General features: G+C 70.5%; 224 protein-coding genes, 2 tRNA genes and 5 pseudogenes (2 of these 231 cut by a window edge). 143 read left to right on the top strand and 88 right to left on the bottom strand.

The genetic code is table 11. The features are described from left to right. Nucleotides 1-1,013 carry the 3' portion of an acyl-CoA dehydrogenase family protein gene (locus AMYTH_RS0110345; protein WP_228684693.1) on the top strand. It extends 214 nt beyond the left edge of the window, so 1,013 of the gene's 1,227 nt are visible here — the last part of the coding sequence; the start codon falls outside the window, past its left edge; it ends in the stop codon at nt 1,011-1,013. 13 nt (nt 1,014-1,026) lie between these two features. Here AMYTH_RS0110345 and AMYTH_RS0110340 read toward each other — a convergent pair whose 3' ends face one another. After that, nucleotides 1,027-1,578 carry a TetR/AcrR family transcriptional regulator gene (locus AMYTH_RS0110340; protein WP_027930256.1) on the bottom strand — a complete coding sequence of 184 codons (552 nt, stop codon included), beginning with the start codon at nt 1,576-1,578 and terminating at the stop codon, nt 1,027-1,029. Nucleotides 1,579-1,624: 46 nt separating this feature from the next. Here AMYTH_RS0110340 and AMYTH_RS44565 point away from each other — a divergent pair, with 46 nt between their 5' ends. The 4 genes from AMYTH_RS44565 (at nt 1,625) to AMYTH_RS0110320 (ending at nt 6,346) form a co-directional block, all read left to right on the top strand. After that, complete coding sequence (locus AMYTH_RS44565; RefSeq protein WP_051362632.1) at nt 1,625-2,743, top strand: LuxR C-terminal-related transcriptional regulator; 1,119 nt, start codon at nt 1,625-1,627, stop codon at nt 2,741-2,743. A gap of 53 nt (nt 2,744-2,796) precedes the next feature. After that, nucleotides 2,797-3,798: a zinc-binding dehydrogenase gene (locus AMYTH_RS0110330; protein ID WP_228684691.1), complete on the top strand. Its 1,002-nt coding sequence runs from the start codon at nt 2,797-2,799 to the stop codon at nt 3,796-3,798. Continuing rightward, complete coding sequence (locus AMYTH_RS0110325) at nt 3,791-4,576, top strand: enoyl-CoA hydratase/isomerase family protein (protein ID WP_027930254.1); 786 nt, start codon at nt 3,791-3,793, stop codon at nt 4,574-4,576. The genes AMYTH_RS0110330 and AMYTH_RS0110325 overlap by 8 nt, the downstream gene beginning before the upstream one ends. A 111-nt stretch (nt 4,577-4,687) precedes the next feature. Further along, on the top strand, nt 4,688-6,346 hold the full coding sequence (locus AMYTH_RS0110320; protein ID WP_027930253.1) for an AMP-binding protein: 1,659 nt from the start codon (nt 4,688-4,690) through the stop codon (nt 6,344-6,346). Between the two features lie 78 nt (nt 6,347-6,424). Here the strand turns inward: AMYTH_RS0110320 and AMYTH_RS0110315 are convergent, their stop codons facing one another. Beyond that, the gene (locus AMYTH_RS0110315) at nt 6,425-6,823 is read right to left on the bottom strand and encodes a MaoC family dehydratase (RefSeq protein ID WP_027930252.1); all 399 of its coding nucleotides are present in this window, start codon (nt 6,821-6,823) and stop codon (nt 6,425-6,427) included. Beyond that, complete coding sequence (locus tag AMYTH_RS0110310) at nt 6,820-7,239, bottom strand: FAS1-like dehydratase domain-containing protein (protein ID WP_027930251.1); 420 nt, start codon at nt 7,237-7,239, stop codon at nt 6,820-6,822. The genes AMYTH_RS0110315 and AMYTH_RS0110310 overlap by 4 nt, the downstream gene beginning before the upstream one ends. A 60-nt stretch (nt 7,240-7,299) precedes the next feature. On the opposite strand from AMYTH_RS0110310, the gene AMYTH_RS0110305 reads away from it, so the two are divergent. After that, a complete protein-coding gene (locus AMYTH_RS0110305) occupies nt 7,300-8,475 on the top strand; it encodes an acyl-CoA dehydrogenase family protein (RefSeq protein ID WP_027930250.1) in 1,176 nt (391 codons plus the stop codon). A gap of 4 nt (nt 8,476-8,479) precedes the next feature. Next, nucleotides 8,480-10,399 (top strand): AMP-binding protein, encoded by a 1,920-nt coding sequence (locus tag AMYTH_RS0110300; protein WP_228684689.1) that lies wholly within the window; start codon nt 8,480-8,482, stop codon nt 10,397-10,399. 4 nt (nt 10,400-10,403) lie between these two features. Here AMYTH_RS0110300 and AMYTH_RS0110295 read toward each other — a convergent pair whose 3' ends face one another. Then, complete coding sequence (locus tag AMYTH_RS0110295; protein WP_208722593.1) at nt 10,404-11,183, bottom strand: FadR/GntR family transcriptional regulator; 780 nt, start codon at nt 11,181-11,183, stop codon at nt 10,404-10,406. Between the two features lie 108 nt (nt 11,184-11,291). Between AMYTH_RS0110295 and AMYTH_RS0110290 the strand changes: the two genes are divergently transcribed. The 21 genes from AMYTH_RS0110290 to AMYTH_RS49900 all read left to right on the top strand — a co-directional run bounded on the left by AMYTH_RS0110290 (nt 11,292) and on the right by AMYTH_RS49900 (nt 30,755). Further along, a complete protein-coding gene (locus tag AMYTH_RS0110290; protein ID WP_027930247.1) occupies nt 11,292-12,335 on the top strand; it encodes an acyl-CoA dehydrogenase family protein in 1,044 nt (347 codons plus the stop codon). A gap of 72 nt (nt 12,336-12,407) precedes the next feature. Further along, nucleotides 12,408-13,574, top strand: a complete 1,167-nt coding sequence (locus AMYTH_RS0110285) for an acyl-CoA dehydrogenase family protein (protein ID WP_027930246.1) — start codon at nt 12,408-12,410, stop codon at nt 13,572-13,574. Further along, complete coding sequence (locus tag AMYTH_RS0110280) at nt 13,574-14,314, top strand: SDR family NAD(P)-dependent oxidoreductase (protein ID WP_027930245.1); 741 nt, start codon at nt 13,574-13,576, stop codon at nt 14,312-14,314. Before AMYTH_RS0110285 ends, AMYTH_RS0110280 begins: the two co-directional genes overlap by 1 nt. Continuing rightward, on the top strand, nt 14,314-15,477 hold the full coding sequence (locus AMYTH_RS0110275) for a thiolase family protein (RefSeq protein ID WP_037322486.1): 1,164 nt from the start codon (nt 14,314-14,316) through the stop codon (nt 15,475-15,477). The genes AMYTH_RS0110280 and AMYTH_RS0110275 overlap by 1 nt, the downstream gene beginning before the upstream one ends. After that, nucleotides 15,474-16,697, top strand: coding sequence for an acetyl-CoA hydrolase/transferase family protein (locus AMYTH_RS0110270; RefSeq protein ID WP_027930243.1), 1,224 nt, complete (start codon nt 15,474-15,476; stop codon nt 16,695-16,697). The genes AMYTH_RS0110275 and AMYTH_RS0110270 overlap by 4 nt, the downstream gene beginning before the upstream one ends. Further along, nucleotides 16,694-17,605, top strand: coding sequence for a hydroxymethylglutaryl-CoA lyase (locus tag AMYTH_RS0110265; protein WP_027930242.1), 912 nt, complete (start codon nt 16,694-16,696; stop codon nt 17,603-17,605). The genes AMYTH_RS0110270 and AMYTH_RS0110265 overlap by 4 nt, the downstream gene beginning before the upstream one ends. A 12-nt stretch (nt 17,606-17,617) precedes the next feature. After that, nucleotides 17,618-18,376 carry an SDR family NAD(P)-dependent oxidoreductase gene (locus AMYTH_RS0110260; RefSeq protein WP_027930241.1) on the top strand — a complete coding sequence of 253 codons (759 nt, stop codon included), beginning with the start codon at nt 17,618-17,620 and terminating at the stop codon, nt 18,374-18,376. Further along, complete coding sequence (gene menB, locus AMYTH_RS0110255) at nt 18,373-19,197, top strand: 1,4-dihydroxy-2-naphthoyl-CoA synthase (RefSeq protein ID WP_027930240.1); 825 nt, start codon at nt 18,373-18,375, stop codon at nt 19,195-19,197. The genes AMYTH_RS0110260 and menB overlap by 4 nt, the downstream gene beginning before the upstream one ends. An 18-nt stretch (nt 19,198-19,215) precedes the next feature. Further along, the gene (locus AMYTH_RS0110250; protein WP_027930239.1) at nt 19,216-19,980 is read left to right on the top strand and encodes an enoyl-CoA hydratase/isomerase family protein; all 765 of its coding nucleotides are present in this window, start codon (nt 19,216-19,218) and stop codon (nt 19,978-19,980) included. Nucleotides 19,981-20,168: 188 nt separating this feature from the next. Continuing rightward, a complete protein-coding gene (locus AMYTH_RS0110245) occupies nt 20,169-21,365 on the top strand; it encodes an ABC transporter substrate-binding protein (RefSeq protein ID WP_027930238.1) in 1,197 nt (398 codons plus the stop codon). A 4-nt stretch (nt 21,366-21,369) separates the two neighbouring features. Beyond that, nucleotides 21,370-22,221: a branched-chain amino acid ABC transporter permease gene (locus tag AMYTH_RS0110240; RefSeq protein ID WP_027930237.1), complete on the top strand. Its 852-nt coding sequence runs from the start codon at nt 21,370-21,372 to the stop codon at nt 22,219-22,221. Then, nucleotides 22,218-23,255, top strand: a complete 1,038-nt coding sequence (locus AMYTH_RS0110235; RefSeq protein ID WP_027930236.1) for a branched-chain amino acid ABC transporter permease — start codon at nt 22,218-22,220, stop codon at nt 23,253-23,255. Before AMYTH_RS0110240 ends, AMYTH_RS0110235 begins: the two co-directional genes overlap by 4 nt. Continuing rightward, complete coding sequence (locus AMYTH_RS0110230) at nt 23,252-23,953, top strand: ABC transporter ATP-binding protein (RefSeq protein ID WP_027930235.1); 702 nt, start codon at nt 23,252-23,254, stop codon at nt 23,951-23,953. The genes AMYTH_RS0110235 and AMYTH_RS0110230 overlap by 4 nt, the downstream gene beginning before the upstream one ends. Then, entirely contained in the window at nt 23,950-24,642 is a 693-nt protein-coding gene (locus tag AMYTH_RS0110225; RefSeq protein ID WP_027930234.1) for an ABC transporter ATP-binding protein, read from the top strand. Before AMYTH_RS0110230 ends, AMYTH_RS0110225 begins: the two co-directional genes overlap by 4 nt. After that, nucleotides 24,639-25,808: a CaiB/BaiF CoA transferase family protein gene (locus AMYTH_RS0110220; RefSeq protein WP_027930233.1), complete on the top strand. Its 1,170-nt coding sequence runs from the start codon at nt 24,639-24,641 to the stop codon at nt 25,806-25,808. Before AMYTH_RS0110225 ends, AMYTH_RS0110220 begins: the two co-directional genes overlap by 4 nt. Further along, nucleotides 25,796-26,812 carry an LLM class flavin-dependent oxidoreductase gene (locus tag AMYTH_RS0110215; protein WP_027930232.1) on the top strand — a complete coding sequence of 339 codons (1,017 nt, stop codon included), beginning with the start codon at nt 25,796-25,798 and terminating at the stop codon, nt 26,810-26,812. The genes AMYTH_RS0110220 and AMYTH_RS0110215 overlap by 13 nt, the downstream gene beginning before the upstream one ends. After that, complete coding sequence (locus AMYTH_RS0110210) at nt 26,812-27,618, top strand: enoyl-CoA hydratase/isomerase family protein (RefSeq protein WP_027930231.1); 807 nt, start codon at nt 26,812-26,814, stop codon at nt 27,616-27,618. The genes AMYTH_RS0110215 and AMYTH_RS0110210 overlap by 1 nt, the downstream gene beginning before the upstream one ends. Nucleotides 27,619-27,628: 10 nt before the next feature. Then, the gene (locus AMYTH_RS0110205) at nt 27,629-28,444 is read left to right on the top strand and encodes an enoyl-CoA hydratase/isomerase family protein (protein WP_027930230.1); all 816 of its coding nucleotides are present in this window, start codon (nt 27,629-27,631) and stop codon (nt 28,442-28,444) included. Nucleotides 28,445-28,447: 3 nt separating this feature from the next. Next, nucleotides 28,448-29,380: a DUF7064 domain-containing protein gene (locus tag AMYTH_RS0110200; protein ID WP_027930229.1), complete on the top strand. Its 933-nt coding sequence runs from the start codon at nt 28,448-28,450 to the stop codon at nt 29,378-29,380. Next, the gene (locus tag AMYTH_RS0110195; protein WP_027930228.1) at nt 29,377-30,393 is read left to right on the top strand and encodes a phosphotransferase family protein; all 1,017 of its coding nucleotides are present in this window, start codon (nt 29,377-29,379) and stop codon (nt 30,391-30,393) included. The genes AMYTH_RS0110200 and AMYTH_RS0110195 overlap by 4 nt, the downstream gene beginning before the upstream one ends. Continuing rightward, nucleotides 30,390-30,755, top strand: coding sequence for an amidase family protein (locus tag AMYTH_RS49900; RefSeq protein WP_027930227.1), 366 nt, complete (start codon nt 30,390-30,392; stop codon nt 30,753-30,755). The genes AMYTH_RS0110195 and AMYTH_RS49900 overlap by 4 nt, the downstream gene beginning before the upstream one ends. A 625-nt stretch (nt 30,756-31,380) precedes the next feature. Here AMYTH_RS49900 and AMYTH_RS0110185 read toward each other — a convergent pair. The 17 genes from AMYTH_RS0110185 to AMYTH_RS44545 form a co-directional block, all read right to left on the bottom strand. Further along, the gene (locus tag AMYTH_RS0110185) at nt 31,381-32,280 is read right to left on the bottom strand and encodes an SDR family oxidoreductase (protein ID WP_027930226.1); all 900 of its coding nucleotides are present in this window, start codon (nt 32,278-32,280) and stop codon (nt 31,381-31,383) included. 12 nt (nt 32,281-32,292) lie between these two features. Further along, nucleotides 32,293-33,429, bottom strand: a complete 1,137-nt coding sequence (locus AMYTH_RS0110180; RefSeq protein ID WP_027930225.1) for an acyl-CoA dehydrogenase family protein — start codon at nt 33,427-33,429, stop codon at nt 32,293-32,295. A 15-nt stretch (nt 33,430-33,444) separates the two neighbouring features. Further along, a complete protein-coding gene (locus AMYTH_RS0110175) occupies nt 33,445-34,239 on the bottom strand; it encodes an enoyl-CoA hydratase-related protein (RefSeq protein WP_027930224.1) in 795 nt (264 codons plus the stop codon). A 139-nt stretch (nt 34,240-34,378) separates the two neighbouring features. Then, on the bottom strand, nt 34,379-35,833 hold the full coding sequence (locus tag AMYTH_RS0110170; RefSeq protein ID WP_027930223.1) for an aldehyde dehydrogenase: 1,455 nt from the start codon (nt 35,831-35,833) through the stop codon (nt 34,379-34,381). Then, nucleotides 35,833-36,942 carry an NAD(P)-dependent alcohol dehydrogenase gene (locus AMYTH_RS0110165; RefSeq protein ID WP_027930222.1) on the bottom strand — a complete coding sequence of 370 codons (1,110 nt, stop codon included), beginning with the start codon at nt 36,940-36,942 and terminating at the stop codon, nt 35,833-35,835. The genes AMYTH_RS0110170 and AMYTH_RS0110165 overlap by 1 nt, the downstream gene beginning before the upstream one ends. A 35-nt stretch (nt 36,943-36,977) precedes the next feature. Continuing rightward, on the bottom strand, nt 36,978-37,295 hold the full coding sequence (locus tag AMYTH_RS0110160; RefSeq protein WP_027930221.1) for a 2Fe-2S iron-sulfur cluster-binding protein: 318 nt from the start codon (nt 37,293-37,295) through the stop codon (nt 36,978-36,980). A 2-nt stretch (nt 37,296-37,297) separates the two neighbouring features. Beyond that, complete coding sequence (locus AMYTH_RS0110155) at nt 37,298-38,515, bottom strand: NAD(P)/FAD-dependent oxidoreductase (RefSeq protein WP_027930220.1); 1,218 nt, start codon at nt 38,513-38,515, stop codon at nt 37,298-37,300. Then, a complete protein-coding gene (locus AMYTH_RS0110150) occupies nt 38,512-39,837 on the bottom strand; it encodes a cytochrome P450 (protein ID WP_027930219.1) in 1,326 nt (441 codons plus the stop codon). The genes AMYTH_RS0110155 and AMYTH_RS0110150 overlap by 4 nt, the downstream gene beginning before the upstream one ends. 120 nt (nt 39,838-39,957) lie before the next feature. Then, the gene (locus AMYTH_RS44555; RefSeq protein WP_051362631.1) at nt 39,958-41,076 is read right to left on the bottom strand and encodes a LuxR C-terminal-related transcriptional regulator; all 1,119 of its coding nucleotides are present in this window, start codon (nt 41,074-41,076) and stop codon (nt 39,958-39,960) included. Nucleotides 41,077-41,705: 629 nt separating this feature from the next. Beyond that, complete coding sequence (locus AMYTH_RS44550) at nt 41,706-42,587, bottom strand: GntR family transcriptional regulator (protein WP_037322483.1); 882 nt, start codon at nt 42,585-42,587, stop codon at nt 41,706-41,708. 36 nt (nt 42,588-42,623) lie between these two features. Next, nucleotides 42,624-42,920 (bottom strand): antibiotic biosynthesis monooxygenase family protein, encoded by a 297-nt coding sequence (locus AMYTH_RS0110135; protein ID WP_027930218.1) that lies wholly within the window; start codon nt 42,918-42,920, stop codon nt 42,624-42,626. A 13-nt stretch (nt 42,921-42,933) separates the two neighbouring features. Beyond that, nucleotides 42,934-44,229 carry a CitMHS family transporter gene (locus tag AMYTH_RS0110130; RefSeq protein WP_027930217.1) on the bottom strand — a complete coding sequence of 432 codons (1,296 nt, stop codon included), beginning with the start codon at nt 44,227-44,229 and terminating at the stop codon, nt 42,934-42,936. Nucleotides 44,230-44,262: 33 nt separating this feature from the next. Then, nucleotides 44,263-44,685: a cupin domain-containing protein gene (locus tag AMYTH_RS0110125; protein WP_027930216.1), complete on the bottom strand. Its 423-nt coding sequence runs from the start codon at nt 44,683-44,685 to the stop codon at nt 44,263-44,265. Further along, nucleotides 44,682-46,055 carry an NAD-dependent succinate-semialdehyde dehydrogenase gene (locus AMYTH_RS0110120; protein WP_027930215.1) on the bottom strand — a complete coding sequence of 458 codons (1,374 nt, stop codon included), beginning with the start codon at nt 46,053-46,055 and terminating at the stop codon, nt 44,682-44,684. Before AMYTH_RS0110120 ends, AMYTH_RS0110125 begins: the two co-directional genes overlap by 4 nt. Further along, complete coding sequence (locus AMYTH_RS0110115) at nt 46,055-47,131, bottom strand: isocitrate/isopropylmalate dehydrogenase family protein (RefSeq protein ID WP_027930214.1); 1,077 nt, start codon at nt 47,129-47,131, stop codon at nt 46,055-46,057. Before AMYTH_RS0110115 ends, AMYTH_RS0110120 begins: the two co-directional genes overlap by 1 nt. Before the next feature lie 110 nt (nt 47,132-47,241). Then, complete coding sequence (locus tag AMYTH_RS0110110) at nt 47,242-48,426, bottom strand: MFS transporter (RefSeq protein ID WP_027930213.1); 1,185 nt, start codon at nt 48,424-48,426, stop codon at nt 47,242-47,244. Nucleotides 48,427-48,443: 17 nt separating this feature from the next. Continuing rightward, nucleotides 48,444-49,136: a GntR family transcriptional regulator gene (locus AMYTH_RS44545; protein ID WP_037322481.1), complete on the bottom strand. Its 693-nt coding sequence runs from the start codon at nt 49,134-49,136 to the stop codon at nt 48,444-48,446. A gap of 157 nt (nt 49,137-49,293) precedes the next feature. Between AMYTH_RS44545 and AMYTH_RS0110100 the strand changes: the two genes are divergently transcribed. From AMYTH_RS0110100 to AMYTH_RS0110055, 10 genes are all read left to right on the top strand, one after another. Further along, nucleotides 49,294-50,463: an ABC transporter substrate-binding protein gene (locus tag AMYTH_RS0110100; protein ID WP_027930212.1), complete on the top strand. Its 1,170-nt coding sequence runs from the start codon at nt 49,294-49,296 to the stop codon at nt 50,461-50,463. A 29-nt stretch (nt 50,464-50,492) separates the two neighbouring features. Next, on the top strand, nt 50,493-52,256 hold the full coding sequence (locus AMYTH_RS0110095; protein ID WP_027930211.1) for an ABC transporter permease: 1,764 nt from the start codon (nt 50,493-50,495) through the stop codon (nt 52,254-52,256). After that, a complete protein-coding gene (locus tag AMYTH_RS0110090; RefSeq protein ID WP_027930210.1) occupies nt 52,249-53,376 on the top strand; it encodes an ABC transporter ATP-binding protein in 1,128 nt (375 codons plus the stop codon). The genes AMYTH_RS0110095 and AMYTH_RS0110090 overlap by 8 nt, the downstream gene beginning before the upstream one ends. 30 nt (nt 53,377-53,406) lie before the next feature. Beyond that, entirely contained in the window at nt 53,407-54,495 is a 1,089-nt protein-coding gene (locus AMYTH_RS0110085; RefSeq protein WP_027930209.1) for an isocitrate/isopropylmalate dehydrogenase family protein, read from the top strand. Between the two features lie 76 nt (nt 54,496-54,571). After that, entirely contained in the window at nt 54,572-55,180 is a 609-nt protein-coding gene (locus AMYTH_RS0110080) for an aspartate/glutamate racemase family protein (RefSeq protein ID WP_148085773.1), read from the top strand. After that, nucleotides 55,177-56,406 (top strand): 3-oxo-tetronate kinase, encoded by a 1,230-nt coding sequence (gene otnK, locus AMYTH_RS0110075; RefSeq protein WP_027930207.1) that lies wholly within the window; start codon nt 55,177-55,179, stop codon nt 56,404-56,406. Before AMYTH_RS0110080 ends, otnK begins: the two co-directional genes overlap by 4 nt. Beyond that, nucleotides 56,403-57,032: a 3-oxo-tetronate 4-phosphate decarboxylase gene (otnC, locus tag AMYTH_RS0110070; protein ID WP_037322479.1), complete on the top strand. Its 630-nt coding sequence runs from the start codon at nt 56,403-56,405 to the stop codon at nt 57,030-57,032. The genes otnK and otnC overlap by 4 nt, the downstream gene beginning before the upstream one ends. After that, a complete protein-coding gene (acnA, locus tag AMYTH_RS0110065; protein WP_027930205.1) occupies nt 57,029-59,659 on the top strand; it encodes an aconitate hydratase AcnA in 2,631 nt (876 codons plus the stop codon). The genes otnC and acnA overlap by 4 nt, the downstream gene beginning before the upstream one ends. After that, nucleotides 59,656-60,708 (top strand): Ldh family oxidoreductase, encoded by a 1,053-nt coding sequence (locus AMYTH_RS0110060; RefSeq protein ID WP_027930204.1) that lies wholly within the window; start codon nt 59,656-59,658, stop codon nt 60,706-60,708. Before acnA ends, AMYTH_RS0110060 begins: the two co-directional genes overlap by 4 nt. Beyond that, complete coding sequence (locus tag AMYTH_RS0110055; protein WP_027930203.1) at nt 60,708-61,034, top strand: putative quinol monooxygenase; 327 nt, start codon at nt 60,708-60,710, stop codon at nt 61,032-61,034. The genes AMYTH_RS0110060 and AMYTH_RS0110055 overlap by 1 nt, the downstream gene beginning before the upstream one ends. Before the next feature lie 417 nt (nt 61,035-61,451). Here the strand turns inward: AMYTH_RS0110055 and AMYTH_RS51190 are convergent, their stop codons facing one another. Continuing rightward, the gene (locus AMYTH_RS51190; RefSeq protein ID WP_410468333.1) at nt 61,452-61,640 is read right to left on the bottom strand and encodes an STAS domain-containing protein; all 189 of its coding nucleotides are present in this window, start codon (nt 61,638-61,640) and stop codon (nt 61,452-61,454) included. Between the two features lie 134 nt (nt 61,641-61,774). On the opposite strand from AMYTH_RS51190, the gene AMYTH_RS0110045 reads away from it, so the two are divergent. From AMYTH_RS0110045 to AMYTH_RS0110035, 3 genes are all read left to right on the top strand, one after another. Then, complete coding sequence (locus AMYTH_RS0110045; protein ID WP_084022558.1) at nt 61,775-62,071, top strand: AHH domain-containing protein; 297 nt, start codon at nt 61,775-61,777, stop codon at nt 62,069-62,071. 763 nt (nt 62,072-62,834) lie between these two features. Beyond that, nucleotides 62,835-62,901: transfer RNA gene (locus AMYTH_RS48760), tRNA-Ala, on the top strand. Nucleotides 62,902-63,161: 260 nt separating this feature from the next. Next, entirely contained in the window at nt 63,162-63,425 is a 264-nt protein-coding gene (locus tag AMYTH_RS0110035) for a hypothetical protein (RefSeq protein ID WP_027930201.1), read from the top strand. Nucleotides 63,426-63,511: 86 nt separating this feature from the next. Here AMYTH_RS0110035 and AMYTH_RS0110030 read toward each other — a convergent pair whose 3' ends face one another. Further along, nucleotides 63,512-63,943 (bottom strand): hypothetical protein, encoded by a 432-nt coding sequence (locus AMYTH_RS0110030; RefSeq protein ID WP_027930200.1) that lies wholly within the window; start codon nt 63,941-63,943, stop codon nt 63,512-63,514. A gap of 86 nt (nt 63,944-64,029) precedes the next feature. Here AMYTH_RS0110030 and AMYTH_RS0110025 point away from each other — a divergent pair, with 86 nt between their 5' ends. Together AMYTH_RS0110025 and AMYTH_RS0110020 are read left to right on the top strand one after the other, a co-directional pair. Continuing rightward, nucleotides 64,030-65,226, top strand: a complete 1,197-nt coding sequence (locus tag AMYTH_RS0110025) for a thiolase family protein (protein WP_228684687.1) — start codon at nt 64,030-64,032, stop codon at nt 65,224-65,226. Next, nucleotides 65,223-65,972 (top strand): enoyl-CoA hydratase/isomerase family protein, encoded by a 750-nt coding sequence (locus AMYTH_RS0110020; protein WP_027930198.1) that lies wholly within the window; start codon nt 65,223-65,225, stop codon nt 65,970-65,972. The genes AMYTH_RS0110025 and AMYTH_RS0110020 overlap by 4 nt, the downstream gene beginning before the upstream one ends. Here AMYTH_RS0110020 and AMYTH_RS0110015 read toward each other — a convergent pair whose 3' ends face one another. The 3 genes from AMYTH_RS0110015 to AMYTH_RS0110005 are packed head-to-tail and all read right to left on the bottom strand — an operon-like array spanning nt 65,973 to nt 68,220. Then, on the bottom strand, nt 65,973-66,626 hold the full coding sequence (locus AMYTH_RS0110015; protein WP_027930197.1) for a TetR/AcrR family transcriptional regulator: 654 nt from the start codon (nt 66,624-66,626) through the stop codon (nt 65,973-65,975). 32 nt (nt 66,627-66,658) lie between these two features. Beyond that, nucleotides 66,659-67,063 (bottom strand): Zn-ribbon domain-containing OB-fold protein, encoded by a 405-nt coding sequence (locus AMYTH_RS44535; RefSeq protein ID WP_037322474.1) that lies wholly within the window; start codon nt 67,061-67,063, stop codon nt 66,659-66,661. Next, nucleotides 67,060-68,220 carry a thiolase C-terminal domain-containing protein gene (locus tag AMYTH_RS0110005; RefSeq protein ID WP_027930196.1) on the bottom strand — a complete coding sequence of 387 codons (1,161 nt, stop codon included), beginning with the start codon at nt 68,218-68,220 and terminating at the stop codon, nt 67,060-67,062. The genes AMYTH_RS44535 and AMYTH_RS0110005 overlap by 4 nt, the downstream gene beginning before the upstream one ends. A gap of 145 nt (nt 68,221-68,365) precedes the next feature. On the opposite strand from AMYTH_RS0110005, the gene AMYTH_RS0110000 reads away from it, so the two are divergent. From AMYTH_RS0110000 to AMYTH_RS0109935, 14 genes are all read left to right on the top strand, one after another. Then, nucleotides 68,366-69,136: a hypothetical protein gene (locus tag AMYTH_RS0110000; RefSeq protein WP_027930195.1), complete on the top strand. Its 771-nt coding sequence runs from the start codon at nt 68,366-68,368 to the stop codon at nt 69,134-69,136. Nucleotides 69,137-69,161: 25 nt separating this feature from the next. Next, the gene (locus AMYTH_RS0109995; protein WP_027930194.1) at nt 69,162-70,220 is read left to right on the top strand and encodes an LLM class flavin-dependent oxidoreductase; all 1,059 of its coding nucleotides are present in this window, start codon (nt 69,162-69,164) and stop codon (nt 70,218-70,220) included. A gap of 11 nt (nt 70,221-70,231) precedes the next feature. Next, a complete protein-coding gene (locus AMYTH_RS0109990; RefSeq protein WP_027930193.1) occupies nt 70,232-71,737 on the top strand; it encodes an AMP-binding protein in 1,506 nt (501 codons plus the stop codon). A 27-nt stretch (nt 71,738-71,764) separates the two neighbouring features. Next, complete coding sequence (locus tag AMYTH_RS0109985) at nt 71,765-73,315, top strand: class I adenylate-forming enzyme family protein (RefSeq protein WP_027930192.1); 1,551 nt, start codon at nt 71,765-71,767, stop codon at nt 73,313-73,315. 2 nt (nt 73,316-73,317) lie between these two features. Next, a complete protein-coding gene (locus AMYTH_RS0109980) occupies nt 73,318-74,157 on the top strand; it encodes a mycofactocin-coupled SDR family oxidoreductase (RefSeq protein ID WP_027930191.1) in 840 nt (279 codons plus the stop codon). After that, entirely contained in the window at nt 74,154-74,639 is a 486-nt protein-coding gene (locus AMYTH_RS44530; RefSeq protein ID WP_051362629.1) for a nuclear transport factor 2 family protein, read from the top strand. The genes AMYTH_RS0109980 and AMYTH_RS44530 overlap by 4 nt, the downstream gene beginning before the upstream one ends. Beyond that, entirely contained in the window at nt 74,639-75,496 is an 858-nt protein-coding gene (locus tag AMYTH_RS0109970) for an LLM class F420-dependent oxidoreductase (RefSeq protein ID WP_027930190.1), read from the top strand. The genes AMYTH_RS44530 and AMYTH_RS0109970 overlap by 1 nt, the downstream gene beginning before the upstream one ends. A gap of 18 nt (nt 75,497-75,514) precedes the next feature. Next, nucleotides 75,515-76,675: an acetyl-CoA C-acetyltransferase gene (locus tag AMYTH_RS0109965; RefSeq protein WP_027930189.1), complete on the top strand. Its 1,161-nt coding sequence runs from the start codon at nt 75,515-75,517 to the stop codon at nt 76,673-76,675. Further along, nucleotides 76,672-78,129, top strand: a complete 1,458-nt coding sequence (locus AMYTH_RS0109960; protein ID WP_027930188.1) for an aldehyde dehydrogenase family protein — start codon at nt 76,672-76,674, stop codon at nt 78,127-78,129. Before AMYTH_RS0109965 ends, AMYTH_RS0109960 begins: the two co-directional genes overlap by 4 nt. A 74-nt stretch (nt 78,130-78,203) precedes the next feature. Next, nucleotides 78,204-78,812: a TetR/AcrR family transcriptional regulator gene (locus tag AMYTH_RS0109955; RefSeq protein WP_027930187.1), complete on the top strand. Its 609-nt coding sequence runs from the start codon at nt 78,204-78,206 to the stop codon at nt 78,810-78,812. A gap of 98 nt (nt 78,813-78,910) precedes the next feature. Further along, the gene (locus AMYTH_RS0109950; protein WP_157360573.1) at nt 78,911-79,396 is read left to right on the top strand and encodes a hypothetical protein; all 486 of its coding nucleotides are present in this window, start codon (nt 78,911-78,913) and stop codon (nt 79,394-79,396) included. 80 nt (nt 79,397-79,476) lie between these two features. Further along, entirely contained in the window at nt 79,477-80,637 is a 1,161-nt protein-coding gene (locus AMYTH_RS0109945) for an LLM class flavin-dependent oxidoreductase (protein ID WP_027930185.1), read from the top strand. Beyond that, the gene (locus AMYTH_RS0109940; protein ID WP_037322472.1) at nt 80,637-81,371 is read left to right on the top strand and encodes an SDR family NAD(P)-dependent oxidoreductase; all 735 of its coding nucleotides are present in this window, start codon (nt 80,637-80,639) and stop codon (nt 81,369-81,371) included. The genes AMYTH_RS0109945 and AMYTH_RS0109940 overlap by 1 nt, the downstream gene beginning before the upstream one ends. 14 nt (nt 81,372-81,385) lie before the next feature. After that, on the top strand, nt 81,386-82,297 hold the full coding sequence (locus tag AMYTH_RS0109935) for an alpha/beta hydrolase (protein ID WP_051362628.1): 912 nt from the start codon (nt 81,386-81,388) through the stop codon (nt 82,295-82,297). Here the strand turns inward: AMYTH_RS0109935 and AMYTH_RS0109930 are convergent. Further along, complete coding sequence (locus AMYTH_RS0109930; protein ID WP_228684685.1) at nt 82,285-83,070, bottom strand: SDR family NAD(P)-dependent oxidoreductase; 786 nt, start codon at nt 83,068-83,070, stop codon at nt 82,285-82,287. The genes AMYTH_RS0109935 and AMYTH_RS0109930 overlap by 13 nt on opposite strands. Before the next feature lie 109 nt (nt 83,071-83,179). On the opposite strand from AMYTH_RS0109930, the gene AMYTH_RS44525 reads away from it, so the two are divergent. Genes AMYTH_RS44525 through AMYTH_RS44515 form a run of 3 tightly spaced genes read left to right on the top strand, consistent with a single transcriptional unit; the run spans nt 83,180 to nt 87,107 of the window. After that, nucleotides 83,180-84,694 (top strand): MFS transporter, encoded by a 1,515-nt coding sequence (locus tag AMYTH_RS44525; RefSeq protein WP_051362627.1) that lies wholly within the window; start codon nt 83,180-83,182, stop codon nt 84,692-84,694. Between the two features lie 14 nt (nt 84,695-84,708). Continuing rightward, entirely contained in the window at nt 84,709-85,902 is a 1,194-nt protein-coding gene (locus tag AMYTH_RS44520) for an LLM class flavin-dependent oxidoreductase (protein ID WP_051362626.1), read from the top strand. Further along, nucleotides 85,899-87,107 (top strand): cytochrome P450, encoded by a 1,209-nt coding sequence (locus tag AMYTH_RS44515; RefSeq protein WP_157360572.1) that lies wholly within the window; start codon nt 85,899-85,901, stop codon nt 87,105-87,107. The genes AMYTH_RS44520 and AMYTH_RS44515 overlap by 4 nt, the downstream gene beginning before the upstream one ends. A gap of 4 nt (nt 87,108-87,111) precedes the next feature. Here AMYTH_RS44515 and AMYTH_RS0109910 read toward each other — a convergent pair whose 3' ends face one another. The 3 genes from AMYTH_RS0109910 to AMYTH_RS0109900 form a co-directional block, all read right to left on the bottom strand. Beyond that, nucleotides 87,112-88,386, bottom strand: a complete 1,275-nt coding sequence (locus AMYTH_RS0109910) for a bifunctional 3,4-dihydroxy-2-butanone-4-phosphate synthase/GTP cyclohydrolase II (RefSeq protein WP_051362624.1) — start codon at nt 88,384-88,386, stop codon at nt 87,112-87,114. Nucleotides 88,387-88,460: 74 nt separating this feature from the next. Continuing rightward, nucleotides 88,461-88,751: a 4a-hydroxytetrahydrobiopterin dehydratase gene (locus AMYTH_RS0109905; protein WP_027930180.1), complete on the bottom strand. Its 291-nt coding sequence runs from the start codon at nt 88,749-88,751 to the stop codon at nt 88,461-88,463. A 1-nt stretch (nt 88,752) separates the two neighbouring features. After that, nucleotides 88,753-89,427: a Coq4 family protein gene (locus tag AMYTH_RS0109900; protein WP_027930179.1), complete on the bottom strand. Its 675-nt coding sequence runs from the start codon at nt 89,425-89,427 to the stop codon at nt 88,753-88,755. 58 nt (nt 89,428-89,485) lie between these two features. On the opposite strand from AMYTH_RS0109900, the gene AMYTH_RS44510 reads away from it, so the two are divergent. The 3 genes from AMYTH_RS44510 (at nt 89,486) to AMYTH_RS0109885 (ending at nt 92,394) form a co-directional block, all read left to right on the top strand. Continuing rightward, nucleotides 89,486-90,061, top strand: a complete 576-nt coding sequence (locus AMYTH_RS44510; RefSeq protein WP_051362623.1) for a TetR/AcrR family transcriptional regulator — start codon at nt 89,486-89,488, stop codon at nt 90,059-90,061. A 95-nt stretch (nt 90,062-90,156) separates the two neighbouring features. Then, nucleotides 90,157-91,173 carry a phosphotransferase family protein gene (locus tag AMYTH_RS44505; protein WP_084022556.1) on the top strand — a complete coding sequence of 339 codons (1,017 nt, stop codon included), beginning with the start codon at nt 90,157-90,159 and terminating at the stop codon, nt 91,171-91,173. 9 nt (nt 91,174-91,182) lie between these two features. Then, the gene (locus AMYTH_RS0109885; RefSeq protein WP_027930178.1) at nt 91,183-92,394 is read left to right on the top strand and encodes an acyl-CoA dehydrogenase family protein; all 1,212 of its coding nucleotides are present in this window, start codon (nt 91,183-91,185) and stop codon (nt 92,392-92,394) included. Nucleotides 92,395-92,398: 4 nt separating this feature from the next. Here AMYTH_RS0109885 and AMYTH_RS46980 read toward each other — a convergent pair whose 3' ends face one another. After that, nucleotides 92,399-93,049, bottom strand: coding sequence for a TetR/AcrR family transcriptional regulator (locus tag AMYTH_RS46980; RefSeq protein WP_051362622.1), 651 nt, complete (start codon nt 93,047-93,049; stop codon nt 92,399-92,401). Nucleotides 93,050-93,195: 146 nt separating this feature from the next. Here AMYTH_RS46980 and AMYTH_RS44495 point away from each other — a divergent pair, with 146 nt between their 5' ends. The 5 genes from AMYTH_RS44495 to AMYTH_RS0109855 all read left to right on the top strand — a co-directional run bounded on the left by AMYTH_RS44495 (nt 93,196) and on the right by AMYTH_RS0109855 (nt 99,191). Next, nucleotides 93,196-94,632 (top strand): MFS transporter, encoded by a 1,437-nt coding sequence (locus AMYTH_RS44495; RefSeq protein ID WP_228685268.1) that lies wholly within the window; start codon nt 93,196-93,198, stop codon nt 94,630-94,632. After that, complete coding sequence (locus tag AMYTH_RS0109870; protein WP_027930177.1) at nt 94,629-95,573, top strand: thiamine pyrophosphate-dependent dehydrogenase E1 component subunit alpha; 945 nt, start codon at nt 94,629-94,631, stop codon at nt 95,571-95,573. The genes AMYTH_RS44495 and AMYTH_RS0109870 overlap by 4 nt, the downstream gene beginning before the upstream one ends. Further along, the gene (locus AMYTH_RS0109865) at nt 95,570-96,571 is read left to right on the top strand and encodes an alpha-ketoacid dehydrogenase subunit beta (RefSeq protein ID WP_037322467.1); all 1,002 of its coding nucleotides are present in this window, start codon (nt 95,570-95,572) and stop codon (nt 96,569-96,571) included. Before AMYTH_RS0109870 ends, AMYTH_RS0109865 begins: the two co-directional genes overlap by 4 nt. A 14-nt stretch (nt 96,572-96,585) precedes the next feature. Beyond that, complete coding sequence (locus tag AMYTH_RS0109860; RefSeq protein ID WP_027930175.1) at nt 96,586-98,031, top strand: dihydrolipoamide acetyltransferase family protein; 1,446 nt, start codon at nt 96,586-96,588, stop codon at nt 98,029-98,031. A 74-nt stretch (nt 98,032-98,105) separates the two neighbouring features. Continuing rightward, complete coding sequence (locus tag AMYTH_RS0109855; RefSeq protein WP_027930174.1) at nt 98,106-99,191, top strand: alcohol dehydrogenase catalytic domain-containing protein; 1,086 nt, start codon at nt 98,106-98,108, stop codon at nt 99,189-99,191. Here the strand turns inward: AMYTH_RS0109855 and AMYTH_RS44490 are convergent. Genes AMYTH_RS44490 through AMYTH_RS0109835 form a run of 4 tightly spaced genes read right to left on the bottom strand, consistent with a single transcriptional unit; the run spans nt 99,188 to nt 103,027 of the window. Then, nucleotides 99,188-100,066, bottom strand: coding sequence for an SDR family NAD(P)-dependent oxidoreductase (locus tag AMYTH_RS44490; RefSeq protein ID WP_157360571.1), 879 nt, complete (start codon nt 100,064-100,066; stop codon nt 99,188-99,190). The two genes, AMYTH_RS0109855 and AMYTH_RS44490, sit on opposite strands and share 4 nt — an antisense overlap. Beyond that, entirely contained in the window at nt 100,063-100,824 is a 762-nt protein-coding gene (locus AMYTH_RS0109845; protein ID WP_027930173.1) for an SDR family NAD(P)-dependent oxidoreductase, read from the bottom strand. The genes AMYTH_RS44490 and AMYTH_RS0109845 overlap by 4 nt, the downstream gene beginning before the upstream one ends. A 4-nt stretch (nt 100,825-100,828) precedes the next feature. Then, nucleotides 100,829-101,950, bottom strand: coding sequence for a hypothetical protein (locus AMYTH_RS0109840; protein ID WP_037322464.1), 1,122 nt, complete (start codon nt 101,948-101,950; stop codon nt 100,829-100,831). A 6-nt stretch (nt 101,951-101,956) separates the two neighbouring features. Then, nucleotides 101,957-103,027 (bottom strand): LLM class flavin-dependent oxidoreductase, encoded by a 1,071-nt coding sequence (locus tag AMYTH_RS0109835; protein ID WP_027930171.1) that lies wholly within the window; start codon nt 103,025-103,027, stop codon nt 101,957-101,959. 103 nt (nt 103,028-103,130) lie between these two features. On the opposite strand from AMYTH_RS0109835, the gene AMYTH_RS0109830 reads away from it, so the two are divergent. From AMYTH_RS0109830 to AMYTH_RS0109780, 11 genes are all read left to right on the top strand, one after another. Beyond that, nucleotides 103,131-103,937, top strand: coding sequence for a MaoC/PaaZ C-terminal domain-containing protein (locus tag AMYTH_RS0109830; protein ID WP_027930170.1), 807 nt, complete (start codon nt 103,131-103,133; stop codon nt 103,935-103,937). 103 nt (nt 103,938-104,040) lie between these two features. Beyond that, the gene (locus tag AMYTH_RS0109825) at nt 104,041-105,507 is read left to right on the top strand and encodes an MFS transporter (RefSeq protein WP_084022554.1); all 1,467 of its coding nucleotides are present in this window, start codon (nt 104,041-104,043) and stop codon (nt 105,505-105,507) included. Nucleotides 105,508-105,644: 137 nt separating this feature from the next. After that, nucleotides 105,645-106,484, top strand: a complete 840-nt coding sequence (locus tag AMYTH_RS44485) for an SDR family NAD(P)-dependent oxidoreductase (RefSeq protein ID WP_051362620.1) — start codon at nt 105,645-105,647, stop codon at nt 106,482-106,484. Next, nucleotides 106,477-106,899, top strand: coding sequence for an NUDIX domain-containing protein (locus AMYTH_RS44480; RefSeq protein WP_157360570.1), 423 nt, complete (start codon nt 106,477-106,479; stop codon nt 106,897-106,899). The genes AMYTH_RS44485 and AMYTH_RS44480 overlap by 8 nt, the downstream gene beginning before the upstream one ends. A gap of 16 nt (nt 106,900-106,915) precedes the next feature. Then, nucleotides 106,916-107,749: a mycofactocin-coupled SDR family oxidoreductase gene (locus tag AMYTH_RS0109810; RefSeq protein ID WP_027930168.1), complete on the top strand. Its 834-nt coding sequence runs from the start codon at nt 106,916-106,918 to the stop codon at nt 107,747-107,749. Nucleotides 107,750-107,760: 11 nt separating this feature from the next. Further along, nucleotides 107,761-109,866: a hydantoinase/oxoprolinase family protein gene (locus tag AMYTH_RS0109805; RefSeq protein WP_051362619.1), complete on the top strand. Its 2,106-nt coding sequence runs from the start codon at nt 107,761-107,763 to the stop codon at nt 109,864-109,866. Beyond that, complete coding sequence (locus tag AMYTH_RS44475) at nt 109,863-111,587, top strand: hydantoinase B/oxoprolinase family protein (protein WP_051362618.1); 1,725 nt, start codon at nt 109,863-109,865, stop codon at nt 111,585-111,587. The genes AMYTH_RS0109805 and AMYTH_RS44475 overlap by 4 nt, the downstream gene beginning before the upstream one ends. After that, nucleotides 111,584-112,387: an SDR family NAD(P)-dependent oxidoreductase gene (locus AMYTH_RS0109795; protein WP_027930166.1), complete on the top strand. Its 804-nt coding sequence runs from the start codon at nt 111,584-111,586 to the stop codon at nt 112,385-112,387. The genes AMYTH_RS44475 and AMYTH_RS0109795 overlap by 4 nt, the downstream gene beginning before the upstream one ends. Continuing rightward, nucleotides 112,384-113,385, top strand: a complete 1,002-nt coding sequence (locus tag AMYTH_RS0109790) for a phosphotriesterase family protein (protein WP_037322460.1) — start codon at nt 112,384-112,386, stop codon at nt 113,383-113,385. Before AMYTH_RS0109795 ends, AMYTH_RS0109790 begins: the two co-directional genes overlap by 4 nt. Then, nucleotides 113,378-113,719, top strand: a complete 342-nt coding sequence (locus AMYTH_RS0109785; RefSeq protein ID WP_027930164.1) for a VOC family protein — start codon at nt 113,378-113,380, stop codon at nt 113,717-113,719. Before AMYTH_RS0109790 ends, AMYTH_RS0109785 begins: the two co-directional genes overlap by 8 nt. A gap of 10 nt (nt 113,720-113,729) precedes the next feature. Next, on the top strand, nt 113,730-114,911 hold the full coding sequence (locus AMYTH_RS0109780) for a flavin reductase (protein WP_027930163.1): 1,182 nt from the start codon (nt 113,730-113,732) through the stop codon (nt 114,909-114,911). A gap of 105 nt (nt 114,912-115,016) precedes the next feature. On the opposite strand, the gene AMYTH_RS49500 is transcribed toward AMYTH_RS0109780, so the two are convergent. Both AMYTH_RS49500 and AMYTH_RS0109765 read right to left on the bottom strand, forming a co-directional pair. Further along, nucleotides 115,017-115,481 carry a sugar phosphate isomerase/epimerase family protein gene (locus AMYTH_RS49500; RefSeq protein ID WP_051362616.1) on the bottom strand — a complete coding sequence of 155 codons (465 nt, stop codon included), beginning with the start codon at nt 115,479-115,481 and terminating at the stop codon, nt 115,017-115,019. Between the two features lie 379 nt (nt 115,482-115,860). Further along, nucleotides 115,861-117,486, bottom strand: a complete 1,626-nt coding sequence (locus AMYTH_RS0109765; protein ID WP_027930161.1) for an AMP-binding protein — start codon at nt 117,484-117,486, stop codon at nt 115,861-115,863. Between the two features lie 191 nt (nt 117,487-117,677). Here AMYTH_RS0109765 and AMYTH_RS0109760 point away from each other — a divergent pair, with 191 nt between their 5' ends. From AMYTH_RS0109760 to AMYTH_RS50850, 9 genes and pseudogenes are all read left to right on the top strand, one after another. Then, entirely contained in the window at nt 117,678-119,270 is a 1,593-nt protein-coding gene (locus tag AMYTH_RS0109760) for an ABC transporter substrate-binding protein (protein WP_027930160.1), read from the top strand. A 9-nt stretch (nt 119,271-119,279) separates the two neighbouring features. Then, on the top strand, nt 119,280-120,392 hold the full coding sequence (locus tag AMYTH_RS0109755; RefSeq protein WP_027930159.1) for an ABC transporter permease: 1,113 nt from the start codon (nt 119,280-119,282) through the stop codon (nt 120,390-120,392). Next, nucleotides 120,379-121,269 carry an ABC transporter permease gene (locus tag AMYTH_RS0109750; protein ID WP_027930158.1) on the top strand — a complete coding sequence of 297 codons (891 nt, stop codon included), beginning with the start codon at nt 120,379-120,381 and terminating at the stop codon, nt 121,267-121,269. The genes AMYTH_RS0109755 and AMYTH_RS0109750 overlap by 14 nt, the downstream gene beginning before the upstream one ends. Next, nucleotides 121,266-122,249 carry an ABC transporter ATP-binding protein gene (locus AMYTH_RS0109745; RefSeq protein ID WP_027930157.1) on the top strand — a complete coding sequence of 328 codons (984 nt, stop codon included), beginning with the start codon at nt 121,266-121,268 and terminating at the stop codon, nt 122,247-122,249. The genes AMYTH_RS0109750 and AMYTH_RS0109745 overlap by 4 nt, the downstream gene beginning before the upstream one ends. Continuing rightward, entirely contained in the window at nt 122,249-123,229 is a 981-nt protein-coding gene (locus AMYTH_RS0109740) for an ABC transporter ATP-binding protein (RefSeq protein ID WP_027930156.1), read from the top strand. Before AMYTH_RS0109745 ends, AMYTH_RS0109740 begins: the two co-directional genes overlap by 1 nt. Next, entirely contained in the window at nt 123,229-124,332 is a 1,104-nt protein-coding gene (locus AMYTH_RS0109735) for an alcohol dehydrogenase catalytic domain-containing protein (RefSeq protein ID WP_027930155.1), read from the top strand. The genes AMYTH_RS0109740 and AMYTH_RS0109735 overlap by 1 nt, the downstream gene beginning before the upstream one ends. A gap of 79 nt (nt 124,333-124,411) precedes the next feature. Further along, nucleotides 124,412-125,329, top strand: a complete 918-nt coding sequence (locus AMYTH_RS0109730) for a TIGR03621 family F420-dependent LLM class oxidoreductase (RefSeq protein ID WP_027930154.1) — start codon at nt 124,412-124,414, stop codon at nt 125,327-125,329. Continuing rightward, nucleotides 125,329-126,105 (top strand): annotated as a pseudogene (locus tag AMYTH_RS51185) (alpha/beta hydrolase); the annotation flags it as partial. The gene AMYTH_RS0109730 and the pseudogene AMYTH_RS51185, both read left to right, overlap by 1 nt. Before the next feature lie 34 nt (nt 126,106-126,139). Next, nucleotides 126,140-126,274, top strand: a complete 135-nt coding sequence (locus AMYTH_RS50850; protein WP_267283889.1) for a hypothetical protein — start codon at nt 126,140-126,142, stop codon at nt 126,272-126,274. Here AMYTH_RS50850 and AMYTH_RS0109720 read toward each other — a convergent pair. Beyond that, entirely contained in the window at nt 126,241-127,380 is a 1,140-nt protein-coding gene (locus tag AMYTH_RS0109720; RefSeq protein WP_027930153.1) for a thiolase C-terminal domain-containing protein, read from the bottom strand. The genes AMYTH_RS50850 and AMYTH_RS0109720 overlap by 34 nt on opposite strands. Beyond that, nucleotides 127,377-129,518 carry an acetate--CoA ligase family protein gene (locus AMYTH_RS0109715; RefSeq protein ID WP_084022551.1) on the bottom strand — a complete coding sequence of 714 codons (2,142 nt, stop codon included), beginning with the start codon at nt 129,516-129,518 and terminating at the stop codon, nt 127,377-127,379. Before AMYTH_RS0109715 ends, AMYTH_RS0109720 begins: the two co-directional genes overlap by 4 nt. A 147-nt stretch (nt 129,519-129,665) precedes the next feature. Here AMYTH_RS0109715 and AMYTH_RS0109710 point away from each other — a divergent pair, with 147 nt between their 5' ends. The 16 genes from AMYTH_RS0109710 to fgd are packed head-to-tail and all read left to right on the top strand — an operon-like array spanning nt 129,666 to nt 143,122. Beyond that, on the top strand, nt 129,666-130,538 hold the full coding sequence (locus tag AMYTH_RS0109710; RefSeq protein ID WP_027930151.1) for a branched-chain amino acid ABC transporter permease: 873 nt from the start codon (nt 129,666-129,668) through the stop codon (nt 130,536-130,538). Then, on the top strand, nt 130,535-131,518 hold the full coding sequence (locus AMYTH_RS0109705) for a branched-chain amino acid ABC transporter permease (RefSeq protein ID WP_027930150.1): 984 nt from the start codon (nt 130,535-130,537) through the stop codon (nt 131,516-131,518). The genes AMYTH_RS0109710 and AMYTH_RS0109705 overlap by 4 nt, the downstream gene beginning before the upstream one ends. Further along, nucleotides 131,515-132,285 (top strand): ABC transporter ATP-binding protein, encoded by a 771-nt coding sequence (locus AMYTH_RS49890; RefSeq protein ID WP_027930149.1) that lies wholly within the window; start codon nt 131,515-131,517, stop codon nt 132,283-132,285. The genes AMYTH_RS0109705 and AMYTH_RS49890 overlap by 4 nt, the downstream gene beginning before the upstream one ends. Then, nucleotides 132,275-133,018, top strand: coding sequence for an ABC transporter ATP-binding protein (locus AMYTH_RS44465; protein ID WP_209440756.1), 744 nt, complete (start codon nt 132,275-132,277; stop codon nt 133,016-133,018). Before AMYTH_RS49890 ends, AMYTH_RS44465 begins: the two co-directional genes overlap by 11 nt. Beyond that, nucleotides 133,018-134,193, top strand: coding sequence for an ABC transporter substrate-binding protein (locus tag AMYTH_RS0109690; protein WP_027930148.1), 1,176 nt, complete (start codon nt 133,018-133,020; stop codon nt 134,191-134,193). The genes AMYTH_RS44465 and AMYTH_RS0109690 overlap by 1 nt, the downstream gene beginning before the upstream one ends. Continuing rightward, complete coding sequence (locus AMYTH_RS0109685) at nt 134,183-134,623, top strand: Zn-ribbon domain-containing OB-fold protein (protein ID WP_027930147.1); 441 nt, start codon at nt 134,183-134,185, stop codon at nt 134,621-134,623. The genes AMYTH_RS0109690 and AMYTH_RS0109685 overlap by 11 nt, the downstream gene beginning before the upstream one ends. Beyond that, nucleotides 134,608-135,456: a TIGR03619 family F420-dependent LLM class oxidoreductase gene (locus tag AMYTH_RS0109680; protein WP_027930146.1), complete on the top strand. Its 849-nt coding sequence runs from the start codon at nt 134,608-134,610 to the stop codon at nt 135,454-135,456. The genes AMYTH_RS0109685 and AMYTH_RS0109680 overlap by 16 nt, the downstream gene beginning before the upstream one ends. Beyond that, nucleotides 135,449-136,192, top strand: a complete 744-nt coding sequence (locus AMYTH_RS0109675) for an SDR family NAD(P)-dependent oxidoreductase (RefSeq protein ID WP_027930145.1) — start codon at nt 135,449-135,451, stop codon at nt 136,190-136,192. Before AMYTH_RS0109680 ends, AMYTH_RS0109675 begins: the two co-directional genes overlap by 8 nt. After that, entirely contained in the window at nt 136,189-137,109 is a 921-nt protein-coding gene (locus AMYTH_RS0109670; RefSeq protein ID WP_027930144.1) for a cyclase family protein, read from the top strand. Before AMYTH_RS0109675 ends, AMYTH_RS0109670 begins: the two co-directional genes overlap by 4 nt. Then, on the top strand, nt 137,109-137,864 hold the full coding sequence (locus tag AMYTH_RS0109665) for an SDR family oxidoreductase (RefSeq protein WP_037322457.1): 756 nt from the start codon (nt 137,109-137,111) through the stop codon (nt 137,862-137,864). Before AMYTH_RS0109670 ends, AMYTH_RS0109665 begins: the two co-directional genes overlap by 1 nt. Further along, nucleotides 137,861-138,769, top strand: coding sequence for an SDR family oxidoreductase (locus AMYTH_RS0109660; RefSeq protein WP_027930142.1), 909 nt, complete (start codon nt 137,861-137,863; stop codon nt 138,767-138,769). The genes AMYTH_RS0109665 and AMYTH_RS0109660 overlap by 4 nt, the downstream gene beginning before the upstream one ends. Next, nucleotides 138,769-139,509: an enoyl-CoA hydratase family protein gene (locus AMYTH_RS0109655; protein WP_027930141.1), complete on the top strand. Its 741-nt coding sequence runs from the start codon at nt 138,769-138,771 to the stop codon at nt 139,507-139,509. The genes AMYTH_RS0109660 and AMYTH_RS0109655 overlap by 1 nt, the downstream gene beginning before the upstream one ends. After that, entirely contained in the window at nt 139,499-140,353 is an 855-nt protein-coding gene (locus tag AMYTH_RS0109650) for a CoA transferase subunit A (RefSeq protein ID WP_027930140.1), read from the top strand. The genes AMYTH_RS0109655 and AMYTH_RS0109650 overlap by 11 nt, the downstream gene beginning before the upstream one ends. Next, the gene (locus tag AMYTH_RS0109645; RefSeq protein WP_027930139.1) at nt 140,350-141,072 is read left to right on the top strand and encodes a CoA-transferase subunit beta; all 723 of its coding nucleotides are present in this window, start codon (nt 140,350-140,352) and stop codon (nt 141,070-141,072) included. Before AMYTH_RS0109650 ends, AMYTH_RS0109645 begins: the two co-directional genes overlap by 4 nt. A gap of 2 nt (nt 141,073-141,074) precedes the next feature. Then, entirely contained in the window at nt 141,075-142,127 is a 1,053-nt protein-coding gene (locus tag AMYTH_RS0109640) for an NAD(P)H-dependent flavin oxidoreductase (protein WP_027930138.1), read from the top strand. Beyond that, nucleotides 142,124-143,122: a glucose-6-phosphate dehydrogenase (coenzyme-F420) gene (fgd, locus tag AMYTH_RS0109635; RefSeq protein WP_027930137.1), complete on the top strand. Its 999-nt coding sequence runs from the start codon at nt 142,124-142,126 to the stop codon at nt 143,120-143,122. The genes AMYTH_RS0109640 and fgd overlap by 4 nt, the downstream gene beginning before the upstream one ends. A 9-nt stretch (nt 143,123-143,131) precedes the next feature. On the opposite strand, the gene AMYTH_RS44460 is transcribed toward fgd, so the two are convergent. Then, nucleotides 143,132-144,634, bottom strand: coding sequence for a DHA2 family efflux MFS transporter permease subunit (locus tag AMYTH_RS44460; RefSeq protein WP_157360568.1), 1,503 nt, complete (start codon nt 144,632-144,634; stop codon nt 143,132-143,134). 137 nt (nt 144,635-144,771) lie between these two features. On the opposite strand from AMYTH_RS44460, the gene AMYTH_RS44455 reads away from it, so the two are divergent. Then, entirely contained in the window at nt 144,772-145,365 is a 594-nt protein-coding gene (locus AMYTH_RS44455; RefSeq protein WP_051362613.1) for a TetR/AcrR family transcriptional regulator, read from the top strand. On the opposite strand, the gene AMYTH_RS0109620 is transcribed toward AMYTH_RS44455, so the two are convergent. Genes AMYTH_RS0109620 through AMYTH_RS0109610 form a run of 3 tightly spaced genes read right to left on the bottom strand, consistent with a single transcriptional unit; the run spans nt 145,366 to nt 148,439 of the window. Further along, nucleotides 145,366-146,517, bottom strand: a complete 1,152-nt coding sequence (locus tag AMYTH_RS0109620; RefSeq protein ID WP_027930136.1) for an acetyl-CoA C-acetyltransferase — start codon at nt 146,515-146,517, stop codon at nt 145,366-145,368. Nucleotides 146,518-146,526: 9 nt separating this feature from the next. Then, a complete protein-coding gene (locus tag AMYTH_RS0109615) occupies nt 146,527-147,297 on the bottom strand; it encodes an SDR family oxidoreductase (protein WP_027930135.1) in 771 nt (256 codons plus the stop codon). After that, the gene (locus tag AMYTH_RS0109610; RefSeq protein WP_027930134.1) at nt 147,294-148,439 is read right to left on the bottom strand and encodes an acyl-CoA dehydrogenase family protein; all 1,146 of its coding nucleotides are present in this window, start codon (nt 148,437-148,439) and stop codon (nt 147,294-147,296) included. The genes AMYTH_RS0109615 and AMYTH_RS0109610 overlap by 4 nt, the downstream gene beginning before the upstream one ends. 99 nt (nt 148,440-148,538) lie before the next feature. Here AMYTH_RS0109610 and AMYTH_RS0109605 point away from each other — a divergent pair, with 99 nt between their 5' ends. From AMYTH_RS0109605 to AMYTH_RS0109590, 4 genes are read left to right on the top strand one after another with little or no spacing between them, the layout of a single operon-like run. After that, nucleotides 148,539-149,381, top strand: a complete 843-nt coding sequence (locus AMYTH_RS0109605) for an enoyl-CoA hydratase (protein WP_027930133.1) — start codon at nt 148,539-148,541, stop codon at nt 149,379-149,381. Next, entirely contained in the window at nt 149,381-150,511 is a 1,131-nt protein-coding gene (locus AMYTH_RS0109600) for an acyl-CoA dehydrogenase family protein (protein WP_027930132.1), read from the top strand. Before AMYTH_RS0109605 ends, AMYTH_RS0109600 begins: the two co-directional genes overlap by 1 nt. After that, a complete protein-coding gene (locus tag AMYTH_RS0109595; protein ID WP_027930131.1) occupies nt 150,508-151,425 on the top strand; it encodes an acyl-CoA dehydrogenase family protein in 918 nt (305 codons plus the stop codon). Before AMYTH_RS0109600 ends, AMYTH_RS0109595 begins: the two co-directional genes overlap by 4 nt. Continuing rightward, complete coding sequence (locus tag AMYTH_RS0109590; RefSeq protein WP_027930130.1) at nt 151,422-152,498, top strand: acyl-CoA dehydrogenase family protein; 1,077 nt, start codon at nt 151,422-151,424, stop codon at nt 152,496-152,498. The genes AMYTH_RS0109595 and AMYTH_RS0109590 overlap by 4 nt, the downstream gene beginning before the upstream one ends. 69 nt (nt 152,499-152,567) lie before the next feature. On the opposite strand, the gene AMYTH_RS0109585 is transcribed toward AMYTH_RS0109590, so the two are convergent. The 8 genes and pseudogenes from AMYTH_RS0109585 to AMYTH_RS50240 form a co-directional block, all read right to left on the bottom strand. After that, nucleotides 152,568-153,341: an enoyl-CoA hydratase gene (locus tag AMYTH_RS0109585; RefSeq protein ID WP_027930129.1), complete on the bottom strand. Its 774-nt coding sequence runs from the start codon at nt 153,339-153,341 to the stop codon at nt 152,568-152,570. After that, nucleotides 153,338-154,378, bottom strand: coding sequence for an enoyl-CoA hydratase/isomerase family protein (locus tag AMYTH_RS44450; RefSeq protein WP_037322454.1), 1,041 nt, complete (start codon nt 154,376-154,378; stop codon nt 153,338-153,340). Before AMYTH_RS44450 ends, AMYTH_RS0109585 begins: the two co-directional genes overlap by 4 nt. Then, a complete protein-coding gene (locus AMYTH_RS0109575; RefSeq protein WP_027930128.1) occupies nt 154,375-155,517 on the bottom strand; it encodes an acyl-CoA dehydrogenase family protein in 1,143 nt (380 codons plus the stop codon). Before AMYTH_RS0109575 ends, AMYTH_RS44450 begins: the two co-directional genes overlap by 4 nt. Next, nucleotides 155,517-156,383 (bottom strand): 3-hydroxybutyryl-CoA dehydrogenase, encoded by an 867-nt coding sequence (locus AMYTH_RS0109570; protein WP_027930127.1) that lies wholly within the window; start codon nt 156,381-156,383, stop codon nt 155,517-155,519. The genes AMYTH_RS0109575 and AMYTH_RS0109570 overlap by 1 nt, the downstream gene beginning before the upstream one ends. A gap of 499 nt (nt 156,384-156,882) precedes the next feature. Beyond that, a pseudogene (locus tag AMYTH_RS44445) lies at nt 156,883-157,389 on the bottom strand (IS5 family transposase); the annotation flags it as partial. 295 nt (nt 157,390-157,684) lie between these two features. Further along, the gene (locus tag AMYTH_RS0109560) at nt 157,685-159,724 is read right to left on the bottom strand and encodes an NERD domain-containing protein (RefSeq protein ID WP_027930126.1); all 2,040 of its coding nucleotides are present in this window, start codon (nt 159,722-159,724) and stop codon (nt 157,685-157,687) included. A gap of 424 nt (nt 159,725-160,148) precedes the next feature. Further along, nucleotides 160,149-161,192: a TRM11 family SAM-dependent methyltransferase gene (locus AMYTH_RS44440; protein ID WP_051362612.1), complete on the bottom strand. Its 1,044-nt coding sequence runs from the start codon at nt 161,190-161,192 to the stop codon at nt 160,149-160,151. Between the two features lie 51 nt (nt 161,193-161,243). Next, nucleotides 161,244-161,915, bottom strand: coding sequence for a hypothetical protein (locus AMYTH_RS50240; RefSeq protein ID WP_228684683.1), 672 nt, complete (start codon nt 161,913-161,915; stop codon nt 161,244-161,246). A gap of 814 nt (nt 161,916-162,729) precedes the next feature. Between AMYTH_RS50240 and AMYTH_RS0109545 the strand changes: the two genes are divergently transcribed. The 11 genes and pseudogenes from AMYTH_RS0109545 to AMYTH_RS44430 all read left to right on the top strand — a co-directional run bounded on the left by AMYTH_RS0109545 (nt 162,730) and on the right by AMYTH_RS44430 (nt 176,524). Further along, nucleotides 162,730-163,740 (top strand): hypothetical protein, encoded by a 1,011-nt coding sequence (locus AMYTH_RS0109545; RefSeq protein ID WP_027930124.1) that lies wholly within the window; start codon nt 162,730-162,732, stop codon nt 163,738-163,740. Next, a complete protein-coding gene (locus AMYTH_RS0109540) occupies nt 163,731-164,102 on the top strand; it encodes a pilin (protein ID WP_051362611.1) in 372 nt (123 codons plus the stop codon). The genes AMYTH_RS0109545 and AMYTH_RS0109540 overlap by 10 nt, the downstream gene beginning before the upstream one ends. Nucleotides 164,103-164,214: 112 nt before the next feature. Further along, nucleotides 164,215-166,248, top strand: a complete 2,034-nt coding sequence (locus AMYTH_RS0109535; protein WP_228684681.1) for a hypothetical protein — start codon at nt 164,215-164,217, stop codon at nt 166,246-166,248. Continuing rightward, nucleotides 166,245-167,408: a PrgI family protein gene (locus AMYTH_RS0109530; protein ID WP_027930121.1), complete on the top strand. Its 1,164-nt coding sequence runs from the start codon at nt 166,245-166,247 to the stop codon at nt 167,406-167,408. The genes AMYTH_RS0109535 and AMYTH_RS0109530 overlap by 4 nt, the downstream gene beginning before the upstream one ends. Further along, entirely contained in the window at nt 167,408-169,273 is a 1,866-nt protein-coding gene (locus AMYTH_RS0109525) for a VirB4 family type IV secretion system protein (RefSeq protein ID WP_027930120.1), read from the top strand. The genes AMYTH_RS0109530 and AMYTH_RS0109525 overlap by 1 nt, the downstream gene beginning before the upstream one ends. Before the next feature lie 19 nt (nt 169,274-169,292). Further along, a pseudogene (locus AMYTH_RS44435) lies at nt 169,293-171,828 on the top strand (type IV secretory system conjugative DNA transfer family protein). A gap of 32 nt (nt 171,829-171,860) precedes the next feature. Further along, nucleotides 171,861-172,862, top strand: coding sequence for a replication-relaxation family protein (locus AMYTH_RS0109515; RefSeq protein WP_027930119.1), 1,002 nt, complete (start codon nt 171,861-171,863; stop codon nt 172,860-172,862). Nucleotides 172,863-172,868: 6 nt separating this feature from the next. Continuing rightward, nucleotides 172,869-173,858: a hypothetical protein gene (locus AMYTH_RS0109510; protein ID WP_027930118.1), complete on the top strand. Its 990-nt coding sequence runs from the start codon at nt 172,869-172,871 to the stop codon at nt 173,856-173,858. 2 nt (nt 173,859-173,860) lie between these two features. Beyond that, nucleotides 173,861-174,088 (top strand): hypothetical protein, encoded by a 228-nt coding sequence (locus tag AMYTH_RS49885; protein WP_027930117.1) that lies wholly within the window; start codon nt 173,861-173,863, stop codon nt 174,086-174,088. 218 nt (nt 174,089-174,306) lie between these two features. Continuing rightward, nucleotides 174,307-174,837: an HNH endonuclease signature motif containing protein gene (locus tag AMYTH_RS0109500; protein ID WP_157360567.1), complete on the top strand. Its 531-nt coding sequence runs from the start codon at nt 174,307-174,309 to the stop codon at nt 174,835-174,837. A 304-nt stretch (nt 174,838-175,141) separates the two neighbouring features. Next, the gene (locus AMYTH_RS44430) at nt 175,142-176,524 is read left to right on the top strand and encodes an AbiJ-related protein (RefSeq protein WP_037322452.1); all 1,383 of its coding nucleotides are present in this window, start codon (nt 175,142-175,144) and stop codon (nt 176,522-176,524) included. 117 nt (nt 176,525-176,641) lie between these two features. Here the strand turns inward: AMYTH_RS44430 and AMYTH_RS44425 are convergent, their stop codons facing one another. The 5 genes from AMYTH_RS44425 to AMYTH_RS0109470 all read right to left on the bottom strand — a co-directional run bounded on the left by AMYTH_RS44425 (nt 176,642) and on the right by AMYTH_RS0109470 (nt 181,905). After that, nucleotides 176,642-177,349 carry a MarR family transcriptional regulator gene (locus AMYTH_RS44425; protein ID WP_051362609.1) on the bottom strand — a complete coding sequence of 236 codons (708 nt, stop codon included), beginning with the start codon at nt 177,347-177,349 and terminating at the stop codon, nt 176,642-176,644. 181 nt (nt 177,350-177,530) lie between these two features. Then, nucleotides 177,531-178,328, bottom strand: a complete 798-nt coding sequence (locus tag AMYTH_RS46975) for a hypothetical protein (protein ID WP_051362608.1) — start codon at nt 178,326-178,328, stop codon at nt 177,531-177,533. After that, the gene (locus tag AMYTH_RS50235; protein ID WP_228684679.1) at nt 178,325-178,882 is read right to left on the bottom strand and encodes a hypothetical protein; all 558 of its coding nucleotides are present in this window, start codon (nt 178,880-178,882) and stop codon (nt 178,325-178,327) included. Before AMYTH_RS50235 ends, AMYTH_RS46975 begins: the two co-directional genes overlap by 4 nt. A 19-nt stretch (nt 178,883-178,901) precedes the next feature. Then, nucleotides 178,902-180,650 (bottom strand): vWA domain-containing protein, encoded by a 1,749-nt coding sequence (locus AMYTH_RS0109475; protein WP_027930115.1) that lies wholly within the window; start codon nt 180,648-180,650, stop codon nt 178,902-178,904. 28 nt (nt 180,651-180,678) lie between these two features. After that, a complete protein-coding gene (locus AMYTH_RS0109470; protein WP_027930114.1) occupies nt 180,679-181,905 on the bottom strand; it encodes an AAA family ATPase in 1,227 nt (408 codons plus the stop codon). A gap of 954 nt (nt 181,906-182,859) precedes the next feature. Here AMYTH_RS0109470 and AMYTH_RS44410 point away from each other — a divergent pair. After that, the gene (locus AMYTH_RS44410; protein WP_051362607.1) at nt 182,860-183,315 is read left to right on the top strand and encodes a winged helix-turn-helix transcriptional regulator; all 456 of its coding nucleotides are present in this window, start codon (nt 182,860-182,862) and stop codon (nt 183,313-183,315) included. Between the two features lie 32 nt (nt 183,316-183,347). Here the strand turns inward: AMYTH_RS44410 and AMYTH_RS44405 are convergent, their stop codons facing one another. The 13 genes from AMYTH_RS44405 to AMYTH_RS0109395 form a co-directional block, all read right to left on the bottom strand. After that, nucleotides 183,348-185,975: a BTAD domain-containing putative transcriptional regulator gene (locus AMYTH_RS44405; protein WP_228684677.1), complete on the bottom strand. Its 2,628-nt coding sequence runs from the start codon at nt 185,973-185,975 to the stop codon at nt 183,348-183,350. A gap of 51 nt (nt 185,976-186,026) precedes the next feature. Continuing rightward, on the bottom strand, nt 186,027-186,428 hold the full coding sequence (locus tag AMYTH_RS44400; protein ID WP_037323550.1) for a hypothetical protein: 402 nt from the start codon (nt 186,426-186,428) through the stop codon (nt 186,027-186,029). A 17-nt stretch (nt 186,429-186,445) separates the two neighbouring features. Further along, nucleotides 186,446-186,835 (bottom strand): hypothetical protein, encoded by a 390-nt coding sequence (locus AMYTH_RS0109450; protein WP_027930113.1) that lies wholly within the window; start codon nt 186,833-186,835, stop codon nt 186,446-186,448. Between the two features lie 59 nt (nt 186,836-186,894). Then, a complete protein-coding gene (locus AMYTH_RS0109445) occupies nt 186,895-187,449 on the bottom strand; it encodes a TadE/TadG family type IV pilus assembly protein (RefSeq protein WP_228684675.1) in 555 nt (184 codons plus the stop codon). Continuing rightward, the gene (locus tag AMYTH_RS0109440; RefSeq protein WP_267283888.1) at nt 187,394-187,756 is read right to left on the bottom strand and encodes a TadE/TadG family type IV pilus assembly protein; all 363 of its coding nucleotides are present in this window, start codon (nt 187,754-187,756) and stop codon (nt 187,394-187,396) included. The genes AMYTH_RS0109445 and AMYTH_RS0109440 overlap by 56 nt, the downstream gene beginning before the upstream one ends. A gap of 88 nt (nt 187,757-187,844) precedes the next feature. Then, nucleotides 187,845-188,033, bottom strand: coding sequence for a hypothetical protein (locus AMYTH_RS0109435; protein ID WP_027930110.1), 189 nt, complete (start codon nt 188,031-188,033; stop codon nt 187,845-187,847). A gap of 34 nt (nt 188,034-188,067) precedes the next feature. Beyond that, nucleotides 188,068-188,961: a type II secretion system F family protein gene (locus AMYTH_RS0109430; RefSeq protein ID WP_027930109.1), complete on the bottom strand. Its 894-nt coding sequence runs from the start codon at nt 188,959-188,961 to the stop codon at nt 188,068-188,070. Nucleotides 188,962-188,966: 5 nt separating this feature from the next. Then, nucleotides 188,967-189,872, bottom strand: coding sequence for a type II secretion system F family protein (locus tag AMYTH_RS0109425; RefSeq protein ID WP_027930108.1), 906 nt, complete (start codon nt 189,870-189,872; stop codon nt 188,967-188,969). Continuing rightward, nucleotides 189,860-191,272, bottom strand: a complete 1,413-nt coding sequence (locus tag AMYTH_RS0109420; protein ID WP_027930107.1) for a CpaF family protein — start codon at nt 191,270-191,272, stop codon at nt 189,860-189,862. Before AMYTH_RS0109420 ends, AMYTH_RS0109425 begins: the two co-directional genes overlap by 13 nt. After that, nucleotides 191,269-192,087, bottom strand: a complete 819-nt coding sequence (locus AMYTH_RS0109415; protein WP_228684673.1) for a MinD/ParA family ATP-binding protein — start codon at nt 192,085-192,087, stop codon at nt 191,269-191,271. Before AMYTH_RS0109415 ends, AMYTH_RS0109420 begins: the two co-directional genes overlap by 4 nt. Nucleotides 192,088-192,125: 38 nt before the next feature. After that, a complete protein-coding gene (locus AMYTH_RS0109410; protein ID WP_027930105.1) occupies nt 192,126-192,812 on the bottom strand; it encodes an SAF domain-containing protein in 687 nt (228 codons plus the stop codon). A gap of 83 nt (nt 192,813-192,895) precedes the next feature. After that, complete coding sequence (locus tag AMYTH_RS50230; protein ID WP_228684671.1) at nt 192,896-193,417, bottom strand: hypothetical protein; 522 nt, start codon at nt 193,415-193,417, stop codon at nt 192,896-192,898. 488 nt (nt 193,418-193,905) lie between these two features. Then, complete coding sequence (locus tag AMYTH_RS0109395) at nt 193,906-194,469, bottom strand: hypothetical protein (protein WP_228684669.1); 564 nt, start codon at nt 194,467-194,469, stop codon at nt 193,906-193,908. A gap of 387 nt (nt 194,470-194,856) precedes the next feature. Between AMYTH_RS0109395 and AMYTH_RS0109390 the strand changes: the two genes are divergently transcribed. Next, nucleotides 194,857-195,363, top strand: coding sequence for a prepilin peptidase (locus tag AMYTH_RS0109390; protein WP_167344578.1), 507 nt, complete (start codon nt 194,857-194,859; stop codon nt 195,361-195,363). Nucleotides 195,364-195,465: 102 nt separating this feature from the next. Here the strand turns inward: AMYTH_RS0109390 and AMYTH_RS0109385 are convergent, their stop codons facing one another. Both AMYTH_RS0109385 and AMYTH_RS0109380 read right to left on the bottom strand, forming a co-directional pair. After that, complete coding sequence (locus AMYTH_RS0109385) at nt 195,466-196,023, bottom strand: HD domain-containing protein (protein ID WP_027930100.1); 558 nt, start codon at nt 196,021-196,023, stop codon at nt 195,466-195,468. 11 nt (nt 196,024-196,034) lie between these two features. Next, the gene (locus AMYTH_RS0109380; protein ID WP_051362603.1) at nt 196,035-197,099 is read right to left on the bottom strand and encodes a helix-turn-helix domain-containing protein; all 1,065 of its coding nucleotides are present in this window, start codon (nt 197,097-197,099) and stop codon (nt 196,035-196,037) included. 190 nt (nt 197,100-197,289) lie between these two features. Here AMYTH_RS0109380 and AMYTH_RS0109375 point away from each other — a divergent pair, with 190 nt between their 5' ends. The 4 genes from AMYTH_RS0109375 to AMYTH_RS0109365 are packed head-to-tail and all read left to right on the top strand — an operon-like array spanning nt 197,290 to nt 199,302. After that, entirely contained in the window at nt 197,290-197,754 is a 465-nt protein-coding gene (locus AMYTH_RS0109375; RefSeq protein ID WP_027930098.1) for a glycine-rich domain-containing protein, read from the top strand. Between the two features lie 14 nt (nt 197,755-197,768). After that, entirely contained in the window at nt 197,769-198,713 is a 945-nt protein-coding gene (locus AMYTH_RS0109370) for a phosphotransferase (RefSeq protein WP_027930097.1), read from the top strand. Next, nucleotides 198,688-199,005 (top strand): hypothetical protein, encoded by a 318-nt coding sequence (locus AMYTH_RS48755; RefSeq protein WP_157360566.1) that lies wholly within the window; start codon nt 198,688-198,690, stop codon nt 199,003-199,005. The genes AMYTH_RS0109370 and AMYTH_RS48755 overlap by 26 nt, the downstream gene beginning before the upstream one ends. A gap of 9 nt (nt 199,006-199,014) precedes the next feature. Next, nucleotides 199,015-199,302: a hypothetical protein gene (locus tag AMYTH_RS0109365; protein ID WP_027930096.1), complete on the top strand. Its 288-nt coding sequence runs from the start codon at nt 199,015-199,017 to the stop codon at nt 199,300-199,302. A gap of 36 nt (nt 199,303-199,338) precedes the next feature. Here AMYTH_RS0109365 and AMYTH_RS48750 read toward each other — a convergent pair whose 3' ends face one another. Beyond that, nucleotides 199,339-200,163 (bottom strand): helix-turn-helix domain-containing protein, encoded by an 825-nt coding sequence (locus AMYTH_RS48750; protein ID WP_027930095.1) that lies wholly within the window; start codon nt 200,161-200,163, stop codon nt 199,339-199,341. A 292-nt stretch (nt 200,164-200,455) separates the two neighbouring features. Between AMYTH_RS48750 and AMYTH_RS47795 the strand changes: the two genes are divergently transcribed. Next, complete coding sequence (locus AMYTH_RS47795) at nt 200,456-200,704, top strand: winged helix-turn-helix domain-containing protein (protein ID WP_084022546.1); 249 nt, start codon at nt 200,456-200,458, stop codon at nt 200,702-200,704. A 56-nt stretch (nt 200,705-200,760) separates the two neighbouring features. Here the strand turns inward: AMYTH_RS47795 and AMYTH_RS50845 are convergent, their stop codons facing one another. Then, a complete protein-coding gene (locus AMYTH_RS50845; RefSeq protein WP_267283887.1) occupies nt 200,761-200,895 on the bottom strand; it encodes a hypothetical protein in 135 nt (44 codons plus the stop codon). Nucleotides 200,896-200,969: 74 nt separating this feature from the next. Continuing rightward, nucleotides 200,970-201,152 (bottom strand): annotated as a pseudogene (locus AMYTH_RS51180) (SDR family NAD(P)-dependent oxidoreductase); the annotation flags it as partial. A 766-nt stretch (nt 201,153-201,918) separates the two neighbouring features. Here AMYTH_RS51180 and AMYTH_RS0109350 point away from each other — a divergent pair. From AMYTH_RS0109350 to AMYTH_RS49495, 4 genes are all read left to right on the top strand, one after another. Next, nucleotides 201,919-202,443, top strand: coding sequence for an RNA polymerase sigma factor (locus AMYTH_RS0109350; RefSeq protein WP_209440753.1), 525 nt, complete (start codon nt 201,919-201,921; stop codon nt 202,441-202,443). Further along, on the top strand, nt 202,440-203,111 hold the full coding sequence (locus AMYTH_RS0109345; protein WP_027930092.1) for a hypothetical protein: 672 nt from the start codon (nt 202,440-202,442) through the stop codon (nt 203,109-203,111). The genes AMYTH_RS0109350 and AMYTH_RS0109345 overlap by 4 nt, the downstream gene beginning before the upstream one ends. Further along, nucleotides 203,092-204,111 (top strand): ImmA/IrrE family metallo-endopeptidase, encoded by a 1,020-nt coding sequence (locus AMYTH_RS0109340; RefSeq protein ID WP_167344577.1) that lies wholly within the window; start codon nt 203,092-203,094, stop codon nt 204,109-204,111. Before AMYTH_RS0109345 ends, AMYTH_RS0109340 begins: the two co-directional genes overlap by 20 nt. Before the next feature lie 85 nt (nt 204,112-204,196). Then, nucleotides 204,197-204,352 carry a hypothetical protein gene (locus AMYTH_RS49495; protein ID WP_167344576.1) on the top strand — a complete coding sequence of 52 codons (156 nt, stop codon included), beginning with the start codon at nt 204,197-204,199 and terminating at the stop codon, nt 204,350-204,352. Between the two features lie 274 nt (nt 204,353-204,626). Here AMYTH_RS49495 and AMYTH_RS0109330 read toward each other — a convergent pair whose 3' ends face one another. The 3 genes from AMYTH_RS0109330 to AMYTH_RS0109325 are packed head-to-tail and all read right to left on the bottom strand — an operon-like array spanning nt 204,627 to nt 208,324. Next, entirely contained in the window at nt 204,627-206,603 is a 1,977-nt protein-coding gene (locus AMYTH_RS0109330; protein ID WP_027930090.1) for a DUF3732 domain-containing protein, read from the bottom strand. A gap of 5 nt (nt 206,604-206,608) precedes the next feature. After that, a complete protein-coding gene (locus AMYTH_RS47785; RefSeq protein ID WP_084022544.1) occupies nt 206,609-207,091 on the bottom strand; it encodes a three component ABC system middle component in 483 nt (160 codons plus the stop codon). Between the two features lie 45 nt (nt 207,092-207,136). Continuing rightward, on the bottom strand, nt 207,137-208,324 hold the full coding sequence (locus tag AMYTH_RS0109325; protein WP_027930089.1) for an ABC-three component system protein: 1,188 nt from the start codon (nt 208,322-208,324) through the stop codon (nt 207,137-207,139). Nucleotides 208,325-209,403: 1,079 nt separating this feature from the next. On the opposite strand from AMYTH_RS0109325, the pseudogene AMYTH_RS51175 reads away from it, so the two are divergent. After that, nucleotides 209,404-210,303: pseudogene (locus tag AMYTH_RS51175) on the top strand (recombinase family protein); the annotation flags it as partial. Nucleotides 210,304-211,042: 739 nt separating this feature from the next. Here AMYTH_RS51175 and AMYTH_RS0109320 read toward each other — a convergent pair. Beyond that, nucleotides 211,043-211,126: transfer RNA gene (locus AMYTH_RS0109320), tRNA-Leu, on the bottom strand. A 156-nt stretch (nt 211,127-211,282) separates the two neighbouring features. Between AMYTH_RS0109320 and AMYTH_RS0109315 the strand changes: the two genes are divergently transcribed. The 5 genes from AMYTH_RS0109315 to AMYTH_RS0109295 all read left to right on the top strand — a co-directional run bounded on the left by AMYTH_RS0109315 (nt 211,283) and on the right by AMYTH_RS0109295 (nt 214,597). Then, a complete protein-coding gene (locus tag AMYTH_RS0109315; protein WP_027930088.1) occupies nt 211,283-211,708 on the top strand; it encodes a YkvA family protein in 426 nt (141 codons plus the stop codon). Between the two features lie 22 nt (nt 211,709-211,730). After that, complete coding sequence (locus AMYTH_RS0109310; protein WP_027930087.1) at nt 211,731-212,615, top strand: DMT family transporter; 885 nt, start codon at nt 211,731-211,733, stop codon at nt 212,613-212,615. Between the two features lie 28 nt (nt 212,616-212,643). Then, nucleotides 212,644-213,087 (top strand): hypothetical protein, encoded by a 444-nt coding sequence (locus AMYTH_RS0109305; protein WP_027930086.1) that lies wholly within the window; start codon nt 212,644-212,646, stop codon nt 213,085-213,087. Beyond that, nucleotides 213,088-213,570, top strand: a complete 483-nt coding sequence (locus AMYTH_RS0109300; protein ID WP_027930085.1) for an MSMEG_6728 family protein — start codon at nt 213,088-213,090, stop codon at nt 213,568-213,570. It begins immediately after the preceding gene. 421 nt (nt 213,571-213,991) lie between these two features. Further along, nucleotides 213,992-214,597 carry a class I SAM-dependent methyltransferase gene (locus AMYTH_RS0109295; protein WP_027930084.1) on the top strand — a complete coding sequence of 202 codons (606 nt, stop codon included), beginning with the start codon at nt 213,992-213,994 and terminating at the stop codon, nt 214,595-214,597. Nucleotides 214,598-214,603: 6 nt separating this feature from the next. On the opposite strand, the gene AMYTH_RS0109290 is transcribed toward AMYTH_RS0109295, so the two are convergent. The 4 genes from AMYTH_RS0109290 to AMYTH_RS0109275 form a co-directional block, all read right to left on the bottom strand. Further along, the gene (locus AMYTH_RS0109290) at nt 214,604-215,242 is read right to left on the bottom strand and encodes a hypothetical protein (RefSeq protein WP_027930083.1); all 639 of its coding nucleotides are present in this window, start codon (nt 215,240-215,242) and stop codon (nt 214,604-214,606) included. Between the two features lie 27 nt (nt 215,243-215,269). Next, nucleotides 215,270-215,641, bottom strand: a complete 372-nt coding sequence (locus AMYTH_RS0109285) for a hypothetical protein (protein ID WP_027930082.1) — start codon at nt 215,639-215,641, stop codon at nt 215,270-215,272. 40 nt (nt 215,642-215,681) lie between these two features. Beyond that, nucleotides 215,682-215,981 carry a roadblock/LC7 domain-containing protein gene (locus tag AMYTH_RS50840; protein ID WP_267283886.1) on the bottom strand — a complete coding sequence of 100 codons (300 nt, stop codon included), beginning with the start codon at nt 215,979-215,981 and terminating at the stop codon, nt 215,682-215,684. Nucleotides 215,982-216,460: 479 nt separating this feature from the next. Then, nucleotides 216,461-217,390 (bottom strand): AraC family transcriptional regulator, encoded by a 930-nt coding sequence (locus AMYTH_RS0109275; protein WP_027930081.1) that lies wholly within the window; start codon nt 217,388-217,390, stop codon nt 216,461-216,463. A gap of 139 nt (nt 217,391-217,529) precedes the next feature. Here AMYTH_RS0109275 and AMYTH_RS0109270 point away from each other — a divergent pair, with 139 nt between their 5' ends. Continuing rightward, on the top strand, nt 217,530-218,753 hold the full coding sequence (locus tag AMYTH_RS0109270; RefSeq protein ID WP_027930080.1) for a cytochrome P450: 1,224 nt from the start codon (nt 217,530-217,532) through the stop codon (nt 218,751-218,753). A gap of 1 nt (nt 218,754) precedes the next feature. Continuing rightward, nucleotides 218,755-219,759: a 2Fe-2S iron-sulfur cluster-binding protein gene (locus tag AMYTH_RS0109265; protein WP_027930079.1), complete on the top strand. Its 1,005-nt coding sequence runs from the start codon at nt 218,755-218,757 to the stop codon at nt 219,757-219,759. On the opposite strand, the gene AMYTH_RS0109260 is transcribed toward AMYTH_RS0109265, so the two are convergent. After that, nucleotides 219,743-220,051 carry a DUF1905 domain-containing protein gene (locus AMYTH_RS0109260; protein WP_027930078.1) on the bottom strand — a complete coding sequence of 103 codons (309 nt, stop codon included), beginning with the start codon at nt 220,049-220,051 and terminating at the stop codon, nt 219,743-219,745. The genes AMYTH_RS0109265 and AMYTH_RS0109260 overlap by 17 nt on opposite strands. A gap of 63 nt (nt 220,052-220,114) precedes the next feature. On the opposite strand from AMYTH_RS0109260, the gene AMYTH_RS0109255 reads away from it, so the two are divergent. Next, a complete protein-coding gene (locus AMYTH_RS0109255; protein ID WP_027930077.1) occupies nt 220,115-220,861 on the top strand; it encodes an alpha/beta fold hydrolase in 747 nt (248 codons plus the stop codon). 1 nt (nt 220,862) lies between these two features. Here AMYTH_RS0109255 and AMYTH_RS0109250 read toward each other — a convergent pair whose 3' ends face one another. Together AMYTH_RS0109250 and AMYTH_RS0109245 are read right to left on the bottom strand one after the other, a co-directional pair. Next, entirely contained in the window at nt 220,863-221,195 is a 333-nt protein-coding gene (locus tag AMYTH_RS0109250; protein WP_027930076.1) for a TfoX/Sxy family protein, read from the bottom strand. A 9-nt stretch (nt 221,196-221,204) separates the two neighbouring features. Then, nucleotides 221,205-221,912 (bottom strand): LysR substrate-binding domain-containing protein, encoded by a 708-nt coding sequence (locus AMYTH_RS0109245; RefSeq protein ID WP_027930075.1) that lies wholly within the window; start codon nt 221,910-221,912, stop codon nt 221,205-221,207. Between the two features lie 131 nt (nt 221,913-222,043). On the opposite strand from AMYTH_RS0109245, the gene AMYTH_RS0109240 reads away from it, so the two are divergent. The 3 genes from AMYTH_RS0109240 to AMYTH_RS0109230 are packed head-to-tail and all read left to right on the top strand — an operon-like array spanning nt 222,044 to nt 223,509. Further along, the gene (locus tag AMYTH_RS0109240) at nt 222,044-222,475 is read left to right on the top strand and encodes an SRPBCC domain-containing protein (RefSeq protein ID WP_027930074.1); all 432 of its coding nucleotides are present in this window, start codon (nt 222,044-222,046) and stop codon (nt 222,473-222,475) included. Further along, on the top strand, nt 222,465-222,800 hold the full coding sequence (locus tag AMYTH_RS0109235) for an ArsR/SmtB family transcription factor (protein WP_027930073.1): 336 nt from the start codon (nt 222,465-222,467) through the stop codon (nt 222,798-222,800). Before AMYTH_RS0109240 ends, AMYTH_RS0109235 begins: the two co-directional genes overlap by 11 nt. 28 nt (nt 222,801-222,828) lie before the next feature. Continuing rightward, nucleotides 222,829-223,509, top strand: a complete 681-nt coding sequence (locus AMYTH_RS0109230) for a DUF899 domain-containing protein (protein WP_027930072.1) — start codon at nt 222,829-222,831, stop codon at nt 223,507-223,509. 168 nt (nt 223,510-223,677) lie between these two features. On the opposite strand, the gene AMYTH_RS0109225 is transcribed toward AMYTH_RS0109230, so the two are convergent. The 3 genes from AMYTH_RS0109225 to AMYTH_RS0109215 all read right to left on the bottom strand — a co-directional run. Next, nucleotides 223,678-224,277 (bottom strand): TMEM175 family protein, encoded by a 600-nt coding sequence (locus tag AMYTH_RS0109225; RefSeq protein ID WP_027930071.1) that lies wholly within the window; start codon nt 224,275-224,277, stop codon nt 223,678-223,680. After that, a complete protein-coding gene (locus AMYTH_RS44380) occupies nt 224,274-225,203 on the bottom strand; it encodes a LysR family transcriptional regulator (protein ID WP_228684665.1) in 930 nt (309 codons plus the stop codon). Before AMYTH_RS44380 ends, AMYTH_RS0109225 begins: the two co-directional genes overlap by 4 nt. 67 nt (nt 225,204-225,270) lie before the next feature. After that, nucleotides 225,271-225,625 carry the end of an alpha/beta fold hydrolase gene (locus AMYTH_RS0109215; protein ID WP_027930070.1) on the bottom strand. Its footprint extends 515 nt past the window's final position, so 355 of the gene's 870 nt are visible here — the last part of the coding sequence; the start codon falls outside the window, past its right edge; its stop codon occupies nt 225,271-225,273.

Here is a 225,625-nt window from a genome sequence, read left to right as displayed (position 1 = left end):
CGCTTCCTGCGGCGCTCGGCGGGCGCGACGGAACGAACCTGGCGATGGCGGTCATCCGTGAGCACCTCGCCGGTCTCGGTCCCGGGCTGCACGCGGAGCTCAGCCACGAGGCGTCGGTGGTGGCGAACCTGCCGCTGGCGCTGGTGCTGCACGAGTACGGCACGCCCGAGCAGCGCGAGCGGTACCTGGAACGGTTGATCCGCGGAGATCTGGAGATGGCGTTCGGGCTGACCGAGCCCGGCCACGGCAGCGATGCCACCCACCTGGAGACCACCGCCCGCCGCGACGGCGACGACTGGATCATCACGGGCGTCAAGCGGTTCAACAGCGTGGTCGACGTGGCCGAGGTGGACCTGGTGTTCGCCCGCACGTCCGGCCGGCACGGCAAGGCCGAGGGCATCACGGCGTTCCTGGTGCCCACGGACGCGCCCGGCTTCGAGATCCCGTACTACCACTGGACGTTCTCGATGCCGAGCGACCACGCGGAGGTGCGTTTGGACGGGGTGCGGGTGCCCTCGTCCGCCGTGCTCGGCGAGGTCGGGCGCGGGCTGGACTGCGCGCAGCTGTTCGTCCACGAGAACCGCATCCGGCAGGCGGCGTCCTCACTCGGGGCGGCGCAGTTCTGCATCGACGAGAGCGTGCGGTACGCGAAGGAGCGGGTCGTGTTCGGCAAACCGTTGCACGAGCACCAGGGCATCCAATGGCAGCTGGTCGAACTGCAGACCGACGCCGAACTGTTGCGCAACACCCTGTACAAGACGGCGTGGCTGATGGACACCCACGGCCGCACCGGGGTGACGGACAAGGTGTCGATGGTGAACCTGCGCGGCAATCAGCTCGCCTGCCGCGCGGCCGACCGGGCGATGCAGATCCACGGCGGGGTCGGGTACACACGGCACAAGCCGTTCGAGTTCATCTACCGGCACCACCGGCGCTACCGCATCACGGAGGGCTCGGACGAGCTGCAGTTGCGGCGCATCGCGGGCTCGATGTTCGGCTTCCGGAAGGGGTGAGGCCGGGGCCGCCTCAGCCGCGCAGCCTGGCCAGGCCCGCGGTCGCGAAGCCGGTGATCAGGTCGGCCAGAGCCGGGGTCTGCGCCAGCTTCGCGGGCCAGTACGCGATCGAGAAGATCACCCCGAGGCAGGCTTGTGTTCCCGCGGCGATCTCGTCGGCGGCGGCGTCCGGGAAGCACCGGGCGATCGCGGTCTCCCAGCGGCCGATGTACTGGCGGCGGCGCCGGTCGAACTGGCGCTTCCACGGGTCCACCAGCGACCGGTCCTCGCGCTGGTAGATGTTCACCAGGTGCCGGTGCCCGACCGCGAACCCGACGTGGTGCCGGATCAGCCGGTCGAGGTCCTTGTCCGGGTCGTCGTGCACCGGGGCGGTCGCGCTCACCAGCTCGTCGAGTGCCTCGTTGAACAGCGCCGCGAGGATTTCGTCCTTGCCCGAGAAGTGCCGGTACAGGGCCGGTCCGCTCAGCCCGGCGCGCTTGCCCAGTTCGTCGACGCCGACGCCGTGGAACCCCTTCTCGTAGAACACGGCCGCGGCCGTGTCCAGGATCTTGCGGTCCCTGTCCACGCCGCGAATCTAGCACACCGGCGTGAACGATCGTTATTGTGAACGGATGCGCGAAGAAGCGGAGCTGGCCGGCCGGGGCAGGGCGTTGCTGAGCGAGGCGGTCGCCTTCACCGGCCCGCTCGCGGACGCCGTGATCCCGCAGGGTGACGATCCGGCCGGGGTCGACGGGGCGCTGGCGGTCCTGATCGGCGTGCTCCGCGACCATCTGCCGGAAGCCGACCGGCCCACCGCGACCGCGTTGCTTCTGGCCGAGGTCTACGCCCTACGCTCGGAGATCCGGGAGTTCCTCGGCGGTGAGCGGGTGCGCAGGCGCGACGCGCTCGAGGCCGGGCTGGCCCGCCTGCGCCGGGTTTCCGATCCGGACGAGTTGCTCGACCGCGCGTGCGAGGCGGTCGTCGAGTCGTGCGGCTTCGACCGCGTCATGCTCTCCCGCGTCGAAAACTCGCTCTGGCGACCGTGGAAGAGCTTCGCCGTGAGTCACCGGGACGCGGAACGAGCGTTCCGGCAGTGGATCCGCACCCTGCCGGAGATCCACCTCGACACCCTGGTGCTGGAGACCGAGATGGTCCGCAGGCGCGAACCGGCCATCGTGACCGATCCGCGCGCCGATCCCCGTGTCCACGAGCCGTTGCTGCGGGCATCCGGGATGAACTCCTACGTCGCCGCCCCGCTGATGCCCACCGGGCGCGTCATCGGGTTCCTGCACGCGGACTACGCGTCGCGCGCGGTGACGACACTGGACCGCGACATCCTCGGCGCCTTCGCCGACGCGTTCGGCCGCCTCTTCGAGCGGGCCGTGCTGCTGCGCCGCCTGCGGGAACAGCGCGAGCAGGTGCGCGAGGCGATGCGGAGTGTCGAGGCGGTCCTGGACGACCTGGCGAACGCCGAGATCGACCTGGCCACCCAGGCGCAGGCGCTGCGCCCGGCGCGGACGCCAGTCCGTTCCCCGGCGACGCTGGAGGCGCTGCTCACCCGGCGGGAGCTGGAGGTGCTGGCCCTGATGGCGACCGGGGCGACCAACAGTCGCATCGCCGACGAGCTGGTCATCGCCGACGGAACGGTGAAGTCGCACGTCAAGCGCATCCTGCGCAAGCTGTGCGTGGAGAACCGGGCCGAGGCCATCTCGCAGTACCTCCGCCTCACGATCGGCGACTCGGCGTTCTGAAACCAGGTCCCTGCCCCTTGCTCTGGCACGGCGCCCGAATTATGGTCCAATAGTTGAGCCAACGGAGGTGGGCGGTGCAGGCTGTGGTGCTACGCGAGTTCGGATCGGCGGACGTGCTGCGGCCCGGCGTGGTGCCGGATCCGGCCGCCGAGCCGGGCTGGGTGACGGTGCGGCTGGAGGCTGCCGCCCTCAACTGGCACGACGTCCTGGTGCGGCGAGGGCAGTACCGTTCGCCCCTGCCCCACGTCCTCGGTGCCGACGGCGCGGGCGTCCGCACCGACACCGGCGAGGACGTGGTGATCGTGCCGTCCCTGTGGTGGGGTGACGACGAGTCCGCTCCGGGGGCGCGCTTCGAGATCCTGGGTGATCACCGGCCCGGCACCTACGCCGAACTGGTGCGGGTGCCCGCCGATTGCCTCGCGCCTCGTCCGGCAGGCTACAGCTGGGCCGAAGCCGCCGCGCTCCCGCTCGTCGGGCTGACCACCTACCGGGCCCTGTTCACGCGGGCGCGGCTGCGCGCGGGGGAGTCGCTGCTGGTGCTCGGCGCGGGCGGGGGTGTCGCCACCACGGCGGTGGCGCTCGCCTCCGGTGTCGGCGCCTCCGTGGCGGTCACCTCCTCGTCCCGGGTGAAGATCGACCAGGCGCGGGCGCTGGGCGCGTCCGGCGGGGTGCTCTACACCGAGGCCGGATGGGAGCGGGCGGCGAAGGAGCTCTCGCCCGGCGGGCGCGGTTTCGACGTGGTGCTCGACCCGGTCGGCGCCTGGCCGGAGGCTCTGGCGGCGCTGCGGCCCGGCGGCAGGCTGGTCGTGCTGGGGGCATCCGCGGCCGAGCACGCGCGGGTCGACGTCCGGAAATTCTACTTCGGACAGTACAGCCTGCTGGGCACCACGATGGGCAGCCCGCGGGACTTCGCCGGGCTGCTGCGGCTGCTCGACGAGCACTCGATCGCACCGCCGGTGATCGACCGGGCGTTCCCCCTGGCCGAGGCGGCGGCCGCGCATCGTCACCTGGAACAGGGTGGCGGCTTCGGAAAGGTGGTTCTGCTGCATGGGTGAGAAGCTGGTGCGGTACGAGGTCGACGACCACGGCGCCGCGTTCGTGACGCTCGACGACCCGGGCTCCCGCAACGCGCTCGGCGACGAGTTGCTTGACGACCTGCTGGCGGCGCTGGAGACAGCGCGGCGCGACGAGTCGGTCCGGGTGGTCGTGCTCGGCTCCTCGCACGAGCGGGTGTTCTCCTCCGGCGGCAACCTGAAGGCCTTCGCCGACGACCGGCCGCCGATCGTCAAGTACGCGGGCCTGGACCGGTTCCCGCGGTTGTTCACCCTGATCGGGGCGCTGGGCAAACCGGTGATCTGCGCGGCCGGCGGCGACGTGCTGGCCGGCGCGTTCGGGCTCGCGCTCGCCTGCGATCTGGTGCTGGCCAAGGAATCGGCGCGGTTCGGGTGCCCGGAGATCAACGTCGGCGCCTTCCCGTTCATGATCTCCGCGCTCATCTACCGCAACATCGACCGGATGAAGGCCAACGAGCTGATGATGCTGGGGGAGCGGATCACCGCGGCGGAGGCGCGGGACCTCGGCATCGTCAACAAGGTCGTGCCGGACGAGGAGTTCGGCGATACCGTGCGGGACTGGGCGCACCGGGTGGCCGCCAAGTCGCCGCTGCTGATGAAGCTGGGCAAGGACGCCATCGACGCCACCCGCGATCTCGGTCTCCGGGAGGCGCTGGGCCACCTGCAGGCGCAACTCGCGCTGGCGTTCACGACCGAGGATCTCGGTGAGGGAGTGCGGGCGTTCCAGGAGAAGCGCGCGCCGCAGTGGCGACGGCGCTGATCTGACCGGCTCTCCGGTGGCCCCTGGGCGGCCGTTGCTTTTTTGGTCCAACAATATTAATGTTGGACCGGTTCGGGCCTTGTCCTTCTCCCAGATCAAGGAAGATCGCTCATGACGTTCGCGCGGGTCACGGATCGTTATTCGGCCGAGGAGATCGAGCAGTTCTACGCCACCGGCCGCTGGCGCGAGGAGACTCTGTTCGACTTGCTGGAGCAGCAGGTGGAAGCCCGTCCGGACAAGGTCTTCCTGACCGACGGCACCCGCGCGATCACCTTCCGGGAGCTGCGCGACAGCGCATTGCGCCTGGCCGCCGGGCTGCGCCGCGCCGGTGTCGGGCGCGGCGACCGGGTGTGCGTGCAGATACCGAACTGGGCCGAGTTCGGGCAGATCGCCGTGGCGTTGTCCCGGCTCGGCGCCGTCATGGTCCCGATCATGCCGATCTACCGCCTCGACGAGGTCGGCTACATCGTGCGCAACTGCGGCGCCCGCATGGCGATCACCTGCCACACCTTCAAGAAGTTCGATCACGCCGCGATGTTCGGCCGGATCCAGCAGGACGTGCCGGATCTGGAAACCGTCGTCGTGGTGCGCGGCGAGGCCGAGGGCGCCACGCCGTTCACGGAGCTGTTCGCCGATGTCGGGCCCGAGGCGGCTGCCGCGGAGATCGGCCCCGGTGTGGGTCCCGACGACCACTTCGTGATCGTCTACAGTTCGGGCACGACTTCACGGCCGAAGGGCTGCCTGCACACGTTCAACGCGATGGCGTGCGGCTCCCGGTTGCTGGCACAGGGGTTCGGCTACACCGACACCGACGTCCAGTTCGGACCGTCCCCGGTCACGCACACCACGGGCCTGGTCACCAGCATCCTGCTGCCGCTGATGCACGGCGCGGCTTCGCACATCATGGAGGTGTGGGAGCCCCGGGCCGGACTGGAGCGGATCCGCGAGTTCGGCTGCACGGTGGCCGTCACGGCGACCACGTTCCTGCAGATGCTGATGGACGTCTACGAACCCGGCAGACACGACGCGGGCAGCATGCGACTGTGGGTCGCCGCGGGCGCGCCGATCCCGGCCGCTTTCGTCGAGCAGGCGCGGGAACTCCTGCCGGACTGCCGGATCCTCAGCCTCTACGGCCGCACCGAGAACGTCACCACGACCATGTGCACGATCGAAGACGACCCGGCCCGCTCGCTGACCTCCGACGGCCGGGTGCTGCCCGGTAGCTCGGTGAAGATCGTCGACGCGCTGGGGGAGGAGGTGTCGCGCGGCCAGGAGGGCGACATCGCCTACCGCGGCCCGATGCACATGCTCGAATACATCGGCAACCCCACCGAGACGGCCGCGTTGTTCACCCCCGACGGCTATTCGCGCTCCGGCGACCTCGGCGTGATGGACGAGGACGGGTACATCCGCGTCACCGGACGGCTGAAGGACATCGTGATCCGTGGCGGCATGAACATCAGCGTGCGGCAGGTCGAGGACCTGTTGACCGGGCACCCGGCCGTCGCGGCGTGCGCGGTGGTCGGCATGCCGGACCGGCGGCTCGGCGAGCGGATCTGCCTCTACCTCGTGCCCCGGCCGGGCCACGAGGACGTGACGCTGGAGGAGATCAAGGAGTTCCTGCTCGGGCAGGGGCTGGCGATCCAGAAGATGCCGGAACGCCTGGAGGTCGTGCCCGAGCTGCCGATGACGGCGACCGGCAAGATCCAGAAGCACCGGCTGCGCGCCGACATCGCGGCCAAGCTGAACGACGCCGAGACGACGGTGTGATCGCGGAGCCGGTGGCGCCCGCTGGTCCACGGTGAGGACTCGCGGGCGCCGCGCGATCCGGAGCCGGTTGAGGGCGGTTCAGGCGACGACGACGCGGGCGGTCGCGCGCAGGACCTCGGTCTCGCCGTCGCGCGCCCGCAGGGCCAGCGCCGCCACCCCGTCGGTCACTTCGGTGACCTCCCCGGAGAACCGCAGCACCGCGCCCAGGAACACCGGCGCGACGAACCGGACCTCGTACTCGCGCAGGTGTTCCACCCCGCACCAGTCGGTCAGCCACGCGGCGAGCATGCCGGCCTGCATCTGGCCCATCGCGAGCACGCCGGGGAACCCGGCCCTCCGGGCGAACTCCGGATCGTGGTGCAGCGGGTTGAAGTCGCCGCCCGCGCCGGCGAACCGGACGATGTCGGTCTGGGTTACCGGCCCGACCTCCCGCTCCGGGAGTGACCGGCCGGGCACGGCGGTGACGGGCGCTCTCATCGCTGTCCTCGCTCGATCAGGACCTCGCGCACGCGGACCGCGCACTCGCCGGCGTTGTCGACGTAGTCCGTCTCCAGGGTCACGAAGCGCATTCCGCGCTTGCGCACGTCTTCGGCCACGCGCCGTACGCCGTGCAGCGAGTCCCCCGCGCACAGGGGCCGGAAGTAGGTCCATTTCACCGAGCCCACGACGATCCGGTCGAAGGCCAGCCCCAGTTTCGCCACGAACGCCCGCTGGTCGCGGTGGTGCCCGGCGACGACCACGTGGGTGGCGGTGGCGGGAACGTCCGGAAACCCGGCGGCCCGCGCGGCTCGGGCGTCGGTGTGCACCGGATCCCCGGCGCGGGTGGCCCGGGCGAACTCCCGGATCTTGCCACGTTCCACGTCGAAGGCGACTTCGTCGAGGATGTCCACCATACCTCCCTCTTTGGTCTGACCTATAGTATCATTGGCCCGAAACGACGGGAAGGGTGGGACATGGACCTCGCGGACTCGCCCGAGGAGGCGCGCTTCCGGGCTGAGATCAGGGACTGGCTCTCCAGTGCATTGCCGAAGTTGCCGTGGCCCGAACCGCCCGGGCTGGAGGACAAACTGCCGTTCTGGCGGCAGTGGCAGCAGATGCTGTTCGATGCCGGGTACGCCGGGCTGACGTGGCCGAAGGAGTACGGCGGCTGCGGCGTGGACGAGAAGCTGCGCGCGGTGTTCACCGAGGAGACCGACCGGGCCGGCGCGCCGGAACGGCTCAACATCATCGGTGAGGACTTCGCCGGACCCACGATCGCCGATTTCGGCACGGAGGCGCAGAAGGAGCGGTTCCTGCGCCCCATCCTGACCGGCGAGGAGATCTGGTGCCAGCTGTTCTCCGAGCCGGAGTCCGGCTCCGACCTGGCGTCGCTGCGCACGAGGGCGACCAAGGTGGACGGTGGCTGGCGCATCGACGGCCAGAAGATCTGGACCAGCCGGGCGCAGCTCGCCGCGCACGCCATCCTGCTGGCCCGGACCGGGGGCGGTCCGCGGCACAAGGGCATCACGTTCTTCCTGCTGCCGATGGACAGCGAGGGGGTCACGGTCCGGCCGCTGGCACACATGCTGGGTGAGGCCGAGTTCAACGAGGTCTTCCTGGACAACGTGTTCGTCCCCGACGACCTGGTCGTGGGGGAGGTCGACGGAGGCTGGCGGGTCGCGATGGCCACGCTCGGCTACGAGCGGGTCGCGATCGCGACCGGCCGTGTCAACACGACCCGGGCCGTCGCCGACATCATCGCCGACGTCGCCGGGCGCACCGGCGAGGACGGCCGTCCCCTGGGCGCGGACCGGCTGATCCGGCAGAAGGTGGCCGACCTCTACGGCCGCGCCCTGACCCACCGGCTCATCGGCCAGCGCGTGGTCACCCTCGCCGCGGAAGGCGGTCCACCGGGGCCGGTCACCTCGATCGGCAAGCTGTACTTCTGCCCCCTGGTGGAGGACCTGGCCGATTTCCGGCTTTCCCTGGAGCCCCTCGGTGACCAGTTCGGGCTCGACGACGAGCTCGCCGAGGCCTCGAGGTGGCTGCGGCTGACCTACCAGGCCCGCGGCACCGCCATCGCCGGCGGCTCCACCTTCATCCAGCGCAACATCGTCGCCGAGCGGATGCTCGGCATGCCGAGGAGCTGACATCGTGGTCTACACCTGGCTGCCCACCGACGACTACGTCGAGCACGCGAACGTCACCCGCCTGGCCCGGGCGCACGGCATCGGTTCACTGGCCGAGCTGCGGGCCCGTTCGGTCGCCGACATCGAGTGGTACTGGGACGCGGTCGTGCGCGATCTCGGTCTGTTGTTCCGCACGCCGTACTCGCGCGTGGTGGACACCTCGCGCGGGATCGAATGGCCGGACTGGTTTCCCGGCGGCGAGCTGAACATCGCCGACGCGTGCCTGACCCGGTGGGCCCAGGAATCGCCGGACCGGGCGGCCGTGGTGCACGAGGCGGAGGACGGCACCGTCCGCAGCCTCACCTTCGGCGAGCTGGCCGGTGAGGTCGAGCGAGTGGCGGCCGGGTTGCGCGCGCTGGGCATCGGCCGCGGCGATGCGGTCGGGCTGTTCCTGCCGATGGTTCCCGAGGCCGTTGTCGCCTGCTACGCGATCGCCCGCCTGGGCGCGGTGCTGGTGCCGTTGTTCTCCGGTTTCGCGCCGACCGCGATCGCCTCGCGCCTGCAGGACGCCGACGCCAAGGCCGTCATCGTGGCCGACGGCACCGTGCGCCGTCGCCGTGCGGTGGCCATGAAACCGCTGCTCGACGAGGCGCTCGAGTCCTGCCCGGCGGTGCGACACGTGGTGCTCGTCGCCAACCTCGACGACGAGCCGAAAGCCGCCACGCCGCGGGACGTGCTCTGGTCGCAGCTGCCCTCCGGCGATCCCGGCCCGGTCGAGGCGATGCGCGCCACCGACACCCTGCTGCTCGCCTACACCTCCGGCACCACCGGCAAACCCAAGGGGGCGGTGCACACCCACGCCGGGTTCCTGGTCAAGACGGCGAGCGAGGTCGCCTACTCCTTCGACCTGAAGCCGGGCGGCGTCTTCTGCTGGGTGACCGACATGGGCTGGATCATGGGGCCGTTGTCGATCTTCGGCACCCACGCCAACGGCGGGACTTTGCTGCTCTACGAGGGTTCGCCGGACGTGCCGGGCCTGGACCGGTTGTGGCTCCTGGCCGAACGTCATCGGGTCAGCATGCTCGGCGTGTCGCCGACGCTCATCCGGACGTTGCGCACGAACGAGGCCACCGATCTGAGCGCGTTCGACCTGTCCGCGGTGCACGTGCTCGGGTCGACGGGGGAGCCCTGGGACCCGGACTCCTACGAATGGCTGGCCCGCGACGTGTTCGGCGGGCGGGTGCCGATCATCAACTTCTCCGGCGGCACCGAGGTGGGCGGCTCGTTCCTCGCGCCCTACCCGGTCGAGCCGATCCGCAGCTGCTCGCTCGGTGGGCCGTCGCTGGGCATGGACGTCGACGTGGTCGACGACGAGGGACGGCCGGTCCGTGGTGAGATCGGCGAGCTGGTGTGCCGTCAGCCGTGGCCCGCGATGACCCGCGGGGTCTGGAAGGACGACGACCGCTACCTGGAGGCGTACTGGTCGACCTTCTCCGGGATGTGGCGGCACGGCGACTACGCCCTCGTCGAGGACGGTCAGTGGTTCATCCGCGGGCGCTCTGACGACGTCATGAACATCGCAGGCAAACGGCTCGCCCCGGCCGAGGTGGAGGCGGTGATGGCCACGCACCCGGCGGTCGCCGAGGCCGCGGCGGTCGGTGTCCCGGACGCCAAGAAGGGCGAAGCGGTGTGGGCGTTCTGGGTTCCCCGCCCGGGCGCGGGCGAGGACGTGTCGGCCAAGCTGCGTGAGATGGTGGCCGAGGAGCTGGGCAAACCGTTCGCACCCGCGGTCGTGCACCGCGTGGCGCAGCTGCCCAAGACCCGGTCGGCGAAGATCCTCCGGCGGGCGGTGCGGGCGGCGGTGCTGGGCACCGATCCCGGTGACCTCTCCGGCGCGGAGAACCCGGAGGCGGTCGGGGAAATCCGGGCCCTGGTCGGCTCGTGACCCGTCAGCTCTCGCCGGGGACCGGGATCTCCGTGCGTTCTTCGACCTCGAGCACGGCCTCGGCGTAGGAATGCACGTGCCGGTTCATGCGGCGCACCGCGGCATCCGGGTCCTGGGCCCGGATCGCCGCGGTGATCGACTTGTGCGCCTTGACGGTGGTGCGGCGCACCTCGTCGTCCACGAAGGCCTCGTTCTCCGTCGCCGCGTAGATCGCCGTGGACAGCGCCGTCATCAGGCCGGCCAGCAGCTCGTTGTGGCTGGCGGTGGCGACGGCGACGTGCCAGTCGACGTTGGCCTGCAGGAACTCGGCGAGGCTGCCGTTCTCGTCGGCGATGGCTTCGTTCGCCGCGTCGAGCCGAGCGAGGTCGGCGTCCGTGCGGTGCTGGGCGGCGAGCTTGGCGCAGTAGGGCTCGATGGCTTCGCGGGTCTCCAGCAGGGCGGCCAGCCGCACCTTCTGGCCGCGGATGAGCAGCCCGACCGAGCTGGCGACCGAGTCGCGGCCCGGGCGCTGCACGAACGCGCCGCCCCCGCGGCCGGCCTTGATGCGGACCAGGCCCTGGACCTCGAGGATCCGCAGGGCCTCGCGCACCGTGGTGCGGGACATCTGGGTCTGGGCGACCAGCTCGCGTTCGGTGGGCAGGGCGGTGCCTTCTTCGAACTCGCCCTCCAGGATGCGTTCCCGCAGGTCGTCGGCCAGCACGTCGGACGCCTTCGGTACCTCCATGGGTGTCAGGCGCACCGCGGAGCGCGTGCCGTTGGTCGCCGCAGGGCGTGTGCCCGCCATGTCAGTCTCCCCACATTTTGGCCTAAAGGTCTGACCTAAGTTACCATTTTTCCCAGGTTCGCGACGTATTGAACCAGCATCGTGACGTCACCGGTGAAAGGCACGAGCATGCGTTGGACGTTGACCGAAGACCAGGAGCTGTTCCGGGACACGTTCCGGGGCTGGCTCGACCGGTTCGCCTCATCCGAGGCGGTGCGCGGATGGCTCGACACCGGTGATCCCGCTCCGTTCGAGCGGCGGTTCGTCGAGGAGGGCTGGTTCTCCGTGGGCACTCCGGAATCCGCGGGCGGGCAGGGCGGGGGACTGCTCGAACTCGCGCTGGCTTCGGAGCAGCTCGGCCGTACGGCGGCGCCGTCCTCGGCGTGGCTGGCCTCCGTGCTGGCCGCACCCGTGCTGCCGGCCGAAGTGGCGGAGGCGTCGCTGACGCGGGGTGAATTCGCCGTTCTGGCGGTGAATTCGGACAAGCCGGCAGATATTGCCGGTCCGGTCCAGGTGGCCGACGGTGTCCTGAGCGGGACGGTGCCGCTTGTCCTCGGTGCGGAGCGGGCGGCGAAGTTCGCGGTGCCGTCCGGTGGGCGGCTGTACCTCGTCGACGCCGCGGACGCGCGCTTGACGAAACGGGCCCTGCTGGACCGCAGCCGGTCTGTCGCTGATGTCACGTTCGACGGCGCCCGCGGGACGGAACTGGGCGCGGCGGACCTCGCGCGCGTCGCGCTGCGCTCGGCGGTTCTGGTCGCCGCGGACAGCCTCGGCGCGGCCGAGCGGATGCTGGAACTCGCCGTCGAGTACAGCAAGCAGCGCGAGCAGTTCGGCGTGCCGATCGGGTCGTTCCAGGCGGTCAAGCATGCCGCCGCGACCATGCTCGTGGCCGTCGAGTCCGCGCGCACGCTCGTCTACTACGCGGCCGCGTCGGTGGAGCAGGAACACGAGGACTACGCGCTGCACGCGGCGGCGGCGAAGGCGCAGGTGTGCGAGGCGGCCGCCGGCGTGGCGGACAGCGCGCTCACCCTGCACGGCGCCATCGGTTACACGTGGGAGCACGACCTGCAGCTGTTCTACAAGCGCGCCAAGCTCAACGGCCGCCTGTCCGGGTCGTCGTCGGTGTGGAACGAGCGGCTGGCGGCGACGTTGCCCCTGGTTCCCGCGGCGTGATTCGCAGCGCTATGGTTTTGGTCAGTCCTTTGGTATAGTTGGGCCAAATCCAATGTCGGGTGGGAGAACGCGGTGGACTTTGCACTGACCGAGGACCAGGCGACCATTCGCCAGGCGGTGGCCGAGCTGGCCGGGAAGTTCGACGACCAGTACTGGCTGGAGAAGGACGCGGCGAAGGAGTTCCCGACCGAGTTCTACAACGCGTTCGCGCAGGGTGGCTGGCTCGGAATCACCACCCCGGAGGAGTACGGCGGGCACGGGTACGGCATCACCGAGGCCGCGCTGCTGCTGGAGGAGGTGTCCGCCTCCGGTGGCGGGATGAACGCGGCCAGCTCGATGCACCTGTCGATCTTCGGGATGCACCCGGTGATCGTGCACGGTTCCGAGGAGCTCAAGCGCCGCACGCTGCCCCGGATCGTCAACGGCGACCTGCACGTGTGCTTCGGCGTCACCGAACCGGGCGCGGGCCTCGACACGACCCGCATCACCACCTTCGCCCGACGCGAGGGCGACGAATACGTGGTCAACGGCCGCAAGGTGTGGATCTCCAAGGCGATGGAGTCGGAGAAGATCCTGCTGCTGACCCGGACCACGAAGTTCGAGGACGTGCGGAAGAAGACCGACGGCCTCACGCTGTTCCTCACCGACCTCGACCGGTCGAAGGTGGACATCCGCCCGATCCGGAAGATGGGCCGCAACGCCGTCACCTCCAACGAGCTGTTCATCGACGACCTGCGGATCCCGGTGGAGGACCGCGTCGGCGAGGAGGGCCAGGGTTTCCGCTACATCCTGGACGGCCTCAACCCGGAACGGATGCTGGTGGCCGCCGAAGCGCTCGGCCTCGGCCGCGCCGCGCTGCGGGCCGCCGTCCGCTACGGCAACGAACGCGAGGTCTTCGGCCGCCCGATCGGGATGAACCAGGGCCTGCAGTTCCCGCTCGCCGACTCGCTGGCGCGGCTGGACGCCGCGGAACTGGCGCTGCGCAAGGCGACCTGGCTCTACGACAACGGCAAACCGTGCGGCCGCGAGGCGAACACGGCGAAGTACCTGTGCGCCGACGCCGGTTTCCAGGCCGCCGACCGCGCACTGCAGACCCACGGCGGCATGGGCTACTCGGAGGAGTACCACGTGGCGCGGTACTTCCGAGAGGCCCGCCTGCTCAAGATCGCACCGCTGAGCCAGGAGATGGTGCTCAACTACCTCGGCTCGCACGTGCTCGGACTGCCGAGGAGCTACTGATGTTCCGACTCGACGACCGATCCGCCCTCGTCACCGGTGCGGGCGGGGGCATCGGCGCCGCCGTCGCCAGGGCGTTCGCCGCGGCGGGGGCGCGCGTGCTCGTCACCGACATCGACGAGCAGGCCGCCAAGGCGACCGCCGACGGCATCGGGGACGCGGCCGAGTACCGCGCACTCGACGTCCGCGACTCGGCGGCGGCGGCGGAAGCGGCGAAGCAGGCCGCGGCACTCGCGGACGGCAAACTGCACATCCTGGTCAACAACGCCGGTGCGATCGCGCCGGCGATGTTTCCGAAGCTGACCGAGGAGGCGTTCCGCCGGATCGTCGACATCCACCTCGTGGGCAGCTTCGTGTGCAGCCAGGCCGTGCTGCCCTACCTGCCGGACGACGGCAGCGGCCGGATCATCAACGTCACGTCGGCCGCAGGCATCGACGGCACGATCGGCCAGGCGAACTACGGCGCCGCCAAGGCAGGCATCATCGGCCTCACCAAATCCCTGGCCCGGGAGCTGGCCCGGCAGCAGGTCACCGTCAACGCGCTGGCGCCGCTGGCCGCCACGGCGATGACGGAGAACATCCGCAGCAACGAGAAGCTCGCCGCCAAGACGCTCGCGCGGATCCCGCTCGGCCGGTGGGCCACGCCCGACGAGATCGCCGGCAGTTTCGTGTTCCTGGCCTCGCCCGCGGCGGGGTACATCACCGGCCAGGTGCTGCCGGTCGACGGCGGGACGGTGATGTGATGCGGCACGGACGTGAGGTCCTGCTCGCCGAGGCGGTGCGCACCCCGATCGGCAAGTCGCACCCCGAGCGCGGCTGGTACCGCGACACACACCCCAACGCCCTGCTCGCCGCGTGCTACCGCGAACTCCTGACCCGCACCGGCGTTGCGCCTGGTGCGGTGGAGGACCTGGTTGTCGGGTGCACCGCGCCGTTCGGTGAGCAGTCCCGCAACATCGGCCGCAACGCCTGGCTGCAGGCCGGGTATCCGCCCGAGGTGCCGGCGGTGACGCTGGACCGCCGGTGCGGCTCGGCGCAGACCGCGGTCGAGATGGCCGCCGGGCTGGTCGGCACGGGCACGCACGACCTCGTGATCGCCGGCGGTGTCGAGCACATGGGACACGTGCCGATCGACTCACCGGTCAAGATCTCCGAACTCTACGGCGACCCGTGGCCGGCCGAGCTGCGTGACCGGTATTCCTTCGTGCACCAGGGGGAGAGCGCCGAACTGATCGCCGATCGCTGGCAGATCTCCCGCGCGGAGATGGACGAGTTCGCGGTGCGGTCGCACCGCCTCGCGAGTGCGGCTTGGGAAGCCGGGCGTTTCGACGCGGAGCTGGTGCCCTTCGGGGACCTGCACGGCGACCAGAGCGTGCGGCCCGGTACCGACGCGGCGAAGCTCGCTGGGCTCAAACCGGCCTTCCGCAAGGAGAACGGCCGCATCACCGCGGGCAGTTCGTCACCGATTTCCGATGGGGCGGCCGCGGTCCTGCTGGCATCCCGCGAGGCGGCGGCCGAGCACGGTCTGCGGGTGCGGGCGCGGATCGTCGACCAGACCACCGTCGGCGTCGACCCGATCATCATGCTCACCGGTCCCATCCCGGCGACCCGGAAACTGCTGGAACGCAACGGTCTCACCGTCGACGACATCGACCTGTTCGAGGTCAACGAGGCCTTCAGCTCGGTGGTCCTGGCGTGGGAGCGTGAGCTGAAGCCGGACATGGACCGGGTCAACGTCAACGGCGGCGCCATCGCGCTCGGCCACCCCGTGGGCGCGACCGGCTCGCGGCTGATCGCCACGATCCTGGCCGAGCTGGAGCGCCGCGATGCCGAGCTCGGCCTGGTCACCATGTGCTGCGGCGGCGGTCTGGGCACCGCCACCCTGATCCAGCGGCTCGACGGATGATCGACCTCGCACCGCACGTGCCGCCCGGCGCCGGGATCTGGTGGGGCCAGGCCGGCGCCGAGCCGACACCCCTGGTGCACGCCCTGCTCGACCAGATCGGTGAGCTGGGCCCGCACCGCGCGTTCTGCGGCCTGACGTGGGACCAGCGCCTGACGCGGGAGCTGCCGCCGGAGTTGTCACTGGTGTCCTACGGTGCGCTCGGCGAGCTGCGCCGGGTCAGCCGGGCCGGGCGGCTCGCCGTGGTGCCGTGCCACTACTCGGCGCTGCCCGCGATGTTCGCCGACCGCGCCCTGCCCTGTGACGTGGGGTTCGTGCAGGTCTCGCCGCCGGACTCGAAGGGGCTGTGCTCGCTCGGGGTCGGCGCCGACTACGCCGCCGACGCGGTCGCCCACACCCCGGTGCTGATCGCCGAGATCAACCACCGCATGCCCGCCACCACCGGCACGGACCGGATCCCGGTGTCGCGCTTCGCCGCGACCGTGGAGACCGACCGGCCGCTGGCCGAGGCGCCGGCCAAGGCGCCGGACGAGGCCGAGTCGGCGATCGCCCGGCACGTGGCGGAGCTGATCGAGGACGGCGACACCCTGCAGATGGGGGTGGGATCGCTGCCGGCCGCGGTGCTGGACTGCCTGGCCGGGCACTCCGACCTCGGGTTCCACTCCGGCATGATCTCCGACGGGGTGCTGAGGCTGGTCGAGAAGGGGGTGCTCACCGGCGCCCGCAAGGAGATCGACAACGGTCTCATCGTCACCGGCGCCGCGCTGGGCACCGCCGAACTGTACGACCGGCTGCCGGACCTGCCGGTGCGGTTCCGGCCGGCCAGTTACACGCACTCCCCGGCCGTGCTGTCCCGGCTCGGGTCGCTGGTGTCGGTCAACTCCGCCATCGAGGTCGACCTGACCGGGCAGGTCGGCGCCGAGGTCCGCCGCGGAGTCTACATCGGCGCGGTGGGCGGGCAGGCCGACTTCACCCGCGCCGCGTCGCTGACCGGCGCCCGGTCGATCATCACCGTGCGGGCCCGCTCCGGCACGCACTCCACCATCGTCCCGGCGCTGCACGGCGGCGCCGTCACCACCTCCCGGTCCGATGTGGACGTCGTGGTGACCGAGTACGGCGCGGCACACCTGCGGGGCTGCGACCTCGCGGAGCGCGCGCGCCGGCTCATCGCGATCGCCGCGCCCGAGCACCGGGAAGCGCTGTCGAAAGGAGCTCACCCATGACGCGACCGAGCCGGGTGCACATCCGGGAAGTCGGCCCGCGCGACGGGTTCCAGAACGAACCCGAGCACATTCCCACCGAGCAGAAGGTGCGGCTGATCGACGCGCTCGCCGCCGCCGGGCTCAAGCGGATCGAGGTCGCGAGCTTCGTGCGTCCTGACGTCATCCCGCAGCTCGCCGACGGCGTCGAGGTGCTGAATCGCATCGACGTACCGGACGACGTGCGGTTGATGGTGCTGATCCCGAACAGCCGGGGCCTGGACAACGCCCTGAAGGTGCGGGAGAAGTTCCACGAGGCGGCCATCTTCGTGTCGGCTTCGGAGACGCACAACAAGCGCAACGTCAACCGCACCGTGGCCGAGACCATGGCCGACAACGACAAGATGGCCGCCCGCATCCGCGGCGAGGGCCTGGACTGCGCGGCCGTGGTCGCCACCTCGTTCGGCTGTCCGTACGAGGGCAAGGTCGAGCTGGACCGCGTGCTCGGCCTGGCGGAGCGGTTCGCCGAGGCGGGCGCCACCGAGATCGGCTTCGGCGACACCACCGGCATGGCCAACCCGGCCTACGTCTCGGAGTTCTTCGCGGCCGCGCTGGAGCGGCTGCCCGGTGTCGAGGTCACCGCGCACTTCCACAACACCCGCGGGCAGGGCCTGGCCAACGCGTACGCCGCGCTCGAAGCGGGGTGCGCGAGCTTCGAGTCCAGCTTCGGCGAGCTGGGCGGCTGCCCGGTGCCGCCCGGGTCGACCGGCAACATCGCGACCGAGGACCTGGTCAGCATGTTCCACGAAATGGGCGTCGAGACCGGGCTGTCGCTGCCCGGCCTCATCGACGCCGCCCGCGCCGCGCAGGACGTCCTGGGCCGCAAGCTCACCAGCCATTCGATTGTGGCCGGACCCGTCAACTGGAACTAGAGAGGACTCGACATGAGCAACCGCGTCGCGCTCGTCACCGGTGGTGCGCAGGGCATCGGGCAGGGCATCGCGCAGACCCTGGGCGAGCAGAAGTACCGGGTCGCGATCGCCGACCTCAACGCCGAAGCCGCGCAGGCCACCGCGAAGACCATCAGCGACGCCGGCGGCACCGCGCTGGCCGTGCGGACCGACATCACCGACACCGCGTCGGTGCAGGCCGCGGTCAAGACGGTGACCGAGGAGCTCGGTCCGGTCGAGATCGTGGTGAACAACGCCGGCTGGGACGACTTCATGAAGTTCGTCGACACCGACGAGGACTTCTGGAACCGCATCCTGGACATCAACTTCAAGGGCGCGCTGCGGGTCATCCACACCGTCGTGCCGGGCATGATCGAGCGCGGGTTCGGCCGGGTGATCAACATCGGCTCCGACGCGGGCCGCGTCGGTTCGTCCCTGGAGGCGGTGTACTCGGGCGCCAAGGGCGGCATCATCGCCTTCACCAAGACCCTGGCCCGTGAGGTCGCCACCAAGGGCATCACCGCGAACACCGTGTGCCCGGGCCCGACCGACACCCCGGCGCTGCGCAAGTTCGCCGACAACTCCGGGCAGGACGCGGACAAGGTGCTGGCCGGCATGGTGCGCGGGGTGCCGATGAAGCGGCTGGCCAAGCCGAGTGATGTCGCGGCCGCCGTCGCCTTCTTCGCCTCCGACGCCGCCGAGTACATCACCGGGCAGACCCTGTCCGTGTCCGGCGGATTGACGATGGCGTGAGCGTCGACTGGAAGCAGGTCGGCGACTACACCGACATCCGGCTCGACTACAGCGGGGACGGCATAGCCAAGGTCACGATCTGCCGCCCGGAGGTGCGCAACGCGTTCCGGCCGCAGACGCTGGTGGAGATTTCCGACGCGCTGGACGTGGCGCGTGAGGACACCTCGATCGGCGTGATCGTCCTGACCGGACAGGGCGATCTCGCGTTTTGCTCCGGCGGTGATCAGCGCGTGCGCGGGGACACCGGCTACCTGTCCGAGCCGGGCAAGCCCGGCCGGTTCCACGTCACCGACCTGCACGTGCAGATCCGGCGGCTGCCGAAACCGGTGGTCGCGATGATCGCCGGGTACGCGGTCGGCGGGGGACAGGTGCTCCAGCTGGTCTGCGATCTGGCGATCGCGGCCGACAACGCGCGGTTCGGGCAGACCGGCCCGCGTGTCGGCTCGTTCGACGGCGGGTTCGGCGCGGGGCTGCTGTCCAATCTGGTCGGCGCGCGCAAGGCCAAGGAGATCTGGTTCCTGTGCCGCCAGTACGACGCGCGCCAGGCGCTGGAGATGGGCCTGGTCAACGCGGTGGTGCCGCTGGCCGAGCTGGAGGCCGAGACCGTGGCCTGGTGCCGGGAGATGCTGGATCTTTCGCCGTTCGCGCTGCGGATGCTCAAGGCGAGCTTCCACGCGACCGAGGACGGGCTGGCCGGCATCCAGCAGCTCGCGCACGATGCCAACCTGCTGTTCTACGCCTCCGAGGAGGCCAAGGAAGGCCGCGAGGCCTACAAGGACAAGCGGCGGCCCGACTTCGGCCGGTTCCCGCGCCGCCCCTGAGCACACGGAAGGATTTCCATGAGCGACAACGCGGTCGTCCGGCGCGACGCCGGTGACGGCATCGAAGTTTTCACCCTGCGACGCGCTCCGGCGAACGCGCTGGGGCTGCCCATCATCGACGGGATGAACGCGGCGCTCGACGCGAGCGAGGCCAAGGTCGTGGTGGTCTCGTCGGAGATCCCCGGGTTCTTCGCGGCCGGCGCCGACATCAAGCACATGTCCGCGATCGACGCGAAGTCGTTCACCGAATACGGCGACCGGCTGCGCGGCGTCCTGGACCGGCTTGCCTCCGCCGACCGGATCTCCATCGCCGCCGTGGACGGGCTGGCGCTGGGCGGCGGTCTGGAATTGGCGATGGCGTGCACCCTCCGGGTCGGGTCGTCGGCGGCGAAGTTCGGGCTGCCGGAGGTCAAGCTCGGCCTCATCCCGGGCGCGGGCGGGACGCAACGGCTGCCGCGCCTGGTCGGCCGCGGGCGGGCGCTGGACATCATGCTCACCGCCCGCCAGGTGCCCGCCGAGGAGGCGCACGAGATCGGGCTGATCGACCGGCTGGTGGCGGCGGGCACGGCGGAGAAGGCCGCGCTCGAGCTCGGGCGGGAGCTGGCCCGGTTGTCGCTGCCCGCACAGCAGGCGGTGATCCGCACCGTGGACGCCGCGTTCGATCTGCCGCTGGAGCAGGGTTTCCGGTTCGAGGTGGCGCAGGAACAGGAGTTGTTCGAGTCCGGCGAGGCCCGTGAGGGAATCACCGCGTTCCTGGAGAAGCGGCCACCGGATTTCGCCTGAGTGCGGGATATCCCGATCGGGGGAGATGATCGCCCACGGGGGAGAGCCTTTTGCCCCTTTGTGGAGACGCATTTGTTCCAATGATAAGACCAAAATTCGGGGGACGCGTCTGACCCTCCCACCCCGGAGTCCTTTCCCGGCTCCCCAACGGACTTGTCGAGGCAATCGTGAGGAACAAAGTCGTTCCAGTGCTTACCGCTCTCCTGGCCGGGGCGCTCGTCGCCGCGTGCGGCACCCCCGGCAGCAGCGAGGCGGGAGATGCCACCGGGGCCATCAAGGTCGCCATCATCCCACCTTCGTCCGGGGCGCTCGCCCAGTTCGGATCCGACGCCGCGAAAGGCTGGCAGTACGCCGTCGACACCGTCAACGCCCAGGGCGGGATCGACGGCCGCCAGGTCGAGCTGATCCGGATGGACACCGACGCCACCTCGGCCACGACGCTGCGCGCCGCCCGCGAGGCGGTCACCCAGCGCGGCGCCCAGTTCATCGGCGCGGTCATGACCTCCACCGAGCACGGCGCACTCAACCAGCAGCTCGACGCGCTGGGCGCGCTGTCGTTCAACAGCCTCGGCAAGGACGACGCCCTCACCGGCAAGGACTGCACCGCCAACGCCTTCCGCACCGTGCAGACCAACCGGATGGACGTCAACGCGCTCGCCGCGACGCTGAAGAACCTGCCCGGCGACCGCTGGGCCGTGCAGGCCGTCGACTACTCCACCGGGCACACCGCGGCCGACATCTTCCGCGAGGCCGCGCAGGCCGCAGGCAAGCAGGTCGTGCTCGAGCAGTTCGCGCCGCTCAACACCACCGAGTTCGGCTCCTACATCACCAAGCTGCAGGCCAGCGACGCCGACGCGCTGTTCGCCGTCGAGTACGGCGCCGACGGCGTCGCGTTCGTCAACCAGGCCGCACAGTTCAACCTGCCCGCCAAGTTCCGCAGCGTGCTCGGCTTCAACATGGTCTCCGAGCCGCTCTTCCCGGCGCTGGGCGACAAGATCACCGGCTTCTACAACAACGTCGGCTACGACCCGGGCGCGGAGAACCCGCTCAACCGGCAGTTCGTGCAGGGCTTCCAGGCCAAGTTCGGCACCAAGCCCTACTACGTCGAAGCCGACGCCTACCTCGCCGCGGAGACGCTGTTCGCCGGTATCCGCAAGGCAGGCAGCTCCGACCCGGTCAAGGTGCGTGAGGCGTTGAACGACCTCACCTTCGACAGCATCGCCGGTTCGGTGACCATGCGCGCGGGTGATCACCAGCTGGTGCGGCCCTCCTACCTGGGGCAGGTCGTCAAGGACGGCAGCGGGCTCGCGTTCAAGATCATCGCGAGTGCCCCGGGCACGCAGACCACCCCGCAGGCCGACCCGGCCTGCACGCTGAAGGGGTGATCGCGTGAACTTCGCCCAGCTGCTCAACGGGATCGCGTTCGGCTCGCTGCTGATGATCCTCAGCTCCGGGCTGGCGATGATCTACGGCCTGCGCGGTGTCACGAACTTCTCGCACGGCGCCCTCTACATGGCCGGCGCGTACCTTGCCTACAGCGTCAGCGCGAACTTCTCGTTCTGGCTCGCGCTCGTGGTGGCCCCGGCGGTGCTCGCGGTGCTCGGCGCGGTGCTGGAGCTGGTGTTCTTCCGGCGGCTGCAGCACCGCTCCCACATCGAGGTCGGGCTGGTGACCTTCGGCGTGGCGATGGTGCTCGAACGCGTCATCGTGCTGATCTGGGGCGAGCGCACGCTCGCGGTCGCTCCGCCTGCCGGGCTCGGCGGCACCACCTCGGTGTTCGGCGTCGACTACCCGAGCTACCGCCTGCTGATCATCGGGTTCGCGGTGGTGCTGGCGGTCGGCCTGACCTGGTGGCTGCGCGCGTCGCGGCTCGGCCTGCACATCCGGGCGGCGAGCAGGGACGGGCAGACGGCGCAGATTCTCGGCATAAACGCCGACCGCGTCAGCCTCGTCGTGGTGTGCCTCGGCGCGGCCCTGGCCGGGCTCGCGGGCGCGCTCGCCGCGCCGTACGTGTCGGTCGATCCTGGCATGGGCGTGGCCATCCTGATCAACGTCCTCATCGTGGTCGTGATCGGCGGCGCCGGCAGCATCGCCGGCGCGATGACCGCCGGGATGGCGCTGGGCGTCGTGCAGACCCTCGGCGCGGTGTGGCTGCCCAGCGTCGCCGTCCTGGTGCCGTACGCGGCGCTGGTGGCCGTGCTGCTGTGGCGGCCGGCCGGGCTCTTCGGGAGGCAAGCGTGAGCACTCTCGCCGTCGCCGAGCCGGAAGTGGTCGCCGGCCCGTCGAAGACCGGTCTGCACCGCCGGCTCGTCCTGCGTGGTCTCGCGATCGCCGTGGTGGCCGCCGTCGCCGGGCTCGCCGTGCCGTACGTGGTGCCCGACCGCTACACGATGGGACTGTTGCTCGACGGGGTCATCCTCGCGCTGCTGGCGCTCGGGATCGGGTTCCTGGCCCGGCACCTCGGGCTGATCAGCCTGGGCCACACCGCCTTCTTCGGCGGTGCGGCCTACGCGCTGGCCATCGCGACGCAGCAGTGGGGCTGGGGCCCGCTTCCCGCGGCACTGTTCGGGCTGGCCGTGGGAACGGGACTGGCCGTGCTCATGGGGCTGCTCGTCGTGCGCGCTTCGGGGATGGGTTTCCTGATGCTGACGCTCGCGCTCGGCCAAGCCCTCTACCAGTTCTGTGTGCAGACCGTGGCCCGGCCGTGGACCGGCGCCTACGACGGGTTGCAGGTGCACGTCGAACCCGGCCAGGCCGTCTTCGGCATGCCGATGGACGACGTCATGAACGCGGCGCTGTTCTGGCCGGTGGTGTGGATCGCGCTGGTCGCCGCGGCGGTCGTGCTGTGGCTGCTCGGCCGCGCGCGGTTCGGCATCGTGCTGGAAGGCATCCGGGAGAACGAGGAACGCATGCGTTTCTCCGGGTTCGGCACGTTCCGGCCCCGCCTGGCCGCGTTCGTCGTCTCCGGGGCCGTGGCCGCGCTCGGCGGGGTGCTGTTCGCCCTCAACGCCGCCTACGTCTCGCCGGACGTGCTCGGCTTCCTCAAGGCGGGTGACTCGCTGATCGCGGCGATCGTCGGCGGTCTCGGTTCGCTGGCGGGGCCGGTCGTCGGCGCGCTGGCCTATGTCTGGGCGCAGGCGGAGTTCAACAGCTCGGGCAACCTCCAGCTCTACACCGGCGTCGCGCTGGTGGTGGTGCTGGTGTTCCTGCCCGGCGGCATCACCGGTGTGTTCGGGAAGCTGCGGCGCCGGTTCTGGCGAAGGGGCGGGAAATGAGCCTGTTCGAAGCGACCGGGGTGAGCGTGCGCTACGGCGCGGTCCACGCACTGGACACAGTGGACATCGCGCTGGATCCGGGCGTCCTGCACGGCGTCATCGGACCCAACGGGGCGGGCAAGTCGACGTTCTTGGACGCGCTGTCGGGACGGGTGAAGCCGTCCGCGGGAACCGTGCGCTACGTCGGTGAGGACATCACTCGCCGCCCGCCGCGGTGGCGGCGGCACCGCGGGATCGCCCGCTCGTTCCAGCGCACCAGCGTGTTCCCGTCGATGACCGTGCGGGCGCAGCTGGACATGGTCGCCCACCGGCAGGGCGCGGACGACGTCGCGGCCGTTGTCGAGGCACTGGAGCTGGGGCCGGTGCTGGACCGGGTCTGCGCCGAGATCGCCTACGGTACGCAACGCAGTGTCGACTTGGCGCTCGCGTTGATCGGCAACCCGCGGGTGGTCCTGCTCGACGAACCGTGCGCCGGCCTGGTCGCCGACGAGTCGGTGCGCCTGCTCGACCACGTGCGGCGGCTGTGCCGCGAGCGCGATGTCGCCGCGGTGCTGGTGGAACACGACGTCGACGGCGTGTTCCGGGTCTGCGACGTGATCACCGTGCTCAACCTCGGCAAGGTCCTCGCCCACGGCGCCCCGGCCGAGGTGCGAGCCGACGCCGAGGTCGTGCGCGCCTACCTGGGGAGTGCCGCGTGAGTGCGATCCTGGAGTTCAAGGGAGTGCGCGCCTCCTACGACGGCGCGGTCGTGCTGGACGACGTGTCGTTCACGATCGAGGAAGGCAGCACGGTGGGGCTGGTCGGCCGCAACGGCGCGGGTAAGACCACCGCGCTGCTGTCGGTCTACGGGGTGCCCCAGGTGACCGGCGAGATCCTCCTCGACGGCACACCCGCCGGCCGCAGGCGCCACGAACCGGCGGCGCGGGGCGTGAGCCTGGTGCCGCAGGGCAAACGCATCTTCGGCAACCTGACGGTGGAGGAGAACATCCTCCTCGGGCGTGCGTCCCGCCGGCGGGGGCAGTGGAGCGTCGAGGCGGTGTACGAGCTGTTCCCGAACCTCGGCCGGGGTGCGAAGCGGCCCGGCACGGCGTTGTCCGGCGGTGAACAGCAGATGCTCGCGATCGCCCGCGCCCTGCTGGCCGAGCCGAAGTTGCTCATGCTCGACGAACCCACCGAGGGCCTCGCGCCCGTGGTGATCGACGAGCTGACCGCGGCGCTGCGGGAAATCCGCTCTCGCGGCACTGCGCTGCTGCTGGTCGAGCAGCACATCGGCATGATCCGCGCGCTGGCGGACAGTTTCCTCGCACTGCGCAAGGGGAAGCTCGCCGGTTCCGGACCGGTCGCCGACCTCGCCTCCCGCGAGGTGCAGGAGGTGATCGCCCTGTGACGGGCCCGCTGGCCGGTTTCCGGGTCGTCGAGGTCGGTTCGATCGGGCCCGGCCCGTTCTGCGCGATGTTGCTGGCCGACCTGGGCGCCGAGGTGCTCCGGCTGGACCGCGCGGAGGGTGCCGTGCTGGTCGGGCCCAGCGCCGACTTCCGCACGGAGCTGTTGCACCGCGGCCGCCGGTCGGTCGCCGTCGACCTGAAGAACCCCGACGGCGCCTCGGTGGTGCTGGACCTGGTCGAGCGGGCCGACGCGCTTGTCGAGGGCTTCCGGCCCGGCGTGGCCGAGCGGCTCGGCATCGGGCCCGACGTCTGCCTGGCGCGCAACCCGGCCCTGGTCTACGGGCGGATGACGGGGTTCGGCCAGGACGGCCCGCTCGCGCAGGCGGTCGGCCACGACCTCAACTACGTGGCACTGTCCGGGACCCTGTCGCTGATCGGCCGTCACGGGCAGCCGCCCACCCCGCCGCTGTCGCTGATCGGCGACTTCGCCGGCGGCGGCTCGCTGCTGGCCCTCGGGATCCTTGCCGCGCTGCTGGAACGGCAGCGTTCCGGCCGCGGTCAGGTCGTCGACGCGGCGATGGTGGAGGGCTCGGCCCTGCTGTCCACCGCGTTCTTCGGGTTCGCGCAGACCGGGGCGTGGAACCGGGAGCGGGGCGCCAACCTGGTCGACAGCGGGGCGCCGTTCTACGACGTCTACGAGACCGCCGACGGGAAGTGGCTGTCGGTCGCCGCGCTGGAGCCGCGCTTCTACGACGACCTCGTCGACCTGCTCGGTCTGCCGGCGGACCTGCCCGATCGTGACGACCGCAGGACGTGGCCGCGGCTGCGCAAGCTGTTCGCCGACGCTGTCCGCACCCGCACCCGCGACGAGTGGGCCGCGCTGGCCGAGGGCCGCGGCCCGTGTGTCGCACCGGTGCTGGACGTCGACGAGGCGCCGCGGCATCCGCACAGCGTGGCACGCAAGTCCTTTGTGGAGCAGGACGGACTCGTGCAGCCCGCCCCCGCGCCGAAGTTCAGCCGCACGCCGGCACAGCTCGGGCGCCGTCCGCCGCTGCCGGGCGAGCACACCGGGGAGGCGTTGCGGGACTGGGGCGTGGCCGCGGAACGAGTCGAGCAGTGGTGGCGGTCGGGTGCGATCGCCGGGGAGGGAGTGGCATGTACGGACTGACCGTCTTCAGCTCGGGTTCGGGACCGGAACGGTTCCGGCGCACGGCGGAGATCGCCGCGAGAGCCGAGGAGGCCGGGTTCGACGCGGTGTGGACCGGCGAGCTGTACAACCGGTCCGCGACGGTGCCGCTGGCGGTGCTGTCCCAGGCGACCAGCCGGGTGCGGCTCGGCACCAACATCGCCTACGGCGTGGGCCGGTCCCCGCTGGTGTGGGCGGCCGAGGCCCGCGACCTCGACGAGCTTTCCGGCGGACGGCTCACCCTCGGGCTGGGCAACGGCACTCCGCGGATGATGGCGGACTGGCACGGCGTCAGCGGCGAAGCCCCGGCCGCCCGGATGGAAGAGCTGGTCACCGTGCTGCGCAAACTGTGGCGCCTGCACGAGGGGCCGGTCGAGCACGAGGGCCGCTTCTACCGGGTGCGGCTGCGGCCCACTTCGGACACCCCGCCGCCGGTGCAGGAGCACCTGCCGATCTGGACCGCAGGCGTCAATCCGCGGATGATCCGCGCCGCGGGGCGCGTCGCCGACGGGCTGGTCGGGCACCCGATGTTCACCACCGCCTACCTGGACGAGGTGGTGCGGCCCAACCTCGACGCGGGCCTGGCCGACTCCGGCCGGGAGCCCGGCGACCTGCAACTGATGGGCATCCTGATGTGCGCGGTGGATGTCGACGAGGAAGCCGCCCGGAACCGGCTGGCGTTCGCGGTGGCCCAGTACGCGGCCTCGCGCGTCTACGACGCGCTCTTCGAGCTGCACGGCTGGTCGGACGCGCAGGCGAAGATCCGGGAGGCCGCACGCGCGGGCGACCCCGAGGCGATGGCCGCCGCGGTGCCGGACGCGGCGCTCGACGCCGTCGGTGTGGCTTGCCGCCCCGGCGAACTCAAGGCCCGGGTCGCGGTGCACGCCCGCGACTACGACCACCTCGGCCTGGTCAGCGTGCCGTGGGGGCTCAAACCCGACGAAGCGGAGGAGGCGACGGTGGCGATTGTGGAGGGGATGCGCTGATGGTGGATCTGAAACTCGAGACGATCGAGCTGACCGAGCCGGTCGAGGGTGTCGTGGTGGCGACGCTGAACCGGCCGGACAGCCTGAACTCGATGACGGTGCGGATGTTCGCGGAGTTCGAGGAGCTGGCGTTCGCGCTGAACGACGACGACGCGGCACGGGTGCTGGTCCTGACCGGCGCGGGCAAGGCGTTCTGCGCCGGCTACGACCTGGACGACGCCGACGAGCTGCCCGGCCTGACCGCACTGGAGATGCTGGAGAGGCAGGAGCACGCGGCACGCGGGCTGGCGGCGCTGAGGGCGCTGCGGATCCCGGTGATCGCCGCGGTCAACGGTGCCGCGGCCGGCGGTGGGCTGTCGCTCGCGTTGGCCGCCGACATCCGGATCGCCGCGGAGAACGCCAAGTTCAACGCCGCCTTCGTCCGCATCGGACTGTCCGCGGGCGACCTCGGAGCGTCCTGGCTGCTGCCGCGGATCGTCGGCCCCGCGCTCGCCTCGGAGATCGCCTACACCGGGCGGTTCGTGTTCGCCGAGGAGGCCGAGCGGACCGGGCTGGTGAACAAGGTCGTGCCGGGCGAACGGCTGCTGGCGGAGGCGCTCGCGATGGCGTCGCTGATCTGCGCGAATTCGCCGGGCGGGGTGCAGCTGTCCAAGCGGGCGCTGCAGGCGAACATGGAGGTCACCTCCTACGCCGCGGCCCTGGAGCTGGAGAACCGGGGTCAGGCGCTGCTGACCCGCGGCTCCGACATGCCCGAGGCGCTGGCCGCCTTCAAGGAAAAGCGCGCGCCGAAGTTCACCGGCCGGTGAGGGGACCGACATGATCGACTTCGAAGTGCCGGAGCTGACGACACTGCGGATCGAGGAACCCGAGGACGGGGTCCTGCTGCTGCGCATCGACCGGCCGGACCGGATGAACTCCCAGACCGTGGCGATGTTCGGCGAGTTCCTCGCCGCCGCCCGCGCCATGCGGGACAGCAAGGCCCGGGCGCTGATCGTGACCGGTGCGGGGGAGCGGGCCTTCTGCGCCGGCTTCGACCTGGACGAGATCGACGTGATCACCCGAATGGGGGTGCGCGAGTTCCTGCACTTCCAGGAGCTGGCCACCGGCGGGCTGGCCGCGATCCGCGCGCTGCCGTTCCCGGTGATCGCGGCGGTGCACGGCGCCGCGGTGGGCGGCGGCATGGCCCTGGCTCTGGCGGCCGACATCCGGCTCGCCGCGCCGACCGCGAAGTTCAGCGCGGCGTTCGTCAAGGTGGGCCTGTCGGCGGGAGAGCTGGGCACCTCCTGGCAGCTGACCCGGCTGGTCGGCCCTGGCCGCGCCGCCGAGATCGCGTACACGGCACGGGTCGTCGCCGCCGAGGAGGCGGAGCGGATCGGGCTGGTGAACCGGGTCGTGCCGTCGGAGAGCCTGCTGGACGAGGCCCTGGCGACCGCCCGGCAGATCGCCGGGAACTCGCCGGGCGGGGTGCGGATGTCCAAGCGGGCATTGCAGCGCAACCAGGAGGTCGCCTCCTACGGCGCGGCGCTGGAGCTGGAGAACCGCGGGCAGGCGCTGCTGACCCGCTGCGACGACATGACCGAGGCGCTCGCGGCGTTCAAGGACAAGCGCGCGCCGCAGTTCACAGGAAGGTAGACGATGACGACGCTGGGAGACATCGACCCCGGGTTCGGGCCCGACGACGACCTGCGGCACTGGCCCGAGCCGGGCGGCCGGATGCGGGACAGCCTGTTCTGGGAGACGGTCATGCCCGACGAGCAGCTGGGCATGCAGGTCTACCTGTACCTGACCGACCGCGGCAAGACCGGCTACAACGTGTCGGTGTGGGGCCCGGGAACCGAGCCGGTCGCGCTGAAACTGGCTCAGGGCACCGTCGGCGACGACATGGACCTCGACAACTTCGAGTTCGAGGGCCTCACCGTCAAGCAGCCGGAGCTTCGCCGCACCGCGCAGGTGAGCTACTCCAGCGACGAGGTGAGCCTGCAGTTCGATTTCACCGCGCTGCACGACGCGTTCAGCTACAAGAGCAACCCGGACGGCCTGCCGTCGTGGTTCGCGGCGAACCGGCTCGAGCAGACCGGCCACGTCACCGGCTTCCTGGAGGTCGGCGGCAGGTGGATCGCGTGGGATCGCAAGGGCCACCGGGACCACTCGTGGGGAGTGCGGAACTGGGGCGTGCCGCACCACTGGAAGTGGTTCATCGCCTACACCGAATCCGGCCGGGTGGTCAACGGCTGGATCTGGATCGCGCGTGGCGAGTGGGGCTTCGCCGGGTACGTCGTCAAGGACGGCGTGACGATCCCGGTGTCGCACATCAAGCACAAGGCCGACTACGACGACGGCATGGTGCAGACGCGGCTGGAGGCCGACGTCGTGGACATCACCGGCGAGACGACCAGGCTGGTCATGGAGTCCTTCGGCGCGGTCAAGCTGCCCACGAAGGACCCGATGGGCACGGTGATCACCGAGGCCGCTTGCCGGGTCACGATCGACGGCGAGGAGGGCGCCGGGCAGTTCGAGACGCACTGGCCGGGGCAGTACCTGCAGCACCTGATCGAGAGCGGTCGATGAGCTGGGACTGGAACGACGAACAGCGGGACGGGCTGGCGCGGTTCCTCGCCGCGCGCGAGATCTGCGCCGGCCCCGTCACGACCCGGCGGATCGGTGACGGGCACTCCAACCTGACGTTCCTGGTGAGCGACGGGCAGCGGCGGGTGGTCGTGCGGCGGCCGCCGCCCCCGCCGATCCCGCCGGGCGCGCACGACATGCTGCGCGAGGCGAAGCTCATCGGGGCGCTGGCGGGGACGGACGTGCCGGTGGCCGACGTGCTCGCGGTCGGTCAGGCGGGGGAGGTGATCGACGTGCCGTTCTACGTGATGAGCTACGTCGAGGGCCCGGTGATCACCGAGCGGACCCCGGAAGCGCTGAGCACGCCTGCGGACCGGCGCCGCATCGGGGAATCCCTGGTGGACACGCTCGCCGCGCTGCACGCGGTGGACTGGCGGGCGCGCGGCCTGGCCGACCTGGGACGGCCGGAGGGGTTCAACGCGCGCCACTTCCGCCGCATGGGCAGGTTGATCGCGGACGCCGACGGCAAGCCGCCGGCCGAGTTCGCCGGGATCGACGCGTGGCTCGCCGCGCACGTGCCGCCGGAGGCGGGCGCGACGATCGTGCACAACGACTACCGCCTGGGCAATGTGATCGTGGCGCCGGACCCGCCGGGCCGGATCCTCGCCGTGCTCGACTGGGAGCTGGCCACCCTCGGCGATCCGCTCTTCGACGTCGGCTACTTCCTCGCGTCCTGGCCGGTGGCCGGGCAGCCCCGCACACCGACGGAGGACCTGGGGGTGGCGGTGCTGGAGGACGGCTATCCGACGCGGGAGCAGCTGGCCGAGCGGTACGCGGCGGCGACCGGGCGGGATCTGTCCACCCTGGACTGGTACACCGCGCTGGCGTTGTGGAAGCTCGCGGTGCTCTACGAGTACGGCCGCCGCCGCGCGGTGCAAGGCGTGGGCGACGAGTACTACGCCGACGCCGGGATGGTGAAGTCTTTCCTGACAGCGGCGGAGCAGGTGGCGTCGTGACGCGGACGATCATGTCCGCCACCGCGGACCTGCGGGCCGGACGGGTGTCGGGCCCGCCGCCGTCCGAAGAGGCGGTCGCCCGCGCGGACGCCGTCGACGCGACGTCGGGGGTGTTCCTACGCCCGGGCCGCAGCGCGCCAGGCCGACGCCCGTCTCGCCGCTGCGACGGGACACCGACGACCGCGCAGAGCCTGGTCCTCGATCCGGGCTGGGCGGCCGGTGACGCCCCGGCGGTCGCGCGCCTCACCCGCGCGGGCGGGACGGTGCTCGGCAGGCTCACCACGATGGAGTTCACCCGCGGCGTGCCGGATGTGGCCAAGCCGTTCCCGTTGCCCCGCAACGCCTGGAACCCCGAGCACTAGGCGGGCCCAGCTCGGGGTGCGGCGGCGGCGTGACCTCGGGCATGGTGCTCGGCGCACTCGGCACGGACACCCCGGGCAGCATCCCGATGCCCGCCGGGTTCACACGGCGTCACCGGTCTGAAACCGGCCTTCGGGCGGGTGCCGAAGGCGGGCGTGGTGCCGCTGAGCGACACGCTCGACCACGCGCGTCCGCTGGACTATCTCGGCGCTCTCACCGGTGATCTGACGGGTGTGCGCGTGGGATTCGACGACCTCGACCGGTTCGCGCCCTCCGCCGATCCGGCGCTGCGGCAGCGGTTCACCGCGATGCTGGCTCTGCTCGTGGACGCCGGGGCCGAGCTGACCGAAGTGCGGCTGCCGATGTACCAGGAGCTGCAGGCGATCGACTCCATTGTGATGCCCGCCGGAGTCGTTGAGCTACCACGCGAGCAACCTCGCGACTCGCCCGGAGGGCTACGGCCAGGCGACCCGCGTGCTGCTCCGCAGGGCGCGCGATCACGGCCGCGCGCTTGGCGGTTCCCTGTCGTCGGTGACTGCGGCCCCCGATCCGAGTGGCGGTTATGTCTGCGGACGGTGACGCACGGGGAAGAGGCCACCCGCCGAGGCGGCCCCTTCCCTTGTGCGCTCAGACGTTGCGCTGCGCCTTCGCCGCCGCGCTCGCGGCCTGGCTCTTCGCGCGGATCTCGGCCCAGTCCTCATCGGACAGCGACGTGAGGCCGGCGAACGTGCCCGGCCCGGCGAGCCGTTGCCCGCCGTCCATCGCGATCGTCTCGCCGGTCAGGTAGTCGCAGGCGTCGGAGAGCAGGAAGATCGTCAGGTTCGCCAGCTCCTCGACCGTGCCCATGCGGCCCATCGGCACCTGGTCGGCCTGGGTCGCGCCCACTGCGCTCTTGTCGGTCGGGTTGAGCATCTCCCACGCGTAGTCCGTCGGGATCGGGCCGGGGGCCAGTGCGTTGAGCCGGATCCCGTACCTGGCCCACTCGACGGCCAGTGACATCGTCATCGCGTGCACCGCGGCCTTGGCCATCGCCGAGGGCACCACGAACGCCGACCCGCTCCACACCCACGTCGTCAGCGTGGACAGCACCACGCCCGGCAGGCCCTGCTCGATCCAGCGGCGGCCGGCGGCGTGGGTGGTGTTGAACGACCCGTTCATCACCGTCGAGCTGACCGCCTCGAACCCGCGGGCGCTCAGCGTCTTCGTCGGCGCGATGAAGTTGGCCGCGGCGTTGTTGATCACCCCGGTCAGGGGCCCGTGCGACGCCCAGATCTCGTCCATCGCCGCGTCGACCAGCTCGGCCTTGCGGACGTCTACGGTCTGGTAGTGCACCGTGCCCGGCTTGCCCGCTTCCGCGGCGGCTTCGGCCAGCACCGCTTCCCGCCTGCCCCACAGGTGCACCTGCGCGCCGTGGTCGGCCAGGTGCCGGGCCACGCCGCGGCCGAGGCCGGTGCCGCCGCCGGTGATCAGGATCCGCTTGCCCGCCAGCAGGTCGGGGGCGAACACGGACTTCCTCGTCGATGCCATGCGTGTCCCTCTCTACAGCCCGAGGCTCTTGCTGATGATCTCGCGCTGGATCTCGTTGGTGCCGCCGTAGATGGGCGGGGCCAGTGCCTTGCGCACCTGGCCTTCCATGCCGTATTCGCGGGCGTAGCCGTAGCCGCCCATCATCTGCATCGCCTCCAGCGCGGTGTGCTTGGCGATCTCGGTGCACTTGAGCTTCGCCATCGCGCCCTCCCGCGCCAGCTGGTCCTCCTCGCCGGCGTCGATCCGCGCGGCGACGTCGTAGACGAACGCCTTGGCGTAGGCGATTTCGGTGGCCAGGTCGGCGATGCGGTGCCGGATGGCCTGGAAGCTGCCGATCGGGCGGCCGAACTGCTCCCGCTCCTTGACGTAGGCCAGCACGTCGTCCAGCGACCGCTGCGCCGCGCCCAGCGACATGGTGGCGATGATGAGCCGTTCGACGGACAGGCCGCGCATGAGGTGCTTCCACGCCTGTCCCGCTTCGCCGACCACGTTCGCGACCGGGATCCGCACGTCGGTGAAGAACAGGTCGTTGACCGTGTGCGGTTCCATGGTCTGGATCCCGCGGATCTCCAGGCCGGGGGTGTCCGTGGGCACGATCAGCAACGTCAGGCCCTGGTGCTTGGTCCCGCCCGGGTCGGTGCGGGCCAGCAGCAGGATGTGCCTGGCGATGTGCGCGGCCGAGGTCCACGTCTTCTGGCCGTTGACCACGTAGTGGTCGCCGTCGAGCGTGGCCTTGATGCGCACCGAGCCCAGGTCGGAGCCCGCCCCGGGTTCGGACAGCGCGATCGCCTCGATCTCGCCGGCGCAGATGCCGCCGAGGATGTCCTTCTTCTGCTCTTCGGTGCCGTAACGCAGGTAGGTCTGCGCGGCGGTCAGCCCGGTCGAGTAGGCCGTGATCGGCGCCAGGCCCCGCGAGGTCTCCTCGAGGAACAGGCACTCGTCGACCATGCCGGCCCCGGCTCCGCCGTAGGCCTCCGGGATCGACACGCCGAGCCAGCCGTGTGCGGCGAGCTTGCGCAGGATCTCCGGGCTGTTGGCGAGGGTGCCGCCCGCGGTGAGCGCGTCCCGCTGGGCGAGTGTCCGGCACTCGCGGTCGCAGAACGCGCGCACCGCGGCGGCGAACTCATCCTGTTCGGGGGTGAACTTCATCGTGAACGGCCGTTATCAGTTGCCGCGGAAGGCGGAGAAGTCCGGGCTGCGCTTCTCGTTGAACGCCTTGATGCCCTCCTGCGCCTCGGCGGTCTCGCCGAAGATCTTCAGGTGCGAGTAGGCCATCTGCCCGACGCTGGCGAACTGCTCGGTGTCGGTGTTGAAGGACTGCTTGAGCACCTTCAGTGCGGTGGGGGACAGGGCCAGGATCTCGTCGGCCCAGGCGCGCACCTCGTTCTGCAGGTCGGCCGCGGGGACGACCTTGTTGACCAGGCCCCAGTTCTCCATCTGGGCCGCGGTGTAGCGGCGGCACAGGAACCAGACCTCGCGCGCCCGCTTCTCGCCCAGGATGCGGGCGAGGTAGCCGGTGCCGAACCCGGCGTCGAACGAGCCGACGCGTGGGCCGTTCTGGCCGAAGACCGCGGTGTCGGCGGCGATCGTCAGGTCGCACAGCACGTGCAGCACGTGCCCGCCGCCGATCGCGAAGCCGTTCACCGCGGCGATGACCGGCTTCGGCACGTCGCGGATGACGTGGTGCAGGGCGTCGATCTCGAACAGCCCGGAGTCCGACGGGCCGTAGTCGCCGGTCTCGGCGCGCTGCTTCTGGTCGCCGCCGGTGCAGAACGCCTTCTCGCCGGCGCCGGTCAGGCAGATGACGCCGACCTCGTTGCTGTTCCACGCCTTCTTGAACGCCTTGACGAGCTCGTCGACGGTGCGGGCGCGGAAGGAGTTGTACCGCTCGGGCCGGTTGATCGTGATCCACGCGAGGCCGTTGTCGACCTTGTACGTGATGTCGGTGAAGTCGTCCATGGTGACCCGAGATCCTTTCGAAGTGTGAGAAGAACACGGCGGCGGCACCCGTGGCGCGCTCGCGTTGTCCCGAATCTAGGTCTGTGAACGAGCGTTATCAAGGGTGCCGCCGCCGTTTACCCCTTAGGGGAGAGGTCGCCTACCCCTTCGGAGGGTCCAGGTAGATGGTCTTGAACACCTGGTAGGAGTGCAGGCCCTCGGGCCCCAGCTCCCGTCCGATGCCGCTGGACTTGATGCCGCCGAAGGGCGCGGTCGGGTCGTTGGCGTAGGCGTTGATACCGATCGTTCCCGACGCCACCCGCCGGGCGACGGATTCGCCGCGGCCGGGGTCGGTCGTCCATACGCTGCCGCCCAGCCCGTACTCGCTGGCGTTGGCGATCGCCACCGCCTCGTCCTCATCGGTGTAGGGGATCACCGACAGCACCGGGCCGAAGATCTCCTCCTGGGCGATCGTGTGCCGGTTGTCCACGTCCGCGAACACCGTGGGCTCCACGAACCAGCCGCGGTCGAGCCCGGACGGCCGCCCGCCGCCCGCGGTCAGGCGCGCACCCTCATCGAGCCCCTTGGCGATGTAGGACTCGACCCGGTCCCGCTGGCGGGCGGACACCAGCGGCCCGACCTGGGTGTCCTCGTCGAGTGGGTCCCCGACCGCGAGCGAGCGGGCCAGGTCGGTGATGGTGTCCACGACCTCGCCGTAGCGCGACCGCGGAGCCAGCACGCGGGTGCCGAGCCAGCAGATCTGGCCGTTGTTCAGCAGCGTGGCCGCGAAGAAGCTCTCGATGGTTTCGGCGAGGTTCGCGTCGTCGAGGACGATCGCGGCGGACTTGCCGCCCAGTTCCAGCGTCACCGGCCGCAGCAGGCGCCCGCAGGTCTCGGCGATCGACCGTCCCGCCGCGGTGGAGCCGGTGAACGACACCTTGTCCACGCCCGGGTGCGCGATCAGGTAGGCGCCCAGCTCACGGCCGCCCGGGACCACGCTGAGCACGCCCTCGGGAAGCCCGGCCTCCGCCGCGGCCTCGGCCATCAGCATCGCGTCCAGCACCGTCTCCGGTGCGGGCTTGAGCACCACGGTGCACCCCGCGGCCAGCGCGGGCGCCAGTTTGAGGAACGTGATCGCCTGCGGCACGTTCCACGGCACGACCGCCGCGACGACTCCGATCGGCTCCCGGATGACGCGCGAGCTGCCGCCGAGCATGCCCGGCCGGGTCTCCTCCTGTGGGTTCTGGGTGACCAGCCCGGCGAAGTACCGCAGCAGCACCGGCGGGAACCCGCCTTCGAACTGCTGTGCCAGTGAGAGCGGCATGCCGTTCTGGATCGTCACCCGCCGGGCGGTCTCCCCGACGCGCTTTTCCAGCGCGACGGCGAACCGTTCGAGCACCTCGGCGCGCCGCCGCGGCTCCCAGCGGGACCAGCCCGCCGGATCGTCGAACGCGCGGCGCGCCGCGGCCACGGCGTCGTCGACGTCGGACTCAGCGGCTTCGGGAACACTGCCGATCAGCTCTTCGGTGCCGGCCGAGTGCACGTCGATGCGCTGCCGCGTCACAGGCGCGGTCCAGTTGCCGGCGAGGTAGAGCCGGTCGTAGTCGATGGTCATCAGGACTCCTCGGGCACGAGCACGATCTTGACCGCGTCGCCCCGGTGCTGGGCGGCGACGGCTTCGTTGATCCGGTTGAACGGCATGGTGGTGACAAGCTTGTCGAACGGAAAACGCCCGCTGCGGTGCAGCTGGAGCAGCTGCGGGACGAACACGTCGGGGTCGCTGTCGCCCTCGACGATGCCCATCACCCGCACACCCAGCACCTGCGCCTGGATGAGGTTCAGCGCGAGCGCGGCCTCGGGATCGGCGGGCACCCCGATGATCCCGACCTTCGCGCGGTGGGCCAGCGCGAGCATGGCGTCCTGCAGGACGGCGGCGATCCCGGTCGTGTCGATCGCGTGGTCCACCCCGTCGGGCACGATCGCCCGCACATGCTCGGGCAGCGGCCCGTCCGCCGGGTCGATCACGTCCGTGGCGCCCAGCGACAACGCGAGGTCCCGGCGCGCGGCGTGCGGCTCGACGACGATGATCCGGCTCAACTCCCGCACCACACCGGCCAGCACCGCCGAGAGCCCGACCGAACCGCCACCCAGCACGAGCAGCGACTCACCCGGCTGACAGTCCAGTGAGTTGAGCACCGCGCCCGCGCCGGTCTGCACCCCGCAGCCGAGCGGGCCGAGCACCGCCAGCGGCGAGTCGTCGGGCACCTTCACCACGTTGCGTTCCCGGGCCAGGGCGTGGGTGGCGAAGGAGGACTGCCCGAAGAACGCCGAGCCGACCGGCTCGCCCTCGCGGGTCAGCGGGCTGGTGCCGTCCTGCCGGGCGCCACCGAAGTTATAGGCCATGAAGTTCTGGCAGTAGGCGGGCTCGTCGCGGCGGCACTCGCGGCACTCGCCGCAGCTGTCGAAACTGAGCACCACCTTGTCGCCGACGGCGACCTTCGTGACGCCGTCGCCGACCGCGGTGACCACTCCGCTGCCCTCGTGACCGAAGACGCCGGGCAGTGGGAAGGGCAGATGGCCGTCCTTGGCGGCCAGGTCGGTGTGGCACAGGCCGACGCCGGCGATCTCGACGACGACCTCGCCGGGTGCGGGATCGGCCAGGGTGAGTCGTTGCAGCTCGAAGGTGCCACCGATCTCGGTGGCCACCGCGGCGGTGATGTCCATGCGAGGACTCCTTTGTCCGTGGGGGAGGGAGGGAATCAGCCGTTGGTGTCGGGGACAGTGACGCGCACGTGCTCGCAGGCGTCGCTGAGGATCAGCTGGCACGACAGGCGGGAGTCGGGGCGCGCGCCTTCGGCGTATTCGAGCAGCTCACGCTCCTCGTCGGTGGGCTCGTCGAAGCACGCGCCGCCTTCGTCGACGAAGACGTGGCAGGTGGCGCACGAGCAGCTGCCGCCGCACTCGGCGACGATGCCGGGCAGGTTGTTGCGCACGGAACCGTCCATGACGCTCTGTCCACACGGGACGTCGAGGGTGTGCGTGGTTCCGTCGGGCAGCGCGTAGGTGACCTTGGGCATTGTCAGGCTCCGTACTGGTGGACGACGTCGCGCAGCGGGACCGAGGCGTCGGCCAGCCGGTCCGGATCGATGCGCGCACGTGAGGCGATGAACTTCTTGCCCGCCATGAACTCGCCGGGTGAGTTGGCGGATTCGACGGCGGTGACGGTGCCGCCATGGTGGTGGAACAGCGCGAAACGGCCGGTCGCGGGATCGCCGCGCAGCACCGTGCTCGGTGTGGCCGGGACGAGGCCGGCGATCTTGAGTTTGAGGTCGAACTGATCGGACCAGAACCACGGCACCTCGGCCGCCACCGGTGCCGCACCGGTGATGGTGGCGACCGCCTGCCTGGCCTGTTCGGTGGCGCTCGGGATGCTTTCCAGCCGGACCAGCGCGCCGGAGGCCAGGGGCCGCCGGGTGACGTCGCCGATCGCGAGGATCCGCGGGTCGCTGGTGCGGGCGTGCTCGTCGACGACGACGCCCTGCGCGCACAGCAGTCCCGCGTCCGCGGCCAGCCGGTCGCGGGGCACCGCGCCGACACCGACCAGCACCGCCTCGGAGGGGATCGTTGTTCCGTCCCCGAGCACGACCGCCCGCGCCCGCCCGCCTGCGCCGTCGATGCGAGTGACCTCGGCCCCGGTGACGATCCGCGTGCCCTGCTCCCGGTGGTGGGCGGCCAGGATCTCCGACAGCCGCGGGCTGGCGACGCGGGCCAGCACCCGGTCTTCGCGCTCGACGACCGTGACCTCGACGCCACAAGACCGGGCGACCGCGGCGACTTCGAGCCCGATGTAGCCGCCACCGACGATGACCAGGCTGCGCCGCTCGTCGATGCAGGTGCGCAACATCCGGGCGTCGGCCAGTGTCCGCAGCGACACCACACCGGCGAGATCCGCGCCGGGCACGGGCAGGGCCCGTGGCTCGGCTCCGGTCGCCAGGACGAGGTGGTCGTAGCGGTGGAACTCGCCCGAGCCGGTCCGCACCCGGCACCCGTCCCGGTCGATCGTGGTGACGGGCTCGCCGAGCCGGACCGTAATGTCTTGTTCCCGGTAGAACTCCGGCGGCCGCAGCCACTGCTCCAGCTCGCCGCCGGTGAACTTCTTGGACAGCGGCGGCCGGTGGTAGGGCAGGTCCACCTCGTCTCCGAAGAGTTCGACCGGGCCCCGGTGGCCGGCCTGCCGCAGCAGGCCGGCCAGGGTGGCGCCGGCGTGACCGGCGCCGACAATCAGAACGCGGCTCACTTGAGCTCCAGGCGCACGGGCAGTTTCTTCAGCCCCCCGACGAAGTTGGTCACCACCGACTTGCGCTCGCCGGTCACCTGAACGCTGTTGATCAGCGGCAGCAGCTCCTCGAACATGATCCGCAGCTCGAGCTTGGCCAGGTGCTGGCCGATGCACATGTGCGGGCCGTAGCCGAAGGCGATGTGCTTGTTGGGCTTGCGGTCCAGGCGGAAGGTGTCCGGCTCGTCGAACACGTCGGCATCCCGGTTGGCCGACTGGTAGAGCAGCATGAACCGGTCGCCGGTGCGGATCTGCTGCCCGCGCAGCACGTAGTCCTGCGTGGCCTGACGGGTGAACTGCTTGACCGGCGAGACCCACCGCAGGCCCTCGTTGACCAGGTCCGGAATCAGGGCGGGGTTGGCCTGCACCTGCGCGAGCTGGTCGGGGAACTGGGCCAGCGCCTCGATCGTGCCGGCCATCGTGCTCGACGTGGTGTCGTGGCCCGCGGTCGCGATCGCGATGAACCAGCCGTAGGCGAACTCCTTGCGGTAGTACTCACCGTTGCCGTCCTTCGCCCGCGCGATGATCGTCGCCAGGTCGTCGCGCGGAATCGCCCGCCGGTCCTCGACCAGCTTGTCGAAGTAGGCGTAGAAGTCCTGGATGGCGGCCGACCACTGCTGCGCCGCGGCCTCCGGGGTCAGCGGCTCGACGTCCTCGCGCTGCGCGTCCGGGTCTGCGGTGCCGAAGAACTCCTGCGTCAGCGTCATCATGCGCGGCTCGTCCTCTTCCGGGACGCCGAACAGGCTCATGATCACGTGCAGCGGGTAGTAGAGGGCGAACTCCTGGACGAAGTCGATGTCGTTGGCGCCGCTGCGCAGGTACTTGGCGATGGCTTCCTTCGCCAGTGCCCGGATCCGGTCCTCCCACTTCTTCAGGTTCGCGGGGCGGAACCAGTCGTTGGCGATGTCCTTGATCTCGGTGTGCTCGGGCGGGTCCAGGTAGGTGAGCGTGTCGAGGATGCGCAGGCTGCCGCCGGTGAGCTGCTTGGTGAAGGCGTCGCCGGCCTGGTTCTGCAGGATCGGGTTGTGCGAGCCGGGTTCGTCACCACCGCCGCTGGTGAACACGTGCGGCTGGCGCTCGATCTCCATGATGTCGGCGTGCTTGGTCACCAGCCAGACCGGGTCGTAACCCTCGACCTTCACCTGGCCCAGCGGGTTGTTCTCCCGCAGCCAGCGGTAGGCCTCGAACAGCGGCCCGTCGTGGCGGTGGCCCTCCGGCAGCACGACCTGCCTCGCGATCTCGTCCGGGATCGGGCGCGTGGACAGTTCGGGCGTAGTGGTCATGTGAGTTCCTCCGGGGAAGACGGCATCGTTGCGCGTTCGGTCCAATCTTTGGGCCAGTGCGACGTGTCGTGCATCACCCCGGAGGAAGAGATTTCTCTCCCGGTTCTCTCCCCGTCGTGCTTACCGGTGCCGCTGCATCAGCTCGTGGTAGCGCGCGGTCGCCTCGGCCCGGTTGGAGACGCCGAGCTTGCGCAGCACGTTCTTGACGTGCGTCTTCACCGTGCCGGGGGAGACGAACAGCGCGGCCGCGATCTGGCTGTTGCTCTCGCCGAGCACCAGGTGGCGCAGGACGTCCAGTTCCCGGCGGGTCAGCTCGGCGAAGGGGCCCTCGTACTTCTCGAGCGGATCCACCGGACGTGGCCGCTGCGGCTGGGGCGCGACCGGGTACCCGTCGAGCAGGTCGTCGACCTCCCGCATCCGCTCCCGCATCAGCCGCAGCTGCTCGGCGAACACGACCCGCTCGAACACGCAGCCCAGGCCTTCGGCGAACAGGCCGAGCAGGCGCAGGTCGAACTCGTCGACGTGGTCGTGTTCCACATGCTGGTCCGCGTGCACCAGGCCGACCACCTCGCCCCGGGTCACGAGGGGGGCGACCACGTAGTCCAGTGTGCGGGCCAGGTTGATCAGCCGGTGGTGTACCCGTGGGTTGTGCTGGGCGTCGTCCACGAGCACCGGGGTTCGGGTGCGTACCACCTCGGTCTCGGGCAGTTCGCGGCCGAGTTGCCCGGGCACGGCGGTGCCGATGCGCACCAGATCTTCGGCCAGCTGAGGGTCGTCGTGGGTGTAGGCCGAGCGCGGGCTCCACGCCGGCCCGGACAGGCGGGAGAACAACGCGCGCCGGTACCCGAGGCGATGCAGTTCGGCCGGTACCTGCTGCGCCAGTTCGTGCAGCGTGCTCGCGCCGCGCAGCCGGGCCAGGCACTGGTGCAGGTCGCCCATCGCGGCGGTGCGCACGGCGAGCCTGCCGTCCCGTACCGCCGCCAGAGTGCCGCCGACCTGGGCCAGCAGGGCCGCGAGCCGGGTGGGCTCGCTCCCGCCGCCCGCCGCCAGCTCGCGGAGCAGGATGTGCTCCGCCGCGCGCAACCCGGTCTCGGCCGAGGGTAGATCGCGGGCGGTGGCGAGAACCGGCTCCCCGGTCACTGCTGCCACCACCTGCAGGATGTCGCGGGACCGGCGCACCACGTCGTCGGCCGGTTCGAGAGCCGCGCGGACGGGACCGGACGGAACACCACTGTTCACAACCGTCTCCTCGTTCGTGTGCAGAGCGGCGCACTGCTCTGTTCGGCCGATTGTCACCCGGTGGGTGCCCGAGAGACACGTCGCCGTGAAAAGTTCCTCCCCGGAGGGGGAGGTAAATACCCCGCAAGGGAGTGGAAGACGGACCCGCCGACCCTCGAAGGTTCGCGATGAACCGAGCTCACCGGCAGCCAGGAAGGCCGCGCGGGTTCGAGGAGGCCGGGCTTCCCCGCCAGGTTGTCGAGCAGCAGCGCGTCGGGCTTGCGAGATGGAGGTAGGTCCCGTGCCGGCGCAGATCGCGGCGAGCGAACCAAGGAACCTGGGCCTGGCCGGGGAGATCGCGGACGGGCCATCGTGCGGCGTTGTCCGTGCCGTGTCTTCGCGGTGCTCGCGCTACCCGCCGGCTGCGGGAGAGGGGCTGGCCCGAAGTCGCCACTCGCGACGGTCAGATCGACAGGCCGACGGCAGCAGCCTCCACTCCGCGGCGAGCGTCTGCATGTCGGGCGCCTCGCGAATCTGGCACTTCGCCGACCTCGGCTGCGGATCAGCCCTGTGCGCCTCCTTCAAGTCAAGAACCGTTGATTATCGCCCGACCGCGACAACTGCCAGGCACTGTTCCCGCGCCTGAAGGGCTAGCCACCGGGTTGGTTCTTGGTCACCTTTTCGGCGCCGACGGTGCCGAGGTGGTGGCGCAGGGCGTCCGCGGCCTCGCGCCGTTCGCCGGCCAGCAGCAGGTCCGCGATCTCGACGTGTTCCCGGCAGCGGATGATCGCGCGGTCGCGGGCCAGTGACCGGCGGTACTCGATGAGCCGCCGGAGGCGGTCGACCCTCCGGAGGCCGTCGATGAAGAACGTGTTGCCGCTGCACTCCATGATCGTCTCGTGGAAGGTGCTGTTGAGGTCGAACAGCTCCGCGTTGCTGACCGTCCAGATGCGGCCGTCGACGAGTTCCTGCTGCTGATCGCGCACGGCCTCCACGGCCTTGCGGTCCAGGGCGAAGCCCGGTTCCAGAATCGCGGTCGGCTCGATCGCCAGCCGGAACCGGTAGCTGTCCTCGTAGGACCGCAGGGAGGTCAGCATGGGCTGGAACTCCCAGCCGTACCCGGGGAGCCGCTCGATCCAGCCCTCCGCGTTGATGCGCCGGAGGATGCGGGCCAGCTGCCCGGGGGTCAGGCCGTAGTCGCGGGCGAGCCCGTTCTCGGTGACCCGGTCGGGCAGCTTGCCGTCCAGCCGGTCGGCCGCGATCCGCAGGTACAGCTCCTCGGTGTCGTCGTCGGCCGCCGGCGTGGGCAGCTCCTCGACCGGCCGCAGCACCGTGTAGCCGCCCCGCTCCGCGACGCCGACCACGCCCTCGTCCTCGAGCAGCCGCAGCGCGCTGCGGACGGGGGACCGGGACACCCGCAGGTGCTCGGCGAGCGTCCGCTCCACCAGCCGGGTCCCGGGCGGCGCCTGCTCCGTCCGGATGTAGTCCACGATGCGCGCGGCGATCTGGCGGGTGAGTGCGGTCGGCGCCACTACCGTTGTCCCCCTCCTGCGACGGTCAGCACAAGACTACGGCTCCAGCACGTCCGCGACGTGCTCGACCTCCGGCGGCGCCGCGAAGTGCGGGCCCGCGAGCTCCCGCCACCGCGCGAACCCGGCCGAGCCGCGGAACGTCACGGTGTGGTGCTCGACCGTCTCCCACTCCACGAGCAGCCGGTAGAGCGACGGGACCTCGACGCTGCGCACCAGCCGGACCCCGTGACAGCCCTCAGCGGCCCGGAACAGCGGGACGGCCTCCGCGACCGCCGCTTCGAACGCCGCCTCCGCGCCGGGACGGACCCGGATGTGCGCGATCTCGGTGACCATGCGCGGTCTCCTTTCAGGTGAGGGTGATCGCCCCGGTGGCGACCGTGAACGCGATCATGCCCAGCGACGCGACCGTCACCCGGAGCAGGGCGAACCGCTGGAACTCGCCGAGGTCCTTTTTGACCAGCCCGAGCAGCACCCACAGCGGCGCCGACGCCGGCCCGATCGAGTGCAGCATCTGGCCGGCGACCCCGGCGCGGGCGATCTCGTAGGGCGCGATGCCGTAGTGGCTCGCGGATTCGGCCAGCACCGGCAGGACACCGAAGAAGTAGGCGTCGTTGGACATGAAGAAGCTCAACGGCAGCCCGATGAGCGCGGTGAACAGCGGGATCAGGTTGCCGAGGCCGTCCGGGACGCCGCCGAGCAGCGCCTTGGCCATCGCGTCGACCATGCCGGTCTCGGACAGGATGCCGGTGAAGATCCCGGCGCCGAGCACGAGCATGACCACCGGCACGGCGGAGGCGGCGTGCCGCTTGACGACCTCGCCCTGCTCGGCGAGCCGGGGGTGGTTGACCAGCAGCGCGATCACGAACCCGGCCATGAACAACGTGACCAGCGGGGCCACCCCGGCGACCAGGAGCACGAGCAGCAGCACGGTGAGGCCGGCGTTGACCCACAGCCGCCAGTTCCGCAGCGCCGACCGGTCGCGCTCCTGCCCGGCCAGTTCGGCGGCGACGTCGGCGAGCACGTTCTCGTCGATCCGCTTGCGCTGGCCGCGGCCGAGGAAGTAGGCGATCACGACGATCAGCGCGGAGGTGAGGAGCAGGGTCGGGATGAGCGGGACGAAGTAGGTGGCGGCGTCGAGGTGGAGCACCGAGATGGCGCGGGTGGCGGCGCCGCCCCACGGGGTGGACCCGGAGATCGCGCCGAGGCTCATGGTCGCGATCGCGGCGATCACCAGCGGGTTCATCCCGATCCGGCGGTAGATCGGCAGGAACGCCGAGCAGATGATCATGTAGCTGGTGGTGCCGTCGCCGTCCAGCGCGACCAGCAGCGACAGCACCGCGGTCCCCACGCAGATCCGCACCGGATCGCCCTTGGAGAGCCGGATGATGCCGTGGCAGACCGGGTCGAACAGCTTGGCGTCCATCATGACGCCGAAGTAGAGCACCGCGAACAGCAGCAGGACCGCGGTCGGCGCGACGGTCTCGATGCCGTCCACGGCCATGTCGCCGAGGTCGGCGCCGCGTCCGGCGACGATCGCGAACAGGACGGGCGCGGCGATGATCGCGACGAACGCGGTCGCGTACTTCCGCATGACCAGCACCATGAAGGTGCCGAGGGTGAGGAAGCCGAGGACGGCAAGCATCGTTGCTTCTCCATGGGCGAGGGGAGGGGAGTTTCAGGAAGTGCGGTGCTCGGCGTCCACGCGGGTGGTCACGCCGGTCTCGACCAGCGTGCGGGTGGCGTCGACCGAGGCGTAGGTCCACAGGATGCGCATCGGCGCGGTGGCGGAGGCGTTGCGGAACCGGTGGGGCATCCCGGCCGGGACGTAGGTGGTGTCGAACCGGGTGAGGTGGTGCTCGACGCCGTCGATCTCGACGATGGCATCGCCGTCCAGGATCACCACGCTCTCCGGGCAGTTGTGCGTGTGCAGCGGGATGCCCGCGCCGCCCTCGAACAGGGTCTGCCCGTTGAGGAACACCTGCGCGCCGCGGGCGGTGGTGACCAGCGGGATCGTGCTCGCGCCGCCGCCGCGGGAGAACGCGTGCAGCTCCGCGGGGCGCAGGACGGCGGGCGGGAAGGAACTGTCCTGGCTGGTCATGGTTTCACCGGTCCGATCCACAGGGTCTTGACGTTGACGAACTCGCGGATGCCCTCCGCGCCGAGTTCCCGGCCGTAGCCGGACTTCTTGATGCCGCCGAAGGGCAGGCGGGCGTCGGAGGCGACGAGGCCGTTGACGAACACCGCGCCGGCGTCGATGCGCCGGGCGAACTCCCGGGCCCGGTCGAGGTCGCGGGTCCACAGCGCGGCGCCGAGCCCGAATTCGGTCTGGTTGGCCAGGGTGAGCGCTTCTTCGGCGTCGCGCACGCGGACGATCGCGGCCACCGGGCCGAAAGTCTCCTCCGCGAAGGCCGCCATGCCCGGCCGGACGTGGTCGAGGACGGTGGGCTGGTAGAAGAACCCGGGCCCGTCGACCGGTGCGCCGCCGGTGCGCACGGTCGCTCCCGCCTGGACTGTCCGTTGCACCTGGTCGTGCAGGGCGTCCCGCAGGTTGGCGCGGGCCATCGGGCCGATCTCGGTGGCGGGATCGGCGGGATCGCCGACGCGCAGCGCCGCGGCCGCCGCGGTGAACGCCTCGGCGAACTCGTCCGCGACCGCGTCCTCGACCAGGAATCGCTTGCCGTTGACGCAGCTCTGCCCGTTGTTGATGAACCGGGCCCGCACCGCGGTGGCGGCCGCGGCGGCGAGGTCGGCGTCGGCGAGCACGATGAACGGGTCGGACCCGCCGAGCTCCAGCACCTGCTTCTTGAGCGCCGCGCCCGCCTGGGCGGCCACGATCGCGCCGACCTCCGTGGACCCGGTGAGCGTCACCGCGGCGATGCGGTCGTCGGCGATCAGGTCGGCCACTACGGGCACCTCGGCCAGCAGGGTCCGGAACAGGCCGTCGGGCGCGCCGGCTTCGCGCACCACCTCTTCCACGGCGAGCGCGCACTGCGGCACGTTGTTGGCGTGCTTCAGGATCGCGCCGTTGCCGGCCGCGAGCGCGGGCGCGGCGAACCGGAAGAACTGCCAGAACGGGTAGTTCCACGGCATGACCGCGAGGACCACACCGAGCGGGTCGTACACGACCGCGGACTCGGTGGCGTTCGAGGCGACCGACCGGTCGGCGAGGTAGTCCGGCGCGTGCTCGGCGTAGTGCTCGCAGGTGACCGCGCACTTTTCGATCTCGGCTTCGGCCTCGGTGACCGGCTTGCCCATCTCGGCGGTGATGAGCCGGGCGTACTTCTCCTTGCCGTCGCGCAATACCCGGGCGATCGCGCGCAGGAGTTCGACGCGCTCGGTGATCGGGCGCACGCGCCACTCGCGCTGAGCGGCGACGGCTCGGTCGAGGGCGGCGTCCACCTCCGCCGCGGTGTGCGGGGTGAATCGGGCCAGTTCGGCGCCGGTGGCCGGGTCGGTCGAAACGATCATCAGGACGGGACTCCAGTCTTGTCCAGAGTGGACTTCACGGCCGCGGCGAACTCGGCCGTGCCGAGGGTGCCGCCGATGTCGCGGGTCCGGGTGGCGGGGTCGGCGAGCACGTTGTCGACGGCCGCGTCCACCAGCTCGGCAGCCTTGACCAGCCGCGGTTCGGCGTGGCGGCGGCCCAGCCAGTCGAGCAGCATCGCCGCGGACCGGATCAGCGACGTCGGGTTGGCCACGCCCTGCCCGGCGATGTCCGGGGCGGACCCGTGCTGCGCCTGGGCCACGCAGATGTCGTGCCCGGCGTTGACCGACCCGCCGAGGCCGAGGCTGCCGGACAGCTCCGAGGCCTCGTCGGACAGGATGTCGCCGAACATGTTGGTGGTGACGATGACGTCGAACGTGTGCGGCCGCCGGATGAGCAGGGCCGCCGCGGCGTCGACGATCAGCTCCTCGACTTCCACGTCGGGGTAGTCGGCCGCGACCTTGCGGACCTCGCGCAGGAACAGCCCGTCGGACAGCTTGACGACGTTGGCCTTGTGCACCGCGGTGACCTTGCCGCGGCGGCCGCGGGCCAGCTCGAACGCCGCGCGCGCTACGCGCTCGGACGCCTTCGCGGTGATCTTGCGCAGCGAGATGGCGAGGTCCGGATCGGGCATGAACTCGCCGCTGCCGGCGTGCATGTTGCGGTCGGAGTAGAAGCCCTCGGTGTTCTCGCGGACGATCACCAGGTCCATCGGGTGCCGCAGGATCGACAGGTCCGCGTGCGAGCGGCACGGCCGCACGTTGGCGAACAGTTCGAACACCGTCCGCAGCTCGGCCGAGGGGTTGATGCCGCCCTCGGCGCGGGACGGGTAGTTGTAGTGCGACACGGGGCCGAGGAGGACGCCGTCGACCTGGGGAATGCGCTCCATGACCTCGGCGGGGAGGGTGGTGCCCCGGTCGGCCAGCGATTTCAGGCCGATGTCGCGGGTCTCGAACTCCAGGCCGAGCCCGAGCAGCCGGTCGGCGGCCGAGAGGACGTCCAGGGTGGCCGCCGTGATTTCGGGGCCGATGCCGTCCCCGGGCAGCACCAGGATCTGCACGTGTCGCGTCCTTTCCAGGGGTGAGTGGGAATTCGCCGCGTCAGGCGGGGCGTCTGACGGAACCCTAGAGCGCGGTCTGGTTTTTTACAAGAGTGATGTACCAAGAATGATCAGGACTGCTCGCCCGGTGTCGCCCGCGTGGAGGCCGCGGCCGCGGCGAGAACGCCCGTGGCGAGCCACAACGCGCCGGTGGCGCCGAGCGCGCCGGCGACGAGACCGGCCGCGGACGGCATCGCCACCTGGCCGAGCCGGTTCGCCCACAGGCGCAGCGCCAGCGCGGCTCCGCGAGCGTGACCGGGCACCGACTTCACCACCGTGGTCATCGTCAGCGGCTGGCCGATGCCGAGCAGGAACCCGCCCGCCACCAGGGCGAACGCCATGACCAGCGCGCCGGTCCCGGGCGCCGCCACGACCGCGAGGGCCAGGCCCGCGCCCGCCGCGCTCGTGGTGACCAGGGCGCGGCGGCTCCAGCGGGCCACCAGCGCGCCGAGGCTCAGCCGGGACAGGATGGAGGCCGCCGACCGCAGTGCCAGCAGTAGACCGACGACGGACGGCGGGATCGCGCGTTCCTCGGCGATCAGCGGCAGGTAGGCGGTGAGCAGGTCGACCGCGCTGAGCAGCGCGAGGCTGACGAACAGGCCGGCGACCATGCCGCGGCTGCGGATCATCGTGAACGCGCTGGGCGCGTCGCGCCGCTCCGGCGCGGCGGCGGTCCGGGCCCGGCTGAGCCACACCGCGGCGGGCAGCGCCGCCGCGGCACACCCGGCCGCGACGAAGGCGGCGGTGGCCGCCGGGCGCAGGAGTTCCGGACCGGTCGCCCCGCCTAGCACCAGCCCGCTGCCCAGCGGCCCGAACATCTGCCCGGCGGCCACCGCGGCGGTGAACAGTCCGAAGTGACGGTCCAAAGTGGAGTCACCGGAGGCCCTGGCGACGTAACCTTGCGCGCCGACCATGAAGACGATGTGCCCGAAACCGAGCGCCGCGGCGGCGGCGCCGACCAGGACCAGCGACGTCGACAGCGCCAGCAGGACCGGCGCGGCGGCCAGCAGCGCGGCGCCGGCGAGCAGAACGGCGCCGGTGCGGCCGGTGCGGTCGGTGTAGCGGCCCAGCGGCAACGCGACGGTCAGGGACAGCACCGCGTACGCGGCGGTGATCAGCCCGATCGCGAAACCGTCGCCGCCCAGCGCGATCGCGCGGTAGGAGATCAGCGGCCGGGCGAGGTTGAGGCCGGTCTGGCTGAAGACCGTGCAGGCGAGCAGCGCCGCGAGCGCCGCGCGGGAAGAACGCGGGCTCATCGGTCGGCGGTCACTCCTCAGACGCCGCGCGGGGTGGCGGCGGGGGAGACGCCGAGCCGGGACGCGGCCTTCGCGCCGAGGCTGGTGTCGATGTGCTGGAGCATGATCGTCGACGCGGCCTCGGCGTCGCCGGCGACGATGGCGTCGACCAGGCCGAGGTGCTCGGCGTGCTTCTGGTCGCGCTCCTCCTGGCTGCGCTCGACCTGCAGGCCGAGCCGCCGGTACCGGTCGGCCTTGTCCCACAGGCTGTCCAGCGTCTGGATCAGCAGCTCGTTGTGCGAGGCCGTGTAGAGCGCGACGTGGAAGCGCCGGTGCGCGATCAGGTCGACGTAACCGGGGTTGGACCGCAGCGGCTCGACGCCGCGCACCGCCTCGCGGATGTTCTGGATGTCGGTGCGGGTCCGGCGCTCGGCCGCCAGCGCGACCGCGAGCGGGTCCAGCGACCGGCGCATCTCCAGCAGGTCACGGGCCTCTTCGCCGGAGAGCTCGGTGACCTTCGCGTCCTTGTGCGCGCCCAGGTCGACCAGGCCCTCGGACTTCAGCCGGCGCAACGCCTCCCGCAGTGGGGTGGTGCTGATGCCGATCGTGCGCGCGAGGGTGGCCTGGTTGAGGACCGCGCCCGGTTCGAACTCCCCGGACAGGATCTTCTCGCGCAGGACCATGTACGCGTAATCGCTCTTCGTCGCGTACAGCTCAGCCGGCTCCGCCACGGCGCCCCCTTTCGACGGTTATAACCTACCACACCCTCCGCGCGCGGACAGCAGGCCGTTTTCCTCCGCTTGGCCAGATTGGGACTTGACGGTTGTAGGTTATAACCTTCAGAGTCTGTCGCGACAGCAGTGTCGCTATCGCTTCGAGGAGCTTCGGATGACCAGAACGTCGGCAGTGACCGGCACACGCGTGGGAAACAGGGCCAAGGCCCTGGTGGCCGTCGGTGCGGCGGTCGTGCTCGGCGCCGCCGCGTGCGGGGGCGGCAGCACGGGGGAGCAGGCGGCGGAGAACCCGATCGCCGTCGAGCAGGTCCCGGCCTACTACCCGGCGGACTACTCGCAGATCATCCAGGGTTCCAAGGCGGAGGGCGACACGCTCACCATCTACTCCAACACCGACCAGGAGAACTGGGCCCCGGTCTTCCGGGACTTCCAGAAGAAGTACCCGTGGATCACCAACATCCAGGCCAACAACCTGGACAGCGACGAGGTCTTCCAGCGCGTGCTCAGCGAGCAGGCGACCGGCGGCTCGCCCGCCGACGTCCTGGTGTCCAACGCCGCCCAGGCCTGGGCGGAGTACGCGTCCCAGCCGGGCCGGCTGCTGGACTACACCTCGCCGGAACTGCCGAAGCTCACCGACTTCGCCCAGCTCATGCCGAACGTGTACACGATGGCGACCGATCCGATGACGATCGCCTACAACACCTCCCTGCTGGACCGCGCGCCCACCAGCCTGTCCGACCTGGCCGCCATGGTGCGCCAGGACCCGGCCAAGTTCCAGGACAAGATCACCACCCGGGACGTCAACGGCGCCTTCGGGTTCACCGTCTCGCACACCTTCACCGAGAGCGTGCCGACGGCGTGGCAGGACCTGGAGACGCTGCTGCCGATGGCCCGGCCGGAGACGTCGTCGGGCACCCAGACCGAGAAGATCCTCGCCGGTGAGTACCTCGCCGGGTTCTTCATCTCCGGCGCCCCGGCCTACCCGGTCGTCGAGGACAGCGGCGGGTTGTTCCAGGTGGCCTTCCCCAAGGACGGCACCGTCGTCCTGCCGCGCGGCATCGGCATCACCCCGAAGGCGCCGCACAGCAACACCGCCAAGCTGTTCCTGGACTTCGTGCTCTCCCAGGAGGGCCAGCGCGCGGTCGCCGAGGGCGGCCTGACCTCCTACCGGCCCGACGTCACCGCCGCGCCGGGTCTGCGCACCTACCAGGAGGTCGTGGACCAGGTCGGGCAGCAGAACGTGATCGTCGCGAAGTACGAGCTGACCCCGGAGCAGGAGGTCGAGGAGTTCGTCGGCCGCTGGGACGGGCTGCTGGGTCGCTGACCCGCACGAGGAATCGGAGACCACGCGACATGACGACCCTGACCGAACCGGACCGGGCGGCCCCGCCGCGGCCCGGACCGCCCGCCCCGCGGTACCGCCGCCTGCTCGGCGCGCGCCGCGAACTGTGGGTGCAGTACGCGGTGCTGGCCCTGCTCGCCCTGCTGGTGCTCGCCCCGGTGGTGCCGACCCTGATCCAGTCCGTCCTGGACCGCCCGCTCTACGAGGCCGGCGGGATCTTCACCCCCGCCAACTACGTCCGGCTGTTCACCGAGGCCGGGTTCGGCACGGTGGTGCTGAACACGCTGATGTTCGCAGTACTCACCACCGTGCTGACGCTGCTCATCGCGGTGCCGATGGCGGTGCTGGTGGTCCGCACCAGGCTGCCCTTCGGGCGCGGGTTCGCCGCGGCGATGCAGTGGCCGTTCTTCATCTCCTCGCTGATCCTGGGCTTCGGCTGGATCACGCTCTACGGCCCGGCCGGGTTCGTGAGCACCCAGGTCCGCCAGTGGATCGGCACCGTGCCGTGGAACCTGTACTCGATCCCCGGCATGGCCATCACCGAGGCGGTGGCGCTCGCCCCGATCGCCTACGTGTTCTGCGCCAACGCGCTGGGCAAGGCCGACGCCTCATTGGAAAGCGCCGCGCAGGTCTGCGGCGCCAAACCCCTGCGGATCCTGTTCTCCGTCGTCATCCCGATGCTGCGCCCGCCGATGGTGTACAGCTCCATCCTGGTGTTCAGCATGTCGGTGGAGACGCTGAGCGTGCCGCTGCTCTACGGGCAGCCCGTGGGCATCAAGGTGTTCTCGACCTTCCTCTACACCAACGGCCTCCAGTCGATCAATCCCGACTACGGGGTGCTCGGCGCGGCCTCGGTGCTGATCCTGCTGGTGACCGTGGGCCTGGTCGCGGTGCAGGCGAAGCTGCTGAAGGAGGCGCAGCGGTTCGTCTCGGTGCGCGGCAAGGCCACCCGGCCCCGGCGGCTCGAACTGGGCTGGATCAAGTGGATCGGCGTCGCCGCCATCAGCGTCTACGTGGTGTTCGGCGCGCTGCTGCCGATCGGCGGGCTGGTGTTCCGGTCCTTCACCCGGGTCTTCACGCCGCTGCAGAACCCGTTGCAGACGGCGACGACCGCGAACTACGAGCGGGTGTTCGGATTCGCCGCCTACGTCCAGTCCATTGTGAACAGCCTGATCGTCGCCGCGGTCGGCGCGGTCGTGGTCAGCTTCGTCGCCACGCTGGCGGTGCTGGTGTCCAAACGGTCCACCTTCCGGTTCCGGCGGCTGGCCGAGTACCTCGCGCTGGCGCCGCAGGCCATCCCCGGCATCATCATCGGCATCGGGCTGTTCTGGGCCTTCGCCTACCTGCCGTTCGGGATGGGCGGACTCGTCCAGGGCACGCTCGCCGCGCTGGTCGTCGGCTTCGGGCTGCGGGCGCTGCCGTCCGGGTTCGGCTCGATCGCGCCATCAGTGATGCAGATCGGGCAGGAACTCGACAACGCCGCCCGCGTGTCCGGCGCGGACTGGGTGCGCACCTTCACCCGAGTCCTCGGCAAGCTGCTCACCCCGGCGTTCGCCGGCGCGATGATCCTCACCTTCGTCACGATGCTCAAGGAGTACTCGCCCGCGGTGTTCCTCGCCTCGGCCGACTCCAACGTCATCGGCACGACCATGCTCGAACTCTGGGTGCAGGGCAACACCGGCTCGGTCGCCGCCCTCGCCACCGTCCAGATCGTCATCACCGCCGTATTCGTCGGCCTCGCCCGGCTACTCATGAAGGGGCACCGCGATGCCTGAGGTCCGCGTCCACCAGCTCGACAAGACGTTCGGCACGACCAGCGTGCTCAAGGGCGTCGACTTCACCATCCGCGACGGCGAGTTCTTCACCCTGCTCGGCCCCAGCGGCTGCGGCAAATCCACCACGCTCAACTGCATCGCCGGGCTGGAGAAGCCGACCGGCGGCAGCATCAGCGTCGGCGGCGAGGTGTTCGTCGACGTGGCGCGGAAGGTGTTCCGCACACCCGAGGAACGCAACCTCGGCATGGTTTTCCAGTCCTACGCCCTGTGGCCGCACATGACCATCGCCGCCAACCTGGCGATGCCGTTGAAGATCCGCAAGATCGGCAAGGACGAGCAGGACCGGCGCATCACCGACGCGCTGGACAAGGTCGGCCTGGCCCACCTGCGGGACCGCTACCCGCACCAGCTCTCCGGCGGCCAGCAGCAGCGGGTCGCGCTGGCCCGCGCACTGGTGTACTCGCCGAGCGTGCTGCTGCTCGACGAGCCGCTGTCCAACCTGGACGCCAAACTGCGCGAGCAGGCCCGCGCCTGGCTCAAGCGCCTGCAGGAGGACCTGGGCATCACCACCGTCTACGTCACCCACGACCAGGACGAGGCGCTGGCCCTGTCCGACCGGATCGCGGTGATGAGCGAGGGCGACATGCTCCAGATCGGCACCCCGCACGAGATCTACGAGCAGCCCGCCGCGGCGGCGGTCGCCGCGTTCGTCGGCCGCTGCAACTTCCTGCGCGGCACGGTCGAGCGGCGCGCCGACGGCCGCACCGACGTCCGGCTGGACGCCGGGGGCGAGGTCGTGACCGTCGCCTCCCCGGTCGAGGTGGGCGCCGGCGGGCAGGTCACGGTCGCGATCCGGCCGGAGAAGCTCGAAGTCCTGCCCGCCGACCGCGAAGCCGGCGCCGCGAACCTGCTCGGCACCGAGATCCTGACCCGTTCCTACGTCGGCTCCCACTACGAGTACGACGTGCGCCTGGGCAACCAGGTGGTGCAGGTCGAAAGCACCCGCCCCGGGCTTTCCGGGCGGGTCGGCCTCACCTTCGCCCCGGAGTCGGCCCTGCTCTACGCCGACGCCGTGGTCCCCTCGGAGGACGCCGAAGACCTCCTCACGCTGCAAGTCTGAAACCCCGTACCGAAAGGCGCACACCCCGACATGACCAGCAACCCGAACCGCCGCTACCGGCTCGGCGTCCTGCACGGCGACGGCATCGGACCGGAGATCGTGCCATCCGCCGTGGCGATCCTGGACGCCGCGTTCGACGCGGCGGGCCTCGAACCCGTCGAGTGGACCGAGCTGCCGCTGGGCGCCGCCGCCATCGAGACCCACGGCGCGCACACCCCGGCCGCGACGCTGGAGGCCCTCGCCGGGCTCGACGCGTGGCTGCTCGGCCCGCACGACAGCGTCTCCTACCCCGAGCCGCACCGCTCGCAGCTCAACCCCAGCGGCACGATCCGCAAGCACTTCCAGCTCTACGCCAACATCCGCCCGGCCAAGGCGTTCCCCGGCGGCAACGCCGTCGTCGAGGGCACCGACCTGGTGATCGTGCGGGAGAACACCGAGGGCTTCTACGCCGACCGCAACACCCACGCCGGCACCGGCGAGTTCATGCCCACCCCGGACGTGGCGATCGCGATGGGCATCATCACCCGCGCGGCGACCGAGCGGATCGCCCGCACCGCGTTCGAGCTCGCCCAGGCGCGCGGCAAGAAGCTGACCATCGTGCACAAGGCCAACGTGCTGAAGCTGACCACCGGCCTGTTCCGCACGGTCTGCCGGGAAGTGGCCGCCGACTACCCGGACGTCACCGTCGACGACTTCCACATCGACGCGATGACGATGAAGCTGGTCCGCAAGGCCGACGAGTTCGACGTCATCGTCACCGAGAACATGTTCGGCGACATCCTCTCCGACCTGGCCGGGGAGATCGCCGGCTCGCTCGGCATCGCCCCGTCGGTCAACTCCTCGGACACCCACGCGATGGCGCAGGCCGCGCACGGGTCCGCCCCGGACATCGCCGGGCGCAACGTCGCCAACCCGATCGCGATGATCCTCTCCAGCGCCATGCTGCTGCAGTGGCTCGCCGCGAAGAACGACGACCCGCGCCTGACCGACGCCGCCCGCCGCGTCGAGGACGGCGTCACCGCGACCGTCACCGCCGGCACCCGCACGCGTGACCTGGGCGGGACCGCGTCCACGACGGAGTTCACCGACGCCGTCGTGGATGCCATCCAGGCCGCCTGACCACCCGCACACAGAAAGGCCGACCGTGACCGGGCACCAGCCCCTCGTGGCCCTCGTCCACGCCACCCCCGCCGCCATGGCGCCCGCAGCCACCGCATTCGACGACGAGTTCGGGGAGGCGCGCCGGTGGAACCTGCTCGACGACACCCTGATCAGCGACGCCGAGCGGGCCGGCGGGCTCACCCCGGCGCTGCGGAGCCGGATGCGCGCGCTGATCTCCTACGCCGTCGAGGGCGGCGCGGACGCGGTGCTGCTGAGCTGCTCGATGTACGGGCCGGTCGCCGACGAGGCGGCGCCGGGGCTGCCGGTCCCGGTGCTGTCCTCCGACGGCGCGCTGTTCGCGGAGGCGGCCCGGCTCGCGCCGGAGCGGGTGGTGGTCCTCGGCCCGATCGAGGCGGGCACCCGCGACACGGTCGCCCGCCTGCGTGCGCACCTCGATCCGCGGACCACAGTGGACGGTCACGTCGTGGCCGGCGCGCGGGAAGCGCTGGCGGCGGGCGACATCCCGCGGGCGGCGGAGCTGGTCGCGGAGACCGCGCGGGCGGCGGGGGAGACGGATCTGGTGGTGCTCGGCCAGTTCTCCCTCGCCCCCGTCCGGGACGCGGTCGAGGCCGCGCTCGGGGTGCCGGTGCTCAGTCCGCCCCACCTCGCAGCGCGGGCGTTGCGCGCGGAGGTGCACGCGTGAGCCCGGTGCTCGGCTGCATCGCCGACGACCACACCGGCGGCAGCGACGTCGCCGCCGCGCTGCGCCGCGCCGGGATGCGGACGGTCCTGCGCTTCGGGGTTCCGGGCGAGCGGGCCGGCGTGCCGGACTGTGATGCCGTCGTGGTCGCCCTGAAGACCCGCAGCATCCCGGCGGACGATGCGGTCACGCGGACGCTGGCCGCGCAACGGTGGCTCGCCGCGCTCGGCGTCACCCGGTTCTACTTCAAGTACTGCAGCACCTTTGATTCGACCGATGCGGGCAACATCGGCCCGGTCGCCGACGCGCTCCTCGGTGTCCTTGGTGGCCGCACGCTGATCTGCCCGGCCTCACCCGAACACGGCCGCACCACCTACCTCGGGCACCTGTTCGTCGGCGACGTGCTGCTGTCGGACTCCCCGATGCGCCACCACCCGCTCACCCCGATGACCGACGCGAACCTGGTGCGCGTGCTCGGCAGGCAGACCCCGCACCCGGTCGGGCTGCTGCCGCTGACCGCGGTGCGGCGCGGCCCGGCCTTCGTCCAGGAGCACCTCGACGGGCTCGACGTCCGCCACGTCGTCGCCGATGCCACCGAAGAGGCCGACCTGCTCGCCCTCGCCCGCGCGACGAGCGACTGGCCGCTCCTCACCGGGGGAGCGGGCCTGGCCGGTGCGATCGCCCGGGTGGCCGTGCCGGAAGCGGCGCGCACGGCGGAGATCGTCCCGCTCCCGCCCGGGCCGGGCGTGATCCTCGCCGGCAGCTGTTCGGCGGCCACGCTCGGCCAGCTCGACCAGGCACTGGCCCGTTTTCCCGGGCACCGGCTCGACCCGGTCGCCGCCCCGGTCCCGGCCGAGCTGGCCGCGGTCGCGGTGGAGTGGCTGGAGCGCAACCTCGGCGACGGTCCCGTGGTGCTGTACTCGTCCGCGCCTGCGGAGCAGCGGGCGACAGGGCCGGGGATCGCCGAGGTTCTGGAGGAGACCCTCGGACTGCTCGCCCGGCGCGCGGTCGAACTCGGCGTCCGCCGGATCGCGGTGGCCGGCGGGGAGACCTCCGGCGCGGTGACCACCGCGCTCGGTGTCGAGCAGGTCGTCGTCGGCGACGAGGCCGACCGCGGGGTGCCGTGGTGCGTGACGACCACCGACGATCCGGTGGCGCTGCTGCTGAAGTCCGGCAACTTCGGCCGGCCGGACCTGCTGGTCCGCGCGATGGACGGAGCGACGCGATGAGCACCGGAATCCGCGCGCAGATCGCCGCCCTGGGCGCGTCGTTGTTCCATCGGAAGCTGACGTTCGGCCGCACCGGCAACCTCAGCGTGCGGCACGGTGAGCAGATCCTCGTCACCCCGACCGGCGCGAGCCTGGGCGACCTCGACCCGGACGCGCTGGCCGTCATCGACGCCGACGGACGGCACGTCGACGGACCACGACCGTCCAAAGAGGCCTTCCTGCACGCCGCGGTGTACCGCGCCCGCCCCGGCGCCGGTGCGGTGGTGCACCTGCACTCGACCCACGCGGTCGCGGTGTCCTGCCTCGCCGACGTCGACCCGGCCGACGTGCTGCCGCCGCTGACCGCCTACTACGCGATGCGCGTCGGCACCCTGCCGCTGCTGCCCTACCACGCGCCCGGCGACCCCGCGCTCGGGCCGCTCGCCGAAGACACCGCGCGCCGCCACCACGCCATGCTGCTCGCCAACCACGGACCGGTCGTAGCCGGGGCCGACCTCGCGGCCGCGGCCGACGCCGTCGAGGAACTCGAAGAGACGGCGCGCCTGCACCTGCTCCTGCGCGGGCACGCGACCCGGCCCCTCACGCCGGAGCAAGCCGCCGCGCTCCGACCAGCGGAGACCCGATGACCGCCCCGACCTTCCCAAGCCGGAACAGCTTCGGCACCGCAGGCGTCCTCACGGTCGGCGGGGTGGACCACCGCATCCACCGCATCGCCGGACTGGCCCCCGACGGCCTGCCCGTCACGTTGAAGATCGTGCTGGAGAACCTCCTCCGCCACGAGGACGGCCGCGTCGTCACCGGCGAGCAGATCGAAGCGCTGCTGCGGTGGGGCGCGCCGGACGTGCACGACACCGCCGTCGACCTGCACCCGGCCCGGATCTTCCTGCACGACACCAACGGCGTCCCGGCGTTGGCCGACCTGGCGGCGATGCGGCACGCCATGGCCGCGCTCGGCGGCGACCCGCGCCGGGTGAACCCCGTCATCCCGGCCGAACTCGTCATCGACCACTCGGTGATCGCGGACGTGTTCGGCCGCCCGGACGCGCTGGACCGCAACGTCGAGATCGAGTACCGGCGCAACGCCGAACGCTACCGGTTCCTCAAGTGGGGCAAGGAAACGCTGCGGAACTTCGCGGTCGTGCCGCCCGGCACCGGGATCATGCACCAGGTCAACCTGGAGTACCTGGCCCGCGTCGTGATGACCGGCGGCGGCTGGACCTACCCCGACCTGTGCCTCGGCACCGACTCGCACACCACGATGGTCGACGGGCTCGGCGTCCTCGGCTGGGGGATCGGCGGGATCGAGGCCGAGGCCGCGATGCTCGGCCAGTCCCTGTCGATGCTCGTGCCACGGGTCGTCGGACTGCGGCTGCACGGCGAACTCCGCGAGGGCGCGACCGCCACCGACCTGGTCCTCACGATCACCGAGCTGATGCGGGCGCACGGCGTGGTCGGCAAGTTCGTCGAGTTCACCGGGCCCGGCGTCGGCGCCATCGGCCTGGCCGACCGCGCCACCATCGCCAACATGAGCCCCGAGTTCGGCTCGACCTGCGCCTACTTCCCGATCGACGCCGAGACCATCCGCTACCTGCGGTTCAGCGGGCGCGACCCGGAGCACGTCCGGCTCGTCGAGGCCTACGCCAAGGAACAGGGGCTGTGGCACGACCCGTCCCACGAGCCGCGCTACTCCGAGACCGTCGAGCTCGACCTGGGCACCGTGGTGCCGTCGCTGGCCGGACCGCGCCGGCCGCAGGACCGGGTGCGGCTGGACGCGGCGAAAACCGGTTTCCGGCAGGCGCTCGCGGAGATGGGCGTCGCGTCCCAGGAGCCGGCCGCGGACCGGCTCGGCCACGGCTCGGTCGTCATCGCCGCGATCACCTCGTGCACCAACACCTCCAACCCGGCGGTGATGGTCGCGGCCGGGTTGCTCGCCCGCAACGCCGTGCGCGCCGGGCTGTCGAGCAAGCCGTGGGTGAAGACCAGCCTGTCGCCCGGGTCCCGCGTGGTCACCGGCTACTTCGACCGCGCGGGGCTGACCCCGTACCTGGAGAAGCTGGGGTTCCACCTCACCGGCTACGGGTGCATGACGTGCATCGGCGCGTCCGGGCCGCTCATCCCGGAGGTGTCGCGGGAGGTCACCAAGCACGACCTGACCGTGGTGGCGGTGCTGTCCGGCAACCGCAACTTCGACGGCCGGATCAACCCCGAGGTGCGGATGAACTACCTCGCCTCGCCGCCGCTGGTCGTCGCCTACGCGCTCACCGGCACGATGGACACCGACCTGCTCACCGAACCACTGGGCACCGGCGCCGGGGGAGAACCGGTGTTCCTGCGCGACATCTGGCCCAGCGCGGCGGAGATCCGCGAGGTCATCGACGAGTCGCTGCGGCCCGAGATGTTCACCGAGGTCTACCGGGACGTGTTCACCGGCGACCGGCGCTGGCAGGAGCTGGACGCGCCGGCCGGGGAGACCTTCGCGTGGGACGACGGCTCGACATACCTGCGCCGCCCGCCCTACCTGGACGGCATGCGCCCGGAACCCGGGCCGGTCACCGGCATCGAGGGCGCGCGGGTGCTGGTCAAGCTCGGCGACTCTGTCACCACCGACCACGTCTCACCGGCCGGCGCGATCCCCCCGCACACCCCCGCCGGGCAGTACCTGACCGGACTCGGCGTGCCGCGATTCGACCTCAACACCTACGCCTCCCGCCGCGGCAACCACGAGGTCATGATGCGCGGCTGCTTCGCCAACGTCCGGCTGCGCAACCAGCTCGTCCCCGGCACCGAAGGCGGCTACGCGCTCGCCCCGGACGGCACCGTGACCAGCGTGTACGAGGCGGCCCTCGCGCACCGCGACGCCGGCACGCCCCTGCTGGTGCTCGCCGGGCGGGACTACGGCTCCGGCTCCTCCCGCGACTGGGCCGCCAAGGGCCCGGCCCTGCTCGGGGTGCGGGCCGTGCTCGCCGAGTCGTTCGAACGCATCCACCGCTCCAACCTCATCGGGATGGGCGTGCTGCCGCTGCAGTTCCTCCCCGGCCAGTCGGCCGAATCGCTCGGACTCACCGGGCACGAACGGTTCACCGTGCGCGGCCTGGCCGGTTACCCGCGCACCGCCACGGTGGAGGCCGACGGCGTGACGTTCGAGGTGGTGGTGCGCCTCGACACCGAACGGGAGCGGGACTACCACCGGCACGGCGGGATCCTGCCCTACGTCCTGCGTTCCCTGCTCACCACCGAGGACGGTCCACTGTGAACGACATCCGCGTCGACCCCGGCGCCCTCACCGACGCCGGGGCGGCCATCCTGCGCTCCGCTGGCGTCCCGGAAGCGGACGCGCGCCTGGTCAGCGACAGCCTCGTCACCGCCGACCTGTGGGGCCACCCCTCGCACGGCATGCTGCGGCTGGGCTGGTACGTCGCGCGGCTGCGGTCCGGCGTGATGCGCGCGGTCACCGAGCCGCGGCTCGTCACCGACATCGGGGCCGTCGCCGTGCTCGACGGTGACGACGGAATCGGGCAGGTTGTCACCGACCGCGCCTGCGCCCTGGCGGTCGAGCGGGCCGGCGAGCACGGGGTCGGCGTGGTGGCGGTGCGCAACAGCAACCACTTCGGCACCGCCGCCTACTGGACGCGGCGGATGGCGCGGGCGGGCTGCGTCGGCATCCTGACCACCAACGGCAGTCCCGCGATGGCGCCGTGGGGCGGGCGCGCCAAGACGGTCGGCGCGAACCCGTGGTCGATCGCGACACCCGGCGGCGCACACGGTCCGGTGGTGCTCGACATCGCCAACACCGGCGTGGCGCGCGGGAAGATCTACGCCGCCCTGCAGCGCGGCGAGCGCATCCCGGAGGGGTGGGCGATCGACGCCGGCGGCGCGCCGACGACCGACCCGCGCGCGGCGATCGACGGGATCCTCGCGCCGATGGCCGGGCACAAGGGGTACGGGATCTCGTTCATGATGGACGTGCTCTCCGGCGTGCTGACCGGCAGCTCGTACGCGACCGACGTCGCCGGCCCCTATGTCCCGGACCGGCGCAGCGGCTGCGGCCACCTGGTCCTCGCCCTCCGCGTGGACGCCGTTTTGGGTCCGGCGGAGTTCGACCGCCGCATCGAGGACCTGATCGCTTGCACCAAAGCCGTGCCGCTGGCCGCGGGCGCTGCGGAGATCTTCCACCCCGGCGAGATCGAAACCCGCGCCGAGGCCGCCGGGCGGCGCGACGGTGTGGTGCTGCCGGCCAAGACGGTGGAGGAGCTGCACGCCCTCGCCGCGAGCTGCGGTCTCAACCTGGAGTTGGCCGCCTGATGTACACGGTGATCGTCACGCTCGACGTGATCCCCGAGCGCCTCGGCGAATTCCTGGACGCGATCCGCGCCAACGCGCACGCCACCCTGCGCGACGAACCCGGCTGCCTCCGCTTCGACGTGCACCGCTCGGCCGAGGACCCGCACCGGTTCCTGCTGTACGAGATCTACCGCGACCAGAAGGCGTTCGAAGTCGAGCACCGCTCCGCCCCGCACTACGCGACCTGGCGAAAGGCCGCGGCGCGCTGCGTCCGCCCCGGCGGCCACGTGAACATCTTCGGGTCACCGGTGTTTCCGAGCGATATTCCGGAAACCCCGAGGATCTGAGACATGATCGACTGGCCTCACTGTCGCGGCTCCCAGTACCAGCTGTACGGTGGCGCCGCGGAGTACAGGAAATGCCTGCTCAGCCACTCGAGCACGGCAGAGGGAAGGGCCGACGGGCTCCACGCTCGGGCTCCCGCCACGCCGGATGGGAGAGATCGGTGAGGAGTAGGCGGATGGTCGACGATGACCGGCCAACGGGGCATGCCCAGGCGGTCGCGTCCGAAAACCAAAGCCGTGTTGACGAGGTAGATCTGAAGTGGTTCGCGGACGCACGTGTGACCGCGAAGGCTGAGAAACAGGGTGATCCGGTCCTTGACTTGGCGGTCGTGGTTCGACCGTATCCCCGGGCCAGGATGGACCGCCCGCCGCTTGATCACCCGCGCGGGGGGCGTCGACGACGGGCCAGGCCCTCGCGGTTCAAAAGGGCAGCGAGCCGGCCAGCCCGCCCAGCTCGAGAACCCGGCGAGGTACGCCAGTGACGACGATCCGCAACGCGGAGGCAGGCGCGCATCGCTGGTGCGTTCGGACCAGGGCCCGAACGCCGCAGGCCGCCAGGAAGCTCACCTCGGACAGGTACACGACCAGCGCTGAGGGCACCTCCAGAATGGCTCGGCGAGCGCGGCTTCCAGCACGTAGACGGACTCAATATCCACCTCGGCCGTACACGACATCTTCGGCGAGCCGGCTGGCCAGCAGGACGTGGAAGCTCCACCGATAGCTCCTGCTACACAGCCGTTGCGATGGCCGCGGGCAGCCCATCAACGATTCTGGGTGACAACCTGAACGCAGCTGGGTACAGCCGTGCATCAGGAGAAGAAGCGCACCACATCGTGCCGTATAAGGACAGGCGCTCTGACAAGTCGCGCCAGATCCTGAGCAGCTTCGACATCGACCTGAACTCCGCGGAGAACGGGGTATTCCTACCCGGCAACAAAGCCACGCCGAACCCGAACGGCAAGGCGGTCCACCGCAGAGAGGACGCAGTCGCGATCCTCGACTACATTCGCCAACAGCTACAAGCGGGAAGGTGGCCGTGACCGAGAGCCCTCGCATCTACTACCGTCGGACCAACGACGGATTTGAGAGAGGGAGCAAGGTGCGTCGTGTCGGCCGATCGTGTACGAATTATTGACGCCTTCTCGCTGAATTTGGAGAACTGCTCTCGCTGCATTGCGATTAAGGCGACGCGTACGCTCAAGAGTCGCGATTTTTTCGCGAAAAGATCGAGGAGAATCTGGTGTTCATGGTCCCTCAATTGGTCGCTAAGGGGAGATATTCTTCACGACGAGCATCGTCAAGCGGATCGAGGCTACCGGGCTGTCGGCAAATGTGCGCTTTGTGGCGGCTATGGACTGACAGGCCGCTGTAGCCGGCCTGGGCGACCTGGCCATCTGCCTCCGCCCGAGGTCCTCGGGCTGCATCTCGCACACGAGGCGGCCCTGCTGCGCCCCGAGTTCCTCGAGCGCCGGGACGAGCTATCCGCCAGGCCTCGCCGACTGTCGGCGTAATCGACGGCGGCGGTGTCGAAGGCCACCGGGATCGTGTGTTCGGCATTGTGAAGATCAGCGATGTCGAGCGCGAGCAGCGGTGTTCCCCCGCATATCGAGCGCTGGATTGCCGACCTTGACGTCCGCTCGCGGGCGGTGGTGGTTCCAGCTTCCCGAGCAGGTACGCCGACCACTCGACGTCGTCCCCGCGAGAGGGAGATGCTTCCACGCCGATCGCTTGGGCGGCGGGAGCGCTCAGGCCCCCACGCGGACGGGATCGTCCCGGACGATGCGGTCCAGGTGCGACCGACGTGAGGTCAGGGTGCGTAGCGCGCCACACTGGCAGTGTGGGGTCAGGGGTTCGAGTCCCCTTGGCTTCACGGTCGTCAAGATCGCCCGATCTGCTAATTGTAGCAGGTCGGGAAATTTTTTTCGGGACTGCCGAACGTTTGACTTCTGTGGATGCAACTTTAGTTACTGATTGGGGCAAAACTGGGGCAGCGGCTGGTTCTGCGGCAAATAGGCCACGCGAACTCGTGCTCTCTGGAGCGGCTTGGCGTGCCTGACTGTAACGGCCAGATCGGGTGCTGCGACTGGTCGTAGCAGGCGATGCGCACGGCGAGCGTCGGGAGGCGAGCCGATGGAGGATACGGCGGATCCACGAGAGCGGGCGACGGCGGCGAAGCGCGCGGCGCTGGCGGCGCTCAGCAGCGCCGCGTCGCGTGGGCAGGGAGCCAAAGATGCTCCGAGTTGCGCGGGTTACTACGTGTCTGCGGCGCTGGAGTACCAGGCCGCGACGACCGAATTCGAGGCGGATCACAAGATGGCCGGCTACGCCCACATGGTCGTGGCCGATGCGTGGTATCACGCTGGCGAGATGTGCGAAGCAGGAACGTTCCCGTAGACGTCTGATTCCCCAGCTCATGGGAACCGCCAGTCCGGCACGCGGGCAAGCCATCCGTGTGGCCGTCGCTGTTCGCGCCGGTTCGCTCACCGCTCCTCCTCAGGTGGTGTCGAGCCGAGTGCGACGAGCGCGGTGCGGACCGGCTCCGGTGAGCCGGACGTCCATTTCGCCGTCGATCTCGTTTTGGGCGCGACGGTCGGCAGGGCGAGCTCGGCCGCCAGGTCGGCCACCACCTCTTTGCGCACGCTGTTTTCCGGGTAGTCCAGGTCCAGCAGTTCGACGGCGACATGGCCCCGTCCGAACCGATCGATCAACGCCCTGAGCGCGTCGGCGGCCGCGGCCGGGCCGTCCTCGACCAGGGCGCGGCGGACGGCGCCCTCGCGGCGGCCGGTCAGCACCACGACCTGGCCGCGCAGCTCGTCAACGATCTGGTCGTGGTCGTAGACCGGGCGGGCCTTCTCCTTCCCGCGCAGCTGGGCGTCGGCGATCAATGCCGACAGCCGCCGGTACCCGTCCACAGCGACAACGTCGCCTTGTACTGTGACGCGGCTATCACTCGCTAAATAGTCGGAAGACCTACTATTTGGCGAGAGGTAGTCCCGGGGTGAGTGAGGTGCGGATGGGCCAGGACAGGATCGTGCTGCTGGAAGGCGCGCGGACACCGGTGGGCAGTTTCGGTGGCGCGTTCAAGGACGTGCCAGGGTTCGAGCTGGGTGCGACGGCGGCGAAGGCGGCGATCGAACGATCCGGGGTCGAACCTGAAGCGATCGGCGAGGTCGTCATGGGTTGCATCGGCCAGGTCGGTCCGGATGCCTACAACGCGCGCCGCGTGGCGCTGGCCGCGGGGCTGCCGGTGTCGACGCCGGCCTACACGGTGAACCGGTTGTGCGGCTCGGGCTTGCAGGCGATCTGGTCGGCCGCGATGCAGATGCGCTGGGGTGGGGTGGACTTGGCGCTGGCCGGTGGCGACGAGTCGATGAGCCGGATGCCGTTCTACGACTTCGGCGCCCGCTCCGGCTACCGGCTCGGCGACCGGACGCTGGCCGACGGCACGGTGATGATGCTGACCGACCCGTTCCACAACGTCCACATGGGAGTGACCGCGGAGAACGTGGCCCGCGAGTATGGGATTTCGCGGCAGGAGCAGGACGAGTTCGCGCTGGAGTCGCAGCGGCGGGCGGCCTCGGTGGCGGCGAAGGTGGCCTTCGCGGAGGAGATCGTGCCGGTCGAGGTCGGCGGGCGGCGCCCGGTGACGGTGACCGAGGACGAGCACCCCAAGCCCGGCACGACGCTGGAGGCCCTGGCGAAGCTGCGGCCGGCGTTCGAGAAGGACGGCACCGTGACGGCGGGCAACGCGTCGGGCATCAACGACGGGGCGGCGGCGGTGGTGCTGGCGCGGGAGTCCGTGGCGGCCGAGCAAGGGCTGACCGGGCTGGTGGCGCTGGAGGCCGTGGCGACCGCGGCGATGGAACCGGAGCTGATGGGCTACGCGCCGGTGCCTGCGTTGAACAAGCTGTTCGCGCAGACCGGAACCACGCCGGCCGACATCGACGTGGTGGAGCTGAACGAGGCGTTCGCCTCGCAGGCGGTGGCGGTGATCCGCGACGCCGGGCTGGATCCGGAGAAGACCAACCCCTACGGCGGCGCGATCGCGCTGGGACACCCGGTCGGGGCGACGGGGGCGATCCTGACGCTGCGGGCGGCCAAGCACCTCGTGCGGAACGACCAGGAGCTGGGTGTGGTGACGATGTGCATCGGCGGCGGGCAGGCGCTGGCCGCGTTGCTGCGGAGGGTCGCGTGAGCGTGCGCTGGGAACTGAGCGGGGGAGTCGGGCGGATCACCCTGGACCGGCCGGACGTGTCCAACGCGGTCGATCTGCCGACTGCGCAGACGTTGGCGAAGGCCGTGACCGCTGCGGAGTCCGATGAGGTCCGGGTGGTGCTGCTGACCGGGGCGGGAGCCCGGTTCTGCGCGGGCGGGGACGTCCGGTCGTTCCTGGCCGCCGAGGAGCCGCCGAAGTACCTGCACCAGCTGGCCTCCGAGCTGGAGGCCGCGCTGCGGCGGCTGTCCGAGCTGCCCAAGCCGGTCGTGGCGGGCGTGCAGGGCGCGGTGGCCGGGGCGGGGCTGGCGTTCGTGCTCAACGCCGACGTCGTGGTGGCCGCGCGGTCGACGAAGTTCCGGATGGCCTACTCCGGCATCGGCCTCACCCCCGACTGTGGCGTGTCCTACCTGCTCCCGCGTGCGATCGGCACCCAGCGCGCCCTGGAGCTGGCCCTGACCGGGCGCACGCTCACCGCCGAGGAGGCCCGCGACTGGGGTCTGGTGACCGAGGTCGCCGACGACGACGCGCTAAACCGCCGTGCCGAAGAGCTGGCCACGTCGCTTGCGACCGGACCGGCGTCCGCGCTCGGCCAGGCCAAACGGCTGATCCGGTCGTCCTTCGAGGCCGCGCGCCAGGACAGTGCGGCCGACGAGGCCGACACCATCGCCGCGGCCGTCACGACGCCCGAGGCGCGGGAGCTGATCGAGCGCTTCACGGCCCGGTGATCAGCGCCCGGTCTCGAGACCTTCCATCACCAGCTTGAGGTACTGGTCGGCGAGCTGGTCCACGCTGAGCCGCCCGGACGGCGTGAACCAGCGCACCGCCACCCAGATCGCGTCACGCAGGAACTGGTAGGTCAGCTTCGGGTCGAGATCGTCGCGGAACGTGCCCTCGGCGATCCCGGCCTCGATCACCTTGACCCACATGCGGCGCACGTCGTTCTCGATCTTGGTCACGTAGGCGAACCGGGGCAGTTCGGCCAGGTATCTGCGCTCGTTCTGCAGGATGGTGACGGCGGCGCGGTGGGGCCCCAGCGAGGCGAACGCCGAGCGCACCAGTTCGCGCAGTGCGTCCCCGGGACGGGGGTGCTCGTCGATGATCCGTTTGTAGGTCTGCACGATCCCGTCGAGGTAGGTGGACAGGATCTCGTCGGCGATCGTCTCCTTAGAGTCGAAGTGGTGGTAGAGGCTGCCCGAGAGCACCCCTGCCGCGTCGCCGATCTCGCGGACGGTGGTCGCCTTGAACCCGCGCTCGGCGAAGAGTTCGGCGGCGATGTCGACCAGCGCCTGGCGGCGCTCGGACCCTCCGCCCCTGCTGCCGTTGCCGCGGGCTCCCGTTCGGGCGGCGGGCTTGCCCGCCTGGCGTTTCGTGGCTGCCATGGTCGCCAGTATCCCCCATGCTTGGGCAAGTGCTAGGTTGACTCGCCGGTAGGTTGCCACCGCAGCAGGGCCGCGGGTGGATCGCCGGGCAGATCTTGGTAGGTCGCGCGGACCGGGAGGCCCACCGCGAGGTCCGCACCTTCGGTCCAGCCGCCGGGCAGCAACAGGTCGTCTCCCTCGGCGAGCCGGACCATCACCACGGTGTAGGGCGCGGTCCGGTCGGGCTGGTAGGCGCGGTGCGACACGACCCAGCTCGCGATCGTGCCCTCGCCGGACGCCTCCGTCCAGCGCCAGGCGAAGGAACCGCACGAGGCGCACAGGGGCCGGGCGACGAGCCGATGCCTCCCGCAGGCGCCGCAGGTCTGCAGCAGCAGGCGGTGCTCCGCCAGTCCTTCCCACCACGCGGTGGAGTCGCGGTCCGCGAGCGGGCGGGTCATCGGTCCGCTCGCAGGATCAGGGCCGACGTGGTGCCCGAGACGTAGCCGGGCTGGCCCGTTGTCAGTGCCACCTCAGCGCCCGGCACCTGCCGGTCACCGGCCTGGCCGCGCAGCTGCGTCACGGCCTCGCCGACGTGGTTGAGGCCGTGCAGGTAGCCCTCGGACAGGTGCCCGCCGTGCGTGTTGACGGGCAGTTTGCCGTCCAGTGCGGTGGCGCCGGAGGCGACGAAGTCGGCGGCGCCGTGCCGGGGTGCCAAGCGGTAGTCCTCCAATTGCATCAGCACGAGGGGGGTGAACGCGTCGTAGAGTTCGGCGATCTGAATGTCCTCCGGGCCGATGCCAGCACCTGCGTAGAGACGCGGTGCCATGTCGGCGGCCGCGCTGACGGACAGGTCCGGTCGCGCGCCGGAGAACAGGCTGTGGCCCCCGCCCGTCGCGGCTCCGCTGATCAGCACGGGCGGCTGCCGGAGGTCGCGGGCCCGTTCGGCCGAGGTCACGACAAGGGCGATCGCCGCGTCGGTCTCCAGGCAGCAGTCGAACAGTCGCAGCGGCTCGGCGATCCAGGGCGCGGCGAGGTACTCGTCCATCGACAGCGGCTTGCGCATCATCGCGCGCGGGTTGCGCAACGCGTTCTGGCGCTGGGTGACGGCGACTCGGCCGAGGTCCTCCTCGCCGGCGCCGCAAGCGTCGAGGTAGGCGCGGCCGACCAGGGCGTACTGCTGCGGCGGGGCCAGCAGCCCGTAGGGGACCTGGTACTGGAACTCGACGAGCGTGGGCGCCGCCCGGCCGGTGCCGCCCATGCGGAACTCGGATCGCGCGTTGAGCGCGCGCCAGCACACCACTGTTTCGGCTTGGCCGCTCGCCACCGCCATCGCGGCCGCGCCAACCGTCGCGGCGGAGACGCTGCCGCCACCCCACAGGTCGAGCAGGACGTGCGGGTCCGGCACTCCGAGTGAGGCGGCGACGACCGCTGCGGGCGTCGCGTCACCCACGGAATGCGTGACGAATCCGTCCACGTCGGCACGGGTGAGCCCGCAGTCGTCGAGAGCGGCGGTGATCGCCCGTAGCGCGAGCTCCAGGGTGCTCACCCCGGAGTTCTTCGAGTACGGGGTCCAGCCGACGCCGGCGATCGCGGCGCGGTCGCGGAGCGCGGCCACGGCACCTCCTTCACCAAGCGAGCACTTGGTTGGACAGTACGAACGTCGCGGTCCCGCTGTCAACGGGCGCGATTGTTGACGGCGGATGCGCCCGGCCTTACAGTCTTGACCAAGCGATTGCTCAAGTAGGAGTGAGGGAGAGACTGTGGCGCGCGGGATCTATCTGCTCGAAGAGGTGTACTTCCACCCGATGAACTCGCGCAACCCGCGCGAATACCTGCAGTGGCTGGTGAACTACAAGAAGGAGGACGAGCAGCGCGGCGACGCCTCCCCGGAGCTGACCTCCGGGCTGTCCGTGCGTTCGCGGGCCATCGACCTGATCGGCGCGTTCTACGCCATCGGCATCACCGGCCACGAGCAGTTCAAGGCGGTCACGCTGTGGGACTGCCACGGTGGCTGGGAGGGTGGCTGGCGGCAGATGCTCGACATCTACGACAACGTCAAGCCTGAGCTGTTCCTGTCCTCGATCGACGATCTCAGGCACAAGGCGTTCTCCCGGCCGATGGGCGGCGTTCCGGGCACCCCGGATCTGCAGGCCCTGCGCGACGAGCGGTACACCGCGCCGTTCTTCCTGCACGAGGTCGCCCACGTCCGGCCGGGCGCGGCGCTGGACTACCTGGCGGCCGTCCGCGAGGAACGCGCGCCCATCCTCGCCGACCACGGGCACCGCCTCGTCGGCCTGTACGAGGTGCTGATGTCCGACAGCGAGGTCGTCACCTTCTGGGGGACCGACATGGACTCGCACCTGGAGACGCAGCGCGCGTATGACGCGGCCGTCGGCCTGGACGCCGAGGCGAAGGCCGACCCGAGGCTGCTCGACTGGCGCAAGACTGCCCGGCAGTACCTGGACGGCCCGTGGCGGGAAACGCTGCTCGCGCCGTTCCCCGGTTCGGTGCTCGCGCCTTCGCAGGCCTGACAACGGAAAAGAGGAGCACCGCGCGATGAAGTTCTCCGCGTTCCTGCTGTTCCACCGGCCCGACCGGCAGCGCAGCATCAAAGAGGTCTACGACTACAACATCCGGGTCGCCGAACTGCTCGAGGAGCTGGGCTTCGACGGGCTTTGGGTGTCCGAGCACCACTTCCGCGACTACGGCACGGTCCCGAACATCTTCACGATGCTCAGCCACCTGGCTGCCCGCACCGAACGGATCCGGCTCGGCACCGGAGTGGTCGTGCTGCCGCTGCATAACCCGGTCCACGTCGCCGAAGAGGCCGCGCAGGTCGACCTCCTCTCCGGCGGCCGCCTGGACCTCGGGGTCGGCCGCGGGTACCAGAGCATCGAGTTCGACGGGTTCGGCCAGGAGCTGTCCGAGGCACGCGAGCGGTTCGACGAGTCCCTGGAGGTGATCACCGGCCTGCTCGGGAACGAACAGTTCCAGCACGACGGGAAGTTCTACCGCACGGGCGAGGTCGAACTGACGCCGAAACCGCTCCAGCGGCCGCATCCGCCGCTGTACGTGGCCGCGGTCAGCCCGGAGACCGTCGAGCGCTACGCCCGGCGCGGCCTGCCCATTCTGGCCGATCCCGCGGCGCCGTTCCGCAAGGTGCACAAGGCTGCCGAAACGTGGCGGTCGGTCGCCGTGGAGGCCGGGCACGCCGTCGAAGACGTCGAGCTGGTCGTGTCCCGCTCGGTGTGGCTCGCCCCGACGGTGGAGCAGGCGCGAGCCGACCAGGAGGCGTTCGAGAGGACGTTCGACCGCGCCCGCATCTTCAACGAGAAGAGCGCCCCCATCGACTCGCGTACGGGCGAGATCGCGAAGGGCTTCGAGTTCTGGGAAGGCCGCTACCTCAAGGGCGGCAGCGTGGGCACCGACTTCCGCTGGGAGCAGCTGGAGGTCATCGGCGACCCGGAGCGGGTCATCGGCCAGGTCGCCATGCTCCAGGAGTTCGGCTTCGGCCACCTGATGTGCGACTTCGGCAGCACGCGCCACGTGCCGTTCGAGGACATGAAGCGAGCCATCACCTTCTTCGCCAAGGAAGTCATCCCGGCCTTCCGCTGAAAGGCGTCACCATGCACCAGTTCACCCTCGCCGACGTGGTGCGGGAGCACCGGCGCAGCCGCGCCCACGTCACCGCCCTGGTCGACGGCGACCACCGGCTGACCTACGCCGATCTCGACGAGCGCACCGACCGCCTCGCCCATGCCCTGCTCGACGCCGGTGCCGGGCCGGGGGAGCGGGTCCTGTGGCTGGGCGTCAACTCGTTCCGGATCATCGAGCTGCTCATCGCCTGCGCCAAGACCGGGGCCATGCTGTGCCCGGCGAACTGGCGGCAGAGCAGCGACGAGCTGAAGTTCGTGCTCGACGACCTCAGGCCCGCGGTGGTCGTCTGGGAGTCGGGACCGCTGGACGCCGCGCTCGGTCCACTCCGGAGCGGGACGACCGCGCGCTGGGTCTGCCACAACGCCGACGACGGTTACGAGGCGTGGCTGGCGGAGTACCCCGCCACCCCCCTGGGCCTGGACGTGGACGAGGACGCGCCGGTCCTCGTGCTGTACACCGCGGCGTTCGACGGCCGCCCGCACGGCGCGATGCTGTCGCAGCGCGCGCTCGTTTCGCACAGTCTGGTGCTCGGCGTCGTCCGTCAGGTCGAGGAGGGCTTCGTCTGCCTGGACTCCGGGCCGCTCTTCCACATCGGCACCACGATGTTCGCGCTGACCACGCTGGTTTTCGGTGGCACGAACGTGGTGCTGCCGACCTTCGACCCGGAGCTGGCGTGCCGGCTGATCGAGCGGGAACGCTGCCAGGCCGCGATGCTCTTCCCGGCGATGATCGCGCAGCTGGTGAAGGCGAACGCCGACCGGCGCTACGACCTGTCCAGCTTGCGGGCGGCGCCGGGCGACGAGGCGTGGAACGCGATGATCACACCGGACACCAGTCCCTGGGGACGCTCGTTCGTCGGCTACGGACAGACCGAGGTGGCCGGGATGCTCACCTACCACGGGCTCGGCACGGACGGCGCGGGCAACGTTGGGCGGCCGAGCCCACTGGCGCAGGTGCGCATCGTCGGCCCGGACCACGAGGAGGTGCCGGACGGGCAGGTGGGCGAGATCGTGGCCCGCGGCCCGCACGTGTTCAGCGGGTACTTCGACCAGCCCGAGCTGAACGCGGCGAAGTTCCGCGGCGGCTGGCACCACACCGGCGACCTGGGCCGCCGTGAAAAGGACGGCACGATCAGCTTCCTCGGGCCGAAGCTGCGGATGATCAAGTCCGGCGGTGAGAACGTCTATCCGGCGGAGGTCGAGCGCGCCCTGACTACGCATCCCGACGTCGAGGCAGTGGGGGTGATCGGACGGCCGGATCCGGTGTGGGGCCAGAACGTCGTCGCGATCGTCGTGCTCGCCGACGGCGCGAGCGTGTCGGAGAAGGATCTGATCGCTCACGTGCGCACCCAGGTCGCCTCCTACAAGAAGCCGAAGACCGTGATCTTCGCCGAGGAGCTCCCACGACGGGGGTTCACCCCCGACTACGACCTGCTCGACGCCCGGTACGGCGGCGGCGGATACCCGGGCACCTGACACCTGTTCGACCGCAGGAGAGACGCAATGACGCGCTACGCCAACTTCGGGCACGCTGTGCTGACCGCCCACCGTGATCGGGCGCCCGAGGACATCGCCGTGACCTTCGCCGGCCGCTTCCACCTCACCTACGACGAGCTGAACAAGCGGGTCAACCGCCGCGCCCACGCACTCGCCGCCGCGGGGCTGAAACCCGGGGACCGGGTCGCCACCCTGCTCGACTCACCGTTGTCCGTCGCCGAGATCTACCTGGCGCAGGCCAAGCTGGGGACGGTGCTGGCGGCGCTCAACCCGTTCTGGGCCGCGGAGACCTTCGCGCCCGTCCTGGAGCGCAGCCGCACCACCGCCTTCGTCTACGATGCGCGGTTCGACGACCTCGTGGCCGGACTGCGGCCAGTCCTACCGGGTATCGATACCTGGATCCGGGTGGGCGGCCCGGCCCGCGGTTCGGTTGATCTCGACGCGCTCACGGCCTCCGCGGGCGACGGCGAGCCGGTGCTCGGGGCCGGGGGAGACGATCCGCTCGCGCTGTTCTTCACCTCCGGCACCACAGGCCTGCCGAAAGCGGTGGTGCACACGCACGCCAGCGGGCTGGCGATCGCGGAGAAGCTGTGGCTGGACGTGCCGCTGGGACGGGACGCGGTTCTGGGTACCGGGCCGATCATCTGGGGCATCGGGTTCCTGGCCGTGGCCGCGCCCGCGCTCGCGGGTGGGGCGCGGCTGGTGCTGGAGGAAGGGTTCGGACCGGAACAGTTCCTGGCCGCGGTGCCGCGGGAGCGCGTCACACACATCAGCGTGACGCCGAGCTTCTTCGTCGAACTGCTGTCCACGCCGGGGCACGAGAACGCCGACCTGTCCTCGTTGCGGGTCGCGATGCTCGGCGGTGAGCCGATCCTGCCGTCGCTGCAGCAGCGGATCCGGCGGAGGCTGCCGGACTTGGCCCTCTACGGCTACTACGGGCAGACCGAGGCGCCCTACAGCGTGATCGCGCGGCGCGACGAGGTGCCTGATGGCGTGGTGGGCTGGGCGCGCACCGGCGGGGCCGTCCGGGTGGTCGATGCCGACGGGCGGCGGATCACCGGGGAAATCGGGGAGATCCAGCTCGCGGGGCCGCATGTCACGGCCGGCTACGACGGGCAGCCCGAGGTGACCGGGCAAGCGCTCCGGGACGGCTGGTTCACCGGCGGCGACCTCGGCCTCGTCGACGACCAGGGCCGGGTGTCGGTGCTCGGCCGTCGCGCCGACGCGATCGCGCGCGGCGGCTCGTTCACCCTGCCGATCCAGGTCGAGGACGCGGCGTCCGCAGTGGACGGCGTCGCGGAGGCCGCCGCGGTGGGCGTCCCGGGCGCCGATGGCGAGCCGAAGATCCTGCTGGTCGTGCGCCCCGATCTGGAACACCACCTCGACCCGGAGGTGGTGCGGTCGGCGGTCGCGGACAAGCTCCCGCCGCCGTCGCGTCCGGACGTCGTCGTGGTGGCGGACGAGCTGCCGCACGCCAACGACGGGTCCGGCGGGCAGGGCAAGCTGCTGCGCCGCGCGGTGCTGAACCGCTGGGGTCACCTCGCCGGAGGGAAGTGAGCATGGCCGGGCAGCTGGACGGACAGGTCGTGTTCGTCACCGGGGGAGCGCGGGGGCAGGGCCGGTCGCACGCCGAGGCGGTCGCGCGCGAGGGCGCCGACGTGGTCCTCTTCGACCGCTGTGCCGACTCGCCGCACGTCGCGTATCCGCTCGCCACCGAGGCCGACCTGGCGGAGAGCGCGGACCTCGTGCGGGCCCACGGCCGCGACGTGCTCGCGCTCACCGGCGATGTCGGTGACGAAGGTGCTGTGGGCAAGGCCGTCGACGCGGCGATCGACCGGTTCGGGCGGATCGACGTCCTGCTGGCCAACGCCGGAGTACACGGCGGCGGGTCCATCCAGGACGCCCACCGGGCCGTGTGGGACGAGGTGGTCGCGACCAACCTCACCGGGGTCTTCCAGTCCCTGCGGGCGGTCGCCCCGCACATGATCGAGCGCGGCTACGGCCGGATCGTGGCAACCGCGTCCAACCAGGCGCGGATGGCCGTGCCGGGCTCGGTGCCCTATGTCGCCTCGAAGTGGGGCGTGATCGGCCTGGTGAAGGCCGCGGCTCTGGACCTCGCGCCGTTCGGCATCACGGTGAACGCGGTCGCGCCGGGCAACACCTCCACCCCGATGGTGCACAACGACCCGCTCTACCACGCGCTGCGGCCGGATCTGGCGGCGCCCGGGTGGGAGGACGTCGAAGCGCTGCTCCGGGAACACCACGTCCAGCCGGTCGCCCTGCTGGAGCCGGTAGAGATCACCGCGGCGGTGCTGTTCCTCATCGGACCCGCCACGCCGCACATCACGGGCTCGGTGATCGACGTCAACGCCGGTTCGGCCGCGAGGTACACGGCGTGATCGGCGGCGACGACCACCGCCAGGTCGAGCGACTGGTCCACCTCTACCCGTACTACCTCGACGACGGCCGGTTCACCGAGCTCGGCGAGCTGTTCGCCGATGCGGACCTCTACGTGGGGGAGGACCTGGTCGCCCAGCGGGACCCGGCCGCCGTCACCGCGCTGTGGCAACGGTTCGTGCGGCTGCACCCCAACGGCACCCCGCGGACCCGGCACATCGTGAGCAACCTCCTCGTCGACGACGACGGCCCGGACCGTGCCCGCGCGTACTCCTCCGTGCTCGTGGTCCAGCACGCCGGGACGTTCCCGCTGCAGCCCATCATCGCCGGGGACTACCTCGACCGGTTCGCCAAGGTGGACGGCCGCTGGCGGTTCACCGAGCGGCGCATCGGCAACGACCTGTTCGGCGATCTGAGCCGCCACCTGCTGGAGCCGATGACCGCGCGCGACGACGTGCTGCCCCAGCGCTGGGAGCGGGCCTGATGGAGGCCGGCGTGCAGTTCTTCCCGTCCGCGGACTCGATCAGCCCGGTCGGCTTCGCCCGGGCTGCCGAGGATCGGGGGTTCGGCTCGGTCTTCTTCCCCGACCACACCCACGTTCCGGTGGGCGCGGACAGCCCCGGCTATTACCGCACGGTGTTCGATCCGCTCGTGACGCTCGGCGCGGTGGCGGCGTCCACCACCCGGATCCGGATCGGCACCGCCGTCTGCCTGGTGCCTCAGCGCGATCCGGTCGTGCTCGCCAAGCAGATCGCCACCCTCGATCAGCTCTCGCGCGGACGGTTGCTGCTCGGCGTCGGAGCCGGCTCCGACGCCGACGAGTTGCGCAACCACGGCACCGATCCCGGCCGCCGGTTCGCCGTGCTGCGCGAACGGCTGGCGGCGATGACCGCGATCTGGACCCAGGACGAGGCGGCCTACCACGGCGAGTTCGTGCGCTTCGGTCCACTGTGGTCGTGGCCGAAGCCGGTGCAGCGGCCACGACCCCCGGTACTGCTCGGCGGGATGGGGCCGCGGGTGCTGGAGCGCGTGGTCGCCTTCGCCGACGGCTGGATGCCTTACCGGGCTGGCACCGACCAGGTCACCGACCCGCCACCGGGAGCCGTCGAGGACTTCGAGCCCGTCCTCGCGCGGCGCGTCGAGGAGCTGCGCAAGCGAGCCGGGGACGCGGGGCGTGCGGACATCCCGGTGACGCTGTTCAACGCCTGCCCGCACCCGGCGGCCCTGGACCGCTACGCGGACATGGGCATCGACCGGGTCGTGTTCTGGCTGACCACCTCGGACGAAGCGACGACCTTGCGCGGTCTGGACGGGCTGGCCGCGCTCGCCGCGTCGCTGTGAAGCAAGGGAGACAACCACATGGCTGAGGCCTACATCGTCGACGCCGTCCGCACCCCGGTCGGCAGGCGGGGCGGCGGGCTCGCCGGGATCCATCCGGCGGATCTCGGCGCGCACGTGCTGGCGGGACTCGTCGAGCGCGCCGGCGTGGATCCGGGCGCGGTCGAGGACGTGATCTTCGGCTGCCTGGAGACGGTCGGTGGTCAGGGCGGCAACGTGGCCCGCACCGCCTGGCTCGCGGCCGGTCTGCCCGAGCACGTGCCCGGCACCACCGTCGACCGGCAGTGCGGATCGTCCCAGCAGGCGGTGCACTTCGCGGCGCAGGCCGTCCAGTCCGGCAACGCGGACCTGGTGATCGCCGGCGGTGTCCAGAACATGAGCGCCATCCCGATGGGCACCTCCCGCAAGGCGGGCCGGGAACTCGGGTTCGAGAACCCGTTCAGCGGATCCGCCGGCTGGCGCGAACGCTACGGTGACCAGCCGGTCAACCAGTTCCACGGAGCCGAGCTCATCGCCCAGAAATGGGGCATCACGCGGGAGGCCATGGAGTCCTACGCCGTGGAGAGCCACCGGCGGGCGGTGCGTGCCACCGACGAAGGCCGCTTCACCGGCGAGATCCTGCCGCTGGCAGGGGTCACCGCGGACGAGGGGCCGCGGCGGGACACGAGCACATCGAAGATGGCGCAGCTCAAGCCCCTGACCGAGGGCGGCCGGCTCACCGCGGCCGTGTCGAGCCAGATCTCCGACGGCGCGGCCGCGGTGCTGATCGCCTCGGAACGCGCGGTGGAGCGGCACGGGCTCACGCCCCGCGCCCGGATCCACCACATGTCGGTCCTGGGCGCGGACCCGATCTTCATGCTGACCGCGCCGATCCCGGCGACCGCGGCGGCACTGGAGCGCGCCGGGCTGGAACTGGGCGACATCGACCGGTTCGAGGTGAATGAGGCGTTCGCCAGCGTGGTCCTGGCCTGGCTGGCGGAAACGGGCGCCGATCCGTCGCGGGTCAACGTCAACGGGGGCGCGATCGCGCTCGGCCACCCGCTGGGCGCCACCGGGGCGCGCCTGATGACAACCCTGCTCGCCGAACTGGAACGCACGGGAGGCCGCTACGGCCTGCAGACGATGTGCGAAGGCGGCGGAACCGCGAACGTGACGATCATCGAGCGGCTGGAGCACGCGTGAGCGACCACCCCCACCACATCGACGGCGAATTCCGCCCGGCCCGCGGCGGCCAGTGGCTCGACAGCGTCAACCCGGCCACCGGGGAGGTGTGGGCCCGCATTCCCGCCGGGGAAGCCATCGACGTGCACGATGCGGTGGCCGCGGCACGGGCGGCGGCACCGGGGTGGGCCGCGACCCCGCCGATGGAGCGCGCGGCGATCCTGCGGTCCTGGGCCCGATCGGTCCGCGACCACGCCGAGGAGTTGTGGCGGCTCGACGCCACCGACAACGGCCGGGCGAGCACCGAGGCGCGGCCCGCGGTGCTCGGTGGTGCCGCGCAGATCGAGTTCCACGCGGGCCTGGCGGAGACGATCACCGCGGAAACGGTGTCGATCTCACCGGCCGCCCACACCTACTCGGTGCGCGAACCGTTCGGCGTGGTCGGCGTGATCATCCCGTGGAACGCGCCGCTGGCGATGTTCCTGGCCAAGGTGTCGGCGGCGCTCGCCGCGGGCAACACCGTCGTCGTGAAGCCACCGGAGCGGGCGTCGGTGTCGATCCTCGCCGCGGCCCGCCACCTGAGCGAGGCGGGGATCCCGCGGGGCGCGGTGAACATCGTGTGCGGCGAGGGAGCGACTGCCGGTGAGGCCCTGGTCGAGCACCGGGACGTGGCGAAGATCAGCTTCACCGGCTCGACGGCGACCGGTCGCCGCATCACCCAACGGTCGGTGACCAACCTCAAGGTCCTGGGGCTGGAGTTGGGCGGCAAGTCACCCAACATCGTCTTCGCCGACGCCGACCTGGAGGCGGCGGCGGCGGGCGTGGCCGCCGGGATCTTCACCGGCAGCGCCGGGCAGGCGTGCATCGCGGGCTCACGCATCCTGATCGAGGACTCGATCTTCGACGAGTTCGTGGAGCGGCTGCGCGGGCAGGCCGCCGCGATCCGGCTGGGCGATCCGCTCGACCCGGAGACCACGATGGGACCGGTCGCGTTCGACACGCAGTACGACAAGGTGCGCGGCTACCTGGACCTCGCCGAGGCCGAGGGCGCCCGTCGGGTGTTCGGCGGGCGCTGCGGCAAGGAGCTGTTCGACCCGGCATCCCCGTTGGCCGGGGGCTACTTCGTGGAGCCGACGCTGTTCGCGACCCCGGACAACCGGCTGAGGGTCTGCCAGGAGGAGATCTTCGGCCCGGTCGCGGTCGCGCTGCCGTTCTCTTCGGACAGCCATGCCCTGGACCTGGCCAACGACACGGTCTACGGCCTCGCGGCCGGACTTTGGACGAACGACCTGTCCCGCACCCACCGGATGATCGCGGGCCTGCGCGCGGGCACGGTCTGGGTCAACACCTACCGGCGGCTGCACTGGGCGCTGCCCTTCGGCGGCCAGAAGGAGAGCGGCAACCGGACGTCCAACGGGCCGCACACGCTGGACGAGTGGCTGGAGCACAAGAGCGTGTGGATCGAGCACGGGTGAGACCGCCGGGTTGTGTCCGCGCGGGCGGTCTTGGTTTGCTGGAGCAGGGCCAGCCGACGAGACGAGGGAGCCGGATGCCGGAGGAAGCGACGCGACAGGGCGGTGCTCGCCAAGCCCGCCGCGAGCAGACCCGGTCCCGGCTCGCCGAGGCCGCCGTGGACTGCTTCTCGCTGACCGGATACGTGGCCACGTCGATCGAGGACATCACGGCCGCGGCGGGCACCACCCGGGCGACGTTCTACCGGCACTTCAAGTCGAAGGCCGACGTCGTAATGGAGGTGCTGCGGCACCTCGACGAGCAGTACGAGCCGGTCTACACCGCGCTCGCCGAACTGGCCGAGGAACCCACCCGCGAGCGCATCGCCCAATGGCTGGACACCACGTTGCGGGTGTGGGAGCGCACCCGGATCGCCTCCGCCGCGGTGACCGAGGCGGCCCTGCTGGAGGATCCGGTCCGGGAGCGGCAGCAGACGAGCTTCGAACGCGACATCGACATGCTGAGCACCGCCTTGCAGAAGGGCGGGCGCTGGAATCCCGAGCAGGCCAAGGCGCGGGCGGTGCTGCTGTTCGGCCAGCTGCAGCAGATGTTCCTGCGCTGGTCGCTGCACGGCTGGGACGTCGATCGCGGGGAGATCCTCGAGGTGCTCACCCGGATGTGGAGCGCGGCGCTCGAGACCGACTGAACCGATCTAGGTAAAGAAAGAGACTCTGAGTCTCTTGACCGCCACGCGTGAGCGCGGTTACATCGGTCGTGCCCCCTACAGCGAAGTGGGAGATGGCCATGACCTCCATCCTCGACATCCCTGCCGTACGCGCCCGCCGCGCTCCCGTCGCCGCCCGTTCCGCGCTGTGTCTCGGCGACTCTCCGGCGCTGCCGCTGGTTCTCGACGCCGCGATGTCCACATCGGACGACCGGTCTGACCCGGACGCGGTCCTGATCGCCTGCGATGACTGGCCGGACGGCGATCTTCCCGGCCGGGTGCCCGAGTCGCTGGCCCGGGCTCGCCTGCACGGGCGGACCGTCGGCCTGATCGCCGTCGCGGCCGACCTCGCGCACGCAGCCCGGGTCCTCGCCCAGGTCCGGCTCCTGGTTCGCAGGCACGGCGGATTGCCGGTCGGTGCCGGCGTGTGCGTCGACGCCGCCGACATCGTCCATTCGGCGCGGGGACCGGCTTTCGCCGACGTCACCGTGGCAGCCCGGCTGGCCCTGCTGGGCCGCCGCGTCGACACCATGGCCCGCAGCCGCCGCGTTCTGCGCGCGGCCTGACTCCACCCCGGCATTCCGGCAGGGCATCTCCCTGCGCGCGGTAACCAAGCAAGCGATAGACCGACAGAAAGGCACGACCCGTGAAGTTCTCGATGATCTTCGAGGCCCAGATCGCCGATCCGACGCCGGAGAAGGAGCGTCAGGTGATCCTCGACTCGGTGGAGCAGGCCGTCTTCGCCGAACAGATGGGGTTCGACGGGATCTGGGCCGTCGAGCACCACGGGCTCGAGCACTACTCCCACATGTCGGCTCCGGAGCTGTTCCTCGCCACGGTCGCGGCGAAGACCACGCGCATCCGGATCGGCCACGGCGCGGTGTGCATGCCGTTCAACTACAACTTCCCGACCCGCGTGGCGGAGAAGGCGGCTTTCCTCGACGTGCTGTCCAACGGGCGCCTGAACCTGGGTGCGGCGCGTGGCGGCACCCGCCAGGAGGCAGCGCTGTGCAACGTGGATCCCGAGCGCACGGCTGCCGAGGTGGAGGAAGCCCTGCGGATCGTGAGCGCCGCCTGGCGCTCGGACGACTTCGAATGGCACGGCAAGCTGCTCGACCTGCAGGCGCCGAAGGGCAACGCGCCGCTGCGCATCCTGCCGCGCCCGATCCAGCGCCCGCACCCGCCGCTCTACCTGGCCAGCACCAAGCCCGACACCGTCGTGCACTCGGCCGACCTCGGCGTGGGCGCGCTGATCTTCGGGTTCGCCGGACTCGACAGCGTGGCGCACCAGCACAAGCTCTACCGGGAGCGGTGCGAGACGCGGACCGGGGAGAAGCTCGTTTCCGACGTCACCAACGACCAGTTCGTGGCGTTGTGCCCGACGATCGTGCTCGACGACGCCCAGCAGGCCAAGGAGATCGGCGCTCGCGGCCAGCGGTTCTTCGGTGAGTCGATCGGCTACTGGCATCTCGGCGGGGAGAAGCCGCCTACGGGGGACACGGTGAACGAGGACAACGTGGCCTTCATGCGTGAGCGCGCCGAGTCGCGGGCAGCGGCCTACGACCGCGGCGAGCTTCCGCAGTACTCGGAGCGCTCGCTGGCGTCGGCGAACTACAACATCGACCACGCCTACGGCACCGTGGAGACCGCGATCGACTACGTGACGGAGCTGGAGCGGGTCGGGGTGGACGAGGTGCTGTGCCTGATCCAGATGGGCACCGTCCCGCAGGAGGTGTGCCTGGAGACCATCCGCAACTGGGGCGAGCACGTCATCCCGCACTTCCGCGCGAAGGAGAAGCGCGCCTGATGCGGATGGCCGGAAAGGTCGCGGTGATCACCGGCGGGGCGCGTGGACAGGGCGCCGCCGAGGCGGCCCTGTTCGCGCGTGAGGGCGCCCGCGTGGTGGTGACCGATGTGGACGAAACCGGTGGCCGCGCGACGGCCGCCGGCTTCGGCGGTGAGTTCGCACGCATGGACGTCAGCGACGAGGCCGCGTGGGAGGAGGTCCTCGACGGTGTCCTGGCGCGCCACGGCCGGCTCGACGTCCTGGTCAACAACGCGGCTCGCTACTGGACCCGGCCACTGATGGAGGAGTCGGTGTCCGGGCTGGAGCAGATCTTCGCGGTCAACCTGCACGGGCCCTTCCTCGGTATCCGCGCGGCCGCGAAGCGGATGAGCGGCGGCGGGTCGATCATCAACGTGTCTTCGACCGCGGGCACGACGGGCTATCCCGGGCACGGCGCCTACGGAATGACCAAATGGGCGCTGCGCGGCCTCACCAAGGTCGCCGCGGCCGAGCTCGCGGCCCAGGGCATCCGCGTCAACTGCCTGATCCCGGGCGCCATCGCGGGACCGATGCTCGAGCAGAGCGTGCCCGCGGAGGTGCTGGCCGACCCCGCCCACTGGGCGGGCACCCCGCTCGCCCGTGCGGGCCGCCCGGACGAGGTGGCGCAAGCCGCGTTGTTCCTCGCGTGCGACGACTCCAGCTACCTCACCGGAACCGAGTTGGTCGTCGATGGCGGTGCCACGGGCACCGGATGATCGGAAGGATACGCATGGATCCCGAATTCACCGAGTTCCTGGCGGCGATGCCGCCCCTGCAGTTCGCCGACCCGGCCGCGCAACGGGAGCTGAGCGCGAAGGCGCGTGCGGAGTGGCCGGAAGTGCCGTGGCCGGACGGCGTCGCCAGGACGGACCATACGGTCGCCGCCGCGCATCCGGTGCCGGTTCGCCGGTACGTGCCGGACGGTGCCGGCGACGCGGCTCCCGTCGTGCTGTGGATCCACGGCGGTGGGTACTGCATCGGACACCCGGATGAGGACGAGCCGTTCTGCGCCAGGCTCGCCGCCGACACCGGCGCGGTGGTCGTCTCCGTCGACTACCGGCTCGCCCCGGAGCACCCCTACCCGGCGGCGCTGGACGACTGCTACGCCGCGTTGCTGGACTTCGCGTCCGGGGCGCCCCTGGTGGTGGCGGGCATGTCGGCCGGGGCCGGCCTGGCGGCGGCGCTCGCGTTGCGGGCCCGCGACACCGGCGGTCCCGTGATCAACGGGCAGGTCCTGCTCTGCCCTTTTCTGGACGCGACCATGGGCGCGGAGTCGATGGCCGGGCTGTCCGCGGCGCCGGTCTTCAACGCCGAGGACGCGCGCTTGTGCTGGGGCCACTACCTCGGGCCGCTGGTCGGAGCCCCGCCGGTGTGGGGATCACCCTCGGTGGCCCAGGACCTGCGCGGGTTGCCGCCGGCGTACGTGCTCGCCGCCGGGGCGGACTGCCTGCGGGACGAGGCCGTGCAGTACGCGCTGCGCCTGCAGGCCGCGGGGGTGGCAGCCGAACTGCACGTCGTGCCCGGTGTGCCGCACGCGTTCACCGCGATGCAGCCCGGCGCGTCGGTCAGCCGCCGGATCCGCGCCGAGCTGCTCGCGGTGCTGGGCCGGTTCCTCGAACCGGCCCCGGTTCAGACGCCGTAGCCGCCGTCGACGTCGAGGCACTGGCCGGTGATGAAGTCGGCCCGGTCCGAGGCGAGGAACGCGACCGCTTCGGCGATGTCTTCGGCATCGCCGAAGCGGCGCAGCGGGATGTTGCGGCGGGTGACCTCCAGGGCGGCGTCGTCGAGTTCGCCGGAGGAGATCAGCCGCTCGGCCATGCCGTCGGTCAGCATGCCGGGGCCGACGCAGTTGACGCGAATCCCGAACCGCCCCTCCTCGGCCGCCAGTGCCCGCGCGACCGCCTCCACCGCGCCCTTCGTGCCCGAGGACAGTCCGTCGCGCACCGGGAACCGGCGCGTGGCCGCGGTGGTGACGACAACGATGTTGCCCTTGCTCTCCCGCAAACGCGGCAGGGCGGCGTGGGCGAGGTTGAAGAACGCGGCGGCGTCGGCGTCCAGCTGCGCCCGGTACTGGGCCGGGGAAACCTTGCTCAGATGCACCATCGGCACGTGCGGGCCGGCCGCGTACACCACGGTGTGCAGCCCGCCGAACTCCGCGACGACCTGCCCGACGGCGTCGGCTGTCGCCGCTTCGTCGGCGAGGTCGAGCCGGAGGGCACTCTGCCGGCGGCCGAGGGCCTTGACCTCGCGGGCCAGGTCGTCGGCGGCGGAGTGGTTCGACCGGTAGGTGAACGCGACGTCGCTGCCGCGTGCCGCGAGCGTGCGGACGATCGCCTGGCCGATGCCACCGGTGCCGCCGGCGACGAACGCCGCTCCGGTCCTGGCGGAGAAGTCCGACATTGTCCCGCCTTCCACTGTGATGACTCCTTGTGCCGCAACGCTAGCACCCTTGCCAAGCGAGCGCTTGGTTGTCTAGTGTGACCGGAGTCTCTGGAGTGCACCGACGCACCGCAGGAGGTCCGTAGTGGTCGCCGAATCGTTTTCCCACCCCGACACCGCCGGTCCCGGCCACCACAGCGTGGACCGGACCTGGACGCCGCGTCGTGTCCTCGGGCTGCTCGCCATCGTGCTGCTCGCCGAACTCGCGGCGTTCTCATACAACCTGGTGGCCACCGCGCTTCCGGGGATCGCCGCGCACTACAGAACCGACCAGGTGGGCTGGACGATCACCATCGCGAACCTCGCCGCGGCCGTGGTGATGGCTGTCGTCGGCAAACTCGCCGACCTGCGCGGTAAGCGGCTGATGCTGCTCGTCGCCACCGGGCTCGCGGCGCTCGGCGCGGTCCTGTCCGCGCTCGCGCCGAACTACGCGCTGTTCATCGTCGGCCGGGCCCTGCAGGGGCTGCTCTACATCACGCCGGCGCTCGCGTACTCGCTGATCCGCGACGTGTTCCCGAAGCGCATCATCGCGTTCGCAGTCGCCGTGACCCTCACCGGCTCCGGAATCACGTTCATCCTGGCGCCGTTCCTCGCCGGGTGGCTCATCGACTCCTTCGGGGCGTTGTCGATCTTCTGGTTCGTCGCGATCTACGAGGCCGTGTGCATCGTGGCCGTGCTGGCGCTGCTTCCCGAATCGCCGCTGCGCGTGAAGGCGCGGCTGGACTGGCCGGGAGCCGTCCTGCTCGGGCTCGGCGGCGCCGCGCTGGTCTTCGGGCTCGGGGAGGGCCCGGAGTGGGGCTGGGGTTCGCCCGCGGTGCTCGGACTGCTGATCGGCGGGGTCGTGTGCTTCGCGGCATGGCTGTGGTGGGACCGGTCGTTCCCCGAGCCGCTGATCAACCTCCCGCTGCTGCGCAGTCGTCCGATGTGGACCACGCTCCTGCTCGGTGCCTCCGTCTACGCCGCCACGGGCATCGTGTCGTCGATCGTGCCGAGCATGCTGCAGACCCCGCGTGAGGTCGGCGGCGGCTACGGTTTCGGCAGCGACGCCATCGGCGTCGCCTACTTCCTGTCCCCGCTGGGCGCGGCCATGGTCGTCGCGGGCTTCCTGTGCGGCGCCAAGGCCGCCCGGTGGGGCATCCGCACGCCGATGATCACCGGCGCGGTGTTGCTGGCCGGGTCCGCGCTCGGCCTGGCGATCTGGCATTCCCACGCGTGGCAGGTCGCCGGTCTGCTCGTGTTGTTCGGTGCCGGCATGGGTGCGACGTACGGCGGTCTGCCGAACCTCGTCGTGCAGGCCTCGCCACCGGAGCAGCAGGGGATCGCGTCGATCATGGCGCTGGAGGGGCAGAACATCGGCACCGTCGTGTTGATCCAGGTCGCCTTCGCCGCGCTGACGGCGAACGTCGTCCAGGCCGGTGGCGGCGTGTTCTACAGCGAGACCGGGTACCGGGTGGCCTTCGCGGTGGCCGCCGGCTGTGGGTTGGTGAGCCTGCTGCTCGCGGTCCTGCTGCCGCACGGCCGGCGCCAGGACGTGCTGGGTGTGCGCACCGGGGCCGACGCCACGACCGGCGCCCACCAGACCGAGCGAGTGATGGATTGAGGGATCGGAGTCTGATGACCAGCAGTGTGTCGAGCCGGATGCGGTTCGGTGTCTTCCTCGGGCCGGAGCACAAACCCGGGAACAACCCGACCTGGGACCTCGAGCGCGACCTGCAGTTCGTCGAGCATCTGGACCGCCTCGGATTCGACGAGGCGTTCATCGGTGAGCACCACTCCAGCGGCTGGGAGATCATCTCGAGCCCCGAGCTGTTCATTGCGGCCGCGGCCCAGCGGACGCGTGACATCAAGCTCGCCACCGGCGTGATCTCGCTGCCCTACCACCACCCGCTGATGGTCGCCGAGCGCATCACGATGCTCGACCACCTCACGCGCGGCCGGCTGATCGTCGGGGTCGGGCCCGGGGCGCTGCCGTCGGACGCGGCGATGATGGGTCTGGAGTACACGCAGCTGCGGGAGCGGATGGAGGAGTCGCTGGAGGCGATCCTCGCCCTGTTCACCGAGGACGGGGTGATCGACCGCAAGACCGACTGGTTCGAACTGCGGCGGGCGCAGCTGCAGATGCTGCCCTATACGCGACCGCATCCGCCGATCGCCGTCACCGCTGTGGTGTCCCCGGCCGGGGCGAACCTGGCCGGCCGGTTCGGGCTGCCGATGCTGGCGCTGGCGGCCGCCAGTCCGGCGGGCAGCAAGGTGCTGGCCAAGCACTGGGAGATGTACTCCGAACAACTTGCTCGACACGGTTTCGGCGAACCCGACCGCGCCGACTGGCGTCTGGTCAGCTGCGTGCATGTCGCGCCGACGCGGGAGGAGGCCGAACGGCAGGTCGCCTACGGCATCGACCATGCGGCGCGCTACGCGCTGCGTGACGCGAGCTTCCTCAAGGCCGTGTACGAGACATCGGGCCTGCCGGAAGACGCGCCCTGGCTGGACGTCTTCCGCGCCTCGCAGCTGGGCGTGGTGGGTTCGCCGGAGGACGTCATCGAGCACATCGAGTACATGCAGGAGATCTCCGGTGGGTACGGCACGCACCTGATCCGGGTGCTCGACTGGGCGAGTCCGCGGGACACGCTCGACTCCTACGAGCTGTTCGCGCGCGAGGTGGCGCCGCACTTCCAGGATTCGGCCACCCGCAGGGTGGAGAACTGGCGGGCGTTCTCCGGGTCGGAAGGCGAGTTCCAGAAGGCGCTCACCGCGGCCAACCAGCGGGCGCAGCAACGTTACGACGCCTCCCGGTCGCTGGAGTCGTGACGGTGGGCCCGAGCGTGCCGGACTTCGACCTCCTGGGAGACGAGTGCCGGCGCGATCCCTCCGCTGCTTTCGCCGCCGCACGGGACGAGTCGTGGATCGTGCGGACGGTGCGCGGGTACGAGGTGATCACCTACGCCGCGTGCCGCGAGCTGAGCGTGGATCGCCGGCTGGACAGCGTGGGGCCGTCCTACTACCGGGACCTCGGCGCGTCCGGGGAGATCATGTGGTACGCCACGCAGGCGTCCCTGCCCATGATCGAGGAGCCCCGGCACGCGCGGATCCGCAAGGCCTTGCAGTACGGCTTCACGCGACCGCGCATCGAGGGGCTGCGTCCCCGGATGCGCGACATCGCGGCCCGTCTCCTCGACCGGCTGACCGATCGCGATCCCTTCGACCTCGTCGGCGATTTCACCGACATCTACCCCATCGAGGTGCTGTGCGCGCTGATGGGCGTGCCCGAGGCGGACATCGCCCGCTTCCGCGGCTGGACGGTCGACCTCGGGCTGCTGGCCAAGTTCCCGCTCCAGCCGCACATGGCGCGAATCGACGCCGCGATCCGCGGCCTGCGCGAGTACCTGGGCGAGCTGATCGAACGGCGACGGGCGGAACCCGGCGACGATTTCGTGAGCACGGTGATCGCCGCGCAGCGGGAAACCGGCACCCTGACCCCGGACGAACTGTGCGGGGCGTTGTTGAACCTGCTCTTCGCCGGCCACGACACGACCCGGTACCAGTTCGGGTCGGCCATACAACTGCTGGTGGAACACGGGCTGTGGTCGCGCCTGCGGGCGGCGCCGGAGGCGATCCCGGCGGCCGTCGAGGAGTCGATGCGGCTGGAACCGTCCCTGCACGTGCTGCTGCGGCAGGCGGTCGAGGACGTCGAGTACGCCGGCCTGACGATCCCGGCAGGCACGGCGCTGATCCTCAACACCTTCGCGGCCAACCGGGACCCGGCGATGTTCGCCGACCCGGACCGGTTCGACCTGCGCCGGGTGGACGCGGGGAGGCACCTGACGTTCGGGGTCGGCGGGCACATGTGCCTCGGGCACCTGCTCGCCCGGACCGAGATGAGCGAGGCCCTGCGGTTGTTCCTCGACCGGTTCCCGGGCCTCGCCCCGGCCGGGGAACCGGCCGTGCCCGCCGGGCTGTCGGCGATGAGCGGTGCCGAGCGGATCCCCATGACCGTGGGGAGCGGGCTCGGGTGAGGCGTCAGCCGCCGGCCGTTCCGTACGCGCGCGTCTCGCTGATCCCGGCGATCCGGTGCCCCATCCGGACGTTCTTGGTGAGCAGGTAGCCGATGTTGTCCGGCGTGACGGCGGCCGGCATCGGCACCCGTTCGGCGATCCCGATGCCACCGGACTCCAGCGCGGCGCACTTGGCCGGGTTGTTGGTCATCAGCCGCACCCGTCCCGCGCCCAGATCGTGGAGGATCGCGGCGGCCTCGGTGTAGTCCCGGAGGTCGGCGGGCAGGCCTAGCTCGTGGTTGGCGTCGACGGTGTCGTACCCGCGTTCCTGCAGCGCGTACGCGGCCATCTTCGCCGTGAGGCCGATGCCGCGGCCCTCGTGGCCGCCCAGGTAGACCACGACGCCGGTGCCTTCCCGTGCGACGGACCGGAGCGAGTGCCGCAGCTGCGCGCCGCAGTCGCAGCGCTGGGAGCCGAAGACGTCGCCGGTGAGGCATTCGCTGTGCACCCGGACCAGCGGCGCCGGCGCCTTGTCCGGTTCGCCCATCACCAGTGCGAGGTGCTCGGCGCCGTCCACGCCGCGGTAGGCGTGCGCCGTGAAGGTGCCCTCCGCCGTGGGCATCGTGGTGACGGCCACGGCCGCCATCCCGTGGCGTCGCCGGTGGGCGATCAGCTGCCGGATAGTGATGATCGGCAGGTCGTGCTCGCGCGCGAAGGCCAGCAGTTCGGGCCTGCGGGCCATCGATCCATCCGCCGACACCAGTTCGCACAGCACGCCGACGGGGGACAGCCCGGCGAGGCGGCACAGGTCGACCGTCGCTTCGGTGTGCCCCGGCCGTTCGAGGACACCGCCGGGCCGGGCGCGCAGCGGCATCACGTGCCCGGGGCGCCTGAGGTCGGCGGGACGGGTCGTCTCCGCGGCGAGCATCCGGGCGGTGCGCGCCCGGTCCGCGGCCGAGATCCCGGTGCCGACACCCTCGGCGGCGTCGCACGCCACCGCGAACGCCGTCCCGTGCGAGTCGGCGTTCGCGGCCGGCGGGACCATCGGGGGGAGGTCCAGCCGGTCGGCGCGGTCGGCGGGCATGGCCACACAGAGAAACCCGGAGGTGTGGCGGACGAAGAACGCCAGCGACCGCGCGTCGGCGAACTCGGCCGCCATCACCAGATCACCCTCGTTCTCGCGGTCCTCGTCGTCGACCACGAGCACGATGCCGCCGCGGGCGAGGGCGTCCAGGGCGGCCTGGACGGTGTCGAATCCGCGGCGCCCGGGAAGGGCGACGACGGCCGGTTCGGTTGCCATGCTGTCCTCCAACCAAGCGCTTGCTTGGATTGTGGCGCACCGCGGGCCCCGCTGTCAAAGCCGGAGACGCCGGATCAGGCGCCGTCGAGGAGGATCTGCAGCGCTTCGGCCAGCTCGACGTCCTGCGTGGTGATGCCACCGGTGGTGTGGGTGGTGAGGCGGAACCGGACGGTGCGCCAGCGGATGTCGATGTCGGGGTGGTGGTTCATCCTCTCGGCCACTTCCGCCGCCCGGTTGACCGCCTCGATCGCGAGCGGGAACGTGCCGAACGACATCGTGCGTTCCAGGCCGGTGCTGTCGGCGATCCACCCGGGCAGGTGGGCGAGCGCGGACTCGACTGCCGCCGGGGTCAGGAGCGCTGCCACGTCAGACCTCCATGGTCCGCGGGGTGATGCCGAGGTCGGCGCGGACGTCGGCGATGGGACGCTCCCACATCTCTTCCAGCGCGAAGGACAGGAACGGCTTGGCGGCACGCCCGCGCGCGAATCCGGTGGCGAGCTCGTGCAGGTGTCGCCGCGCCTGCTCGGGGTCGGCCAGCACGTGGTGCAGGAGCACGGTCGATTCCTGGATCACACTGTGGATCATCGCCAGGCCTCCCTCCGCCGGCAGGTAGCGGTCCTGCTGGCCCAGGTAGAAGCCGGTGATCCCGGTTTCGTCGGCGACGCTCGTGGAGTAGCCGAGCAGGGTGTGCATGATGTCGTGCGTCTGGTAGATCCGCTGCCGGAGGTAGAGCGTGTCGTCGGACGGGGGAACCTCCGGGTAGAAGTCCTGCCGGAGACCGTGTCTGGTCATGTGCCTGCCGTAGGCGCCACCCAGGGTGTCTTCGGGCATGCGGGCGAGTCCGGTGATGTCACACGGCTTCGGCTGGTAGCGCGAGCGCAGCGCTTCGGCGGCGTACTCACTGCCGCGCCACATGTTTTCGATCCGTTCGTGATCCTTTTCGGACTGTGCGTCCCGGAGGATGCGGTCCAGTTCCATCGCCTTCTCCGGCGTGGGCCGGTCGATCATCGTGAGGGCGTGGCCGAGCACTCGGTGATCCATGGGGGCTCCTCGCGTCGTCGCGAATTAGTGAGCAGAATGTTCCGTATATGCTGGAGCCGTGTCAAGCGATGAAGGTCGCCGCAGGCGCGGGCGTCCGGTCAGCCCCGAGGTCGACGAGCGCATCCGCCACGCCGCACTGGCACTGCTGCGTGAGGGTGGGTACGGCAGGCTGACCTTCGACGCGCTCGCCACGCGTGCCGGCGTCAGCCGGAACTCGCTCTACCGCCGGTGGACGTCGAAGGCGGAACTCGTGTTCGACGTCGTGTTCTCGGGAGCGCCCGATCTCGTCGTGCCCGACACGGGCAGTCTGGGCGGCGATCTGGCAGCGGTCTTCGCCGCGTTCGCCGACGACTTCGGCAGGCCGGAGGTCGCCGCGGTGATCGGCGGCCTGATCGCGGATTCCCGGGGAGACGGGGATCTCCGGGAGCGGTTCGCGGCGCGGGTGGACGCGGCGACACGCGATGCGCTCGGCGAGGTCGCGCGGCGGGCGCGGGGGCGGGGTGAACGAGTTCCGGACGACGTGGAGGCCCTCACGCATCTGCTCGTGGGAGCCGCGATGTACCGGACGGTTGTCCTCGGCGCCGATCCGGGGCCCGTCCTGGCAGTGCTGGAAGCCCTGGTGTCCGGGTCGTGAGCTGTGACGTGCCAGGCGGCCGCTTGACGAGGCCGCTATCCGATCAGATGATTTGAACAACTGATCGGACAAGCGTCTCGACGAGGAGAATCCGCATGGCAAGCCAGCCCCTCCAGGACCACGCCGAGGCGATCGACCTCGGGCTGGTGAGCCGCCTGTTCCGGGAGGCGGGCATCGAACCGGCCGGCCCGCTCCGCGCGGACCTGCTGTCCGGTGGTCGCAGCAACCTGACCTTCGTGCTCACCGACGGCGCCTCCGAGTGGGTCTTGCGCCGCCCGCCGCTTGGTCACGTGTTGGCGACCGCCCACGACATGGACCGTGAGGCACGCGTACAGCGAGCCCTCGGCAGGGCTGGGTTCCCGGTGCCGCGGGTGGTGGTCACCTCTGCGGATCCATCCTTCTACGTGATGGCCCGCGTCCCGGGCACGGTGCTGCGGACCGATGCCGACCTCGCGGCAGTTCCGGTCGCCCGGCGTCGCGCGCTGGGGGAGGCCTACGTGGACGCTCTGGCGGCGCTGCACGCGGTCGATCCCGGAGCGGTGGGGCTCGGCGACTTCGGTCGCCCGGCCGGTTTCGCGGGCAGGCAGGTGGCGCGCTGGTCGAAACAGCTGGCGGGCTCGCGGTCTCGCGACCTGCCCGGACTGGACGAGCTGGCGACCCGGCTCGCGAACGCGGTGCCCGCGGACCAGCGGGGCGCGGTCGTCCACGGTGACTTCCGGCTCGACAACATGATCTTCGACCTGTCCGGCGCCCCGGAGCTGCGCGCCGTCCTGGACTGGGAAATGTCCACGCTCGGCGATCCGCTGACCGATCTCGGCCTGGTGTGGTTGTTCTGGGAAGGCTGGCGGGGGATCGACAACCCGATCGCGGGCACCGCCGGGACGCACGAGGGCTACCCGTCCTGGGGTGAGCTCGCCCAGCGGTACCGGCGCCGCTCCGACCTGCGTCTCGACGACTTCGCCTGGTACCAGGCCTTCGCGTGTTTCAAGCTCGCGGTGATCCTCGAGGGCATCCACTACCGCCATGCTCAGGGGCTCACCGTCGGCGAGGGGTTCGCCAGCATCGGCGACATGGTCGAGCCGCTCGTGTCGCGCGGCCTGGACCTGGTCTGAGGAGGGGCAGTGGATTTCACCTTCGACGAGCGCACCGAGAAGCTGCGGCGGGAACTGCTCGACTTCATGGACGAGGAGATCTACCCGGTCGAGGACCAGTTCGCGGACGAGGTGGCCGCGGGCAACCGGCGGCCTGCCGTGATGGCTCACCTGAAGGCCGAGGCGCAGCGGCGTGGTCTGTGGAACCTGTTCCTGCCCGATCCCGAGCACGGTGCGGGGCTGACGAACGTCCAGTACGCGCCCCTGGCGGAGATCACCGGGCGCAGTCCCGCGATCGCGCCGGAAGCGCTCAACTGCGCGCCCCCGGACACCGGCAACATGGAGCTGCTCGCCCTGTTCGGCACCGACGAGCAGAAGCAGCGCTGGCTGCACCCGCTGCTGGCCGGCGCCATCCGGTCGGCGTACTGCATGACCGAACCCGGGGTGTCCTCGTCCGATCCGGGGAACCTCACGACCACGATCGAACGGGACGGCGACGAGTACGTCCTGCGAGGCCGCAAGTGGTGGTCGACCGGGCTGCTGGCCGATGAGTGCGAGCTGCTCGTCGTGATGGGGGTGTCCGATCCTGCCGCGCCGCCGAAGTCGCGCTACAGCATCGTCCTCGTGCCGGCGGACACCCCCGGGGTGCGGAAGGTGCGCGGGCTGCGGATGTTCGGTTACACCCACAGCGCGAGCGGCGGACACGGTGAGGTCGAGTTCGACGGCGCCCGGGTGCCGCGGACTGCCCTGCTCGGCGAGGAGGGTGCGGGCACCGCACTAGCCCAGGCCCGCCTCGGGCCGGGGCGGATTCACCACTGCATGCGCATGGTGGGGATGGCCGAGCGCGGGCTCGAATTGCTGTGCCGGCGGGCGCTCGAACGGCAGACCTTCGGCACGGGGCTCGCCGACCAAGGGGTGATCCAGGAATGGATCGCCGAAGCGCGGGTGCGCATCGACCAGGTCCGGCTGCTCGTGTTGCGTGCCGCCTCCCTCATCGACCGGGAAGGCGCGCGTGCCGCGCGCACCGACATCTCGGCGATCAAGGTCGCCGCGCCCGCGATGACGGAATGGGTGCTGGACAAGGCGATCCAGGTGCATGGCGCCGCGGGTCTGTCGCAGGACACGCCGCTGGCCGAGCTGTGGGTCCAGGCGCGGACGATGCGGTTCATCGACGGCCCGGACGAAGTGCACCGCATGGTGGTGGCCCGGCGCGAGCTCGCCCGCCACCGCCCGGCGGACTGACTGTTCAGGCGCTGGACCGCGCCGCGGCGACAGCCATGGCGTGGTCCAGCCCGCCGGCCACGAACTCCGCCAGCGCCGTCAGCTGGCGCTCGGTCTCCTGCGACGGGACGCCGCCCATGGCCCACGACCATCGCGCCGTCATCTGGATCAACGTGTTGGCCGCGATGCTCCAGTTCAGCTCCTGCTCGTCGGCGGGCACGTCCGGGTAAGCCCGGGACACGAGCTCGTGCAGGAGCTTGTTCGTGGCGGGTGCGGTGCCGAGCAGGCGTTCGTCGTGGGCGAGGCTCAGCTGCCCGCAGATCGCCAGCCACCGCGCCGCTCGCTCGGGGTCGCGTTCGATCAGCTCCCGGTAGGGGATGGTGAGCAGCCCGACCAGATCTCGCGCGGTCGGGACCGTCTCCCGCGCCGCCAGCTCCTCGGCGAGGCCGTGGATCCGCTCGCGCACCGGCTCGCCGTCCCGCAGGAGCACGGCGTTGAGCAGGGCGTCCTTGCTGCCGAAGTGGTAGTGCACGGCCGCGGGCGCGAGCCCGGCCTCGGTGTTCACGGCTCGGATCGATACCCCGTCCACGCCTTGCTCGGCGAACAGTTTCGCCGCCGCGTCGACCAGCGCCGCGCGCGTCGCCTCACCGTCGCGCGGTCCACTCCGCCGGGCCATCGGTCCTCCTCGTGCCGGATTCAGGTCAGTCTACCGAGCAAGTGAACCGAACACTTGATTCGATCAGTTGATCGGAATAGGCTGCCCGTGAGCGAGGCCACCTCCCGGTGGTTCCGCAACGAAGCGGAGGTGAATCCTTGACGGCAGTGCAGCCGCCCGAGGCCCCAGTGCGCGCCGCCGAGCTCGGGCTCGGCCGTGCGATCGCGGTCCTCACGGTCCTCGTGTTCGTGACCGAGGTCGTGGCCCTGTCCTTCCAGCTGGTCACGCCGGCGCTGACCGAGATGTCGGCCGTGTTCCAGACGGCCCAGATCGGCTGGGTCGTCACGATCCTCAGCCTGGTGGGCGCCATCGCGGTCCCGCTGGCGGGCAAGTCGGCCGACATCAGGGGCAAGAAGAAGGTCATGGTGTGGCTGACGGCGGCCATGATCGTCGGCTCGATCGTCGTGGCCCTCGCGCCGACCTTCGGCGTCGTCCTCGCCGGTCGCGCCCTGCAGGGCCTGATGATCGCCGCCGGCCCGCTGACCTACTCGCTGATGCGCGACGTCATGCCCGGCCGCATGCTCGCGCTGGGTGCGAGCATCTCGACCACCGGTATCGGGCTGGTGACCGTGGCGGGCCCGTTCCTGTCCGGCTTCCTGATCGACCACTTCGGGTTCCGGGGTGTGTTCTGGTTCCTGGCGGGCCTCGGGGCGCTCGCGCTCGTGGCCCTGCTGGTCCTCGTGCCGGAGTCGCCCCTGCGGCTGCCGGCTCGCCTCGACGTGCTGGGCGGGGTGCTGCTCGGCGGAGCCGTGGCGTTGCTGCTGCTCGGCCTGACCTTCGGCCCGGAGCACGGCTGGGGGTCCCTCGCGGCCCTGCTGCCCCTGCTCGGCGGCGTGCTCGCGGGCGTGCTGTGGTGGTGGCACCAGCGGCGCGGCGATGAGCCGCTGGTCGACCTGCGGGTGGTCCGCGCCCGTCCGGTGTGGACGGTGATGGTCGCGGGTGCGGCCGTGATGACGGCCGTCACGGCCGCGGCCGTACTGATCCCGCTGATGGTGCAGACGCCGAGGGCGCTGGCAGGCAGTTACGGGTTCGACGCGACGGCGAGCGACGTGCCGCTGTACCTCGTACCGGCGGGAGTGGCGACCATGCTCGGCGGCTTCGCCATCGGTGCGCTGGCCCGCAAGCTGGGCCCGCACCGACTGCTGGTGCTCGGGGCGACCCTCATGGCCGTCGGCTCGGTCGCGCTCGCGTTCCTCCACGGCGAACCGTGGCAGGTCGTGACCGGGTACCTGATCAGCGGCGCCGGCAGCGGACTTGCGATGGGCGCGGTGCCGAACCTGGTGATCGCCGCGGTCCCGCCGGACCAGCAGGGGGTGACCGCCGGTGTGGTGAGCCTGTTGCAAAGCCTGGGATCCAGCGCCGGAGTGCAGATCATCTTCATCGTCCTGGCGCTGCAGGTCGTCGCCGTCGCCGGCGGCCAGCCGATCTACGCCGGATCGTCCTACACCATCGCGTTCATCCTGGTCGCCGCGCTGTCGCTGGTGGCAGTGGTGGCGGTCCTCGCCGCGGGAACGCGGCGGAAAGCACACGAGGAGGGGCAATGACCACAGTGGACCGCACCGAGTTGTCGGTGGCGCTGTTCACCACGATCGCGCGGGCCCGCGCGGTGGAGGACGCCCTGGCCGTCCACATCCGCGACCACGGTTTCGCGGGGTACTGGCATCCGGGCAAGGGCCAGGAGGCGGCCGCGACGGGCGCCGCCGCCGCGCTCGCACGCGACGACTACCTGTTCTACCAGGGGCGCGGCGTGACCTGGCCGCTGGCGAAGGGCATGGGGCTTGGCCCCATCATCGGTGACCTGCTCGGCAAGGCGACCGGATCCACCGGCGGCAAGGGCGCCGGCGTTCCGCACTGGGCCGACGCGTCGCTGGGCATCATGGGGGAGGGCGCCTCCCTGGGCAGCGTCTTCCACATCGCGGCCGGCGCCGCGCTCTCGGCGAAGATGCGGGGGACCTCGCAGGTGGCGCTCGCCGACTTCGGCGACGGCACCTCAGCACGCGGCACCTTCCACGAGACGCTGCTGCAGGCTTCGGTGTGGCGCCTGCCGCTGATCTACTTCTGCGAGAACAACGGTATTTCGGTCTCCACCCGGTTCGAGGACGTCAGCCCGACCAAGACGATCGCCGAACGCGCCGCAGCCTACGGCGTTCCGGGTGAGGTCGTCGACGGCCACGACGCGCTCGCGGTGTACGACGCGGTGGCGAAGGCCGTGGAACGGGCCCGGGCCGGGCAAGGGCCGACGCTGATCGAAGCGACAGTGACCCGCGTGGGCGGCCACTGGGAAGGCGACGCCCAGCAGTACCGCCCCGCCGATTTCCTGGCGGATTACCGGGATCCGCTGGAGATCATGCGCTCCCGCGTGGACGGCGATCTGGCCGACAAGATCGTGGCCGAGGCCCGTGACGAAGTGGCCGCCGCGCTCGAGGAGGCCGAAGCGGCCCCCTACCCCGACCCCACCGTGATCTTGAAGGACGTGTTCGCATGAGCGTGGAAACGGTGCCTGACACCGCCGTGATCAGCTACGACGCCGCCCAGGGTGCGGCGCTGGCCGAGGAGATGCGGCGCGATCCGACCGTGTTCCTGATGGGGCAGGACGTGGCGATGGGCGGCTTCTTCGGCGGCGGCCGCGGCCTGGTCGAGGAGTTCGGCCTGGAACGCGTCCGCAACACCGGCATCACCGAGGCTTTCATGGTCGGCGCCGCCGCCGGCGCGGCGATGACCGGCATGCGCCCGGTGGTTCAGCTCGGCTTCGCCGACTTCAGCCTGATCGCCGGTGACGAGATCTTCCAGAAGCTCGGCAAATGGCGGCACATGCACGGCGGCCAGTTCGAACTGCCCGCCGTGATCATCATGCCGATTGGCCCCAGCGGTGGTGCGGGTCCGGAGCACTCCGGCTCGATGGAAATGCTGCCCATGCACTTCCCGGGGCTCAAGGCGGTCGTGCCGTCGAATCCCGCGGACGCCAAGGGATTGCTCAAGGCCGCAATCCGGGATCCGAACCCGGTGCTGTACTACCCGAGCAAGCAGCTCAACTTCAAACGCGGCCCGGTGCCCTCCGACCCGGACCTGGTGATCCCGCTGGGCCAGGCCGCGATCGCGCGCCCCGGAACCACGGTCAGCGTGATCAGCTACGGCTGCATGGTCCCGCGCGTTCTCGAGGCGGCGCAGGCGCTGTCGGCGGAGTCGATCGACCTGGAGGTGATCGACCTGCGCACCCTGGTCCCGCTCGACCGGGACACGATCCTCGCCTCGGTGACGAAGACCGGGCGCGCGATGATCGTGCACGAGGCGCCCCGGACCGCCGGCCCCGGCGCGGAGATCGCCGCGCTGATCCAGGAGCACTGCTTCTACGCCCTGGAGGCGCCGGTCGCCCGGCTGGGCGCGGTCGACGCGCCGATCCCGGCCAGCCGCTTCCTCGAAGACCTCTGCTTCCCCAGCGTCACCGACATCGTCGAGCTGGCCCGACGGCTCGCTCGCGCCTGATCCGGAGATCTCCCATGACGACCCTGATCGATGTCCACCTGCCGCACATGGGCGTGGTGGAACAGGCCGTGCTGACCTCCTGGCTGCGGTCGCCCGGCGACCGCGTCGAGGCCGACGAGCCGCTGTGCGAGGTGTCGACCGACAAAGTCGACACCGAAGTGGTGTCACCGGTGTCCGGCGTACTCGTCGGCTACGTCGCCCAGATCAACGATGAGGTGCCCGTCGGCGCCGTGATCGCCCGCTTCGCGCCGCCGGAGGCCACCGACGACGAGATCGCCGAGGCGATCCGCGGCGGGTCCGCACCAGCGCCGGCCGCCACGCCCGCACCGGCGCCGGCCCCCGCGCAGGAGCCGGAGCCGGTCGCGCCAGTGCGACCGGAACCGTCGGTCAACGGGCACGCCCCCGGCGCCACGGAGGCGAAGCCGGCACCGCTCGCCGTCGCCGAGCCACCCGAGGACGCGTCCCTGGTCCTCCGGGCCGGATGGCTGCCCCTGCCCGCGTTCGCCGCACCAGCGGCCGGGCGCGGCAAACCGGCTACCCCGCTGGTGCGGAAGCTGGCCAAGGAGCGCGGCCTGGACCTCGCGCGGATCGACGGCACCGGCCCTGGCGGGCGGGTGACGCGCAAGGACATCGAGGCCGCGACGGCGGCACCGGAAACGGCGCCGCAGCCGGCCACACCGGCGCCGCAACCGGCCCGCCCGGCGGCCGCCCGCAGCGGGGGAGTGGAGCTGCCCCGGGGCTATGAGGAGGTCGCCCACGAGGCCGTCCCGCTGACGCCGCAACGCCGCGCCATCGCCCGCAACCTCCTGGAGTCGGTGAGCACCGCGCCGCAGCTGACCGCCCAGGTGGACGTCGACATGTCCGCCGTGACGCGGGTGCGCGCGCAGGTGAACGAGCGCAGGCTCGCCCGGGGCGAGGCGAAACTGAGCTTCCTGCCCTTCATCGCGCGCGCGTTGTGCGCGACGGTGGCCGAGCACCCGGACCTGAACGCCACCTTCACCGAGGACCACCTGCTGCGCTGGCGGCCGGTGAACCTGGGCGTCGCCATCGACGCGCCGCAGGGGCTGCTGGTCCCGGTGATCCGGGACGCCGAGCGCCTCACGGCACCCGCGCTCGGGGACGCCATGGCGGACCTGACGCGGCTCGTTCGTGACCGGAAGGTGAGCGCCGCCGACCTGACGGGTGGCACGATCACGATCAGCAACTCGGGCAGCGCGGGCGGGGTCACCGCCACGCCGATCCTGACCCAGCCGCAGGTGGCCTCGCTCGGGATCCCGGCGATCGTCCGCACCCCGGTGGCCGTCACCTCACCCGAGGGCGAGGAGTACGTCGCGATCCGCCCGGTCGCGCGGTTCGGCCTGACCTTCGATCACCGCGCGTTCGACGGGGTCGCCGCACTGCGCGCCCTGCAGGCGATCCAGCACAAGCTGGAAACCTGGTCGGCCGAGGCCTACCTGTGAAACTCCGGACGGCGGGTGGAGCGTCGGCTGCCTGCCCGCCGTCCGGCCCCAGCACTCGTGAGAAGGGACAGCCGATGCGGGCAGCGGTACTGCGCAAGGGAGAACTCGTCGTGGCGGAGGTGCCCGAGCCCGAACCCGGGCCGGGGCAGCTGCTGGTGCGGCCGATCGCGACCGGCATCTGCGGCAGCGACCTGTCGGCCTGGCAGCACACGGACGATTTCCTCCGTGCCCATGCCGACGCGGACGTGCCCGGTGAGATGTTCGACCCGGACCGCGATCTGGTCTTGGGCCACGAGTTCACCGCCGAGGTGCTGAGCACCGGAACCGGCGTGAACGGGTACCGGCCGGGCCAGAAGCTGGTAGTCCTGCCGGCGGTGGTGGACCGGGAAGGTCTTCCGCACACCGTCGGCTACTGCACCGACTACCCGGGCGGACTGGCCGAGCGGGTGGTCGTCCAGGCCTACGGTCACCTCGAGATCCCGGACTCGGTGTCCCCGGTGCACGCGGCCGTGACCGAGCCGATGGCGACGGGCGTCAACGCCGTCCTGCGGGCTGGCACTACCGCGGCGGACGGTGCGATCGTGACCGGGTGCGGCCCGGTCGGGCTCGGTGCCGTCGTAGAACTGGCGCACCGCGGGGTGTACCCGATCGTGGCCTCGGACCCTTCGCCCGTGCGGCGCGCGATCGCGTCCGAGTGTGGCGCGCACTTCGTGGTCGATCCGCTGCGGGAAGACCCGGTCGCGGTGTGGAAGGCGAACGCGGGTGCGGACACGCAGCTGCACGTGATCGAGGCCGCCGGAGCACGCGGGCTGCTGGACCGTCTGATGGCGACGGTGCCGAAGTTCACCCGCATCCTGATCGTCGGCGCCGGCATGGTGCCCGACCCGATCCGCCCGGTGGTCGGCATCCTGACCAACGTGTCGCTGGAGTTCGTCGGCGGGCCGGGAAAGGGGGAGACCGGGTACCGGGCCTTCGAGGTGATGTTCGAGCACATCGTGGCGGGCCGGTTCGATCCGGCGACCGTCGTCACCGGCTACGCCGGGCTCGAAGCCGTCGCGGACGTCTTCGCCGCCCTCCGTCCCGCCGACGCGCATGCGATCGGACACGTCAAGGTCCTGGTGCGGCACGACATCGCCGAGCCGGGGATCCTGCCCGTCTAGGGACGCCCGGTGGTCCGCTCGAACGTGTCACGCAACTTCCGGCGGGTGGGTTCGTGCTCCAGGAAGGCGGGGATGTTGTCGTGCGGACCGTCGGTCGCTCCGCGCAACGACAGGCCGCCGTCGACGGCCAGGTTCTGCCCGGTGGTGTAGCTGCTCAGATCGGAGAGCAGGAACATCACCGTGGCGGCCACCTCCGCGACCGCGCCCCGGCGGCCGAGCGGGATCAGGTCGCGCTCCAGACGGCCGTCCGAACCCGCGCCGGAGTGGGCGCGTGGGCTGTCCACGAGTCCCCAGGCGACGCTGTTCGCGCGGATCCCGAATGGACCGAGTTCGACGGCCATTGTCCGCGTCACTGCCTCCAGTGCACTCCGGGCGGCGCCGTACGGCGAGAACCACGGCATGGCCCGCCGCGCGCCGGCGACCGACAGGTTCACCAGTGCGCCCCCTCGCCCCACCGCCATCCGGCGAGCGGCGATCTGGCAGGTCCGCACGGCGTACTCGAGATTGAGCCCGAGGCTGTGCCGCCACTGATCCGGCGTCAGGTCGAGGAAGTGGCCGATGTCGTCCGGGGTCACGCCGCCGACCACGTTGACGAGCGAATGCACGGTGGTGGCGGCGATCGCCCGCTCCAGGTCGCCGATTCCCTCGTCGGTGGTGATGTCCGCCCTGACACCGGTGACCTCGGCGAATCGGTCCTCCAGTTGCGCGAGGCGGTCGGCGGCCTTGTCGGCAACGAGCACCCGCGCGCCGGAGCGCACCAGCATGGCCACCACAGCGGTCCCGACGCCGCCACCAGCCCCACCGACGACCGAGGTCTGCCCGGCCAGCCCGGGAAAGCAGTGATCGGGAACCGGTGGGATCGGCAGGGGCGTCACAGCGGCATCACGCTGCCTCCGTTCACGCGGATCACCTGGCCGGTGATGTACGAGGCGCCGTCGCCGGCCAGGAACACCACCACCGAGGCGACCTCGGCGGCCTCACCGGGCCGGCCCAGTGGGATGGCCGCCGATTGCTCCTCGACGACCCGCCGAGCGTCGTCGGCATCGCGGAAATGGGCGCCGGTCATGGCGGTGAGGATGTAGCCGGGGGAGACGGCGTTCACTCTGATCCCCGCTGGGCCCAGCTCGCGCGCGAGGCTCCGCGTCAGTTGCGGCACGCCAGCCTTCGGGATGCTGTAGGCCGCCAGACCGGGGACTGCCGCGTCGACGGTGCCGGATCCGACGTTGACGATCGAGCCGCCGCGCGCCATGGCCGAGGCCGCGGCCTGGCAGCCGAACACGAGGCTCTTGAGGTTCACCGCGACGCCGCGGTCGAACTCGTCTTCGGTGACCGTGGCGACCGGCCCGCGCGAGGTGACGGCGCCCGCGACGTTGGCGTAGACGTCCAGACGGCCGTACCGTGCGGTGACGTCGGCGACCAGCGCCCGCACCGCGGGCAGGTCGGTGACGTCGAGGTGCACGCCATTGGCTGCGGCTCCGGCTTTGTCAGCGGTGTCCCGGGCGGCGTCGCCGTCGCGGTCGGTGCACACGACCACAGCGCCGGCCTCGGCGAGCGCGATCGCGGTCGCCCGGCCGATCCCGCTCCCCGCGCCGGTGACGACAGCGACCCGGCCATCCAGGTCAGCAGGCGTCATCGCGTTACCGCGCGAGGGCCGACCGGTCGGTTCCGAGGTGGTGCCCGCGGTGGTCCACGACCTCCGGCGGCAGCGGCTCCTCCTGGACCTGCTCGTCCACAGCGACCTCGATCTTCACCGGGGTCAGGGCGGTGAGCGCCTGCTCGATCCGGGACTTCCACATGCCGTTGCGGATGAGGCTGTCCCGGTTGAAGCTCACCGTCAGCAGGGCGGCGTCGAGCGTGCCGTCCCGGGAGATCTCGAACCGCCACCGCGAGATGCCGTCGATTTTGGCGAGTGCCTTCCTGACCGCGGTGAGCGACAGCCAGCGGCCGCGCACCAGCACCGACTCGCCCACCGTGTGCAGCGGTGCGGGCACCACCCCGGCCTCACCGGCGATGGTCACGTGCCCGGTCCGGATGGCCACTGTGGACAGTTCGGGGTGCCAGGTGTGCCGGACGACGATTTCCGCGCGCGTACCGGGCACTGGCGGGTCGATCAGGGTGTTGTCGTCCAGCGCCGCGAGGGCGAGCAGACCGGGCTCGGCGGGGACGAGCCGTCCGGCGTCGTCGCGGTGGGCGACCGGGATGCCGGTGACCGGATCGGTGTAGAGCTCGACGACGGTGGCCCCGAACTCGCGGGCGAGGTGCCGTCGGGTCTTGTCGTCGGTGATCTCGCCGGTGAGCAGGATCAGCCGGAGTTCCAGGTCGAGCGGGTCGACCAGGAACTCCAGGTGCAGCCGCGCGAGCAGGTCGGCGACCCCGGTGGGAGTCGCCACGAGGACGTCGGACCGGGTGCGCTGAAGGGTTTCGAGCAGCCGCATGCGGCCCCTCGGACCGACCGAGATCGCGGACTCGGCGATGTCGGCGGCCGCCTCGGCGACACGGGCGCCGGCGAGGTCGCCGTCGCTGTTGAGCGCGACCACGACCCGGTCCCCGGCGCCGAGACCGGCATCGGCGAGTGTCGCCTTGGTGAGCTGGTGGGCGTGCTTGCGTGCGACCGGCCCCAGGGGAACCGCGATGTCGGCGGTGGGGGTCCCCGCGAGCAGGCCGGTCGCCTTCGACGGGTCGAGCACGGTGGCGGCGAGATCCGCCCGCGTTCCCCACGTCAGCGTGCCGGCCTCGGCGCCGGCCAGGTTCGTCGTCATGTGTCCCTACATCCCTGCCACTTCGGAGGCGAACAACTTGATGGTGTCGAGCACGTGCTCCTGGGCCAGTCCGCCGACCTGGAACTGGCAGATCAGGTCGGTGGCGCCGGCTTCGTGGAGGCGCTGCAGCGCCTTTCGGGAGCCGTCCACGTCGTCGCACACGATCATGTGGTGGTCGCGCAGGATCTCGAGCGCGTCCTCGGCGCTGCGGCCCACGGCCTCCTGCCCGAGCACCCGGTGCGTGGCGTGCCGCGCGTCGTAGTAGTCGGGCGGCGCGACCAGGTTCACCTGGCGGCGCATGTACCACATGATCGCGTCGGCCGCGTTCTCGTAGGCCGCCTCGCGGGTCGGTGCCACGTGCCACGGGATCATCAGCGCGACCCGGCGGGAGTCGGGGTCGAAACCGTTGTCCGAAAGAGCCTTGCGGTAGGCGGCGATGTCCTCGGCGACGTCGTCGAGCCCCTTGAGCATTGTCATACCCAGCAGGTTGTAGCCGCGCTTGGCGGCCTGCAGGTACCCGTCCAGCGAGGTCGACGCGACCCAGACCGGCGGATGCGGTTCCTGCACCGGCCGCGGGTACACGCCCACGTCGGGCACGCTCCAGTACTCGTGCTCGGCGGTCACCGGGGCGCCGTCGGCCTCGAAGATCCGCAGCACGGTGTCGAGGTTGTCCTCCCACAGCCGCCGGGACTGCTCGAACGGCCGCTGGAACGACTGGTACTCCAGTGGGGACGCTCCCCGGCCGGTGCCGAACTCGACGCGGCCGCGGGACAGGATGTCCAGGGTGGCGACCCGCTCGGCGGTGCGCACCGGGTGCTGGAACGGCAGCAGCACCACGCCCAGGCCGAGTCGGATCCGCTCGGTCATCCGGGCCAGGGCGGCCAGCACCAGGTCCGGCGCGGAGGAATGGGAGAACCCCCGCGTGAAGTGGTGCTCGACGAACCACGCCGTGCTGTAGCCGAGTTCGTCGGCCAGCACGACTTGTTCGAGCACGTTTTCGAAGGCGCGCTGCTCGACCTTCCGGGAGCGGCCGCGAACCTCCAGTTCGTAGCCCATCCCCACCCGAATCGGTGCCATCCGCGGTCTCCCTCTCTATACCAAGCGCTTGCTCAAGTAAGTAAGCTACCGCAGCGGGGACACCGGTTCAACCCTCGCGAGCCGCCCCGGAAAGGACTTTCCGATGACACTGGCGCAGTTCACCGGCACGGATCTAGGCACGCGGGTCGCGGAGTACGGGGAACGTGACGCGATCCTCTACGCGCTCGCGGTGGGTGCCCGCGAACACGACCTCGACCTGGTCTTCGAACGCGACCTCAAGGTGCTGCCGACCTTCGGTCTGACGCTGGGGCTGTGGGTGGCCGACGCGGCCGGTGAACTCGGCGTGTTCCGGCCCGAGTCGGCCCTGCACGGCGCGCAGTCCCTCGTCGTCCATTGCGCCCTGCCGCCCTCGGGGCGGTTTCCGATCTCCGGCCGCATCGGCGGCATCTGGGACAAGGGCCGCTCGGCGGTGGTCGACGTGATCGCCGAGTGCGACTACTTCACGGCCACCTACTCGATCTTCCTGCCGGGACAAGGTGGCTGGGGTGGTGATCCTGGTCCGCGTCAGGCCGGCGGGGACCTCGGTGAGCCGGCCTGGCGGGCGGCGGTGCCGATTCTGCCGCAGCAGGCCGCGCTCTACCGGCTCACCGGTGACCGGCATCTGATCCACATCGATCCCGCGGCGGCCCGGGCGGCGGGTCTGCCGGGACCGATCCTGCACGGGCTCTGCACCCTGGGTCTGGTGGCCCGAGAGGTCTCCGCTGCCGCGAAACGCGAGCCGTGGCACCTGACTTCGATCGAGGCGCGGTTCTCGGCTCCGGTCCTGCCGGGCGGGACGCTCGAGGTCGAAGCCGAACCGGTGCCCGAGGACGACGCGGTCCGTTTCCAGGCGCTCACGGATGGTGCCACCGTGCTCAAGGCAGGCCGGGCGACCTTCCGGGCGGGATGAAATCAAGTGCAACGAACACTTGATTCGATCACTTGATCGGCTTACCGTGGTCGCCATCACACGCCGGGGAAGTCCCGGCCGGACCCGCACAAGGGAGTGCTCGATGGTCCATCAGGAACAATCTCCGGACGCGGTCAAGCAGCGGTCCACGGGTTACTGGATCGGTGTCCTGCTCGTCCTGACGCTCCTGTCGGAGGAGACCGCGTACGCCTACAACCTGGTAACCCCCGCGCTACCGCACATGGCGGCCGCTCTCCAGACGGCGGACATCGTGTGGGTGTCCACTTTGTTCAGCCTCGTCGGCGGGGTCACCGCACCACTGGTGGGCAAGCTGGGTGACATCTACGGCAAGAAGCGCGTCCTGCTGGCCACCATCGCCGTGATGGCGGTGGGGTCCCTGACCGTCGCGTTCGCGCAGTCGCTGGCCGTGGTTCTCATCGGGCGGGCGATGGAAGGCGTGGCCATCTCGATCGTGCCGCTGGCCTACTCGATCATGCGCGACATCTTCCCGCGCCGCCTGGTCGCCATCGGTGTCAGCGTGGTCACCTCCGGTATCGGCCTCACCGGTATTCTCGCCCCGATCATCGCGGGCTTCCTCATCGACAACTTCAGCTACCGCGGCGTGTTCTACTTCCTCGCCGCGTTCCCGGTGGTGCTGGGGATCCTGGTGATGCTCGTCGTGCCCGAGTCGCCGGTGCGCGTCCGGTCGGGCATCGACTGGGGTGGTGCGCTGCTCCTCGGCGCATCGATCGGCCTGCTGCTCACCGGCGTCTCCCAGGGCGCGACGTGGGGATGGGGTTCCGGGGCGACCCTGGCTTGCCTCTTCGGCGGTGCCGTGGTGTTCGGCGCCTGGGTCGCATTCGAGAAGCGCGCGCGGTTCCCGCTGGTCGACGTCGCGCTCGCGCGGCGCAGGCCGCTGATGACCACCATGGTCGCGCAGTTCGCGGCGCAGGGTGTGATCGCGCTCCAGTTCGTCCTGCTGGCCTATGTCGTGCAGGTGCCCCGGTCGGTCGGCGGTGACTACGGCCTCGGTCAGGACGCGAGCGGGCTGGCGTGGTTCACGTCGCCGGGTGCGGTCATCTCGATGCTGATGGGCTTCGCCGTCGGCTTCATCGCCAACCGGCGCGGAGCCCGCAACCCGCTGGTGTTCGCGTTCGTCTTCGGTATCGCGGGCTGTCTGCTGCTGGCGTTCATGCACAGTCTGTCCTGGCAGGTCCTGCTCGGCTGGTTCGTGTTCGCCATCGGCGGTGGCATGCTCAACGCGGCGGTGCCGAACCTGGTGGTCACGGCCGTGCCGCCGGAACACCAGGCGGTGAGCGCCGGAACGGTCGGGGTGGTCGGATCCCTCGGTGCCGCCGTGGTGGTCCAGCTGGTGTTCGTCATCCTCGCGTCGAGTGTGCTGACCGTGGTGGAGGGTTCTCCGATCTACAGCAGCACGGCCTTCACCTGGGCCTACGCCTTCGGAGCCCTGATCTGCCTGGCCGGCCTGATCGCCGCGATCGCGATGCGGCACGGCAGGCAGGCGATGGCCGAAACCGTCGAGCAGGCGCCGGCGGTCTCCGCGCACTGACCCACCGTCTGGTAAGGCCCGTCTGCCGCCGCGGCAGGCGGGCTTTCCCATGTCCGCACCGGATCGGCTTGACCAAGTGCTTGGTTGGGTTGAGAATGAGTGTGTCCCGTTCCCGCCGTCGCGATGGGAGAGCGCCGATGAAGACGATCCTGGTCACGGGATCTTCCAGCGGTTTCGGGCGCGAGGTGTCGGTCATGCTCGCGAAGCGGGGGTGGCAGGTCTTCGCGTCCATGCGGGACACGGCGAAACAGGACCGTCTGCGCGAGCTGGCCGACCGGGTGGGCGCGCCGCAGTCCGCCCTCGAGGTCGTGCCCCTCGACGTGGCCTCGGAAGCCTCTCGTGCCGAGGCCGCACGGCACGTCCTCGACGCCACCGGAGGACGGCTCACCGCGGTCCTGCACAACGCCGGCTACACCACCACCGGTTTTTTCGAGGACCTTCCCACCGAGGTGTACCGGCACGTGCTCGAGACCAATCTCGTGGGTGTCATGGACCTGACCCAGCGGGTCCTGCCCGCGCTGCGCGCCGACGGATCCGCGCGCATCGGGGTCGTGTCGAGCAACGCGGTCAACGTTCCGCACCCGATGTTCTCGGTCTACGCGGCGACGAAATGGGCGCTGGAAGGCTGGTGTGAGGCGCTCGCGATCGAGGTGCGACCCTTCGGGGTCGACGTGGTGGTGTTCCAGCCCGGCAACCACGACACGGGCTTCGGAGGGGCGACCGTGCCGGTGCTTCCGCCGTCGAGCGCCTACCGCGGGTTCGCCGAGCGCGCGCTACCGAAGCTCACCGGGCTGGGCCGCTACAGCAGGGGGAGCTACAAGGCGTCCCTGCGGATCTGCGATGTCCTGGATCGTCCCCGGCCCCCGTTGCGCACGCGGCTCGGTGCCGATGACGTGGTGGCTTCGTGGCTCGCGAAGTTCACGCCCTACTCGCTGCGCCGCCGCATGGTCGAGCGGTTGACTGGTCTGGGTGGGTAGCGCCGTGATCGGTCCGCGCGGCGACGTGGTCGCGGTGATGCTCACCCACCGCGGCCGGATGTGCCTGCTGCGGCGCAGTATGGCCGTCGCGTCCGACCGCGGGCGCTGGCACTGCGTCACCGGGTTCGTCCCGGCCGGCGCCCCGCCGGTCGCGCAGGCGGTGACCGAGGTGCGGGAGGAGACGGGGCTGGGCCGTGCCGATCTGGAGTCCTTTGTGGCTGGTCCCGTGCTCCGGCTGCCCGACCCGCGTGGCGGGTTCTGGCGGGTGCACTCGTACCGGTGCGAGACCGCGCACCCGCGGGTGACGCTCAACTGGGAGAACGACGACGTGCTGTGGATCGAGCCGCCGCGCTGGGAGTCCTACCCCATCGTGCGCTGGATGCCGGCTGTGGCCCGCGCACTCGGTTGCGGCTGAAGGAAGGAAGGCAGTCATGGGACGTGTGGCAGGAAAGGTCGCGCTCGTCACCGGAGCGGCTCGAGGCCAGGGCAGGGCGCACGCCGTCCGGCTGGCGGAGGAGGGCGCCGACATCATCGCCGTCGACATCGCGGGACCGGTGGCGACGGTGCCGTTCCCGGGGGCTACCGAGGCGGACCTGGCCGAGACCCAGGCGCTGGTGGAGAAGCTCGGTCGCCGCATCGTGACGTCGCGAACCGACGTGCGGGACGGGGCCGCGCTGACCCGGGCGGTTGCCGACGGGGTGGCAGAGCTGGGACGGCTGGACGTGGTCGTCGCCAACGCGGGGATCTTCGGCATGCCGGGCAAGCTCTGGGAGATGTCCGACGAGCTGTGGCAGACCACGATCGACGTGAATCTCACCGGCGTGTTCCACACCATCCGGGCCGCGGTTCCCCACCTGCTCGCCACGGGCGAGGGCGGATCCGTGATCATCACCAGCTCCGCCGCCGGGCTCAAGGGCGTGCCCAACTACGGGAACTACGCCGCGTCGAAGCACGGGGTTGTCGGCCTCGCGCGGACGCTGGCGATGGAACTCGCCGAGCACCGCGTCCGCGTCAACACGATCCACCCCGGCAACGTCGACACCGACATGATCATCAACGACACCACGTTCCGCGTTTTCCGGCCGGACCTCGAGCATCCGGCCAAGAGCGACGTCGAAGACAGCTTCACGGCCACCAACTTGTTGCCCATCCCGTGGGTGGAGCCCCGCGACATCTCCCACGCCGTCCTGTGGCTGGCGTCGGACGAGGCCAAGTACGTCACCGGGGTCGTCCTGCCGGTCGACGCCGGAATGAACGCGAAGTAGGAGCGACCCGAGTGGACATCCTGGACCAGAGTTACGCGCTCGGCGTGGACGTCGGTGGAACCTTCACCGACGTCGTGCTCGCCGGGCCCGACGGGCAGGCCGCGGTGGCCAAGACCCTGAGCACCCACGACGACCCGGCCCGGGGCATCGTCACCGGCGTCCGGTCGGCCCTGGACGCCGCCGGGGTGCGGCCCGAGCAGGTCGGCCGCGTCGTGCACGCCACGACACTGGCCACCAACGCGATCCTCGAGGGGCAGGGCGTGCGCGTCGCCCATGTCACCACGCTCGGGTTCCGCAGCATGCTGCCGCTGGGCCGCTACGCCCGGGTCGAGGAGGACCGGTTCGACCTGCGCTTCGACCCGCCCGCCTCGCCGGTCCCGGTGGAGGACTGCTTCGAGGTGCCGGAGCGGGTGGGCGCGGATGGCAAGATCCTCCGTGACCTGGACGAGGGCGCGGTCAGGGCGATCGCCGGCCGGATCACGAGCCGGGGCATCCGCTCCGTCTCGGTGGCGCTGCTGCACTCCTACGCCAATCCGGTCCACGAGCGCCGCGTGGCCGAGATCCTGCGCGAGGAGCTGCCGGCCGGAGCGACGGTCGTGGCCTCGTCGGAGATCTGGCCCGAGATGCGCGAGTACGAGCGCTCGACCACCACGCTGATGTCGGCCTACATCGGCCCGATCATGGTTTCCTACCTGGCCGGCCTGGAGGCGCGGCTGGCCGATCTCGGTGTGCGGTGCCGGGTGCAGGTCATGGAGTCCGGCGGTGGGGTGATGTCGGCGGACCTGGCCGGGCGGCGGGCCGTGGCCACCATTGAGTCCGGCCCGGCCGCGGGAGTCATCGCGGCGCGCTTCACCGGGCTCGCGGCCGGGCACCGTGACGTCATCTCGTTCGACATGGGCGGGACCACGGCGAAAGCGTGCGTGGTCCGCGACGGCGTGCCCGACATCACCCACGAGTTCCACGTCGGCGGGAAGGGCAGTTTCGGCGGCCGCCGCGCCGGCACCGGGGTGCCGATCAAGGTCCCCGCTATCGACCTGGCCGAGGTCGGCGCGGGGGGCGGCAGCATCGCGTGGGTCGACGACGGCGGTGCGCTGCGGGTCGGCCCCCGCTCGGCGGGTTCGTCGCCCGGGCCGGCCTGCTACGCGCTCGGCGGCGCCGAGCCCACGGTGACCGACGCGAACCTGGTGCTGGGTTACCTGGACCCGGCCACGTTCGCCGGCGGGACGATGCGGCTGGACCCGGAACTGGCTGAGAAGGCGGTCGCCGACCGGCTCGCCGGGCCGCTCGGCGTGTCGGTGGCCGAGGCGGCGAACGCCGTCCACGAGATCGCGAACGCCACGATGGGTTCGGCGGTGCACGTCGTGACGGTGCAGCGCGGGGTGGACCCGCGCGGGTTCGCGGTGGTCGCCTCCGGAGGAGCGGGCCCCATGCACGCCGCCCGGGTGGCGGAGCGCTTCGACATCCCGACCGTGATCGTGCCGCCCTCGTGCGGTGTCGGCTCCGCGGTCGGACTGCTGGCCACCGACCTGAGCACCGACGGCGTGGTGACCCGCGTCCTGCCGGAGCCACGCGGCGACTTCGGCGAGCTGGAGCTGATCTTCGGCGATCTGGAACGGAGCGCGGCGGACGACCTCGGGGTGGCGCTCGACGCCGGTGACGTCGAGGTGAGCCGGTCGGTCGACGTCCGGTTCGTCGGCCAGGCGCACGAGATCCGGGTCGACCTGCCGTCCTGGCCGCTCACCGGCGAGACGTTCGGCGAGCTCAGGGAAGTGTTCTTCGACAGCTACCGCCAGGCCTACGGCATCGCCCTTCGGGGCCCCCTCGAGCTGGTGAGCTTCCGGGTGCGGGTGACGAAGAAGGTGCCGAGGGTCCCGCTCGGGCGACGACCCGCCGGGACCGGCGCTCCCGCGAGCACCCGGCCAGTGTGGTTCGCCGAGTACGGCGAGTACCGGGAGACCCCGGTGCTCGACCGCGATGCCGTGGCGCCGGGAACCCGCGTGGACGGCCCGGCGATCATCGGCGACCACGAGTCCACGATCGTCGTCCCGCCCGCCTGGTCGGCCCAGGTCGACGAGACGTTCACCGTGGTTCTGACCCGGAAGGAGGCCACCCGATGACCGGAGTGATCGCCGACGACCTCACCGCCGAGGTGCTGCGCAACGCCCTGGTGGTGGCAGCCGAAGAGGCCAGCATCGTGGTGGTCAAGTCGGCCTACTCGACCTTCATCGTGGAGGGCTCGGACGCCTCCGCCGCGATCCTGGACAAGGACGGCAGGCTCATCGCGCACTCGATGGCGACCACGCTGATGAACAGCATGGCCCTGTCGGTGGCGGTGCCCTACCTGCTGGCCGACATCCCGGTCGAGACCATGCGGCCCGGCGACGTGTTCGTCACCAACGACGCCTACAAGGGCGGAATCCACACCAACGACCTGCTGATCTTCCGCCCGGTGTTCGTGGACGGAACCGTGGAGTACTTCACCGCGACGCTGATCCACGTGTCCGACATCGGCGGGGCCTCGGCGGGCGGCATGGCCTCGCTGGCCACGGAGATCTTCCTGGAGGGTCTGCAACTCCCGCCGGTGCGCATCGCCACCGCGGACGGGCTCGAGCAGTCGATCACCGGCATCCTCGCGCTCAACAGCCGGACACCGGAGAAGGTCCTCGGGGACGTGCGCGCCCTGATCGCGGGCGCGACCACGGCCGCCCGCCGCGTGGAAGCCCTCATCGAGGAACACGGCGCCGCCCGGTTCGCCGCCGGTGTCGAGTCCTACCTCTCCTACACGGAGGCGAGGACCCGGGCGGCCATCGCCGAACTCCCGGACGGCGAGTACCGCTCGTCCTACGTGATCGATGACGACGGCATCCATCCCGGGCAGTCCTACACGGTGCAGGTCGCGGTCACCGTCGAGGGCGACCGCCTGGTGCTCGACTTCGCCGGCACCGACGACCAGGTGGCTGCGGCGGTCAACGCCAGCCTGTCGCAGTCGCTGGCAGCGGCGGTGTTCGCCGCACGTTGCTTCCTCGATCCGACGATCCCGATGAACGACGGGTGCCTGCGGGTGCTGGACGTGCGCCTGCCGGAGGGCAGCCTCCTCAACGCCACCTCGCCCTACCCGTGCGGCGGGCGGTTCCTGCCGGCCTACGCGGCCATGGAAGCGGTCTTCCAGGCGATGTCGGACGCGGTGCCGGAGCGGGCCATCGCCGCTTCGGGCATCCTGCAGCCGTTCTCCATCGCCGCCCAGCAGGCGCCCTACTGGGTGCACCTGGCCTACGAGTACGGCGGCGTCGGCGCGCGGCACGGCAAGGACGGCCCCGACGCCACCGGGGTCCACTTCGGACTGGGCCGGAACTCGGTGCCGCAGGTGGAACCGGTCGAAGTGCGGTGCCCGTTCGTGGTGGAGGCGGTGGAATACCTGCCCGACTCCGGCGGCGCCGGGCGGTGGCGCGGCGGTCTGGGCACCCGCACGGTGTTCCGGCTGCTCGCCGACGCCTACGTCACGACCCGCGGGGACCGCCTGCGGACGGGACCGCCGGGACGCGACGGTGGACGCCCCGGGGTGCCGGGCGGGTTCTACCGGCTGACCGCCGACGGGGTGACGGAACGCCTGGAGTCGAAGGTGAACAACGAACCCTTCCGGGCGGGGGAGGCGTTCGTCGTGGAGACGACCGGGGGCGGCGGCCTGGGTGATCCGCACGACCGGCCCGCCGAGGCGGTCCGCGCGGACGTGCTGGCGGGCAAGGTCTCGCGCGCGGCCGCGGAGTCCGCCTACGGGGTCGTGCTCGGTGACGACCTCGAAATCGACACGGCTGCGACACTGGCGAGGAGGCGCTCGTGAACCAGGTGGCCATCGTGACGGGGGCGGCCCAGGGCATCGGCAAGGAGACCGCACTGCTGCTCGCGGCACGCGGGTACGCGGTGACCGTCAACGACATCAACGGCGACGGCGCCAAGCAGACCGCGGCCGAGATCACCGAGGCCGGGGGACAGGCGCACACCGTGGTGGCCGATGTCGGGGTCGAGGACGAGGTGCGCCGGATGGTCGAGGAGACCGCTGCGACGTTCGGCCGCATCGACGTCCTGGTCAACAACGCCGTCGTCTACGACCACGACATCCACGTCACCGACCTGGACATCGTCAGCACGCCGGAGTGGAACTGGGACCGGACGTTCGCGGTCAACTTCTACGGCGCGGTGTACGGCGCGCGGCACGCGATCCCGGTCATGCTCGAGAGCGGGGGCGGGTCGATCGTCAACGTGGGCTCGACCTCGGGTTTCAGCGGCGACACCGTGCACGTCGCCTACGCGGCGTCGATGGCGGCGAAGTATTCGCTGACCCGGTCGATCGCCACCAGCCACGGCAAGCTCGGTATCCGGTGCGCCGCCGTGGCGACCGGACTCGTGCTCAGTCCCACGGCGCGCAAGAACCTGTCGCGGGACAAGCTCGAGGCCTACGACGCGAACCTGCTCGTCCCCGATTTCGCCGAGCCGCGCGATCTCGCGGAGACGATCGTGTTCCTCGCCTCGCCCGCCGCGAAGTACATCACCGGCCAGACCATCATCGTGGACGGCGGGTTCCAGGCGCACCAGCCGTGGCACGCGCAGAACCACATCGTGCATCCGGAGACCGTGCGATGAGCGCGCCGACGGTGCCGACCGTGAACGGCCCGGTGCCGGTGGACGAGCTCGGCACGACGCTGATGCACGAGCACGTCTTCGTCACCAGCCCCGAGGTGCGCGAGAACTGGCCTGCCCCGGGGTGGGACGAGGACGTGCAGATCGAGGAGGCGGTGAACCGGCTGGCGGCGGCCAAGGCGGCCGGCGTCGACACGATCGTGGACCTGACCGTGTTCGGCCTCGGGCGGTACGTGCCGCGGGTCGCCGAGGTGGCCCGGCGCAGCGAGGTGAACATCGTCGTGGCGACCGGCGCCTACGTCCTGCACGAGCTGCCGGTGTACTTCCACTTCCGCGGCCCTGGCGCACCGCTCGGCGGTCCGGACCTGTTGTTCGAGTACTTCGTGCGGGACATCACCGAGGGCATCGGGGACACCGGGATCCGGGCGGCGATGCTCAAGTGCGTGACCGATGTGGACGGTCTCACCGTCGACGTGGAACGGACCCTGCGGTCGGTCGCGCGAGCGCACCTGGCCACCGGCGTGCCGATCACCACGCACACCCACGCCGGCACCCGGCGCGGGCTGGACCAGCAGCGGGTGTTCGCCGAGGAGGGGGTCGACCTGTCGCGCGTGGTCATCGGCCACTGCGGCGACACCGACGACTTCGACTACCTCGAACAGCTGGTCGCGGCGGGGTCCTACCTCGGCATGGACCGCTTCGGGCTGGAGACCGTCCCGTTCGACAAGCGGGTCGAGATCGTCGTGGAGATGTGCCGGCGCGGGCACGCGAACCGGATGGTGCTCTCGCACGACACGTCGTGCTGGTCGGACATGTCCGATCCGGAGCAGCGCCGCAGGCAGCACCCGAACTGGCACTGGCTGCACATCAGCCAGGACGTGGTGCCCGCGCTGCTGGCGCGCGGGGTGACCCGGGAGCAGGTGGACCAGATGCTCGTCGTCAACCCGCGCGAGATCTTCGCGCACGGCGGCGGCTACCAGAAAGGCACAGCAGATGACTGAGATCGGCAACGTCCTGTACCCGGTGACCGATGTGGCCAAGGCAGTCGCGTTCTACCGCGACGCGCTGGGGCTGCCGCTGAAGTTCGCCGACGGCGACCGGTATGCCGCGCTCGACGGCGGCCGCGCGACGCTGGCGCTGGCCGGCCCGGAGGAGGACGTGACGCAGGGGCGGCCCGCGGCGTCCTACAAAGTGACCGACGTTCCCGCCGCAGTGCGCGCCCTGTCGGAGGCCGGCGCCACGGTGGTGCGTGAACCGGCGGAGGGGCCGCACGAGATCCGTGCCGTGCTCACCGATCCGTGGGGCAACCCGTTCGTCGTGTACGGCCCGAAATGAGGTGGGTGTGATGGCGGAGTCGTTCGATCCCCGGCATTTCCGGCGTGTGCTGGGCAACTTCCCGACCGGGGTCGTGGCCGTGACGGCCATCGACCCGCAGGGTGAGCCGGCGGGCATGGCGGTGGGGTCGTTCACGTCGGTGTCGCTCGACCCGCCGCTGGTGGCGTTCCTGCCCGACAAGTCGTCCACGAGCTTTCCCCGGATCCGGGAGGCGGGACGGTTCTGCGTCAACGTGCTCACCCACGAGCAGGAAACCGTGTGCCGGACCTTCGCCACCCGCGGCGCGGACAAGTTCGCGGCCCTGAGCTGGCAGCCCGCGCCCAGTGGGTCCCCCATCCTGAACGGTGCGCTGGCCTGGATCGACTGCGACCTGGAGTCGGTGATCGAGGCTGGCGACCACTACATCGTGCTCGGCCGGGTGCGTGCCCTGGAGGCGCCGGGTACGGACCTGCCGCTGGTGTTCTTCCAGGGCGGGTACGGCAGGTTCCACTCGGCCTCACTCGCCGCGCCGATCGAACCGGGGCTGGCCAACCAGTTGCGGGTGGTCGATCTCGCCCGCCCGGGCATGGAACGGATCGCCGACCGCTTCGGCGTCGAGTGCAATGCGGCGACGGTCGCGGGCGAGGAGATCGTGCTGCTGGCCGGCGCGGGAATCCGCCCGCACGGGACGCACCCGCCGACGCGGGTGGGGCAGCGCATCCCGCTGGTCCCGCCGCTCGGCGCGATACACCTGGCGTGGGAACCGGAGGAGAAGGTCACGGCGCGGCTCGCGACCGTGTCCCCGGAGCAGCGTGCCGAGTTCGCCACGGCACTCGAGCGGGTGCGCCGTCGTCGCTGGTCGGTCGGTCTCGGGAGCGACCTGCACTCGCGGGTGGAGGCGGAGCTCGCGCGCACCTACGGCGCGGGCATGACCGCCGAGGCTGAACGCCGGGAGCAGGTGCGGAACCTGATCAGCGCGCTGGGTGGCTTGTACGAGCCGGCGGAGCTGGCGTCCGGACAGGCGTACGACGTGCGGAACGTGCAGGTCCCCGTGTTCGACGAGACCGGCGCGGTCGCGATCAGCCTGAGCGTGTACGGCCTCCCCGAGACCAGCACGGTCGAGGAGGTGCACCGCTACCGCGACGCGCTCGCGGAGGTGGCTGACGAGGTGATGGACCGCATCGGCGCGAAGACTCCGGTGGCCGCCGGGTGACGACCATGCCGGCGGGATCGCCTGACGGGGGCGATCCCGCCGGCGCCCGGCGGCCACCGGACCCCTTGCCGGCCGCACTGAGCTGTGAGCGACCGGCTCGCTCGATCAGGGCGATGCATCGAGCAGCGCCCGGCAGGCCGCAGCCGCCTGCCGGGCCGCTTCGGCGGCCCCCAACGACCACAGGCCGGTCGAGACGACCTCGGGCCCGACCGGACCGGAAAACCCGCGTTCTCGCAGAGCTTTGAGAACGCCTCGCAGGTCGAGCGCGCCCGCGCCCGGCAACAACCGGCGCTGCGAGGCTTCCGCCCACAGGTCGGCCTCCGGCGCGGCCGGGGCGTCGGACAGTTGGACCACGAGGTGTTCGAGGGGAAGGTCATCCAGCGACGGCAGGCTGGAGCCGCCACGGAAGAAGTGCCAGGTGTCCAGGACGAGCCCGCTGTTCGCGCGACCTGCTGCCCGTATGATCGACAACGCCGACTCGTAGTCGGGAATTCCGCTGTAGGGCATCGGCTCGAGGCGCACCACGAGGCCGTGTTCGGCCGCCCGGTCGCAGAGCGCTGCGAACGCCACACCGCCCCGGTCCACCGGTACGCGCCGGCGTATGGCTCCACGGCCGACACTCCCGTGCACCCGGAGGACGCCGCGATCTGCAGAACCCGGCTCACGTCGAGCCCGTTCATGGCGGTCATGAAGGCCTGCCGGACGGAATCGCCGCGCGCCCCGGGAAGCGGCTCCCAGTTCGGCAGCCACGAGACCAGGGGATCGAGCGCGATCAGCTCGATTCCCAGGGACTCGGCGAGCGTCCGCAAGCGGCGCGGGTTCTTGGCAATTTCGGTGGGAAGCGCAGAGGTGCTGTCGTAGCCGCATGCGGCCGCCAGGCGCAGTCGTTCACCGATGGGCACAGCCGTACCGACTGTGCCCATCCAGAGAGTCGATGCCGTTCGCAACCTCACGTTGCCCGTGTCAGGTTCGCCCTCGCCGCCTCGCGCAGCTTCGCCTTGTCGATCTTGCCGTTCGGCGTCGTCGGGAGTTGCGGGACGAACACCACCCGCCGGGGGACCTTGTAGTTCGACATCGTGTTCCTGGCCCAGGTGATGACGGCTTCCTCGTCGGGATCCGCGCCCGGCGCCGGCACCGCGTAGGCCCAGGCCACCTCGCCCTGCGTCGCGTCGTCGACCGCGACCACGGCGACCTGGTCGAGGGCGTCATTGTGCAGCAGCAGGTTCTCGATCTCCGCCGGGTAGGCGTTGAACCCGTTGCAGATGAACATCTCCTTCTTCCGGTCCACGATGGACAGGTTCCCTGCCTCGTCGAGGACCCCGATGTCGCCCGTCCGCAGCCAGCCGTCGTCGTTGATCGCGGCCGCGGTCAGATCCGGCGCGTTCCAGTAGCCGTGCATGACCCCGTAGCCACGGACAAGGATCTCGCCGCGTTCCCCGGCGGGCAGGGGCTGTTCGTCGTCGCCGGCGATGCGTACTTGGACGCCGGGCATGGGGCGCCCGGCGGTGGCTGCGATCGTCTTCGGTGGGTCCTCCGCCCGGGTCATCGTCACGCACGAACCTTCGATCAGGCCGTAGGCGTTGACGACCTGTTCGAAACCCATGGTCGTCTGCATCGCGCGCACCAGCTCGGTGGGGACGGTGGCCGCGCCGACGACCGCCACCCGCAACGACGACAGGTCGCGCCGCGGGAGGTCGGGGCGGCCCAGCATGCGGGCGAACAAGCTCGGCGGTCCGGCCAGGACGCTCAGCCGGTTGTCCTCGATGAGGTCGAACGCGGCGTCGGGGTTGAAGACCGGGACCGGCACCATCGTGGCGCCGCGCTGGACGCAGACCAGCAGCCCGGCGTTGATGCCGAACCCGTGGGCGAACGGGCTCACGATCGGGTACCGGTCGCCTGCCCCGAGCCGGATCACCTCGGCCCAGTCCCAGTAGGCGCGCATGATCTGGCTGCCGTCGAGAACCACGCCCTTGGGCGCGCCGGTAGTCCCGGAGGTGCACAGGATCTCGAACGGATCGCCCGGTTCCACCGCCAGCGCGCGATCCTCGGCGTGGGCGCGGGTGATGGCCTCGCCCGCGGCGAGGAACTCGGGCCAGGGCAGCAGCCCCGGCCCGGTGCGCGGGGTGCCCAGCACGACGACGTGGCGCAACTCCGGCAGGTCCGCGAAGGGCAGTTCGCCCCGCGCCGGACCGGCGACCTCGGCCAGCATGTCCACCGAGGACCGGCCGAGGAACCCCTCGGTCGTGACCAGCACCGAGCACCCGGTCCGGCGCAGCAGCTCGGCGGTCTCGATGCCCTTGCCGCGGGTGGACAACGGCACGATGATCGCCCCGGCGTCCCAGATCCCGAACGCGGTGACGACCCACTCCCAGGTGTTGGGCGCCCACACCGCCACCCGGTCACCGGGGCCGACGCCGAGTGCGATCAGTGACCTGGCCACCCGCGCGGCGAATGCGCGAAGATCCCGTTGAGTGAGCCGGACGTCGCCGTCGAGGCAGACCACGGTGTCCGGACGTTCCTCGGCGGTCGCCCGCAGCATCCGCGGCACGGTTCCCCAGCTGGGTATCGGTTTCAAGCGGCCCTCCTCGTCGAGAAACCAAGCGCTCGCTTGGTCAGCGTAGGCGGCGGATGGCCCGGCGGCAAGGTCAAGCTTGGGTCGCGACTGTTGACGCGCGGCCCTCCATCGCGGATTCTTCCTACTCAACCAAGCGCATGCTTGCTCAACTCCGCGCCGCCGGGCTCGGCGGCTGACAGGAAGAGGCAGCCATGAGAGGCAAACGCAGCGTCGCGGCACTCTCGGGGGCAGTACTGGTCACACTCGCCACCGCGTGTGGGAGCGGCCAGGACGGCGGCTCGGCCGCGGCAGACGGCACGTGCACGCCGGACCGGGCCGGCGGGACCGTCACGATGGGCACCTACTCCGAACCACGCGGGCTCGACCCGGTGGGACAGCCGGGCAACGCCGTGACCGGCGGCACGGAAATCACCGCGTTGTTCGACACACTGATCGACTGGAACGCGACCAAGCAGGCCTACGAACCGCGGGTGGCGCAGTCACTCGAACCGGACGCCGGATTCGTCCACTGGACCCTGACGCTGCGCCCGGGCGTCAAGTTCGGCAACGGGGATCCCCTGACCGCGGACGACGTCAAGGCCAGCATCGCGCGCCACCAGGCGCCGGACAACGCCCAGGCCTCGCGGGGCGAGGTCGCGGTCGTCTCCGCGGTCGACGTCGTCGACCCGCACACGGTCAGGTTCACGCTCAACGCGCCGTACCCCGATTTCCCGCACGTGCTCGCGACCGACGTCGGCATGATCACCAACCCGCGCGTGGTGCAGCAGCGCGGTGCGGACGGATTCGCGAAGAACCCCGCCGGGGGTGGCGTCGGGCCGTACGAGGTGGAGCGCTACGCGCCTGGTGAGGAGATCGTGCTCAAGGCCAAACCGGACTACTGGGGTGGCCCGGTGTGCGTCCAGACGCTGCGCTTCGTGCGTGTCGCCGGCGCGGAGGCGACCTACCAGGCGTTGGCCAACGGCGAGCTCGACGTGGCCTTCCTCCGGGAGCCGCAGGTGATCGCCGAGGCCCGGCAGGCCGGGTACCACGACCTGTCCACGCTGATCAACTACGGCGAGGGCGTGATCATGAACAGCGCGGCGGGCAAGGCGACCGCGAACCTGACCGTGCGGCGGGCGGTGGTGGCTGCCGTCGACCCGCAGGGCGTCAACCAGCGCGTCTTCAACGGCACCGCACCGGCCACTTCGGCGCTGGTCCACCCGGACACGCCCGGTCTCTACGGCGGGGAGCAGGGTCCGGCCCACGACCCGGCGCTCGCCCGGCAGCTGGTCGCGCAGGCCCGGGCCGCCGGGTGGGACGGCACGATCAGCCTGGTCGCCGACAACACGCCCACACGCGTGAACGAGGCCATCGCGGTCAAGGCTCAACTGGAATCGGTCGGCTTCACCGTTCGCATGGACACCTCCCAGCCGCTGCAGGACGTCATCAAGCGGGTGACCGTCGATCGGGACTACGAGCTCGCGCTGTGGGGGCCGCAGTTCTTCGCGGAAGGGACCTGGGCGTCGATCAACCGCCAGCTCAACAGCGCGTCGCCCGCGAACTACTACAGCTACCGCAATCCGGACATCGACCACGAGCTGGGCGAGTTGCGGGCCGCGGCGTCGACGGACGAGAAAAAGGCCGTCCTGGGCCAGATGCAGCTGGCGTTCAACGCCGACCCCTTCGCGGCCAACCTGGCGGCGGTCGAGGAGTCCGTCGTCCACCGTGACCGCGTCGGCGGTCTGCAGCTGAGCCGGGGCAGCATCGTCCGGTTCGACAAGGCCTTCGTCAGCGACGGGTCCTGAGGGCCGGCGATGATCGGTGGAGTCGCGAGGATCGTGCTCCGCGTCGTGCCGGTGCTGGTCCTGGTCAGCATCGGCACGGCGGTGCTCATCGACCTGGTGCCCGGCGATCCCGCGGTCGCCGTGGTGGGACCGGAGGGCACGCCGGAGCAGTACGCGCAGGTGCGGGCGGCGCTGGGCGTCGACCGCCCGGCCGTGACCCGGTACCTGGACTGGCTCGGCGGTCTGCTGCACGGCGACTTCGGGCGGACCTTCGTGCCGCCCGTGCAGGACGTCGCCGACCTGATCGCGGCCCGGCTACCGGTCACCGTCGAGATCGCGGTGCTGGCCACGGTGCTGTCGCTGGTCATCAGCGTGCCGGTCGCGTCCTGGTCGGCCCATCGGTTCGGGCGCGGGTTCGACCGGGTCACGACCGCGGCGTCATTTGGCCTGATCTCGGTGCCGAGCTTCCTGCTGGCGCTGCTGCTGATCTTCTTCGTGGTGTTCCGGCCGGGGGTGGTGAAGGGCCTGATCGTGGGTGTGGCTGCCATCGCCGCGTTCTCGATCGCCTACGCGGCGGTGGCCGGGCGCCATCGCAACGCGCCGTGGCGGCGGGTGGCGCTGGCCGGGGCGGTGCTGGCCGGCGGGATCGTGCTGGTCCTGGTGCTTCCGTCGTTCCCGCGGCAGGGTTTCGCCCGGATCGGCACCGCGGGGATCGGTGACAACCTGCGCAGCGTGTTCCTGCCGGTGCTCACCCTGGCGCTGGTGGAAAGCGCCCAGCTGACCCGGCTGTTGCGCAACGACATGGCCACGACTCTCCAGGAGGACTTCGTTCTCGCCGCGCGGGCCAAGGGCATGCCGGTGCGGCACATCCTGGTCAAGGAGGCGCTGCGCCCGTCGTCGTTCTCCCTCATCACGGTCGCCGGGATCAGCTTCGGCCGGTTGCTCGGCGGCACGGTGATCGTGGAAACCATCTTCCGGCTGCCGGGGATGGGCACGCTCATCGTCGACGCGGTGGCCAAGAAGGAGTACCTCGTGCTGCAAGCCGCGGTGCTGCTGATCGCCACGCTCTACGTGGTGGTCAACGCGCTCGTCGACCTCGCCTACCTCGCACTTGACCCGAGGACACGTCATGGCCGCACTTGACTTCGCCCCCTCGTCCACCGCCGGCACCACAGCGAAGTGGCGGCGGTTACCGCGCCTGGGCGTCTGGCCCGCCGTGGTCTGGCTCGGGATCGTCGCGTTCGCCGCGGCGCTGGCCGACGTCCTGCCGCTGCCCGAGGGGCGGGACCCGGCTCGCGCCCTCGATGAGCCGATCCTGCAGGGCGTCGATCTGTTCTCAGCGCATCCGCTGGGCACGGACCGGCAGGGGCTGGACGTGCTGACCGGGGTGGTGTTCGGCGCCCGGGTGTCACTGGTCGTGGGGCTGGGCGCGGCGGCACTGGGCCTGGTGGTCGGCGGTCTGCTCGGCGTGGTGGCCGGCTACTACCGGGGCAAGGTCGACGGCGTCCTCAACCTCGGCAACGACGCGTTGCTGGCCTTCCCGCCGCTGGTGCTGCTGCTGGCGCTCGCCTCGGTCGTCCATCCGGCGGTGGGCACCACGACGATCGTGCTCGGCGTGCTCGCGGTGCCGACGTTCTTCCGGATCGCCCGGGCGAACACGATGGTCTACGCGCAACGGCCGTTCGTGTTCGCGGCCAGGGCGCTCGGTGCGCGCGGGTCGCGCATCCTGTTCCGCGAACTGGTGCCCAACGTCGCCCTGTCGGCGTTGTCGTACGCCTTCATCGTGGTCGCGGTGCTGGTCGTGGCGGAGGCGTCGCTGAGCTTCCTGGGGCTGGGCATCCAGCGTCCGGAACCGACGTGGGGCAACATGATCGCGGCCGGGCAGCAGGACTTCCGCGACCACCCGCATCTCGTCTTCGGCCCGGGCGCGGTGTTGTTCCTGACGGTCCTGGCCCTCAACCGGGTCGGCGACTGGACGCGCCGGCACTGGGACCCGCGTAGCGCAGGGGAGGTCCGGTGAACCCGTTGCTGGCGGTGCACGACCTGCACACCGACTTCCGGACGTCGCGAGGTGCGGTGCGCGCTGTGGACGGCGTGTCGTTCCAACTCGACGAGGGGGAGTGCCTGGGCATCGTCGGGGAGTCCGGATCGGGCAAGTCGGTGCTGGTGCGGACCGTGATGGACCTGCTTCCCGCCACCGCGTCGGTCGGCGCCGGATCGCGCATCGAGTGGCGGGGCCGGGACATCCTCTCCCTGCCGCCCGCCGAGGCCCGAAAGTTGTGGGGCCCGCAGCTGGCGATGATCTTCCAGGACCCGGCGACGTCGCTGAACCCGGTGCGGCGCATCGGGGATCAGATCGCGGACCCGCAACGGCAGCACCTGGGGCGCGGCCGCAAGGCGGCCCGGGAGGCGGCGGCGGACCTGCTGGCCCAGGTGGGCATCGCCGATCCGGTGCGCAGGCTCCGGCAGTACCCGCACGAGTTGTCGGGCGGCATGCGGCAACGCGTGATGATCGCGATCGCGCTGTCGTGTGAGCCGCGGCTGCTCATCGCCGACGAGCCGACCACCGCGCTCGACGTCACGGTCCAGCGGCAGATCCTCGAGCTGCTGCGCACCCTGCAGCAGGAACGGGGGATGTCCATGATCCTGATCAGCCACGACCTCGGCGTGGTCGCCGGCCACACCGACCGGGTGGCGGTGATGTACGCCGGGCGCATGGTCGAGTCGGCGGAGACGAAGGACCTCTTCCGGGCGGTCCGGCACCGCTACACCGACGGTCTGCTGCGGTCGACCCCGCGGGTGGAGTTCGCGCCGCACACCCGGCTCGAAGCCATTCCGGGCCGGCCGCCCGACCTGGTCGACCCACCACCGGGCTGCCGGTTCGCGCCACGGTGCGCGCATGCGCTGGACCGCTGCCGCGAGCGGGTTCCCCAGTTGACGGACATCGGCGGGGGCCACCTGGTCGCCTGTCACAACCCGGCCGGGAAGGGGGACGCCTGATGGCCGGTTCCGGAACCGCGGCGCTGCGCGAGGGCGATGCGCTGTTGCGAGTGGAGGACCTGCACGTCGAGTATCCGCTGACGCGCGGCAAGGTCGCGCACGCCGTGTCGGGCCTGAGCTTCGACGTGCGGGAGGGCGAGACGCTGGGCCTGGTCGGCGAGTCGGGGTGCGGCAAATCGACCACCGCGCGGGCGATCCTCCAGCTGCCGCCGCCGACGCGGGGATCGGTGCGGTTCGATGGCGTCGATCTCACCGGCCTGGCCGGCCGCCGCCTGCGGCGAGTCCGGCAGCGGTTGCAGGTGATCCAGCAGGATCCGGTTTCGGCGCTCAACCCCCGGCGGCGAGTGCGCGACATCGTGGCCGAAGGCCTCCGCGTGTGGGGCGAGCGGGCGGCGTCGGCCCGGGTGACGGAGATGCTCGACGCGGTGGGGCTGGACGCCACGGCGGTCGGCGACCGCAGGCCCGGGCAGTTCTCCGGCGGGCAGTGCCAGCGCATCAGCATCGCGCGGGCCCTCGTGCTGGAGCCGAAGCTGCTGATCTGCGACGAGCCCGTGTCCGCGTTGGACGTGTCGGTCCAGGCGCAGATCCTCAACCTGATCGAGGACCTGAAGGAGAAGTACGGGATCACGGTGCTGTTCGTCTCGCACGACCTGGGCGTGATCAAGGTGGTCAGCGACCGCGTGATGGTGCTCTACCTCGGCAAGGTGTGCGAGATCGGGCCCACCCAGAGCCTCTACTCCCGGCCCGCCCACCCGTACACGCGGATGTTGCTGGAGTCGGTGCCGGTGCCCGATCCCGAGGTCGCGCCGGGGCCGGTGCCGGCCGCCGGTGAGCTGCCTTCGGTGGTCGACCCGCCGAGTGGTTGCCGCTTCCGCACGAGGTGCCCGCTGGCGACGGAGCGGTGCGCGGCGGAGGAACCCCAGCTGCGCGAGTCGGCGCCCGGACACTTCGTGGCGTGCCACCACGCGGGGGAGAGCTGATGCGCACGAGAGCCGCGATCCTGACCGAGTTCGGCGCACCGCTGGCGGTGCGGGACATCGAGGTGGCCGAGCCGGGGGAGGGTGACGTGCGGGTCCGGATCCTCGCGTCCGGGATCTGCGGTTCCGACGCCAAGGTCCAGTCCGGGCGGAACCCGCTGTACCCGAGCCCGCCGGTCGTGCTGGGGCACGAGAGCGCGGGGGTCGTCGACGCGGTCGGCCGCGGCGTGACGACGGTGGTGCCGGGTGACCACGTGCTCGTCGCGATGAACCGTGCGTGTGGCCGGTGCGCGGACTGCGCCCGGGGGCGGGCCCACCTGTGCACGGACCCGGCGCGCCGCGCCGCGATCAGCGGACGGCTGGCCGACGGGCGGCCTCCGTTCGTCCTCGACGGGCGGGAGGTGCCCGGGTTCATCGGCATCGGGTCGTTCGCCGGGCACGTGGTGGTGGGCGAGCAGATGCTCGTGCCTGTGCCGGCCGAGGACTTCCATGACGCGCTCGCCCTCCTCACCTGCGCGGTCGTCACCGGCGCGGGCGCTGTGTGGAACGTGGCGCGGGTGCGGCCCGGCGACAGCGTGCTGGTGGTCGGATGCGGCGGAGTGGGCCTCAACGTGGTGCAGGCGGCGGCACTCGCCGGTGCGGGTCAGGTCATCGCGGCCGACACCGTGGCGGGCAAGCTCGAGCTGGCGCAGCGGCTGGGCGCGACGGCGGTGCTGCCCGCGGACGAGGGACTCGCGGACCGGGTGCATGCCCTTGAACCGGCAGGTGTGTGTCACGCGTTCGACGCGACCGGCGCCGACGGAGTCGCCGCGCGGGCGATGGCGGCGACCCGGCCCGGCGCGACGACGGTTCTCGTGGGCAGCCCGGCCGTGGCGACCGTCGCCGTGCCGGCCGGCCTCTTGGCCGCTGGTCGGGTCCTGCGTGGATGCGTGGGCGGGAACGCCGCGCCTGCCGCCGACCTGCCGCGGCTGGTCGAGCTGGTGCGCACACGCCGGTTCCAGCTCGAGCCCCTGGTCACCGAGCGCGTGGTCCTCGATGACGTCAACACCGCCCTCGACCGCCTTCGCGCCGGGCAGGTCGCGCGTTCGCTGATCGTCTTCGATTGACGAGGGCACCGTCCGCCACTAGGCTCTTGACCAAGCAATTGGTTGGTTCAATGTCGATCCTCCGAGGTAGGTGCTGTACATGGCGAGGCATCCGTTCCGGTTCGGTGTCGTGGTCCGCAAGGCCGGGTCCGGGCGGGCGTGGGCAGAGCGGGCCCGCCTCGTGGAGGATCTCGGGTTCTCCACCCTGCTTGTGCCCGACCACTTCCTCGGCCCGCGCTTCGCGCCCATCGCGGCGATGACCGCGGCCGCGACGGCGACCACCACCCTTCGGGTGGGCACCCTGGTGTTCGCCAACGACTACCGGCACCCCGTCGTCCTGGGCAAGGAGCTGGCGACGCTCGACGTGCTCTCCGACGGACGCTTGGACGTGGGCCTGGGCACCGGCTGGATGCGTGCCGACTACGACGGCGCCGGGCTTCCCTTCGACCCGCCGAAGGAGCGGTTCGAGCGCTTCACCGAAGCGCTGGAGGTGCTGCGTGGCGTATGGAGCGAGGGAGCGTTCTCCTTCGCGGGCAAGCACTACCGGATCACCGACCTGGTGCAGGAGCCCAAGCCCGTGCAGAAGCCGTTCCCGAAGCTGATGCTGCCCGGCGGCGGCCCGAAGATGCTGCGCCTGGCCGGGCGGTACGCCGACTACGTCAACCTCACGCTGCGGGTCAAGGCGGACGGCACGGCCCCCGACGAGACCGACGGCGGGCTGGAGGCGTTCCTGCAGAAGGTCGAGCACATCCGCCAGGGCGCGGGAGACCGGTTCGACCAGATCGAGATCGGCACGAGCGTGCAGCAGGTCGGCGAGCCCAGCGACAAGGAGAACTGGAGCGCGGTGAACCTGTCCCGTCAGGACAGCACGCCACAGGTGCTGCTCGGCGACACCGCGCAGATGGCTGACAAGCTCCGGTACTGGCGGGACGAGCACGGCCTGTCGTACTTCGTGCTGCACAACGACAAGGACCTCGACGCCTTCGCCCCGGTGGTGAAGGAGCTGGCGGGCACCTGATGGAGCCGGAGATCGAAGCGGCGCTCGCGGCGCTGCCGCCGTTCGACTTCGCCGATCCCGCCGTGCAACGGGCAGCCTTCCGGCAGGCCGCGGAGACGATGCCGGCGGTCCGGCCGGATCCGCAGGTGAGCCTGCGGGACCACGAGGTCCCGCGGGAGGACGGCTCCACGCTGCTGATCCGCTCCTACCGGCCGGTGGACACGACGGATGTGCTGCCGGTGGTGATGTGGTTCCACGGTGGCGGATTCGTGCTCGGCAGTGTCGATGTCGACGATCCCTACTGCGCCGAGCTGGCTGTGCGCGTCAACGCCGTGATGCTGTCGGTCGAATACCGGCTGGCGCCCGAGCACCGGTTCCCGGCAGGGGTCGAGGACTGCTACCGCGCGACCTGCTGGGCCGCAGACCATGCCGCTGAGATCGGCGGGGACGGCGCCCGGCTCGCCGTGGCCGGGGGAAGCGCAGGCGGCAACCTCGCCGCGGCGGTGGCGCTCATGGCACGCGACCGTGGCGGGCCGCTGATCGCGTTCCAGGCGTTGCTGTGCCCCGCGGTCGCCGATCGTGCCCCGGCCACCTCCGCCCGGAGCTACGACCGCGCCACGTCGGTCATCGTGCCCGAGGACAACGATCAGATCCTGCGGCACTACGTCGGCGACGGGCCGGTCTCACCGTACGCAATGCCCTCACTGGCGGAGGACCTCCGCGGTGTGCCGCCCGCCTACGTCCTGACGGCGGGCCTGGACTGCCTCCGTGAGTCCGGCGTGGCCTACGCGATGGCCCTGGATCGCCGGCGTCAGCGTGGAGTTGCACCTCGTGCCCGACGTACCGCACGGTTTCGACGCGATCGCACCACAGGCGCCGACCTCCCGGCGGATCGTCGCCGAGTACGCCGCCGCCCTCGCGAAGGCGCTCGCTCAGCCGGCCACCAGGACCGCGGCGCTGCCGTAGCTCCCTCCGAACCCGGTGCACAGGGCCACCCCCGGCCGGCGCTCCTGGTTCGTGCCTTCGCCGCGCAGCTGACGCACCGCCTCGAGGACGTTGTTCAGACCGTGCACATACCCCTCGGACAGCAGCCCGCCGTGCGGGTTCACCGGCAGCGCGCCCGAAGGCAGCGTCTCGCCCGCGCGGACGAACGCGCCCGACTCCCCGCGGGGCGCGAGGCCGAAGTCCTCCAGCTGCTGCAGCACGATGGGGGAGTAGGCGTCGTAGAGCAACGCCAGCTCCACATCGGACGGACGCATTCCGGCGGTCCGGTACAGCGGCTCCGCCAGGTACGACGAGAACAACGCGCTCAGGTCCGCGGCGGAGTCCATCGTGCTCGCGCCGGGTCCGCCGCCGCGGACGACGGCGTGGATCCGCGGGCTGCCCGGACGGACCACGTCGGCGGTCTTCGCCGCGCTGACCACCAGCGCGGCCCCGCCGTCGGTCTCCAGGCAGCAGTCCGCCCGGCGCAGCGGCGTCGCGATCGGCGGGCTCGCGAAGTAGCCGGCCTCGTCGAGCGGCTCACCGAGCACCGCACGGGAGTTGTGCGCCGCCAGGCTCCGGGACTGCGTCACCACGGCCGCGAGATCCTTCGCGGTCGCGCCGCTGTCGTTCATCCACCGCTGCGCCGCGAGCGCGAACAGATGCACCGGGCCGAGCATCCCGTACGGCACCGTGAACTGCTGGTCCACGCTCAGGCGCGCCTGACCCATCCGGACGCCGGACCGCCCGTTGAGCGCGCGGAACACCAGGACGTGCTCGGCGATGCCCCCCTCGATCAGCATGGCGGCGTCGCCGAGGATCGATGCCGACTGCGTGCCACCGCCGTGGATCTCGTTGGTCCAGACGGCGTCGGGAACGCCGAGCGCGGCGGCGACCTGGTTGACCCCGGCAGAGTCGGCCAGGTGGTAGCACAGCACCGCGCCGACGTCGGCCGCGGTGAGCCCGGCGTCGGCGAGCGCGGCCCGGCACGCGGTGACCGCGAGGTGCAGTTCGCTGCGCCCCGACCGCCGCGACAGGTCCGTAATCCCGATGCCGGTCACCGCGGCGCGGCCGGCGAAGGACTGCGTCACGAGACCCGCCGGGCGTCGAACCGCTGTGCCGCTGCAATCGCGGTCGCGGCCTCGTCGAAGGACCGGAACAGGGGCACACCGCGCTCCGCGGCGAACCGGGCGAGCAGCGCGGCGTCCTCCGGTGCGGCGACCTCGGAGTTGCGGGTCACGACCGCGGTCCGCGCCGGGTAGCCACGCTCCAGGAGGTCCCGCATGGCGTCGATCAGCGGCCGCAGCCCCGCCTTGCCGTAGTTGTAGTAGGCGGCCACGTTGACGTGGACGAGAACGTCCCGGTAGGGCTGGCCGTCCTCACCGAACACGGGTTCCAGGGCGTCGCCCAGCAAGCCCGCCGGCGACACCGGGCCGACCGGCACCTCGAGCGGGTTGGCGACGCTGGTCCCGGCCCCGTGACCCAGTTCCCGCAGGCGGGCCCGCAGCCCGGGCCGCAGCGGGGTCAGTTCGAGGCCGGCGCGGTCGCACGCGTCGGTGGCCAGCACGGAGGCGCCCCCACCGAGACCGATCACCAGGACCCCCGAGGACCCCGGTGCCGGTGGCTCGGGGTGCCCCTGCAGGTAGGCGAGGCTGCCGAGCAGGTCCTCCAGAGTGGACACCAGTGACACCCCGGTCGCGTCCGCGACCGCCCGCCACACCTTCTCCTCCCCAGCCAGCGAGCCGGTGTGGGAGCTGACGGCCCGCGCACCCTGGGCGCTGGAACCACCGCGCAACAGCACGACCGGCTTGCGCCCGTCCGCGCGGCGCAGGGCACGCAGCAGGCCCGCGCCGTCGCGGGTGCCTTCGAGGTAGACACCAAGAACGTCGGTCTCGGGATCGTCGACCAGCCAGCTCAGCAGGTCTCCGTGTGTCACGTCGATCGCGTTGCCGATGCTGGCCACCTTCGCGAACCGCAGGCCGCGCCGGTCGCCGACGGTCACGATGTCCCCGGACAGGCCGCCGCTCTGGGAGACCACCGACACCCGGCCGGGTCGCGTCGGCGCGTTGGGCGTGAACGTCTGCCGTCCGGCAGGGCTGAACACGCCCAGGCAGTTCGGGCCGAGCAGGCGGGTCTTCGTCCCGGCCACGGCGGCGGCGAGGTCGGTCTCCAGGGCCGCGCCCGCAGCGTTCATCTCGCCGAACCCGCCGCTGATCACCTGGACGAACGGCACCTTCCCGGCCGCCTGAGCCACGACCTCGACGGCGCGGGCGGCGGGGAGGGCGACCAGGAGGTAGTCGGCGCCGCCGGGCACGTCGGCGATGGTGGCCACGGCGGGCACGCCGTCCACTTCCGCCGCGGCCGGGTGCAGCGCGTAGAGCCCGTCGGTCCAGCCGGCTTGCCGGTAGGCCGCGAGGAAGCGGTTGCCGAATCCGGACTTGCCGGTCGAGGCGCCGGCGACGGCGATCCGGCGCGGCGCGAACAGGGCGGTGAAGTCGGTGTCGTGCGCCTGTTCCACCGGTGCCGCGCCCGGGTCGAGGATGAGCCGGGCATCCAGCGCGGTCGCGCCCTCGGGGGTGACGACCACCGGGTTGCATTCGAACTCGGCCAGGTCCGGCCCGATCCGCTCGACCAGCCCGCCCGCGCCGGCGATCGCCACCAGCAGGTCGACCAGCGCGGCGCGGTCGACCGGCGGCTTGCCCCGGGCGCCCGTCAGCAACGGGGCGCCGGGGAAGGTCGCGACGAGATCCTCCGCGTCGGCTCGGGTGAGCGGGCAGGGCCGCAGCGCGGTGAGGTCGAGCAGTTCGGTCGCGATACCGCCCAGCCCGAGCAGCACGACGGGACCGAAGGTCTGGTCGCGGACGACGCCGATGATCAGCTCGGTGCCGCCAGGGTGTTGCTCCTCGGCCAGGTAGCCGCGGGGCTCGATCCCCTGCCGGGCCAGGTGGACAGCCATGTCGTCGAGGGCGCCGGGGAGCCCCGCCGTGCTGATCCCGAGCCGGACCGCGCCCACGTCGCTCTTGTGCAGCAGCCCTGGCCCCCAGGCCTTGAGCACGAGCGGGCCGTCGAGGCCGCGCGCGTCCGCGGGGCCGGTGAGCACGCGACCGCGCGGAACCGCGACGCCGTGCTCGGTCAGCAGCTGCTTGACGACGTGTTCCGGGACGGCGATCCGCGCGTCGCCGGGGGTGAGGGGAAAACCTTCTCCGGCGATCCGTCGGTCGATCGGCATGAACCACTCCGTTCTTCACCAAGCGCTTGCTCGATAAGTTACGACGGGGCCCGTGCGGCGGCAAGACCCCGCGTTCCTTGACGACGTGTTCGGCCCGGTGTTAGCTTCCAGTCAACCAAGCACTTGCTTGTTTTCATGGAGGCGTTCGTGAGCACATTCGTCGCGCTGTCGGTCAGCGCGCTCGCCTACGGTGCCGCGCTCGCGCTCGCCGCACTCGGTTTCCTCGTGCTGTACAAGGCCACCGGTGTGGTGAACTTCGCCCACGGCGACCTGATCACCCTCGGCGGCTACCTCGCGCTGTGGTTCATCACCGCGCTGCACCTCGCGCCGGTCGCCGGGTACCTCGTCGCGCTCGCGGTCATGTTCGGCGCCGGTGTGCTGCTGGAGCGGGTCGCGTTCGCACCCCTGCGCCGTCGCCCGCACCTGACGGTCCTCATCGCGACGCTCGCCGCGGCGCTCGTGCTGCGCGCGGCGATCTCTCTGTGGCAGGGCAGCACACCACGCAAGCTGCCCTCGCCAGTGGGGGATGAGGTGGTGACGATCCTCGGCGCTCCCATCGCCGTGCAACGGCTCGTCATCATCGGGGTCGCGGCCGTGTGCCTGACCGGGATCGTCCTGTTGTTCACCCGGACCGGGTTCGGCAGGCAGCTCCGAGCCGTGTCGAGCGACCGGATGGCGGCGGAGTTGCACGGGATCAACACCACGCGAGTGAGCGTCGTGGCATGGGGGTTGTCCGCCGCGCTCGCGGCCTTGGCCGGAATCCTCATCGCGCCGTTGTCCGCGCTGGACGTGAACTTCGGGTTCACCATGATGCTGGCCGCGTTCGCCGCGGCGGTCCTCGGCGGGTTCGGCTCGCTCTGGGGGGCGACGCTGGGCGCGGTGCTCGTCGGCGTCCTCCAGCACCTTGTCGGCGGCTACGTGCTACAGGACTTCGCGGTTGTGCTGCCGTTCCTCGCGATGCTGCTCCTGCTCGCCCTGCGGCCACAGGGGCTGTTCGGCAAGGCGGTGAGCCGGCTGTGACCGCGACCCGCACTCCGCCTGCCCGTGCGCTGTACCGCAGGGGCCAGTACTGGATCCTCCTCGGCGCGCTCGCCCTGGTCTTCGGGCTGTCCCGGTTGACCACGTCGGGCAGCGCGGTCAACCTGCTCGACCTGTGGCTGGCCTACTCGATCGCCGCGCTCGGGTTCTACTGGATCTTCGCTCTCGGCGGGCGGTTCGCGTTCTGCCAGACGTTCATGATGGCGCTCGGCGGGTACACCGCGGCCTGGCTCGGCCGGCAGGGCGTGCCGTTCGGTGTCGGCGTTCTGGGCGCCACCGTGGCGGCGGCACTGGCGGCGGCCCTGATCGGCCTGCTGCTGTGGCGTGCCGAGCACCTGTACTTCGCGCTCGGCACGCTCGCGGTCACCGAGATCGGACTGGTCGTCTTCGGCCGGACCAACGCCTTCACCGGGACGAACGGCAACGTCACGGGCGTGGACTACCCGGAGGTCTTCGGAATCCAGCTGCGCTCCGACGGCGAGGTCTTCTGGCTCCTGGCCGCGGTGCTCGCGATTCTGCTGTTGCTCGCGGTGTTCCTCGACCGGTCCCCGGTCAGCCGCGATCTCGCCGCGGGGCGCGAGCTGCCGATGGTCGCGCGCGGCGCGGGGGTCGCGGTCGGCCGGCTGCGGCTGGGGATGTTCGTGCTCGGTTCCGCCGCGGGCGGGCTCTCCGGCGCGCTGATCACCCACTGGCAGGGGTTCATCGGGGTGGACTCGTTCGGCCTGGACCTGGGCATCGGGCTGTTCCTGATGGTCCTGCTCGGCGGCGTGACCTCCCACTGGGGCGTGCTGATCGGCGCCGGGTTCTACGTGGCCATCCCGGAACTGCTTTCCGGCGCTCGCCAGTACATGCCGATCCTCTACGGCGCGATCCTGCTGGTGGTGATCCTCGCGGCCCCCGGCGGGCTCGCGGAACTCGGCCGGCGGGCCGCCGGGCTCGTGGGCAAGGAGCCACGCTCATGACGGGTGACGTGATGGCGGCCGAGGCCGTGTCGGTCGCGTTCGGCGGCGTCCGTGCCGTGGACGGCGTGTCGTTCACCGTCCGGACCGGGGAGATCCTCGGCGTGATCGGTCCCAACGGCAGCGGCAAGACGACACTGCTCAACGCCTTGACCGGGGTCGTCCGGGCGACGGGGAGCCTCCACCTCGGCGGTGGACGGGTCCGGCTGGGGCGGCCGGAGGCACCGCGGCGGGCCGGGCTCGCCCGGGTCTACCAGGCGCCCCAGATCGTCCCCGGGCTGACGTGCCTGGACAACGTCGTGATCGGAGCGGCCGACCGGCGCGCGCGGGGTCTGGTCGCCGCGGTGCTCGGACGGCCGCTGATGTGGCGGCACGAGCGAGGCCGGGTCACCTACGCCCACCGCCAGCTGGAGCGGGTCGGGCTCGCCGCGCGCGCCTTGGCTCCCGCCCAGCTGCTGACCTACGGGGAACAGCGGCTGCTGGAACTCGCGCGGGCGTTGTCCGCCGATCCGCGGGTGCTTCTGCTCGACGAGCCGAGCGCCGGCCTCAATGACGCCGAAACCCGCCACCTGGCCGCGCTGCTCGCCGACGTGCGTGCGGCGGGCACCTCGCTGGTCATCGTCGACCACAAGATCGACTTCATCGACGCGCTGTGCGATCGCATCCTCGTGCTGGAGCTGGGCCGCCGCGTCGCGCTCGGCCCGCCCGCCGACGTGTGGTCGGACCAGCGCGTCATGGACGCCTACCTGGGGGTGCAGAGTGCTGCTTGAGCTGCGAGACCTCCACGTGCATTACGGCTCCACGCACGCGGTGCGCGGCGCCGGCATCACGGTGTCGGCCGGTGAAGTGGTCTGCCTGCTCGGCCCGAACGGCGCGGGCAAGACTTCGGTGCTGCGCGCGGTGTCCGGTCTGGTGCCGTCCGAGGGCGCGATCACCTTCGACGGTCAGGACGTGCGCGGCTGGAGCCCGGCGCGCCTGGCCCGGGCCGGTCTCATCCACGTGCCCGAAGGCAGGCACGTCTTCCCCACGCTGTCCGTGCACGAAAACCTGCAGATGGGCGATGTCGCACGGGCCGGGCGCGCTGCTCGCTACGGCTACGACGACGTGTACGACCTGCTGCCCGCGTTGCGGCGGTTGCGCCGCCGCAACGGCTACGCCCTCTCCGGGGGTGAGCAGCAGATGGTCGCGCTGGGCCGGGCGCTGATCGCCGCTCCGCGCCTGTTGCTGCTCGACGAGCCTTCGCTGGGCCTGTCGCCCGCCGTCACCGCCACGGTGTACGAGGCGTTGCGCGCGGTCGCCGCGGAGACCCCGATCCTGCTGGTCGAGCAGAAGACCAGCGATGCGCTCGACCTCGCCGACCGCGGCGTGGTGCTCGTCGCGGGCGAAATCGTGCTGCGCGGAGCCGCGGACGAGCTCGTCGACCGACAGGCGATGGTCGCCAGCTACCTCGGGCAGCGCGACGCCCAGCCCGGCACATCCCCCAGCCTGCAAAGGAGCAGCTGATGAGACCACTCCGGATCGCGGCCGCGGCACTCGTGGCCGCGTCCGCCCTGACCGCGTGCGGCGGCCAGGCCGGTACGCAAGCAGCCGAGGGCGCCCACATCGTCGGGCTGATCGAGGTCAAGGGCGACTCGTCGAACGCGCTGGACGACTACAACAACGGCGCGCAGATGGCGGTGGACGAGATCAACGCCGCCGGCGGGGTGCTGGGCAAGCCCCTGGAGTACACCCGGATCCCGGCGTCGGTCACCGACCCGCAGGCGGCGCGCACCGCGTTCCTCCGGGCCGCCGACCTGAAGCCCAGCGCCATCATCGGGTTCCCGGGCGGCGGGTCGCTCGAAGCGCTGACCCGTGACGTCGACGCGGCCGCGACCCCGATGATCCACATCAGCAGCGATGGCAAGCTCGCGCGCGGCGCGGAATCCGGCAGCGAATGGCTGTTCTCGGTCAACCCGGACGACACTGCCCGTGCCACCAACGGTGTCGCGCTGGCGCAGCGGCTCGGGGCGAAACGGATCGGGATCCTCGCCACCGACGAGACCTTCGGCCGGGTGTCGGCCGACAACTCGATCAAGGCGATCCAGGCCACGGGCTTGGAACTGGGCACCGTCCGGTACGTGCCGCCGACGGCCACCGACCTCACCGCGGCCCTGCTGGACCTGCGTAATTCCGACGCGATCCTGTCATGGACCTTCCCCAACGTGCTCGCGCTGCAGATGAACCAGATGGCGCAGAACGGCCTGACCACCCCGGTGATCACCGGCAACTCGGGGCCGCTGGTGGTGGCCAACAAGCTCGCCTCCGGCCCCGCCGTGGCCAACCTCTACGCGGTCACCCCGTGCGCGCCGGCCATCGGCGCCGCACCCAAGGGGTGGACGTTCGCCGAGGCGTACCAGGCGAAACACGGCACCACGCCGACCGCATCGGCCACCCAGGTCTACGACGCGGTCCGCATCCTGGCCGCCGCGATGCAGCGCGCGGGCACCGTCAGCGACCACGCCCGCATCGCCCAGGCCCTGCGAGAGCAGGAGTGGCACGAAGGCGCCTGCGCCGCCGTCTACCGCAGCGACGGAGCCCAGTTCCTGGGGCACCAGATGGTCGCGGAGTCCTTCCGGGACACCGGTTCGATCGTCGAGACCTACGACGTCCCGCCGGCGGACGAGCGCAATGGCCGCTGACGTCCGGACCGCGCCCGTGCCGACGCCGCTCACCGAGCCCTACTGGGACGCGGCCCGGCGGGGTGAGCTGGTCCTGCAGCAGTGCGCGGACTGCGCTCGCTTCACGCACCCGCCCGCGGAGTGGTGCCGCTTCTGCGGCAGCGAACGGCGCGGCTTCGCGCCGGTGTCCGGTGTGGGCGTGGTGGAGACGTTCAGCGTCGTGCACCGCACCTTCGCACCCGGTTTCGCCGGTCGCGTGCCGTACGTGATCGCCTGGGTCGGTCTCGACGAGCAGCCGGGGCTGCGGATGTTCGGGAACGTGCTCGGCGTCCCGGCCGACGACGTCCACATGGGACAACGGGTCGAGCTGGTGTTCGAGGAGATCGACGGGTTCGGGACGGTGCCGAACTTCCAGCCCGCGGGGAAGGAGCGGTCGTGCGGATCGGAGTGACCCTGGGGCTGCTGCATCCGGGGATCTGGCGGGACTTCGCCGTCGAGGCGGACCGGCTGGGGTTCGAGTCGCTGTGGGTGCCCGAGCACCTGGTGTTCACCTCGAACGTCGGCGAGTCCCGGTACCCGGGTTCCGCGGACGGGACGCCGCCGGTCTCGCCGGACGCGCACCTGTTCGACGCTCCCGCGTTCCTGTGCTCGATCGCCGGGGCCACCGAGCGGATCCGGCTGGGCACCTACGTGTACCTGTTCGGGCTGCGGCACCCGATCATCGGCGCCCGGGCCTTCGGCACGCTGGACGTGCTGTCCGGTGGCCGCGCGATCGTGGGTGTCGGGGCGGGCTGGCTGGCGGGGGAGTACGAGGCGCTCGGACTGGACTTCGCCACGCGGGGGCGCCGGCTCGACGAGGCGATCGCCGTGGCCCGGCGGCTGTGGACCGAGCCGGTCGTGGACCACAGCGGCGAGTTCTACTCCTTCGAGGGCGTCCATTTCGAACCGAAACCGGCGAACCCGCCGATCGTGGCGGGTGGCGAGTCGAAGGCGGCGCTGCGCCGGGCGGTGCGGCTGTGTGACGGCTGGGTGTCGATGCCGCACACCTTGGAGTCGGCCAAGCCGCAGTTGGACCTGCTGGACCGGCTCGTGGCCGAGCACGGCCGGGACCGCTCGTCATTCGAGGTCACGGTGAGCGCGTTCGAGACCCGTGGACCGGAAGAGCTCGCGGAGTGGGAGGCGCTCGGGGTGGACCGGCTGATCGTGCGGCCGTACGAGCGCACGACCGGATCGATCGAGCGCCTGCGGGCCTTCGCCGAGGAGTACGGGGTGAGCCGTGGCTGACAGGACTCTGACGGGCAAGCGGGCCTTGGTGACCGGCGGAGCGAGCGGAATCGGCGAAGCGATCGTTGCGGAGCTCGCCGGTTTGGGCGCGTCGGTGGTGATCGCCGACCGTGATTTCGCCGGGGCGAAGCGCGTGGCCGGCGATTGCCGGGGCGAGGCTGTCGAGGTCGATCTCGGTGACGACGACAGCGTGGAGGCGGCCTTGACCGCCGTCCTGGACGGGGGCGGCGTGGACATCCTGATCAACAACGCCGGGGTGTCCGTGGTGGAGCATTTCCTGGACAGCGACCCGGCGGGCTGGGACCGGATGTGGCGGATCAACCTGCGCGCCCCGATGCGGCTCACGCAGGCGTTCCTGCCTGGCATGATGGAAGGCGAGTGGGGGCGGCTGATCTACATCTCGACGGACGGGGCCCGGGCGGGCGCCGGCGGTGAGAGCATCTACGCCGCGTGCAAGGCCGGGTTGTTCGGGCTGGCGAAGACAGTGGCGCGGGAAGCCGCCAAGTACGGCGTGACGAGCAACGTGGTATGCCCCGGGCTGGTGGACACGCCGATGCTCCGCAAGCACGCCGAGCGGAACCCGAATCTGATGTCGGCGTTGGTGAAGTCGATCCCGCTCCGGCGGCCGGGCACCGCGGACGAGGTGGCGGCCTACGTCGGGTTCCTGGCCGGTCCGCGCGCCGGGTACGTCACCGGGCAGACGTTGAGCGTCTCGGGTGGGGTGACGATGGCATGAGTTCATCGGGGAACTGGAATCGTTGGGGCGCGGAGGACGAGCGCGGCGCGGCGAACCTGCTCACGCCGGAGGTGATCCTGGCCGCGATGCCGGCTGTGCGTGAGGGGCGGGTGGTGTCGCTGGCGATGCCGATCCGCGGGGCAACCTCCAACGGCGGAGGCCGGCGGGTGCCGCACCTGGCCGGGCGGCCGCTGCCGCAGCACTTCATGGCCGTCGACGGCGGTGACTACGCCGCCGGGGCGCGCAAGGTCAAGGACACGATGGCGATCGCCGACGACGCGCTGCTCGTGTCGCCGCACGGCACCACAACCCACATCGACGCCCTGGCGCACACGTGGCGCGACGACCGGCTCTACAACGGCCATCCCGCCGAGCGGGTCCGCAGCTACGGCGCGACGCGGTGCGGGATCGACAAGCTCGGCGTGATCGTCACGCGGGGCCTGCTGCTGGACGTGGCCGGCCACCTCGGTGTCGGGCACGTGGATCCGGGGACGGAGATCGACGCCGAGGTCCTGGCCGGGTGTGCGTCGGCGGCGGGCGTGGAGCCGCGCGCCGGTGATGTCGTGCTGATCCGGACAGGATGGCCACGGGTGTTCGCCACCGACCCAGGCCGCTACCAGGGCGCGCAACCCGGAATCACCTACTCGGCCGGCCGGTGGCTGGTGGACCGCGATGTCGTGGCCATCGGCGCCGACAACGCTGCGGTCGGCGCGATCGCCTCCGACGGCGGTTTCGCGGGCCCTGTGGACGAGGACATCCATCTGCTGACGCTCTGGGAGCGAGGGGTGCACTTGATCGAGATGTTGGCTCTCGAGGAACTGGCCGCCACCGGGCGAGCCGAGTTCCTGTTCGTGGCCGCGCCGTTGCCGATCGAGGGCGGCACGGCCAGTCCCTTGAATCCTGTGGCGGTGATCTAGTGGATCTGGGATTGGCCGGTTCCGTGGTGCTGGTGACCGGGGGTGTCCGTGGCGTGGGCCGGGGCATCAGCCGGGTGTTCTCCTCGTATGGCGCGCACGTGGTGACCTGCGCCCGGCGCGAGCCGGAGGAGCCACCCGGTGACTTCATCTCCTGCGATGTCTGCGATCCGGAGCAGGTCGAGTCGATGATCGGGCGCATCGTGGCGGACCACGGTCGGCTGGATGTGGTGGTGAACAACGCGGGTGGCAGTCCGTTCGCCTCCGCTGCGGAGGCGTCGCCGCGGTTCCACGACAAGATCGTGCAGTTGAACTTGCTGGCGCCGTTGCTGGTCGCGCAGCAGGCGAACGCGGTGATGCAGCGTCAGGACGGCGGCGGGTCGATCGTGATGATTTCCAGCGTGTCCGCGACCCGCCCGTCGCCGGGGACGGCCGCGTATGGGGCGGCGAAGGCGGGGCTGGACAACTTGACCGCGAGTTTGGCGGTGGAGTGGGCGCCGAAGGTTCGGGTGAACGCGCTGGATGTGGGTTTGGTGCGCACCGAGCAGGCGCATCTGCATTACGGCAGCGACGTGGCAGCGGTGGGGAAGACGGTGCCGTTGGGGCGGCTGGCCGAGCCCGAGGAGATCGGCCAGTGTGCCGCGTTCCTGGCCTCGGGTCTGGCTTCGTACGTCTCGGGGGCGACGTTGAAGGTGCACGGCGGTGGTGAGGTGCCCGCGTTCCAGGCGGCCGCGGATGTCAACAGGGAGGGCCAGTGAGCAGGTTGTGCCAGGACCGTGTCGTCATCGTGACGGGCGCCGGTCGCGGGATCGGGCGGGCGCATGCGCTGGCGTTCGCGGCGGAGGGTGCGCGGGTGGTGGTCAACGACGTGGGCGTGGCCCTCGATGGTTCCGCGACGGGGGATGGTCCGGCCGCCCAGGTGGTGGCCGAGATCGAGGCCCTCGGTGGCGAGGCCGTGGCGAACACCGATGACGTGGCCGACTGGACCGGGGCGCGGAACCTGATCGGCGCCGCGCTGGAGCAGTTCGGCGGCCTGGACGTGCTGGTCAACAACGCCGGGTTCGTGCGGGACCGGATGCTCGTCAACCTCGGTGAGGAAGAGTGGGACGCGGTGATCCGCGTGCACCTCAAGGGCCATTTCGCGCCGCTGCGGCACGCGGCCGAGTACTGGCGCGGTGAGGCGAAAGCCGGGCGGACGCCGAGCGCGCGGGTGATCAACACCAGTTCCGGCGCGGGGTTGCTGGGCAGTGTGGGGCAGTCGAACTATTCGGCGGCGAAGGCGGGGATCGCGGGGTTGACGGTGGTCGCCGCGGCGGAACTCCAGCGGTACGGCGTGACGGTGAACGCGATCGCCCCGTCGGCCCGGACCCGCATGACCGAAGAGGTCTTCGCGGCGACGATGGCCCGTCCCGACGAGGGGTTCGATGCGATGGCGCCGGAGAACGTTTCGCCGCTGGTGGTGTGGCTGGGCAGCGTCGAATCGGCCGGTGTGACGGGCCGGGTGTTCGAGGTGGAGGGCGGGAAGGTGTCGCTGGCGCAGGCGTGGCGGCACGGCCCATTTGTGGACAAGGGCTCCCGGTGGGAGCCGTCCGAGCTGGGTCCGGTGGTGGAGAAGTTGATCGCCGAGGCGCCCGCGCCCGAACCCGTGTATGGAGCGTCCTGATGCCGGTTCTGACCAAACGCGACAGTCACATCGAGATCGTCACGGTGGATTTCCCGCCGGTGAATGCGTTGCCGGTGCAGGGCTGGTTCGACCTTGCTGCCGCTGTGCGTGCCGCGGGGGAGGATCCGGATGTGCACGTGGTGGTGTTGCGGGCGGAGGGCCGCGGTTTCAACGCCGGGGTGGACATCAAGGAGATCCAGCGCACCGCGGGCTACGAGGCACTCGTGGGTGCGAACAAGGGTTGTTACGCGGCTTTTGGTGCGGTGTACGACTGTGCGGTGCCGGTGGTGGCGGCGGTGCACGGGTTCTGCCTGGGCGGCGGGATCGGCCTGGTCGGCAACGCGGACGTGATCGTCGCGTCGGAGGACGCCACGTTTGGGGTGCCCGAGGTCGAGCGGGGTGCGCTGGGCGCGGCCACGCACCTGGCGCGGTTGGTGCCGCAGCATTTGATGCGCACGTTGTACTTCACCGCGCGCACGATCACGGCGGGCGAGCTGCATCAGCATGGCTCGGTGTATCAGGTGGTGCCGCGGGCGGAGCTGGACGAGGCGGCGCTGGCGGTGGCACGGGACATCGCCGCGAAGGATCCGCGGGTGATCCGGGCCGCGAAGGAGGCGCTCAACGGGATCGACACCCAGCACGTGCACCGCAGTTACCGGTTCGAGCAGGGGTTCACTTTCGAGCTGAACCTGCTGGGTGCCTCGGATGAGGCTCGGGAGGAGTTCCTCAATGGCCGATAAGCGCATGAGCGCCGACGAGGTCGCGGCCGAGGTCCGGGACGGTATGACGATCGGCATCGGGGGCTGGGGTTCCCGGCGCAAGCCGATGGCGCTGGTGCGCGCCCTGCTGCGCACGCCGGTTCGCGATCTCACCGTCGTGTCGTATGGGGGCCCCGACGTGGGCTTGTTGTGTGCGGCGGGGAAGGTCAAGCGGGTGGTGTTCGGGTTCGTCACGCTGGACTCGATCCCGTTCGACCCGTGGTTCGGCCGCGCCCGCGAAACGGGCTCGATCGAGGTGACCGAGTACGACGAGGGCATGTTCGCGGCGGCGCTCTCGGCGGCGGCGCAGCGGTTGCCGTTCTTGCCGCTGCGGGCGGGGCTGGGCTCCGAGGTGATGCGGGTGAATCCCGGCCTGCGTACCGTGCGCTCACCCTATGCCGACGGAGAAGAATTGGTGGCCGTGCCCGCACAGGAACTCGACGTGGCGCTGGTGCATCTGAACCGCGCCGACGCCCGGGGTAATGCCCAGTATCTCGGCCCGGATCCCTACTTCGACGACCTGTTCTGTCTGGCCGCGAAGAAACGGTTCGTCTCGGTGGAGAAGGTCGTGGACACGGCGGAGCTGACCGGGCCGGTGCAGTCGTTGTTGCTCAACCGCTCGGCGGTGGACGGGGTGGTGGAGGCGCCGCGGGGTGCGCACTTCACCACCGCCGTCCCGGACTACGGCCGGGACGAACGGTTCCAGAAGCACTACGTGGCGTGCGCGAAGGACCCGGAGGCCTGGCCGGGGTTCGTGGACCGGTTCCTGTCCGGCGACGAGGCACGGTATTTGTCCGAGGTGGATCGATTCGAGGCGGCGGCATGAGCGCGACCAGGGCCGAGATCGCGGTGGTGGCGGTGGCCGAACTGTTCCGCGGCGACGGAGAGATCGTGGCCAGCCCGATGGGTTACATCCCGTCACTGGGCGCGAAACTCGCCCGCCTGACCTTCGAACCCGACCTGCTGCTCTCCGACGGCGAGGCCTACCTGATCAACGCCGACGGGGTGGTGGAAGGCTGGCAGCCGTTCCGCAAGATGCTGGACACGATCGTCCCGCACGGGCGGCGGCACGTGGTGATGGGCGCCAACCAGATCGATCGGTTCGGCAACCAGAACATCTCCGCCATCGGCGACCACGCCCGCCCGGCCAAGCAGCTGCTCGGGGTGCGGGGCGCGCCGGGCAATACCGCGAACCACCGCACGAGCTACTGGGTGCCCCGCCACAGCCGGCGCGTCTTCGTGGAGTCGGTGGACATCGTGTCCGGTGTGGGCTACGACAACGCCGCCAAGGCCGGCTTGAAGTACCACGACGTGCACCGGGTGGTGACCAACCTCGGCGTGTTCGACTTCGCCACCCCCGATCACTCCATGCGCGCCGTCTCACTGCACCCCGGCGTCACCCCCGAGGAGGTCACGGCCGCCACCTCCTTCGACATCGATCTCTCCAGCGCGGTCACCAGCCGCGAGCCCACTGACGAGGAGCTGCGGCTGATCCGCGAGGTGCTGGACCCGAAGGGCCTGCGGGACAAGGAAGTCCCGTCATGACCCTGGATACCGCGCTCACGCGGCTGGTCGGCGTCCGGCACCCGGTCGTGCAGACCGGGATGGGCTGGGTGGCGGGGCCGCGGCTGGTGTCGGCCACCGCGGAAGCCGGCGGGCTCGGCATCCTCGCCTCGGCCACCATGACCTACCCCGAACTCGAAGCCGCCATCACGGAGGTCAAGCAGCGCACCGACCAGCCCTTCGGCGTCAACCTCCGCGCGGACGCGGGAGACGCCGGGGCCCGGGTCGACCTACTGATCAGGGAGGGGGTCAAGGTCGCCTCCTTCGCGCTGGCGCCGCGCAAGGAGATGATCGCCAAGCTCCGCGACCACGGCATCGTGGTGATCCCGTCCATCGGAGCCGCGCGGCACGCCGAAAAGGTCGCCGCGTGGGGCGCGGATGCGGTGATCGTGCAGGGCGGCGAGGGTGGCGGGCACACCGGGGGAGTGGCCACGACGCTGCTGCTGCCGTCGGTGCTGGACGCGGTCGACATCCCCGTCGTCGCGGCGGGCGGGTTCTTCGACGGGCGCGGACTCGCCGCCGCGCTCGCCTACGGCGCGGCCGGGGTGGCGATGGGGACGCGGTTCCTGCTGAGCAAGGAAAGCACCGTGCCAGAGGAGGTCAAGCGGCTCTACCTCGCGCAGAACCTCACCGGCACGGTCGTGACACGGCGCGTCGACGGGCTGCCGCACCGCGTGTTGCGCACCGAGCTGGTCGAGAAACTGGAAGACACCGGCCGGGTCCGCGGCACCATCCACGCCGTCCGCAACGCCCTACGCTTCCGCAAGCTCACCGGCCTCTCCCTGCCCGCCATGATCCGCGAAGGCCTGGCCATGAAACACGGCAACCAGATGACCTGGAGCCAGATCATCATGGCCGCCAACACCCCGATGCTCCTGCGCGCCGGCCTGGTCGAAGGCCGCACCGACGCGGGTGTCCTCGCCTCCGGCCAAGTCGTCGGCATGATCGACGACCTCCCGACGGTGGCCGACATCATCGACACCACCGTCACGCTGGCCGAGGAAATCGTGAAGCGGCTCAGCGGTGGTACCGCATGAAGGTCGGCTACAAGGCCTCGGCGGAGCAGTTCGGTCCGCGGGATCTGGTCGAGTACGCCGTGCGGGCCGAGGAGCTGGGCCTGGACTCGGTGATGGTGTCCGACCACTTCCTGCCGTGGCGGCACGAGGGCGGGCACGCGCCGTTCGCGTTGTCGTGGATGTCGGCGGTGGCGGAGCGGACGAGCCGGGTGCAGATCGGGACGAGCGTGCTGACTCCGACGTTCCGGTACAACCCGGCGGTGATCGCGCAGGCGTTCGCGACGATGTCGCTGCTGTCGGGCGGGCGGGTGATTCTCGGTGTGGGCACGGGTGAGGCGCTCAACGAGATCGCGGTGTCCGGCCGGGAGTGGCCGGAGTTCAAGGAGCGGTTCGCGCGGCTGCGTGAGGCGATCAAGCTGATGCGTGAGCTGTGGACGACCGACAACGTGTCGTTCGAGGGCGAGTACTACACCCTGGTCAACGCCAAGATCTACGACCGGCCGGAGCAGCCGGTGCCGGTGTACGTGGCCGCCGGTGGCCCGGTGGTGGCCAAGTACGCGGGCCGGGCCGGGGACGGCTTCATCTGCACCTCGGGTAAGGGCATGGAGCTCTACAACGACAAGCTGATGCCGGCGGTCGCGGAGGGCGCGGCGGCGGCGGAGCGGGACGTCGCGGGCATCGACAAGATGATCGAGATCAAGATGTCCTACGACCGGGACCACACCAAGGCCCTGGAGAACACCCGGTTCTGGGCGCCGTTGTCGCTGACGCCGGAGCAGAAGCACAGCGTGTCCTCGGCCGAGGAGATGGAGCGGCTGGCCGACGAGCTGCCCATCGAGCAGGTCGCCAAGCGCTGGATCGTGGCCTCCGACCCGGACGAGGCCGTGGCGCAGATCAAGCCGTACCTGGACGCGGGCCTGAACCACCTCGTGTTCCACGGCCCCGGCCACGACCAGGAACGCTTCCTGTCCCAGTTCGCCGAGGACGTCCTGCCGCGGCTGCACGCCCTCGGCTGAACGACGGCCTCAGTGCATGACGACGACCTCGTCGCGAGACACGGTGACTCCGGGACGCACGAAGAGCGCGGCGACGAGTCCCGCGAGCGCGGCACCCATCGCGACGAGGAGAGCCGAGCTCATGCCGGCCAGGAAGGCCTCGTGGCTGGCGTCGGTGATTCGCGACGTCAGGGCACCGTTCGCGCCAGGAGGCACCGGCGCGATGCCCTGGGCGACCTTGTCGGCGTCGGCGGCGACGGCCTCGGCCACGCCACCGTGCACCCCGGTCGCCGCCAGCTCACGCGGAAGCCGGGACTGGACCGACGAGGACACAACAGTGGACAAAACCGCGGTCCCGAGGACACCGCCGAGCTGCGACGCTGTCTGCTGGAGACCGCCCGCCACGCTGCTGAGACGTTGGTCGACATTTCCGACCAGCGCCTCGGTGCTGGCCACGGAGACCAGCCCCACCCCGGCGCCCATCCCGACCAGCCACGGCCACAGGCCAGCGTAACCGGTTCCGGTTTCCAGCTGGGACAGGCCCAACGCCGACAGCGCAATCGCGGCCGTACCGGCGAGCAGGGCCGGTCGTGGGCCGAAACGGGCGTTGAGGCGGCCGACGAGAGCGGACGCCACGCCGAGCGCGACCGTCAACGGCAAAACCTGTACGCCCGCTCCCACCGCGTCGGCACCCCGGACGCGCTGGAGGTAGAGGGTGACGAAGAACAGCGTTCCGTAGAGCGTGAAGAAGGCGAGCACCACCAGCAGTGCTGCGGCGGGAACCGTGCGGTTCCGGAAGATCCGCAGATCGAGAACCGGCTCCTTGGCGCGGCCTTCTCGCAGGGAGAACACGACCGTCAGCGTCGCGGCCAGGGCGAAGAAGAGCAGCACGGTGCCCGCCGAGCCGGCTTTCTCGATCTCGAGCACCGCCCACACCAGCGACATCATGGCGGCGGCGAGGAGGACGGCTCCGAGCACGTCCAGACGCCCGTCGGCCTGCCTCTTCGGCGTTCGCGGAAGGTGATGCAGGCCCAGTCCGATAGCGATGACGCCGATCGGGGCGTTGATGAAGAACACGGCTTCCCAGCCGTAGCTCTCGACGAGCAGGCCGGCGATCACCGGGCCTGCCGCGGCAGCACCAGCGGTGGAGGTGCTCCACACGGCCAGTGCCCTGCTCAGCGCGGCTCCGGCGAACGCGCCACGCAGCAAGCCGACGCCGGCGGGCATGATCAACGCTCCAGCCAGGCCCTGCGCGACCCGCCAGACGATCACCAGTTCGACGGATGGTGCGAGGCCGACGAGGACGGACGCCGCCGTGAAGGCCACCACTCCGGTAAGCCAGAAACCTTTGCGGGAGAAGCGGTCCGCGGCTTTGCCGAAGATCACGAGGGTGGTCGCGATGGCGAGCAGATAACCGTTGGTAACCCATTGCAGGTCGGTCAGGCTCGCGTCGAGCTCGGCGGACAGCGCCGGGTTCGCCACCGAGATGACGGTGCCGTCCAGCGCCACCATGGCGGCGCCGAGGCTGACCACGGCCAGCGTGAACGTCGGTTTTCCGATCGGCACGACGAGAAGACTCCTTCGAATGTGTCAGTGAGTGCCATATAGGCGTTCGCTGTCAACGTAGCAGACATGGCATAGTTGACGGCAAGCGTCACGAAGGAGGTGCGATGACGGGGTTGAGAGAGCGGCAGCGACGTCGGACTCAGCACGACATCAGCACGGCAGCGCTCGAGCTGTTCGAGCGGCATGGTGTCGAGGGCACGACAGTCGACGACATCGCCGCGGCGGCGGAGGTCTCGCCCCGCACGTTCTTCCGCCACTTCGCGACGAAGGAGGACGCGGCGCTGCTGATTCACCGCGATTTCGCGGAGGCGCTGGAATCGCGTCTTGGCGACGGGGACTCTCGTGCGCCGCACGAGGTGCTGGCACAGGTTTACGCCGAGGTGCTGGAGTCCTACGGAGACGGCAGCAGTCCCGAAGCCCAGACGATGATGCGCGTGCGCAGGTTGATGGCGGCGAACCCGGTCCTTAACGCGGCGGGATTGCGGCTGGACGCCGAACAGTCGCGACGGCTCGTCGAACACATCGCGCGAGCTACCGGCACCGATCCGGATCTGGACCTGGAGCCTCGCTTGGCCGTGGAAACGCTGGCCGCGGCTGTCCGGGTGACGCTGGAGGTGTGGACGGCCCGCATCGAGGCGGGCCGTCCCTCCAATGCCCGTGCCTTGTTCGCCCAGGCCCTCAAGCGCCTGGGGGTGTGATTACAACCGTTCGATGATGGTGACGTTGGCGGTGCCGCCGCCTTCGCACATGGTTTGCAGGCCGTAGCGGCCGTTGCGGCGTTCCAGCTCGTGCAGGAGGGTGGCCAGCAGTTTGGTGCCGGTGGCGCCGATGGGGTGGCCGAGGGCGATGCCGCCGCCGTTGACGTTGACTCGGTCGGGGTCGGCGCCGGTTTCGGCGAGCCAGGCCAGGACCACGCTGGCGAAGGCTTCGTTCACCTCGAACAGGTCGATGTCGTCCACGGTGAGGCCCGCCTTGCGAAGCGCGTGGGCGGTGGCGGGGATCGGCCCGGTGAGCATCCACACCGGGTCGGCCGCGCGCACCGAGATGTGGTGGATGCGGGCGCGCGGCCTGAGGCCGTGTTCCCGCACGAACGACTCCGAAGCGATCAGCGCGGCGCTGGCGCCGTCGGAGATCTGGCTCGCCACCGCAGCGGTGAGCCGGGAACCTTCGGAGAGCGGTTTGAGTCCTTGCATGCGTTCCAGGCTGGTGTCCCGGCGTGGGCCCTCGTCTACCGAGAAGTCATCGACCGGCGCGATCTCTGCGGCGAATCGGCCGGTGTCGATGGCGGCGAGGGCGCGCTGGTGGCTGCGTAGCGCATACGACTCCATCGCCTCGCGGGTGATGTCCCAGTGTTCGGCGATCATGTCGGCGGAGCGGAACTGTGACACCTCGACACTGCCGTAGCGTTCCTGCCAGCCTTTGGAGCCGGAGAACGGGTCGTCGAAGCCGTATTCGCGGCCGGCGAGCATGGCGGCGCTGATGGGGATGCGGCTCATGTTCTGCACCCCGCCGGCGAGTACGAGGTCTTGGGTGCCGGAGAGCACGGCTTGGGCGGCGAAGTGCACGGCCTGCTGGCTGGATCCGCACTGCCGGTCGACGGTCACGCCGGGCACGTGGTCCGGGAACCCCGCCGCGAGCCACGCGGTGCGGGCGATGTTGCCGGATTGCGGTCCGAGGGTGTCGGTGCAGCCGAGGATCACGTCGTCGACCAGCTCGGGCTCCACCCCAGCGCGGGAAACCACGGCTCGGATGATGTGCGCGGCGAGGTCGGCGGGGTGCCACCCGGACAGGGCGCCGCCGCGCCGGCCGACGGGGGTGCGGACGGCGTCGAGGAGAAAGGCTTCAGGCACTTGGGCTCCCTAGGGGTGCTGGCTGGACACGGACACGACCTCACCGGTCATGTAGCTGGCGTAGTCGCTGGCGAGTAAGACCATCACGTTGGCGACTTCCCAGGGTTCGGCGGCGCGGCCGAACGCCTCCCGCTGCTCCAGTTCCTGCAGCAGTTCGTCACTGGTGACCTTCGCCAGGAACGGGTGCATCGCCAAACTCGGCGCCACCGCGTTGATCCGCACCCCGTGCTCGGCGGCATCCAGCGCGGAACAGCGGGTCAACGCCATCACCCCGGCCTTCGCGGCGGCGTAGTGGGCCTGCCCGGCCTGCGCCCGCCAGCCGATGACGGACGCGTTGTTGACGATCGCCCCGCCACCGCCCTGGGCGACGAACTGCCGCAGCACCGCCCGGGTGCAGCGGAAGGTGCCGGTCAACGTGATGTCGAGAACCCGGGACCACTCGTCGTCGGTCATCTCCAGCACGGACCGGGTGCCGCCGAGACCGGCGTTGTTGATCATCACGTCGATCCGGCCGAACTGCCCCACCGCCCCCGCCACCAACCCCTGGACCTGGGATTCGTCCGTGACGTCGCAGGTGATCGCGTGGACCTTGCCCAGCTCGGCCAGTTCGGTGGCCTTCTCGGTGAGGCGGCGTTCGTGCCAGTCGCTGATCACCACGCTGGCGCCTTCTTCGAGGCAGCGTTTCGCCACCGCGGAGCCGATGCCGGTGCCCGCGGCGGCGGTCACCACCACGACTCTCCCGGCGAGCAGGTCGTGTCCGGGCGGGTAGTGGGGGATCACCGGGCCTCCTTGGGCAGGCCGAGCACCCGCTCGGCGATGATGTTGCGTTCGATCTCGTCGGAGCCGCCGTAGATGGTGTCGGCGCGGGTGAACAGGAACAGCCGCTGCCACTCGTCCAGCTCGCCGTCGGCGACCAGCGACCGCGCGCCCCGCACCCGCACCGCCAATTCGCCGAGGCGGCGGTGCCACTGCGCCCACATCAGCTTGCCGACCGCGACCTCCGGCCCCGCCGCCTGACCCAGCGTCCGCAACGCGTGCGCCCGCAACACCCGCAGGCCCATCCGGGCGCGCTCCAGATCGGCGCGCAACAGCGGATCCTCCCACGTGCCCAGCCGCTTGGCCTCGGCCTCGATGCCGTCCAGCTCGCGGCGGAACCCGATCTGCTGGCCCAGCGTGGACACGCCGCGTTCGAAGCCGAGGGTGGCCATCGCGATCCGCCACCCCTCACCCGGCTCACCGACCACCATCGCGGCGGGGGTGCGGGCGTCGTCGAAGAACACCTCGTTGAACTCGCTGGTGCCGGTCAGCTGCTGGATCGGCCGCACGGTCACGCCGTCCTGCTTCAACGGCACCAGCAGGTAGGACAGGCCGCGGTGCCGCTGCGAACTCTTTTCGGTGCGGGTGACCACGAAACACCAGTCCGCCACGTGGGCCAGCGACGTCCAGATCTTCTGGCCGTTGACCACCCACTGGCCGTCCCGCAGCTCCGCCGACGTGGACACCGCGGCCAGGTCGGACCCGGCCCCGGGCTCGGAGTAGCCCTGGCACCACAGCTCCTCGACCGCCACGATCTTGGGCAGGAACCGGCTCTGCTGCTCCGGCGTGCCGAACGCGATCAACGTCGGCCCCAGCAACTGCTCCCCGATGTGGTTGACCCGCGCCGGCGCGCCCGACGCCGCGTACTCCTCGTGGAAGGCGACCTGCTCGTCCAGCGACAACCCGCGCCCGCCGAACTCCACTGGCCAGCCCACGCACGTCCACCCCGCCGCGGCCAGGTGCCGCTCCCACGCCAGCCGCAGGTCGAACGCCTCGTGCTCGCGTCCCGGCCCGCCCAGCCCACGCAAGGCGGCGAACTCGCCGGTCAGGTTGTCCGCCAGCCAGTCCGCGACCTCACGACGGAACCGCGTCACCTCGTCGTTCACCCAAACCTCCGTGCTGTTGTCTTGGGTGCGCCGAGTCGTTACGCTACCAAGCAATTGCTTGCTTTGGAAAGGTTGCGGTGTACGGCGAAGGAGTAACGCATGAGTGAACCGGTGGTCCGCTATGAGCGCCGGGGCGCGGTGGCGCTGGTGACGATGAATCGCCCGGAGTACCGCAACGCGCAGAACTCGGCGATGACCTACGCGCTGGACGATGCGTTCACCCGCGCGGTGGACGATGCCGACGTGAAGGTGATCGTGCTGGCGGGGGAGGGCAAGCACTTCTCGGCGGGGCACGACATCGGCACGCCCGGCCGCGATGTCGACCAGAGTTTCGACCGGCGCGCGGTGGTGTGGTGGGACCACACGACCCGGGAGGGCGGGGATCAGCGGTTCGCCCGGGAGTCCGAGGTGTATCTGGGGATGTGCCGGCGGTGGCGGGAGATCCCGAAACCGATGATCGCGTCGGTGCAGGGTGCGTGTATCGCGGGCGGGCTGATGCTGGCCTGGGTCTGTGATGTGATCGTGGCTTCCGATGACGCGTTCTTCGCTGATCCGGTGGTGCGCATGGGCATTCCGGGGGTGGAGTACTTCGCGCACCCGTGGGTGCTGGGGCCGCGGGCGGCGAAGGAGGTGCTGTTCACCGGGGAGCGGTTCAGCGTGCAGCAGGCCAGGGAGTGGGGCATGGTCAACCGGGTCGTGCCGCGCGCCGAACTCGAAGCGCGCACTGTCGTGCTGGCGGAGACGATCGCGCGGATGCCGCAGTTCGGGCTGGCGCTGGCGAAGAAGGCGGTCAACCAGGCCGAGGACCTGATGGGCCTGCGGTCCGGAATGGACTCGGTGTTCGGGCTGCACCACTTCGCGCACGCGCACAACGCCGAAACCTCCACGGATTCGCTGGGTGGGCAGGACGCGCGGTCGATGCGGGACGGGGGGCAGCGCTGATGGACCTCGACATCGATGCCGAGTCGGCGGCGTTCCGCGACGAGGTGCGGGAGTGGCTGGCGGCGCACGTGCCCACGCTCCCGTCGATGGACACCGCGGAGGGCTTCGCGGCGCACCGGGAGTGGGAGGCGCAGCTGGCCGACGCGCGGTTGTCGGTGGTGTCCTGGCCGCGCGCCTACGGCGGCCGGGACGCGTCGCTGTTGCAGTGGGTGCTGTTCGAGGAGGAGTACTACGCCGCCGGGGCACCCGGGCGGGTGTCCCAGAACGGGATCTTCATGCTGGGCCCGACCCTGTTCGCCCACGGCACGCCCGAGCAGCGGGACCGGATCCTGCCGGCCATGGCCCGGGGTGAGCAGGTGTGGGCGCAGGCCTGGTCCGAACCCGAAGCCGGGTCCGACATCGCCGCGTTGCGCAGCAGCGCGGTCCGCACCGAGGGTGGGTGGTTGCTGTCCGGGCAGAAGACCTGGTCCTCCCGCGCGGCCTTCGCCGACCGCGCGTTCGGGCTGTTCCGCACCGACCCCGGCCAGCGGCGGCACCGCGGACTGACGTACTTCATGTTCGACCTGCGCGCCGAGGGCGTGACCGTGCGGCCGATCCCACAGCTGGACGGGGAGCCGGGGTTCGCCGAGATCTTCCTGGACCAGGTGTTCGTGCCCGATGCGGACGTGATCGGCGAACCGGGCCAGGGCTGGCGGGTCGCGATGACCACCGCCAACAACGAACGCGGCCTGTCCCTGCGCAGCCCCGGCCGCTTCCTCGCCGCCGCGAACCGGCTCGTGGACCTCTGGCACTCGACGGGGGAACCGGCCGCGGCGCGGGACCGGGTGGCGGACGCGTGGATCGGGGCGCGCGCCTACCAGCTCTACACCTTCGGCACCGTGTCCCGGCTGGCCGAGGGCGGCGAGCTCGGACCGGAATCCAGCGTCAACAAGCTGTTCTGGTCCCACCTCGACCTCGACCTGCACGAAACGGCGCTCGACATCCTCGGCCCGCACGCCGAAACCGACCGGGCCTGGGTGGAGGGCTACCTGTTCTCGCTGGCCGGCCCGATCTACGGCGGCACCGACCAGATCCAGCGCAACACCATCGCCGAACGACTCCTGGGACTGCCGAAGGAGGCCCGCCGATGAGATTCGCGCTCTCCCCTGAACAGCGGGACTTCGCCACCAGCCTGCACGACTACCTCACCGGAGCCGACACCCCCGGCGCCGCCCGCGCCTGGGCCGACGGGCGGCACGAACCCGGGCTCAAACTCCTGCGCGGCCTCGCCGAACTCGGCGTGCCCGCCCTGCTCATCGACGAAGCACACGGCGGCCTCGGCGCCGGCCCAGTCGACCTCGTGGTGGCCTTCGAAGCCCTGGGCTACCACGCCGTCCCCGGACCACTGGTGGAAACCGCCGCGGTCGCGCCCGCCGCGCTGACCGGGGCGGCGGCGGAGCGGTGGCTGCCGCCTCTGGCCGCCGGTGAAGCGTTCGCGACGGTACCGGTGCCGCTCGCGCTGGACGCCGACATCGCCGCCGTCGTCGTGGGTGGCGAGGTCGTGGGCGAGCCCGAGCTGGTCCGATCAATCGACCCCACCCGGCGGCTCTTCCGAGTCGACGCACCCCCGCTGACCGGCGGCAGGGCCTTCGACCTCGGGGTTCTCGCCGTGGCCGCGCAGCTGCTCGGCGCCGGGCAATGGCTGCTGGACGCCACGGTCGCCTACGCCAAGCAACGCAGCCAATACGGCCGGCTGATCGGCGAATACCAGGCGATCAAGCACCTGCTCGCCGACGTCGCCACCCACCTCGAACTCACCCGGCCCCTGGTGCACGGCGCCGCCGTCACCGGCAGCCCACAAGACATCTCGGCCGCCAAGGTCAAGGCCGCCGACGCCGCCCACCTCGCCGCCCGCACCGCGCTGCAGGTCCACGGCGCCATCGGCTACACCGCCGAACACGACCTCGGCCTCCGACTGACCAAAGTCCGGGCACTGACCGGCGCCTGGGGCACCGGGGCGTTCCACCGCGAGCGCATCCTTCGGACGATAGCGGGGCGGCGATGAACGGAACGGATCCCAGGGAAACCGACGAAGCCCGCGCGTTGCGAGAGGTCGTTCGCGCGTTGCTGGCGAAGAGGTCGGGGCCGGCCGAGGTCCGGTCCGCGATGGAGTCTCCCCTCGGCTACGACGACAAGCTGTGGTCCACCCTGTGCGAGGACATCGGAGTGGCCGGCCTCGGCATCCCCGAGGAGCACGGCGGCCTGGGAGCCGGGCTTGCCGAGGTCTGCGTGGTGCTCGAGGAACTGGGCCGGACCCTCACCCCGTCGCCCATGCTGGGCTCGGCCGTGCTGTCCGGTCAAGCCGTCCTGGCCACCGGGAACGACGACGAGTGCCGGCGATTGTTGCCCGGCATCGCCGCAGGCAGCACGATCGCCGCTCTGGCGTGGTCCCGGGAGGACGGCTCGTGGTCGCCGGACCACCCGGCGTGCCGTGCCCGAGAAGGCCGCGTCGACGGCCGGGCGCATTACGTCCTCGACGCCGCCCATGCGGACGTCCTGCTCGTGGTCGCTCGCACCGACGACGGCGTGGGTTTGTTCGAGGTCGCCGTCGATGGGGCGATCCGGGCCGACGTCACCACGATGGATCCCACCCGTCGGCTGGCGACTGTGGAGATGAACGCGGCACCGGCCCGGCGTCTCGACCTGGGAGATTACGGGCCGGCGCTGAGCCGGGCGCGGGATCTGGTCACGGTCGCGCTGGCGGCCGAACAGGTGGGGGCCGCCGCGCGGGCGTTGGAACTGACCGTGGAGTACAGCAAGCAGCGCCGCCAGTTCGGCAGGCCCATCGGCGGCTTCCAGGCGCTCAAACACCGGATGGCCGACGTCCATGTCCACGTGGAAGCCGCCCGGTCGGCGCTGTACGGCGCGCTGACCGGAGACGATCTGCCGGTGGACGCGGCGACCGCGAAGGCCGTCTGCTCGGAGGCGTTCGAACACGCGGCCGCGGAGATGATCCAGCTGCACGGCGGCATCGCGATCACCTGGGAGCACGACGCCCACCTGTACTTCAAACGCGCGCACGGCAGCGCACAGCTCTTCGGCCGGCCCGCTGGATTCCCTGACGCCACCAGCGGATAACCGGCCGGAGCGACCGCCGGGCGGCGGGCCTGACCCGTGGGGACCAGATCCGCCGCCCGGCGAGTTGTGTCAGCGGTCCTGGAAGGACGGTGGTCGCTTCTCGATGAAGGCGGCCATGCCTTCCTTCTGGTCCTGGGTGGCGAACGTGGAGTGGAAGACGCGGCGTTCGAACAGGATTCCCTCGGACAGACTGGTCTCGAAGGACCGGTTGACCGCTTCCTTGGCCATCTTGGCGGCGGGTTTGGACATGCCCGCGATCGTGCGGGCGACGGACAGCGCTTCGTCGAGGAGGGTGTCCGCGGGGACGATGCGGGAGACGAGGCCGGCGCGTTCGGCTTCCTCGGCGTTCATGGTGCGTCCGGTGAGGCACAGGTCCATCGCCTTGGCCTTGCCGACGGCACGGGTGAGCCGCTGGGAACCGCCCATGCCGGGGATGATGCCGAGGGTGATCTCGGGCTGGCCGAACTTCGCGGTGTCGGCGGCGAGCAGGATGTCGCAGATCATGGCGAGTTCACAGCCGCCGCCGAGGGCGTAGCCGGCTACGGCCGCGATCAGCGGGGTGCGGACCCGGGTCAGGGTGTCCCAGCCGGCGAACCAGTCGGTGGCGTAGACGTGGCTGAAGCTGTGCGGCTGCATCTCCTTGATGTCGGCGCCGGCGGCGAACGCGCGCTCGGAGCCGGTGAGCACGATCGCCCCGATGGTGGGATCGCGGTCGAGTTCGGCTGCGGCGGTGGTGAGTTCGGTCATCATGGCGAGGTTCAGCGCGTTGAGCGCGTGGGGGCGGTCGAGAGTGATGAGGGCGACGCCGTCGTCGCCGCGGTCGACCCGGATGGTGTCGGTCATCGGTTTCCTTGCGTGAGTAGGGAGAGGTCGCCGTGTGCCGGCGGGGCGAAGAACCTGTCGACCAGGGCCGGGGTGACCTCGCCGAGCGTGGCGGGTGACCAGCGCGGGTCGCGGTCCTTGTCGATGATCTGCGCCCGGATGCCCTCGGCCAGGTCCGGCGCGGTCAGGCTCGCGCAGGCGATGCGGTACTCCTGGGTGAGCGCGGCGTCCAGGCTGGGCAGCGCTCGAGCTGTCCGCAGGGCGCGGAGCGTGACCTTGAGCGCGGTCGGGGATTTGGCGCCGATCTCCTTGGCGACGGCGCTGCACCCTGCCTCGTGCAGCCGGTCGAGGATCTCCTCGACCGTGTCGGCGGAGTAGCAGGCGTCGATCCATGCCGCATCGGCGGCCAGGCCGCTGTCCGGGGGTGCCTGCGCGAACATGCGCACGGCTTCGCGCGGCTCCCGCACGGCGAGGGCGGCACGCAGGTCCGCCAACCGGTCGCTGGGCACGAAGAAGTCAGCGAGTCCGCAGTGGATCGCGTCGGCGCCGGACAGGTGGGCGGCGGTGAGCGCGGCGTGCGTGCCCAGCTCGCCGGGGGCGCGGGAGAGGAGGTAGGTGCCGCCGACGTCAGGGGTGAGCCCGATGCCGGTTTCGGGCATGCCGACCCGGGAGCGCTCGGTGACCACCCGCAGGGATCCGTGGGCGGAGACGCCGACCCCGCCGCCCAGCACCAGCCCGTCCATCAGCGCCACGTAGGTTTTGGGGTAGCGGGCGATGTGCGCGTTGAGCCGGTACTCGTCGGCCCAGAAGCCGGGTGATGCGGTGCCGCCGGTGCGGGCGTCGTCGTGGATCGAGCGGATGTCGCCGCCGGCGCACAATCCGCGCTCGCCGGCGCCGTCGATCACGACGGTCCGCACGGTGTCGTCGTACTCCCACCGGGTGAGGGCGGCGTCGATCGCCCGGACCATGGCGTGGGTGAGGGCGTTGAGCGCACGAGGCCGGTTGAGCGTGATCCAGCCGACGCCGTTCCGGGTCGTGATGAGGACTTCCGGTGTCATCGTGCCAGCAGGGCCCGCGCCATCACGATGCGCTGGATCTGGTTCGTGCCCTCGTAGATCTGCGTGATCTTCGCGTCGCGCATCATGCGTTCCACCGGGAAGTCGCGGGTGTAGCCGGCGCCGCCGAAGAGCTGCACGGCGTCCGTGGTCACCGACATCGCCACGTCCGAGGCGTAGGACTTCGCCGCCGAGGCCATGAATCCGGCACGCGCGTCGCCGCGCTCGGTGGCTGCCGCGGAGGCGTACACGAGGTGCCGGGCGGCCTCGATCTTCGTGCCCATGTCCGCCAGCATGAACTGCACGCCCTGGAACTCGCCGATCGCCTTGCCGAACTGCTTGCGCTCCTTCACGTACGCGACCGCCGCGTCGAGCGCGCCCTGCGCGATGCCCAGCGCCTGCGCCCCGATCGTCGGCCGGGTGTGGTCGAGCGTGCGCAGCGCCGTCTTGAGCCCGGTGCCGGGCTCGCCGATGATCCGGTCCGCCGGGATCGTGCAGTTCTCGAAGTAGATCTCCCGCGTCGGCGACCCCTTGATGCCCAGCTTGCGCTCCTTGGGGCCGACCGAGAAGCCCGGGTCGTCCTTGTGCACCACGAACGCCGAAATGCCGTTCGACTTCTTCGGCGCGTCCGGGTCGGTCACCGCCATCACCGTGTACCACGTGGACTCGCCGGCGTTGGTGATCCACGCCTTCGTCCCGTTCAGCACCCAGTGGTCACCGTCCAGCCGGGCCCGCGTGCGCATCGACGCGGTGTCCGAACCGGCCTCCCGCTCCGACAACCCGTACGACGCCGTCGCACCGGCCGCGATCTCCGGCAGCACCAGCTTCTTCAGCTCGTCCGACGCCGACAGGATGATCGGCTGCGTCCCCAGCTTGTTCACCGCCGGGATCAGCGACGCCGACGCGTCGACCCGCGCGACCTCCTCGATCACGATGCACGCCGCGATCGCGTCCGCGCCCTGACCCTCGTACTCGTCCGGAATGTGCACCGCGTTGAAACCCGAGGCGTTCAGCGCCCGCAGAGCCTCGACCGGGTACCGCTCCTGTTCATCCACCTCGGCGGCGTAAGGTGCGATCTCCTTCTCTGCCAGCGCACGCACGGCAGCACGCAGCTCCTCGTGCTCCTCGGCCAGCCGGTACATCAGACGCCCTTCCCGTAGTCGTAGAAGCCACGGCCGGATTTCTTCCCGTACAGGCCCGCGTCGACCATGCGCAGCAACAGCGGTGGCGCGGCGTAGAGCGGCTCCTTGAACTCCTCATAGAGGGAGTCGGCCACCGCTTTGAGTGTCTCCAGCCCGATCAGGTCGGCCAGACGCAGCGGGCCCATCGGGTGGGCGCAGCCGTGGACCATGCCGTTGTCGATGTCCTCGGCGGCGGCGAACCCGGACTCCAGCATGCGGATGGCGGACAGCAGGTAGGGGACCAGCAGGGCGTTGACCACGAAGCCGGCCCGGTCCTGAGCGCGCACGACCGTCTTGCCCAACGCGCCGGTGGCGAAGGCCGCGGCGCGTTCCGTCGTCTGGTCCGCGGTGAGCAGGGACGGGATCAGCTCGGCCAGCGGCAGCACCGGCACCGGGTTGAAGAAGTGGATGCCGATGACCTGCTCCGGCCGGCTCGTCGCCATGCCCAATTTCATGATCGGGATCGACGAAGTGTTGGAGGCGAGAACGGCGTCCGGCCGGGTGACGACCTTGTCCAGCCTGGCGAACAGTCCGGTCTTGATGGTCTCGTCCTCGGCGACCGCCTCGATGACGAGGTCCCGGTCGGCGAACTCGTCCAGGTCGATCGTGTAAGACAGGCGAGCACTCGCCGAGGCACCGTCGGCCGCCGACAGCTTCCCGGCTCGCACCGCGCGGTCCAGCGACTTGCCGATGCGCTCCCGCGCCGCGGCCAGAGCCGCTTCACCGACCTCCGCGACGACCACGTCGAGTCCAGCCCGCGCACACACCTCGGCGATGCCCGACCCCATCAGGCCACCGCCGACCACGCCCACCTTCGAGATGTCCATGCCTCGAAGATTAGTAGGGCATCAAACTGTTGGACATAGTAGTATCTGCGATCCGTCTCACAGACACGTGCCGGCCACGAAGCGGCGAATGCGGACCTGCGCTGCGGAGTTCAGCTGCCAGGCAGCATCGGCGAGGACGAGACCGGGAACGGGCCGCGCGGCATCGCACTCATGGGAAGTGCGCTGACCGTCACCGTGGCCATCAGACCAGGCGAAGCACCCCGCAGGCGGAGGTGGCGTACAGGCACGGTGACCGCCCCGCGAACCAAGAAGCTCGATTGTCTCCGCGCTTGGCACCCGACCGTGCCGCGATGACCGTCCTGGCCGACCGGTGGGGCTGTCGGCGGCGCGATGACGAACTGCGGCGTAATTTTCAGTGCCTTGTCCAGCTCGTTCGAGCCGTATGTGTGGGAGCGCGGCGAGTCTGTTGGTTGTGTCGAGACGACCGCTTGACCTGTCGCTGATGGAAAGGACAGCCTCCGCGGTCCGGCTTACCGGCTTAGGCCGTGTCCTGTAGGTCTGTACGCAGCCACAACACGATCGAGGCGATGATGATCTCGGCGCGGTAGTAGGCGGCGCGTTTGGCGTAGCGGGTGGCCAGGTCCCGAAACTGCTTGAGCCGGTTGAAGCAGCGCTCGACGACGTTCCGCTTGGCATAGATGGCCTGGTCGAACGCGGGTGGGCGGCCACCGGCCGCGCCCTTGGCGCGGCGATGCTGGACCTGGTCGCGGCGTTCGGGGCAGGTGAACGGGATCCGCCGCTGGCGCAGCGCGGCCCGGGTGGAGGGATGCGAGTAGGCCTTGTCGGCGATCACTCGGTCCGGGTGGGTGCGGGGCCGGCCCGGTCCGTCCCGGCCGACGTTGATCTGGTCCAGCAGCCGCAGCAGGTGCGGGTTGTCCCCGGCCTGCCCGGCGGTGAGGACGATCGACATGGGCAGACCGCGCCCGTCCACCGCGAGGTGGATCTTGCTGGTCAGTCCACCTCGGGAGCGGCCGAGGGCTTCCCCCGTCGACGGCGAGGGCGTCGATCCATCCGGTGGCGCATCCCCCTTCCGCGACCGGCGGTAGCAGGGATTCGATCCGGGCCCAGGTCTTCTCGGTCAGTTCACCACGACCCACCACGCGGTCATGATCAACTACCGCAGGTCACAACCCCTACAGGACACGCCCTAGGCGCAACTTCGTCAAGTATTCCAAGTGAGACGCAGGCGTTTTGTCCAGGATCGTGCGTGAAATTTGGCGCGACGTGCGCAGCGGTGTTGCCACAACTCCCGTACCGCAAGCAAGTCTGCGTCCCACTCCTCACGCACCGTCTTGCGGGTGGCGAAGGCCGTCTGGAGGCGATACGGAGATGGCCAGGAGGTCAGGGCGTTCCTCTCCTAGAGCGCGAGCATTGTTGTCGTCGACAATGCATACGGTGAGGTTGTCTGTTAGGCGAAGACCTGTCGATGCCCGCCGGACGTGCTTGCGTCCCTTTCGGGACTGTCTCTCCGCTCGTGCGGTCTTGAGTGCCTTTACCAATGGCGACCACCGAGTCGGGGGTACGGACAACGCCTCGACGGTGAGAGAGTGCCAATGACCGGGTCGTTGTTCCATTACGTTGGTCAGCGCCTCCAGTACTTCGGCTGGAACGCCACTGGTCGGCCTTGACGAAGGTTGGTCAGGGTCATCGCTGTCCCGGGTGTAGTAGTCGTTCATGAGCTGCGAGGTGGTGCTCAGGGTCATCACCTCGCCCTCGCCGGGGCGGACAGCTTGGATACGTTTTTCACACCAGAGTCCGAGCGCTTCTGTTTCGACGAGGATCGTCGGGCCGCCCAGCTTGTTGATCCGAGCCCGCAGTTCCGCGTACGCGTAGAACTCGGCGGGGTGACGCAGAATGTCGGCAACCATCAAGAGGTCGGCGAGGTTCACCAACCAGGTGCCGTCGGCAGGGATGTCTCCCCGCTTGCCCCCGTCTGGCAGGTGGGTGGCGAAGGGGTCCACGCGGTCCAGCATGACGATCACCGAGGTGATGTGCGGCGCGTTCGGGATAGTCAGCGGACGCTTGTCCTTGTCGCGGAGGTCTTCCGCACCCTGCTGAAGGTGGCGGATTGTCCGCGCGTTCTGGTCGAGGGCCTTATCTATGAATTCTCGCGACTTCTTCCTGACCCGCTCGGGTGCGCCCCGCCGGGCTGGATCGGTGAATCGCCCGGCTTTTGCCTCCACGACGATAGAGCCACCAGGAGTGGCCACCAGGACGTCGACGTCCGGCCGCTGCCCGTCAGCTGGGTACGTAGCACTGCGATGGACGTGCTCGGCGCCGAATACTTCGAGGAGTGCTTGATGCGCGAGCTCTTCGCACGCGTCCTGCCGCCGTTTGTCGAAGGCACGGAGCAGCGCGAGATTCTGGCTGCAGACGTCGGCCGCCCAGTCGAGTGCGAGGTGCATGAAATCGCCAGGTGAGGCCCAGAGCTTCCGCCCGTCCGGTAGTCCGATGATCGGTCGGCGGCGCAGGACGTTGGTCTCGAACAGGCTGGTGAAGGTTGGCTGGCTACCCAGCTGCGTCGTCATGGCGCCGAGTAGTCGGGAGAGTTGGCCACGAGGGATTCCCGTGCGTTCGGTCAGTAGCTCGACGAGGTCCTCGACCGGTGCTGACGCGAAGGTGGCCATGCCGGCCAGGTGACGTCCGAGGTGCTCTACAAGGTCATCTTGTGGCGCCTTCCGCGGAATCTGGTCGAGGAGCGGCTGAAGGCGTTCCGCGACAGCGAGCTCACGCTCGACGAGGACTTCCCCGTAGGCGTCGGCGACTATGAGCGCGTCTTTCAACGCGAAGCCGAGTGCGCTTTGTGACCGATCGGAGAGGCGGTCGGTGATGGAGGTGTAGATCACTCGGAGCTGGGCCGGGTATCCCAGCATCCGGTCGAACTGGTTTTCAAACTCGAGTAGATGCCGGGCACGGTCAAGCTGGTTGCTGGCCCCCTCCTGCACGAGTTTGCCTTCGCCAATCCGCATCTGCGCGATGGCGTACTCGCGAAGCAGGGCGTCCAGCGTCCAGAGTGACTGGAGATCGGGCTCTGCGCCATGCCGTGCGAGGACCTGCTCGACAGGCATCGCCGTTACCAACCCGCCGAAGAACTCCGCCATCGCGTCGGCCCCGAAGCCGAGGTGGCCGGGCATGGTGCGTCTCATCCGCTGGAGGAGCGTGACGCTGCTGTACAGGCGCAGAGCATCTCCGCCATCCGCGACGGCACGTATTCTGTCGACCAGGGCGAGGAGCCGCCGCTCTGCCTCGGCGGCTTGTCTGAGCGCGGCTTGCTGGAACCTGGCGAGGGTTTCACCGTGTGGCCGCCGCGCGGTGCGCACCCCACGGGCGTCAACGCGACTGAATTCGATGGCTGTCGAACCCAGGTACGGTTCCGGATCTGCGACCCTGGTCTGAGGCCTCTTCCGCGTTGAAGGTCGCTTCTTCGTCGAGCCCACGTCGGTCCTTATTGGTTTGGTCTCCCCGTGGAAAGGATAGATCACCAACGCGAGGGTCAGCCCCAGTGGCCATGCGGCGCGGCACCGTGACTCCGACTTCTCCATGACCTCCTGGTGAGGACATGGCTCCAGGGGCGCCGGATCGCCCGGTCATAGCCAGCACGGTCGGAGTTCTGGGTCAGGTGTTGGCGACGTCGATCCGGGGGGCCTTTGCAGGCGAACAGGAGCACGGTCGTGCTCTGAACCCCGGCGCGGAGCGACGGCGGTCGTAACGCTTGTGGCGTGGCGGTGAGAGTAGGGCGACTGGTCATGCCGCCCGCCCGGTGTTGCGGGACCGACTCCGGCGCGAACGCAGCTTGGTCACGGTTGCGGAGAATGGTGCGGCCCTGTGGTGGAGCGCGGTGCGAAAGACGACGACGTCTTCGTGGGCGATGAGGTGCAGGGGGAGTCCGGCTTCGCGTTGTTTTCGGATGAAGTCGCGTTGGAAGAAGCTGCCGCGGGCGATCAGGTCGGTCTCTGCGGCGCGCGCGAGTAGCGCAACGTTGCGCTCGGTCGGGATGAGTCCGGCTGCTTGGCCGCAGGCGAGGATCTGGGCGGGCAGGTCGATGAGTTCGGAGTGCTCGCGCCAGGGGCGGATGGTGATGACGACGTGGCCGCCGGGCCGGAGGAAGGTGCGCAGGCCGGCGAGGATTCGGGTGAACCCGGCGAGCAGCCGGTGGTGACCGATGTTGGCGAGGTTGCCACGGTCGAGGGCGCTGCCGTAGCGGTGCCAGTACTTCTGGATGCCTTCGCTGGGTGCGACGGCCACGCGCCCGTGGGTCGACGGCCCGTAGGGCGGGGAGGTCACTACGAGCGCGGCCTGGCCGACGTACTCCTGCGGCAGCAGCGTCAGCAGCTGGCGAGCGTCGCCCTGGATGACGCGCGCGTCGTGGTCGATGCCCTCTTCGCGTGCCAGCTCGAGATTCGATCGGCTGACCGCGACCCAGTGGGGTTCGTACTCCACCCCGACCGCGCGGCGGCCGAGGTGCACGGCTTCGACGAGCGTCGTGCCGATGCCGCACATCGGGTCGAGCACCAGCTCGCCCGGACGGGTGTAGTGCTCGATGGCGTGGCGGGCGACGTCGGGCAGCATCTTGGCCGGATGTGCAGTCGACTCGGGCGTGTACTTGCCCTTGCGTTGGGTTGCGGGCGACACCTGCGCGGTGGTCCACACCGAGAGGTCGCGTGAATCCGGTTGGGCACCCGCCTCGTCGTCGGGGTGGTCGAGCGCGTCGATGAGCGTGCGGGGGATGGGTTGCGTCGGCTCGTCGGCAGGGCCGTACGTGGCCGGGCTACGGCTTTCGTTTGTCATGGGTGCGCCTTCCTGGCGATGACGGGTGAGGTCGGGTCCAGCGCGTGTGCGTCAGGTGTCGTCGACCTGTGACCGGTGGTCGTGGGCCTGGGTGAAGACGAGGACGTCGGAGTGGATGCGGTGATGCGGGAGCGGCAGCCCGCGCACTCGCGCCCGGTGCCGCGCGCGGGTGCTATCGCCGACGCGGTCCGGGTGCTCGTCGGGGAGGCGGAATCGGCCGTCCCGGACGGGCGTGTGGACGGCGACGATGTGTTGGAGGTAGAGCAAGTCGGCGTTCTGTCCGGCCGCGACAACGGCTCCGGTCGGGTCGGTGAGCTGGCCGGTTGTCCAGTCACAGTGCGTGAGCACCACGAAGATGCCGCCGAGCCGGAGCCGACGGGCTGCGAACAGTGCGATGAGATCGGCGGAGTGGTCGCCGGAGAGCCCGGGCCGCAAGCTCGAAATGATCAGATCATCACCACTGCTGTGCTTCGTCTCGTCCCCCGTCACGTCGTCGTCTGCGGTGACTGCCGAGGTGGTAGGGACCAGCTCCGGAGTCGGATCGGTGCCTCCGATCAGGTCCGCCCAAGAGGGTGCTGAATTCGACGTGCCGGTCGTCGCCGGGTGTGACACGCGTTCGATGTGAGCGGTTCGGCCGAGGCGTTCGACGGCGTGCAGCGCATCGGTGAGTTCGGCATCCGGATCGGCGTCGGGAGCGCGGTCGATGACGCCGCCAGGACCCACGGGTGTGAGCTTCGGACGCGGCCCCGGTGGCGACGGCCAGGGGAGTAGGACGACCCGCGCGCCGGGCGTGCTGAACGCGGTGACGACCCGATTGATGAGGGCCGCGGGCCATGTCGCATTGAGGTCGATGGCGGACGAACCGGCAGGCCACACGGTCGCGGGAGTTGGGATCGGAGCGACGCCGTGTGAACGCGAGCGGCGAGTGGTGTTCGCGGGCTTGCCGGGGCTGGGCCGAGTGGTGGTCGGGGCGGTTGGCCAGGGCCTGCGGTCGCTGATGCGGCGTCGACCGGCGCGGGTCGAGGACGGGTGCGTCGAGTCGGATCGCTTGCGGGGTGTGCGGCGGCCGGGACGGTCGGGCGTGGTCACGGGTATCCCCTCGGAGAAGGCGAGCGCGTCCGTTTGTGCGTGGCGCTGATGACACCCCTGAACTCCGAAAGAACCGCTTGGCGGGGACACGTCTTGGGGAACCTTTATCCGCGGGCCGGCAAATAGTGAGCTCGGTGCGTAATCAGGTGGATTTATCCCGGGGCATCGAGATGCGGCGGCACCGTGGCCGTGGCGGATTCGAGCGCTGACCAAACTGGTACCGATCTAGTACCGGTGTGGAAAAGGTGCAGGTAGAAGGCAATTACAGGGCGGCGCATCTGATCTTGAGGGAGTACAGGGGTCGGTCGAAGACGATCTTCGATGTGACGGGTTGAAGATCGTCCGTTTGTCGTCAGTACTTGTCCGGTGCCACTTCGGTCAGCGGTTGGTAACACCTCTTGTGGCCTCCTGGGCGGGTCGTTGTTCCGGCCCGTTTGGGAGTCACTTGATGAATTCACGTGATGCCGTTCCGCGCTCGGGTTTCGAGCGTTCTGCGATGCCGTTGGACGCCGCCCGCGCGGCGTTCGAGTGGCTGGTCACCGGGGACCATCCGGTGGCGGTCGATGGCCGGTTGTTCGCCGGGTTGCCGCGGCGGCGTGTGCCGCTCAACGAGCTGCGTGACCGGCTGCTCCGGCGTCGTTGTCCGCAGACGTTGCGGGACGCGGTGTGGGCGCACCTGGTGTTGCTGGCGCGCACCGAAGGTGGCACTTGGACGGTCGGCGCGGTGGGCGTCGCGCTGCCCGCGCTGACCTCGATCGCCGCCACCCTGTCGGCGAGGTTCGCCGGCGATCCCAGTGACATCCATGCGGCGGTGCTCGCCGGATTCGTCGCCGAGCTCGAGACGATCGACCTGCGCAGGCCGCGCATCATGCTCCGGCTTCGGTGGGCTGCCTACCGCGCCGGGCACGCGTGCGTCCGCGAGGCGCTGGATGCCCCCGTGCCATCCGGTCACGGCTTCCGTTCGACGCTGCTGCCGCCGCCGTGGGGGCACCCCGATTTCGTTCTTGCCCGCGCGGTGGCCGAGGGCGCGATTACCGCAGCGGAGGCCGAGCTGATCGGCGCCACCCGGTTGGAAGGAGTGCCGCTGGCCGATGCCGCGGCTGAGCGCGACGTGTCGTATCAAGCCGCGAAGAAGGCTCGGCAACGGGCCGAGCGGCGTCTCGTCGCGTACCTCCGCGAGGACCTTCGCCGTGACGCGGGCACCGCCCATCGCGACGGCGATCTCACGACTCGGGTGGCCGACACGGTGGCCATCACCCACGCCCAACCATCACCCGGCGTAACCGCTCTGCGCGCGCGGGCGGGCAAGAAAACGAGCGCTCATGTGTCCCCCCAGGGTGCGTCTTCCGGAGTTCAGGGGTGCGGGACGGGACCAGCCTCCCGTGTGAACACCACCCCTTCGCCCGAGCAGCCGCAGCGGCGGCCGGGCTCGACTCCGGGAGAGCCGCGATGCGCCTGACCCGAAACCCTCGCCTGCCGCGCAGGCGCCGCTGGCGCCGCCGGGCGCTGCTGCTGGCCGAACTCGTCGTGCTCGCTCTGCTGACCTCTGGTGCGATCTCTCACGGGGAGACCGTGGTGCTCGCGCTCGCGGGCAGCGTGGAGGAAGTTCTCAACAATATCCGCAACTGGCTGATGGGCATCCTCGCCGGGCTGGCGACGGTGTTCCTCACCATCGGCGGTGTCCGGCGCGTGTTCGGTGGCGGCGACCCGGGGGAGCAGGAGAAGGCGAAGGAGGCGTTCAAGGCCGCCGGCATCGGCTACGTTCTGGCCGCGCTCGCCCCGCTGGTCGTCGAGGTGCTCAAAGGCATCGTGGGGGCGTGAGCCGATGCGCCCCTCGAACACGCCGGACGGTCGGGAACTCGCCGCTCCGCCATCACGCCGGAAGGTGCGGTTACCCAAGCTGACTCGTGGCCGGGCGTTGGTGGGGCTGGCGGTGAGCCTCGTCGTTCTGTTCGGTGGCACGCTTGCCGTCGCTGCGCTCAACCCCGGCTCGTCGATGGCGCCGTCGGCTGCCGCGCAACCACTGCCGCTTCCGACTGTCGAGCCATGCGAACCCGGATTGCCGCTGTGCTCCATGCCCGCGCCGGCGACAGCACCGTCGCTGCCCGAGGTGCCCCTGCCCCTTCCCACCGGAGCGGCGACCTCGGTCACCTGCTTCCCCGGTTCGCTGCAGGACGGGTGCCTTCCGTCGTCGCCGACCTCGTCCGCTCCGCCGTGCACCGGTGAGGGCTGCATCCCGCATCCCGGCACTAGCACGCCGCCCACGGCGCCCGGTGCAGAACAGCCCGTTCCGGGCGAGGAGACGGGCGACGACTGCGGCCTCACGAACATTGGCGCCTGCATCACCGACGTGATCGACGGGTTCTTCCGCGGCATCGTCGAGAGCGCGCTCAACCCGCTGCTCGAACTGCTGTCCAAGACGCTGCTGACCACCCCGACGCCGGACTCGCTGCCGCGGGTGGGTGAGCTGTGGGACAACTCCTGGCAGATCCTGCTCGTCTCCTACGCCCTGCTGATTCTCATCGCGGGTGTCGTCGTGATGGGCTATCAGACGGTCCAGACCCGGCACTCGGCCAAGGAGATCGCGCCGCGCCTCGTGGTGGGGTTCCTGGCCGGTGCGTTGAGCCTGTGGGTGGCCACCAAGGGCATCCAGATCGCCAACGCCCTCGTCGCCGCCATCATGGGCGGCGGGCTCGACGCGAGTGCCGCCGGTGCGGCTCTGCGCAACCTCGTCATAGGCTCACTCAAAGGCGGCATGTGGATCGTCTTCATCGGACTCGTCCTGGCCGGTTTGCTCGTCGCGCTGCTGGTGACCTACGTCGTGCGAGTCGCGTTGACGATCATCCTCATCGTCGCCGCGCCGCTGGCGCTGATGTTCCACGCCCTGCCGCAGACCGAGGGCATCGCCTACTGGTGGTGGAAAGCCTACGGCGGCTGCCTCGCGATCCAGCTCGGCCAAAGCCTGACCCTGATCACCGCGTTGAAGGTGTTCTTCACCCCCGGCGGATTCACCGTGTTCGGGCCGACCGCCTCCGGGCTGATCAACCTGCTCGTCGCTCTCGCGCTGATGTACATCCTGCTCAAAATCCCGTTCTGGATCCTGGGCTCGATCCGCGGCGGAGGCGGTCGCAGCCTGATCGGATCCCTTGTCCGGGGCTTCCTCGCCTACAAGACGTTCGGGCTTCTGGGCGGGGGCGGTGGAAAGCCCCGGAGGCCCCGAGCTACCGGCGGTGGCAACAGCCTTGGCAGCTCGTCCACGCGCTCAGCGGAGCCGAGGACCACCGCGGGCGGGCAGTACGTGTTGCCGCTGCCGGGCCTGCGCCGGACCCGGCCCAAGCCCAAACCGAAGAACACTCCGGAGCCGAAACCACCACCGCGCAATCCCGGTCGTCAACTGGCGCTGCCGCTGGGTGATGACTGGCCCGAGAACAAGCCGGTGCTCGGCCGCGACGGGCAGTACCGCCTGCCCTTCGACGTTGCGCGCGCAGCGCCACCTTCAGCGGCCACGGGAGCTGCGGGAACGAGCGGTCGACGGGCGCCTCGCGGGCGCACCGGGAAACAACTCGAGCTGCCGTTCGACCCCTACCAGGGCAATCGGCCGCTCCGGTCCGGCCAATACCCACTGCCGCTGGACGGCCTGCGCAAGGTGGCCCGGCCGAGCCCGCCACCGCCTCCTGCTCGTCGCGGAACCGGCCGGCGCGTGGTCCAGCCGCCGCTGCCCTTTGACCCCTACGAGGGCAACCGACCGACTCGGTCCGGTCAGTACCCGCTGCCCGTGGACGGCCTGAAACACGTGCCGCCCAAGCCCGCGCCGCCACCACCGCCCAAGCCACGTGCACCGAAGGCCGGACGGCAGTTGCGACTCCCGCTCGACCTCCCCAAGCCCGCCAAGACGCCGCCCCCGCGCGTGACCCCGCCACCGCCGACGAACGTGCGACGGCGCAAGCCAGGAGGTAGCAAGTCATGACCGAACCCGTTCGCATTCCCGCCGACGTCGACATGCACGACCGCGTGCTCGGACCGCTCACCTCGCGCCAGCTGGGCATCCTCGCTGCGGCCGGAGCGGCGCTGTACCTGGTGTGGCTCGCCACGCGCGCGTTCTTGCCGATCCCGCTGTTCGCCGCCTTCGCGGTTCCGGTCGGTGTGGCGTCGGTGATGCTCGCCCTGGGCAAGCGCGATGGTGTCCCGCTGGACAAGCTCCTGGTCGCTGCGATCCGCCAGCGACTCTCCCCGCGATACCGCGTCGCCGCGCCGGAAGGCGTGCGTCCGGCGCCCGCGTGGCTCACCGCGAACGCGGACCAGGGAGCCGGCCGCCGCGGGCCAGCGTCCGAGGCTGAACCCGTTTCGCCGTCCGCGCTGCGCCTGCCGGCTGAGGCAGTCACGGAGACCGGCGTGGTGGACCTGGGCCCGGACGGGTTGGCGGTCGTCGCCGTCGGGAGCACGGTGAACTTCGCGCTCCGGACACCGGCCGAGCAGGAGGCACTGGTCGCCTCGTTCGGGCGCTACCTGCACTCACTGACCGCCCCGGTCCAGGTGCTGGTGCGCACCGAGCGTCTCGACCTCTCCGCTCAGATCGCCGAGCTGCGCGAGCGCGCGGGTGGCCTGCCGCACCCGGCGTTGGAAGCGGCCGCGGTTGAGCATGCCGACTACCTGGTCCAGCTCGGGCAGGAGTCCGATCTGCTGCGGCGGCAGGTGCTGCTCGTGCTGCGGGAACCGCTCGCCGCAGCCGACCCTCCTGACGGACTCGGCGGCCCCGGGGCGCTGGCCGCTCTGCAGGGCCGCCGCAACCGGACGCCCGGCCAGGCCGACGCTGCCGCACGACGAGCGGCCGAGTCGCGCCTGGTTCGCCGCCTCACCGAAGTCGTGGAGCTGCTGTCCCCGGCCGGGATCACGGTGACCCCGCTCGACGCGGGGCAGGCCACCGCGGTGCTGGCCTCGGCGTGCAACCCCGACAGCCTCTTGCCCCCATCAGCCGGGCTCGCCGGCGCGGATGAGGTCATCACTACCGCTTCGGACCCGGCGGATGACGACGCCGCCCGGTGGCGTGCGGATGCACGTGCAGAGGACGAGCCCGCGTGGGGCGAGGACGACTGGGACTACGAGGACGAGCGAGGGGAGCAGTTCTGATGCGCCATCGCAGCCACCACCGTCGGCCTGGCCAACCGGCTTCCCCGGCCGCAGCCGCATTCACGCCGGACGCCCTGTCGGTGGGGGCGCGGCACCTGGAGGTCGGCGGCGAATGGGTCGCCAGCTTCGCGGTCATCGGCTACCCGCGCGAGGTGCACCCCGGCTGGCTGGCTCCGCTGCTGACGTACCCCGGTCGCTTGGACGTCTCCGTGCACGTCGAGCCGATCGACCCGGCCACCGCCGCCGCCCGGTTGAAGAAGCAGCTCGCCAAGCTGGAGGCCGGGCGACGCCACACCGCCGAGCACGGCCGGCTGTTCGACCCGCACGTCGAGGCCGCCACCGAGGACGCCTACGACCTGTCCTCCCGGGTCGCCCGCGGTGAGGGCAAGCTGTTCCGCGTCGGGCTGTACCTGACCATCCACGCCACCTCCCAGAGCGCGCTCGCCGAGGAAGTCGCGGCACTGCGGTCGCTGTGCGCCAGCCTGCTGCTGGACGCCAAGCACACCACCTACCGCAGCCTCCAGGGGTGGGTGTCGACCCTGCCGCTGGGCTTGGACCTGATCGGCATGCGCCGCACCTTCGACACCGCGGCGTTGTCGGCCGGGTTCCCGTTCACCAGCCCGGACCTGCCCGCACCCGATCCGACGTCGGTCGCAGCACCGGCTGGGGTGCTCTACGGCTACAACATCGGCTCCCAGGGGCTGGTGCATTGGGACCGGTTCGGCGCCGGGATGCACAACCACAACGCCGTGATCCTGGGCCGCTCCGGCGCAGGGAAGTCCTACCTGGTCAAGCTCGAGTTGCTGCGCTCGTTGTACCGCGGGATCGAGGTCGCTGTTGTCGATCCGGAGGACGAGTATGCCCGGCTCGCGGCCGCCGTCGGGGGAACCACCGTCCACCTCGGCGTGCCCGGAGTTCGGCTCAACCCGTTCGATTTGCCTATCCACACGCGGCCGGACGGACGACGCACCGCACCGAAGGACGCGCTCGTTCGGCGCAGCCTGTTCCTGCACACCGTGGTCGAAGTTCTCCTCGGCGGTGAACCGTCGGCGGCGGAGCGGGCCGCGCTGGACCGCGCGATCGCCGCGACGTACCAGAGCGTGGGCGTCACCGCCGATCCCCGCACCTGGACCCGCCCCTCACCCGAGCTGCGCACACTGCGAGATCAGCTCGCGAGCTCCGAGGACACCGCCGGCCGCGAGCTTGCCGCGCGGCTGCACCCGTTCGTCGAGGGCGCGTTCAAGCAGCTCTTCGACGGGCCCAGCACCGTTCAACCCGAGGGACACCTGGTGGTGTTCAGCCTCCGGGATCTGCCCGACGAGCTGAAAGCGATCGGCACGCTGCTCACGCTCGACGTCATCTGGCGGCGAGTGTCGAACCCCGCGATCCGCCGGCCGCGGATGGTGGCGGTGGACGAGGCATGGCTGTTGCTGCAGGACAAGGCTGGTGCCGAGTTCTTGTTTCGTTCGGCCAAAGCCTTCCGCAAGTATTGGGCCGGTCTGACGGTGGCGACCCAGGATGTCGACGACGTCTTGGGCACCGATCTCGGCAAAGCCGTCGTGGCCAACGCAGCGACCCAGATCCTGCTTCGGCAAGCCCCGCAAGCCATCGACGAGATCGCCCGGACCTTCACCCTCTCCGCCGGAGAACGCCAGTTCCTGCTCGCAGCCGACCGCGGCCAGGGACTGCTGTCGACCGGAACCCAGCGCGTGGCCTTCCAAAGCGTGGCGTCGCCGACGGAGCACTACTTAATCACCAGCGATCCGGCAGAACTCGTCGACCAGGACGACGACCAGGCTGCCGCGTTCGTCGACCTCGGTCCTCAGCCCGTCGAGGGCGAGGAGATCAGCCTCGATGCCACTTGATCGCAGGGAGAAGAGTCCTATGTGGATAGCGCAGAAACATCCCGCTTCCATCGATTGGCTAGAGCACTACCTGCGCGACCCTGGCGGTGCGCTGGTCGCCGTGCTGAGCCGACTCCGCGAGCTCGCCATGGATGATGGCCCGATCGCCGTGCCGGTGCTCACCATGCTGGTCGCGACGCTCCTCGCCGGGCGAAGGTGGTGGGCGCGACGGTGTCACGAGCGACTCGTCGCCGACGCACGTCAAGTCACCGTGCTCGCCCCGCCCACCATCGATCCAGCCGGCGGCGCCGCGCTGTGGTCCAACCTCGTGGGCCTCCTGCGGCCCGGCTGGCGACAGGCACTCACCGGACAACCGCACGTTGCCTGCGAGTACGTGTTCTCCGAGGCAGGGGTCGCGATCCGGTTGTGGGTGCCCGGCGTCATCCCACCCGGCCTCGTCGAGCGTGCCGTCGAGGCCGCGTGGCCCGGCGCCCACACCCGGGTGCGGCCTGCTGAGCCGCCACTGCCTGTTCCGCGCGACGGCGAGCGGCGCCTCATGGTCGGCGGCGAGTTGCGGCTCGCGCGGTCGGAAGCCCTGCCTATTCGCACGGCCTTCGAGGCCGACCCGATCCGCGCACTCATCGGCGCGCCGGTCGGACTGGGGCGCAACGAGCGCGCCTGCGTACAGGTCCTGGCCCGCCCGGTCACCGGGCGCCGCGTCCAACGAGCCCGCCGCGCCGCCCGGCAGGTCCACACCGGCAGTTCCGTGCGGCTGGTCGGCCGCCTGCTGGACGCCGTCACACCTGGGATGCCACGAACCCGCCGCGCAACACTGCATCGCACGAAGACCGGTGCTCTGCACAGCGACCCGCAAACCTCGCTTGAGTACGCGGCACAAAACCGGGCCATCGTCGCCAAGCAGCGCGGCAGCCAGTTCGAGACCGTCGTCCGCTACGCCGTCGCCACCATCCTCCCCGCAAGTGCCGACGCCGACGCGGTCAGCGCAGCCCGAGAGGTCGCCCGCGGTCGCGCCCATGCCCTCGCCGCGTCGTTCGCCTCCTACACCGAGCACAACCACTACACGCGACACCGCCTCCGCCGCCCCGGGCAGGTCATCGACTCCCGGTTCCTGGCACGAGGCGACCTGCTGTCGGTGCCCGAGCTGGCCGCGATAGCCCACCTCCCCACCGACGAGGCCATCCCCGGGCTGCAGCGCGCCGGAGCCCGGGCTATTGCGCCCCCCACCTGGCATCGCCGTACCAGGGCCCGAAGCCAAACCGCTCGGCGTCACCGACACCGGCCACGAACGGCCCGTCGCCCTGCGAGTCCCCGACGCCCGACACCATCTGCACGTGCTCGGCGCGACCGGCTCCGGCAAATCGACCTTGCTGGGCACGATCGTCCTGGCCGACGCCGAGGCCGGTCGCGGAACCGTCCTGATCGATCCCAAGGGCGATCTCGTCACCGACGTCCTGTCCCGGCTGCCCCGCTCCGCGTCCGACCGGGTCGTGCTCTTCGACGCCGACAGCAAGGCCCGCCCACCATGCCTCAACCCGCTCGACGGCGGCGAAACCGACCTGATGGTTGACAACCTCGTCTCCGTGTTCCGCCGGGTCTACTCGGCCTTCTGGGGCCCGCGCACCGACGACGTGATGCGCGCGGCATGCCTGACCCTCCGGTCCCAGGAAGGCGTCGCCACCCTCGCGGACCTGCCGAAACTGCTGGCCGACGAAGCCTTCCGCGGCCGCGTCACCGCCGGCATCACCGATCCTGTCCTGCGGAGCTTCTGGTCCTGGTATGAGGAGCTGACCGACTCGGCCCGCTCACAGGTCATCAGCCCGTTGATGAACAAGCTCCGCGCCTTCCTGCTGCGCCCCTTCGTCCGCGCCGCCATCGCGGGAGGACACTCCACAGTCGACCTCAGCGAGGTGCTCGACGGTGGCATCTGCCTGGTGCGCATCCCGAAGGGCTCGTTGGGGGAGGAGACCACCCGGTTGGTCGGGTCGCTGGTCGTGGCGCGCACCTGGCAGGCCATCACCGGCCGCGCGCGCATCCCTCAGCGTCGTCGCAGGGACGCGAGCCTGGTGATCGACGAGTGCCACAACTTCCTCAACCTGCCCTATCCGATCGAGGACATGCTCGCCGAGGCCCGCGGGTTCCGAACCTCGATGACGCTGGCGCACCAGCACCTCGGCCAGCTTCCCCGCGAACTCCGCGAAGGCATCTCGACCAACGCACGCAGCAAGATTTTCTTCAACGCCTCGCCAGAAGACGCACGTGAGCTGGCCCGCCACACCGCGCCACGGCTCTCCGACCACGACCTGGCCCACCTCGGCGCCTACCACGCCGCCGCCCGACTCGTCCTGAACGGCGAGGAGGCACAGCCGTTCACCCTTCGCACCCTGCCGCTGCCGCCACCGGTTCCCGGTCGCGCACGCGAGATCCGCGCCGCCGCTCGTCGCGCCACGCTCAGCACCACGCGGCCGAGCGGTAAGTCGCCGGGCAGCGCGGCACCGGCCAACCGCAGCGAGCGAGTCACCCGCGCACGCAGCGCTGATCCCCGCCGGCGCAGCTGAACCCATCCACTTGGACCTCGTTGGAGGCGACCTTGATCACCAACCCGACTCCCCAGCGAGCGTTGCGCGGACACAAGCCCGCTCGCCCGAGCCCGCGCGTCGCGAATTCGGCCGATCACCAGGCTGCGCTGGCGGTGCGGCTGACGCCCCGGGACAAATGGATCGCCCGCATGCTGTGGGAGCACCGGGTCCTGACCTCGCACCAGGTCACCGCCCTCGCGTTTCCCAGCTTCAGGTCAGGACGCCAGCGGCTGCGCGAGCTCTACCTGTGGGGCGTGGTGGACCGCTTCCAGCCGTTCGTCACCGTCGGGACAGCGCCGATGCATTACGTGCTCGCCCCGGCCGGCGCCACGGTGCTCGCGGCGGAGGACGGCCGGGACGTCAAGGAGATGGGCTACCGGCACGAGCGTGTCTTCGCCGTCGCGCACAGCCTGCGGCTCGCACACACCGTCGGGGTGAATGAGTGGTTCACCACCCTCGTCGCCCGTGCCCGCCACGAGCAGGGCGTGTTGACGGCCTGGTGGTCCGAGACACGGTGCGGCCGTCACTTCGGCGACCTCGTCCGGCCCGACGCCTACGGCCGGTGGGAGCAGGGGGACCGGCAGATCGAGTGGTTCCTGGAGTTTGACTTCGGCACCGAGCCTCTGGCGAAGCTTGCCGGGAAACTGTCCGGTTATGCCGCCCTCGCGGAAGCCAGCGGCATCACCACCCCCGTGCTGGTGTGGCTGCCGAACTCGCGTCGGGAGGTCAACGCCCGCCGCGTGCTGGCCCGAGCCCAGGGTCAGCTGGCCGAGCCGTGCACCGTGCCCGTCGCGACCGCGGCGGCCGATCTGCTCGACCCGGCCGCCGCACACCCGAGCCCCGCCGACGAGGTATGGCTTCCCCTCGACCCTCGAGGGCCGTTGCGCCGACGGACACTCGCCGGCCTCGCCGACGCCTGGCCCGGCCTCCCGCCACCGGTCGCTGCGGACGACACCGCGCCCGGTCCGGTGCCGCCTCCGCCCTCGCCGATGCCGCCCCCGTCACGGCGGTAGGCGCAGGTGACGGCTTCAGTCAAGACGGCGGCGGTCGCGGCGGTCGTGGTGCTGCTCATTCCGGTGCTGATCGGCGCTGCCGCCGCCGGTGTGGTCGCCTCCCTGTTCACCAGCGGTGGCGGTGCTGACTGTGCTCCCGCCGGTGCCAGCCCCGCGACCGGAGTCGCGGGATACGGCCCCGAAGAGCTTGCCAACGCCGCCACCATCGTCGCCGTCGGCAAGCAGATGCGAGTGCCCGAGTACGGGTGGGTGATCGCCGTCGCCGCGGCCATGCAGGAGTCCCGGCTGCGTAACCTGGACTACGGGGACCGGGACAGTCTCGGCCTCTTCCAGCAACGGCCCTCGCAAGGCTGGGGCACCCCGGCGCAGATCCTCAACCCCAGCTACGCCGCCGCCCAGTTCTACGAGCACCTGTTGGCCGTGCCTAACTGGCAACAGATGAGCGTCACCGGCGCCGCGCAGGCCGTGCAACGCTCCGCCTACCCCAACGCCTATGCCCAGCACGAGCACGCCGCCCGTCAGGTCGTGGGCGCTCTCAACGGCGTCACCTGCACGGCCATCACGGCCCCTGGACAGCTGCGCACCAGCTGGCCCTCCGAGCAGGCCACCGAGCCCGACCCCACCAGCCGCGGCCGCATCACGCCTCGCACGCTCGCTCTCGTCCGGGCCTTGCAGGCGGGCGCGATGACAGGCGATGGCCTCGGCTGCTACGAGGCGCGCCCCGCGAACCCCAGCTCCGATCACCCGCAGGGCCGCGCGTGCGACATCCTGCTCGAACCCGGCGATCCGCAGGCGGTGAGCGAGGGGTGGCGGATCACCGAGTGGCTGATCGCCCACCAGCCCGTGCTCGGCGTGCGGTACCTGATCTGGCAGGGCCAGTACTGGTCGGCCGACAACCCCACGTGGCAGCCCTACCAATCCGACGCGTATGGCTGCCCGGATCCGGCCAACGTCACCGGCTGCCACTACGACCACATCCACGTCTCGATGTATTGAGAATGTGGTTCGACCTGCCGATGTCGGTGGGCGCGGCGCACCTGGTGGTGGCCGACGCGGCGGTGCCATCGAATGCGGCGGACACGGTACTCGATGCGATGGAGCTGAGGGTGGCGTCGGCAGTAACGGAGCCCCGCGGGCTGATGGCGGCCAGACAAACTAGCCGCGCCCACAGCGCGCCCACTCCACTGCCAGCGACCTCGGCCGACATGAAGGCGGTACTGGGGTAGAGCCGACAGCTCGCCGGCAATGGTCGGCGGGAGTTCGCGGACGGGGCCTAGCAGGGCACAGCCGCGGCCTGTCCGTGAGTCGATGCCGAACGCGCGGACGTGGCGGGTAAGGTTGTGCCGAGACGCATGGGATCCGTCCAGATCGCCACCGGTGCTCGTCAATCGAAGCTGCGTGTCGGAGGTTTGGCCGTGCTTGGACTCTCGATATCCTGGTCACTATGTCAGTCGGACGTCCTACCATCCCGACCGCGCTTGAGCGTGATCTCAAACTTGAGGTCGGCTACCGGTGCCCCATGCCGCAGTGCCGTGAGACTGAGCTCGACCGGGCGCACCTGGTCGACTATTCGAAGACTCATGACGACTCATTCGGTAATCAGATCATGCTCTGTCCGACCTGTCACCGGAAGCACACGAAGGGAACCGTCACGACCCAGGACCTTCGCGTGCTAAAGGCTCGACTTGCCTGGGAGAATGATCGGTACACAGGTACGGAGATCAAGATTCTAAGTCTGTTCGCGCAACACCACGGCACCCACTTCAGCCACTCGAAGAGGTGGGCACCGTGCGTGCGCTTCCTAAACGCCGACGGCTACATCGAGTGGGTCCGGGACGATGTAGCGGAAGGCGTCCCCGCGGACGTCTATCGGCTGACGGATAATGGCCGCCTGTTCGCCCAGGCGTGGGCTGAGTCCGGCGCTCGCCAGTTCGAGTTCAACGGGCCCGACCTCCGCCCACGGCAGGCGGACTAGCCCCCGCCTTCCCGTCGCCGTCCCTTGATCAACAGGGGCAAGTTGCGCGTCTTATATGCGACCCCGGCCGGGCCGATGCTCCGCGGTGCAACCGCACCGGGCCGCCCGATCTCCGCCACCGCAACTTCGCCCAACCCAAGCCTGGCCATAGCCGATGGTGGGTTCTAGCTCAACGTTGGCCAAGGGCCACGATGACGTGATGGTGAGAACCGTGTGCTTGTCGGGTTTTCAAGTGACCCGAGCATACTGGTGAGATCGTCTGAACCAGATCTTGTGTCCGTGCGTTGTCCGGGGGGAGACTGAAGTGCCGACCGGCAAAGTTGGGGTAGACGTCGAGGCCGAAGAGTTGGTCCGCGAGCTCGTCGCGACGCTGCATCCCCTCCGGCACGTCGATCTGGACATGGTCGGCGCGACACTGGGGCTGGCAATCCCTTCGGAGCATCCGGAACCGTCGCAGGTTGAAAACGCGGAGTCGCTGTCCAAGAGGCAACGGCTCGACCAGGCTTTCCTTGCTACCCCGCCAAGCCAATATGACTCCGTGTGCGCGCGCTTCCTAGAACGCGGTGGCCTGTCGCCCGAGCTGCGAAGCCGAGTGGAGGACCTTCTCTGGTCACGGGAGGACTGGCCGCCGATCACGGCCAGGATCCGCCGTGAAGTCGCCGAGGCGTTGGACGCATGCGGCGAGATCTGGCTGGAAGGCGACGGGCTTATGGCTCTGGTGAAGCGATACTGGGTGCTGCCCTCGTCGAACTGGTCGTTCGACTGGACGGATCCCTACGAGCCAGTCGTCCGGCACATGATCCGGAACCCGGGCGACTGGACGACGGTTCAGTTCTTTAAGGAGATCGGTGCTCTGGACGGCGGAGGTCGCCGGTTCGTGCTGTTCCTTGAGGGGCTGCTATCGAGTTCTGTCAACCCAGACGAAGCGCGACAGCGGAAGTTGGCTGCGGCGATTCTGCCGATCCTCAACCGTGCCGGTTTGCAGGTCATCGAGTCCGGCACCGTGGACGGCTACCCGGATTTCGCTGTCGTGACTGTCGGCACACGTCCTCGCCCGACTCAACTCATCCTCTTCGCCGGCCAGCATGGTAAGCCCGAGCTGCGGGTCAGCGACGTTCTCGACCAAAGCATTGAGGTACTCACTGGCGAGGACAAGGTGCTTGCCTACGATGTGCCGGTGGGGCAAGGCGGTCTTACCTGGCATGATCTCGAGTCGTGGTGGTCGCATCGCCGGGAGATCCCGGCCGGTCAGGCCAAGGGTGACCTCTGGCGTCGGCTGGTGCAGGCCTGTACCAACGCCTCACCAGCCCAACGCGCTTTCCTGACCACGTATTACGAATACGCGAAGGACCGCGACCCACTCTATGCGCTGCTGCCAGAGGTCTGGCTGCACTGGGACCCAGTGGCCCGGCGACAACGAGGCGAGGACGCTTACCTCAACCAACGCATCGACTTCCTGATGCTGTTGCCCGGGCTCAGAAGAGTGGTGCTGGAAGTGGATGGAGAGCAACACTACGCGACTGCTGACCACCAGCCGAGCCCGCGCATCTACAGCGAGACGACCCGCGGCGATCGTGATCTCCGGTTATCCGGTTACGAGGTCTACCGCTTCAGCGGCTACGAACTCACGAAAGGTCGCATCACCGACACTGTCTCGGAGTTCTTCGACCGTCTCCTGCGGCGATGATGAGCGGGTTCCTGCGGCCGGAAATCGATCTCGCTTGATCGCGTCCAATCCGAAGACCACAACGGGTGGTGTCCTAGCGGATCCGCTAGGACACCACCCGTTTCCGGTCGGCTCTGTCTAGTTCATTGATGCCTGGGACGGAGCGTCGTTGTCAGGCGCGAGCCGGAAACGCCTTGGCTTGTCCTTGGTCCGCACGGCGGTGCCGTCGAGGACCAGCTTGTCCAGCGCGTTGCTCACCGCCCCGGAGGACTTCCCTCCCAGCGCCTTGGCAATTGCTGTGGGGCCGAACTCGTCGTCGGGGTGGTCGCGCAGGTAGTCCTCGACCATGCCGCGTAGCGCTCCAGGTGCGAGCCGGTCAGCCTTCTGCCCGTCGTCGAGGGGCGGGTTGGTGCCGCGCGCGGTCTCCTCCGCCGAGGTGCCGCTGCCTGGCGTTGCGTCCTCTTTGTCCGCCTCGTGGCTGCTTTCCCGGGCGGCCTCGCGGGCCGGCGGGTGCGACTCGGTGGTGGTCGCCGCCGAGTCTGTGCTGGTGCTGACCTCAGGGAGCGGCGCTTCGGTGATCGCCCACGAGTCGGGGGCGCGTCGGCCTCCCTCGGCGATCCCCGGGGTACGGGTCACGCTGCCGTCGGCGGCCCATCGGGCGAGGATCTTCTGCGCGGTCGACCGTCCGATCTTGGCCAGGGTGGCCAGCTCAGTCACGGCGCTGTGGGGATGCGCGTGCAGGGCGGCCCACAGCCTGTCTTCGTTGTCGGTGCGGCCCGCCGGTGCATCCGTGTGGGCGGCGGGGTCGGTCCCGCGGGGCGGGCGGTTGCGGTTCTTGCTGGACATGACTTCCCTCGATTCACTCGTGTGTGATCAGTGCGGTGGGTCATGCCCCGGCCGGGGCGGTGTAGCCCCCGGTGCGCGGCCGGTGTGATCGGGCTACACGTCTATGGACGCTTCCTTCATCCCATGAAGTCAAGCGTGATATGGAAATCCCATGGAAGTCTCTTGTGGACGGTCGCTCCGTCTAGCTGTTCGGTTGGGCATGCTCGGTGGGCGGGGGTGCATAAATGGGGCCGCCCAAAGCGGCGGTGACGCGGCAGCCGAGGGAATCCGGGCCGTGCGCGTCCCAAAAGCCGCGGCAGATGGCTTGTGCGCCGATGGGTGCGCCGGTCGCGGGCAGGGTGTCGTGGCAGACGATCCAGCTTCCCCTCGCCAGCGCCTCGTGGACCATCCGGTCGCGGTAACCGTCCTCCAGGTGCATCGGATTGCCCGGGCGGAAGATGCACGTGCGGCACTTGCTGGAGAGCACGCGGGGTAAGCCGGTTCGGGAATCGCGGACGTCCCCGCACGAATCTTCGATGCCAACCCGTTCCGTCCTGAGGAGTAGGTACGTCCCGGTGACCGGGTGCACGGACTCGCCGGGCTGATCGCTCTGCCAGACCAGTGGGCAGGGAAGGTCCTGGTGCTGTGGCGAGTGCGGCTGCTCGAGGTTGTAGAACTGGCGGGCCGTCCAGTCGATGTTGAGTTCCCGATGATCAGGCAGCACGATGCGCACCCACCAGTGGTCACCGCCCGCGCTGTGACGGGCGGACTCGTCGCCGTAGGTCAGGAACACCTCGCCGTCGACCTGGTGCTCCAGCAATGTTCTGGCGAACGCTCGCGACACGGACTCGGGATCCCAGCCGGCCTCGAACGTCAGTCGAAGCTCGCCCTGGGTTACGTGCGGGAAGTCCCGCCAAATCCCGATCGCGAACAGGGACTCGAACTTCTCGATGGCTGCGCGGACACTGCGGGGCAACCGCTGCAGCTCTACGCGTGTCACTGTCCCGCCCCTTCCGATCCGGCAGTGGTGAGCACGTACACCGCCTCGCTTTCGGAGCCGAGGCAGATCTGCTGGTTGCCGGGGACCACGATGCGCCAGTCGCGCTGCCAGACGCGGTCGGCGCAGTAGTAGCTGCCGACCAGCAGCCCGTCACGGGTGACGGTGCCGTACAGGGTCTGTTGTGCGTCGGCGGGGTCGGCGATGACGGCGGTGATGATGCAGCCGTTCTCGGTGAAGGTGCGAACGACGATCTCGGTGTCGGGTGTCTGGGTCATGGCATTGATCTCCTCTCCTAGGGTGAGCCGGAAGCTGGGGCAGCCGTCGCCCTGGGGGCGGCCCGGGGTCACGGTGGTTACGTGGCGGCCGGTGAAGCGTTCGACTGCGGTGGTCACGGCCCGGGGGTGGGTCATGTCGGCGGTGGCCGGGAAGGTGCATTCCGCCCAGTGGCCTGGTGCGGTGGCGATCGAGATCCGGTAGCGGTCGCCGACGACCTCGCTGAGCGCGCACCACGTCGCGCGGTCCGGATCGGGGAACGGATCGGGTCCGGTGTCCATGGGGCACCTCCTTGCGGTGTCAGAGGGCGGCGCGCAGGGCAGCGGTGGCGGCGCGTCCGATGGCCTGGGCGGTGGTGGCGGGGCCGGTGAGCAGGTGCACGCGTGCCCCGTCGAGCGGCGTGTCGCTCTTGTTGGTGGTCAGCCACAGCACCGCGCACCCGGCGGCGCGTAGCCGGTTAAGCCGCTTCTGGCCTTCGGTCCGTGGCTGGTCCCGGAATTGGCCGTCGGACACGATGACCAGCAGCCGGGCTGCGCCGGGGCTGGACAGGCCGAGCGCGCCGTCGAGGGCGGCGATGGCGGTGGGGATGTCTTCCCAGTTGTCGTCGGACTTGAACTCGGTCACCACGGCCGGGGTTCGGCCTGGGTGGGTCAGGGGCCGCACGTGGTTGCCGAAGATCACGGTGGCGGTGTCGGCGGGCACGCGGGTGTGGCGGGCGGCGGTGGCGAGGATCCAGGCGGCGGAGGCGACGTGATCGCGAGCCCAGCGCATGGTTCCGGACACGTCGCAGGCGATGCCGAGACGGAGCGGTGGAGTGGGGGTCGCGGCACGGGTGATGCGGGTGAACGGCTCGGCGGTGGGCACGGCCCCGGCCGCGCGCTGAGCGTCGGCGGCCAGCGCGCCGCGCATCCGCAACCGCCCCGGCGGGACCACCGAGGTCGTCTTGACCGCGCTCCGCTCGCGCGCCCCCGCGCTGTCCAGGGCACGGGCGAGCACGCGGGCGGCAGTGCGCTCCTCCTGGGTCGGTGGCCGGGTCCCGGCCAGTGCGGTGCGGCCGTCCCTGGGTCCGCCGGGCCGGAACGTCTTCCGGGCAGCGCGGTCGGCCTCCTGCTGGGCCGCCTTCTCGCGCTCCTGCGCGGCGGCCGCACGTGCGGCCGGGTCCTCTGGCGGTTGCTGCCGGGCGACGTTGGCGGCCACGTTGTCCAGCACGGTGGCGATCGCCTCCGCCATCGGCGACTTCGTGCCCGGGGCGGGTGATCCGGTGCCGTTCGGCGTCCCCGAGGTGCCGGGCGGAGTGGGCTGGTTGGGATCGGTGGCGAGGATCCCGCACCATTGACGCCCAAGGTCGAGCATGGTCTCGCCGTCGTCATCGGCCGTGTGCAGCGCTGCCTGCCACACCGCCCGCAGCTTTCCCAGTGTGTCCGGGCCGAGTACGTTCTCGATCACCCGGGCGAGCGGGGCGACCTCGACCTCGGTCAGCACAGCGCCATCGGCCCGCGCGAGCAACAGTGCGGCGGAGCGGGCGGCGTCGGCGGAGGTCATCTGTGGGGCGGTGGCCGGGTCGGCGAACAGGTGCAGGTCATCGGCGACGAGCTCCTTCACGCACGCGCGCAGCCAGTGCCGGTCATCCGGGCGGCGGCGGATCTGCGCGGCTTCCATGCGTGCTTCCTCCAGCAGCATCGCGGCCTCGACCACCCCGGCCGGTGCGTCCTCGGGTGGGTCCCAGGCGGTGTGTTTGGCGTGGCCGCATTCGTGGGTGAGTGCGCCCCAGGTGGCGGCGTAGCGGGTGCGGTCGCCGATGTTGGCCGGGTCGACGGTGGTGGGGTCGACCTTGAGGTTATTGCCATCGACCTCGATCAGCGCCGGACCGGGGTAGAAACAGGCTGCCGCGCCGCCGCCCGCACCCGGCGCGATGGTGACCAGCAGGTCGTCGCGGTCGGCGATGACCGGGACCTCGTCGGCCAGGGCGGCGGACAGGGTGAGCCATTCCGGGCGGGCCGGGAACACGGCGGTACCGGCGGCGGCGGGGTCGGCGAGGTGATTGCTCATGACAGTCCCTTTCGGACAGAAGTCGCGGTCAGATGCGCGTGCCGAGGGCGAGCGGGGCGAGGTCTTTGCCGAACACTTGGCGCACCACGGCGGCGACGGTGGCGCGGTCCTCTTCCGGGGCGGTACCGACCAGGTTCCCGGCGGCGGCCTCGACGCCGAGTACGTCGGCGATCTTTTGGAACGCCAGAAGCTCGCGAAGCTGGGGCGCCCACCCGGTTTCGCCGTTGGCGTGCCGGGTGGCGAGATTCCGGGCGATCTTCACTGCGCGCTTGTCGATCTTGAGCTGCGCGGCGAGGTCGTAGTCGGTGGACACGTGGATCTGGGCGGCGAACCGGGATGACAGGGCGTCGGTGAGCACCGCGCCGTGCACGCCGGGGTTGTGCCCGGCGACCACGTAGAACCCGGGCGCGGCGTCGATGATCTCGCCCCCGTTGGCTTTGATGATGATTTGGCGGCGGCCGTCCATCGCGGGGTAGACCACGGCTAGCACGGTCGGGGGGATCAGGGTGGCGTCGTCGATGAACAGGGTCCGGCCCTCACGCATCGCGCGGACCAGCGGGCCGTGGATGAACGTGTAGCGCACGGTCCCGTTCTCGTCCACGGTCTGGGCGTATTCGCCGACCAGGTCGGCGACCGTGGTGTCGCCGTCGCCCTGCACGGTCAGCAGGTCGGGGAACGCGGCCTCGACCACCGACGTCTTCCCGGTACCGGGCGGGCCGTACATCAGGGCGGGAATTCCGGCGTCCCGCAGTTTCCGCAACGCGACCACGTCCGGCATCCCGGACAACAACCGGGGGTGGTACGGGGTGCCGTTCGGACGGGTCACCGGGCCGGTGACCGGCGCCGGGGCCGGGGTGGGTGGCGTGGCTGCCGGGGCTGCAGCGGGGGCCGGTGCCGTGGTGGTCCTGTTCGGACGGGCCGCCCGGGTGGTGGCGGGTGGCCGTGGGGGCGCGGGAGTGATGGTGGCTGCGGCGACGGTATCGGTGGTCGCGGTCGCGCCGTAGGTCAGCGGTGCGGCCGATGCCGTGAAGGCGTGCCCCTGGTCGGCCAACGCTTTCAGCGCGTTCCCGACCGCACCCGACGAGCGGCCGCCGAGTTTGGCCGCGATCGCGCGCGGGGTCAACGGCGTGCCGTGGTTGTCGGCCAGGACCCGCGCGACCATCGCGCGCAGTTCGCCGTTGCGCAGCCGGGAAGTGGTCCCGGACCCGGCTGCGGGGGTGGCCGATACCGTGCCAGGCGACATGGGGGCGGTCATGGCGGGCTCCTTTCGATGGATCGCGGGTTACGATTCGGCCAACGTGGTGCACGGAAATTCGTCGCTGGTCCCGAATGGACAAACCACCATCAGGTCCGTGTATCCCATGGCCCGCAACATGGCCGCAGTGGCGTAACCGCCACGGTTCCGGCGGGTCCGGGTACGCGGACCGTCGGGGCCGTACACCGTCATTTTCCGACCGTCGAAAGCGATTCGGTACGCGGTCACGGTGCTGCCATCGGGCTCATTCCAGACAAATGGTGTGGTGTCCATGGTTCCCCCATTCAGGTTCTGCGGATGATTTCCGGTTTCCCCGGCGACAAATCAATTATGACTCGACATGCGGCCCGTGCGCAATAGGTTCGGCCGTGCTTTTTCGAGACTCTTTTCCTGCGTTTTCGAACCCTGTCGAATTGGCACAATTTCTCCCACCCTTCGCCCTGTTTGCGCTGGTCAGAGGTCTGTCCATGTCGTCGCAATGGTTGAATTGGTATGTTTATAAAGAGGGTTAAATTGAACCGCTGGCTGTTCATTTATATGCGAAATATGAAGTGGGAGGGTGAACGACGCCTGCGGCGGGGACCGGCTGGCCCGCCGTCCTGTCCCGCCTGGCCGGCCCTGATGTGCTGACCGCCTTGCGGCGGGTCGAGTCTGGGGTGCCACCGGATCCCCTGATGGTGCCCTGACCAGGTGCTTTCGCGTCGCGGGGGGATGGCGCTCTAATCGGAGCCCTGATGTGAGCCCCATGTTGATCCCCCAGGTGATCCTCGTCTGGTCCGCCCCTGCTGCGCCAGCTCGGCTGCTGATCGTCAGTGCCCGGTGAGCGTGGATTGAGTAGTTCTACGGTTGGGCGCGTTGCTCCGTTTGGCGTAGCGTGGGCTTGTCGAGGTGCCCTCGTCGACGAGGGTGAGTCGGTACCTCGACGGTCCGGGTCGGCACACGTGGGGAGGCGTGGTGGCGGAGCGAGACGACGGGGTCCTGCGGGGCCTGTACGACTTGAGGAACCTGTTCGGGGACAAGTGGGTGCCGGCGATAGTCGTGGCACTCCGAGATGGCCCGCTGCGTCGGGTAGATATTCTTTCCACGGTCAACTCGTATTTCATCGACGAGAACTGGACGGATAAACACCCCGTCCTGCACGATAGCATTCTGGCGCGGACCCTGAAAAAGATGCGCATGCAGGGGTTGGTCGTCCGGGAACGCAGTACGAAGTCTTTTCCGCCGGAGGTCGAATACTCTTTGAATCCGGCTGTCGTCGAGGCGCTCGAGGCAGCGGAGCCGCTGATCGCCTGGACTCGGGCGCACTCTGACTTGTTGGCCCAGGCCCAGAAATACAGCCGCGAGCACGGTCCGCATGGCGGGCCGTCCGCGGACGAGGGCGATGACGATTTTCCGTCGAGGCCGGCCTGAACGAGGATCATCCCGCCGTGGCGCACTCGTGGTCACCCGGCTTTGTTGTATCCGGTTGCGGGTGTTGCGACGGCTTCTGCGTGGACTTCGTGGCGGCGTTGCAACCGGTCAGCCAGGCCGATCGTTTCCGGGCTGGGTTCTTCGTCGACCTCGGCGAGGCGAGTGGAGAGCAGCGTCAGGGTCCGCGGGATCGCGTCGACCTGACCGAGGCGTTCCTGCAGGCGCATGATGTCGCGGTAGATCAGCTCGTTGTGCGGGTCGAAGGCGCGGGCGATCTCAAGGAGGTCCAAGGTCTGCTGGGGGTCCTGGTCGACCAGGGCTCTTGCGAGCGCCGCGACGGCGTCGATGGCGTCACGGCGGATGGATTCCCGGGCGGTCTCGATCCATTCCGTACTCATGCCGTCGGCGAGGGGACCGGTATAACTCTCGACCGTGCGGCGGTTGGCGTCGATCCGGTCCTGCTGGGTCGTGGCCGCGCGCCGCGAAGCCACTGCGGCGGCGAAGCAGTGGTAGTCGACTTCGACCAGGGCGGGATTGAGGCGGTAGCGGCCTTCGCCGGCCAGTATCACGTCAGTGAGTTCGCCACTGGTGGCGGCGCTGACTGCCCGCCGGAGGCGGCTCAGGCTCGTGTTCAGGGAGTTGGTCGTCTTCTCGGGGGGACTTGCCGGCCACAGGGCCGCGGTCAGTGCCTCACGGCTGACGCCGTCCGGGTGCAGCGCCAAGAACACCAGCAGTTCACGCACCCGGGGCTGGAATGCAGAGGTGACCTCGTTCTCGACGACCTCAGCGGCAGGCGGGGGCTGGGGTCGCCACCACACCCGGACCGGGCCCAGAACGGTGACTCGCAGCGGCGCGAGCGAGTCCTGCTGGTGTCCGGTCGCGCGCTGTTGAGATGAAACGAGGGGAACGACGGCCGGATCAGCAGAGCCGGCTGTCGCCCCGAGAATCTCCAGCCCTGCGTCGGGCTGTTCCCCGGCGCGCTTCCCCGCGGCGAGCTCGAGATCGGACTCCTGCTCGGGCAGAGTTGTCCGCTGGTCGTCTCCGTGCGGTGTGTCGGCTTGGCGAAGCAGGGCTAGCAAGTCGGCGAGGTGGTCGTCGCCGACGCGGAACATGCGCGTGCCGCGGAGTCGTTCGCCTGGGCCGGGATTGGTGGCGGAAACGGTGCCGTCGTCTCGAACGTAAGTAGTGACGCCGGCGGGCCACTGGCCCAGCAGCACCCCGGTCACGCCGAAGCCCGAGCCGTTGTCCAGAACCGCCTGCACCCGTTCTCGGTTGCGTTCCGGCGTCCGAGCGATGAGCAGGATGGGTGGCAATGATGGTGGATGGGTATCGGCGGTCTGGCGGGCGCGGGACAGCGTCTCGGCTTCGAGGTCGTCCAGGGCGGCATCAAGATCGCCGGTCAGCTGCACGCCTGTCGGCAGGAGGTCCTGGTCCGCGTGATTGCCCAGCAGGGCCTCCGCGTCCTCAGCTGGGCAGATCACGCGCGTCCCGGAGGCCGTGCTGGCGGCGACGAGCAGTGCCCGTGCCGCAGCTGGTGCGCCCTCGCCGATGAGGCCGAGTCCGCGGACCGCGGCGAGGTCCAACGCGAGCTCTCGGCCGTCTCGTATGCCGACGGGCAGAGTGCTGTCCTGCGCGTGCAGCGGTTCCGGCCCGTTCGGCAACTCGTTGGCGGGCGCGTCCGACTCGTCCTCCTGGGTGGCTCGCAGATGGGCCAGGCGTAGCTGGTACACCACCGGCGCGACGGGCAGGTCACTACGGTCGCCGCTGCCGGGTCGGTAGCGGCGGCGGCGCCGGCGTCGCGCGATGAGCAACGCTGTGCTGATCGCGGACGCGAGTCCGAGTCCGACGAACAGCTCATCGCCCCACCGGAACCCCGCCGCACCTGAGGGAGGCGGCTGCATGTCGTGGACGGGCGGCTTCGGTTCGGGGCTGCGGTGCGCTGGCTCTTCCGCGGGATCCGCCGTGGACGGAGGCTTGATCTCCGTTGGGCTGCTCGCGGCAGCTGGCAACCTGAACTCCTCGCCGGGGAAAATCAAGCTGGGCCGGTCGAAGAAGCCTCCGTTGGGCTGCGGTTTGCCTCGGTTGAGGTCGAAGATCTCCGGCCAGCGTTTGCCGTCTCCGAGCGTGCGCTCGGCGATGCGCCACAGCGAGTCGTGCACGCCGGTTTTCGGGTCCGGCGCAAGGGCCACCACGGTCCTCGCCGTGACAGCCTCCTCGGCGTTGTTCTGCTCATAGGCGACGACCCTCACGTCGGAGGCGGCGACGAACTCGGCGCTCAAGTTCGTACCCGTGGTGACGCCCTGGTCGAAGCGTTGACCCACGATCGCGATCAGGATCGCACCGACGAGAGCAGCGCTAGCCCGGCGGACTGGGCCGGCTGCAACCACGTCGGGAACGCGCATGCCGCGCACCATGTCGACGGCGCAGCGAGCCACGTCCACCGCGAACAGCGCCCAAACCACCCAGCTGAGGCAGGCGAGGAAGCTCAGCAGGAAGGTTGCGGTCATGGGTCCGAGCAAAACGCCTTCGATCTCCGCCAAGGTCGGCAGGTGGTCCGGCAGGGGCCACCCGACGAATCGGATGAGCGCCCACGGCAGACCGCCGAGCAGAGCAAGCAGGACCATTGCGGCGAGCAACCCGCGAAGCACCCTGATCGTCACGACGACAACGGCGCCAGCTCTACGCATCGACATGCCAGGCATAGGACTCGCTTACGTGAGCTGAGCGACCTTGAGATCGCGGGTTCCAGCGACCGGCGAGGCCGCCGAACCACCCGGTTGTCCGCTCGCCTGAGACGAACTCCGGGAACGAGTGCCTGCCTTGCTCGGGGTCGCCTTCTTTCGCTTGCTCCGGGTGGGCTTGCGGCCGGCGACCCACTGCGTGAGGTCTGAGACCTTCAGGTCCGTGAACCGCGCCAGCTCGTCGATGCTGATGACGTCCTCGGCATCAGCGACGATCTCGCCGAGTTGCCCATCGACGTCCTCGAGCTGGGCGACGATCGCGGCTCGGCGCTGGGCAAGCTGGTTCACCTGCTGCGCGGCCGCTTTCCGCCTTGCAGTACGCGGGGCGTCGACGTCTTCGATGCGGTGCTCGACCTCGTCATCGGTTGGCATGATCACTCCCCTTTCCGTCATGGTTGAACAGCAGTGATTCCGCGCTGAGGGTGCGCACTTCCCTGGCCGTGCACGGCCAGGGAAGTGATCCCGATCAGCCCGAGCAGCCGGGTTGGGTGTGCGGCGGTCACGGTCACCGTGACGGTGTCGCCGGAGATCATGACCGTCCCGCTGGCGCCTTCGGCAGCCAGGTGGGCTTGCGCCCTGGCGATGGCTTGCGTGGGTATCAAGCGGAGTGTGCCGCTGCTCCGGTAGGCGGTGAGATCGATGGCCTGCGCGCCGGCGCGCGCAGCGGATTCGGCTTGTCCGTTCGCCCGGACCTTGGCGGCGAGCGCGAGGCCGCCGTCGAGGGTCAGGCCGGCCAGCGCGAGGATGGCGGACACCAGCACGACGACGAAGGCGGACACGCGGCCTTCGTCCGCCCGCCACCAGCCGGTCCCACTCGCCGGGCCGGGATGTCCGGACATCATGACGGCGCCCCGGTGTTCAAGGTAGAGCGCCAGACGTCGACTGGCTCGATCGCGGTGGCGCTCAACCGCTTGCCGCCGGGCACGCCGAGCATGAGGGCGTCGCCGAAGTCGACGTCGCACACGACGGTCACCACGACAGTGCCGCCAGGACGCAGTCCATTGGTCGAGGTGGTCGCCGTGAAGGACCGGCAAGCGACACCTGCGTCGGCCAGGGTCGCGGCGGCGGTGGACTGGGCAGCACGGGTCGCGGCCGCGGTGGTGCGCTCGATGCTCGCAGCACGGGCCGCCTGATGGGCGGCGTCGTCAATGCGGATCCGTGCGTCCACACCGCGGTGGATGACGACGCCGACGAACACCAGGAGCATGATCAGCAACGGGGCCACGAGGGTGACTTCGGACGCGACCGACCCGCCGTCGCCTCGCCACCAGGAGGCCCAGCTCGCGCGGATGCCGATTCGGCGCTCTAGTGATCGCTCACGGGCTCTCGTCATCAAGTCATCCGCTCGTCTCGTCCGGAACGAACCGTTCGACAGGTCCGGCGGCTTCGGCATGCACCGGCAGCGTCAAGAACGGCACCACCGAGGTGGCTGTCCCGGAAATCCGGACCGCGGCGGCTGCTGGGCCACGGTCGGTCGAGACGGCGGCGCCGCGCAGTGGACCATTCCCGAGCTGGCCGAGGAGTTGTTGCGCGCTGGCCGTCCCCGCTGCGGCCGTCCCGTTTTGTGAGCGCGCGGTCGCCAGCCCTTGTGCGGCGGCCGCTTGGGCGATGTGCGTCGCGTGCGACCACAGAGCGAACTGCACGATGGCCAGCAGCACCAGCAACAGCAGGGGAGTGGCGATCACCAGCTCAGCGCTCACCGAGCCACGATCGCTCGCCAGCGCCCTGCGGAGCCGTATGCGCCAGGGACTCGGTTCTGCGCGGAGGGTTTGCCTGCGGTTCATGGCGTCACATGTCGATGCTGTTCGCCTTGGAGGTGACCTTGGCGACGATGATCGCGAGCACCGCGATGGCGGCGACGACCAGCAGTGCCGTGACGAGCACCGTTTCGGTCGAATACCCCGCGTCCGGCTCCCGGCGCAGCAGCTCCACCCGAGCCCGGACGACGGTCCACAAGGTCTCCCACTGTGAGGGCATCAGAGTCTCCAATCGTGAGTCGAATTCAACGCGGTCACAGACCATTGAGGACTTGGACCAGCGCGGGATAGGCGATGAAGGCGAGGAACCCGAGGAACAACGCCATGACCGGCAGCGACATGCGTTCGGTTGCCGCTTGAGCGTCGCCCTCGGCTTCGGTGATCTGGTGGGTGCGCAGGGCCTGTGCTTTGGCGGCCAAGGAGGTGCGAACCTTGGCACCCTCGGTGCCGGCCAGGCTGACCGATGCGGCGAGCTCGGCCAGTTCGGTCACGTCGAGTTCCTCGCCCAGCTGGCGCAGGGCTGCCCACGGTGTGGTGCGGGTCAGGCGGGCGGTGTCCAGTGCTCGTCGGATCTGCGCGAAGGCCCAGCCGCGGCCGATCGCGACGGAGTCACCCAGTGCGCTGTCGACCCCAGCGCCACCGGCGAGAGTGATCCACACGAGGTCGAGGTTGGCCGACAGCGCATGGCGGAACCCAGCCCGGAGTTTCGCGGCTTCCGAGCGGACCTGAAGGTCGGGAAGGACGAATCCCGCCGCGGCGAGCACGAGTCCGGCGATGACCGGGAGCCCGACACCGAGACCGAGCCCGGCGACCGTGAGTATCCCGCCCAACAGGGTGGGCAGCACCAGGCCGGCCACCGCGAGGGTGGCCTTCTCCGCGAGATGGGTCGAGCTCGAGCGGCCGATCACCGTGAGGTCGCGTGTGAGACGTGGTCCGGGCAGGCCAAGGGCACGCAATGGCGCGACCGCGGGCCGGCCGAGGCGTGCCGCCCAGCCGGCGTTCCCGGTAGCGAGGATCGGCTCCGGTCGCGGTGGTTCGGTAGCGTGAGCCAGAACGAGCCTCAAGGCTGGCCGCGGCGGGAACAGGTAGACCGCGACTGCCCAGAACCCGATGCCAAGCCCGGCGCCGAGTGCGAGGGAGATGATCAACGTGCTCACTCCTGCCTCCCGATGACCACTCGCCCGTCCTCGGTCGTCGGCGCGGCGAGGAACCGGTCAGGTTGCGGCATGCGCGCGATGCGACTCAGCCAGGCGAACCCGGCTGCGAACAACCCGCCGATCATCAGCAAAACAATCTGGCCGGTGGCACTGTCGTAGGCGCCCATGTAGCCACGGTTGAGCAGCACCACCGCCACCGCGAAGGCCAACGTGGTGCCGACGATCACCCGGACCGACGTGCGAGTGCGGGCCCGCCCGGCCTCCACACGCATCCGCATCGAAGCCTGGCCGCGGGCCGCCTCGGCCAGCGACCCGAGCAAGTCCGCCAGCTGGCGGGTCTGCTGCTCGGCGGCCAGCAGCAAGGCGGCGATCACCAGGTCGCCTACGGGGTCGTCCAGCCGCTCACCGAGCCGCCGCAAGGCTGGAGCGAGCCGGTCGCCGGCCTCGATCCCCGCCGCGAGCTCACCAACCTCACGACGGATCGCCGGCGGGGCCAACGGCGCGGTAGCGAGGATGGCCTGCTCCAACCCAGCTGCGGCAGACAGCGTGTCACGCAGCATCTCCGCCCAGGTCGCGACAGCTTCGATGCGAGCGATCCGACGGGCGTGCTCGGAGTCGCGGCCGAGAACTTGTGGCAGCGCCCAGCAGGCGAGCCCGGCGAGGATGCCGCCGACCAGCCAGCCGGTGACGAGGCCGGCTACCAGTCCGGCGGCCACCGCGAGAGCAAGCCGGAGCGAGCGCCGCGGGTCTGCGGCATCTTCGCGGCGCCGGACACGCCGGGGGAGGCGAGGGTCGGCCCCCCGTAAGGCGAGGACGACCAGTAAGAGTCCGAGCCCGGTTCCGGCGCCGAGCAGCGCCGCGATCGCCGTGGTCGCGCTGAGGGTGGCGGTCATGGCCCCCACCAGCCCTCAGGGTTTTCCAGCACGCCGGGGTCGAATCCGGCGTCGACCAGGTCATCGAGGGTGTCAGTGCGCAGGGCGCCGGCAACAGGACGAGCGCGGCGATCCGGACCGGGACGGTAGATCTCGTTGGAGATGACCTGCGGGCCATCGGCGCCGACGACCTCGCGGATCGAGGACACCACCCGGGTTCGCCGGTCGCCGGCACGAGCCAGGTGCACGACGAAGTGCACCGCCGAGGCCACCAGCAGGTTCGTAGCTTCCAGCGGGAGCCGTTCCACGCCTTGAGCGGCGTAGGAAGCGAGGCGGGTGAACGCGATCCGCGAGCTGGACGCATGCAGCGTGGCCATCGACCCGTCGTTGCCCTGGGACATCGCATTGCACATCGGGATGACCTCCGGCCCGCGGATCTCCCCGACGATGACGCGGTCCGGGCTCATCCGCAGCCCCCAGCGCACGAGCTCGGCCTGGGAGATCGCTCCCTCGCCTTCGACGTTCGGCTCACGGGCTTGGAAGGCAGTGACGTCGGCGTGGATGTCGGGGTCGTGGTCGAGACCGAGCTCGAAGGCGTCCTCGATGGTGACGATCCGTTCCATCGGATCCATCTCGGAGGCCAGCGCCCGCAGCAGGGTGGTCTTCCCGGCTCCGGTGCCGCCGGTGATCAGGATGTTCTTGCGGGCTTTGACCAGCGTCCGCAGGAACTGCTCCAGACCGGGGTCGAGAGTCCCGCGCCGACGGAGGTCCCGCAAGGTGACGGTGAGGTAGCCATGCCGCCGGATCGACAGGGCGGTCACCCCGCCGGCCGTCAGCCCCATCACAGCGAACAGCCGTTCTCCACCGGGAAGCTGGAGGTTGACCGCCGGAGATCCCTGGTCGAACCGCCGTTCCTGACTGCTAGCGCGTGCCGCCAGCAGCCGGACCAGATCGGTCAGCTCCTCATTGGACGATGCGATCGGACCGACGCGAGCACGGCGTCCGTCGTTGTACTGCACGAAAACGCGGTCATAACGGTTCGCGTTGATAGTCTCCACCGTCGGGTCGTCCAGCAACGGCTGCAACCCCGCCATGCCAAACAGCTCGTTGACGACTTCGGTCACCACTCGCTGCTCGACGTCGCGTGGAAGCAACTCCCGCCCGGCGGCCAACTCGTTCTCCGTGTGCCGTCGCAGCGCGTCGTCGATGATCCCGCGCGCCAGCTCGCGGCGCGCCTCGCGAGTGGCAGTGCTGCCGGTGCGGTCCTGCTGGTCAGCAACCCGCTGAGGCAGCTCGGCGTTCAGTTGCTCACGCAGATACCGGCGTAACCGGCTCACCGCGTCCGGCGGCTCCCCGACGGGCCAACTCGTCGGCGACTTACTCACGCCCGACCCGTTGAGCGTCTGCTCCCGTGCGGTCGGCGGCGTCATGGCCTCTGTCCTCCGGCGAAGGGCGCCGGGCGCACACCGTTGGGCGAGACAGCGGCAGGCGGGACACCCGGGACCATCTGCAGCGCCGGGATCGGTGTGTGCAGCTGGGCTGGCTCCGGCGCGGTCGGGCTCTGCCGGGTGGCGAGTTCGCCGGCGACCTTCTGCGCGAACTGCCCGAGCGCGGAACGAGCGGGCCCCCAACGCCGTGTGGCCGGCCGGCCACACAACACGGCGGCACCGCGTACGTCGTGAGGCACCCGACCCAGTGGCGGCACCCCGAGTTCGCGGGCGACCTCGGCCTCGGAGTAGCCCGGGCCGACCAGGAGAAACACGGGATTCGGAGTCCACCGGGCCACGGTGGGCAGTCGCCGTGGCAGGTGCGCGAGGTCGTCGGCATGAGCACGTGACAGGAGAACCATCGCATCGCAGGACCGGGCGATCGGTACACCCGGCGAGCCGGGATCCACGCGACCGCAGTCCACGATCACCACCACCCCAGGCTGGTTGGCAGCCTGGCGGAGCAGCTCGAGACCGCTGGCCGGATGCTGGGCAAGGGCTGCCAGCGCAGCGCGCGTCTGCTCGGCATCCGGGGGAGCGGCGATCACACGCAGCCCACCGCGGAGTTCCTGCGTGTGCTGCCAAACGAGGTCGGCATCACCGCCGCGGCGCGCGGCGGCTGCCAAGCTGACGAGCCCGGGCGTCGAGGCCAGCGAGAACCGGAGGGCAAGGTCCCCGCCCGAAGGGTCAGCCTCGACCACCAGCGCGCGCGACGGTCCCGGCCAGCGCGCGGCCAGGGCCACGGCGAACGTCGTCACGCCAGGGGACCCCTTCAGTGACAGGACGGAGACCAGCATCAGCGTCCTCCCGCGGCGAGCATCACGACCGACAACTGCCCGGCCGGAACCGCGGCGACCTGACGTGCAGCGGCCTCGGTCAGTTGAACTGACACCACAGTCGTCTGGTCGTTCGGGGTGCCGACCACGGTGGTCACCACCGCGGGCCAGACCATTCCGCCCTCCACGGGCAGACTCGCCGCCGTCCCGGACTGCGCAGGCACGAACACCACGGAGACACGCGCGCCCGGGGCGACTTCCGGCGGGAACTGACCAGGCTTGAGCGCCAGAGCGGCGATCGCCTGACCAGTGCCCGGGACCAGGGGGTCACCGACCGAGCGCGGGGTCAGCAACGCGCCGGCCGTCAAGCTCGTCGCCATCGGCCTCCCGACCACCGTCGCTGCTTGATCCACCCCGATGGCGGCCACCCCGGGATCGAGAGCGAGGTTGACCTGGCGGAGGTCCTGCGCTGTGAGCACGTGGCCCACCGGAACATCGCGGGCCAGGGCGAGAACTGCCTGCCGGTCGCCCGAGTCGAGCGAGAACAGCACGAATCCGCCCGCGCAGGCTAGTACGAGGAGCACACCCAGAAGCAGGTGCGGGAGACTGCGGCGGCGGCCGGTTCCGCGGAACCGTGGAACGTTCTTGCCGCTGCTGACCCACGGGCCGGCTGCGGTGTCCGGGCGGTTCGTGGTGTTGGTGCTCACTCCGGTACCTCCGTGAGGCAAGGGGGTAGTGCGCCACGTCGCCGAAGGGAATCAGCGAGTGGTCCTGGTCGGATGCCGGGCGGTCAGCCGCCTCCGTTGTTCAACGCCTGTGACTCGGCTACGCGGAAGCTCGTGGTGCTCGTCGTGGTCATGTCCGGGAACGTCCCGCCCTGGCCGGCGCCGGACCAGCTGACCGTCCAGTGCACGGTCGCGGTTATGCCGAACGCCTGTCCCGGCTGTGCTGCCGACGAGCGGCGGTACACGTGACCGCAGTCCGGTGAAGGGGCCGCCGGATCGCCGCCGGCGGCGTAGGGCGTCCCGGCGCCATTGCAGACGACGGTCGAGCCATCGCCCATCGACCAGGTCACCGAGCCGGGTGTCGCCGTCGCCGTCACCGAAACACCGGGCACCGAGGCGGTCGCCGACACCAAATCCCAGCCGCTGGACAACCACATCCAGGTGGGCAGGTTCACCAGCTGGTCGCCGGCCGGGTTCGCGGAGATCGTTGGCGAGGGCAACCGCAGCTGACGGCGTGCCATCTGGGCCAGCTCTTCGGGCGACGGCAGCTGCGCCGCGCCGGGCTGCTCCCCATCGGCTATCCACACCGGAGGCCGGTACAACGTGTCCGCTGAGCCTTCTCCCGAGCATTTCCACACGTACCAGGCGCCTGGCCCTTGCCCCGGCTGCGCGGCTTGCGCCGGTGCAGGGCGCGGCCTTGCCACCGGGACGATGCCGCCCGTGCTCCGGTGAGGCGTGTGCGCCACGGGAAACGTGCCACCGCTGGGCGGCTGGTAGTCGCTCTTCACATACGAGCAGCTCGCCATGTTGGCGTCGCCACCGGTGATCGTGTCTCCGGGGTTCGCGGGTTTTCCGTTGCCTGGCTTGGTCCCCCCACCAGGACGACCGGCGTTGGGAGCACCGGCTCCAGGAGCCTTCCCCGGAGTGCTGCTGGTGCCGGCGCCGAGTTCACAAGCGGGCGTGGGCGTTTGACTGCAGGTCGTGCTTCCCCAGCCGCCCCCGGCAACGGCAGGAGAGGCAAGGCCGAGCACGGCTGCGGTGAAGACCCCGGCGACGACAGCGGTGCGGCGCATCGTCAGCACGTCCCCGCGTCGTGCACGCCGTAGTCGGTGACCTTCCACGAGCCGTCGGCCTGCTTCTCCACGATCGCGTTGATCGCATGCCGGCCTCCGGGCTCGTCGTCCGCGAGCTGACCGTTGTCGGCCCGGTACTTGAGCCAGTTCGACGAGTCACCGCAGTCGGACACGATGATCTTCACCGGATCGTCCGCAGGCTCGGCCGAGGACACCGTCGGGTTGAGGATCGGCTGTCCCTTGGTCACCAGGCCGTTGTAGTGGTCGGCGTAAAGACCGCGCGACAGGTTCGTCAGCGCGAGGCCGGTCGCGTGATCCCCAAGCTTCGGCGATTGCCAATCCGATGTCGTCCCGGCCTGAACGAAGTCCTCCCACATCGCCCGGTATGCCGTCAGCGCGTCCTGCTTCGCCTTGTCCTCATCCATCGGGGAAGGACTGGTGCTCACGGCAGTCGAGGGTGCAGGGGCGGCAGTCGACGGCGCGGACGCGACGGTTGCCGGATCGTCAGGGGTGCACGCCGCGAGCAGCATGAGACCGGCCAGACCCGTGACCGCCCATCCGCTCACGGAGCGACGTGTTCTCCCCTGCACCGTGGCACCCCCACCACTACCGGTTGATCACTGTTCACCAGATCAAACTTTCTACACCACTGTCCCCCTGCGGGCGCAACGGCAATGCCGCACTGACTTTGAGGTCGGCATGGCTCCAACCAAGAAAGATTCACCCTTTCGGACGCGTGATGGGAACATTCGAGGCTTGCGTCCGGTATTTATGGCGGCTAGGAATCGCGAGGTCTTTGCCTGCGTCGATCGCCGGGGTGTCCGATGAATTCGCTTGCCTTGACTGGCTGGGCTGCCGTCGGCGGGTGCGCCGGGGCGGCGGTCGCGTTGGGCTCCCGAGCTTTGGTGCGGACGAGAGCGCTCGGCGTGGGCGAGCGGGTTGTCTCAGCTGGTGTGACGGCCGCGCTGTTCGGCGCGGCGGGCTGGCGGTTCGGCTGGGGGATCGACCTGGTGGCATACAGCTCGTTCGCGGTGGTGTCAGTGGTCTTGGCGCTGTTCGATGTCGTCGAGCAGCGCCTGCCCGGTGTGCTGATTGTCGTGGGCATCCTCGCGGTGGGGGCGAGTTTCGCCCTTGGGGCTGTACTTGCGGCGGGGTACGCCGACTTGCTCCGGGCGGCGGTCGGGATGGTTGTTCTAGCCGCTTGCTATCTCGCGCTCGCCCTCGCACTCGGCGGCCTCGGCGCCGGAGAGGTCAAGCTCGCCGGGCTCCTTGGCCTCGTGTTGGGATGGCAGAGCTGGGGCGCCGTCCTGGCCGCCACCGTGCTGGGGTGGCTGCTTGCTGGAATCGCACGCCTTGTGTTGCGTGCCACGGGGCAGGTGGCCCGTGACGCCCCAATGCCTTTGGGGCCCTATCTTGTGCTGAGCGCGTGGGTGACAATCCTGTGCGGCCTCGCACCCTAGGGAATTTGGAATAATCCGTTGGCAGATTCCCCGAGTAACCCACTTCGTTATTCCACGAGGGGTTGCCAAATTCTATTCGTGATTATCGTGGTTCCGCCGGGCTCACCGGTCCCGCCATGCAAGCGGTGAGAGCGAGGTGGCTGCTTCGGCGACCAGCTGGGCGGTTGCAGTGGACAGGCCCTTGAGCGCGCTGTCGATCCAGCCCTGGACGCGCTGAACGCCGACCTCGCGGTACTCGACCGCTTGGAGGAGCATCTCGAGCTTGTCGGCATCGCGGGCGCACCGGGATTCCAGGGTTTCGGCCGTCTCGTACTCGTCGACGGCGTCCCGGACGGAGGCGCGGGCGGCGTCGGGCAGCCCGGCGGTTTGGTCGGTGGTGATTTGCTTGGGGTCGGGTTTGGTGAGGTAGGGCTTGACGGTGTGGGGGAGGTCGCCGGTGCGGGTTTCCTGGGTGTCGTGCCAGAGGGCGAGGTAGGCGGCGCGGGCGGGGTCGGCACCTTCTTCGGCGGCAAGGAGTCCGGCGAGCTGGGCGACGCGCAGGGAGTGCTCGGCGACGGATTCGGGGTCGCGGACGCCGGCGTGCCACCAGCCCGAGCGCCGGATCCGTTTGAGGATGCCGAGCTCGTAGCCGAAGCTGGCGATGGCGCTGGCGTCTGACACGCGTGGTTCTCCTATCGGTCGGCGATGCGGAGGGCGTAGTGCAGGCCGGCGAACTGGTCCCGCTCGGCGCGGGTGAGTTCGTCGGTGGACAGGCCCACCTCGACGGCCTCCTCGAGCGGTGGGCGCAGGTGGGGCCAGTCGGTCAGCAGTGACGGGCGTGAGGCTATCAACGTGAACAGGGTGTGCAGGTTGAGCGGTAGGTGGGGCGAGGACGGTGCGACCCGGCGGGTGAGGTGTTCCAGCAGGTGCACGCCGCCCCAGGAGCGGGGGTCGGCGTGCAGCATGAAGGCGTCGTCGATGTGGTCCTCGCGCAGTTCGCCGATCCAGTAGGCCCAGTAGTTCAGGTTCGCCACGTCCGGGGTCGAGCCTGTGGTCATGGCGGTGGTGAAGTGGCGCAGCACGTCGCCGTCGCCGCGGCCGGCCAGCGCGACCGAGGCGGAGCGGGTTTCCAGCAGCCGGTTGACGTTGTCGGTGTGGATGGTCTGGCGGCTGGCGCGTGCCCACTCGCCGCGGAGCCAGTCGACGCTCGCGGGCCGCTGGTCGAAGCTGAGCAGGTAGACCGCTTGGCGGCGCAGCAGGGCTTGGTCGGTGCCGCAGGCGCGGTCGGCGATGGTGAGCAGGTGGTCGAAGAAGCGTGCTCGCTCATCTGGGTAGAGCACGGGTTGCGACGCTGTTGGTCCCCGTCGGCGAGCGGGTACTGCCAGCGGGCGGAGTTGCTCGGGCAGGATTCCGGTGATCGGCCAGGTGATCAAGTTGGTCAGTGACCGGCGATGCACGTTGTCGGCCAGGGGATGCTGCGCCGGGTCCAGCCAGGCCGGACCGGCGTCGACGGCCGCGGCGAGGACGACGTCGGCTTCGATGGCCTCGTGCAGATGCCGGCCCACGGATGCCGGCGCGCCGAGCCGGGTCAGGGTGGACCGGAGTCGGAGGAAGTCCCGGGTCTGCATCGCGGCGAGGGGCCTTCGGCCGGATTCCCAGCCCTGCACCGTTGTGACGTCGACGCCTGCGGCCTCGGCGAACTGGTCTTGCGTCGCGCCCGCGGATTGGCGGGCGAGTTTGAGCACGAACCCCGCCACGACGCCCAGGCAGCGTGATCCCTGACTGCCGGTCGGTGTTCGTGACGCCCTCGCCATGCGTTCGCCCCCAGGTCGAGCCTCCGTCGCTGCCGCAACCCGTACTGGCAGTCCGTTCTGCCGCGGCCGCCCCGATCGTAACGTGTTCCCAAGCGATCACGGCGAGTGATCGCACACGCCGAAGGAGGACACGTTGACAGCAGTACTGAGCACCCCGATGACCGGCCGGTCTCTGGTCGAGCCCGCTCTGTTCGAGCAGTTGGTGAACCGGATCGTCGCCGAGCACGACCTCGAGCGCGGCGTGGCCGAACGCATCATGGAGCAGGCGCTGGCCTTCCTGGCCGCGTGCGCCCGCAACACCGGTGACCCGCTCGCGCCCAGCGAACTGGTGGACATCGGCTGGCACACCTTCGTCCTGCACACCCGCGACTACGCGGCCTTCTGCGAGCGGATCGCCGGCCGGTTCCTGCACCACGTGCCTACTGCGGACCACGACCCGGCCGCCAGCGGGGATACCGCCCGCGGGACGGTGGCACGGACGGTGGGGGCGATCGAGGCCGCGGGCTTCACGCTCGACTCCGAGCTGTGGCCGCAGGCGGCCGGGTGCACCGGTTGCCACAATGGCTGCCACGACGACCCGCCGCCGGCCCGCGACTGACAGGGAGTTCCACGATGCCTCGCAGCACCTGGGACGAGCTCCCCGCCACGGTGCGAGCCGCGATCGAACGCAAGGCTGGGCTGGTCGCGCGCGCCGAGATCCCCTCGGCGGGACGCAACTCGGATTTTTCAGCCACCTTGCACCTGCGCTCCGGCGGAGTCGTGTTCTGCAAGGGCATCGCCGATGCCGAGGCCAAACGCGGCGCGATGCACCGCCACGAGGCGGACATCAACCCGTGGTTGCCCTCGGCCATCGCACCGCGACTGCGCTGGCGCATCGAAGCCGATGGCTGGCTGCTACTCGGCTTCGACCGCGTCATGGGCGCCCACGCCGACCTCGCACCCGGCTCACCCGACCTGCCCGTGGTGGCCGCCGCCGTGGCAGCGCTGGGACGAGACCTCGCCGACTGCCCAGCAGCCGCGCCTCGGCTGGCAGACCAGTGGGCACGACTCGCGCCCTGGCGACGGCTCGCCAAGAACCCGCCACCCGGGCTGTCGGTACCTGAGCAGCTTATAACGTGGGAGGCGCGAGCGGTCGAGGCCGCCGACGGGCACGACCTGGTGCACACCGACCTGCACTCGCTCAACATCCTCGTCTCCGGGCGCCGAGCCATGATCATCGACTGGGCGTGGTCGCGCACCGGATCAGCGGCGGTCGACGTGGCGTTCCTCATCGCCCGGCTGATCACCGCCGGTCACACGCCATCAGCCGCCGAGGAGTGGGCCGAGGCGCTTCCGGTGTGGCAACGAACTCCATCGGCCGTCCGTACGGCGCTGGCGGTCGAGATCTGGGGCATCTGGCAGTACCAGGCCGCGCAGCAGCGCCGCGACCTGTGGCGCACCCTCGTCCCGGCCGCCCGCGCCTGGGCGGCACACCGCCTCAACAGAAGCACGGTTCTCGAACACCAGTTCGATGACGTGTTAGCCTCATGGCATGAGCGTGGAGGGTCTGAGCGGTGAGCGGCATGACGGCCTCGTCCACTACCGCGTCGACTCGCACGGTGACCGGCTCGTCGTCCTGCCCGCGACGTGCCGGGCGGGGCGACATTCCCTCGCTGCGACGGGTTATCGAGCTGTCGTCGGTGGAGCTGGAATTACTGTCGAGTGCCAGACGTGCCGAGCCGAGGGCGCTTCTCCGGCGGCATGGCGCTTCGGCGCCGCGGGACCGGTGGCCGTGCGGGCGGAGCTCGACGACCAGCCCTACCTGGGCCGCCGGTATCGGCCGGAGTCGACGCCGCTCGGCTGGACGTAGGGCCTGCGGATGCTGCACAGCCCGTACACGCGGTTCACCGGCGACGCCGACCACGGGCGAGTCCCGGTCATCACCCCGGTCTGGGTTCGGCTGGACGCCATCTACGTGCGAGTCCCGGGAGCACCCGTACACACCGTCGTCAGCGGACTGGACATGACCGGCGAGGTGCCTGGCCGCCTGACGGGCTGGTTCGCCACCGCGAAGGGAGACTGGCTGGGCGTTGTCGACTTCGAGATCCCCTGCGCAGACGCCCGGCGAAACAAGCTCGAAGTTGTCGACCAGCTCGTCCCGGCCTAAGCCCTACGACCCCGCAACGACTGACTGCGGTTCGTCTTAAGGCGATGTGTTTCTCACCTCCTGCAGCACATCCTCAAGATGCCGGCGTGTGTTCGTCGGGGTAAGCGCAAGTTGTTCGAGCTCGGTCCTGAGTTGTCGGTAGCGTTCGACGAGATCGTGATCGGTCAGGAGGGTGACCGCTCCGACGTGGTGAATCACGACGGCGCCCTGGCCGTCCTCGCCGTCGTAGAGCGTGAAAGGGCCGAGCTGGCCGTCGTGCCAGTCCGGGCTCTCGATTACGAGTCGCACCGAAGTCGGCTGGTGGTCGAACAAGTCGATCAACCGCTCGACCTGCTTCGCCATGACGTTCACTCCGCCGACCCGCCAGGTGAGTGCTGGCACGCCGAGGAAAGCCTCATACCTCGTCTGCCCGTCCTGGAACAGGGCATTTTGACGTCCAATTCTGGATGTCACCTCGCCCACATCGCCGGTGCTGCGGCGAGCGTAATCATCCACTTGCAACAGATCTGGAACGCGCAGTGGTGACCATTCAGAGATGGAAGTGGCTTGCTCCTCGAGCTCCAATGCGCGAGCAGTCTGATTGGAAATGCCGAAAAACCCATGAGTGACACGGTGTGGATTCACCCACTCCGCGACGTGGAGCAGGTCCGCGCGCGCTCTGCCCGTGATTCCGAGGGCGTCGGCGAGTGCCTTCGTTTGGTCTACGGTGGGAAGGAGTGTGCCGTCGAGCCATCGGCTCACCGTGGTATGGGAGACGCCGAGCTGGTCGCCAACCATGCGGGTGGTAGGCCGAGGGGCGAGTGCCAGCCAATGCGAGCGCAGAAGACGTGCCAGCGGCCGGTTGTCGAGCTGCTTCGCCATGTCGGGGTGTCTCGGCATGAAGTCAAGAGTACCGAGAGAGATCTCTATCAGAACGACCTATATGGGCTATTGCCCCTTCTGGTGCGCGCACTGCACGGTCTGTTGGTGCGCAATAACGCACTAACCTGAAGGGAAGAATGATGTGGCGATGGATTTTGCGTATCTGCGGTGATGCTTCTCCTGCGGCTTGTGACGGTAAAAAGAACCGTCGCCCTCGCCATGCGATGCCCCAGCGTGTGAAAGTCGCACTCAACGAAGAGAACGGCTGGGGGCGCGTTCGCCGGAGTCGGCGATGACGGAAGAACAGCGAACGCCGCATTATCTCTATCGGGTGGTTTTCGAGCAGTTCAAAGCCCGCATCGAATCCGGCGAACTCGCGCCCAACACACCGCTTCCGGCCGAACGGCGCCTGGCAGCGGAACTTGGGGTCGCACTTGGCACCCTTCGCCATGCGACTCAGCTCCTCCGGGAGGAGGGGCTTGTGGTCACTATCCCGTCGAAGGGAACCTTCGTCCGCGAAGCCAGCGCCCGGTCGTCCTAGCTACTGAGCCAACGGGCTCCTCGACCCGAAGCGCTGGCAGTGCTGGATTCGCGCCGCTAAGGCAGGAGGCCTCCACCGTCGTGGACGAGGCATTGGCCGGCTATGAGGGCGCCGTTGGGGGAGGCGAGGAACGCGACCAGGCCGGCGAAGTCGTCGGGGATGACGTAGTCCTGGATGGCTTGCTGGGACACGGTGCGTGCACGACGTCGTCGCCAGAGTGGGCGCGTGTGTCGGGGGCGGCGACTTGCGCGGGCACGACGGCGTTGACGGTGATGCGGTGCTCGCCGAGATCGCGGGCCATGACGCCGGCCATGCCGATCAGGGCGCCGTTGCTGGCGACGTAGGCGAGTCGTCTGGGGTCGCCGGTCAAGAAGGTTGCCGGAGGCGACGTTGATGATCGCCCGCGGTGGTCGCTGTTGCGAAGATGAGGGAAGCATGCTTGCACCATGAGCAGGGCGCCGACGGCGTGACGTCGAAGTAGCTGTGGAGTTCGTCCGGCGTTGCCTCGAGGAAGCTGTTGCGGCCGGACAGCAGTCCTGCGTTACCGGCACGATCCGGGGCAGCTGAGCCGCTCGATGACCGTCGCCACGCCCTGGCCACCGCCGCGGCAGTGCACCTGTGCCGCGCCTGGGGATTGCGATCAGTCGCCGTGGTCAGCGACGCCCGGAAGTTCGAGGGTGGCCAAGTCCGCAGCGCCGACCACGTGGTGCTGGTCGAGTGTCTGCCGGGAGGAGCTCCGCCGGACGGACGGCCGCGGCGTGGACACCGTCCTGGACCCGGTGGGCGGCGGCCACTTCACCGACTTGCCCGCGCAGTCTCGCTCCGGGTCTGATAGTCAAGGTGAACCGCCTGCTGCTAAACATCGCGTCCGTGCGGCGCGCAAACTGGCGCGAGCCGGCGCACCTTCGCCTTCAGGGGACCACTGCTCGCCGAGGCTCGCCTCACGTCGCCGAGCCCACCGTCTACTGCTTTCGAGGCGGCAAGCGCAATGTAAGCACTGGCAGACCGCACTGCGACGGCCAAACTAGTCCTCGACCGGCGTTGGACCCAGCTCTGATTCGGCGACGCGCCCACTGCCGGGTGTGCGAAGGGCCCGTTAGCGCGCCGTCGCCCTCTCTCGACTACGTGGTGAGCCGGCCGCGTGGCAGCTGGCCGCGACAACCGGAGGTGAGAGATGTTCGGTTTTCCGATGGCCGAGATGATTGGGTGATCTGGTGGCTCAACCAGACTGGGCAGCGCTGTACCAGCGGCACAAGGATGCCATGCACCGGGTCGCGGCGTCAGTGTTGCGTGAGGCCGGGCTCGCCGATCGAGCGAACGACGCCGTCAGCGAGGCGATGACGTCTCTCATCAGCGCGCCTCCGGCGGGGGTGCGGAACTGGGAAGCGGTCATGGTGACGGCGGCCAAGCGTAAGGCTCTCGACCTGCTCCGTTCGGCTGCGGCGCGCCATGCCGGACCCGAGTTCGGTCCCGAACATGACCATGCGGACACGGTCGACATCGCCGAGGACGCTGCTGAGCGGATCGACCGGGAACGACTGGGAGCAGTGGTCTGGGACGGACTGGCGGTTCTCGACGATCGGCACCGGAGAGTGGCATGGGAGTACATCGCCTTGGGGCGGCCCCGTGATGACGTGGCGGTTGAGCTGGGCGTATCGCCTGGCCGGGTCAGCCAGATGGCCAGGCGCGCGCTGGAGGAGTTGCGACTCTACCTCGATGAGCAAGGAGGTGCCGCATGACCGACGACAAGAGTGATGAGGTGATCGCCAAGTTTCTGGAGACGCGAGCGCGTTCCGCGACTGGTGAGCTGCCCGGTCTGACCGACGAGCAGCGCGTGGAGGTCCAGTCGCTCGTCGACGTGGCAGAGTTGCTGTGGGAAGCAGGGCACGGTGCGCCGCCCCTCGAGGATGATCCGGTCGCGGCCATGCTGGGCCTGGTACCGGATCCTCGTTACGCCCTTGATCGCGAGGCGTTGGCTCGTGCCCGGCGCAACGCCAATCTCAAACCGGGTGCGCTGGCTGACCGGCTCAGCGCCCGTGGATGGGATGTCGAAAGGCGGGATGTCTTCCGCTGGGAGAACCAGTCCGCGGCTGATGTGCCCCCCGCCTTGATCAAGGCTATCGCGGAGGAGACGGGAACGGAGCCGGACCTGCTCACGGTCAGCCGAGCGGAAACCGGCGGGCACGAGATACTGACCGCGCTGAGCGAATCACCGCGATTCGGCAGGTTGGTGCAGCGGTGGACGCAGATCCGGGCTGTGTCTCCTGGCCTCGCGGCGTCGACCCTGAAGTCTCGGGCTCTGGCCACTGTTCACCGAGGTGATCGACCAGATGTCGAACAGCTGTTGGCGTCATTGGAGGCGTTGGTAGCCGCGTTGGAGGGTGGTGGTGAACAACGTGAATCTTGATGAATGCGTCGACCGCGCGGTCTGTCATCTCGATGCCGCAGTGCGCGCTCGATTCGCGGCCGACCCGCACGGCACGCTGCGAGGTGACCTGGGGCTGACTGCTCGAGCAGCTGAGCACCTGTCGAGCCGTCGCGGCGACGGCGGTGTTTGCGACGGGGTGTCGTTCCTGCGAGATGATGTCATTTTGTATGCGCCGACGCCGTTCAGCCGACGCGAGAATTTCACCTTGGCGCACGAGCTCGGACACTGGTTGGTCGAGCAGGCGGACGAGCTGTACGACTGGCTTGCCGACCAGCCCGAACCGGGACGGCTGCTGGAAACACTGTGTGATCGAATCGCGCAGCAACTGGTGTTGCCGGCAAGCGCGGTCGACCTCGTGCTCAACCAGGGCTCCCTGCAGGCACATCACGTGCTCGCTTTGTACCGCATGAGCCATGCCAGTATCCCGGCTTGTGCGATCGGGCTGGCCGGCAGGCTTCCGCACGTAGGCGCGGTCGTCATCGCCGATCACGAAACGGTGCAGTACGCGAGCGTGCAGCCCGATGTCGAGTCGGGCTGGCCGGTAGTGATCCCGTGGCCAGGGCAGGCCGTCCCCGATGGGCACCCCTTCCGGACCATGCAGGCGGGATCCGAGCTGACGAGAAAGACCTTCTGGAGCACGGCGTGGGGTGAGCGCGAGGACTACTACGTCGACGCCGTAAGCGACGGCAAGCGCATCATCGCCATCTTCTCCGACATCGACACCTGGAACTGCGAGCAGCTCCACCTCGATCAGCCGCGAGAGTTCGACCAGCGTCCGATCAGGACGATCCACTGCTGCCAGGGCGAACAGGCCGTCCGCGGCTATCCCTGCCCAGACTGCGGGGAGCCGTTCTGCCCGATATGCGGGAAGTGCCGGTGTCAGCGCGCCGCCGCTCGAGAGCAGCCGTGCAGCAAGTGCACCTTGAATTACCAGCCGCAACTGCTTGTGGACGGACTCTGTGTGGAGTGTCGGGACTAACTCGGTCACGGCCTATCTCGACTACGTAGTGAGAGCCCAGGTATGGGACCGAATCCTGCCGGCTCTCGGGATGGAGGTGATCAAGATGGCCAAGAACACCGGAAACGGCCACCGCAAGGGAGCCGTCAAACAGCGCAGCGAGTTCAAGCGCGGCGACATCTGGTTCAAGCGGGACACCAAGACGGGACGCATCCTGAACGGCAGCCCGAACCAGCACAAGGGCGTCCGCAACGAGAAGTGACAGACTGCTGGCGGCACTCGATGTGCCGCCAGCATCATGCTGGTGTGCTTAGCGACCACGCCAGATTTTGGCGTGTCCCTCGCGCAGCGCGGCGACGATGCGCTGCTCTGCCTCGCTCAGCTCCAGTCCGGTTCGGTTGAGATGGTGGCGGCCCAATGGTACTGGGGACCGCTGCCGCGTCGGCGGCGGGCTGGGACGCCAAGCACCTGGGCGCGCACGCCTGGCACAGTCGTTCAGAATCACTGACTGTCCAGCTTGGCAGCCCCTTCGAAGGTCACTGCTCCTGGTCCTCGGAATCGATGGCACTAAGCCAATGGCTTGGAATCAGCTTCGTGTCTCCTCGCCAGTTGTGGCGTACCGATCGCTGGAACCAGCCTTCGGACAGGTTGGCGTGGTCGCAGACGATGACCTGCATGTGCGGGGCCAGTTCGGCGGTGACGTCATGAATCAGTTGGAAGAGACGCCGGGCTGCTTCTCGGTCGTTGTCACCGGCGGGTGTCCCGGAATTCTGGTCGACTTCTGACCGGAACCAGACCTGGGTGGGTTGATCGAGCATGAGTAGCCGGGGAACCGGACGTTGCTGGCGTACGAAGTAGCGGTGGAGTGCGAGGTGGGTGACGAGGTGGTAGCCGATCCAGTTCTCGCCGCTTCCGATCCGTGGCAATGGCGCGGGACCGGCCTCGGTGTCGGCGACCACGGTGAGCCGGTTGAGATCCAGGCGGACACTGCCGCCGTCACCGTGCTCCAATCGGAGCTGTTCCGCCCACCTGGTCATGTCGTGGCTGATGGTGACGAGCCGGGAGGTGAGTTGTTCCCGCTCCTCAGCCGGGTCGAGCTCGGCCTCAAGGCTGGAGATGTGGTCCTGCATGGACTCGACCTGCTCGCGGAGGCGTTCCAGTTGGTAAGCCGAACCCGTGGGCAGGGCGGCGAGTGTGGCGTGGATGCGCCCGCGGGCGAAGTCGCGCCGTGTCGAGTCGGGTAGGTTGTCTGTGGCGTTGTTGGTGGAATGGACCGCGCGGACAGCTGCGTCGGCCGTACGTAGTTCCGCTCGGACGGTAGCGAGCCGTTCGTCGACTCGTTCGAGCGCGGCGCGTCGTGCCGGACGCGCCGCATCGATTCCCTCGAGGGCGGAGTTCAGCTGATCGAGGCTCTGCTTGAGGTCCCGTGCGGTCGGGTCCGGTTCCGCGAGTTCGTTGCCGCAAACGGGACACGGAGCGGAGTCACGAGCACTCTCGTCGCTGCCTTGGAAATCGAGCAGATTCAGACTGGTGAGCCTGGCGGCTTGAGTCCGTACGGCGGAGGCGTAGTCCGTCTCGCTGTCATCCTGTTGTACGAGGAGTGCTCGTTCAGCGCTCAGGGCGCGAAGCTGGTCTCGGAGCGACTCTTGACGTCGTTGGAGCTCGACCTCCCGGTTGATCAATTCGGGCGTGGCGGGCTGCGCGTAGTCGCTCGCCGTGATGGCCGTCCGCAAACGCTCGACCGCGACGGTGCGGTCCGGCATGACCCGGTCGCTGACCATGCCCAGGGTGTAGGCCTCACTCCACAACTCGTTGAGACGAGCGTCAGCTGAGTCGGCGGCCTCGAGGGCTCGCTGGTGCTGGGCCTGCAGCGAACGCAGTTGACGTCGAGCGGCTGCGAGCCGGGCGCGCTTGAGCGCCTGGTCGCGCGGTACCGCGCCGATGAAGTACGGGATGGTGTCCTTGAGGGCTTGGGTCATGCCCTGTTCGCCCTGGCGGTGGAACAGGAGGTCCCGGTTCGCGATCTCGCTCTGGCGCTGGAAGCAGAGAAGCGCCGCGTGGCCGAGGTTCGCTTCGAGCGCCGGCCGGGACGAACCCGGAGGAGGTTGATGGGAGTTCTCTTCGATGCCGATGCGCCGGCCCAGTTGCTCGCGAACGCTGCGCGAGTCGGCGTTGACGGCAAGATCAGCGAATTCCGGCGCGGACAGGTCTGCTCCGAACTCGAGCATTGCCCGCTGTGTCGACGCCCTACCCGGCTGAGGTGCGGGCCGGGCGACGAAGGCTCGTCCGCCGTCTCCGAGTTCAAAGAGGGTGGCGTACCAAACGACGGTTCTCGTGATAGGACCAACCGGCATCTGCAGTGTGTCTCGGCCGAGGCAGTACTCGACGATGTCGAGCAACGCACTCTTACCGGTCTTCGAATCCCCGGTGACGATGTTCAGCTCGCCCAGCGTGAATTCGACGGAGCGCTTCTCGCCAGTGGCGTTGTACAGGACGATCTCGTTGATCTGCATGATAATCAGGGAGCCACACCGAAGAGGGCGAATACGGTTGAGGTTGCATCAGCTTTCGACAACCAGCGGCCGGTTAGGCGGGCGGGCCGTAGGAGGTCGCGGAGTTCGTCGGGAGTCGAGAAGCCGCGTGGTCGTTTGATCTGTCCCAAGAGGACTGCACCTTCGAGAGTGAGGATGTGGTGGGTCAGGCCGAATCGGAGGCCCTCCTTGATCGGCGCGGTGAGGTTCCTCGCGCGCGACGGAAACCCAGCGTGCAGGGCGGGGTTGGCTGATATCCAGTTGGCCAGGTGTGTTCGAATCGAGCTCGGCAAGGCTTCTCGTGTTGCCCGATGGAGCACCAAGGGGGAGACGATGAAAGCCAGTTCCCAGGGCATCCCGCGTCCAGATTCCTTGCGGTAGTCCTCGGCAGCCGCGGCGAGGATCGCAGCGATCAGCGCGGGATTCAACATGGCGGCGGCCACGGGCGATCGCTCAGCCCACTTCGGCATAGCATCCTTCCGCTGTCAGGGTCGATTTGTGCGCCACCGGGTGGGTCATGCGCTGACCTGAAGCAGCTGCTCCAGGCGCACCTGGAAGTCCGGATGCCAGCCAACCTTGCCCCGGTCGGCAAGCATGTGACGTTGACCGCGCGCGAAGAACGGATCCTGGTACCTGGCGCGAATCGTGATTCCGGTCCGGTCGAGCAGCTCCCGAAGCAGCAGCTTCCCGGCCTTCTTCTTGGCAGCCTCGTCCGCGTCAGGGTCAAGCTCGTCGAGCATCCACTCGAACTGGCGTTCCCATTCGTCGATGAGCTCGAGCTCGAATCGAGTGAGGTCTGCGACCCCGATGAGGTCCTCGTCAAGCCAGCGCGCGGTCTGGGTGTACGCGCGGTAGTAGTCGATCATGGCCTTCTGCAAGTTCTTCGGCGGGTAATCCACCCAGCGCATCTGGTGTACGAAGGCGTGTGACGCGTGATCGCGTTCGATATCGCCGACGTTCAGGCCGACCAGTTCAACCAGGGTCGGCAGGTTGTCCATGGTGAAGCGGTCGCGGATCTCCGCGATCGCCTGCTGGGCCGCACTCACATCCACACGGGCGAGCCGCCCCTGGAGCATCGCCAGCGCCTGCTGGTCCCACCATCGCCACACCAGGCTCAGGAACAGGTCCTCGTGTCCCATTGGCAGCGTCCAGTGCAGCGGGATCCGGACCGATTCCGACGCGTCATCGATCGACGGTGAGCCGTCGAGCACGACGATCCGGGAGACGAACGTCCGCCGTTCTGACGAGCTGAGTGCCAGGAACTGCTTGCGCGAAGAGTCAGTTTCCTGGCTCCGCGAGGTACTGGCGATGTTCTCCAGGGCAGTGAGCGCGGCAGAGGCGTTGCGCCCGCGAGGTCGCAGTGCCTCCATCGCGGAACCTACGCCGGCTGTCTGCGTCGTGACGAGGACCAACTTCGGACCGTCCGGGTCGCCGGGGTTCGCCTCATCCATCCACACTCTGAGCGTCCGCCACACGTCGACAGAACTGTCGGTCAACGACCGCTGAGCCCGTTGATGGTGCTTCACCTGCAGCAACTCGGTCGGGCTACCGTTCTCCTCCCACGCCACATCGTCGTGGAGCTCCAGGGTGATCGCGGCATCGGGGCGCTCGGGGCCGGCGCGCAACAGTTCGACAAGCGCCCACCACGTCTGATGCTGGTACCCCACGGCACTGGGGCCAGCGCCATGCGTGGAGGCTGCCATCACCCGATCCTCCAGCTTCTGCGACGATCATGTCCATACGACAATCAGGGCATTAACCCCCCGCGTTACGACCGGGAAGTTCACGTTTTCGCAACGACGTCTTAGCGGCGGCCGCCAATCCGCACGTCGCGCTGTCCTGACCTGGCAAAACTGCGGACACTGGAGGTCGGCCGTGAGGGTAGACCGCCGGGCGGCTTGCCGATATCTCGATCTCGATGGATTTCATCGGCCAGCTGCTGCCTTGTCCCCCCGGCGAGCAGTCTTGAGAAGCAGGTTGGGAGCAGCGCGGTGCGCCGGACGGTACTGAAGGCGCATCAACTGACTCGAACGACCCTGTTGACCTGCAGAAGTTATGTATCCGCAGGTCAGCGCAGTATGGCGTACATAGTTCACAGCTTAGTGATCAGTTGCCGGAGATGTGAAACGGCCCCTTCGAGGTTCTGACGGCAGTCGTCGAGATGGTGGCTTGACCGCTCGTGCCGGCTGGTCGTAACCCAGCCACATGCCGCTCAGCGACCCTATCGAGATGAGCAACCGGTCAGGGGACCTTTGTTTTTCTCCGGTCCGCGTGTCCCCGAGCTGCCGCTTTGGCGGAGTTCAATGTGTCAGGCCGTGGTGGTTCCGGATGGGAGATCGAGTGTTCGTGAGCGAGGGCTGAGCGGCTTGACGCCTGTCCTTGACGTCGGCGTAGTTGCGGAGCGTAGATATGGACGTGTCGCATGTTTTGGTACCCGGAATTTCAGGTCGGTCAACATTTGGTGGGCTGCTGAAAGGGTTTGGTCCGTCCCTAGCAGAGGTTATTGATCGCCTGATTAGCGCGGCGTCGGACCGGGCGGAAGCGCTGCGGAAGGCGCGGCGATGACGGCGGGGAAGAAGCGCCGATCGCATCGGCCCGCCGGTTCTGGTGGTGAGCAGGTTCACGTGGTTGTGCCGCCGATGTCGCCGGTTCTGTCGCCGGCCGCAGCACGCGCGCTGTTGCGGCTGGTGCGCAACGTAGCTGGCAAGCGCGGGCATGGTGGGGCCGGCGTACGGGCGGCGTCGCCGCGGGGTGTGTCGGGGGAGCGGGAGGCGGCGTAGTGATGAGGTTTGCGTTCTACGGGCGGGTGTCGACGGAGGATCAGCAGGATCCGGACGCCTCGCGGAACTGGCAGTTGGCGCGGGCGCGGGCGTTGGTCGAGCGGCACGGGGAGATCGTCGTGGAGTTCTTCGATGTGGGGCAGTCCCGTTCGATTCCGTGGAAGCGGCGGCCGGAGGCTGCTCGATTGCTTGAGGTGCTCAAGAGGCGGGATCGCGGGTTCGAGGCGGTGGTGGTCGGGGAGCCGCAGCGGGCGTTCTATGGCAATCAGTACGGGTTGACGTTTCCGGTGTTCGCGCATTACGGGGTGGGGTTGTGGGTGCCGGAGGTCGGGGGAGCGGTCGACCCGGAGTCCGAGGCGCACGACCTGGTGATGTCGGTGTTCGGTGGGATGAGCAAGGGGGAGCGGACCAGGATCAAGGTCCGGGTGCGGTCGGCGATGGCGGCGCAGGCCCAGGTGGAGGGCCGTTACCTGGGTGGCCGCCCTCCTTACGGCTATCGGCTGGCTGATGCCGGGCCGCATCCGAACCCGGCGAAGGCGGGCGATGGCAAGCGGCTGCATCGGCTCGAGCCGGATCCAAAGACGGCGCCGGTCGTGCAGCGGATCTTCCACGAGTACCTGTCGGGGATCGGTGTCTTCGCGATCGCGCAACGGCTCACTGCTGACGGAATTCCATGTCCGTCGGCGTACGACCGGGGCCGCAATCAGCACAGGTCGGGGGTGGCGTGGTCGAAGAGCGCCGTCCGGACCATCCTGACCAATCCGCGCTACACCGGTCACGAGGTGTGGAACAAGCAGCGCAAGCAGGAGTCTCTGATCGATGTCGAGGACGTCGGGCTCGGGCATCGGACCAGGCTGGCGTGGAATCCGCGGGACCAGTGGGTCTTCTCCGACCAGAAGGTCCATGCGGCGCTGATCAGCAGGGAGACCTTCGAGCAGGTGCAGGCTCGCCTGGCCTCAAGGGGCCCGCGGTCGACAGGTCGGGTGACCGAGCGGAAGAAGCACCCCTATGCGCTCAAGGGCCTGCTGTTCCACGAGAGCTGTGGGCGGCGCATGCAGGGCAACTGGATCCGCGAGCGGGCCCACTACCGCTGCCGCTACCCGAACGAGTACGCCCTCGCCAACCGGCTCGACCACCCGCTGACGGTGCACCTGCGCGAGGATGTGCTGCTGCTGCCGCTCGACACCTGGCTGGCCCAGGTGTTCGCGCCCGCCAGAATCGAACAGTCGCTCACCGCGATGGAGGAGTCGCAGCCGGATCACGCTCCCGCTGGCGCCGAGACGCGCCGGGCGCTGGCGGAGTGCGACCGGAAACTCGCCCGGCACCAGGCCGCGCTCGAAGCCGGCACAGATCCGGCGCTGGTGGCCAAGTGGACCAGGCAGGTGCAGCAGGAGAAGGCGGTGCTGGAGGCGCAGATGGCCGCCTCGGGCGCCCGGTCGGGGGCGGACCGGAGAATGACCGCCGCCGAGATTCGTCAGCTGGTCGACGCGATGGGCGGGCTGCTCCAGGTGCTGCGCGACGCAGACCCGGGCGACAAGCTGGAGGTCTACCGACAGCTCGGCCTGAAACTGACCTACAACGAAACAACACGGATGGTGGTGGCTGAAACCCAGCCCCAACCATCCGTGTGCGAAGTGGTTGTGTCCGAGGGGGGACTTGAACCCCCACGCCCTTTACGGGCACTAGCACCTCAAGCTAGCGCGTCTGCCATTCCGCCACTCGGACCTGCTCTTCTCTTGTGCGCACAAGAGTAGCCCATCCGCGGACGCCGGTTCACGGGGGGTGGGTGACTGCGCGTGATCAACAGTGCGCTATAAGAGCGGGCCGTCACAGAGGGTGAGGCGGGTAGGCTCCTTTGGGTTCTACTCGGAGGAGCGCAAAGTGCCTGGCTGGCTCACGGGCGTCCTGATCGCGGCTGGGGTCATGCTTGGCTCGTGGGTGCTGCTGATCTTCCTCCCGAAACTACTCCCACCGGGGCTGGCCAGGGATCTCGCGCGCTTCCTGCCGGACTGTGTGATCACCGTCAAGCGGCTCCGCAAGGATCCGCGCGTGCCGCTGCGGGCGAAGGTCGCCGTGGTGTTCGCGGGGCTTTGGGTGCTGTCGCCGGTCGACCTGATCCCCGAGTTCCTGCCGGTCATCGGGCCGCTCGACGACGTCGTCGTCGTGGCGCTGGCCTTGCGGTACGCGGCGCGGCGCGTGCCACGGGAGGTGCTCGACGAGGCGTGGCCCGGCAACCGTGACCTGCTGGACCGGCTCGTCGGGCGCCGTGGCGGAAAATCGCCGGACACCGAAACGTCCGGGGAATAGCGTCCGGGGCGTGGATCTCAGCATGGACCGCCGCGCGATGGTCGCGGCCCTCACCACCGTCGTGCTCTGGGCGTCGGCCTTCGTGGCCATCCGGGCGGCCGGTGAGCACTTCACACCGGGCGCGCTGGCCCTCGGCAGGCTCGTCGCCGGCACGCTCACGCTCCTCGTCTTCCTGGTCATCCGGCGCGAAGGGCTGCCGAAACGCGAGGCGTGGCCGGGGATCGCGGCCGCGGGGGTGCTCTGGTTCGGCGCCTACATGGTCGTCCTGAACTGGGGCGAACAACTCGTCGACGCCGGCACGGCGGCCATGCTGGTCAACGTCGGCCCCATCCTGATCGCCCTGCTCGGCGGTTGGCTGCTGCGCGAGGGTTTCCCCGGACGGTTGCTCGCGGGGCTCGCCGTCTCCTTCGCCGGCGCCGTCGTCGTGGGACTGTCGATGTCCGGCCGCGGCCAGGCGCCCGTCCTCGGCGTGGTGCTCTGCCTGCTCGCGGCCATCACCTACGCGGGTGGCGTGGTCAGCCAGAAACCCGCCCTCAAGCACGCCTCGGCCCTCCAGGTCACCACCTTCGGCTGCCTGATCGGCGCCGTCGCGTGCCTGCCGTTCGCCGGGCAGCTCGTCGACGACCTCGCCACCGCGCCCGCCGAAGCCACCCTGAGCATGCTCTACCTCGGCGTGTTCCCGACCGCCCTCGCCTTCACGACCTGGGCGTACGCGCTCGCCCGCACGACCGCGGGGAAGATGGGCTCGACCACCTACGCCGTGCCGGCCGTGGTGGTGCTGATGTCGTGGGCCGTGCTCGGCGAGATCCCGGGCTGGCTCTCGCTGGCCGGCGGCGTTCTCTGCCTGGCCGGGGTGGCGGTCTCGCGCGCGAAACGTGAACCCGTGCTCACCCGGCAACGGTTGTGAAACGGTTCGGGGTGGGTATCCCGCCCGCATGACTGACGCGCGTCTCGACGACGAGAACCCCGAGGCCGACCGCTACGACCGTGCGACGGTCGAGGCGGTCGGCAAGCTCACCGAGGCCCTCGAGACCCTCGAGGTCGCGCGCGGGCACCTCTACCAGTTCCACCGCATGACAGGAACCACCGACTTCGCCGTCGGCGAGGCCGTCGAGCTGCTGCGCAAGGCCGGCCACGACGAGCTGGCCGACCGCATCGCCCGCGAGCTGGTCGGCCGCAACGTGCTGCCGGGACGGTGGACGTTCCAGGTGGTCGAGGACTTCGACGACACCTACTACCAGCCGTTCCGCGCGTTCGAACGGCAGGCGCGCGAGCTGACCGGCGGGCGGCGGCACCTGTTCGAGGCGGAACTGAAACGGGAGCGCCGCTCGCCGGGCGTGGCCGGGCACGAGGCGACGCCGGACGAGCAGGTGGGCTGAATGCAGACGTTCCTGCCCTACCCAGGGTTCGCCGAAACCGCGCAGGTGCTGGACACGCGGCGCCTCGGCAAGCAGCGCGTCGAGACGCTGCAGGTGCTGCGGGCGCTGACGGTGCCGAACTACGGGTGGCGGCACCACCCGGCGGCGAAGATGTGGACCGGCTACGAGGAGGCGCTGACCCGCTACGGGCTGGAGGTGTGCCGGGTGTGGTGCGCGGCCGGGCACACCGACACGTGCGCGGTGAAGCTGACCGACGACCTGGCGCGCGCGGTCGGGCTGCCGCAGCCGCGGGACGAGCAGGCGCTGCGGGAGGCGGGGGAGATGCCGCCGTGGCTCGGCGACCCGGACTTCCACCGCAGCCACCAGTCGGCGCTGCTGCACAAGGATCCCGGGCACTACAAGCGATTCTTCGACGGCGTGCCGGACGACCTGCCCTACGTGTGGCCGGCCTCGGACCGGCCGTCGCGACTGGTCCACTCGTGAGGGTGCCGCTGGTGGTGGGTGCTTCAACGGGTCAAAGGGGCGCTGCCGCGGGCTTGGGGGGCTCCGGGCGTCGCGGCTGGTCCATTGGTGAGGGTGACGGCGGCGGTGGTGGGGGATCGGCCGGTGGGGTGCTTCAACGGTTCCAAGGAGGCGGTGCCACGGGCTTGGGCGGCTCCGGGCGTCGCGGCGGTCCGTTGGTGACGGTGGCGGTGGGGTGGCTGTGCCGGGGCGCGGGGGTCTGGGGGCTGCTGGTGAGCGGCGCCGCTGGTTGGCCGCGGCGGCTGGGTGCGGCGCCGGCCGGTGGGGCGTCGGGGAGGCGAATCGTGGGCTGGCCTGTCGAGGGGAGCGGCGGCGGTGGACCTGTCCCTGGGCGGCCGCGTGGTGGCGACCTCGCTGCTGCCGCGGCGCCTAAGCTTCCCCCATGAGCGTGCCACCGACCGGCCTCGCGGCGACGCGGGCCTTCTTCGGGCCCCGCGCGGCGACCTGGGAGCTGAAGTTCCCCGACGACGGGCCCCGCTACCGGCGTGCCGTCGCGGATCTGGCTCCGCCGGCAGGCGGGGTCGTCGCCGACATCGCGTGCGGCACCGGGCGCGCCCTGCCGGAGCTGCGGGACGCCGTCGGCCCCGGGGGGACGGTCCTCGGCGTCGACGTGACCCCCGAGATGCTCGCCGAGGCGGCCGCCCGCGGTCGTCACCGCGTGGCGGCGCTGCTCCTCGGCGACGCCCTGCACCTGCCGCTGAAGACCGGCGCCCTGGACGCCGTCTTCGCCGCCGGGCTGGTTTCGCACCTGCCCGACCCGGTCGCGGGGCTGCGGGAACTCGCCCGCGTGTGCCGGCCCGGCGGGCGCCTCGCCTTGTTCCACCCCGTCGGGCGGGCGGCGCTGGCGCGGCGGCAGGGCCGGGAGCTGACCCCGGACGACCTCCGCGCCGAACAGAACATCCGCGCCGCCCTCACCGCGGCCGGCTGGCGCCTGGACGACATCGACGACGGCGAGGACCGCTACCTCGTCCTCGCCACCGTCCACTGACGACAGTCAGCGGACGACCTCCAGGTCCAGCCCCATCACCGGCACCGTCTGCCGTCGGCGCAGCCAGCCGCGTCCGGATCCGCCCGGCAGCTCACCCAGGAAAGCCTTGCGCTGCCCCGGAGTCGCCGAGCGCCAGCGCAGCGACAGCACCGGGCGGACCGGCGCGATGAACGGGCGCACGCTTTCGTGGGCCTGGCTGAGCCGTTCGTGGTAGCCGGGATCGGGGCGGTAGGTGAGGTCGAGGTCGATCAGCGGCGCCGCGCCACCCGCGGCGTGGTGGCACCGCGCGAGCATCCGGGCCAGCTCCTCCAGCGCGAGCCGCACCGTCATGGGCATCCGGTCGCGCCAGCGGCCGGGCAGCGGCGCGGTCACGTCGTCGGCGAGCACGATCAGCGCGCGGATCCGCGTCCCGGTGAGTTCGACGAGGACCCGTTCTTCCTGTGTGTCAACGGAAAAACGGGCCTCCCGTCCGGCCAGGACCGTCGACGTCCGCTCCGCGGCCCACTGCTCGACCTCGCCGGGCGACACGAACGTGAACACCAGCTCGTCGCCGGTGAGGGTCATCGCCACCGGGAACAGGGAACCGAGGTCGTGCAGGAACGCCGAGCCGACGACGAGCGCGGCCTTCGAGCCGCCTGCGGTCATCGCCCCCTCCTCTGGTGCGAGTGCGGGCTAGACCTGCAGGTCGGACTCGATCTGCTTGAGGTAGTGCCGGGCCAGCGCCAGGTTCGCGCGCTCCCGGTCCAGCACCAGGTAGAGGAACATGGAGTTGCGCGATCCGGGCGAGTTCAGCAGCCGGATCAGGTGGTACTGGCGGTGCAGCGTGATCAGGATGTCCTCGATCGAGTCGTTGAGCCCCAGCGACGACATGACCCGCAGCTTCGCCCGCACGACCTCGGTGTTGCCCGCCGCGGCGATGTCCAGGTCGAGCCAGTCGTCGCCACCGCTGGTGCCGAGCGACATCCCGCTCTCGTAGTCGACCAGCGCGACGCCGAGGGCCCCGGTGATGCTCATGGCTTCCTTGAGCGCGGTGTCGATGTTCATCATGTCGGTTTCCTCCTGTGAACTGGGTTTTCCTGCCGGGCTAGGCGGTCAGGATCTTCGCGATCCGGTCGATGACGGGCCGGGTTTCGAACAGCAGGCGCCCGACGTTGAGCCCCTTGTCCCCGAGCACCACCAGCAGCGCGATCCGGCCGATGGCGTAGACGGCCAGGTAGCCGTCGCTGCTGAACACCACGGTCTGGTTGAGCGAGCCCTGGCCGGCCAGCTCGGAGGCCTGGCGCGCGATGCCCAGGTCGGCGGCGGCGAGCGCGGAGATCTTGGCGGGGTCGATGGATTCGTCCGCGTCGGCGAAGATGCAGATCCCGTCGACCGCCGCGACCACCGTGTGTCCGTCACCCCGGCGACACTGTCGCGGAGGCCGCGCAGTTCGGCGGCCAGTGCGTCGAAGTCCACCACTTGTCCGTCTTTCTCCGTCAGCAGGCACGAGGTCTCGGTGAACGCGTCGTCGCGTCCACGAAGTGTCAGAACATGGCGTGAAAAACGGGCGACCATGGAGCGTCATCTATTCGAGTGATCACCCGGCGCAGAACACTACATCACCGCTACTCGTGGTTGGTGCAGGCGGGTTGATCTAACCGTGTACAAGACCTGCGAGTGAGATTGCTCTTGCGCTGTAACGCAAAACGTGACGACACCGTGCAGGACTCACGGTCCGCGCGGCGCGGTGGTGTCTGATTTTCCTCAGTGGACATGACAGGCCACGACGGCGAAATAAGTCCGAAAAGGACAGTCGGCCGGTGAGGGATGCGCAGTCCGGTGACAGCGTTTTCGCTATCAACACCAGGAGCGCGGAAAGCGCATTCAGCGGTGCGCCTGCGCGGGCGGCACGCCGTAGCGGCGCCGGTAGGCGGCCGCGAACCGGCTGGCGCTGGAGAAGCCCCAGCGCGCCGCCACCTCGCTGACCGTGCTCCCGGAGGCGGCCAGGTCCGCGTCGGCCCGCTGCAGCCGGATCCCCAGCAGGTACTCGGTCGGGCTGCAGCCCACCCACTGCCGGAACCCCTCCTGCAGGCGCCGGACACTGGTGCCCGCCACCTCGGCCATGTCGCCCGCCGTCCAGGGGCGGCCCGGGTCGTCGTGCAGCTGGTCCAGCACCCGGTTGATCGCCCGCGGGCGCGGCGCCGGGCCCGCGCCGGCCTCCGGGCACCCGGCCAGCAGGAAACTCGCCGCGAGCGCGCCGGCCAGCTGGTCGCGCACGACGTCGCCAAGGAGGCCGGGCTCGTGCAGGTTCGCCGCCAGGCTGCCGACCAGCTGACGCCACGCGCGCCCCTGCCCGGCGGCCAGGTCGAGCTGGTCCGGCAGCTCGCCGCGCAGCGTGACCCGGTCGCCGCCGAGCACCCGCTCGGCCTCGCGATCCAGCCACGCGCTGTCGAACTTCACGCCCAGCACCGTGCAGGTGGCGTCCCAGTGGCTGATCAGCGAGGGCGTGTCGGCACGGAACACCGTCGCCTGCCCGGACACCGACACCACCGGCCCGTACCTGCCCCGGCTCTCCAGGTGCCCGGTCAGCGGCATGTTGATCTCATAGGCGCCGGGGTAGTCGCACGCGACCCGCACATCGGCGCCCCACCCGACGTGCCCCACCAGCACCGGCCCGAGGTCGAGCGTGCGCAGCGTCAGGCGCGGATCGCGGCCGCCGCCGAGCGGCTGCAGCTCGTGCGGGAAATACGCCTCCGCCACCTTCCGGGACGCCTGGTGCCAGTCCCGGGGCGGCGCACTACGCCGTGCGGGCATGCGCAGGAGGTTACCAGAGACACCCGTCGCGAACTGGCCGCGCGATCCGTGCCGGGACCGCGCGAAGCGTGTCGCGCCGCAGGTCAGGGCTGCCTAGCCTCCCGTGTCATCCCGGACAACGACGTGGGAGGACACCGCGATGACGACGACCGAACGGCCCGATCTCGCCTGGCTCGACGAGGTCACCATGACCCAGCTCGAGCGCAACCCGTACGAGGTGTACGAGCGGCTGCGCGCGGAGGCGCCGCTGGCCTTCGTGCCGGTTCTGGGGTCCTACGTCGCCTCGACCGCCGAGGTCTGCCGCGAGGTCGCGACCAGCCCGGACTTCGAGGCCGTAATCACCCCGGCCGGCGGCCGCACCTTCGGGCACCCGGCGATCATCGGCGTCAACGGCGACATCCACGCCGACCTGCGCTCCATGGTCGAGCCCGCCCTGCAGCCCGCCGAGGTGGACCGCTGGATCGACGACCTGGTGCGGCCCATCGCGCGCCGCTACCTGGAGCGGTTCGAGAACGACGGGCACGCCGAACTGGTGGCGCAGTACTGCGAGCCGGTCAGCGTCCGCTCGCTCGGCGACCTGCTCGGCCTGCAGGAGGTCGACTCGGACAAGCTGCGCGAGTGGTTCGCCAAGCTGAACCGCTCCTTCACCAACGCCGCCGTCGACGAGAACGGCGAGTTCGCCAACCCCGAGGGCTTCGCCGAGGGCGACCAGGCCAAGGCCGAGATCCGCGCCGTGGTCGACCCGCTGATCGACAGGTGGATCGAGCACCCCGACGACAGCGCCATCTCGCACTGGCTGCACGACGGCATGCCGCCCGGCCAGACCCGCGACCGCGAGTACATCTACCCGACGATCTACGTGTACCTGCTCGGCGCGATGCAGGAGCCCGGCCACGGCATGGCGTCCACCCTGGTCGGCCTGTTCAGCAGGCCCGAGCAGCTGGAAGAGGTCGTCGACGACCCCACGCTGATCCCGCGGGCGATCGCGGAGGGCCTGCGGTGGACCTCGCCGATCTGGTCGGCCACCGCCCGCATCTCCACCAAACCGGTGACCATCGCCGGCGTCGACCTCCCCGCAGGCACCCCGGTGATGCTGTCCTACGGCTCGGCCAACCACGACACCGGCAAGTACGAGGCGCCCTCGCAGTACGACCTGCACCGCCCGCCGCTGCCGCACCTCGCCTTCGGCGCGGGCAACCACGCGTGCGCGGGCATCTACTTCGCCAACCACGTCATGCGCATCGCGCTGGAGGAGCTGTTCGAGGCCATCCCGAACCTGGAGCGCGACACCCGCGAGGGCGTCGAGTTCTGGGGCTGGGGCTTCCGCGGCCCCACCTCGCTGCACGTCACCTGGGAGGTGTGAGGTGACGTTCGCGGTCAGCGTCGGGGGCAGGCGGGTCGACTGCGAGCCCGGCCAGACCCTGCTCGAGGCGTTCCTGCGCGGCGGGGTGTGGATGCCCAACTCGTGCAACCAGGGCACCTGCGGCACCTGCAAGCTCCAGGTGCTCTCCGGCGAGGTCGACCACGGCGCCGCGCCGGAGGACACCCTCAGCGCCGAGGAACGCGCGGCCGGACTGGCGCTCGCCTGCCAGGCCCGGCCGCTCGCCGACACGGAGGTGCGCAGCACCGCCGACGCCGGGCGCGTCACGCACCCGCTGCGCGACCTGACGGCCACGGTGCTGGAGGTCGCCGACATCGCGCGGGACACCCGCCGGGTGCTGCTGGGCCTGGCCGAGCCGCTGGCGTTCGAGGCCGGGCAGTACGTGGAGCTGGTCGTGCCCGGCTCCGGCGCGCGCCGGCAGTACTCGCTGGCCAACACGGCCGACGAGGACAAGGTGCTGGAGCTGCACGTCCGGCGCGTGCCCGGCGGGATCGCCACCGACGGCTGGCTCTTCGACGGGCTCGCCGCCGGCGACCGGGTCGAGGCGTCCGGCCCGCTGGGCGACTTCCGCCTGCCGCCGCCGGAGGAGGACGACGGCGGCCCGATGGTGCTCATCGGCGGCGGCACCGGGCTGGCGCCGCTGGTCGGCATCGCCCGCACCGCGCTGGCCCGGCACCCCTCGCGCGAGGTGCTGCTGTACCACGGGGTGCGCGGCGTGGCGGACCTGTACGACCTCGGCCGGTTCGCCGAGATCGCGGAGCAGCACCCGGGTTTCCGGTTCGTGCCCGTGCTGTCGGACGAGCCGGATCCGGCGTACCGCAGCGGTTTCCCGACCGACGCGTTCGTCGAGGACGTTCCCAGTGGACGTGGCTGGTCCGGGTGGCTGTGCGGCCCGCCGGCGATGGTGGAGGCCGGGGTCAAGGCGTTCAAACGGCGCCGCATGTCGCCGCGGCGGATCCACCGGGAGAAGTTCACGCCGGCCTCGTGAGGACTTCGAGGGTGACGGCCGTGGTGTCGCCCGGGTGCAGGCCCTCGGCTTCCCGGACGGCGCGTTTGACCGGCAGCACGTAGCAGCCGCGCGCCTTGTCCGGGAAGACCGAGGTCGTCCACGTGGTCGCGCCGACCCGGGCGCGCACCCGCACGGACCCGAAGCCCGGGCGGCTGCCCTCGGTGAGGTCGCTGATCTCGTCCGAGGCGTCGGCGGGCAGGCTCACGAACGTCCAGGTGTCGGCGCGCCGCGCGTCCCACACCCAGAGCTCCGCGTCGAAGAGGATGTCCACCCGCGGAGCGTCTCACGTGGCACCGACAGTTTCGGGGCGTGCGGGTGGCGGTACCCGTCCCCGGTGATCACGCACCAGTTCATCGGCGCGGCCGGCACCCGGATCCACGCAGAGGTGACCGGGCCGGCGCGCGCGCCGGAGGTGGTGTGCGTGCACGGGCTGGGCTGCTCGCACCGGTACTTCCGGCCGCTGGCGCGCACGCTCGGGGAGCGCCTGCGGGTGAGCGCGCCGGACCTGCCGGGTTTCGGCCGCACGCCGGGGCCGCGCCAGGCGCTGGACGTGCGCGGGTTGTCGACGGCGCTGGCGGAGTGGTTGCGCGAGACCGGCCGGGGCGGCTCGGTCCTGGTGGCGAACTCGGCGGGGTGCCAGATCGTGGTGGACCTGGCCGTGCACGCGCCGGAGCTGCTCGGCCCGGTGGTGCTGATCGGCCCGAGCACCGACCGGACGGCGCCGTCGCTGGTGCGCCAGCTCGGCAGGCTCGTCGCCGACGCGCCGCGGGAACGGCCGTCGCTGCTGGTCGTGCTCGCGTGGGACTACCTGGTGTGCGGACCGCGGCGGCTGGTCGCCACCGCCCGGCACCTGCGTGACGACCCCGTCGAGGCGAAGCTGCCGCACGTGACCACCCCGGCGGTGGTCGTGCGCGGCAGCCGGGACCCGATCGCGTCCCGGGCGTGGGCGCGGCAGATGGCGGCGCGACTGCCCGCCGGCCGGTACGTGGAGGTCCCCGGCCACGCGCACGCGCTGAACCATTCGGCGCCGGTGGAGGTGGCGGCGCTGGTCGAGTCTCTGGTGGGAAGTGCGCCGGGTTGATTCAGTCCTTGGCGGGCAGCGCGGCCGCGTAGGACACGCCCCGCGTCACCCACTCGCGCAGCCGCGGCGCGGTGCCGACGACGGCGGCGTCCACCCGGAGCCATCCGCGCATCTCGCGGCCGCGCATCACCATCGGCTGGACGCCCTCGCCGAGGAGGCGCTCACCCTCGTCCGGCTCGACGCGCACCAGCAGGCCGCCTTCCGAACTGGCCGCGACGGCCATGTTGCCGTGGACGAGGAACGCCAGCCCGCCGAACATCCGCTTCTCCCGCACACCGTCCACACCGGACAGCAGTTCCCGGACGCGGTCGGCGAGTTCGTGGTCGTAGGCCATGTGCCAGTATCACCGCCGTTTGGGTTTGCCGCGCCGGGTGGGGCGGCGCGGCTGGTTCCGGCGCTGCGCCGGCTTGCGCTCCTCCGCCGGGCGCTTCGCCTTGGACTGCTTCGGCGCGGGCGGCCGTCCGCGGGTGCTGTTGACCGTGCGGCCGCGGACGATGCCGATGAACAGCTCCATCTCCTCGGTCGTCTCGTCCTCCGGCCAGGACAGCGCGACCCGCGACTGGGGGACGCCGGTGACCGGCCGGTACGTCAGGTCCCGCCGGTGGTGCAGCCGCGCGAGCGACTGGGGCACCACCAGCACCCCGACGCCGGCCGCGACGAGTTCGATCGCGTCGCCGGTGGTGGCGGGGCGCTCGAGGGCCGGCTTGCCGGGCGGGTGCGCCCAGTCCAGGGTGTCGTCGAGCGGGTGCAGCACCAGCTCGTCGGCGAGGTCGTCGGCGGTGATCTCGTCCGCGGCGGCCACCAGGTGGTCCTTCGGCACGACCACGACCGTCGTCTCGGTGTAGAGGGGGATGGCGTGCAGGCCGTCGCGGTCGGTGGGCAGGCGCAGCAGCACAGCGTCGAGCTCGCGGTCGCGGACCCGTCCGGCCGCCTCCGCGGCGGTGACCTGCACCAGCTCCAGCGGGACGCCGGGGCTGCGCTCCGCCCAGATCCGCACCCACTTGCCGGGCGTCACCCCGGGCACGTACCCGAGCGTGAAGGACTCTGCCACCCGGCCAGGCTACCGGGCGTGACCGGCGTCGTTACGCGGGACGGCCGAACCAGGGGATCCGGCGGAACGGTTGACGCAACTGCTTGGTTGCCATAGTGTGGCAACCAAGCAGTTGCGACACAGGAGGCGTCATGGCGTTCCCGGACCGGATCGAGCGCGTCGTCGAGCTCGGCCACCCGCCGTCAAAGGTGTGGGCCGCGCTCACCACCGCCGAGGGGCTCGGCACCTGGTTCGGCCAGGAGGCGTCGATCGACCTGCGGCCCGGTGGCGCGGGGGAGCTGAAGTGGGACAACGGTTTCCGCCAGTACCTGCGCGTCGAGCGGGTCGAGGAGCCGCGTGTCTTCGGCTTCACCTGGCGGATCTACGGCCTGCCCGACGACGACCCGCGCCGGACCTACGTGGAGTTCACCCTCGAACCGGACGGCGAAGGCACGCGGCTCACCGTCGTGGAGACCGGGTTCGCCCAGCTGCCGGACGACACGCACCGTGAGGCGTTCGGCGGCAACACCGGGGGCTGGGCGCGGGAACTGGACGATCTGGCCGGCTACCTCGATGCAGCGTGATGCCGAGGCCGTCGCCGAGCAGGTCTTCGCCGCGCTGGCCGATCCGACGCGGCGGGCGATCCTGGCCGAGCTGGCCGCGCAGGGCCCGGCCACGGCCACCGACCTCGCCGGCCGCCTGCCGATCACCCGGCAGGGTGTCGCCAAGCACCTCGCCCTGCTCGCCGAGGCCGGGCTCGTCACGGCCGAGCCGGGCGAGCGGCGGCGGGTCCGCTACCGCGTCCGGACGGCCCCGATGCAGGTGGCGCAACAGTTCCTGGCCGCGCTCGCCCGAGACTGGGACAACCCGCTCGCGAAACTGCGCGACCACCTTGGCGGCACAGCGTGATCATCCGAAGTGGAAGGTGGAGAACCCGATGAGGACACCCCCGATCGTCTCGCGACAGGAGTGGCAGGCCGCGTGGGAGGAGCTCCTGGTCAAGGAGAAGGAGCTGACCCGCGCCAAGGACGCGATGGCCGCCGCGCGCCGTCGCATGCCGTGGACCGAAGTGGACCGGGACTACCGGTTCGACGGCCCGGACGGGCCGGTGGACCTGCTCGGCCTGTTCGACGGGCGCCGCCAGCTGATCGTCTACCGGGCGTTCCTCGAACCCGGCGTGCACGGCTGGCCCGACCACGCCTGCGTCGGCTGCTCGATGGTGGCCGACCAGGTCGCGCACCTCGCCCACCTGAACGCCCGCGACACCACGCTGGTGTTCGCCTCGCGCGCGCCGCAGCCCGACATCGCGCGGGTCAAGGCGCGGATGGGCTGGACGATGCCCTGGTACACCATCCTGGACGACTTCGACGCCGACTTCGGGGTGGCCGAATACCACGGCACCAACGCCTTCATCCGCGACGGCGACCGCGTGTTCCGCACCTACTTCGTCAACAACCGCGGCGACGAGGCGATGGGCGGCACCTGGAGCTACCTCGACATCACGGCGCTGGGCAGGCAGGAGACGTGGGAGGACTCGCCGGAGGACTATCCGCAGACGCCGCCCTACGAGTGGTGGCACTGGCACGACGACTACCCGGCCCGCCAGCCGTCCGCCTGAGGCGTCTGTCGCGCCGGACCGGGATCGCGCGCCGCACGCGGCCGGGTGCGGGAAACGGGCCGCCGCGATCCGGAAGCCGGCCAGAGGATCCCGGCGTGGACGGGATCCTGATGCGGCCGAGGTCGCGCGGGCCGACGTGGTGGTCGCCGCGGCGCGCCGGCACGAGGCTCAGCGGTAGCGGAACCGGGCCAGCTGCGGCGGGACGAACAACAGCAGCAGCGAGTAGTAGCCGGCGGCGGGCACCAGCGCGGACAGCGCGAACGCCAGGACCAGGGCGACGGAGGCGCCCACCGAGCCGAACACCCAGCGCCCGTCGATCACCGAGGCGTCGTGGGCCAGGCCGCGGGTGCGCCGGACGTACAGCGTCATCGCCGTGAGGCACAGCGTGTTGGCCAGCACCGTGCCGATGTAGAACAACACCGCGAACCGGTCCGCGCCGTAGGCGCCGGTCAGTTCGGTCGGGAACGGCAGCACCGCGACGGTCAGCAGCCACGCGATGTTCAGCCACATCAGGACCACGTCGACGTACCGGATCTGCTCGAACAGGTGGTGGTGGCTCAGCCACTGGCGGGCGATCACCACGAAGGTGAGCAGGAAGCTGGTGATCTCCCAGCCGTTCTCGCTGATCGCCGCGGCCGCGGGCCGCCCGTCGTCCAGCAATCCGGGCACCGAGTCGACGAGGGGAAGCACCAGGAGCGTCATCGCGATCGCGACCACGGCGTCGGAGAAGAAGACGAGCCGCTCGGCTGGTCGCGGCCGGCCGCTCACAGCCCCGCCGACCGCAGCGCCGCCTGCCGGGCCACCTGCCGCAGCCAGCGGTGCGCCTCGTCGTGTTCCTTGCGCTCGTCCCACCACATGATCTCCACGATGGGCGGCGGGTCGCCGGGGCACTCCAGGATCCGCAGGTCCGACCGGCCTGCCAGGTAACGCGTCAGCCGCCGCTGCATGACCGCGATCCGGTCGGTCCCGGCGATGAAGTACGGCGTCGCCTGGTAGCTGTCCACCCGCACCGCCACCCGCGGGCGCGTGGACAGCTTCGCCATCAGCGGCCCCAGCGGCGACGTGGCCGGATAACCGCCGTCCGGGTGGTGCGGCACCACCCACGGCAGCCGCTCCAGGTCGGACAGCTCCAGCCGGTCGCCGACCGGGTTGTCGGCCGACACCACGCACACCCAGCGGTCCCGGAACAGCTCCAGCGAGTTGATCCCGGGCGCGTGCAGCTCGGGCTTGGCGGCGCAGATCATCGCGTCGATGACCCGAAGCGCCTCCGGGATGTCGGCGGGCAGCCGCTCCCGCACCACCCGCACGTGCATCCGGATGTTCGGCCCCGCGGCGTACATCGCCGCCGACAGCTGCTCCCCGTAGGCGGCGAGCACGTAGTCCGGCATCAGCAGGGTGAACTCGCGCTCCGAGGACTCCGGGTCGAACCCCGGCGTGGTGGCGAACAACCGCTCCAGGCTGGCGCACAACGGCTCAACCTGGCCGGCCAGCTGCGCCGCAAGCGGGGACAGCACGTACGAGCCGCGGGACCGGATCAGCAGCTGGTCGTCGAAGTGGCGGCGCAGCCGGGACAGCGCCGCGCTGGCCGTCGGCTGGCTCACGCCCACCCGCTCGGCCGCGCGGGTCACGTTGCGCTCGCGCAGCAGTTCACGCAGGAACACCAGGAGGTTCAGGTCCAGACTCGCCAACGACAACGGGCGTCGTGTCACCTTGCGGACGGCCGAACCCATGGATCCATTAGCAGCCGGGCGAGATCGGGTGTCAAGGATCTTGTCGTGTGGCGGAAAGGAACTCCCGCAACGCCCCGGCGGTCTCGGCGGGACGCTCCTCGGCGAGGTAGTGGCCGCAGTCCAGCGCCAGCCCGGTGAGCCGCGGGGCCCACGGCCGCCACACGGCGAGCACGTCATCGGTCCTCCCGAGTGGTCCGGCCGCGCCCCACAGCACCAGCGTGGGGCAGGCGATCCGCCGGCGGCCCCGGTCGGCTTCGTCGTCGGCCCGGTCCACCGTGGCGCCCGCGCGGTAGTCCTGGCACATCGCGTGCACGACCGACGGCCGCCGGTAGGCCGCCCGGTAGGCGCGCAGCGCGGCCTCGCCGAAGATCCCGTCCGCGCCGCGC

Origin of the sequence: Amycolatopsis thermoflava N1165 (assembly GCF_000473265.1) — a bacterium.
Lineage (GTDB): Bacteria > Actinomycetota > Actinomycetes > Mycobacteriales > Pseudonocardiaceae > Amycolatopsis_E > Amycolatopsis_E thermoflava.
Note: the sequence above shows the minus strand (reverse complement) of the source record. Positions and strands in the feature narration are given on the sequence as shown.

Coding starts and splice junctions, on each gene's coding strand:
- AMYTH_RS44565 (WP_051362632.1), top strand. CDS start 1,625: ATGCGCGAAGAAGCGGAGCTGGCCGGCCGGGGCAGGGCGTTGCTGAGC.
- AMYTH_RS0110325 (WP_027930254.1), top strand. CDS start 3,791: ATGGGTGAGAAGCTGGTGCGGTACGAGGTCGACGACCACGGCGCCGCG.
- AMYTH_RS0110320 (WP_027930253.1), top strand. CDS start 4,688: ATGACGTTCGCGCGGGTCACGGATCGTTATTCGGCCGAGGAGATCGAG.
- AMYTH_RS0110315 (WP_027930252.1), bottom strand. CDS start 6,823: ATGAGAGCGCCCGTCACCGCCGTGCCCGGCCGGTCACTCCCGGAGCGG.
- AMYTH_RS0110310 (WP_027930251.1), bottom strand. CDS start 7,239: ATGGTGGACATCCTCGACGAAGTCGCCTTCGACGTGGAACGTGGCAAG.
- AMYTH_RS0110305 (WP_027930250.1), top strand. CDS start 7,300: ATGGACCTCGCGGACTCGCCCGAGGAGGCGCGCTTCCGGGCTGAGATC.
- AMYTH_RS0110295 (WP_208722593.1), bottom strand. CDS start 11,183: ATGGCGGGCACACGCCCTGCGGCGACCAACGGCACGCGCTCCGCGGTG.
- AMYTH_RS0110290 (WP_027930247.1), top strand. CDS start 11,292: ATGCGTTGGACGTTGACCGAAGACCAGGAGCTGTTCCGGGACACGTTC.
- AMYTH_RS0110280 (WP_027930245.1), top strand. CDS start 13,574: ATGTTCCGACTCGACGACCGATCCGCCCTCGTCACCGGTGCGGGCGGG.
- AMYTH_RS0110275 (WP_037322486.1), top strand. CDS start 14,314: ATGCGGCACGGACGTGAGGTCCTGCTCGCCGAGGCGGTGCGCACCCCG.
- AMYTH_RS0110270 (WP_027930243.1), top strand. CDS start 15,474: ATGATCGACCTCGCACCGCACGTGCCGCCCGGCGCCGGGATCTGGTGG.
- AMYTH_RS0110265 (WP_027930242.1), top strand. CDS start 16,694: ATGACGCGACCGAGCCGGGTGCACATCCGGGAAGTCGGCCCGCGCGAC.
- AMYTH_RS0110260 (WP_027930241.1), top strand. CDS start 17,618: ATGAGCAACCGCGTCGCGCTCGTCACCGGTGGTGCGCAGGGCATCGGG.
- AMYTH_RS0110250 (WP_027930239.1), top strand. CDS start 19,216: ATGAGCGACAACGCGGTCGTCCGGCGCGACGCCGGTGACGGCATCGAA.
- AMYTH_RS0110230 (WP_027930235.1), top strand. CDS start 23,252: ATGAGCCTGTTCGAAGCGACCGGGGTGAGCGTGCGCTACGGCGCGGTC.
- AMYTH_RS0110215 (WP_027930232.1), top strand. CDS start 25,796: ATGTACGGACTGACCGTCTTCAGCTCGGGTTCGGGACCGGAACGGTTC.
- AMYTH_RS0110210 (WP_027930231.1), top strand. CDS start 26,812: ATGGTGGATCTGAAACTCGAGACGATCGAGCTGACCGAGCCGGTCGAG.
- AMYTH_RS0110205 (WP_027930230.1), top strand. CDS start 27,629: ATGATCGACTTCGAAGTGCCGGAGCTGACGACACTGCGGATCGAGGAA.
- AMYTH_RS0110200 (WP_027930229.1), top strand. CDS start 28,448: ATGACGACGCTGGGAGACATCGACCCCGGGTTCGGGCCCGACGACGAC.
- AMYTH_RS0110195 (WP_027930228.1), top strand. CDS start 29,377: ATGAGCTGGGACTGGAACGACGAACAGCGGGACGGGCTGGCGCGGTTC.
- AMYTH_RS0110185 (WP_027930226.1), bottom strand. CDS start 32,280: ATGGCATCGACGAGGAAGTCCGTGTTCGCCCCCGACCTGCTGGCGGGC.
- AMYTH_RS0110180 (WP_027930225.1), bottom strand. CDS start 33,429: ATGAAGTTCACCCCCGAACAGGATGAGTTCGCCGCCGCGGTGCGCGCG.
- AMYTH_RS0110175 (WP_027930224.1), bottom strand. CDS start 34,239: ATGGACGACTTCACCGACATCACGTACAAGGTCGACAACGGCCTCGCG.
- AMYTH_RS0110170 (WP_027930223.1), bottom strand. CDS start 35,833: ATGACCATCGACTACGACCGGCTCTACCTCGCCGGCAACTGGACCGCG.
- AMYTH_RS0110165 (WP_027930222.1), bottom strand. CDS start 36,942: ATGGACATCACCGCCGCGGTGGCCACCGAGATCGGTGGCACCTTCGAG.
- AMYTH_RS0110160 (WP_027930221.1), bottom strand. CDS start 37,295: ATGCCCAAGGTCACCTACGCGCTGCCCGACGGAACCACGCACACCCTC.
- AMYTH_RS0110150 (WP_027930219.1), bottom strand. CDS start 39,837: ATGACCACTACGCCCGAACTGTCCACGCGCCCGATCCCGGACGAGATC.
- AMYTH_RS0110135 (WP_027930218.1), bottom strand. CDS start 42,920: ATGGTCACCGAGATCGCGCACATCCGGGTCCGTCCCGGCGCGGAGGCG.
- AMYTH_RS0110130 (WP_027930217.1), bottom strand. CDS start 44,229: ATGCTTGCCGTCCTCGGCTTCCTCACCCTCGGCACCTTCATGGTGCTG.
- AMYTH_RS0110125 (WP_027930216.1), bottom strand. CDS start 44,685: ATGACCAGCCAGGACAGTTCCTTCCCGCCCGCCGTCCTGCGCCCCGCG.
- AMYTH_RS0110120 (WP_027930215.1), bottom strand. CDS start 46,055: ATGATCGTTTCGACCGACCCGGCCACCGGCGCCGAACTGGCCCGATTC.
- AMYTH_RS0110110 (WP_027930213.1), bottom strand. CDS start 48,426: ATGAGCCCGCGTTCTTCCCGCGCGGCGCTCGCGGCGCTGCTCGCCTGC.
- AMYTH_RS0110100 (WP_027930212.1), top strand. CDS start 49,294: ATGACCAGAACGTCGGCAGTGACCGGCACACGCGTGGGAAACAGGGCC.
- AMYTH_RS0110095 (WP_027930211.1), top strand. CDS start 50,493: ATGACGACCCTGACCGAACCGGACCGGGCGGCCCCGCCGCGGCCCGGA.
- AMYTH_RS0110090 (WP_027930210.1), top strand. CDS start 52,249: ATGCCTGAGGTCCGCGTCCACCAGCTCGACAAGACGTTCGGCACGACC.
- AMYTH_RS0110085 (WP_027930209.1), top strand. CDS start 53,407: ATGACCAGCAACCCGAACCGCCGCTACCGGCTCGGCGTCCTGCACGGC.
- AMYTH_RS0110080 (WP_148085773.1), top strand. CDS start 54,572: ATGGCGCCCGCAGCCACCGCATTCGACGACGAGTTCGGGGAGGCGCGC.
- otnC (WP_037322479.1), top strand. CDS start 56,403: ATGAGCACCGGAATCCGCGCGCAGATCGCCGCCCTGGGCGCGTCGTTG.
- acnA (WP_027930205.1), top strand. CDS start 57,029: ATGACCGCCCCGACCTTCCCAAGCCGGAACAGCTTCGGCACCGCAGGC.
- AMYTH_RS0110055 (WP_027930203.1), top strand. CDS start 60,708: ATGTACACGGTGATCGTCACGCTCGACGTGATCCCCGAGCGCCTCGGC.
- AMYTH_RS0110045 (WP_084022558.1), top strand. CDS start 61,775: ATGGCCGCGGGCAGCCCATCAACGATTCTGGGTGACAACCTGAACGCA.
- AMYTH_RS0110035 (WP_027930201.1), top strand. CDS start 63,162: ATGGAGGATACGGCGGATCCACGAGAGCGGGCGACGGCGGCGAAGCGC.
- AMYTH_RS0110015 (WP_027930197.1), bottom strand. CDS start 66,626: ATGGCAGCCACGAAACGCCAGGCGGGCAAGCCCGCCGCCCGAACGGGA.
- AMYTH_RS44535 (WP_037322474.1), bottom strand. CDS start 67,063: ATGACCCGCCCGCTCGCGGACCGCGACTCCACCGCGTGGTGGGAAGGA.
- AMYTH_RS0109995 (WP_027930194.1), top strand. CDS start 69,162: ATGAAGTTCTCCGCGTTCCTGCTGTTCCACCGGCCCGACCGGCAGCGC.
- AMYTH_RS0109990 (WP_027930193.1), top strand. CDS start 70,232: ATGCACCAGTTCACCCTCGCCGACGTGGTGCGGGAGCACCGGCGCAGC.
- AMYTH_RS0109985 (WP_027930192.1), top strand. CDS start 71,765: ATGACGCGCTACGCCAACTTCGGGCACGCTGTGCTGACCGCCCACCGT.
- AMYTH_RS0109980 (WP_027930191.1), top strand. CDS start 73,318: ATGGCCGGGCAGCTGGACGGACAGGTCGTGTTCGTCACCGGGGGAGCG.
- AMYTH_RS0109970 (WP_027930190.1), top strand. CDS start 74,639: ATGGAGGCCGGCGTGCAGTTCTTCCCGTCCGCGGACTCGATCAGCCCG.
- AMYTH_RS0109965 (WP_027930189.1), top strand. CDS start 75,515: ATGGCTGAGGCCTACATCGTCGACGCCGTCCGCACCCCGGTCGGCAGG.
- AMYTH_RS0109955 (WP_027930187.1), top strand. CDS start 78,204: ATGCCGGAGGAAGCGACGCGACAGGGCGGTGCTCGCCAAGCCCGCCGC.
- AMYTH_RS0109950 (WP_157360573.1), top strand. CDS start 78,911: ATGACCTCCATCCTCGACATCCCTGCCGTACGCGCCCGCCGCGCTCCC.
- AMYTH_RS0109940 (WP_037322472.1), top strand. CDS start 80,637: ATGCGGATGGCCGGAAAGGTCGCGGTGATCACCGGCGGGGCGCGTGGA.
- AMYTH_RS0109935 (WP_051362628.1), top strand. CDS start 81,386: ATGGATCCCGAATTCACCGAGTTCCTGGCGGCGATGCCGCCCCTGCAG.
- AMYTH_RS44520 (WP_051362626.1), top strand. CDS start 84,709: ATGACCAGCAGTGTGTCGAGCCGGATGCGGTTCGGTGTCTTCCTCGGG.
- AMYTH_RS0109910 (WP_051362624.1), bottom strand. CDS start 88,386: ATGGCAACCGAACCGGCCGTCGTCGCCCTTCCCGGGCGCCGCGGATTC.
- AMYTH_RS0109900 (WP_027930179.1), bottom strand. CDS start 89,427: ATGGATCACCGAGTGCTCGGCCACGCCCTCACGATGATCGACCGGCCC.
- AMYTH_RS44505 (WP_084022556.1), top strand. CDS start 90,157: ATGGCAAGCCAGCCCCTCCAGGACCACGCCGAGGCGATCGACCTCGGG.
- AMYTH_RS46980 (WP_051362622.1), bottom strand. CDS start 93,049: ATGGCCCGGCGGAGTGGACCGCGCGACGGTGAGGCGACGCGCGCGGCG.
- AMYTH_RS0109870 (WP_027930177.1), top strand. CDS start 94,629: ATGACCACAGTGGACCGCACCGAGTTGTCGGTGGCGCTGTTCACCACG.
- AMYTH_RS0109865 (WP_037322467.1), top strand. CDS start 95,570: ATGAGCGTGGAAACGGTGCCTGACACCGCCGTGATCAGCTACGACGCC.
- AMYTH_RS0109860 (WP_027930175.1), top strand. CDS start 96,586: ATGACGACCCTGATCGATGTCCACCTGCCGCACATGGGCGTGGTGGAA.
- AMYTH_RS0109855 (WP_027930174.1), top strand. CDS start 98,106: ATGCGGGCAGCGGTACTGCGCAAGGGAGAACTCGTCGTGGCGGAGGTG.
- AMYTH_RS0109845 (WP_027930173.1), bottom strand. CDS start 100,824: ATGACGCCTGCTGACCTGGATGGCCGGGTCGCTGTCGTCACCGGCGCG.
- AMYTH_RS0109840 (WP_037322464.1), bottom strand. CDS start 101,950: ATGACGACGAACCTGGCCGGCGCCGAGGCCGGCACGCTGACGTGGGGA.
- AMYTH_RS0109835 (WP_027930171.1), bottom strand. CDS start 103,027: ATGGCACCGATTCGGGTGGGGATGGGCTACGAACTGGAGGTTCGCGGC.
- AMYTH_RS0109830 (WP_027930170.1), top strand. CDS start 103,131: ATGACACTGGCGCAGTTCACCGGCACGGATCTAGGCACGCGGGTCGCG.
- AMYTH_RS0109825 (WP_084022554.1), top strand. CDS start 104,041: ATGGTCCATCAGGAACAATCTCCGGACGCGGTCAAGCAGCGGTCCACG.
- AMYTH_RS44485 (WP_051362620.1), top strand. CDS start 105,645: ATGAAGACGATCCTGGTCACGGGATCTTCCAGCGGTTTCGGGCGCGAG.
- AMYTH_RS0109810 (WP_027930168.1), top strand. CDS start 106,916: ATGGGACGTGTGGCAGGAAAGGTCGCGCTCGTCACCGGAGCGGCTCGA.
- AMYTH_RS44475 (WP_051362618.1), top strand. CDS start 109,863: ATGACCGGAGTGATCGCCGACGACCTCACCGCCGAGGTGCTGCGCAAC.
- AMYTH_RS0109790 (WP_037322460.1), top strand. CDS start 112,384: ATGAGCGCGCCGACGGTGCCGACCGTGAACGGCCCGGTGCCGGTGGAC.
- AMYTH_RS0109785 (WP_027930164.1), top strand. CDS start 113,378: ATGACTGAGATCGGCAACGTCCTGTACCCGGTGACCGATGTGGCCAAG.
- AMYTH_RS0109780 (WP_027930163.1), top strand. CDS start 113,730: ATGGCGGAGTCGTTCGATCCCCGGCATTTCCGGCGTGTGCTGGGCAAC.
- AMYTH_RS0109760 (WP_027930160.1), top strand. CDS start 117,678: ATGAGAGGCAAACGCAGCGTCGCGGCACTCTCGGGGGCAGTACTGGTC.
- AMYTH_RS0109755 (WP_027930159.1), top strand. CDS start 119,280: ATGATCGGTGGAGTCGCGAGGATCGTGCTCCGCGTCGTGCCGGTGCTG.
- AMYTH_RS0109750 (WP_027930158.1), top strand. CDS start 120,379: ATGGCCGCACTTGACTTCGCCCCCTCGTCCACCGCCGGCACCACAGCG.
- AMYTH_RS0109740 (WP_027930156.1), top strand. CDS start 122,249: ATGGCCGGTTCCGGAACCGCGGCGCTGCGCGAGGGCGATGCGCTGTTG.
- AMYTH_RS0109735 (WP_027930155.1), top strand. CDS start 123,229: ATGCGCACGAGAGCCGCGATCCTGACCGAGTTCGGCGCACCGCTGGCG.
- AMYTH_RS0109730 (WP_027930154.1), top strand. CDS start 124,412: ATGGCGAGGCATCCGTTCCGGTTCGGTGTCGTGGTCCGCAAGGCCGGG.
- AMYTH_RS0109715 (WP_084022551.1), bottom strand. CDS start 129,518: ATGCCGATCGACCGACGGATCGCCGGAGAAGGTTTTCCCCTCACCCCC.
- AMYTH_RS49890 (WP_027930149.1), top strand. CDS start 131,515: ATGACGGGTGACGTGATGGCGGCCGAGGCCGTGTCGGTCGCGTTCGGC.
- AMYTH_RS0109690 (WP_027930148.1), top strand. CDS start 133,018: ATGAGACCACTCCGGATCGCGGCCGCGGCACTCGTGGCCGCGTCCGCC.
- AMYTH_RS0109685 (WP_027930147.1), top strand. CDS start 134,183: ATGGCCGCTGACGTCCGGACCGCGCCCGTGCCGACGCCGCTCACCGAG.
- AMYTH_RS0109670 (WP_027930144.1), top strand. CDS start 136,189: ATGAGTTCATCGGGGAACTGGAATCGTTGGGGCGCGGAGGACGAGCGC.
- AMYTH_RS0109655 (WP_027930141.1), top strand. CDS start 138,769: ATGCCGGTTCTGACCAAACGCGACAGTCACATCGAGATCGTCACGGTG.
- AMYTH_RS0109650 (WP_027930140.1), top strand. CDS start 139,499: ATGGCCGATAAGCGCATGAGCGCCGACGAGGTCGCGGCCGAGGTCCGG.
- AMYTH_RS0109645 (WP_027930139.1), top strand. CDS start 140,350: ATGAGCGCGACCAGGGCCGAGATCGCGGTGGTGGCGGTGGCCGAACTG.
- fgd (WP_027930137.1), top strand. CDS start 142,124: ATGAAGGTCGGCTACAAGGCCTCGGCGGAGCAGTTCGGTCCGCGGGAT.
- AMYTH_RS44455 (WP_051362613.1), top strand. CDS start 144,772: ATGACGGGGTTGAGAGAGCGGCAGCGACGTCGGACTCAGCACGACATC.
- AMYTH_RS0109605 (WP_027930133.1), top strand. CDS start 148,539: ATGAGTGAACCGGTGGTCCGCTATGAGCGCCGGGGCGCGGTGGCGCTG.
- AMYTH_RS0109600 (WP_027930132.1), top strand. CDS start 149,381: ATGGACCTCGACATCGATGCCGAGTCGGCGGCGTTCCGCGACGAGGTG.
- AMYTH_RS0109595 (WP_027930131.1), top strand. CDS start 150,508: ATGAGATTCGCGCTCTCCCCTGAACAGCGGGACTTCGCCACCAGCCTG.
- AMYTH_RS0109590 (WP_027930130.1), top strand. CDS start 151,422: ATGAACGGAACGGATCCCAGGGAAACCGACGAAGCCCGCGCGTTGCGA.
- AMYTH_RS0109585 (WP_027930129.1), bottom strand. CDS start 153,341: ATGACCGACACCATCCGGGTCGACCGCGGCGACGACGGCGTCGCCCTC.
- AMYTH_RS44450 (WP_037322454.1), bottom strand. CDS start 154,378: ATGACACCGGAAGTCCTCATCACGACCCGGAACGGCGTCGGCTGGATC.
- AMYTH_RS0109575 (WP_027930128.1), bottom strand. CDS start 155,517: ATGTACCGGCTGGCCGAGGAGCACGAGGAGCTGCGTGCTGCCGTGCGT.
- AMYTH_RS0109570 (WP_027930127.1), bottom strand. CDS start 156,383: ATGGACATCTCGAAGGTGGGCGTGGTCGGCGGTGGCCTGATGGGGTCG.
- AMYTH_RS44440 (WP_051362612.1), bottom strand. CDS start 161,192: ATGACAAACGAAAGCCGTAGCCCGGCCACGTACGGCCCTGCCGACGAG.
- AMYTH_RS0109545 (WP_027930124.1), top strand. CDS start 162,730: ATGAATTCACGTGATGCCGTTCCGCGCTCGGGTTTCGAGCGTTCTGCG.
- AMYTH_RS0109540 (WP_051362611.1), top strand. CDS start 163,731: ATGCGCCTGACCCGAAACCCTCGCCTGCCGCGCAGGCGCCGCTGGCGC.
- AMYTH_RS0109530 (WP_027930121.1), top strand. CDS start 166,245: ATGACCGAACCCGTTCGCATTCCCGCCGACGTCGACATGCACGACCGC.
- AMYTH_RS0109525 (WP_027930120.1), top strand. CDS start 167,408: ATGCGCCATCGCAGCCACCACCGTCGGCCTGGCCAACCGGCTTCCCCG.
- AMYTH_RS49885 (WP_027930117.1), top strand. CDS start 173,861: ATGTGGTTCGACCTGCCGATGTCGGTGGGCGCGGCGCACCTGGTGGTG.
- AMYTH_RS0109500 (WP_157360567.1), top strand. CDS start 174,307: ATGTCAGTCGGACGTCCTACCATCCCGACCGCGCTTGAGCGTGATCTC.
- AMYTH_RS44425 (WP_051362609.1), bottom strand. CDS start 177,349: ATGTCCAGCAAGAACCGCAACCGCCCGCCCCGCGGGACCGACCCCGCC.
- AMYTH_RS50235 (WP_228684679.1), bottom strand. CDS start 178,882: ATGGACACCGGACCCGATCCGTTCCCCGATCCGGACCGCGCGACGTGG.
- AMYTH_RS0109475 (WP_027930115.1), bottom strand. CDS start 180,650: ATGAGCAATCACCTCGCCGACCCCGCCGCCGCCGGTACCGCCGTGTTC.
- AMYTH_RS0109470 (WP_027930114.1), bottom strand. CDS start 181,905: ATGACCGCCCCCATGTCGCCTGGCACGGTATCGGCCACCCCCGCAGCC.
- AMYTH_RS44400 (WP_037323550.1), bottom strand. CDS start 186,428: ATGCCAACCGATGACGAGGTCGAGCACCGCATCGAAGACGTCGACGCC.
- AMYTH_RS0109445 (WP_228684675.1), bottom strand. CDS start 187,449: ATGCCGAAGCCGCCGGACCTGTCGAACGGTTCGTTCCGGACGAGACGA.
- AMYTH_RS0109435 (WP_027930110.1), bottom strand. CDS start 188,033: ATGCCCTCACAGTGGGAGACCTTGTGGACCGTCGTCCGGGCTCGGGTG.
- AMYTH_RS0109420 (WP_027930107.1), bottom strand. CDS start 191,272: ATGACGCCGCCGACCGCACGGGAGCAGACGCTCAACGGGTCGGGCGTG.
- AMYTH_RS0109370 (WP_027930097.1), top strand. CDS start 197,769: ATGCCTCGCAGCACCTGGGACGAGCTCCCCGCCACGGTGCGAGCCGCG.
- AMYTH_RS48755 (WP_157360566.1), top strand. CDS start 198,688: ATGAGCGTGGAGGGTCTGAGCGGTGAGCGGCATGACGGCCTCGTCCAC.
- AMYTH_RS0109365 (WP_027930096.1), top strand. CDS start 199,015: ATGCTGCACAGCCCGTACACGCGGTTCACCGGCGACGCCGACCACGGG.
- AMYTH_RS48750 (WP_027930095.1), bottom strand. CDS start 200,163: ATGGCGAAGCAGCTCGACAACCGGCCGCTGGCACGTCTTCTGCGCTCG.
- AMYTH_RS47795 (WP_084022546.1), top strand. CDS start 200,456: ATGACGGAAGAACAGCGAACGCCGCATTATCTCTATCGGGTGGTTTTC.
- AMYTH_RS0109345 (WP_027930092.1), top strand. CDS start 202,440: ATGACCGACGACAAGAGTGATGAGGTGATCGCCAAGTTTCTGGAGACG.
- AMYTH_RS49495 (WP_167344576.1), top strand. CDS start 204,197: ATGGCCAAGAACACCGGAAACGGCCACCGCAAGGGAGCCGTCAAACAG.
- AMYTH_RS0109330 (WP_027930090.1), bottom strand. CDS start 206,603: ATGCAGATCAACGAGATCGTCCTGTACAACGCCACTGGCGAGAAGCGC.
- AMYTH_RS47785 (WP_084022544.1), bottom strand. CDS start 207,091: ATGCCGAAGTGGGCTGAGCGATCGCCCGTGGCCGCCGCCATGTTGAAT.
- AMYTH_RS0109325 (WP_027930089.1), bottom strand. CDS start 208,324: ATGGCAGCCTCCACGCATGGCGCTGGCCCCAGTGCCGTGGGGTACCAG.
- AMYTH_RS0109310 (WP_027930087.1), top strand. CDS start 211,731: ATGGACCGCCGCGCGATGGTCGCGGCCCTCACCACCGTCGTGCTCTGG.
- AMYTH_RS0109305 (WP_027930086.1), top strand. CDS start 212,644: ATGACTGACGCGCGTCTCGACGACGAGAACCCCGAGGCCGACCGCTAC.
- AMYTH_RS0109300 (WP_027930085.1), top strand. CDS start 213,088: ATGCAGACGTTCCTGCCCTACCCAGGGTTCGCCGAAACCGCGCAGGTG.
- AMYTH_RS0109295 (WP_027930084.1), top strand. CDS start 213,992: ATGAGCGTGCCACCGACCGGCCTCGCGGCGACGCGGGCCTTCTTCGGG.
- AMYTH_RS0109290 (WP_027930083.1), bottom strand. CDS start 215,242: ATGACCGCAGGCGGCTCGAAGGCCGCGCTCGTCGTCGGCTCGGCGTTC.
- AMYTH_RS0109285 (WP_027930082.1), bottom strand. CDS start 215,641: ATGAACATCGACACCGCGCTCAAGGAAGCCATGAGCATCACCGGGGCC.
- AMYTH_RS0109275 (WP_027930081.1), bottom strand. CDS start 217,390: ATGCCCGCACGGCGTAGTGCGCCGCCCCGGGACTGGCACCAGGCGTCC.
- AMYTH_RS0109270 (WP_027930080.1), top strand. CDS start 217,530: ATGACGACGACCGAACGGCCCGATCTCGCCTGGCTCGACGAGGTCACC.
- AMYTH_RS0109250 (WP_027930076.1), bottom strand. CDS start 221,195: ATGGCCTACGACCACGAACTCGCCGACCGCGTCCGGGAACTGCTGTCC.
- AMYTH_RS0109240 (WP_027930074.1), top strand. CDS start 222,044: ATGGCGTTCCCGGACCGGATCGAGCGCGTCGTCGAGCTCGGCCACCCG.
- AMYTH_RS0109235 (WP_027930073.1), top strand. CDS start 222,465: ATGCAGCGTGATGCCGAGGCCGTCGCCGAGCAGGTCTTCGCCGCGCTG.
- AMYTH_RS0109230 (WP_027930072.1), top strand. CDS start 222,829: ATGAGGACACCCCCGATCGTCTCGCGACAGGAGTGGCAGGCCGCGTGG.